The sequence below is a fragment of the Sulfurivermis fontis genome, from assembly GCF_004001245.1.
In the GTDB taxonomy this organism is placed as follows: domain Bacteria; phylum Pseudomonadota; class Gammaproteobacteria; order Thiohalomonadales; family Thiohalomonadaceae; genus Sulfurivermis; species Sulfurivermis fontis.
Genome location: NZ_AP018724.1, coordinates 1 through 224,893 on the forward strand (window position 1 = coordinate 1; position 224,893 = coordinate 224,893).

Below are 224,893 nucleotides of genomic sequence, written 5' to 3' on the forward strand. Positions count from 1 at the left end.
CTGTCTTACCGAACAACGCGGGGTGTGGATAACTTTCCGCTTCGGGTATAGACTGCCCCTCTTTTCCGTACTCCACCCAGAGAATACTTCGTGGCCGAATCCCTGTGGCAGCACTGTCTTGAGCGTCTGGAAGACGAGCTGCCTGCGCAACAGTTCAATACCTGGATCCGACCGCTGCATGCGGAACGGGACGGGGATACGCTGCGTCTGCTGGCACCCAACCGTTTCGTGCTCGACTGGGTGAAGGATCGCTACAGCGAGCAGATCATCGCATACGCACGCCAGGCAAGCGGCAATAACGCCTTGCAGTTGGTGCTGGAAATCGGCAGCCGCAGAAAGTCCGAATCCGGCCAGTCGTCACAGCCGACGACGGCAACACCCGCCAGCCGGGTGGCAGAACCTGCGGCGCGCAGCGGAACCGGCTCCCGACGCAACAATCTGAACAGCAGTTTCACCTTCGACAATTTCGTCGAGGGCAAGTCCAACCAGCTGGCGCGGGCTGCCTCGGTACAGGTCGCCCTGAACCCTGGAGTAGCCTATAACCCGTTGTTTTTGTACGGTGGTGTCGGTCTGGGCAAGACCCATCTGATGCATGCGATCGGCAACATGATCCTACAACAGAAACCGGGTGCCAATGTAGTCTACCTGCATTCCGAACGGTTTGTAGCCGATATGGTCAAGGCGCTGCAACACAACGCCATCAACGAGTTCAAACGTCACTACCGATCGGTCGATGCCCTGCTCATTGACGATATCCAGTTTTTCGCCGGCAAGGAGCGGTCCCAGGAAGAGTTTTTCCATACCTTCAATGCCCTGCTCGAAGGCCAGCAACAGGTCATCCTGACCTGCGATCGCTATCCCAAGGAGGTCGAGGGGCTGGAAGAGCGCCTCAAGTCGCGCTTCGGTTGGGGTCTGACTGTGGCCATCGAGCCGCCGGAACTGGAAACACGCGTCGCCATATTGATGAGCAAGGCCCAGCAGATAGGCGCCGCCCTGCCGCCGGAAGTAGCGTTTTTGATCGCCAAGCGGATCCGCTCCAACATCCGTGAGCTGGAAGGCGCACTGCGCCGTGTCATTGCCAATGCCCATTTCACCGCACGGCCCATCACTCTGGATTTTGCCAAGGAGGCCTTGAGCGACCTCCTCGCACTGCAGGAAAAACTGGTCACTATCGAAAACATTCAAAAGACGGTGGCTGAATATTATAAGATTCGTGTAGCGGATCTCCTTTCCAAGCGGCGCAGCCGCTCCGTGGCACGACCCCGGCAAGTGGCGATGGCGCTGGCAAAGGAACTGACCAGTCACAGCCTGCCGGAGATCGGCGATGCTTTCGGCGGTCGGGATCATACGACCGTGATACACGCTTGCCGCAAGATCCAGGAGCTGCGTGAAACAGAACCACGTATAGGGGAAGACTACGCCAATTTGTTGAGAAGCCTGTCGACTTGATGGGGGGAAGCTGTGGATAGATTTTCTCGATTTCAATCTGTGGATAAATACTCGATTAATCCACAGCTAATACAAAGTTGCACACGGCTTGATGGTATGTATTTTATCTCAACAACAAATTGATTTTAAAATACTTTTTGTGTTTATCCACAAGATTTTCCGCTGTAATTGCTGTTACAAGAGCTTTAAATATTCAAAACCAATAAATAAATGATGGGACAAAGGACATGAAATTCACCATCTCACGCGAAGCGTTGCTCAAGCCCTTGCAGGTTATCGGTGGAGTCGTCGAAAAGCGGCAGACATTGCCCATCCTGGCCAATGTATTGGTACAGGTCGATAAAGGTAAACTCACCCTGACCGGCACCGATTTGGAAGTAGAGCTGACTGCCACGGCTGAAGTCGAGAAAGGTGGCAGTGATGGTGAGATTACCATGCCGGCTCGCAAATTCAGCGATATTTGTCGTGCCCTGCCCGATCAGGCCGTCATAGAAGTCTCCGTTGAAAACGACAAGGCACAGATTCGATCCGGCAAGAGCCGATTCACGTTGAGCACCCTCCCTGCAACAGAATATCCGGCAGCGGAAGCTGTGGCGGGTTCCTTTCGTTTGGCCGTCTCCCAAGAGGTACTCAAGGGCTTGTTGGAACAAACACATTTCTGTATGGCCAATCAGGATGTGCGCTATTACCTCAACGGCATGTTGCTGGAGATCAAAGGTGGACAATTGCGTACGGTTGCCACCGACGGGCATCGTTTGGCCATCAGCGAAGTCGCTTGCCCTGAAGCGGCTGGTGAGGAACGTCAGGTAATCATCCCGCGTAAAGGCGTGATGGAACTCAGCCGTCTGCTCGGCGAGGGCGAAACGCAATGTGAGCTGACGCTAGGCAGTAACCATATTCGTGTAGCGTTGGGAAATGTAGTGATGACCTCCAAGCTGATCGACGGTCGTTTTCCTGACTATGAGCGCGTGGTCCCGAAGGCGGGGGAACGTGTCGTCAGCGCAGATCGCCATCTTTTGCGCCAGGCCTTGCAACGCACTTCGATACTCTCCAACGAAAAATATCGTGGTATCCGGTTGCAGTTTGAGCAGGACCTGCTGAAGGCAACGGTCAACAATCCTGAACAGGAGGAGGCGGAGGAAGAGGTTGAAGTCAGCTACAGTGGTACGGAATTCGAGATAGGTTTCAATGTTTCCTATCTACTGGATGCACTGAATGTGGTAAAGCAGGATCAGGTGGTGCTGAATATGACCGATGCCAACAGCAGTTGCCTGATATATGGACAGGGCGATCAATCATCACGCTATGTGGTCATGCCCATGCGTCTCTAATCCTTCCAAGGCAACGCCACTTTACCCATGGCGCTAATACATTTCGAGGTCAGGGGGCTACGCAACCTGACCACTGCTTCTTTTTCCCCCTCCCCTTCTATCACTTTACTGTTCGGTCCCAATGGCAGTGGCAAGACCACTGTGCTCGAGGGTGTGTATCTTCTTGGCATGGCACGATCCTTTCGTACTCAGCAGACACGTAAACTCATCCAATATGGAATGACTGTCGCGACCGTGTTTGGCCGGGTGGATACGGGCCATGCACAGTATGGACTGGGTGTACAAAAACAGAACGGCGATGTGACCCTGATACGTGTCAACGGAGAACGTCAGGAAACGGCCTCTGTACTGGCCGGCCTACTGCCGCTGCAACTCATTACACCGGAATCGCATACCCTGCTGAAAGGTGAACCCCGGGAGCGACGGTCCTATATGGACTGGGGATTGTTCCACGTGGAACATGAATTCCTCGACTTGTGGAAGCGTTATCGTCGTTATCTTGAGCAACGCAATGCTGCATTACGTGGTCGGGTGCATGCTGGTGAAATGTCACACTGGGAGCAGGGTTTGGCCGATTGTGGAGAGGCTTTGGCTGCGATGCGTGAACGCTATATACAAGAGATTTCACCACTATTCGCAAAAATATTCACTGTACTGCTCGAAGAGGAAGCTCCACGACTCATTTACCGCCGCGGGTGGCCAAAGGATCACGCATTGATCGAGGTGCTGGAGCGCAATCGTGCCAGTGAGAGGGTAAGCGGATATACGATGGCTGGCCCGCATCGGGCTGATCTCCGTCTGGTGACTGCCGAGGGACTCGATGCGGCCGACAGTTTTTCGCGTGGACAACAGAAACTGGCGGTTTGCGCGCTGCGTCTGGCGCAAATGCAGTATCTGCAGAATGTCGCTGGTCGGCGTTGTACACTCTTACTCGATGATTTACCGGCAGAGTTGGATCAAAGGCGACGGCATCTCTTGATGCAGTCTGTGGCCAGTTCCGGTGCGCAATGCCTGGTGACGGCAACGGACCGTAATCTGTTGGACCTGTCACCTTGGAACGAGGCCGCAGTGTTCCACGTGGAACATGGTGTAGTGACGGAAGTGGTATAATGCGCGCCTTACAAGGGAGTTGATGAATGAGCGAAAAAACCTACGATTCCTCCAATATCAAGGTCCTCAAAGGACTAGATGCCGTACGTAAACGGCCCGGTATGTATATCGGTGACACCGACGACGGCACAGGCCTGCACCATATGGTATTCGAGGTGGTAGACAACTCCATCGACGAAGCCTTGGCGGGTTATTGCACGCAAATCGATGTCATCCTGCACAGCGATGGTTCCGTGACGGTGCGGGACAACGGTCGCGGCATCCCGGTGGATATACATCCCGAGGAAGGTCGTTCCGCCGCCGAGGTCATCATGACCATCCTGCATGCAGGTGGTAAGTTCGATGACAACTCCTACAAGGTATCCGGTGGTCTGCACGGTGTCGGTGTGTCGGTTGTAAATGCCCTGTCGGAAACCCTGAAACTGACCATCCGCCGTGACGGCAAGCTGTATCAGCAGGAATACCGTATGGGCGATCCGGTGGCGCCCCTCGCTGTAGTGGGTGAAGCCGCAGGTACCGGAACCGAGATACGCTTCAAGCCCTCCCCACTCATCTTCACACAGACCGATTTTCACTACGACATTCTGGCCAAGCGTCTGCGCGAACTGTCTTTCCTCAACTCCGGTGTACGTATCCACCTGGTGGATGAGGCCAGCGCCAAGGAGGACACCTTCGAGTACCAGGGCGGAATTCGTGCTTTCGTCGAACACCTGAACCGTAACAAGACCCCGTTACACAATGCCGTTTTCTATTTCAGCGGCGAGCGCGACAACGTCGGTGTCGAAGTGGCGATACAGTGGAATGACTCCTATCAGGAAAATATCTATTGTTTCACCAACAATATCCCCCAGCGCGATGGCGGCACTCACCTTGCCGGCCTACGCAGCGCACTGACGCGCATGTTGAATCAATATATCGAGGAGGAAGGCTTGGCCAAGAAGGCCAAGGTTTCTACCAGTGGTGACGATGCCCGTGAAGGCATTACCGCCGTGCTGTCCATCAAGGTGCGAGACCCCAAGTTTTCATCGCAAACCAAGGAAAAGCTGGTTTCCTCCGAGGTAAAACCGGCTGTCGAATCCCTGATGGCGGAAAAGTTTCAGGAATACCTCTGGGAAAATCCTGTGGACGCCAGGATCATTGCCGGCAAGGTTGTCGAGGCGGCGCGGGCGCGCGAAGCAGCGCGCAAGGCCCGTGAAATGACCCGTCGTAAGGGGGCTCTGGACGTAGCCGGCTTGCCCGGCAAGTTGGCCGATTGTCAGGAAAAAGACCCGGCCCTGTCCGAGCTGTTTCTGGTCGAGGGTGATTCCGCCGGCGGTTCCGCCAAGCAGGGGCGTGATCGCCGCACCCAGGCGATCCTGCCGCTCAAAGGCAAGATCCTCAACGTGGAAAAGGCGCGCTTCGACAAGATGCTGTCCTCGGCCGAGGTCGGCACGTTGATCACGGCCCTGGGCTGCGGTATTGGCCGCGATGAATTCAATCCGGACAAGCTGCGATACCACCGCATCATCATCATGACCGACGCCGATGTGGACGGTTCGCATATCCGTACCCTGCTGTTGACCTTCTTCTACCGCCAGATGCCGGAGCTGATCGAGCGCGGCCATGTCTATATCGCGCAGCCTCCGCTATTCAAGGTCAAAAAGGGCAAGCAGGAGCGCTATGTCAAGGACGAAAATGAGTTGAACGCCTATCTTCTGCAGCAAGCTATTGATAACGCGTATCTTTTTGTCAACACAGACGCACCGCCGCTGACCGGCGTGGCACTGGAAAACCTGGCGCGCCAGTATCAGGCGGTCATGGGTGGGATTCAGCGCCTGGGTCGCCGCTACAACAGCAGGGTACTGGAGAAGATGATCGCCATGAGTCCGCTGCGGGATGGCGATTTCCGGGATGCCGCCAGTACAGTGCCTTGGTTCGAGGAGTTGGTGGCGCGTCTGAACGGCGATGACGCCGGTGAACGCCGCTATGAATTGCGCTTCGAGCGCGCCCCGGATGGAGCCGTAGAGAGCGTGTTGCTGACGGAGTGGCGCCATGGTGTATCCAGCGATTACCTCTACAGCAGTGATTTTGTCTCCACCCCGGAATACCATGCCATCGCCAGGCTGGCTGCCGAACTGCAGGGTCTGATTGGAGAAGGGGCCTATGTGCAGCGCGGCGAACGCCGGGCCGAGGTAAGCAGTTTCCGCCAGGCGTTGGAGTGGCTGCTGGACGACGCCCGCCGTGGTCAGACCATCCAGCGTTACAAGGGCCTGGGTGAAATGAACCCGGAACAGTTGTGGGAAACCACCCTCAACCAGGAAAGCCGCCGTCTGTTGCAGGTGCAGATAGAAGATGCCATCGCTGCGGACGAGGTGTTCTCCACCTTGATGGGTGACCAAGTGGAACCGCGCCGCGATTTCATCGAGGCCAACGCCCTTTACGTCAGTAATCTCGACATTTGATACGGTATAAGCCGGGCAGTAAAAAGGGGAAGGTGTGACACCTTCCCCTTGTGCTGTCCGTAAGCCAGAAAACGCCTACTGCATTTCCTGGTGATACTTGGCGATGAGCTCCACTTCGTTCTTCGAGCCGAGGATCACCGGAACACGCTGGTGCAGGTGGCTCGGCTGGATGTCGAGGATGCGGTGCTGGCCGGTGATGGCCGCGCCGCCGGCCTGCTCTACGATGAAGGCCATGGGGTTGGCCTCGTACATCAGGCGCAGTTTACCCTCGGTGCCCTTCTCCTTCATCTTGCTGTCCAGCGGATACATGAATACACCACCGCGAGTCAGGATGCGGTGCACCTCGGCCACCATGGAGGCAATCCAGCGCATGTTGAAATCCTTGCCGCGCGGACCTTCCTTGCCGGCCAGGCACTCGTCCACGTAACGCTTCACTGGGGTTTCCCAGAAACGCATGTTGGAGGCGTTGATGGCGAACTCCTTGGTGTCGGCCGGAATGGTCATGTTGGGGTGAGTGAGGACAAACTCACCGATATTCTGGTCCAGGGTGAAGCCGTTCACGCCGCGGCCGGTGGTCAGCACCATCATGGTGGACGGGCCGTACAGGGCGTAGCCGGCGCAGACCTGCTCGGTGCCGCGCTGTAGGAAATCCTCGGCCGTCGGGTTCACGCAATTACCCTTGCAGCGCAGGATGGAGAAGATGGTGCCCACGGAGACGTTGACGTCGATGTTGGACGAGCCGTCCAGCGGGTCAAAGGTCATCAGATATTTGCCGCGCGGGTACTGGCTGGGGATCTGGTAGACCTCTTCCATCTCCTCCGAGGCCATGGCGGCCAGATGGCCGGCCCACTCGTTGGTCTTGAGGAACACCTCGTTGGAAATAACGTCCAGCTTCTTCTGATCCTCGCCCTGCACATTCTCGGTGCCGGCGGCGCCCAGTACGCCGACCAGGGCGCCGTGGTTGACCAGATTGGAGATTACCTTGCAGGCGGTGACGACGTCATTGAGCAGGGAGGTGAAGTCGCCGGTGGCGCCGGGGATGTGGCGCTGTTCCTCGATGATAAATTGTGTAATGGTAGTGCGGTGGTTGTGCATGTCGATGCTTCCTGAAGTTTGAAAAGAAAACCTGCTCCCGGGACATGTCCGGTCCCGTGCCCTTAATAGCCCGGAGGCTGGGTCTGGAGTTCGCGGCAGAGGCGCCGCCAAAAACTTGAGTTATGTCAGTATATCACGGACTGATGACCGAACCAGCGGGTGCCGGGAGGGTGGAAATACGGGTCATGGTATCCTCAATCCAGTTTTCCACCATGGCATTGATTTCGCCGGTGTCCTTGCCCTGCGGATCGATGACCGGGCCGACGACCACGTCGATGGTGCCGGGATATTTCAGGACGCTGTTGCGGCGCCAGAACTCGCCGGCATTGTGTGCCACAGGCACGATGGGATAGCCGCTTTTCTTCGCCAGCATGGCGCCGCCGATGTTGTATTTGCCCCGGACACCCGGCGCCGTACGTGTGCCCTCGGGGAAGATCACCACCCAAATCCCCCTGCGCAGGCGATCAGTGCCCTGCTCGACCACTTGTTGCAGGGCCTTGCGCCCGGCACGACGATCGATACCAATGGCTTCGAGCAGAGCCAGTCCCCAGCCGAAGATAGGAATGAAAAGCAGTGAGCGCTTCAGTACCCAAGTCTGTGGCGGAAAGATACGCTGCAAGGCCAGGGTCTCCCAGGCCGATTGGTGTTTGGACAGAATGATGGCCGGTCCGGTGGGAATGTGTTCCCGTCCGCTCACCCGGTAGCGCAGATTGCAGGTCAGCGCCAGCCACCAGATTACGAACTGGCCCCAGCGGGTCATCACCCAATAGCGGGTGCGGTAGGAAAACGGAAACACCAACGGCATGAAAGGCAGCAACACCACCAGCCCGCCGATCATACCGACGTAAAACAGCAGGGAGCGCAGCCAGAGCATCATTGCAGCAGCGCGTCCACGGCGGCGGCCAGATCCGCATACACCGGTATGCCGTCGAGTCCCTTGCCCTTCGCCAGGGTGCGCTCCCCCTTACCAGTACGCACCAGGATGGGCTGGGCTCCTACAGCTTGCGCGGCCTCAAGGTCGCGCAGGGAATCGCCAATGGCCGGCACGCCTTGCAGCGATACTTGCAGACGCGCCCCGATGTCACGAAACAGCCCGGGCTTGGGCTTGCGGCAATCGCACTGATCGTCAGGACCATGGGGGCAATAGAAGATGGCCTCGATCTGGCCGCCGAGCGGAGCCAACAGACGGTGTAATTTGTCATGGATGCGCTGCAGGGTGGTGAGGTCGTAGTAGCCCCGTGCCACCCCCGACTGATTGGTCGCCACCACTACCCGCCAGCCGGCCTGGGTCAGGCGGGCGATGGCCTCCAGGCTGCCGGGGATAGGAATGAACTCTTCCGGCGACTTGATGTAGTCGTCGGAGTCTTCGTTGATGACACCGTCGCGGTCGAGGACGATCAGCTTGAGCATCAGTCGCGGAACTCCGAGACGCGGACGCGGCCGTTCACCATGCGTGACTTACGCTGCATGATCTTGTCCATCTTCTGCCAGAACGCTCGTTTCAGATCGAAGTCGGCGGCGATGGCGGTGCCGATGAGCAGGATGAACAGATCGGCCACCTCTTCGGCCAGTTGCTCCTTGGGTTTGCCCTTGGTGATGGCGGCACCGATCTCGCCCAGCTCCTCGGCCATCAGCGCCATGCGATAGGTCAACTCCTCGCCGCCGCGGTTCTTGAAGTCGTGCTTGTGGTGAAAGGCCTGGACGGCCTCCAGCATGGCGGTGTAGGAATCGGCATTGCGTTCAGTCATGGCGGTGATCCTGCTCAGCCCTGCAAGCGTGACAGATCGGCGGCCTGGAGGAACAGGTCGGAGAGACGCTTGAGCAAGGCGAGGCGGTTGTTGCGCACGGTTTCGTCTTCGGCCATGACCATCACTTGATCGAAGAAGGCATCCACCGCGCCTCGCAGCCCGGCCAACTGGCACAAAGCCTCGGTGTAATTGCGCTGGACGAACAGCGGCGCGACCTTGCCGGCCATGGCCTCGACCTGGTCGGCCAGGGCCTTCTCCGCCGTATCCAACAGCCGGGCCTTATCGATGCCGGCGGTGATCTCACCGCCGGCCTGACGCAGGATGTTGGCGATGCGCTTGTTGGCGGCGGCCAGCGCCTCGGCCTCAGGTAGCTTGCGGAAGGTGGTGACGGCACGCACGCGGGCATCGAAATCGCGTGGCTGCGTCGGCCGCTGCGCCAGTACGGCATCGAAGGTGTCATGGGCCACGCCGCTGTCGGCGTAATAGGCACGCAGGCGCTCGAGCATGAACTCCAGCACCTGATTCACCGTGTCGGCGGCGAGCTTGATGCCATTGCTGCCGTAGTTGTCATAAGCCGTCCGTAACAAGGTCTGCAGATCCAGATCGAGATTGTTCTCGATGATGGTACGCAGCACGCCGAGCGCGGCGCGGCGTAGGGCAAAGGGGTCCTTGTCGCCGGTAGGCGGCTGGCCGATACCGAAGATGCCCACCAGGGTATCGATGCGATCGGCAATGGCAAGGGCCTGGCCGGTGCGCGTCTCGGGCAGCCGGTCGCCGGCGAAGCGTGGCATGTACTGCTCGTCCAGTGCTGCGGCCACTTCGGCGTCTTCGCCGTCATGGGCGGCATAATAGCGCCCCATGATGCCCTGCAATTCCGGGAATTCACCCACCATGTTGGTGAGCAGGTCGCATTTGGACAGTTCGCCGGCACGGGTCGCCAGTTTGGCATCGCCGCCGATGTGATAGGCCACGGCGGCGGCCAGTTTGGCGACGCGCGCGCTCTTGTCGGCCAGGGTGCCCAGCTTGTTCTGGAACACTACGCTCCGAAGCGCCGCACTGCGGGCGGCCAGTTTCTGCTTGCGGTCCTGGTTCCAGAAGAAATCGGCGTCGGTGAGGCGTGGCCTGACTACGCGCTCGTTGCCCTCGCGCACGTGGCGCACATCGTGGCTTTCGATGTTGCTCAGGGTGATGAAATAAGGCAGCAGCTTGCCGTCCTTGTCCTGTACCGGGAAGTACTTCTGATTGCCCTTCATGGTGGAGATCAGCGCCTCGGCCGGTACCTCCAGGAAGCGCTCCTCGAACTTGCCGGTGACGGCCACCGGCCATTCCACCAGGCCGGCCACTTCATCCAGCAGGTCCTCGTCGATGAGGGCCTCGCCGTTCACAGCGGCGGCGGCCTCCAGTACCTGTGCCCGCACCGCCTCGCGGCGCGCCTCGAAATCGGCCACCACCTTGCCCTCGGTTTCCAGCAGCGGGGCGTAGGCCGCGGGTTCGCCCAGGTACAGCTTGCCCGGGCTCATGAAACGGTGACCGCGGGTTTCACGCCCGCTGCGGGTGGCGAGGATCTCGCAGTCGATGACGTCGGTACCGAACAGCATCACCACCCAGTGCACCGGACGCACGAACTCCGCGTCCAGGCTGCCCCAGCGCATGCGTTTGGGGATCGGCAGCTTGTCGAGGGAGGCCTGCACGATCTCCGGCAGCAGTTCGGCGGTGGGGCGGCCTTGCAGCCGTGTGCGATGCACCAGCCAGGCGCCCTTGTCGGTCTTGAGGTGGTCGAGCTGATCGACCTCCACGCCGCAGGAGGCCGCGAAGCCCCTGGCGGCCTGGGTCGGGTTGCCCTCGCCGTCGAAGGCGGCGGTCAGCGCCGGGCCGCGGCGCTCCACTTCCTTGTCGGGTTGGGCCACGGCCAGGTCCTTGACCAGTACCGCCAGACGGCGCGGGGTGGCGTAGAAATGTACCTCGCCGCGCACCAGATCGGCCTTGGCCAGCCCTTCCTTCACCCCCTCGCCAAAGGCGATCATCAGGCGCCTGAGGGCCTTGGGCGGCAGCTCTTCGGTACCGATCTCGACGAGAAAATCCTTGAACGTGCTCATTTATGCCGCCTCCCCCTTGTTGGCCAGCATCGGGAAGCCCAGTGCCTCGCGGCGGTCGTAATAGGCCTGTGCCACGGCGCGGGCCAGTTGGCGCACGCGCAGGATGTAGCGCTGGCGTTCGGTGACGGAAATGGCCTTGCGGGCGTCCAGCAGGTTGAAGGTGTGGGAGGTCTTGAGCACCATTTCATAGGCCGGCAGCGGCAGGCCTTTTTCGATCAGGCTCTGGCTCTGCCCTTCGTAGAAGTCGAAATGCCGGAACAGGGTATCGACATCGGCGTGCTCGAAGTTGAAGGCCGACATCTCCACCTCGTTCTGGTGGAACACGTCGCCGTAGGTGACCTTGCCCAGCGGGCCGTCGGTCCACACCAGGTCGAAAACGCTTTCCACGCCCTGCAGGTACATGGCGATGCGTTCCAGGCCGTAGGTGATCTCGCCGGTGACCGGCCGGCACTCCAGGCCGCCCACCTGCTGGAAATAGGTGAACTGGGTGACCTCCATGCCGTTGAGCCACACCTCCCAGCCCAGGCCCCAGGCGCCGAGGGTGGGTGATTCCCAGTTGTCCTCGACGAAACGGATGTCGTGCACCAGGGTATCCAGCCCCAGCATGCGCAACGAGCCCAGATACAGTTCCTGGATATCCAGCGGCGAGGGCTTGATCACCACCTGGAACTGGTAATAGTGCTGCAGGCGGTTGGGATTCTCGCCGTAGCGGCCGTCGGCCGGGCGCCGCGAGGGCTGCACGTAGGCGGCGCTCCACGGCTCGGGGCCGATGGCGCGCAAGAAGGTCGCCGGATGGAAGGTGCCGGCGCCCACTTCCATGTCGTAGGGCTGGAGAATGACACAGCCCTGCTCGGCCCAATACTCCTGCAAAGCCAGGATCAGGCCCTGAAAGGTCGAGACATCCCGCGCCGTCTTCTTCATGACATCCCCGCAAAATCCGTTGGGTACAAAAGCGGCGGATTATAGCGCGCCCCTGTCGGGGCAGTTAAGCACTATTAGGGGCGATGGCGGCGCATTTGCGGTAAAATGCGCCGCCTTATCCCCGCCATACCGAAGGTTTCATGTCACAGATTCAGCGCAAGGCCGTCGCCCTGGTTTCCGGCGGGCTGGACTCCATGCTCGCCGTCCGCGTCATCCAGGAACAGGGCATCCACGTCGAGGGCATCAATTTCTACACCGGTTTCTGTGTGGAAGGGCACACCCATGCCATCCGCAAGAGGGACCAGGGCAAGGACAAGCGCAACAATGCCCTGTGGGTGGCCGAACAGCTCGGGATCAAGCTGCACATCATCGACATCGTCGAGGAGTACAAGGATGTGCTGCTGAATCCCAAACACGGCTACGGCGCCAACATGAATCCGTGCCTGGATTGCAAGATCTTCATGGTGCACAAGGCGCTGGAGTGGGCAGAGCAGCACGGCTTCGACTTCATCATCACCGGCGAGGTGATCGGCCAGCGCCCGATGTCGCAGCGCAAGGACACCCTGCCGGTGGTGGCGCGCGAGTCCGGCGCCCACGATCGCCTGCTGCGCCCGCTGTGCGCGAAGAACCTGCCGCCCACCCTGCCCGAGCGCGAGGGCTGGGTGGAGCGGGAAAAACTGTATGACTTTTCCGGCCGCACCCGCAAGCCGCAGATGGCCCTGGCCGCCAGGCTCGGCTTCAGTGATTACGCCTCCCCCGCCGGGGGTTGCTGCTTCCTTACCGACGAGGCCTATTCGCGCAAGCTGGTGGACCTGTGGCAGGCGCGCGGCAGGCGTGAATATGAAATGGACGACATCATGCTGCTCAAGGTGGGGCGCCACATCCGCCCCGCGCCGCACTACAAGCTGATCGTCGGCCGCGAAGAAGGCGAGAACAATTTCCTCGAAGGCTACCGCAAGCAGTTCGTCCACCTGCGCTGCACCAGTCACACCGGACCGCTGGTGTTGCTGGATGGCGAGGCGAACGAGGACGACCTGTTGCTGGCGGCGCGTATCACCGCGCGCTATTCCAAGGGCCACACCGCCGAACAGGTCACCGTGCAGGTGACCGGTCTGGACGGCGTGAGCCGGGAACTCGCGGTGGCGCCCCTGCCGCCGGACGAACTCAAGCCGGAGTGGCACCTGTAATGGCCAGGTATCAACTCGACGCCCGCCGTCTGTTCTGCCCGATGCCGGTGATCCGCACGCAAAACAAGGTGGCGGAACTGCAACCCGGCGATGTGCTGGAGGTGACCTGCACCGATCCGGGGGCGCTCAACGATATCCCGGCCTGGTGCCGCATCAACGGCCACAGGGTGCTGGGCAGTCGGCGCGAGGGGAACGAAGTAGTCATCGAAGTCGAGGTGGGTGATGGGGCATAGTCACGCGCATACGCCGCTGCCGGCGGGGAACAGGGGCGACGAACGCTATCTGGCGACGCGCCGGGTGACCATCGTCGGTGCGGTGGTGAATCTGCTGCTGTCCATCGGCAAGGTGGTTGTCGGTGTGATCGGCGGGTCTCCTGCCCTGGTGGCGGACGGTATCCACTCCCTGTCGGACCTGCTTACCGACATCTTGGTGATGTGGGCGGCCAAGCACGGCAGCAAGGACGCCGACGAGGACCACCCCTATGGCCATGGCCGCATCGAAACCGTGTCCACCGTAATCCTCGGTCTGGTGCTGCTGCTCGTGGCCGCCGGCATCATCTACGACGCCGCCTCGCGGCTGTTCCACCCCGAGCGCCTGACCCATCCCGGCATGCTGGCCCTGGTCATGGCTGCGATCTCGGTGCTGTCCAAGGAGGCGCTCTATCTGTATACCCTGCGTGTCGCCAAACGCATCCGCTCCAATCTGCTCAAGGCCAACGCCTGGCATCACCGCAGCGACGCCATTTCGTCCATCGTGGTCATCGTCGGCATCGCCGGCACCATGGCCGGTCTGCCCTATCTGGACGCCATCGCAGCGGCGGCGGTGGGCCTGATGATCGCCAGGATCGCCTGGGACCTGGGTTGGCACGCCGTGCACGAGCTGGTGGATACCGCCCTGGAGGCCGAGCGGGTGGAGGCGATCCGCCGGGTGATCCAGTCCGTGGACGGCGTCAATGAACTGCATACCCTGCGCACCCGGCGCATGGGCGCCGATGCCCTGGTGGATGTGCACATCCAGGTCGACCCCCTGCTCAGTGTGTCCGAGGGGCATCACATCAGTGAGCGGGTGCGGCAGAAGGTGATCCGCGAGATCGACGAAGTGCAGGATGTGCTGGTGCACATCGATCCGGAGGATGACGAACAGATCGCCCTGAGCGCCCACCTGCCGTCGCGGCAGGTGCTGCTGGCGAGGCTGCGGGAGTTCTGGCAGGATAGCCCCGCCGCCGCCCGGATCCGCCGCGTGACGCTACACTATCTCGACGGCAAGCTGCGGGTGGAGGTGTACCTGCCGCTGGAGTTGGCCCGCGACGAGGCGGAACGGCAACAGCTGACGGCGACCCTGCAGCAGCCGGTGCGCGACATGCCGGAAATCGAATCGCTGACGGTCCATTACAACTAACGCGCCTGACTGAGCCCGGACGGCGAAGGAGCCCCCGGTAGCCGGGCCTTGGCGGGCGGAGCAGCCAAGGTGTGTCGGCGTAGAGTCATTTGTGGCCAGGGCCTCAACGAGGCCCGTGGGACGCAGGACGTGCCGGGGCCGCGCGAAGCGCATGTTTGTCCTGAATCCGAATGTTGCCAGGGTGACTTGGATGTCCCGTGGCGATGTGATGAGGGTCAGGACACGCTTGAGTTTGGTGCGTTTTGCTATTTATACGCACCACAACGGTGCAATACGGCTCCGTCCGCCACCCGGCGCAAGAATTAACAGCTTTGAAATCATGCAGTTGCTTAATGGCATGGTTCATGCACTTATTTGGACACAAATTTCCGGCCGCTAACCCGGCCAGCCTGTTGAGCGCTAACCTGGAGGCAGTGAGATGTCTGGTGAAAATGTTCTGAACATGATCAAAGAAAAGGGCGCGAAGTTCGTCGACTTCCGCTTCACCGATACCATCGGCAAAGAGCAGCATGTGACCTACCCGGTCAGCAAGATTGACGCTGACACCTTCACCGACGGCGTGATGTTCGACGGCTCCTCCATCTCCGGCTGGAAGCACATCAACGAATCCGACATGATCCTGATGCCGGACGCCTCCACCGCCTACCTGGACCCGTTCGCCGACGAGCCGATGATCAACATCACCTGCAACATCGTCGAACCCTCCACCATGCAGGGTTACGAGCGCGACCCGCGTTCCATCGCCATGCGTGCCGAGGAATACCTGAAGTCCACCGGCATCGCGGATACCGCCTTCTTTGGTCCCGAGCCCGAATTCTTCATTTTCGACGACATCCGTTGGGGCGCCGACATGTCCGGCTGCTTCGTCAAGATCGATTCCGAAGAGGCCGACTGGAACTCCGAGCGCGTCTACCCCAACGGCAACATGGGTCATCGCCCGGGCGTCAAGGGCGGCTACTTCCCGGTTCCCCCGGTCGACTCCCTGCACGACATCCGCGCCGCCATGTGCCTGGCGATGGAAGAGATTGGCCTGAAGGTCGAGGTGCACCACCACGAAGTGGCCACCGCCGGCCAGTGCGAAATCGGTGTTGCCTTCAACACCCTGGTGAAGAAGGCCGACGAAGTGCAGAAGCTGAAGTACGTGGTGCACAACGTGGCCCACGCCTACGGCAAGACCGCCACCTTCATGCCCAAGCCGATGGTGGGTGACAACGGTTCCGGCATGCACGTGCACCAGTCCCTGGCCAAGGGCGGCACCAACCTGTTCTCCGGCAACCTGTACGGCGGCCTGTCCGAGACCGCGCTGTACTACATCGGCGGCATCATCAAGCACGCCCGTGCCCTGAACGCCATCACCAACCCGGGCACCAACAGCTACAAGCGTCTGGTCCCCGGCTTCGAAGCCCCGGTCATGCTGGCCTACTCCGCCCGCAACCGTTCCGCCTCGATCCGCATCCCCTTCGTTGCCAACCCGAAGGCCCGCCGCATCGAGACCCGTTTCCCGGATCCGACCGCCAACCCCTACCTGGCCTTCGCGGCGCTGATGATGGCCGGCCTGGACGGCATCATGAACAAGATCCACCCGGGCGATGCCATGGACAAGGACCTGTATGACCTGCCGCCGGAAGAGGCCAAGGCCATTCCGACCGTGTGTCATGCCCTGGACCAGGCGCTGGACTACCTGGACAAGGACCGCGAGTTCCTGACCCGTGGCGGCGTGTTCACCGACGACGTGATCGATGCCTACATCAAGCTGAAGATGGATGACGTCACGCGCATGCGCATGACCACCCACCCCATCGAGTTCGACATGTACTACAGCCTCTAAATACATACCGTTGTGAGCTCGAATGGAACGCCCCCGCAAGGGGGCGTTCTGTTTTGTGGACGGCTTGCGCGTGCCGTGGGCAAGCCTGCTATAGTTCAGCGCATGATGCGTCGCCTGCCATTACTGCTACTTCTTGTTGCCCTCAGTCTGGGTGTGCATGCCGAGGAAAAGGGCTACAAGATCGTACGCCCGGACGGTAGCATTGAATTCACCGACCAGCCGGCGCCTGGGGCGCAGGAAATCCCCCTGCCCAGGACCCCGGGCTACCAGGCGCCCCCGTCCCGTCCCTTGACGCCCCCTGTCGCCCCTGTCGCCCCCAAAGGGCCGCCATACAGCCAGTTGGCCATCACCGCCCCCGTGCCGGAACAGACGCTTCAGGACGGTGAAACCAGTGTGACGGTTCACATCGCGCTGGAACCGGGACTGAAGCTGGGGCACCGCATGGTGGTGCTGCTCGACGGCGAGGTGGTAAGCGAGGGGGCCGGCAACAGCGTTGTCCTCAGTGATCTCGAGCGAGGGGCGCATACGGTCGTCGCCGAGGTGCGTGATGGCGCCGGCAATGTGGTCCAAACCGCGGCTCCCGTCACTTTCCATGTCCGACAGTATTCCAAGTTCTTCCAGCCGCAACCGCAGAATGGTGCGCCCTCGGCCGTGGGGCCGGCACCGATGATGCCCAAAGCACCGCGCGCACCCTGAAGCCAGCCCCGTTTTCATCAGCACGGGCAAACGCACCAAATTGGTGCGTTTGCCCGTGCGGTCGTCTATCCTCATGTCCATAACAGTGCATCCTTGCATCGGGCTGTCATCGGGTCGCCCGCCAATCGTATTTTCATCTATTTGTTTTGATGGAAAAAATCATCTTGGACAGCGGTCCGTGGGGCATTGGGGGCCGAGTCGTAAAGATGGTTTGTTTCTTGCTTGACTTTGGACATGGAAATCCCAGGCATGCCTCCAGCCAGCCTCTACCAGGGCGTGATCGAGAACCTGCACACCGCCGTGCTGCTGTTCGATGACACCCTGCACCTGCGCTACCTCAATCCCGCTGCGGAGATGTTGCTGGCCGCCAGCTCCGGGCGCCTGCTCGGCAGCGGCGCGCAGCAGCTGTTGCCGAGCAGGACGCTGCACGCGGCACTGGAAGAGGCCCTCGCCAGCGGCCACCCGTTCACCGAACGAGAGTTGGTGCTGGAACTGGGGCTCGAGCGGCGTGTGACGGTGGACGTGACCGCGACTCCGCTCACCGATCCGGGGCGGCGCGAACTGCTGGTGGAAATGAACCAGGTCGATCGCCAGCTGCGCATCACCCGCGAGGAAGGCCTGCTGGCGCAGACCGCCACGACCCGCGTGCTGGTGCGCGGCCTGGCCCATGAAATCAACAACCCCCTCGGCGGCCTGCGCGGCGCCGCACAGTTGCTGGAGCGCGAGCTGCCCGACGAGGCGTTGAAGGAATACACCCGCATCATCATCAGCGAGGCGGACCGGTTACAGAATCTGGTCAACCGCATGCTCGGCCCCAATGCCCTGCCCAAGCGCCAGGCGGTGAACATCCACGAAGTGCTGGAGCGGGTGCGGCAGCTGGTGCAGACCGCGGTGCCGGAAGGCGTGCGCATCGAGCGCGATTACGATCCCAGTATTCCCGAACTGATGGGCGATCAGGATCAGCTCATCCAGGCGATCCTCAATCTGGTGCGCAATGCCGCCCAGGCGGTGGGCGAGCGCGGAGAGATCATCCTGCGCACGCGCACCCTGCGTCAGTACACCATCGGCCATACGCGCCACAAGCTGGTGATCCGCGTCGATGTCATCGACAACGGTCCGGGCATACCGCCGGAGGTGATGGAGGCCATCTTCCTGCCCATGGTCACCGGCCGGCCGGAAGGCACCGGCCTCGGCCTGCCCATCGCCCAATCCCTGATCAATCAGCATGGCGGTCTCATCGAATGCGACAGTCAGCCCGGCCTGACCATGTTTACGGTGTTGCTGCCCATCAATCCGGAAGGCGGCAGGAACGAATCCCGCAGCCGCCCCTAGCGGGGAAGGCCAGCCAAGAGAGCCACGAAATGGAAAATGTCGCAAGAATCTGGGTCATCGACGACGATCGCTCCATCCGCTGGGTACTGGAGCGGGCGCTGAAACAGGCGCAGATGGAGGTACGCAGCTTCGACAATGCGGATGAAGCCTTGCATGCCCTGGAACGCAGCCAGCCCGATGCCATCATTACCGATATCCGCATGCCGGGCATGAGCGGTCTGGACCTGTTGGCCGAAATTGCAGCGCGCCGGCCGCAGCTGCCGGTGATCATCATGACCGCCCACTCCGATCTGGACAGCGCGGTATCGGCCTATCAGGGCGGTGCCTTCGAATATCTGCCCAAACCCTTTGACGTGGATGAAGCGGTGGAACTGGCGCGCCGCGCCATCGCCCACCGCCGTGATCAGGCACAGGTACACGGCAGCGCACCGAGCAGTCCGGTGCCGGAGATCATTGGCGCCGCCCCATCGATGCAGGAGGTCTTCCGCGCCATTGGCCGGCTGTCGCGCTCCAACATCACCGTACTGATCAACGGTGAGTCGGGTACCGGCAAGGAGCTGGTGGCCCATGCCCTGCATCGCCACAGCCCGCGCGCCACCAAACCCTTCATCGCCATCAACACGGCGGCCATTCCGCGCGACCTGCTCGAGTCGGAACTGTTCGGTCACGAGCGCGGCGCCTTCACCGGCGCCCAGAGTCAGCGCATCGGCCGCTTCGAACAGGCCAACGGCGGCACGCTGTTTCTCGACGAGATCGGCGACATGCCGGCCGAATTGCAGACGCGATTGCTGCGGGTTCTGGCCGATGGCGAGTTCTATCGTGTCGGTGGCCATGCACCGATCAAGGTTGACGTGCGCATCATCGCGGCGACCCACCAGGACCTGGAAAAACGCGTCAAGGAGGGGCTGTTCCGTGAAGATCTGTTTCATCGACTCAATGTCATCCGTATTCACATTCCGGCCCTGCGCGAGCGGCGTGAGGATATTCCCCTGCTGATGCAGCATTTTCTGAAGCAGGCGGCGGCGGAATTGGGCGGCGAGGCAAAGCGGCTCGATGCCGAGGTGGCGGATTACCTTGCCGGTCTGGACTGGCCGGGTAACGTGCGCCAGCTGGAAAACATCTGCCGCTGGCTTACTGTCATGTCGCCAGGGCAGGAGATCCACATGGAAGATCTGCCGCAGGAACTGAAGTCGCAGCAGGAAGCCGTTTCCAGGGATGAAGACTGGAGCGCGCCGTTGCGCCGTTGGGCCGAACATCGCCTCGGGCGCGGTGAGGAGAACCTGCTCGGCCACGCCGAGCCGGAATTCGAACGCATCATGATCGATGTCGCCCTGAAGAAGACCGGCGGCCATCGGCAGGAGGCGGCCCGCCTGCTGGGCTGGGGACGCAATACCCTGACGCGCAAGATCAAGGAACTGGGCATGGGTGATGGTGAGGACTAGCCCGGATATTTCACGAGTCTCCCGCTGACAGACCGTAATGGCCTCGGAAGGACAAAAAGACGGTTGGGAGGCTGGACCTGCCCAGGAAATGGGCAATGGGGTGCCCTGTGGGCAAACCTCCCCCTTACCCCTATGGTTTGTCATCGTGCCGGGGGTGGCACTCGGTGAAGGTTATGGGGCGAGTGCTTGAGCGGCGGTCAGGAACACCGCTCGCAGCGGATGGTGGGAAGCCAGCAGGAGGCGGATACGGCGGGTATGGCGGACGATGGCGGCGCCGAACTTGAGCGGCCGCACGCGGATCGTGCTGGCCGTGGCCTGGGCCAGTTCGGTGCCGGCGAGCTCGCGCAGGCGCTGCATCAGTGTGTAGGCGAGCGCGGCGAACATCAGGCGCAGCCCGTTGGCCAGGAAGGTGTGGCAACTGGCGCGGGTGCCAAACAGATCGAGCTGGGCTTCCTTGATGCGGTTCTCCGCTTCGCCCCTCTGGCAATAGAGAGCGTCGTAGAGCACGTCGGCGCGCGTGGCGCGCGTCTCCAGCCGCGAGAGGGTCGGAGAGCTGGCCAGTGTCACGACTCTGCCCACCGCCGTCTGCTATCTGCGGGTCATGGCGCAGTACATCATGGTCGTTCAAGTCCTCGTAGCCGCAGCACAGACCATACAGGCGTTGGGCGACCAAATCGCGCAGGCTGTGGGTGATGCGTTCGGGATTTCGGGGGTCGAGGAGCGCCGCCGCCACTGCCCGGGACAGACCCAGCTTGCGATCCACCTGCCGCAAAAGCATCAGGCCGCCATCGGAACTGAGGGCGCCACCTGCAAGTGGCTTCGATCACCCGACGTCCGAGACGCCCAAAATCCATCCCATCTGCGGTACACTTTGGCATCGGCGCAGCCCCCCCACAAAATCTTCTCGCACGCTGATTTTATGCGGGTTTCAGGGCTGTGCCGACCTCATGTTGATGAAATATCCGGGTTAATTGTCCAACTATTGCTATAAACCTTTACTTATGGGGTAGAATCGCCCAGTCAATAATTGCTACGCCAAACGTCATGTCTGGAAAGAATAATAAAAATTCCCGGCATGCACTCGACCCACATCGAGTGGGATGTATCCGGCTGGCCCGTGTCCTGGAGCTGCGCCCTCGGGTGTTTGAGCGAATGGTGCGGGAAATGGAAGATTCGCCGGCATTTACGGCAGTGAGGCCCTATGTGCATGTGGGACAGGTGATGGAGACAACCCTTGCCGCCAATGGCCGGGCCGGTCGTGGGCGCGCGTTGCCCGTAGCCTGGTCCGACGGGGCCGCGGCGTTCCAGTTCACCTCAGCGTTTTATACCCGCCATTACGGCTTCCAGACGGAGGTACTAACCAGTCTCGATCCATCTGCGGCGGGGCTCCTGCAACAGATGCGGGCGATAAACAGCCGCAATCTGCTCACCGTCAGTCTGCTACGCACCCTGGGGAGGCTACAGCGAGCGTTTCTGGAGACCCGTGATCCGCTCACACTCAATGCGCTGGCACTGGATGAACTCGCTGTGGGTATCAACGCCGATCCGCGGTGCCCAATCATGGCCGATGCCAGCCGCCTGTCGCGCCTGATGCGCCACCTGGCGCTTGGCTTGGCGGACGGCGAGGTGGTGATGGCCTCCGCCTTATGTCCGCGCCCGCGGGAACTGCACCGCCGCTATGTGGACAGTGTGGTGCGTACCGAGCAGACGGCGCTGCTCGAACATGTCGGCACGTCCGCACTTAGCGATGATGCAATCGCAATGGCTGTGCTGGAACGCTTTGGCATGGCGCTGTCGCGGCGCACTGTGGCCAACGTCCGCCGTGATTTGGGTATCCCGTGCAGCCGCCAGCGGGGGGCAAATGATGGCTATCTGGGGGCGACCCATGGGTTCAGCCCATTGCACCCGCTGGCGCGCGAGGTGGTGCACACGGCGGCGCCGACAGTGGGCGGCGTCTACGAGTTGCATGCCCGCGGTCCCGATGCCCGGCGGGCCGGCGTCATCTACATCGGCAGCGCCGGTGATCTGCGCAAGCGGCTGATGGACCATCTGCGCGGTGCCGGTACCAATACCTGCCTAGCGGCCCATATCGCCGATGGCCGGGTGTGGTTCCGCTACCGGCAGGTGGTCCATCGTTGGCGCGAGACTGAACGGCAGGTGTACCGGGCATTTAGGGAAAGTTTCGGCGACCGTCCGGCCTGTAACCGGATGAGCCCCTGACAGGGAGGGGAAGATGACAGCGATGGACCCGATGGACTCAGTGCCGCTGCGGCTGCAGGATTTCAAGGAATACGCCGAGCGCGTATTCGCAAATATTCCCAGTGGACTGGTCATCTTATCGGCCAGGCTGCGGATTCTGACCGTCAATCGCGCCTTTCTGCAGATGTTCGGCGTCACCCAGGGGGACGTCGAGGGACGCTTTTCGCATGAAGTGATCTCGGCGGATGGGTTGGCCGACCAGTTGGCCACGGTATTGGGCGGGAGCGTACCGCGAGCTGATGGCATACTGCTGATGCGGGTGTGCGGAGGTGAAGAGCGTCTGATGCGCTACGCCGTTACTGGTATGTACCTTGCAGAAGAAGAAGAAGAAGAAGCACGTTTGCTCGTCGCGCTGGAGGATATCACCGAACAGGAGCGTGCTTTTCAGGCCCTGGCTCGCTCCGAGGCCCGCCTGGCCGAGGCCCAGCGCATCGCGCGTCTGGGGCATTGGGAGTGGAATGTCGCTACCGGTGAGCTGTGGTGGTCCGACGAGGTGTACAACATTTTCGAGCGGGAGAAAGGGCGCTTCGTCCCCGGCTACGAATCTTTCCTGGCCTGCCTTCACCCAGATGACCGAGCACGGATAGAGTCCGCCGTGCGAAAGTCGATCGACGACGGCAGCGACTATCGTCTCGATCACCGCATCGTGTTGCCTAGTGGTGGCGTGCGCTATGTACATGAACAGGCAAGCTGTGTGCTTGGTGCGGACGGTATTGTCGAGCGGATGGTGGGTACGGTGCAGGACATCACCGAACGCAAGGAGACGGAGGCACGCCTGGCCCACCTGGCGCACCACGATCCGCTGACCTGCCTGCCCAACCGCATGCTGCTGCGTGACCGCATCAGCCAGGCTATTACCTATGGACGTCGGCACGATCGGTTGGTAGCCGTGCTGTTTATCGACCTGGATCGCTTCAAGCGTATCAACGATAGCTTGGGGCATGACGTGGGCGATCGATTGTTGCAGGCCATCGCGGAACGTCTGCGCAAGTCGGTGCGCGATGGCGATACGGTGGCCCGGCTTGGCGGCGACGAATTTGCCATCGCCCTGACCGATGTCGCCGATGCGGACGACGTGGCCAAGCTGGCACGCAAGCTGCTAAATGCCATCAATCAGTCTATTCTCCTCAATGGGCGCGAGTATTACGCCACTGCGAGCATTGGTATTAGCCTATTTCCCCACGATGGCGGTGACGTGGAAACTTTACTGAAGAACGCCGATACTGCCATGTACGAGGCGAAGGAGGCGGGTCGCAACGCCTATCGGTTCTTCCGCGAGGAAATGGATTTCAACATCCGTGCCCACCTTGAGCTGGAGCAATCGCTACGTGGCGCCCTGGAGCGGGGTGAATTCGAGGTGCACTACCAGCCCCAAATACGCCTGCAGGACGGTGTGGTGACCGGTGTGGAGGCGCTACTGCGCTGGAACCGGCCCGATGGCAAGTTCGTCGGACCGGATATATTCATCCCTGTTTTGGAAGAAACCGGCCTGATTGTGGAGGTGGGTGCCTGGGTGATGCACCGAGCCTGTGTCGATGTCGTGCATTGGAACAGGCTCCTTGGACGCGAACTGCTCGTGGCCGTCAATCTGTCCCGGCGTCAGTTCGATGACAAGCACCTGGCGGAGACCGTGGCGGAGGTATTGCGGGAATCGGGGCTTCCGCCGGCGCTTCTCGAACTGGAAGTCACCGAAAGCATCGTAATGTCGGATGCGGCCCGGGCCGGGCATGTCATGGAAACCTTGCGAGGTACCGGAGTGCATCTGGCGATGGACGACTTCGGCACTGGTTATTCCTCCCTGGTTTATCTCAAGCGATTTCCCCTGGACCGCCTCAAAATCGACAAGGAGTTTGTGCGTGACATCGGTGTCGACGCCAATGATGACGCGATCGTGCGGACGATAATTGCCTTGGCGGAGAATCTTGGTCTTGAGGCCGTGGCCGAGGGGGTGGAGACGGAGGTTCAGCGTGACTTCCTTCAGCGCCATGGCTGCCAGCTTGCCCAAGGGTACCTTTACAGCCGGCCGCTACCCGTGGCGGATCTGGAGCACTATTTCGTCAAATGCAGAAGTTCGCGACGAAGTTCGGGGTCAGAATAACAATTGGGTGATTGTTACTCGAAGAGTCCGGGGAGTTTTACTCGGGAGTTTTACTCTGACCCCGAACTACGCGATTGGGTGATTGTTACTCGAAGAGTCCGGGGAGTTTTACTCGGGAGTTTTACTCTGACCCCGAACTACGCGTTACTCTGACCCCGAACTACGCGCGTTACTCGGGAGTTTGACCTTACTCTGACCCCGAACTACGTGACCCCGAACTTCGGGACGGCGGACCACCGGGATTTTCCCTGGACAGGCAGGAGGAGCAGAAATTGATGCGGCAGTGCTCACAGGCCCAGCGCGCGGTGCGCTGGGGGTGATATTTGCACATTACCTTGGCCATGATGTCAGCACATCCCCTGCCTCAGGGCGCGCCATACGATCGCATGCGTTGGCGGCACACCGCCGGCATGCCGGCTAGTAACGAAGTTTCGGTCCGCCGGGGATTTTCTCGTCTTCCGATACCTCCAGTGACAGCCCTTCCAGCCCGGAGGTGAGTTCTTCGGGGGTTTCGATATCGCCCAGTTTGATCATCAGGCGCACCTCGTTGGCCGAGTCGGCATTGCGCAGCGCATCCTCCATGGTGATATGGCCCTCCCGGTACAGCTCGTACAGGGCCTGATCGAAGGTGCGCATGCCGACTTGACCTCCCTTCTTCATCTGTTCCTTCAGGTTGTGCACCTCGCCCTTCAGGATCAGGTCGGCGATCAGCGGCGTATTGAGCATGATCTCCACCGCCACGCGGCGGCCCTGGCCATCGGCGCGCGGGATGAGGCGCTGCGCGACTACCGCCTTCAGGTTGAGGGACAGGTCCATCAGCAGCTGAGAGCGGCGATCTTCAGGGAAGAAGTTGATGATGCGATCCATTGCCTGATTGGCGTTGTTGGCATGCAGGGTAGCCAAACAGAGGTGGCCAGTTTCGGCGAAGGCAATGGCATGTTCCATGGTCTCGCGGTGACGAATTTCGCCGATCAGGATGACGTCCGGCGCCTGACGCAGGGTATTGACCAGGGCATCCTCGAAGCTGTCGGTATCGATGCCTACCTCGCGCTGAGTGACGATGCAGCCGGCGTGCTGATGGACGTATTCGATGGGATCTTCAATGGTGATGATGTGACCGTGGCTGTTCTTGTTGCGGTAGTCGACCATTGCCGCCAGCGAGGTGGACTTACCGGAACCGGTACCGCCGACGAACAGCACGATACCACGTTTGGTCATGGCGATCTCGGCCAGTATCGGCGGTAGGTTGAGATCTTCAAAGGTAGGGATCTTGGTCTCGATCTTTCGCAGCACCATGCCTACCTGGTTGCGCTGCTGAAACACGTTGACGCGGAAGCGGCCGATGCCGGAGCGGGACAGTGCGAAATTGCATTCGTGTGTGCGCTCGAAGGTCTCGCGCTGCTCATCGTTCATGATGGAGTACACGATCTGCTTGGCCTGATCCGGCGTCAGGCTGGCCTTGGCCACCGGTGCGATCTGGCCGTTGACCTTCATGCTGGGTGGGATGCCGGCGGTGATGAACAGGTCGGAGCCGTTCTTGTGCACCATCAGTTTGAGCAGCTGATCGAAGTCCATGACTGAGGTATCCCCGCGAATTATTTGAAGGCGTCTTTGTTGGCAGCCTTGTGGGCGGCTTCCTGCTTGCTGACGATGCCGCGCTGCACCAGTTCAATCAGGTTCTGATCCAGCGTCTGCATACCGTATTGCTGGCCGGTCTGGATGGCCGAGTACATCTGCGCAATCTTGGATTCGCGGATGAGGTTGCGAATGGCCGGTGTGCCGATCATGATTTCGTGGGCCGCCACACGGCCACCGCCGATCTTCTTCAGCAGCGTCTGTGAGATAACCGCGCGCAGGGATTCGGACAGCATCGAACGTACCATGTCCTTTTCCGCCGCCGGGAAAACGTCGATGATACGGTCGATGGTCTTGGCAGCCGAGCTGGTGTGCAGGGTGCCGAATACCAGATGGCCGGTTTCGGCTGCGGTCAGGGCCAGACGGATGGTTTCCAGGTCACGCATTTCGCCGACGAGGATGATGTCGGGATCTTCGCGCAGCGCCGAACGCAGGGCTTCGTTGAAGCCGAGGGTATCGCGGTGCACCTCGCGCTGGTTGATGAGACATTTCTTGGATTCGTGCACGAATTCGATGGGGTCCTCGACGGTGAGAATGTGACCGTATTCGGTGTTGTTCTTGTAGTCGATCATTGCCGCCAGGGTGGTGGACTTGCCGGAGCCGGTCGGGCCGGTGACCAGCACGATGCCGCGCGGGTTGTCGGAAATTTCCTTGAAGATCGGCGGCGCGTTCAGTTCTTCCAGGCTGAGGATCTTGGAGGGAATGGTACGGAACACCGCACCGGCACCACGGTTCTGGTTGAAGGCGTTGACGCGGAAACGGGCCAGTCCCTTGATCTCGAACGAGAAGTCGGTCTCGAGGAATTCCTCGAAGTCCTTGCGTTGCTTGTCGTTCATGATGTCGTACACCATGCCGTGCACCTGTTTGTGCTCCAGCGGCGGTACGTTGATGCGGCGCACGTCGCCGTCGACGCGGATCATCGGCGGCAGGCCGGCGGAGAGATGCAGGTCTGACGCGCCGTTCTTGACCCCGAAGGCGAGAAGTTCGGTAATATCCATAGCGGCCACCACCAGAAATATATAGTCGTTATTTGCCTGCGGCCCGTTGTGGTTCGGGACAGTGGATGTGACTAAAGTATAACGCCCGCGCATGACACACAACCTTGACAATCTTCACGCCCGTTTGGCGAGCGTTCGGCAATCCATCCAGCAGGCCGCAGAACGCCACCAGCGCATGCCGGAAACGGTCGCCCTGCTGGCGGTGAGCAAGACCCAGCCGGCGGTCGCCATTCGTATGGCAGCCGCGGCCGGTCAGCGCCGTTTCGGTGAAAACTATCTGCAGGAGGCCCTGGCCAAGATGGCGGAGCTGGGTGACCTGGAGCTGGAATGGCATTTCATCGGTCCCCTGCAGAGCAACAAGACGCGGCCGGTGGCGGAACATTTCGCCTGGGTACACAGCGTCGACCGGCTCAAACTGGCTGAACGGCTGTCGGCCCAGCGGCCGGATGCCCTGCCGCCGCTCAACGTCTGCCTGCAGGTGAACATTAGCGCCGAGGCGAGCAAGTCCGGCTGCTCCTTGGCCGAGCTGCCTGAACTGGCCCGTGCCGTCGCCACCCTGCCGCGGCTCAGGCTGCGGGGGCTGATGGCGATACCGGCACCGGCCGAGGGCCTGGCGCAGCAACGTCAGCCGTTTCGGCGCCTGCGCGAGGCCCTGGAACAGTTGAACGCGACCGGGCTGCAGCTCGATACCCTGTCCATGGGCATGAGCGACGATCTGGAGGCGGCCATCGCCGAAGGGGCTACCCTGGTGCGTGTCGGCAGCGCCATCTTCGGCGCGCGGCCGCCCAGGGCATAGCGGTATACTCTTGGGCCTCGCGGCCCGGTACGGATTTTCCCATCATGATCGACACGAATATCGGATTCATCGGCGGCGGCAACATGGCGCGCAGCCTCATCGGCGGACTGGTGGCCGACGGCGTGGCCCCGCAACGGCTGTGGGTGGCGGAGCCGGACGCCGGACGGCGCGCCGGCCTGGCGGCCCAGTTCGGCGTCAAGGTCACCGCCGACAACAATGCACTGGCAACCGCGGTGGACGCCCTGGTGCTGGCGGTGAAGCCGCAGCAGATGCAGGCCGTGTGCGGCGGCATTGCGGCGGTGGTGCAGCAGCGCAAGCCGTTGGTCATTTCCATCGCCGCCGGTCTACGTCTGGAGGCCCTGCAGCGCTGGCTGGGAGGCGAGCTGGCCCTGGTGCGCACCATGCCCAACACCCCGGCCCTGGTGCAGAGCGGGGCCACCGCCCTGTTTGCGACCCCGCAGGTGAACAACGTGCAGCGCGAGCTGGCCGAGGGGATCATGCGCGCGGTGGGGCTGACCCTGTGGTTGGAGGACGAAGGCCAGATGGACGCCGTCACCGCCCTGTCCGGGAGCGGTCCGGCCTATTTCTTCCTGGTGATGGAGGCCATGCAGCAGGCCGGCGTCCAGCTCGGCCTGACCGCCGACATGGCGCGCCTGCTCACCCTGCAGACCGCTTTCGGCGCCGCCAAGATGGCGCTGGAGTCGCGCGAGGATGCTGCCGTTCTGCGGCGCCAGGTCACCTCGCCCGGTGGCACCACCGAACGGGCCATCGGCATCCTGCAACAGGGCGGGTTGGAAGAACTGTTTGCCCGGGCACTCGCCGGCGCCCGTGACCGCTCACAGGAACTGGCCACCCTGCTGGGAGGTGGCCAATGAACGGTTATCTCGCCTCACCGTTGACCTTTCTGATCTCGACGGTGATCAGCCTGTACATCCTGGCGGTGATGCTGCGCTTCCTGTTCCAGCTCACCCGGGCCGATTTCTACAATCCGCTGACCCAGTTCATCGTCAAGATCACCAGCCCGGCCCTGCGACCCCTGCGCCGTATCATTCCCGGCTGGGGCGGCATGGATATCGCCGCCCTGGTATTGATGCTATTGCTGCAGATGCTGTCGGTCTGGCTGGTGTTCCTGCTCGCCGGCCGGCCCATCGATCCCCCCAACCTGTTGATCGTCTCCGTGGCGCAACTGGTGGACCTGGCCTTCAGCGTGTTCATCTTCGCCATCCTGATCCAGGCCATCCTGAGCTGGATCACCCCCGGCACCTACAACCCGGTGACCTCGGTGCTGTTCAGTCTGACCGAACCGGTGTTGCGGCGGGTACGCCGTGTGATCCCCCCCATCAGCGGCTTCGATCTGTCGCCATTGGTTGCGATCCTCGGGCTTCAGGTGGTGCGTATGCTGGTAATGCCGCTGTTCGGGGTTCTTGCCGGGGCCGGGCCGCTGGTACGATGAGCTGGTATCGTTGGCAGGGGCCGGACCTGCTGCTCACGATCCGTCTGCAGCCACGCGCCAGCCGGGACGAGATCGTCGGCCCCCATGGCGATGCCCTGAAAATCCGCATTACCGCCCCGCCGGTGGAGGGGCAGGCCAATGCCCACCTGATCAAATTCCTCGCCGCCGCCTTCGATGTCGGTCGCAGCCAGGTCAGTCTGGTCAGCGGCGATACCGCACGCAGCAAACAGCTGCGCATCAGTGCCCCCGGCCGCCTCCCCCCCGAAGCTATGATTCAACCTGCAATTTGAGCTACTACTCATTGTCATGGCTAGAATTTTCTATATATTGGTCATACGATGACTATCTACAGCGCCTGACTCGGACAAGGCGCGCGCCGCCAGGCAGACAATAAGGACAGAAGGCGAATCATGGCGAATCAACGCTTCGACCGACAAATGCAGGCCTATGGCCAGTGGAAAACCGCGCTGCTCGACGGTATCCAGCGCTATCAGCGCTGGTTGGACAGCAACAAGATGGGTGAGGCCGAGGACGAGCTGCGCATCTACGAAGTGCTGGAGGCTCTGCGCGCCGATCGGCTGACCATTGCCTTTGTGGCGGAGTTTGCCCGCGGCAAGACCGAACTCATCAACGCCATCTTCTTCTCCGAATACGATCGCCGTCTGCTGCCTTCCGAGGCCGGACGTACCACCATGTGTCCCACCGAGCTGTTCTGGGACAACAGCGTCGACAAGGCCTATGTGCGTCTGCTGCCCATCGAGACGCGTCTTACCGATACACCGATCGCCGAATACAAGCTGGAGCCGGTGAACTGGACCCATATCGAACTGGATCTGACCTCGCCGGACAATATGGCGGAGGCCTTCCAGGAGATCGTCAAGGTCAAACAGGTGCCGCTGGATGAGGCGCGCAAGCTGGGTCTGTACAGCGACGCCGATGCCCACATGCACATGAAGAACGGCAAGATGCCGGACAAGATCGACATCCCCATGTGGCGCCATGCCCTGATCAGTTTCCCCCACCCGCTGCTCAAGCAGGGACTGGTGATCCTCGACACCCCCGGCCTCAACGCCCTCGGCTCCGAGCCGGAACTGACCCTCAACATGCTGCCCAATGCCCAGGCGGTGGTATTCGTACTGGCGGCCGATACCGGTGTCACCAAGTCGGATCTGGAGATGTGGCAGCACAATGTGAAGCCTTTGCGCAGTGGCCACAAGAAGGGCCTTTTCGTCGTCCTCAACAAGGTCGATACCCTGTGGGACGAACTGAAGACTCCTGAACACATTGCCAAGACGGTCGCCGACCAGTGTCAGCGTGCAGCGCAGACCTTGGGTATCGAAGCGGATCAGATCTATCCGGCTTCGGCGCAGAAGGGCCTGCTGGCCAAGATCCGCCACGACAAGGATCTGCTGGCGCGCAGCAATATCCTGGCACTGGAAAACATCCTCGCCGGCGAGGTGCTACCCTACAAGCAGAGTCTGGTGCGCGAGCACATTCTCACCAGTATCGGCAGCATGGTGAAGGAGTCGCATGACATCCTTGCCACCCGCCTCGCCTCGGCGCGCAAGCAGCTGGAAGAGTTGAAGGGGTTGTCGGGCAAGAACAACGAAGTCATCGAGCTGCTGATGAAGAAGACGCGCGATGAGCAGGTGGCCTACTACAAGAACGTGGAAAGCTTTCAGGCCAACAAACGCATCATCCAGGAACAGTCCAAGAAACTGAGTGACACCATCAACCTGGCCTCGCTGGACCAACTGGTCGCCGAAACCCGCAAGGCGATGTCCGACAGTTGGACCACCCACGGCCTCAAGACCGGCATGAAAACCTTTTTCGACGGTGTCAACGCCCGCCTGTCCGAAGTCTCGGACTTCGCCGATCAGCTCAATCGCCTGGTGATCACCATCTACCGCACCTTCCACCAGGAACACGGCATCGCCGAGATCAAGCCGGCGCTGTATTCGCTCACCAAGTACAAGCAGGAATTCCAGCAGCTGTATCAGGAGGCCGAGGCCTTCCGCACCAGTCCTTTGACGACGATGACCGAGCAGCACTACGTCATCAAGAAGTTCTTCATCTCCCTGGTCAGTCACGCACGCAACATCTTCTTCAAGGCGCAGCGCGATGCCGAGTCCTGGAGCAAGGCGGTGATGTCGCCTCTGGTCAAGCAGATCAAGGAGCACAAGGAGACGATGGAGCAGCGCCTGGAGAACCTGCGCAAGATCAACGAGTCGCGCGACACCCTGCAGGCGCGCATCGAGGAGCTGGAAAAATCCAATGCCTCGCTGATGAAGCAATATGCCGAGGTACGCGCCATCCTCAACACCATCAACCAGCCGCTGGAAGTGTTCGAAGACGTGGAACCGACGGCCAAGGCCAGTTGACTATCCCCGTCTGCACCAGGGTAGGGTGCGGACCTTCAGAGCAGGGCGGCCTCTGTCAGCATGTAGAGGCCGAAGCCCAGCACCACCACGCCGGCCGTCCGGCGCACCCACAACAGGCGCAGCCACGCCGCCAGCTTGCCGGCCACCAGGCCCATGGTGAGCAGGTTGGGCAACGTGCCGATACCGAACGCCAGCATCAGCAGGGCGCCGTCCAGCGGGCTGCCGGATGAGATGGACCAGATCAGGGTGCTGTAGACCAGACCGCAGGGCAGCCAGCCCCATACCAGGCCGAGGGCCAGGGCGTTCAGGGGCGAGCGTACCGGGATGAAGCGGCGTCCGATGGGTTCGAGAAAGCGCCACACCCGATGGCCGAGGCGTTCGACCCGGGCCAGGCCAAACCACCAGCCGCCCAGATACAGCCCCATTGCCACCAGGAACAGGCCGGCCAGCACCAGCATGCCGACGCGTATTTCATGCAGGGCGCCCATGTTGGCGGCCAGCATGCCGAGGCCCCCCATCAGGGCGCCGGCGAAGGCATAGCTGAGGAGCCGCCCGCCGTTGTAGCCGAACAGGTAAGGAAGGAACTGCATGGGCCGGCCGCGCACCGCCTCGGGCAGACCGAAGGACAGGGCGCCGACGATGCCGCCGCACATGCCGACGCAATGTACGCCACCGAACAGGCCCACAAAGAGGGCGGCGATATAGGAAATCTCGGCATGCATGGGCAGGTATCCGGCAACGGTGGGGTGTGGCGTGTATCATAGCCGCTTCGCCATCCTTGCCCCAACACCATGCCCGCGGAAAACAGATCCTCCGTCCTGAAATCCAAGCTGTTCTGGGTGGGCATTCTCTATTTTGCCGAAGGTTTTCCCCTCGGCATGTTCTTCGATGTATTTCCGGTGCATTTCCGGCAGCAGGGCGTGAACCTGTCCGAGATAGGTTTTCTCAGCCTGCTCGGCCTGGCGTGGACCCTGAAGTTTCTCTGGGCGCCGGCGGTGGATCACTACCGGCATCATCGGCGCTGGATGGGTATCGTCGATCTGGGCATGGGCGCCGTCATGCTGGCGCTGGCGATTCATGCCGGCTTCGGGCCCTGGACCTGGGTCGCCATTGGCGTGTTCACCCTGCTTTCCGCCACCAACGATATCGCCATCGACGGCTACACCATCGAGTTGCTGGACAAACGTGAATTGGGACTGGCCAACGGCCTGCGCATCGGTTTTTACCGTGTCGGCATGCTGACCGCCGGTTTCGTGCTGATCCTGAGCGACTACCTCGGCTGGGCCGGAACCTATCTCGCGGCCGCCCTGCTGTTCTTTCTCCTGGCCTTCGTCTGCCAGCGCGCGCCGCAGGAGCGCGCGCCCGGGCGGGTGCATGGTCTCACCCTGCGCGCAGAACTGCGTGGCCTGCTGGTCCATCCCCTGCCCTTCGGCGGGGTGTTGTTGTTCCTGCTGGGCACACTGTGGCTGGTCAATCGCGCTACGCACTGGTCGCAAGACCATGAGCAATTCTGGTTTTATGCCGGCACCGTGGCTGGGCTGGCCTGGCTTGTCAGCGTGCTGCGGCATCGCCGCAACGGCGACGCCCGCGCACTCACCGAAGGCCCGATGTTCGGCACCCTGCTGTCGATGCTGACACGGCCCTACATGTTGCCGGTCATCGGTTTCATCCTGATCTTCAAGCTGGGTGATGCCGCCATGGGGTTCATGGTCAAGCCGTTCTGGGTGGATGCAGGCTTTTCCGCCAGCCAGATCGGCCTGGTATCGGTCAACCTGGGGCTGGTGTTGTCCATTGCCGGCGGCGTCGCCGGCGGTTGGTATACCGATCGGGTCGGCATCTTGCGCGCCCTGTGGGTGCTGGGGCTGATGCAAATCGTTTCCAATCTGGGCTACGTCTGGGCGGCGGCCGTGCTGCCTCTGGGTGTCGACCAGGCCCTGATCCCGCTGCAGCATCAGGTGCTGATGTATGCCGCCAGCGGCCTGGAGTCCTTCACCGGCGGGCTGGGTACCGCCGCCTTCCTCGCCTTTCTGATGGCCATCGTCGATCAGCGTCACTCCGCTACCGAATATGCCCTGCTGTCATCGGTGTTTGCCCTCAGCCGGTCGCTGGCGGGCTGGGCCGGTGGCTTTGGCGCCGAGGCCATGGGGTATGCCGACTATTTCCTGCTTACGGTATTCCTGGGCTTCCCCGCCTTCCTGCTGCTGCCCTGGGTGGCGCGCATGCTCGTCCAGGCAACGGGGAAAAATTGCGATAACACAAATTAGCCCCTGTTTATAGCATTTTCGCGCGTTTTGGCTGGCGTTCGCCCCGGAGCAGGCTAATATCTGGATCGGTAACCGTGAGGAGCTGACCATGCCCATCCTGACCGCCGGTCGCTACTGCCTGCAGCATCCCACCCAAGCCCTGCGCGCTTACGGCGCCGGGATATTCTTTGCCGCCCTGGTGCAGCAGAAGGCCAGCCTGCTGCAACTGCTCACCGGACATTTCGCCACCCATGGCTATCCCATGCCGGGTGAGTTGGGACGCGCCTACCGTCTGGCGGCGTTGCTGGAAGCGCGCATGGCACGCTTCTATGCCGCCCTCGCCGAGCGGTTTGCCGACGTGCCCGAGGCGGCCGCCCTGTTCCGGGAGCTGAGCGAGGAGGAGGAAGAGCACGGGCGCCTGATGCAGTTGTGCCGCTATACGGTCATGCTCAGCCCGGCCATCCATTTCGTGCCGCGCCTGCAGGACGCGGATATCAAGGTTTTGCTGCATCGCCTGCGCCACTTGCGGGCCGGGGTTAATGAACTATCGTTGGATCAGGCACTGTCCCTGACGGTGGAACTGGAGCGCAGCGAGATCAACACCATCTTCGCCATGTTGCTGCAGCAGGCGCAGGGTGAAGCTGTCGCGCCGTTTGCCGAGGCCCTGTACCGTGCCGGTGAGCACGCCACCTCGGTGCCACGGCGCATTGCGCAACTGCGCCAGCGCGCTGCCGTCTGAACCGTTGACTACGTCCCCTGCGGACGTCTCGTGAAGGCCCCTCAGGCCTTCCAGCCCCCGCCCGCCGGCCAGCGGCGCGGGGGCTGATTATTTTCGGGGCGTCAGAATGCGAGGTCGTAATCGATGGTCAGCGGCGCATGGTCGGAAAAGCGCTGTGCCTTGTAGATGGCGGCGGCCTGCACCTTGTCGCGCAGCCCCGGCGTGATCACCTGATAGTCGATGCGCCAGCCGACGTTCTTGGCCCAGGCCTGGCCGCGGTTGGACCACCAGGTATATTGCTCCGGGCGTGGGTCGACCACGCGGAAGGCATCGACGTAATCCCACGGCCCGAACAGCTGATCCAGCCAGGCGCGTTCTTCCGGCAGGCAGCCGGAGTTCTTCTGGTTGCCCTTCCAGTTCTTGATGTCGATCTCCTTGTGCACGATGTTGAAGTCGCCGCAGATGATCCATTCGCGCGGTTCCTGCCGCATCTGCTGCAGGCGCTTCCCGAAGCGTTCGAGAAAGCTGAACTTTACTTGCTGCCGTTCCTCGCCCGATGAGCCGGAGGGCAGATAAAGGGAAACGATGCTCAGGGGGCCGAAGTCGGCCTGGATGTAGCGGCCTTCGGCATCCATGTCCTCGAAGCCGTCTCCCAGGGCGGTAATCACCCGGTCCGGTTCGCGCCGGCTGTAGATGGCCACACCGCTGTAGCCCTTCTTCTCGGCATCGACGAAGAAGGCGTGGTAGCCCACCGGATAATGGGCCGCCACGTCGAGCTGGTGTTCCTGCGCCTTGGTTTCCTGTACGCAGACCACATCGGGCTGCTGTGCCGTCATCCATTCGAAGAAGCCCTTGCTGCTGGCGGAGCGGATGCCGTTCAGGTTGGCGGTGATGATGCGCATGGTGTTTCTCGGCAAAAAACAGGGGGGGGTGAGCATAACCCGAAGCGGCCGGGTTACGGTAAAATACGCGCCCCCACTCCTTCCGGTGAGCGTCATGCAGGATTACAAGCGCGAATTCATTCAGTTTGCCATCGACAACCAGGTGCTGCGCTTCGGCCAGTTCACCCTCAAGTCCGGCCGCATCAGCCCCTATTTCTTCAACGCCGGCCTGTTCAATACCGGCGCCCAGCTGGCCCGCCTCGGCCGCTATTACGCCGCAGCGATCCAGGATTCCGGCATCGCCTTCGACACCCTGTTCGGCCCCGCCTACAAGGGCATCCCGCTGGCCAGCGCCGCCGCCATCGCCCTGGCCGAACACCACGATCGCAACGTGCCCTGGTGCTTCAACCGCAAGGAGGCCAAGGACCACGGCGAGGGTGGCAACATCGTCGGTGCACCGCTCCAGGGCCGCATCCTGATCATCGACGACGTGATCACCGCCGGCACCGCCATCCGCGAGTCCATGGAGATCATCGACAAGGCCGGCGCCCGGGCCGCCGGCGTGGTCATCGCCCTGGACCGCCAGGAGCGCGGCAAGGGCGAGCTGTCGGCCATCCAGGAGGTGGAGCAGAACTTCGGCATGCAGGTGGTGAGCATCATCACCCTGGCCGACCTGATGCAGTTCCTGGAAGGCGATGCGACCCTCGGCCAGCATCTCGATGCGGTGCGTGCCTATCGCGCCGAATACGGCGTGAAGTAAGACGTGGACTGTCGTCCCGGCTGCGGTGCCTGCTGCATCGCACCGTCCATCTCCTCGCCTATCCCCGGCATGCCCGGCGGCAAGCCCGCCGGGGTGCGCTGCATCCAGCTCGATGATCACAACCGCTGCCGCCTGTTCGGCTCGCCCCTGCGGCCCGCCGTGTGCGGCGGCTTTCCTCCCCGTCCCGACAGCTGCGGCACCAGCAACGACGCGGCGTTGCGCCTGCTCGGCGAACTGGAACGGCTCACGGCCTGAATCGGCCTTGTAGCTGCCTGATTTGCGTCCATTCGCGTTCATTTGCGGACGCGAATGGTTTTCTGACGTTTAAGGAAGCTCTGAATAAGTTCAGAGCTTCCGCGGCACAGGGATGTGCCGCCATTTTTCAACGACGATAAGTCGTTGAAAAATGAAGCCGAGCGAAAATCACACTTTTCGCTTGGCGTGGTTTTGTCCACGGATGGACTTATGTCGCGCAGCCCAGGGAGGGGCGGGAGCGACCTGAGAAGTCCAGGATGGACTTATTCAGACCTTCCTTAACCGATCAGCAGCTTCCCCCCCACCAGCACGGTCACCACCTCGAAGGCGCGCTTGATCCAGCGGTTGCCCTTGGCGATGGCCAGATGGGCGCCCAGATAACCACCCAGCAGCGAACCGAGCAGCAGCGCCGGCAGCCAGTCCCAGCGCACCTCGCCGAGGGTGCCGAGCACGGCGGCACCAGTGCCGTTCCAGAACAGGCCGACCAGCACCAGCGTGTAGGCCACGGCGCGCTGGTAGTCGAGGCCGAACCAGCGCACCAGCCACAGCGTCACGAACAGACCGGTGCCGGAGGTGAGCGAGCCGTTGATCACGCCGATGGCGAACAGGCCCAGACCGCCCAGCCAGAGCCCCGTGCCGCTGCGGTGTTGCGGCGCATATTCCTGCCCCAGTTGCCCTTTGTGGGCGGAATACACGCCCAGGCCGATGGTCAGCAGCCCGAGGGCGATCTCGGCGCCGCGTCCCGGCACGTGCAGGATCAGGCTGGCGCCGATGGCCACGCCGGGCAGGCCGCAGGCGAGGATGAACAGCACGAAGCGCCGTTCCAGATGCGAGCTTTTCAGGTGGCGCACCGTGGCGCCCACGCCCAGCGCCACGCTGGCAATCTTGTGGGTGGCCAGGGCAATGGCGAAGGGCAGGCCGAGAAAGATCAGCACCGGCAGCTGCAGCAGTCCCGCGCCGCCGCCGGCAAAGGCGGAGAAGGCGTTGGCGATGAGGGAAACGGCAAACAGCAGCAGATGTTGTGGCAGATCCACGATGGAGTTCAACTGACGCTAGGGTGAGTGGCAGTATACTGTAGCCATTGCCATCCGCGACCCGTGGGAGATTGTCTGTCATGAGTATCCAGTTTTTGCGCCTGCCGACGCTGTTCATTGCCCTGAGCCTGGCGCTGCCGGGCAGCGCCTTTGCCGCCATCAAGTGCTGGACCAACAAGGAAGGGGTACGCGAGTGCGGCAACGTGGTGCCGCCGGAATATGCCCAGAAGGAAACCCGCACCCTCAACGAACGCGGCATTACCGTCGAGGTGAAGGAGCGCGCCAAGACGGCGGAGGAGCTGGAGCAGGAACGCCTTGCCAAGGAGGCGGAGGAGGCGCGTGCGCGGGAGGAGAAAAGGCGCCAGGAGGAGCAGGCGGCTTACGATCGCATGCTGTTGTCCACCTTCACCACCGAGGCGGATGTGCTGGCCTCGCGTGATCGCGCCACCGGTTCCATCGATGCCACCATCGAGATCTCCGGTGCCACCATCACACAGTTGACCCGCAAGCTGGATGACCTGAAAAAGCGTGCGGCAGGGCTGGAACGCGCCGGCAATCCGCTGCCTGCCGATCTGAAGGAGGACATGGCCTCGCTGGAGCGGCAGATCGCGGACAAGCACGAATACATCGACAACAAGAAGCAGGAAAAGGCGCGGATACTGGAGAAGTACGAAGCCGACCTGCGGCGCTACCGCGAACTGAAAGGCATCAAGCCGCAGTAAGGGATATCAATCCCCGGCTCGCCGGTCAGAACAGGCCGCGCGCCAGCAGCGGCCACTGCTGTTCCCACATCTCCACCGGCGAGCGCTTGAAGCCGCTGCGCACGAACTGCGCCATGCGGCCGTGGGCTGCCGCGACCAGCAGCCCGGCCATTGCCGCTACCGGCGCACCGGCAGGCAGGCGTCCGGCCAGTTCCCCTTCGCGCAATACCTGCTTGAACTGCGTTTCGATGCGGTCGTAGAACTGACCGACACGCACCCGCAGGCGTTCCGTTTCACCCACCAGGGCGTCACCCACCAGGATGCGGGTAATGCCGGGATTGCGCGCGGAAAAGCCAAGCAGCACCGCCATGATCTTTTCGCAGCGCGCCACAACGTCTTTCTCATCGGCCAGGATGCGGTTGATGAGGCCGAACACCGTGTCCTCCAGAAACTCGATCAGGCCCTCGAACATCTTGGCCTTGCTGGGGAAGTGACGATACAGCGCCGCTTCCGACACGCCGACGGCACGGGCCAGGCTGGCGGTGGTGATGCGCTCGCCGGGGCTGGTTTCCAGCTCGTGAGCCAGCGCCTCGAGGATCTGCTGGCGGCGCGAGGGTTTGTCGTTGCTCATGATTAACCGTTCCTGATCAGGGTGCCGACGCCGGCATCGGTGAAGATTTCCAGCAGCAGGGCGTGTTCGACGCGGCCGTCGATGATGTGGCTGGATTTCACACCGTTCTTCACCGCCTCCAGCGCCATGTCGATCTTGGGGATCATGCCGCCGCTGATGGTGCCGTCGGCGATCAGTTCGTCGACACGGCTGGCGGTGAGCCCGGTGAGCAGATTGCCGTTCTTGTCCAGTACGCCGGTGGTGTTGGTGAGCAGGATCAGCTTTTCCGCCTTCAGCGTTTCCGCCAGCTTGCCGGCTACCAGATCGGCGTTGATGTTGTAGGACTGGCCGTCATCACCCACGCCCACCGGGGCGATGACCGGAATGAAGTCCTGGGTGTCGAGCAGCGCCACCAGAGCCGGATCGATTTCGGTCACCTCGCCCACCAGGCCGAGGTCGATGAGCTCGTCCTGTTTGTCGCGGCTCTTCATCAAGAGCTTCTTGGCCTTGATCAGGCCGCCATCCTTGCCGGTGAGGCCGACGGCACGGCCGCCGTGCTGATTTATAAGGTTGACGATCTCCTTGTTGACCAGGCCGCCCAGCACCATTTCCACCACATCCATGGTCTCGCGGTCGGTGACGCGCATGCCCTGGATGAACTCACCCTGCTTGCCGATGCGCTTGAGCAGGTCATTGATCTGCGGGCCGCCGCCGTGCACCACCACCGGATTCATGCCCACCAGCTTCATCAGCACCACGTCCTGAGCGAAGCCATGTTTGAGGCGTTCCTCGGTCATGGCGTTGCCGCCGTACTTGATGACGATGGTCTTGCCGGCGAAACGGCGGATGTAAGGCAGGGCTTCGGCGAGAACACGCGCGTTGTTCATCGCGGCGGTAATGTCCAAGGTCATGATGGTCAGGTTCGGGTTGTACGGGCAGTGATATCGGGTAATCCCGCCGCGGGCGTGCTGCCCGGTGGCGCCGGGCGGGAATTATTTGGATTTGTCGTCGGGTTTGCCGCCGCCCAGACGGGTGGCCAAGGCACCCAGCTCTTCCACCTGCACGGCGTCCTGGGCCATGAACATCAGGGAAGAAGGCATGTCGTCACCTTCCGGCGGCTCATCGACGATGATGCCCTGCTCCTGCTGCTGCATCGCCGCCGCCCTGGCGGCATCGGGGTGGACCGCCCTGGGCTGCTGGGTCGCCAGATGCTGCTCCAGTGCGTTGAGCACCTCCAGCGACTCGGCCAGCTTTACGTCGAAATTGTGCTGGCGGCGGCCGCTCCACATCTCCACCGCCTGCTTTACCACGGCTACCAGATCGCCGCGCACGATGCGGCCGGCAAGGGTGGTAAACAGTACAAAGGCGACGATCAGTACCACCAGTGCCACGCCGAATACGGTAAGCAGGCCCACCTGCTCGGCAGTGCTGACGGTCGCCACGCTGCCCGGCGCCCAATAGACGAGGCTCCAGGCAGTACCGGCGACAGGTGCCGCATAGGTGGCCGGTGTGGCCTGCAGCCCGGCATCGCCCAGCGCCGCCAGCATCAGATGCTTGTCCCCGGTGCCCTGGCGCAACTCCACGTAACCCCCCCCTCCGTTCAGCAGCGGCCGCAGCCATTCGCGCAGCACGGCGACGTCCAGCGTGACCAGCAGGCTGCCCACGATCTCTTTATCTCCCACCACCGGCCGCAGCAGATCCACATGCTGTACCTTGGTGCCATAGAGATGGGCCTCCACCGGCGGTTCCTGCCCGGCCTCGGCGGTGCGGGCCAGCTCCAGGCAGGCATAACTCAGCGGCGGGACTGCGTTTTCATCCAGCCGGTCATCGCCGCGGGCGATGAAGCGGATACGCAGCACCGAAGGAAACAGGACGCGCAGGCGCGCAACGTGCTCGTCCAATGCCGTCTGGTCGCCGGCCTTCAAGGCCGCGACGACCGCCGGCGCGCGTCCGGCCGCGGCGATGACATCGGTATAGCCGCGCAGTCGGCCGGCCAGGACAGCGGCCAAGCGATCCGTCTCGGCGTGGGTGATGGCGTCGCGTCGCTCCAGACCCACCAGAGAGAACTGCAGGTAGACCAGCGCCGCCACGACCACCAGAGTTATCAGGCTGGTCAGCAGCAGGGGCATGACCAGGACACGGATGGTCAGGCCCCGTGAGGGCTTTTTCTGCTCCGGCGCCGCGGCGGCGGCCGGTGCAGGTTCCTCGTCGGAGTTTTTGCGGAATTTGCTGAAGAGAGATTTCACGGCATCACTTCCTGGTTATGCCGAGCTAGTTGTGGCCAGTGTGGCCGAAACCGCCACTGCCGCGTGCGCTCGCCTCGAAATCGTCCACCACCTCGAAATCCGCCTGGACCACGGGGATGAACACCATTTGTGCAATACGCTCACCGGCGTTGATGGTAAAGGAATCGCCGGAGCGGTTCCAACAGGAGACGAAGATCTGGCCCTGATAGTCGCTGTCGATGAGACCGACCAGGTTGCCCAGCACGATACCTTTCTTGTGGCCCAGGCCGGAACGCGGCAGCAGGACTGCCGCCAGTGACGGATCGCCGATATGGATGGCGATGCCGGTGGGGATCAGGTGGGACTCGCCCGGCTTGACCTCCAGCGGGGCGTCGATACAGGCGCGCAGGTCGAGGCCGGCGGAGCCGCGGGTGGCGTAGGCCGGCAGGGGAAACTCGCTGCCGATGCGGGAATCGAGGATTTTCAATTCAATTTTGCGCATATAGCCTTCCTGTTGCGGCGTTTGTGCGTTTTTACGTTTGGCTGGCCGCGGCGTAGCGTGCGCCGATGAGTGCCACCAGTTGCCGCGCCAGTTCGGTTTTGGGCGCTTCTTCCAGCGTGGCTCCTCCATCCGCCCAGAAGACCTGCAGGGCGTTGTGCTCGGTTTCGAAGCCCCGCCCCGCGCCGACCCAATTGGCGGCGATCATGTCCAAGCCCTTCTGCGCCAGCTTGCCGCGCGCGTAACGCTCCAGGTCGTCGGTTTCGGCGGCAAAGCCCACGGTGAAGACCTCCGGCCGCGTTGCACTGACTGTTGCCAGGATATCCGGATTGCGCGTCATATCCAGCGTCATGCCGGCCTGTTCCTTCTTTAGCTTCGTGTCGGCGACGGTGGCGGGGCGGTAGTCGGCCACCGCTGCCGCCGCCACCAGCAGATCGAACCGTTCCGCCTCCACCGCCGCCAGCATCTCCGCCGCGCTTTCCACGTCGATGCGCCGCACCCCCGCCGGTGTGGGCAGGGCCACGGGACCGGCCACCAGAACAACCTCCGCGCCGGCCACCGCCAGCGCCGCGGCCACGGCGAAGCCCATCTTGCCGGAACTGCGGTTGCTGATGAAGCGCACCGGATCGATGGCCTCCCGCGTCGGGCCGGCGGTGACCAGGGCGCGCACGCCGGCCAGGGGACCACTGGCAAACAGCTCGCCGGCCAGGCGCAGCAGCTCGGCGGGCTCCAGCATGCGGCCCGGCCCGACCTCGCCGCAGGCCTGCTCGCCGCAGGCGGGACCGAAGAGGTGCACACCGCGGGCCGCCAGGCGCTGCACGTTGTCCTGCGTCGCCTGCGCCTGCCACATCTGCTGGTTCATGGCCGGGGCCACGGCGATGGGTGCGCCGCTCGCCAGGCACAGGGTGGCGAGCAGGTCATCGGCACGGCCGCCGGCCAGGCGGGCGAGGAAATCGGCGCTGGCCGGGGCCACCAGGATCAGGTCGGCCCAGCGCGCCAGTTCGATGTGATCCATGCCCGCCTCGGCGGCGGCATCGAACAGCTCGGTGCGCACCGGATGGCCGGACAGGGCCTGGAAGGTCAGTGGGGTGACGAACTCGGTGGCGCCGCGGGTCATCACCACCCGCACCTCCGCCCCGGCGCGGCGCAGCAGCCGCACCAGTTCGGCGGCCTTGTAGGCGGCGATGCCGCCGGTGACGCCGAGGAGTATGTGTCTGTTCACTAACCCGTTCATGGCCGTGAAGTATAAAGAAGGCAGGTACGAGGTGCGAGGGGAAAGGGGCGGGAAGATGAGCGCGCAGCGCACTTCATCCTCGCAATTCGCCCTTTTCCCGGTTGTATCCGTATTTCGTATCCCGTACCCTCTTAGCCTCACACAAGGAGGTGAACCATGGCCATCAGGGACTGGCCGGCAGCGGAACGGCCGCGGGAGAAATTGTTGCAGCGGGGCGCTGCGGCCCTGTCCGACGCCGAGCTGCTGGCGATCTTCCTGCGCACCGGAGTGGCGGGCCTGAGTGCGGTGGACCTGGCGCGGCAGCTCATCGGCGACTTCGGCGGGCTGCGTCCACTGCTCGAGGCCGACTGCAAAAACTTCTGCCGCCACAAGGGCTTGGGCGCGGCCAAGTATGTCCAGTTGCAGGCCACCCTGGAGCTGGGACGGCGCCACCTGCTCGCCACCCTGCAACGCGGCGACGCCCTGACCTCACCGGACGACACCCGCCGCTTCCTCGCCGCCCGTCTGCGCGGCTATGGCCACGAGGTGTTCGCCGCCCTGTTCCTGGACAACCGCCACCGCGTCATCGCCTTCGAGGAGCTGTTCAGCGGTACCATCGACGGCGCCTCGGTGCACCCGCGCGAGGTGGTCAAGCGCGCCCTGGGCCATAATGCCGCGGCCCTGATCCTGGCCCACAACCACCCCTCCGGCGTGGCGGAGCCGAGCCGGGCCGACGAATCCATCACCCGCCGCCTCAAGGAGGCGCTGGCCCTGGTGGAGATCCGGGTGCTGGATCACCTCGTCGTCGGCGACGGCGAAATCGTCTCCCTGGCGGAGCGGGGTTTGATCTGAGGGGCGGTATCTGGTATAAAACGCGGCTCCTCGCCGGGAGGCGGGAAAGAATTCCCTTCGGAGGCAAGAATCATGTCCAGAGTATGTAAGGTTACGGGCAAGGGCCCGATGACCGGTAACAACGTATCGCACGCCAACAACAAGACGCGCCGTCGCTTCCTGCCCAACCTGCAGAGCCACCGCTTCTGGGTCGAGAGCGAAAACCGCTTCGTCCGCCTGCGTGTTTCCACCAAGGCCATGCGCACCATCGACAAGAAGGGCATCGACGCCGTTCTGGCCGAACTGCGTGCCGCCGGCGAGAAGGTCTGAGGAGATAAGCCATGGCCAAGGGCGCACGTGACAAGATCAAGCTGGTGTCCACTGCCGACACCGGTCATTTCTACACCACTACCAAGAACAAGCGCACCATGCCCGAGAAGATGGAGATCAAGAAGTTCGATCCCGTCGCCCGCAAGCATGTGGTGTACAAGGAAGCGAAGATCAAATAAACGCTTCCTCGCCTCCGAAACGAAAGGCCCGGCACAAGCCGGGCTTTTCGTTTTCGGGACCGCAGGGTGGCAATAACCGCCGTGAAATGGAAAAGCGCCGTCCACCCGCCAGATCCCCTTTGCCGATCATGGTTTCTGCACGATTTGTATCCATGCCGGGGAAGTGACTATAGTCTCCTTCCGCCGCCTGGCCACCAGTGGCACAATGACCAGGCAGGGCTGCAAGGACGGTCAGGACCATGGATGAAATATTCGTCGGGCGCCAGCCCATCTACAACCGCAAACTGGAAGTCGTCGGTTACGAACTCCTTTACCGCAGCAGCCTGCACAACCAGGCGCAATTCCTCGACGGCGATCAGGCCACCGGCGAGGTGATCCTCAATGCCTTCCTCGAACTGGGGCTGGAGAATATTTCCGGCCGCTATCCCGCCTTCATCAATCTCAGCCGCAGCTTTCTCGTCGGCGACAAGCCGCTGCCGTTTTCCCACAAGCGTGTGGTGCTGGAAGTTCTGGAGGACATCGAACCCGATGCGGCGGTGATCGAAGCGCTGCGCCGGCTGGCGCGGAACGGCTACATCATCGCGCTGGATGATTTCGTCTACCGCCCGGAACTGGAGCCACTGGCGGAGCTCGCCCACATCATCAAGGTCGATGTGCTCGGCGTCGACCCCGATGCGCTGACGGAGCGGGTGGCACAGCTGAAGCGCCACAAGGTGCGCCTGCTGGCCGAAAAGGTGGAAAGCCACGACGAGTTCGAGCGCTGCAAGCAGCTCGGCTTCGATTACTTCCAGGGCTACTTCTTCTGCAAACCGAACATCGTGCGCGGCCGCAGCCGGCCGGTGAATCGCCTGGTGCTGATGAATCTGCTGGCGGAGCTGCAACGCCCCGAGACCGACATCAATAAATTGGAAAAACTGGTGGCGCAGGACGCCGCGCTCACCTATCGCCTGCTGCGCTATGTCAACTCGCCCTGCGTCGCCATCCGCCGCAAGGTGGAGTCGTTGCGCCGCGCCCTGGTGATCATCGGCGCCAACACCATCAAGAACTGGATCACCCTGATCCTGTTCACCCGCATCGACGACAAGCCGCGTGAGCTGGTGGTGACGGCGCTGGTGCGCGCACGCATGTGCGAACTGCTCGGTGCTGCATACCGCCACGAAGGACTGGATCGCTTCTTCACCGTCGGCCTGCTGTCGGCCATGGATGCGCTGATGGATCAGCCGATGGAGGAAGTCTTGAACGAGCTACCCCTGGTAGAGGAAGTGAAGGCGGCACTGCGCACGCGCGACGGCCACCTCGGCCACGTGTTGGAGCAGGTATTGCTGTACGAGTGGGGCGCCTGGGACAAGCTGTGCCAAAGCCTGGACAGCCTGACCTACCGCCAGGCTTACCTTGATGCCGTGCGCTGGGCCGGCGACAGTCTCGCCACCGTCATGGGCAGCGGGGGCCCCAGTCTGGATACTGCCCGTACCGCCTAAGCCCGATAATCCAGTATCAGATTACCCACCGGATCCACCCGGCAGCGCCAACCCGGCGCCAGATAGGTGGTCGACACCCGCTCGGTGATCAGGGCCGGGCCGTCGATGACCTGGCCCATGGCCAGGGCCTCCCGCTGCCAGATGCTCGCCTCCTCCCTTACCCCGTATAGCGTGGCATGACCCGCGCACTCTGCCGCACTTCGCGGTGCGGCTGCCAGCTGCAGCGGCAAGGCCGGCGCGGCGAGCGCCAGGCGCACGTTCACCAGTTCCACCGGCAGGGCGAGGCGATGGCCGAAGCGGCCCTGGTGGGCAATGTGGAAGGCCTCGCTGGCGGAGGCGACATCGCTCCACGGGATATTGAGGGTGTAGGACTGGCCGCGGTAACGCAGGTCGAGGCTGCGGCGCGCCTGCACGGTGGCGGGGTCCACCCCCTCGGCCGCCAGCGCGCGGCCGCCCTCCGCCATCAGCTCCGCGTAATGCTGCTCCAGCGTCGGGCCCAGGTCGGCCAGCAGGCCGGTGACGGTGCGCGACAGCTGGCGTCCCGGGGGCGCCGCCAGCATTCCCAGGGCCGACAGCACGCCGGCATGCACCGGCACCAGGGCCTGGCGCATGCCGAGGCTCTCGGCCAGGGCGCAGACATGCAGGCCGCCGGCGCCGCCGAAGGACACCAGGGTCAGGCTGCGCGGGTCGACGCCGCGCTGCACCGACATCACGCGCAGCGCCCGCGCCATGTGCTCGTCGGCCAGGCGCACGATCCCGGCGGCGGTCTCCTCCACCCCCAGCCCCAGCGACTCGCCCAGCCGCGCCACGGCGGCGCGCGCCGCCGCCGCATCGAGGCGCAGGCCGCCGCCGAGAAAGGCGCCGGGCAACAGCCGGCCCAGCACCAGGTTGGCGTCGGTGACGGTGGCCTGGGTGCCGCCGTGGCCGTAACAGGCCGGTCCCGGCGCCGCTCCCGCGGACTGCGGCCCCACCTGCAGCAGGCCGCCGCCGTCGATCCAGGCCAGCGAGCCGCCGCCCGCGCCGATGGTGTGCATGTCCACCTGTGCCACCGCCACCGGCCAGGGGCCGATGCGCCCCTCGCTGGTGAGACGCAGCTCGCCGTCGATGAGGGCGACGTCGGTGGAGGTGCCCCCCATGTCGAAGGTGAGCAGTTGCCGGCGGTCGGCCTGCGCCGCCACGAAGCGCGCCCCCACCAGGCCGCCGGCCGGTCCCGACAGCAGCATGCGCACCGCCTGTCGGCCGGCCTGCGCCGCGTCCGCCGTCTCGCCCGAACTCTGCATCACCGCCACCCGCGCACACGGCAGGGCGTGCTTCAGGCGATGCAGATAGCCTTCCACCAGCGGCCCCACCCAGGCATTGAGCCAGGTGGCGATGCCGCGCTCGTATTCGCGGATCTCGGGCAGCACGGCGGAGGAGCGGGAGATGAACAGGTTTTCGGTCAGGGCCTGCTCGATGGCGCGCTCGAAGCGGTCGTCGCGCCAGGAGTAGAGCAGGTTGATGGCCACGGCGCGCGGCGCCAGCCGCTCGATGGTGCGGCGCAGGGCGGCCAGATCGTCATCGGTCAGGTCTTCCACTACGCTGCCGTCCGCGCCCAGGCGACCGCCGGTTTCCACGCACAGCTCGGGCGGCACCGGCGGCGGCACAGGTGTAGGTTGCAGGTTGTACAGTTCGGCGCGCGCCTGGCGGCCGAGGGTGAGCAGATCCCGGAGGCCGCGGTTGCCGATGTAGACGGTGCGCACGCCCTTGCCTTCCAGGGCGGCGTTGGTGGCGACGGTGGAGCCATGCACCAGGTGCAGCTCGTGCAGCCGCTCCATCAGGCCGAGCTCGCCGATGCCTTGCAGGATGGCGCGCTCCGGCGCCTCCGGGGTGGACAGCACCTTGTGGATGCGCAGTGCACCGTCTTCGTACAGCACGAAGTCGGTGAAGGTGCCGCCGGTGTCGACGCCGAGAAACAGCATGATCAGGGAGGGTCCGTACGAAAGCGTGGCGGCTATTGTACGGTCTCAACGCAGATTTGGCGTCAGATCACCACCACGCGGTTGCGGCCCTCCTCCTTGGCCTGATACAGGGCATCGTCGGCGCGGCGGATCAGGCCGCGCACGTCGTCGCGTGCCGTCGCCCGGGTCAGGCCCAGACTGATGGTGAGGCGGATGTTCTGCTCATCGCACTGCACCAGCTCCTGCTCGACGCCGCGGCGCAGGCGTTCGGCCACCTTGCGCGCAACCTCCAGCGGGGTGTCATCCAGCACGATGATGAACTCCTCACCGCCGAAGCGGCCGACGATGTCGAACTCGCGCAGCAGCTGTTGCAGCTTGGCGGCGACGCATTGCAACACCTTGTCGCCGGTGAGGTGGCCGTAGGTGTCGTTGATCTGCTTGAAGTGATCCACATCGGACATGATCAGGCACAGCTGGGTGTTGCGTTTCCCTACCGTGGCCAGCGCGGCTTCCAGTTCGTTCAGCGCCGATTCGCGGTTGGCCAGCCCGGTGAGGGTATCGCGGCCAACCTTTTCGTGCAGACGCCAGTGTTCGCTTTGCAGGTTGTCCACCGTCTCGCGCAGGTCCGCCATCCGCACCGAATGATAGGTCTCGATGGCCAGGGTCATGTCGAGGGCGGTGATCTTGCTGATGAAGCCGCACAGTGCCAGGTGCTCGGCGCTGCCCGGCGGGATGGCGGCGGGAATGGCCTCGACCAGCAGTTGTTGCAGGTGGCGGTAGGAGGCCTGGTACAGGCTGAGGGGGATGTTGCGCTGGGCATGGATCTCGCCGATGCGCAGGCGCTCGCCGAAATAGTCCTCGCCGGAGAAGTCGTGTCCCAGGCTGAGCAGGTAGCGGCGCTGGGTGTTTTTGAGGTGCGCGAGATTGTCGCGGTTACCGATGGCGCGCATGATCTCGGGGAAGCGCTGCTGGAAGTCGTAGAAGCGTTCCACCAGCGCGTCCACCTGCGGCGCAATCACCTCCTGTTGCAGGCGCTGCGCCCAGTGCTGGTCGGCATCGCCGAGTTCCAGCAGTTCGAGTCGATGGCGGCGCGCCGCGGCATCGAAACCATAGCGTGCGCAGACCCTTCCCGCCCCCTCCGCGGTGTGTACGGTCTCTTGTTTCATGGCGTATTGTGGTGTGCTGAACTTACGGCCCGTTTATAGTGTCTTTGGCGGCGGATGCCGCTGCCTGTGTCTGGCCGGACCGAATAACCCCGCGGGATGATAAACTAATCCCGCGATAAATCAATAAATAACCCGAGCATCATGGATACGGATACCCTCATCGACGTACAACACCTGACCCGCTATTACGGCACCCACCGCGCCGTGCACGACCTCAGCTTCCAGGTCCGCCGCGGCGAGGTGCTCGGTTTCCTCGGTCCCAACGGGGCCGGCAAATCCACCACCATGCAGATGATCACCGGCAACCTCGCCCCCAGCGAAGGCCGCGTGCTGATCAACGGCGTCGACCTGCTCGACGAGCCGCTGCGCGCCAAGGCGGCGCTGGGCTACCTGCCGGAGCAGCCGCCGGTGTACCGCGAGCTGACGGTGGACGAATACCTCACCTACTGCGCGCGCCTCAACCGCATCCCGGGTGCGCGGGTGCGCGCCGCGGTGGCGACGGCGCGCGAGCGTTGCGGCCTGGCCGACGTCGGCCGCCGCCTCATCGGCAACCTGTCCAAGGGCTACCAGCAGCGCGTCGGCATCGCCCAGGCGATCATCCACGCCCCGGCGGTGGTGATCCTGGACGAGCCCACCGTCGGCCTCGACCCGATCCAGATCCGCGAGATCCGCAGCCTCATCCGCGAGCTGTCGGCGGAGCACAGCGTGATCCTCTCCACCCACATCCTGCCCGAGGTGCAGGCCACCTGCGACCGCGTGCAGATCATCAACAAGGGCGAGCTGGTGCTCACCGACAGCATCGATGGCCTCACCCGGCGCATGCAACATGCGGCACTGCGCGTGGTGCTGCGCTTCCCGCCCGAGGCGGCGCGGCTGCACGCCATCGACGGCGTGCAGGAGGTCGAGCTGCTGGAGGAGGGGCGCTTCCGCCTGCATCACGCGCCGGAGGTGAACCCGGCCGAGGCGGTGGCGGCGGCGGCGGTGCAGCACGGCTGGGGCCTGCTGGAGCTGACCCCGGAACATGCCTCGCTGGAGGACATCTTCGTGCAGCTCACGCGCAATGACGTGGCGGAGGAGGCGGCATGATGATCGGCCATATCGCCATGCGCGAATTGCGCACCCTGTTCCTCTCGCCGCTGGCCTGGAGCATCCTGGCCGTGGTGCAGTTCATCCTCGCCTGGCTGTTCCTGTCGCAACTGGATCAGTACATCCGCCTGCAGCCGCAGATTGCGCTGATGCAGTCGCCGCCGGGCCTGGCCGAGGTGATCGTCGCGCCGCTGTTCGGCAGCGCCGGCATCGTCATGCTGCTGGTGGTCCCGCTGATCACCATGCGCCTGGTGAGCGACGAGCGCCGCGCGCGCACCCTGCCGCTGCTGTTCTCGGCGCCGGTGTCGATGAGCGAGATCATCCTCGGCAAGTATCTCGGCGTGATGGCGTTTCTCTCGATCATGCTCGGCCTCATCGCGCTGATGCCGCTGTCGCTGCTCGTCGCCGGCAGTCTCGACCTCGGCCAGTTCGCCAGCGGCCTGCTCGGCCTGTTCCTGATGCTGGCCGCCTTCGCCGCGCTGGGTCTGTACATCTCGACGCTGACCGCGCAGCCGACGGTGGCGGCGGTGGCCAGCTTCGGCGCGCTGCTGCTGCTGTGGGTGATCAATCTGGCCGGCAATGCGGTGGACGATTCCGGCTCGCGCGGCATCTTCGCCTGGCTGTCGCTGCAGCAGCACTACGAAGCCCTGCTGCGCGGCATCTTCGACAGCAGCGACCTGGTGTACTACCTGCTGTTCATCGCCGTGTTCCTGGTCTTCGCGGTGCGCCGTCTCGACGCCGACCGCCTGCAACATTGACAGCAACCACTTTCCGCGAATGAACGCAAATGCACGTGAATGTTGGCCGTATGGCCATGGGCAGTGGTGTCACCCGAGTCGCAGTCCAGTGAACAGTTCCAAGGATTCGCGTCTATTTGCGTTTATTTGCGGACACAACGGTCTTTAACAACACCATGGAAGCGAACAAGAAAAACCGCCGTCTCCTGCGCCTGCAAGGCGCCTCGTTTGCCGTGCTGTTCCTCGCCGCCGTCGGCCTCGTCGCCTGGCTCAGCACGCGCTACCACTTCCAGGCCGACTGGACCGCCGCCGGCCGCCATACCCTGGCGCCGGCCAGTGTGGCACTGCTCGCCGAGCTGCAGGACCCGATCCGCATCACCGCCTTTGCGCGCCAGAGCGAACTGGTGGCGACGCGGCGCCAGATCAGCGACCTGGTCGGGCGCTATCAGCGCCACAAGCCGGACCTGACGCTGAATTTCGTCGACCCGGACATGGCGCCCGATCGCGTGCGCGACGAAGGGATCAGCATGGATGGCGAGATGGTGGTGGAGTATCAGGGCCGCAAGCTGCACGTGCAGCAGCTGACCGAGCAGGCGCTGACCAACACCCTGCACAAGCTGGCGCGCAGCGCCGAGCGCAAGGTGCTGTTCCTGGAGGGGCACGGCGAGCGCAACCCGGAAGGCGGCGCCAATCACGACTACGGCGCCTTCGGCGAGCAGTTGCGCAACAAGGGTTTTCATCTCGCCCGTCTCAATCTCACCGCCACGCCGGAGATCCCCGCCGACGCCTCGCTGCTGGTGATCGCCAGTCCGCAGGTGGATCTGTTCCCCGGCGAGGTGCGCCTGATACAGGACTATGTCGAACGCGGCGGCAACCTGCTGTGGCTGGCCGAACCGGAGGGACGCCACCAGCTCGATCCGCTGGCGGCGCAACTGGGGCTCGCCTTCCATCCCGGCACCGTGGTCGACCCGACCACGCAACTGCTCGGTATCGACAACGCCGCGTTCTCGGTGGTGGTGGAATATCCGCAGCACGCCATCGTGCGCGACCTCGCCAGCGTGACCCTGTTCCCCTTCGCCGCCGCCATCGATGCCGGCAAGGCGGGCGAGACGTGGCAGGCGACGCCGTTCCTGCGCACCGTGCCGCGCGCCTGGGCGGAGACCGGCGTGATGCAGGGGGCGATCAGCTACGACGCCGGCAGCGACGTCGCCGGCCCGCTCACGCTGGCCGTTGCGCTGGAGCGGACGCGTCCGGCGGCGGAAATGGACACGCAAGACAACAAGGAACCCGCGGCGGATGATCACGACGCAGCCGGACCGCAGCAGCGTGTGGTGGTGATCGGCGACGGCGATTTCCTCGCCAACGCCTATCTCGGCAACGGCGCCAATCTGGAGCTGGGCGAGCGTCTGATCAACTGGCTGAGCCATGACGATGCGCTGATGCACATCCCGCCCAAGGCCGCCGTCGACACGCGCCTGGAGCTGTCGCCGTTGCTGTCCGGCATCATCGGCGTCAGCTTCCTGTTCCTCATCCCCGGCGGTCTGGTGATCGCCGGTGTGGTGATCTGGCTGAAGCGTCGCAAGCGTTAATCGGCGGGGCAGCATGAACAAGCGCAATCTGCTCAATCTGGTGTTGTTGCTGGTGGTGGCGGGGCTCGGCCTGCTGGCCTGGCTGGAGCCGGGGCGCAGTCCCGAGCCGCAGGCGGTGAAGATCACCGGGCTCGACCCCGCGGCCATCGAGCATATCCGCATCGAACGTCCGGCCGGGTTGCTGGAAATGGTGCGCCGCGATGGCCGCTGGCAGCTGACCGCGCCGCAGGCGGCACCGGCCAATACCGTCCGTACCGATGCCATCGTCAGCGTCGCCGCCATCGACAGCCTCAACCAGCAGCCCATCACCGGTCTCGACCTCGCCACCTACGGCCTGGACGAACCGAAGGCGCGGTTGCAGCTCAACGATGTCACCATCGACTTCGGCGCCGCCGCACCGCTGGACAACCGCCGCTATGTCCGTGTCGGCGATACCCTGCATCTGATCCCCGATCTGCGCTACTACCAGCTCATCGGCCACTGGAGCGGCTACGTCAGCCTGCGCCTGCTGGAGGACGGCACGCAGCTGGAGCGCATCGAGCTGCCGCAGCGCGTGCTGGTCAACGACAACGGCAGCTGGGTGCCGGAGCCGAAACCGGAACAGTGGTCGGCCGACGCCGCCACCGCACTGGCGCAGCGCTGGCAGACCGTGCAGGCGATGGAGGTGCGCGAATACAAGGGCGCCGCAACGGGTGCTGAGGTGCGGCTGCACCTGCGCGGACAGGAGCGGCCGCTGCGCCTCGTGATCGCGGCGCGCGAGCCGGAGCTGGTGCTGGTGCGGCCCGATCTCGGTCTGGCCTATCATCTGGTCGCCAGCCAGGCGCAGGAGCTGCTGGAGCTGTCCGCCCCGCAACAGGATCAAGAACCGTAGGAGCGTTGTTCAGCCCGGTTTGAATTTATCCATGCCCGAACTCCCGGAAGTCGAAACCACCCGCCGCGGTATCGCGCCCCACCTCACCGGGCATGCCGTGGTCGATGTCATCGTGCGTCATCCGCAACTGCGCTGGCCGGTGCCGCGCGGGCTTGCCGGCAAGCTGCGCGGCTGCGTGGTGCAGGCGGTGGAGCGGCGCGCCAAGTATCTCCTGCTGCGCTTTGCACACGGCACGCTGATCCTGCACCTGGGCATGTCCGGCAGCCTGCGCCTGGTCGATGCCAACGCCCCCGCCGGCAAGCACGAGCATTTCGATCTGGTGCTCGACTCCGGCCGCGCCCTGCGCCTGACCGATCCGCGCCGCTTCGGCGCCGTGCTGTGGACGAAGGATGAACCGACGCAGCATGAACTGCTGCGCGACCTCGGTCCCGAGCCGCTGGGCGATGAGTTCGATGCCGCGTATCTGTATCGCGCCACGCGCAAGCGCAAGGCCGCGATCAAGCAGTTCATCATGGACAGCAAGATCGTCGTTGGCGTCGGCAACATCTACGCCAGCGAGGCGCTGTTCCGCGCCGGCATCCATCCCTCGCGCGCGGCCGGTACGCTGTCGCAGGAGCGCTGTGCACGCCTCGTTGTCGCCATCAAGGAGGTGCTGCGCGAGGCCATCCGGCAGGGCGGCACCACGCTGCGCGATTTTACCGGCGGTGACGGCAAGCCCGGTTATTTCGCCCAGCAACTGCGCGTGTATGGCCGCGCCGGTGAGCCGTGCCCGGCATGTGGTGCTACGATCAAGCAGATGCGCCACGGCCAGCGCTCCACCTATTACTGTCCGCGCTGCCAGCGCTGAGGCACAGTTCGCCCACGGAGTGGGCTCCTACATGGTGGTCGTCGTGTAGGAGCCGAGTCCCCCCGGCAAACAGTTGTTTACTGGTGCGCACCGCGCACCACACCGCATGATTTCTCACAACCAGAACGACAGCCCCATGACCGATACACGCGGCGACGACACCGCAGTCTGGCACGCGCTGAGCAGCGCGCAGGCCCTCGCGCAACTGGGCAGTGATGCCGCGCGCGGCCTGAGTGCGGATGAGGCGGCGGCACGTTTGGCGCAGTACGGTCCCAACCGCTTGGCGGAACAGCCAAGGCCGGGGCCGCTGGCCCTGTTCCTCGCGCAATTCAAAAACCTGCTCGCGGCGGTGCTGTTCGGTGCCGCTGTGCTGGCGGCGACGGTGGGCGACGTGGTCGATGCGGTGGTGATCCTCATCGTGCTGCTGCTCAACGGCCTGCTCGGCTTCTATCAGGAATACCGCGCCGAACAGACGCTGGACGCGCTGCGTCGGATGTTGTCGCGCCGGGCGGTGGTGCGCCGCGCTGGGCAGACCACAGAGATCGACGCCGAACACCTGGTGCCCGGCGATGTGGTGCTGCTGGAGGCCGGCGATCAGGTGCCGGCGGACGGCCGCGTGCTGCGGGCGCACAGCGCCGAGGTGGGCGAGGCGGCACTGACCGGCGAATCGCTGCCGGTGGGTAAGTCCGCGGCGGCACTGGCGCAAGCAGAGGTGCCGCTGGCCGAGCGCAGCAACATGGCCTACATGAACACGGTGGTGACGCGTGGCCGCATCGAACTGCTGGTGACCGCCACCGGAATGCAGACCGAGATGGGCCGCCTCACCGGCCTGCTGGAAACGGCGCAGGAGCATCCGACGCCGTTGCAGATGCAGCTCGACCAGGTGGGCAAGAAGCTGGCGCTCATCGCCGGTGTGGTGGTGACGCTGATCTTCATCCTCGGCCTGCTGCGCGATCAGCCGTTGGTGGAAAGCATCCTCACCGCCATCGCGCTGGCAGTGGCGGCGATCCCGGAAGGATTGCCGGCGGTGGTGACGGTCACGCTGGCGGTGGGCATGCACCGCATGGCGAAGAAGCGCGCCATCGTCAAACGCCTTGCCGCGGTGGAGACGCTGGGCTGCACCACGGTGATCTGCTCCGACAAGACCGGCACGCTCACGCTCAACCAGATGCGCGCCCGCGCGCTGTATTTCCGCGGTCGCCGCATCACGCTGAACGAACAGGACCCCAGCCACGGCCTCGATGCGTTGCTGGTGCCGGCGGTGCTGTGCAACGACGCGCGGCTGGAACACGGCCGCGTCATCGGCGACCCCACCGAGGGCGCGCTGATCCGTCTCGCCAGCGAACAGGGCATCGATATCGATGGGCTGGCGCGGCGCTTTCCGCGCGTGGCGGAAATACCGTTCGATTCCGCGCACAAGTTCATGGCTACCTTCCACCTGGAAGGCGATCAGGTGAGCATCTGGATCAAGGGCGCGCCGGACGTGCTACTGGAGCTGTGCAGCAGTGTGCTGGGCGATGACGGTACCTATGCGATCAATTCCGAGCGGCGCGCGGCGCTGGCGCAGGAAAACGAGGCCCTGGCCGATGCCGCGATGCGCGTCCTCGCGGTGGCCGCGGGCCGCGTGCCGGCGGCACGCTTCGATGCCGGCGGCGATCTCAGGGAATACATCCGCGACCTCACCTTCATCGGCCTCATCGGCATCATCGATCCGCCGCGCCCGGAGGCGCGCGAGGCGATCGCGCTGTGCGCCTCCGCCGGTATCGAGGTGAAGATGATCACCGGCGACCACCGCATCACCGCCCGCGCCGTGGCGCGCGAACTGGGGCTGCACGGCGAGGTGATCACCGGCGCCGAGCTGGACCGGCTGGAGGGCGCGGCGCTGAACGAAGCGATATGCCGCGCCGCGGTGTTCGCCCGCGTGGCGCCGGAACACAAGGTGCGGATCGTGCGCGTGCTGAAGGGCGAGGGCCATGTGGTGGCGATGACCGGCGACGGCGTCAACGACGCGCCGGCGATCAAGAACGCCGACATCGGCGTGGCCATGGGCCAGAGCGGCACCGAGGTCACCAGGGAGGCCGCCGACATGGTGCTCACCGACGACAACTTCGCCACCCTGGTCGGCGCGGTGCAGGAAGGGCGCACCATCTACGACAACATCGTCAAGTTCGTGCGCTTCCAGCTCTCCACCAACATCGGCGCCATCCTCACCGTGTTCAGCGCGCCGCTGGCCGGCCTGCCGGTGCCGTTCACGCCGATCCAGATCCTGTTCATCAACATCATCATGGACGGCCCGCCGGCGATGACCCTCGGCCTGGAACCGGCGCGTCCCGGCCTGATGCAGGAAACGCCGCGCCCGCGCGACGAACGCATCCTGAGCGCCGGCCGCATCGGCCGCCTACTGGTCTACGGCCTCACCATGACCGTCGGCACCCTCGGCGTGTTGTACTGGGCGTTGCAACACCACGCGCTGCCCTACGCCCTCACCCTGGGCTTTACCACCTTCGTGTTCTTCCAGTTGTTCAACGTATTCAATGCCCGCGCCGAATACGGCAGCGCCTTCAACGGCAACTTCTTCCGTAACGGCAAACTGTGGCTGGCCCTGCTCGGCGTGGCCCTGATGCAGGTGCTGGTGGTGCACTGGGCGCCGCTGCAGCGCGTGTTCCATACCACCGACCTGACAGCGCCGCACTGGCTGCTCGCCATCGCCGTCGCCTCCTCCATCCTGCTGCTCGACGAGGCGCGCAAGCTGCTGCAACGGCTGCTGTTCCCTGCGCCGAAATCGAACCATGCGTAGGGGCCGCAGCGGCCGCCATGGCAAGTCCCGGGGCGGCCACCAGGCAGCGTCAGGATCGCGCCGTCATTCGGGATGCGTGGATACAGCACGTTATCCAGCATCCGGAAATGGAAGAGACACAGGATGATGGGCGAATCCGCCGTTGGGCAAGGATAGCTGCGATGGATAATCGCTATCTGAGAGTCATTCTGCCGCCGGATGGCGAAACCGTGCACAATGCATTCTTCGACAGAGGAGTCAGGCCATGAAAGTACAGTACTTTGCAGATACAGATACGCTGTACATCGAATTCAAGGCCGGTGATATCGCCGAGTCAAAAGACCTCGACGAAAATACCGTCATGGATGTTGATACTCAGGGAAACATTTGCGCCATCACCTTTGAACATGCCAGCCGCCAGACGGATGTGCGGCATCTGACGGTTGAAGGTATAGCGGCATGGCACTGTTCATCTCCGTTGCAGGCCCGCGGCATCTCTTCGGTGCGCAGTGCGCACCCTGCATCGTGGGAGCGGCTCTGCCGCGATAAGCCCCCCACTCGTAGGAGCGAATCGTATTCGCTGATTTTGGCGACATCACGAATCCATCGCGAATACGATTCGCTCCCACCAGGCGGTAGCCGGCCTTGTGCCTGATTGGCATCGGCTATCGGGTCAATCCAATCAAACCATTGGCCGGCACGACACCGCCCTGCTGCAATTACCTCTAACGAACCCGGCCCACCGCGGGCCGGCAAGACCCGGAGGTGCAGCATGAACACCGACATCCGCCGCTGCTGGAAGGCCGCCGTGACCCACGCCCTCGCCCTGTTTGGCATCGGCCTCGCTGGCGTCTCGGTGGGCGGCGACTACGACGACTACGAGGACTGGCTGGGCATCGGCTGATCCCGGCGGTGTTGTGGGGTTACCAGCAGGACTTCTGAAAAAGTGGTTTGGCGTGGCACGGCAAGCCCGGTAAAATCGCGCGCTTTTGCCGCACCGCATTCAGGAGATTCCCATGTACGACACTTTCAAACCCGAGCAGCCCGTCGGCCTGATGGACTTCGTCCGCGCCGCCAAGTCCTGCATAAAGGAGATCACCCCGCAGGAACTGAAGAACAAAATCGACGCCAACGAAGACATGCTGCTCATCGACGTGCGCGAGCACTCCGAGAACGAGCAGGGCCACATCAAGGGTGCCGTCGTCGTGCCGCGCGGCATCCTCGAAGCCGCCGCCGATCCCGCCTACCCCAAGCACTTCCCGGAACTGTGCAACGCCCGCGAACGCCAGGTCGTCGTCTATTGCGCCACCGGCGGCCGCTCCGCCATGGCCGCCGCCGTGCTGCAGATGATGGGCTTCAAGAACGTCCTCAGCCTCGACGGCGGCTTCACCCGCTGGGAAACCGACGGCATGCCGCTGGTGCGCGAGGCGCGCTTCGTTTAATTCCCCGCGCAAGCCCCCTCTCCCCCAGGGAGACGACTACAGGGATGTAGTCGGTTAGAAACGCAGGGAGCACGTTTCTCAGGGCCAGGGTGGGGTGAACCAAGGCGCTCGTTGTGCAAGGACCGTAAAAGGACTATATTCAGTCCGTTGCATGTACAGAGGAATTTGCGATGCGCTACTCCGCCCAAGTCAAACCCATCAGTTATCTCAAGGCAAATGCCGCCGAGGTCTTGACCCAATTGGCCGAGAGGCGGGAGCCGCTGGTGATCACCCAGAACGGGGAAGCCAAGGCCGTCATCCAGGATGTGGCCTCCTACGAAGAAACACAGGAAACATTGGCACTGCTGAAAATCCTCGCGCTGGGTAACGCCGAGATCGAAGCGGGCAAGGTGAGGCCCGCGGGAGAGGTTGTCGCAAGGTTACGGGCCAAACAGGCCGCCAGGTAATGCCAGGTCAAAAATACGAGGTACTGCTCACCCTGGGTGCCGAGCAGGACCTGGAGTCGATCTACGACTACGTCGCCGCATTCGACAGCAAAGCAAACGCCGACTACGTCCTCGATCGTTTGCTGGAGATCGTCGAAAACCTGGGCACCTTCCCCGAGCGTGGCACCTATCCCAAGGAACTGGTTGCCCTCGGCATCAGGGACTATCGGCAGACCACCTTCAAGCCCTATCGAGTGATCTACCGCGTCATCAGCCAGAAGGTCTACATCTACGTCATCGCCGATGGCCGGCGCGACATGCAATCCCTCCTGGCGCGCCGCCTGCTCGGAGTTTGATTGGGAAACGGGGAGTGAGGGATCAACAATTTCCGCTCCACCCCAAAACAAAAGGGCCCATCAGGGCCCTTCTGTTTTCCACAAGACAAATCTCAATCCATAAGCAGAACAACCACAACCCGTCCCGCCCCTGATCAGCCGTTCCCCACCAGAGTCTTGATCTCCCCCGCGTTTTGATCCCTAATCGAACCTCGCCATGCCGCCAGCGCCCGCATTAGCCGGCCCGGCATGTTTGCGTAACACCCCGATGCCTGACAACAAAATCACGGGGCAGCAATGGACCAAATGCTAGAGGGAACTGACCGATGACTCTCCTTTGCCCCACCTCACACGTTTGGAGTAGAGGTTCGTCCTTCGGAGGAGTTTTTACTCTGACCCCGAACTAGGAGTTTTTACTCTGACCCCGAACTACTTCGGAGGAGTTTTTACTCTGACCCCGAACTACCGCTGACCCCGAACTACCGTGACCCCGAACTACCGAACTACCCCCCGTCAGCCGCGCCGAGCATCGCAGCCCGAATCGGATCAAGCCCGCAGGGGGCAGGCCAGGGATGGCCTGCCCTCGCCTTCGCGTCAGGAAGACGCGTAGGCGAGCGCCGATTCGGGTGAGACGCGCAGGGGACCGCGATAGCGGCGCGGCAGTCGGGCGGCCTTTTCTTTGATTACTTTCTTTTCGGCCGAGCAAAAGAAAGTAATCCGGCGTAGGGGGACGGAATCCCCCGTCAAAAATCAGCGCGCGCAGCGCACATTCAAACTCCCCTCATCCTGTCCTTGAGAAACGTGCTCACTGCGTTTCTAACCGACTACGTCCCTGTAGTCGTCTCCCTGGGAGAGAAGGGACCACGACCGCGAGTACGGCGGTATACCAGGCCCCCCCTCCCGGCCTCCCCCATGTCCATGGGGGAGGGGCAACAGCCCCGGCGCACATTGAATGGCCGTACCGATTGCCAAAAGCTATCAACCTCTTCGAAACAACCCATTAGATAAACGGGCACGGGAGGGCTATTCCTACAGCACACGACCACGACACGTCTTGACCCCACAGGAGGCAGCATCATGTCGGAAGGAAAATGCCCGTTTCATCACACCGCCGGCGGTGGCATGTCGAACCGCGACTGGTGGCCGAATCAACTGAATCTCGACATCCTGCGCCAGCATTCCGCCAAGTCCAATCCGATGGGCGAGGACTTCGATTACGCCGCCGAGTTCAAGACGCTGGACCTGGCGGCGGTGAAGCAGGATCTGCGCGCGCTGATGACGCAGTCGCAGGACTGGTGGCCGGCGGATTTCGGCCACTATGGCCCGCTGTTCGTGCGCATGGCCTGGCACAGCGCCGGCACCTATCGCACCGGTGACGGCCGCGGCGGCGCCGGCACCGGCAACCAGCGCTTCGCCCCGGTCAACAGCTGGCCCGACAACGTCAACCTCGACAAGGCGCGCCGGCTGATCTGGCCTATCAAGCAGAAATACGGCCGCAAGATTTCCTGGGCGGACCTCATCATTCTCGCCGGCAATGTCGCGCTGGAATCCATGGGCTTCAAGACCTTCGGTTTCGGCGGCGGCCGCGTCGATATCTGGGAGCCGGAAAAGGACATCTACTGGGGCCGGGAAGACAAATGGCTGGAGGACAAGCGTTACTCCGGCGCGCACGAGAACCTGGAGAACCCCCTGGCCGCCGTGCAGATGGGTCTCATCTACGTCAACCCGGAAGGTCCCAACGGCAACCCGGACCCCATCGCCGCGGCGAAGGATATCCGCGAGACCTTTGCGCGCATGGCGATGAACGACGAGGAGACCGTGGCGCTCATCGCCGGCGGCCACACCTTCGGCAAGACGCACGGCGCCGGTCCGGCGAGCCACGTCGGTCCCGAACCCGAGGCGGCCGACATCACCGAGCAGGGCCTGGGCTGGAAGAGCAGCTTCGGCAGCGGCAAGGGCGGCGACACCATCTCCAGCGGCCTGGAGGTCACCTGGACCACCACGCCGACCCAGTGGAGCAACAATTTCTTCTCGAATCTGTTCGGCTACGAGTGGGAGCTGTCCAAGAGCCCGGCCGGCGCACATCAGTGGGTGGCCAAGGGCGCGGGGGCGACCATACCCGATGCCCATGACCCGGCCAAGCGTCATGTGCCCACCATGCTGACCACCGACCTGTCGCTGCGCTTCGACCCGGCCTACGAGAAGATCTCGCGCCGCTTCATGGAGCACCCGGACGCGTTCGCCGATGCCTTTGCCCGCGCCTGGTTCAAGCTGACCCACCGCGACATGGGGCCGAAGGCGCGCTATCTCGGTCCCGAGGTGCCCGCCGAGGACCTCATCTGGCAGGACCCGATCCCGGCGGTCGATCACCCGCTCATCGATGAACAGGACATCGCCGCCCTCAAGGCCAAGGTGCTGGCCTCCGGGCTGTCGGTGAGCGAGCTGGTGTCCACCGCCTGGGCCTCGGCCTCCACCTTCCGCGGCTCCGACCTGCGCGGCGGCGCCAACGGCGCGCGTATCCGCCTGGCGCCGCAGAAGGACTGGCCGGTGAACCAGCCGGAGCAGCTGGCCCGGGTGCTGAAGACCCTGGAGGGCATCCAGGCCGAGTTCAACCAGTCGGCCGCGGGCGGCAAGAAGGTGTCGCTGGCCGATCTCATCGTGCTGGCCGGTGGCGCCGCCGTCGAGCAGGCGGCGAAGGCGGCCGGCCATGCCATCAGCGTGCCGTTCGCGCCGGGGCGCATGGATGCCGCGCAGGAGCAGACCGATGTCGAGGCCTTTGCGGTGCTGGAGCCCATCGCCGATGGCTTCCGCAACTACCAGAAGGCGCGCTACAGCGTGAAGGCCGAGGAGCTGCTGGTGGACAAGGCGCAGCTGCTGACCCTGACCCCGCCGGAGATGACGGTGCTGGTGGGCGGATTGCGCGTGCTGGGCGCCAATGTCGGAAAGACGAGGCACGGCGTGTTCACCGCGCGGCCGGAGACCTTGAGCAACGACTTCTTCGTCAACCTGCTCGACATGGCCACGGTGTGGAGTGCGACATCCAAGGACGAGGAGGAGTTCGAGGGCCGCGATCGCCAGAGCGGCAAGGTGAAGTGGACGGCCACCCGCGTCGATCTCATCTTCGGCTCCAACTCCGAGCTGCGCGCCCTGGCGGAGGTCTATGCCGCGGCCGATGCGCAGGAGAAGTTCGTCCGGGACTTCGTGGCGGCCTGGAGCAAGGTGATGAACCTGGACCGCTTCGACCTCGCCGGCTGACGGCAATAACACGGGGGCGGCGTTTCCGCGCGATGGAAACGCCGCCCTTGTCGTTTCCCGGCGCCAGCGGTGCGCCATCCCACCGGGCGGGCTGAATCCCGCCCGGCAAGACAGCACACGACATACCTGCGACCGACAGTAAATTTTGCGCGGCGGATGGATGTCTCCTCGTGGCGGGCGTGGCAACATAGGGCCTGAATGGATCGAGCCGGAGGAAAAAAATGGCCAACAAGCAGGTAGTAAACGGGATACTGGGCAGCTTCGGAGCCGGTGTGTTGGCACTGTTGCTGACATTTGCACAGGCGGTACAGGCCGCGCCGGCGGAAAAGGTGATCTCCACCAGGACGGCCACGCCGAAAGCCGAAGTCATCACCAGCCTGACCAAGGCGCAACTGCACGACCTGATGAAAGCCGAGGGGTATGCGGTGAGTTTTGATGAAGACGGCGATCTGCTGTGGAAGATCGACGGTCTGCGCACCTTCCTGTTTGCCGTGGGCGAAGGGGATTCCCTGCAGTTCCATGTGGCCTTCTCCGACGGCAATGCCACGCTGGAGAAGGTGAATGCCTGGAACCGGGACATGCGCTATTCGCGCAATTACCTCGATGAATCCGGCGACCCGCATCTGGAGCTGGACCTCGACCTCGCCGGCGGCGTGACCCAGGCCCGCGTGCTCGATTTCATCAAGACCTGCCAGATCTCCCTGCAGCAGTGGATCGATGCGGTGGTACGCTGAACAGCATTCAGCGCCCCGGAGAGGGTGATGGCAGAAACCCGCTAGAGTCTGTGTCTGCCACGCCGGCCTCATCCTGAACACCAGTCTATCGACGACAGAGGAAGCCATGTCTGTATTGCGCACAAAGATTGAGTCGTGGATCCCCGAGGGTGTCGCGGCGGTGGCGGGTCTGCTGGTTCTGCTGCTGCTGTTGGCGCTCATGGTCACCACCTTCGTGGTCAGCAACGAGCCGAAGGCCTTTGCCGTGCAGGCGGCGCGGCGCGGTGACCAGGCCGTCGTCGGCAGTGCCACGGTCGACACGGCGATCACCCTGGGCGAGACGTTACTGGACAAGACTGGCGGCTATATCTCCAACGACGTGTTGCCGCCCTTCGTGTTTCTCGACGACATGCCCAACTGGGAATTCGGCGCCCTGGTGGCGCTGCGCGATGTGTCGGCGGTGATGCGCAATCACTATGCCCGCTCGCAGTCGCAGTCGGTGGAGGACGAGGACCTCGCCCGCGCCGAGCCGCAGTTCAATTTCCAGAACGATTCCTGGATCCTGCCGGCCACCGAATCGGAATATCGCGACGGCCTGGCCTATCTGCACAACTTCCGTCGCCGGCTACTCGATGACAATGACGCCGATGCGCAGTTCTTCGCCCGCGCCGACAATCTGGCCGCCTGGCTGCAGGTGGTGGAGAAGCGCCTCGGCAGTCTGTCGCAGCGTCTCTCCGCCAGCGTCGGCCAGGTGCGCAGCAACACCAACCTGGCCAACGACCCGGCGGCGCAGCAGAGCACGCCGACGCCGAGCGTGGTGTACGAGAGCACGCCATGGCTGGAAGTGGACGACGTGTTCTACGAGGCACGCGGTCATGTCTGGGCGCTGCTGCACCTGTTCCGCGCCGTGGAGATCGATTTCCGCAACAGTCTGGAGCGCAAGAATGCCGTCGCCTCCCTGCACCAGATCATCCGCGAGCTGGAAGAGGCGCAGCGGCCGGTGTCCAGCCCGCTGGTGCTGAACGGCAACGGCTTCGGCTGGGTGGCCAATTATTCGCTGACCATGGCCAATTACATTTCCCGCGCCAATGCAGCGGTCATCGACCTGCGTGCCCTGCTGGAGCGGGGTTAGGGAAGCTCTGAATAAGTTCAGAGCTTCCGCGGCACAGGGATGTGCCGCCATTTTTCAACGACGATAAGTCGTTGAAAAATGAAGCCAAGCGAAAATCACACTTTTCGCTTGGCGTGGTCTGAAAAGTCCAGGATGGACTTATTCAGACCTTCCTTAGTCCGGGAGCCTGCCTGATCCGGTATGATGGCCCGCCATGAATGCGGCGCCCTTTCATTCCACCGCGCAGTTGCGCGAGGCCTTCATCGGCGGGCTGCGGCCATTGCTGGCGCAGCAGTCGCTGGGCGCCTTCATCCTCGTCGCCGCCAACGCCACCTTTGACGCGCCGGTATTGACGGCCCTCGGGCCGGCGCTGCGCGCGCAGTACGCAGTGTTGCGGGAACGTTTTCGCGCCGCCCTGGCGGCGGGACTGCCGCTGAACGAGGTGGAAGAGGATCTGCTGGTGTTCCTCAAGATCGCCGCCATCGGCTTCGATGCCCTGCAGCCGACCGAACAGCGCCGCGAGGGACCCTGGGCACTGCAGTTCAATCATCTGCGTTCCTTCCGTCCCAAGCGCATCAGCCAGCAGCCGCCGCAGGGGATCAGCGCGCCGTTCGAGGAGCGCGCGTTCCATTTCAACAAGCCGTTCATGCAGAAAGATGTGTTCTGGCGCGGCGAACTGGGCGGGCGCAGCGTCGACCTGTACTACAACAAATATCCCTTCGCCGAGCTGCATACCCTGCTGGTGCCGGAGCGCGAACAGTGTCTGCCGCAGTATCTGCAACGCGCGTATCACGACTATGCCTGGGACGTGCTGGCGCAGCTCGGCACCACGCTGCCCGGCGCCGGCATCGGCTACAACAGCTACGGCGCCTTTGCCTCGGTCAACCATCTGCACTTTCAGCTCTATGTCGGCAGTGCGCCGCTGCCGGTGGAGGATGCGCGCTGGCGGCACAATGGCGGTGCGGAAATCTATCCGGCGCCGTGCATGGCATACGCTGACCGGGAGGCGGCGTGGCAGGCGATTGCCGATCTGCACCGCGGCGCCACGCCCTACAGCCTGCTCTATCGTCCCGGCCGGCCTGGCTGTGCCCGCGCCGACCGCAGGGGCAACTGGCACCGCCGCCGTGGAGTTCCGGCTTCACCTGGTCGGAGATGGCCGGGGCCATCGTCACCTTCAATCGCGAGGCCTATGCGGGGCTGACGGCGGAGTCGATTGCGGCGTGTCTGGCCGAGGCGGGGACATAAGGGAACCCGAGCGGGGCCGGCATGTTCATAGCCGATGTTTGTTCTTTTGTAGGAGCGGCTCATCGCGGCAGGGCCGCTCCTGCGGTCAGGGGAAATTTACGATGTGGCGTATCCATACTTTCATCTTCGTATCGCTGCTTGGTCTTGCCATGGCGCAGGCGCAGCCGCTGTCCCTCGGCCCGCACGAGCATGGCGTCGGCCAGTTCAATATCGTGCTGGACGGCAATGAGCTGCTGCTGGAGCTGCTCGCGCCGGCCGGTGATATCGCCGGCTTCGAACACATGCCGGTGACGGTGAAGGAGCGCATGACGGTGTGGCGCGTGGCGGCGCAGCTGGCCAAGGCCGAGCGCCAGTTTGCCTTGCCGGAAGCGGCCGGTTGCGCGCTGGTCAAGGCGGAGGTGGACGGCGAGCAGATGGAGGCCATCGGTCACAAGCACGAGGATGGCCACGACCACGGTCATGCCGCGCCGGCGCAGGGTATGCACGCCCATGCCGAATACCATGCCGTCTATCGCTACACCTGCGCCAGGCCGCAGGCGCTGGGACAGATCGATGTGAAGCTGTTCGGGCAGTACAAGGCGCTCGGCAAGTTGCGCTGGCAGGCGGTGCTGTCCGACGGTGCGCGGGCAGGTGAAGTGACCGGCAACGCGCCGCGCGTGGTGTTGCGCTAGTCATGTCCGACGCGGCGATTGCGCTGGCCGATGTGCGGTTCCGCTGGCGCCCGCAGGGGCCGCGGGTGCTGGACATCCCCGCGCTGGCGGTGGCGCGCGGCGAGCGACTGTTTCTGCGCGGGCCGTCCGGTTCCGGCAAGAGTACGCTGCTGGGGCTGCTCGGCGGCGTTATGGTGCCGCAGCAGGGCGAGGTGGCGGTGCTGGGGCGGCCGTTGCATGCGATGGGCGGCGCGGCGCGCGATCGCTTCCGCGCCGATCACATCGGCTACATCTTCCAGATGTTCAATCTGGTTCCCTATCTGTCGGTGGTGGACAATGTGTTGCTGCCGTGCCGATTCTCCAGGCTGCACGCGCAGCGCGTGGCGGCGCGTGGTGATGCGCACGCGCAGGCGCGTCGCCTGCTGGCGCATCTCGGCCTCGACGGCGATCTGTTGTCGCGTGCGGTGACGGAGTTGAGCGTCGGCCAGCAGCAGCGCGTGGCGGCGGCGCGGGCGCTGCTCGGCGCGCCGGAGCTGATCATCGCCGACGAGCCGACCTCGGCGCTGGATGCCGATCACCGCGCCGCCTTCGTCGAACTGTTGCTCGACGAATGCGCGGCTCTTGGCAGCACACTGGTGTTCGTCAGCCACGACCGTGCGCTGGAGCCGTTGTTTCACCGTGCGCTGTGCCTGGAGGAGATCAACCGCGCGGGAGGGCGGTCATGATGGCGATCCTCGGCCTTGCCCTGCGCAGCCTGCTCAATCGTCGCGCCACGGCGTTGCTTACGCTGTTTGCCATCGCCCTCAGCACGGCCCTGCTGCTCGGCGTCGAGCGTCTGCGCGTGGAAGCGCGGCACAGCTTCGCCTACACCATTTCGGGCACCGATCTGGTGGTGGGGGCGCGCAGCAGCCCGGTGCAGTTGCTGCTCTACGCGGTGTTCCACATCGGCAATCCCACCAACACCCTGCGCTGGGACAGCTACCGCGATATCGCGCGCCACCCCGCCGTGGCGTGGAGCGTGCCGCTGGCGCTGGGCGACAGTCACCGCGGCTTTCGCGTGCTCGGCACCACGCCGGAATATTTCACGCATTACCGTTACGGCCGCGGCCGCGCGCTGGAGTTTGCCGCCGGTGTGCCCTTCGCCGATGTGTTCGATGCCGTGCTCGGCGCGGACGTGGCGCAGCAGCTGGGCTATGCGCTCGGCCAGCCGCTCGTGATCAGTCACGGCGCCGGCGCGGTGAGTTTCGTGCAGCACGATGCGCTGCCGTTCCGCGTGGTGGGCATCCTGCGCAAGACCGGCACGCCGGTGGATCGCACGGTGCACGTCGGTCTCGCCGGCATCGAGGCGGTACACCTCGGCTGGGAGGGCGGCGCCGCGCCGCGCAACGCACCGTCCGCCGAGGCGGTGCGCGCGATGGCGCTGACGCCGAAGACGATCAGTGCCGTGCTGGTGGGGCTGCACTCGCGTCTGGCACTGTTCCGGGTGCAGCGCGAGATCAGTGAGTACGCACGCGAACCGCTCACGGCGGCGATCCCCGGCGTGGCGTTGCAGGAATTGTGGGACATGATGGCGGTGGCGGAACGTGCCCTGCTGGCGGTGTCCGCCTGTGTGGTGGGCGTCGGTCTGCTGGGCATGCTCACCGCCATCCTTTCCGGTCTCAACGAACGGCGGCGCGAGATCGCGATCCTGCGCGCCGTGGGAGCGCGGCCGTGGCAGGTGTCGGCGCTGCTGATGGGCGAGGCGTTGCTGCTGGCGCTGCTCGGCGCCGGCGCCGGCGTGGTGCTGTTGTATGCGGCGCTGTGGCTGGGGCGGCCGGTCATTGAAGGCCAGTGGGGTCTGTCTCTGGCCATCGGGGGTTGGCGCTGCGCGAGTGGGCGCTGCTGGCCATCATCGTGGCGGCGGGAGGGCTGGTGGGTGCCCTGCCCGCGTGGCGTGCCTATCGCCATTCCCTGGCCGACGGGTTGACGGTGCGTTTGTGAGGACTGGCGCGAGGGGCGCAATGCAAGTCCGGATGTTGCATGGATTCGGACCAGGAACGGGAATGATGAAACGAGTACTTGGTTGTGTCGTGCTGTTGATGGGCCTTGTGGCCTGCAGTGAACGCGAGGAGGCCACGGTAGCGCCTGTCCCTGCCCCGCCGGCGGCGGCGACGCCCGCGCCGGCGGTCGATCTCGGCCAGGCGCTCAAGCTGGAGTGGTATGAACTGGTGCCGCAGGACTGGCAGCCCGATGCGGCCTTTGCCGGTCTCGGGCTGGAGGAGATGGAGGACGATGACCCGCGTGTGCAGGAAATGATGGCGCGGGTGCGTCAGGAGTGGGACAAGGCGCCGGTGATCGAGGCGCTGGATGGCCTGCTGGTGAAGCTGCCCGGTTTCGTGGTGCCGCTGGAGGGCGACGGCAGGAAGGTGGAGTCGTTCATCCTGGTGCCCTACTACGGCGCCTGCGTGCATGTGCCGCCGCCGCCGGCCAATCAGACGGTGTATGTCACCAGCACCGCGGGCGGTGAGGTGCGCGGGCTGTTCGATACGGTGTGGGTGACGGGCAAGCTGCGGGCGGTGGCGCAAAGCACGCCGATGGCCCAGGCGGGCTACACCATCGAGGCGCTCAAGGTGGAGCCGTTCGAATGACTCCACGCAGGATGGGCAAAGCATCGCGCGTCCATCACGGGCATTCGCCGGACGGCATTGATGGGCACGCTGCCGCTTTGCCCATCCTACATTTAGTGCGTCAGCATCCAGCGGATGATGGTGCGGATGTTGTCCGGTTCGGCCGGACTCGGCGGCATCATGGTCTGGCCCCAGTTCAGCGGCTCGCCCGGCTGGCTGCCGGCCTTCACCTTGGCGGTCAGCTTCTCCACCGCAGCGGGATCGCTGCGGTAACGTTCCGCGATCTGTTTGAAATCCGGCCCCACCAGTTTGCCTTCCGGCTTGTGACAGCCCAGGCAGCCGTTTTGCATGGCCAGTGCCTGATCGGCGAATGCCGGGGTGGCGAGCAGCAGGGCGGGGGCGAGGCCGGCGACACACAGCATTTTTCTCATCGTTGTTCTCCTCTCTGGGCTCAAACAGGGATCAGCCGCGCACCAGTCCGGCCTCCACTTCGTCGCGCCTGGCGCGACCGGCGAGGACCTCGATGAGGTGCAGGGCGAAGTCCATGGCGGTGCCGGGGCCGCGCGAGGTGATCACCTTGCCGTCCTGCACCACCGCATCGGTGAGATAGGTGACGCCGGGCAGGTGCATCTTGTCGACGAAGCCCGGGTAGGAGGTGGCGCGCTTGCCGGCGAGCAGGCCGATGCGGCCGAACACCTTGGGCGCGGCACAGATGGCGGCGGTGTACTTGCCGGCGGCGGCCATCTGCTTCAGTACCGCCTCGATGCGCGGGTCGTGATCGAGCCGATCGGAGCCGGGACCGCCGCCGGGCAGTACCACCATGTCGTAGTCATGCTGGAGGGCTTCGTCCAGCGTGGTGTCGGCCAGCAGCACCACGCCGCGTGAAGCCTTGATCGGGCCGGCCTCGAGGCCGGCGCTGACCACGTCGATACCGGCGCGGCGCAGCAGGTCGATGATGGTGACGGCTTCTAGTTCTTCGCAGCCGGGGGCGAGGGGGACAAGGACGCGCGCCATAGTTGAGGACTCCTCTCCTGTCGGGTGGCAATCAGTTGCGATACCGGGACCAGGCGCACGCCGTACATGTCCAGTTGCGGCAGCATTTCGGCCAGTACCTGCAGGGTCCCGGGATAGGGATGGCCGATGGCCAGCGCGGTGCCATGCTGGTGGGCCACGGCCAGCAGGCGGGCGAACTGGCGGCGGATGCTGTCAGGGTCGGTGGCGGAGTCGAGGAAGACATCGCGCCGCGTGCTCGGCAGGCCGTGCTCCAGGGCCACGTGCGCGGCCACCGTGCGCACGGTGGTCACGCTGTCCACAAAGAATAGCCCGCCCTGGGCGCGCATCTCGCTCATCAGCCAGTCCATGTGGCCGGGGTGGCGGGTGAGCAGGCTGCCCATGTGGTTGTTGATGCCGCGCGCGTAGGGCACGGCGGCGAGGTTCGCCCGCACCGTGTCGCGGAAGGCCTGTTCGGTCATGTCCAGGGTGACGCCGCCGGGGCCGAGGCGGTTGCCCGCCTCCGCCTGCATCGGCAGGTGCAGCATCACCTCACGGCCGCGCTGGTGGGCGAGGCGGGCGAAGTGGGCCGCATAGGGGGTGTGCGGCAGGATGGAATAGGTGAGCGCGCCGGGGAGTTCCAGGGCGCGGCGGCCGTAGTCGTAGCGGTCGCCGATGTCGTCGATGATGATGCTGATTAGCGGCTGGGCCTGTGCCGTCAGTGCGGCACAGGCCAGCAGCAGCGCGGTGAGCGCGCGACGCATGGGTTTACTGGCCGCGTGCTTGCAGGATGTGCAGGCCCTTGAGCAGGTTGAGCGCCTCGTGCAGGGCGTAATCCTTGCTCACGATTTCGGCGGCCTTGCCGTCCTTCTTGGCGTCCTTGCCGTCCTTGGTCTTCTTGCCGTTGCCATTGGCCAGGTGGCCGGACAGATCGGCCTCCTTCAGGCGGCCGTCCTCGCCGTCCTCGGTCTCCACCAGCTTGACCGCCTTGAGGGCGATGTCCGGCTCGATGCCGTCGGCCTGGATGGAGCGGCCGCCCGGCGTGTAGTAGCGCGCGGTGGTGAGCTTGATGGCGCTGTTGTTGCTCATCGGGAAGATGGTCTGCACCGAGCCCTTGCCGAAGGTGCGAGCGCCCATGATGATGGCGCGCTTGTGGTCCTGCAGGGCGCCGGCGACGATCTCCGAGGCGGAGGCGGAACCGCCGTTGACCAGCACCACCATGGGGGCGCCGTTGAGGGCGTCGCCGGGGGTGGCGGTGTAGCGCAGTTCGGCATCCTTGGCGCGTCCCTCGGTGTAGACGATCATGCCCTTGTCGAGGAAGGCGTCGGAGACCGACACGGCGGCGCCGAGCACGCCGCCGGGGTTGTTGCGCAGGTCGAGCACCAGGCCCTTCAGCTGGCCGTGTTCCTTCTTCATGTCGGAGATGGCCTTCAGCACCTGTTCGCCGGTCTGGTTCTGGAAGCTGGTGATGCGCAGGTAGCCGTAGCCCGGTTCCAGCGACTGGAACTTGACGCTCTTCACGCGGATGATGTCGCGGGTAATGGTGAGCTTGAGCGGTTTCTGTTCGCCCTCGCGCATGATGGTGAGGGTGATCTGGGTGCCGGGTTTGCCGCGCATCATCTTCACCGCGTCGTTCAGGCTCATGCCCTTCACCGGCGTCTCGTCGAGACGGATGATGAGGTCGCCGGCCTTGACGCCCGCCGCCTGCGCCGGGGTGTCGTCGATGGGCGACACCACCTTCACGAAGCCGTCCTCCATGCCGACCTCGATGCCGAGACCGCCGAATTCACCGCTGGTACCCACCTGCAGCTCCTTGAATTCCTCCTGATCGAGATAGGCGGAGTGCGGGTCGAGACCGGAGAGCATGCCGCGGATGGCGCTCTCCAGCAGGGCCTTGTCGTCGGCCTCCTCCACGTAGTCGGCCTTGATCTTGCCGAACACCTCGGAGAAGTTGCGCAGCTCATCCAGCGGCAGGGGCGTCGCCTGGTTGTTGGTCCGATCGGCCAGCACGCTGCCGCCGAGCGTGAGCGACACGCCCAGTATCAGGCCGGTGGAAAGGACCAGTAGGGAACGGGTGGCTTGTTTCATTGCATGACTCCGGGTTGCCCCTGTGTTGCTCGCACCGTGTCTGGCGCGCGGGTTGCCGACGATATTACCTCAGAATGCCGCCCCCATGTGCTAGCGGCGGCACCAGCGGGTCGGATCCTGTGGCTTGCCGTCGTGACGGATCTCGAAATACAGACCGCTGCGCTCGTTGCCGCCGCTGGAACCGATGCTGGCGATGGTCTCGCCGGCGCTGACCCAGTCGCCGACATCCTTGTGCAGGCTCTGATTGTTGCCGTACAGGCTCATGAAGCCGTCGCCGTGATCGAGGATCAGCAGGTAGCCGTAGCCGCGCAGCCAGTCGGCGAAGGCGACGCGGCCGTGGGATACGGCGCGAACCGGCAGCCCTTCCTTTGCGCTCAGCACCACCCCCTGCCAGCGCAGGCTGCCGAAACGTTCGCTGCCGAAAGATTCGACGATGCGGCCGCGCACCGGCCAGGGCAGCTTGCCGCGCAGCTGGGCGAAGGGCTTGTGGTTGCCCGGTTCGGCGGGAATGTCCTCCAGCGCCTGGGCCAGGGCCAGGATCAGCTGTTCCAGTTCCTTTTCGTCCGCCAGCAAGCCCTTGAGACGGCGGTCCTTGCTGTTCAGTTCCTGTTCCAGCTCGGCCAGCAGCCCGCTGCGTGCCGCCTGGTTCTTTTCCAGCTCCACCTTGCGCAGGCGCTGCTGTTCGCGCAGTTGGCCGAGACGCTGGCTCTCGGCCTCGATCTCGCGGCGCACCCCTTCCAGCTGCTGCACGGTTTCCAAGAGGGCGGTGATACGCTCGGAGCGGGCGCGGTTGAGGTAGTCGTAGTAGGTCAGGGCGCGGTTGAGGGTGGCCGGGTCTTCCTGATTGAGGAGGATCTTGAGGTATTCCTGCCGCCCCATGGCGTAGGCGGCGCGGATCTGCTGTTCCAGGTAGCGGCGCTGCTGGGCGATGGAGCCTTCGAGATCGGCGCGGTGCTTTTGCAGGGCGCTGAGGCGGCGCGCTTGTGCCGCCAGGCGATCATCCAGGTTACGCAGCTCCTGGCTGATGCGGGCCACCGCCTCTTCCACACCGCGCAACTCCTCGCGCAGGGCATCGTAACGGGTACGCACCTTGTTGAGCTCGCCGCGCAGGGAGGCGATGCGCTCGCGCAACTGCAGGAGTTCCGCCTCCTTGGTCTGGCGGGTGGCGGCGCGTGCGGCGGGGTCGCTGTCGCGCTGGATGGTGCCGGACGCCAGGGTCAGCGCCGGCACCAGCAGCAGGAGCAGGGCCCGGGCCCTCACGGCTGAGCTTCTTCCTCAGCAGGGTCGGCGGCGAGGTTGTGGCCGGTCATCTCGCTCGGGATATCCAGCTCCATCAGGCTCAGCATGGTGGGCGCGATATCCGACAGAATGCCAGGGGTGAGATTGAGTCGGCGCGGGCCGAAGTACACCAGCGGCACCGGATTGGAGGTGTGGGCAGTGTGCGGCTGGCCGGTGTCTTCGCCCACCATCTGCTCGGCATTGCCGTGGTCGGCGGTGATCAGCATCTCGCCGCCGGCCTTTTCTACCGCCGCCACCAGGCGACCGAGGCAGGTGTCGAGGGCCTCGATGGCCTGCACGGTAGCCGCGAAGTTGCCGGTGTGGCCCACCATGTCCGGGTTGGCGTAGTTGCAGATGATGACGTCGTATTTGCCGCTCTGCACCGCCTCCACCAGGTGGTCGGTGACCAGCGGCGCACTCATCTCCGGCTTCTGGTCGTAGGTGGAGACCTGGGGTGACGGGATCAGGATGCGGTCTTCGAACTCGAACGGCTCCTCGCGTCCGCCGTTGAAGAAGAAGGTCACGTGGGCGTACTTCTCGGTCTCGGCGATGCGCAGCTGGTGCAGGCCGAGGCGGGAGACATATTCGCCGAACACGTTGCGCAGGCGCTCCGGGGGGAAGGCCACCGGGATGTCGAAGTCGGCACTGTATTCGGTGAGGCTGACGAACATGCCCAGCTTGGGTTTGCAGCGGCGCTCGAAGCAATCGAAATTCGGCTCGATGAACGGGCGGGTGATCTGGCGCGCGCGGTCGGAACGGTAGTTCATGGAGATGAGCACGTCGCCGTCCGCGAAGCTCACCGGCTTCTCGCCGGCGGGGACGATCCACGTGCCCTTGACGAATTCGTCGGTCTCGCCGCGTTCGTAAGCCATGTTCAGGGCGGTGATGGCGTCCGGCGCCTGGAACTCGGCGGCGCAGCCGGTGATCAGGTCGTAGGCGGCCTGGATGCGCGGCCAGCGGTGGTCACGGTCCATGGCGTAGAAACGGCCGATGATGGAGACGATGCGGCCACCGCCCAGCTGATCGATCTTTTCCTGCATCAGGCGCAGCGAGCTCTCGGCACTCTTCGGCGGGGTGTCGCGGCCGTCGAGGAAGGCGTGGACGTAAAGTTTTTTTGCCCCGCGCTGTACCGCCAGCTCGACCATGGCATGGATGTGTTCCTCGTGACTGTGCACGCCGCCGGGGGACAGCAGGCCGAGGATGTGCACCGCCTTGTCGTTGTTCACCGCCAGGTCCACTGCATCGGTGAGGGTCTGGTTGGTGAAGAACGAACCGGTCTTGATGGCGCGGCTGACGCGGGTGAACTCCTGGTATACCACGCGGCCGGCGCCCAGATTCAGGTGGCCCACCTCGGAATTACCCATCTGACCGGCCGGCAGGCCGACTTCGGCGCCGGAGGTACGGACAAATGTATGCGGGCACTCACTCCACAGCTTGTCCCATACCGGGGTGCGGGCACTGAGCACGGCGTTGTAATGGGGACTCTCGGAATAGCCCCAGCCGTCGAGCACGATAAGAAGGAGCGGACGGGGTCTGTGGTTCGCGGACATGTTCGGGTGTCGGATCGTCGTGGAATATGGGGTTAGACTAAGTCTAATGTGCAATATGCGGTCTCGCCCTGCCCGCCACAAGCTCCCCCGGAACCCTGTCTGCGGGGCCGCAGGTGCGAGGTAACTGTATCAATGTATTAGAATAAAACTCTTCTCAAATGGGGCTTTATTGTATATTGTTTTGCTGTGCAAAAGCAGCATCAGCGGCGGAGAAAAACAGGAAAATCATGACGCAACACAAGGTGTGCGCGATGCCAGGTGGGGGAGCGATGGCAGCAGCTGAATCGGAAAACAACGGTCTCATCACCCGTGACGAGGATATCGACCGCGCCTCCCGTTCCCTCAAGGCCATGTCCCACCCGCTGCGCTTGAAGATCCTCTGCGTCCTGGGCGACCAGGAGGTCAGCGTGCAAGACATCGTGGATCGGGTCGGCACCTCCCAGAGCAATATCTCCCAGCACCTTGCCATCCTGCGCGACAAGGGTATCCTGTCGGCGCGCAAGGATGCCAACCGGGTCTATTACCGTGTGGAGGACAACCGCACCCTCGCGCTGATCCGCATGATGCGCGATGTGTTCTGCACCATGGGGTGAGTATTGCTTGTGTGGCGCCGCGGCCGTCCCCATTAGAGCGATTTCCCGTATCTTCAGAGGTTATCCAGATGACTGTCGAACGTATCGTACGTATCGTGGCCGGTTTCTTTGTCCTGCTCAGCCTGGGCCTGGGCGTTGAAGCCAGCCCCCTCTTCCACAACGCCAACTGGCTGTGGTTCACCGCCTTCGTCGGCCTGAACCTGTTCCAGAGCGGCTTCACCAAGTTCTGTCCGCTGGACACCATCCTGAAGAAGCTGGGCGTACCCAGCGGCGGCACGGCCTGTTCCTGATCGTCATACCCCTGCCGGCGGCGCCCGCCGCCGGCTGCCTACCCTATCTCCGGCAAACCCGCGACTGACCCATGCAGCAATTCGGCCAATTCTTTTTCAATCACTGGGACCTGTTTCTGGCCCTGTTCGTAACGCTTGCCATGCTGGTCTATACCAGCTTCAGCGCCCGGCTGCGTGGCTATCAGGAAGTGCAGCCGCTGGAGGCGGTGCAGCTGATGAATCACCAGGAGGCGGTGATGCTGGACGTGCGCGAGGACAGCGAATACGCCGCCGGCCACGTACAGGACTCCATCCATATCCCGCTCGGCAAGCTGCGCGAGCGCCTGGGTGAGCTGGAGGCCTACAAAGGGCGTGCCGTGGTCGTCGGCTGTCGCAGCGGTCACCGTTCCGCCAGCGCCTGTGCCATGCTGCGTAAGCAGGGTTTCGAGAGGGTCTACAACCTGCGCGGTGGTATTCTGGCGTGGGAAAATGCCAGCCTGCCGGTCAGCCGCGGCGGTAAGCGAAAAAAGAAGTGAACGGAACGCGAGAGCGCGATCTCGCACAACAGAGAGAGGCTCACCATGGCCAAGGTTGAAATCTATTCCACCGGCAGTTGCCCTTACTGCGTTCGTGCCCGCAGCCTGCTGGAACGCAAGGGCGTGCCATACACCGAGTACCGCATCGATCTCAAGCCGGAACTGCGGCCGGAGATGGAGCGCCGCGCCAACGGTGGCTCGTCGGTGCCGCAGATATTCATCGATGACCGCCACGTCGGCGGTTGCGACGATTTGCATGCACTCGACGCCGCGGGGCAGCTGGACCCGCTGCTGAAAGGTTAGGTGCCATACCATGAATGACGGTCTGCACGTCGTCTGTCCTCATTGCGATAGCGTAAACCGTGTCCCGCGCGACAAGCTGGGCGCCGGGGGCCATTGCGGCCGCTGCAGGCAGCCCTTGTTCACCGGCCACCCGCTCGCCCTGCGCGAAGCGAACTTTGCACAGCATCTGAGTCGCAGCGATATCCCACTGCTGGTGGATTTCTGGGCCAGTTGGTGCGGACCCTGCAAGATGATGGCGCCGGTGTTCGAGCGTGCCGCTGCCGAGCTGGAGCCCCATGTGCGCCTGGCCAAGGTCAACACCGAGGAGCAGCAGGCGCTGGCGGCGCGCTACGGTATCCGCAGCATTCCCACCCTGATCCTGTTCAAGGGCGGCCGCGAGGCGGCGCGCATCTCCGGTGCCCTGGATCTGCAAAACCTGCTGGCGTGGACGCGGCAGCATCTGTGACCGATATCAACCCCTAGCGAAGGCTCGACCATGTCCGACAACGACAACAGCACAGCCCAGAACAGCGAGACCCAGCCGCAGTTCGCCATCCAGCGCGTCTATCTGAAGGATGTGTCCTTCGAGACCCCGAACTCGCCGGCGGTTTTCGCCACCCAGTGGCAGCCCGAGGTCAACGTCGAACTCAATTCCGGCGGCACCCGCCTGGCCGATGATGTCTTCGAGGTGGTGCTCACCCTCACCGTCACCTGCAAGGCGGGCGACAAGACCGCCTATCTGGTCGAGGTGCAGCAGGCCGGCATCTTCACCATCGCCGGTTTCGACGAGCCGACCCTGGCCGGCATGCTGGGCAGCTATTGCCCGAACATCCTGTTCCCCTATGCCCGCGAGACCATCACCAGCCTGGTGAGCAAGGGTAGTTTCCCGCAGCTGCTGCTGGCACCGATCAATTTCGACGCCCTGTATGCCCAGCATCTGGCGCGGCAGCAGAGCGACGCCGGCAAGGAAGCGCCGGTTCACTGAATGGGCCAGCCGACCATCGCCGTCCTCGGCGCCGGGTCGTGGGGTACGGCGCTGGCCATCCTGCTGGCGCGCAACGGCCTCCCCACCCTGCTGTGGGCGCGCGATGCCGCCCAGGCGGCGGCCATGCAGGCGGAGCGGCGCAATGCGCGCTACCTGCCGAACCACCCCTTCCCCGCCGGCCTGCGCGCCACGGCCGACCTGGAGGAGGCACTGGCGGCGGCGGACGACCTGCTGCTGGCGGTGCCGAGCCACAGTGCCCGCGCCACCCTGCAGGCCATCGCCCCCCAGGTCACGGCCACCACCCGCCTGGCCTGGGCCACCAAGGGCCTGGAACAGGGCAGCCGCAAGCTGCTGCACCAGGTGACGGCCGAGGAGCTGGGTAGCGACATCGCGCCGGCGGTGATCTCCGGGCCCACCTTCGCCCGCGAGGTGGCCGCCGGCCTGCCCACCGCCGTGACCGTCGCCTGCCGCGATGCAGGGGTGGGGCGTTATTTCGCCGCCTGCCTGCACGACACCACCTTCCGCGCCTACACCAGCGACGACGTCGTCGGCGTCGAGCTGGGCGGTGCCATCAAGAATGTGCTGGCCATCGCCGCCGGCATCGCCGACGGCATGGGCCTGGGCGCCAACACCCGCGCCGCTCTGATCACCCGCGGTCTGGCCGAGATGATGCGTCTGGGCGTGGCCCTGGGCGGACGGCAGGAAACCTTCATGGGCCTGGCCGGGCTGGGCGACCTGGTGCTCACCTGCACCGATGACCAGTCGCGCAACCGCCGCCTGGGTCTGGCGCTGGGCCGCGGCAGCGACCAGCAACAGGCGCGGCAGGAGATCCGCCAGGTGGTGGAGGGGGTGCAGACCGCCGCCGAGGTGTGGGCGCTGGCCGGTGCGATGGGGGTCGAGATGCCCATCACCGAGCAGGTGTGGCGCGTACTGCACCAGGGGCAGCCGGTGCAGGCGGCGGTGCAGGCGCTGCTGGCCCGGGAGCAAAAAGACGAGCGGGCGTAGCCCGCTTTTTTGTATCGACTGCCCGCACTGGCGGTGGGCGTCAGCGGAAACCCTGCTGCCGCCAGGCCTCGTACAGGATCACCGCCACCGCATTGGACAGGTTGAGGCTGCGGTTGCACGGGCGCATGGGGATGCGCAGACGGTGTTCGGGCGGCAGGCTGTCGATGATCTCCTGTGGCAGGCCGCGGCTTTCCGCCCCGAACAGCAGCACGTCGCCCTCCCGATAGGCCACCGCGCTGTAGTCCTGCCGGCCGCGGGTGGTGCAGGCAAACACCCGTGCCGGCTTCAGCTCCCGTAGGAAATCCTCATAGCTGTCGTGCACCTTCAGGGTGGCGTACTCGTGGTAGTCCAGCCCGGCCCGGCGCAGGCGCCTATCGTCCAGCTCGAAACCCAGCGGGCGGATCAGGTGCAGCTGCGCCCCGGTGTTGGCGCACAGGCGGATGACGTTGCCGGTGTTGGGCGGGATCTCGGGCTGGAACAGGACGACGTGAAACATGGATGGAAGTGGCAAGTGGCAAGTAACAAGTTGCAAGATACTAGAAAACGCCTCTGTTCCTCTGCTTTTTTCCCGAGTATCTTGTCACTTGTAACTTGCCATTTGTAACTGACCCTAATGCATACCGAAGACAAACCACTCCTCGCCGTGGACTTCTGCGGCATGAACTTCGCCTCCCCCATCGTGCTGCTGTCCGGCTGCGTCGGCTTCGGCGAGGAATACACCCGGGTACAGGGGTTTTCCAACCGCGAGGTGGGTGCCGTGTGCCTCAAGGGCACCACCCTGGAACCGCGCCTGGGCAATGCGCCGCACCGCGTCTATGAAACCCCGCAGGGCATGCTCAACGCCATCGGCCTGCAGAATCCGGGGGCGCGTTATGTGGTGGACAAGATCCTGCCGACGCTGGACTTCGGGGAAACCCGCTTCATCGCCAACATCTCCGGCTCCACGGTGGAGGAATACGCCGAAGTGGCGCGCATCTTCGACGACTCGCCCATCGATGCCATCGAGATCAACATCTCCTGCCCCAACGTCAAGGCCGGCGGCGTGGCCTTCGGCAACGACCCGGCCATGTCCGCCAAGGTGGTGGAGGTAGTGCGCAAGGCCACCAACAAGCCGCTCATCACCAAGTTGTCGCCCAACCAGACCGACATCGCCGGCAACGCCCGCGGCTGCATCGAGGCCGGCACCGACGCCTTCGCCGTGATCAACACCCTGATGGGCATGGCCATCGATATCGAGAGCCGCACGCCGATCCTGGGCAACAACCAGGGTGGCCTGTCCGGCCCGGCCATCAAGCCGGTGGCCCTGCTGCGCACCCACCAGGTCTACCAGGTGTGCCGCGACCACGGCATCCCCATCATCGGCCAGGGCGGCATCACCACCGCCGAGGATGCGTTGGAGTTCATCATCGCCGGCGCCACGGCGGTGGGTATCGGTACCGCGCTGTTCTACGACCCGCTGGTGTGCGGCAAGATCAACGCCGGCATCGCCGCCTACCTCAAGCGCCACGGCCTGAGCGAGGTGGCCCAGCTCACCGGTACCCTGAGCCTCAACACATCGGCACCACGCAATAACTGCTGCGGGGTGAAATAAGGGATAAACTCACACGGTTTTTCAGGAGCTTAGGACTATTAGTTATTGTTGATTCTAGGCAAAAGTCTGTATTAATCTTAGCGCCAATGTGAACCGGGTCACATTTTCACCCCGGACGCGCGCAACCAAGGAGACAGGGCCCTGTTTTCGCTACTAAAACGAAAGAAAAGCGTCAGCGGACTGATAGGGATCAGCATCCACAGCGAAGGAATCGGTATCGCCCGCATCACCCGCAGCGGCGCCGATGCACGTCCCCGCGTCGCGCTGTGCGAATTTCACCCGGCAACCGCCGCCGAACGGTCCGCCGTACTGTCCTCCCTCGCAAGCAAGTACCAGCTCGATGCGGCCGACTGCACCAGCCTGATGGATGCCAGCCAGTGCAGCCTGCTGCTGGTGGAGGCGCCGGAGGTGGACCCCACCGAGCTGAAGGCGGCCGTGCGTTGGCGCATCAAGGACCTGATCGATTTCCATGTCGACGATGCCGTGCTCGACGTCTTCGACATCGAAGGTCAGCGCGGCCGTACCAAGATGATGTATGTGGTGGTGGCGCGCATCACCATCGTCCAGGAGCACATCGATCTGCTGGAAGGTGCCGACGTGAATCTGCGCATCATCGACATCGCCGAACTGGCGCAGCGCAATATCGCCGCCCTGCTGCCGGAAGATCAGAGCGGTGTCGCCCTGCTCCATCTCACGCCACGGGGCGGCCTGCTCACGCTCACCCGCCAGGGCAGCCTGTTCCTGGCACGCAATCTGGAGTTCGGCACCGATCAATTGCTGTCGGCATTGCCTGCATCCACGGAAAGCGAATTCACTCTCGATGACGACGCCGGCCCGGCGCCGGCCCTGCGCCGCCTGATGGATACCATCGTGCTGGAGATCCAGCGGTCGGTGGACTATTTCGAAAGCCACTTCGGCTTGCCGCCCATCAGCGGCCTGGTCATCGCGCCGCTGGCACAACCGGTACCCGGCCTCGCCGGCTACCTGGGCGGCAATCTCGGCCTGCCGGTGCGCATGCTGGATCTCAACACCGTGCTGGACTGCGAGCAGACGCTGAGTGACGAGTTGCAGGCGCAATGCCTGCCGGCCATCGGCGCCGCCTTGCGCGTGGAAGAGAGGGCGCTGTAATGCAGCAGATCAATCTCTACCAGCCCCTCTTCCGCAAGCAGGAAAAGATCTTCTCCGCCAAGACCATGCTGCAGGGCGCGGCATTGGTGCTGGTGGGCATGTTGCTTTTTTTCGTCTATGCCGCCTGGCAGACCTACAGCCTGGAAAACCAGGTGGCACAATTCGTGCGCCAGCGCGATGACGCAGCCAAACGGGTGGCCGATCTGGCGCGCGCCATACCCGAGCGCAGCAAGAACATGGCACTGGAACAGGAAGTCGTGCGCCTGCGCGCCGATTTGCGTGACAAGCAGCGGGTGGTGGCGCAACTGGCCGATCGTCGCAGCGGCAATACCACCGGCTATGCCGCCCATCTCGAAGGCCTCGCGCGGCAGCGCCTGCCGCAGCTATGGCTGACCCAGATTGGACTGCGCGGCGGCGGCAGCGTGGTCGAACTGCGCGGCAGCGCCTTCAATCCGGAGCAGGTGCCGCAATATCTGCAGCGCCTGTCTGCCGAGGCCGCCTTCAACGGTGTCGAGTTCCGCCAGTTCACCCTGAGCCGCGCCGAGAAAACGCCGCAGCAAGTGGACTTCGTGCTGCTGACCGAGAGGGTGGAAACACGATGAAGGAACGCCTCGAACAACTGCGCGTGCGCATCGATGCCCTCTCCCTGCGCGAGCGCGGCCTGCTGTTCCTCAGCTTGATCGCCGTGCTCTACATGCTGGCCCAGCTGATCCTGTTCAGCCCGCTGGAGGCGCAGCAGAAGCGCGCGCTGGAGCGCATCGGCACGCTGCAGAAGGAAATCACGGCCTTCGACGAGCAGATGCAGAACATTCTGCGTCGCCAGAGCCAGGACCCCGATGCCGACAATCAGCGCCAGAAGGAGCAGCTCACGGCACAGATCGAGGCGCTGGACAAGGAGATTGGCGGTGCCGTGCAGGGCCTCATCGCCCCGCAGCAGATGGCGCGTGTGCTGGAGGAGGTGATCCGGCGTCAGGCGGGCCTACGGCTGCAGCGCATCGAAAGCCTGCCGGCACGCCCCCTGGTCGAGCCGGTCGAGGGCGAGGCCGCGGTGAATGTCGGCATCTGGCGTCACGGTGTGCGCCTGGAGTTCACCGGCGACTACAAGAGCACGCTCGCCTACGTGCGCGAACTGCAGACGCTGCCCTGGACGCTGTATTGGGACGAACTGGAGATCGCCATGGATAAATACCCGCAGGCGCACATCACCATCGTAGTGCATACCCTGAGCCTGAACGAGGGCTGGATCGGTGTCTAGGACGCGCACGCTTCTCCTGTGCCTGTCGTTGCTCCTGCTGGCAGGCAGCGTTGTGGCGCTGGATGACCCCATGCGTCCGCCCGGTCGCGCGGCGGTCAGCACCGCCATGGCCTCCGGTGCGGCGCAATTCGTGCTCAGCTCCACCCTGATCGCGCGCGAGCGCCGCAGTGCCGTGATCAATGGCCGCAGCGTCGGCGTGGGCGACCATGTCAATGGCGCGCGCGTCATCGAGATCCAGCCCTCGCAGGTGCGCCTGCAGCATCAGGGCCGCCAGCTCACGCTGTCGCTGCTGCCGGTGGCCGTGAAGAAACCCGTATCCGCCGAGTGATACCCATGACTACAGAATCGAAAGCCATGTTCCGTATGCCACTCTACCTGCTGGTGCTGTTGCTTGCCGGCTGCGCCAGCCAGGGCACGCCGCCGCGCGGCACGCTGGATGAAATCCATGCCGCATTCAGCGATGACGACACAATGAGCCGCAGCCCGCAAAGGGCCGCACCGCCCGCTGCGGTGAGTGATGCGCTGTTGCCCGCCATCCAGCTCAATATTCCCGGCGCCGACCTGACGGCAACGGAGCCGCGTTTCGACGTCAAGGTGCGCAATGCCGGTGCGCGGGATTTCTTCCTCAGTCTGGTGGAAGGCACGGCCTACAACATGATGGTGCATCCCGATGTCAGCGGCCGCATCAGCCTGGACGTGAAGAATGTCACCGTGCCGGAAGTGATGGAAATGGTGCGCGACACCTACGGCTATGACTTCGACCGCCGCGGCAACTATTTCCAGGTGCTGCCCAATGTGCTGCGGACGCGCATCTTTCAGGTGAATTACCTGGACATCAAGCGCAGCGGCAGCAGCAAGATCAGCGCCGGTGCCACGCAGATATCCCGCAGCGGCGGCACCAGCAGTGACGGCACCACCACCAGCACCACCAGCACCTCCGAAACCAGCAAGATCACCACCGAATCGCAGTCCAGTTTCTGGCCGGCGCTGGAGGCCACGCTGCGCGTGATCGTCGGCAGCGAAAAAGGACGCTCCGTGTCGGTGAACCCGCAGGCCGGCCTGGTCGTGGTGCGCGCCATGCCCGGCGAATTGCGCGCAGTGAAGGATTATCTGGACTCGGCCCAACTGGCCACCCAGCGCCAGGTGATCCTGGAGGCGCGCATACTGGAGGTGGAGCTGTCCGACGGCTTCCAGTCCGGTATCAACTGGTCGTCCCTGACCCGCCACAACGGTGATGTCATGGTGCTCGGCCAGCTCGGCGGCGGCACCGTGTTTGGTGGTACTGGCGTTTCTAATACCGCAGGTTCAACGGTGAACATGACCCTGCCGGCGACGCCGATCACCGGCAGCACCATTCCCACCACCGCCTTCGGTGGCGTGTTCACCGCAGCCTTTGCCGGCAACAATTTCACCGCCTTCATCGAGCTGCTGAAGAGCCAGGGCAATGTGCAGGTGCTGTCCAGCCCGCGCATCTCCACCCTCAACAACCAGAAGGCGGTGATCAAGGTCGGTGCCGATGAATTCTTCGTCACCGACGTCAACACCAGCACCACCACCACGACGACTACCGCCACCCCCAACGTCAGTGTCGAGCTGACGCCGTTCTTCTCCGGCGTCACGCTGGACGTGACCCCGCAGATCAGCGAGGAAGGCGACATCATCCTGCACGTGCGTCCGTCGGTGACCGAGGTGCGCGAGCAGATCAAGGACGTGACGGTGACCACCACCAGTCTGCGCATGCCGCTGGCCTCGAGCACGGTACGCGAATCGGACAGCATGATTCGGGCCAAGAACGGCCAGATCGTGGTCATCGGCGGCCTGATGCAGAACAAGACCCGTGACGAGCAGTACTCGGTGCCGCTGCTCGGTGATCTGCCGCTGGTCGGCGGCCTGTTCCGCCACAACCGTCAGGCCACCAGCAAGAGCGAGCTGGTGATCCTGTTGCGTCCCACGGTGGTGGAGGGCGACGAGCAGTGGTCGCGTGAGGTGCGCCGCGCGTCTGCCGGCTTCCGCCAGTTTGATCCGCAGCCGTGATGTGGTGTCGCCTGGAACATAGCTTCTCCGGTCCAGGTGGTGTATCCGCGCCTGCCGACCGCAATGTGTGAGTGGGCACGATGTATCTGGAGCACTACGGCCTGCGCGAGTTCCCCTTCAGCCTGACGCCGGATACGCAGTATTTTTTCGGTTATGGCCACTACCGCGACGCCCTCGACACCCTCATGGTGGCCCTGGCGGGCGGCGAGGGTTTCATCAAGGTCACCGGCGAAGTCGGTACCGGTAAGACGTTGCTGTGCCGCAAGCTGCTCAATACGCTGGATCGCGGGGCCTTCTATTCCGCCTATATCCCCAATCCGTATCTGACGCCGCCGGCTTTGGGCCTGGCGCTGGCGGAGGAGCTGGGACTGGAGTTGGCGCGCAACGTCGGTCAGCATCGCGCCATGAAGGAAGTGACGCGTCGATTGATCCAGCTGCATGCCGAAGGCAAACAGGTGGTGTTGCTCATCGACGAGGCGCAGGCCATGCCGGGTGAAACCCTGGAGGCGCTGCGTCTGCTGACCAATTTGGAAACCGAGAAACGCAAACTGCTGCAGGTGGTACTGTTCGGCCAGCCCGAACTGGATGAGCGCCTCGATGAGCGGGTCAACCGCCAGCTGCGCCAGCGCATCACCTTTTCCTATCGTCTGGCACCCATCGACCGGCAGGGCATGGAGGCCTACGTGAATCATCGCCTACTGGTTGCCGGCGCGAAGGGCAATCTGCGCTTTGAGGCCGAAGCCCTCGATGCCCTGCACCAGTTCAGCCGGGGCATTCCGCGGCTGGTGAACATCCTCTCGCACAAGGCGCTGCTGGCCGGCTATGGCCAGGGGGTGCGGGATATTTCCAAACGGCATGTGGAAATGGCGGCGCAGGACACCGAGGATGTACACAAGCATAAGGCTGCGGGCGGCCAGCGCTGGCTGGTGGTGCTGGCGGTGATAGCCATTATCGTGCTTGCCGCCCTTGCCTGGTGGCTGGGCCAACCCTGGTATGCGGAGTCGCAACAGCCATGAGTCTGATTAACGACATGCTGCGTGACCTGGAGGCCCGCCGTGCCAAGCAGTCGAACATCCCGGCCGGTCTGCTGCAGGGCATGGGCACCCCTCCGACGCGCGGTGGCCGTCGCCCCGTACTTGTGGCCCTGGGCGCAATAGCGGTTGTGCTGGCCGCGACAGTCATCTGGCTGGCCTGGCAACGCTATGGCGCACCGGCCCGCGTTGCCGCGCCGGTGCCGGCCGTCGTACCGGCTGTGACCGAGCAGGCCGTCGCTGCGCCGGGCGAGCCGCCGGTGCCTGCCACCGCCGCGGTGCCGTCACCTGTAACAACATCCGCAACACAATCCGTGCCGGCACCGTCGGTCGCTCCGGTCACGACCCCGGTACCGGCCGTGCCGGCACCGCGCGCCGCTGCGCCGGCTGCGGCGGCACCGGTGAGGGTGGAAAAGACGGCGCGTGCGCCCACGCCGTCGCAACAGGCGGAGATCGATTTTCAGCGTGGCGTGAACGCCTTGCGCAGTGGTAATCATGCGCAGGCCGAGTCGGCCTTCCGCACGGCCTTGTGGCACGATGCCGGCCATCTGCTGGCGCGCGAAATGCTGGCAGCCATGCTGTTGGGTGCCGGTCGTCTGATCGAGGCGGATGATGTGCTGGAGCAGGGGCGCCGTTTCTTTGCACGCAACCCGACTCTCGCCCTGCTGTTGGCGCGCCTGCGCGTGGAACAGGGGCAGACCGGCGCGGCGGTGACCATCCTGGAGCAGAGCCTGCATGCCGCCATGACACGCCCCGATTACCTGGCTTTCCTGGCCGCGCTGTATCAGCGCGAACTGCGCTATGAGGAAAGTGTGGAGAGCTACGGCCGGGCGCTGGCGCTGCAACCGCAGCAGGCGACTTGGTGGGTGGGCATGGGCATTTCACTGGAAAACGCCGGGCGCCGCGCGGATGCCGTCAAGGCCTACGAGCAGGCTGCCGAGGGCAGCCTGCCGCCGCAGTTGCAGGAGCATGTGCGCAATCGATTGAAGGCCTTGCAACAGTAGGAGCCGGGCTCCTCGCGGCGAACAGGCGCCAGCGCCACGTTGCCCACGGAGCAGATGCCTACGGACTAAGGAAGCTCTGAATAAGTTCAGAGCTTCCGCGGCACAGGGATGTGCCGCCATTTTTCAACGACGATAAGTCGTTGAAAAATGAAGTCAAGCGAAAATCACACTTTTCGCTTGGCGTGGTCTGAGAAGTCCAGGATGGACATATTCAGACCTTCCCTAAGATATGTGAGACAGAGATGATGATCCCGAAAAAGAAAATCCGCATCGGCGACCTGCTGGTCGAGCACAAGATCATCTCGGAAGCACAGTTGCAGAGTGCGCTGGTGGAGCAGAAGAAGAGCGGCCTCAAGCTGGGGCGCACGCTCATTGCCCTGGGTTATCTGAGCGAAGACCAACTGCTGGAATTCCTGTCGCGCCAGCTGCAGATCCCGCTCATCGATCTCAAGCACTACAAGTACAAGCCCGATACGGTACGCCTGATCCCGGAAACCCTGGCACGGCGCTACCGTGTCATCGTGCTGGACAATACCCAGGAGACGGTGCTGGTCGGTATGGCCGATCCCACCGATATCTTCGCCTACGACGAATTGGCGCGCATCCTCAAGAAGCCGCTGCGCGAAGCGGTGGTGCGCGAGGCCGACCTGCTGCGCACCATCGATCAGGTCTACCGCCGTACCGAGGAGATCAGCTCGCTGGCGGTGGAGTTGTCGGAAGAACTCTCGGAAACCGACTTCGACCTGGCGACCCTGGCGCAGACCACCGACGTCACCGATGCCCCGGTGGTCAAGCTGTTGCAATCCATTTTTGAAGATGCCGTGCAGGTGGGGGCCTCCGACATCCACATCGAACCGGATGAAAGCGTGCTGCGTATCCGCCAGCGCATCGACGGTGTGCTGCATGAGCAGGTGATGAAGGAGAAGCGCATCGCCGTGGCGCTGGTGTCACGCCTCAAGCTGATGTCCGGCCTGGATATCTCGGAGAAGCGCCTGCCGCAGGACGGTCGGTTCAATATCCGTGTCAAGGATCACAATATCGATGTGCGTGTTGCCACCATGCCTATCCAGTACGGCGAGTCGGTGGTCATGCGTCTGCTCGATCAGTCCGGCGGCATCCTCGATCTCGATCAGGTCGGCATGCCGGCGGACCTCCTGCAACGCTTCCGCCGCAACATACATCGTCCCCATGGTCTGGTGCTGGTGACCGGCCCTACCGGCAGCGGCAAGACCACCACCCTGTATGCCGCGCTGTCCGAGATCAACTCGGCGGAGAAGAAGATCATCACCGTCGAGGACCCGGTGGAATACCGCCTGCCGCGCGTCAATCAGGTACAGGTGCATACCAAAATCGGCCTCGGCTTCGCCAGCGTGCTGCGTACTGCCCTGCGTCAAGACCCGGACATCATCCTGGTAGGCGAAATGCGCGATCAGGAGACGGCCGAGATCGGACTGCGCGCCTCCATCACTGGCCATCTGGTGTTGTCCACCCTGCACACCAACGATGCGCTCAGCACCGCCATCCGCCTCATCGACATGGGCATCCCCGGTTATATGGTGGCCACCGCTCTGCAGGCGATCATCGCCCAGCGCTTGGTGCGCCGCATCTGCGACGGTTGCACTACAGCCTATACGCCGACACCGCAGGAGATGGCATGGCTGCGTAATCTACTCGGCAGTCAGGTCGATGATCTGCAATTCCGCCATGGCACCGGGTGTCCGCATTGCAACAACACTGGGTATCACCGCCGTGTCGGTGTCTTCGAGCTGCTGGAACTGGATGAGGCTATGGCCGACGCGCTGCGGCAGAATGATTCCGTCGCCTTCTCCCATGCGGTGAAGGCGAATCCCGGCTTCCGTTCCCTCACCCTCAATGCCCTGGATTATGCGGTGGCCGGCATTACCACGCTGGAAGAGGTGCTGCGCATCTCCGGTGAGGATCAGTTGCTCGAGCAGCGCGAAACCAGGGAGGCAAACGGCTGATGCCGCGTTTCCAGTACAAGGCGCGCAACGGTCGCGGTGATCTGGTCACCGGCGAGGTGGAGGCGACCTCGGCCGATGCCGTGGCCACGCAATTGTTCAACAGCGGCATCACGCCGGTGGATATCCGTGAGGTCAAGGCGGAGCGCGATGTGTGGGATGAATTCAAGCGCCGTCTCGGTGCCAGCAATCCCACCCTGGATGATCTGATCCTGTACTGTCGCCAGATGTATACCCTGACCAAGGCCGGTGTGCCCATCATCCGCGGCATCACCGGTCTGGCCGAAACTTCACGTAACCTGGTATTGGCCGAGGCACTGCGCCATATCCGCATCGAGCTGGAAAGCGGTCGCGAGCTGTCCATCGCCATGAGCCGTTTTCCCAATCTGTTTTCGCCGCTGATGATCAGCATGGTGCGCGTCGGTGAGAATACCGGCCAGCTCGATGCCGCCTTCCTGCAGTTGTCGCAGTATCTGGAGCTGGAGCGAGACACGCGCAACCGCGTCAAGATGGCATTGCGCTATCCCACTTTCGTGCTGGTGGCGATCGGCATCGCCATCGGCATCATCAACGTGTTCGTCATACCCGCCTTTGCCCAGGTGTTCCGCGGCATGCACATGGAACTGCCCTGGCAGACCCGCCTGCTCATCGGCACCTCGGAGTTTTTCGTGAACTGGTGGCAGTTCATGCTGGCGGGTGTGGTGCTGCTCGTCTTCGCCCTGCGCTACTACGTACGCACCGAGGACGGTAAGTACCGCTGGGACAAGCTCAAGCTGCGCCTGCCCATCGTCGGCGACATCATCCTGCGCGCCACCTTGTCGCGTTTCGCGCGCTCGTTCGCCATGTCCACCCGCGCCGGCGTGCCGCTGATTCAGGCGCTCAGCGTGGTGGCGCAGGCAGTGGACAACGACTACATCGGCGAGCGCATCCGCAACATGCGCAACGGCATCGAACGCGGCGACAGCCTGACCCGCACCGCCGCCGCCAGCGCCATGTTCACTCCGCTGGTGCTGCAGATGATGGCGGTGGGCGAGGAGACCGGCGCCGTGGATGCGATGATGGAGGAGGTGGCCGGTTTCTACGAGCGCGAGGTGGACTACGACCTGAAGAACATCAGCTCCGCCATCGAGCCGATCCTGATCATCGCCGTCGGCGTCATGGTGCTGATCCTGGCCCTGGGCGTGTTCCTGCCGATGTGGGATCTCACGCAGCTGGCGCGGCGCTGAGCATTGCAAGGCCATGCCGTTGCAACCGCTTGATCCGGATCGCCCGCCGCGCGGCCTCGGGCAATTGGTACTCGTTACCCTGTTGATCCTGATCTTCATCGTCATCGCCACCCGCCGCATCTGGGAGCTGCGCATCGTGGCAGAGCAGACCCACGTCATCCATACCGTGGGGGCATTGCAAAGCGCCATCGGTATCGAGGTGATGAAACGTGTGCTGCGTGGCGGTATCGCTGCAGTGGCAGACATGGACCTCGCCGATCCCATGGACTATCTCGATCCAGACCGCCGCCCACGCAACTACCAGCGCCTCGGCGGCCCGTTGCCGCCGGAACAGATGGTGCCGCGCCGCTGGTACTACGAGCCGCAGCAGGGCATCCTCATCTATCGCGTCGACCACGGCGAGTACCTGGAAACGGAACTGCCCGGCCCGCCGCGCATCCGCTTCCAGCTGCAACTGCGCTACGAGGACCGTAACGGCAACGGCCGCTACGATGCCGACAGCGATGCTCTCGGCGGTGTGAGCCTGGTGACGCTGGAGCCCTACCGCTGGCTGGCGCCGTAACGCCCCCTCCCGGCCTCCCCCACGCGTGGGGGAGGAGAGTTCTCCCGCCCCGCTCGACGGGGAGGGGCGCTGGGCAAAGGAACGCGGTTGTCGTATAAAAAGGCGGGGCTTGTTTCCTGCGGATTGCACAGAGGGTGGTCATGGACATCATCATCACGGCACTGTACTGGAGCGCCACGGCGCTGGTGGTTCTGGCCCTGCTTACCGGCATCGGGCTGCTGGTGGCACCGGGGCCGTTGCGGGATCTGGCCCGCCCCCTCGACCGCTGGCATTCCCTGCGTCCCGCCCTGGGGCCGCTGGACAAGCCGCACTACACCGAGCGCCGCATCTATCATCACCACCGCCTGGTGGGCGCCCTGTTCGTATTCGGCGCGGGATACACCCTGCTGCGCCTGCCCGGGGTCGACCCCCAGGCGGCCCTTGGACTGATGCCGGAGAACTGGGACGGCAACCTGCGCGGCCTGCTGGCGGCGAACGTCTACTGGTTGCTGCTGGTCGCCAATTTCGCCGCCCTGATCCTCGGCCTGGTGGTCTATTTCCGCCCCAGCCTGCTCAAGCGACTGGAGGCCCGATCCAATCGCTGGCTCTCCACCCGCCAGGCAATGAAACCGCTGGACGTCTACCACAGCGAGTGGAATACCCTGTTGTGGCGCCGGCCGCGCCTGACGGGGCTGTTTATTACCGCAGGCAGCCTGTATATTTGGATCATCCTGCTCGCCTACCGCCACGGCGTCCTTTAGCCCGGCCATATCTGCAGAGGAACCCACTCCGTGGCCGAAAGCAGCGTCTATCGCGGACGCTGTTCGCCGCGAGGACTCGGCTCCTGCACCGGGCTGGTGGCATGCGGCCAGTCACAGGGCGCGCAAGAGCGTGTAGGGCCGACTTCAGTCGGCCCTAACGGGTGGGTGGATCATTTTTGTGGGTGCCCTGCACGCCCTGCAAGGGGATGTGCGGCCGGGAGCCGATACGGAAAATCCCGATGAATTAGGTTAAATATCAACTTTGGATTGAAAGCCTTACGCGCGTGTGTTAAGAAATAGGACGAAATTCACGGAAATATCTGCCGCCCCATGGATGACCCTGTCGGCTGCGGCCGGCACGAGGCGGAAACAACCGGGAGGCTGCGGCCTCGCTACAAAGCAGGAGTCTTGAAATGAACAAGCAACAGGCAGGCTTCACCCTGATCGAGCTGGTCATGGTGATCGTGATTCTGGGTATTCTGGCGGCGACGGCGATTCCGAAGTACGTCGATCTGCAAACGCAAGCACTGGCATCTGCCAAGAAGGGTATGAGTGGTGCCGCCAAGGGTGCGCATGCGATTCAGATCGCGAAGAATGCCGCAACTAATGTCACCCCGATCTACCCCACCGTTGCTGGCGTAGCTGCCGCTTTGAATCCGGCGGGAACCGCAGTAGCCGATGGTGTTCAGGTTGATATCAACGGTACTACCTATACCATTCCTACCTATACCGATGACACCTGTGCGACACTGACCACTGCCATCACTGATAATGTGCAGTGCGTTGGAGATATTCCTTAATCGGGAACTTGCCTCGTAGAGTCGTTACGCGGGCACGAGAAAGGGCGGGAACCTTGAGTCTCCCGCCCTTTTTCTTGGCACCTACCTTCATACATATGATGCTAACTACCCTAGTTATTGGTTGGCGGCACCGGGCACGGGATAGGGGTCAGGTCTTGACATGGCGCTTTTCCATGCCGAATCATTTTGACCATGGCCAGACCCCTACGCATTGAATATGCCGGCGCTTTATATCACGTCACGAGCCGCGGCAATGCCTGTGAACCCATCTTTCACGATGATGATGATCAACAAACCTTTCTCGTGGGATAGGGGTCAGGTCTTGACATGGCGCTTTTCCATGCCGAATCATTTTGACCATGGCCAGACCCCTACGCATTGAATATGCCGGCGCTTTATATCACGTCACGAGCCGCGGCAATGCCCGTGAACCCATCTTTCACGATGATGATGATCGACAAACCTTTCTCGCCCTGCTGGGGGAGGTGATAACCCGCTTTGGTTGGATGTGTCACGCCTATTGCCTGATGGGCAATCACTATCACCTCCTGCTGGAAACTCCCGACCCCAATCTCTCCCTTGGTATGCGGCACCTCAATGGTGTGTATACTCAGCGCTTCAATCGCCGCCATAGCCGCGTTGGGCACGTATTTCAGGGGCGATTCAAGGCGATACTGGTGGAAAAGGACAGTTATCTGTTAGAGCTGGCACGCTATATTGTGCTCAACCCTGTTCGCGCCGGCATGGTCAAGGATGCCGCGCTGTATCCCTGGAGCAGCTACCGGGCGACTGCGGGAGGTAAGTGCGCTCCGGCATGGCTCACCACGGCTTCGATATTGGGGCTTTTTGCCAAGACTGACGCAGTAGCGCGGCGCCGATACTGCGAGTTCGTCGCACAGGGAATGACCGCTGGTTCGCCATGGCCGATGCTGAAGGGGCAGATTCTTCTCGGAGGCGAAGCGTTCGCTGCGCAGATGCAGCCGCTGCTCGAAGGTGCGGCAGACTCAAAGGAGGTGCCCCGTACACAACGATGGGCGCACAGGCCGACCTTGAGGACGATGTTCATCAAGCCAGTACGGGCCGATAAATTGAAGCGCGATGAGGCAATTCGTTGTGCTTATAACGATTATGGATATACGATGGCTGCGATTGCTCGTGAATTAGGGCTGCATTATTCGACCGTGAGCAAGGTCATTAAGGGTGAACGGTGAGAAACAGTGATGTCAAGACCTGACCCCATTGGGGGCTTCATTGGGGGCTTTGAGCAAGGTCATTAAGGGTGAACGGTGAGAAACAGTGATGTCAAGACCTGACCCCATTGGGGGCTTCACCCTCACTGAGCTGGTGATGGTAATCGTCATCCTCGGTGTGCTGTCGGTGACGGCACTGCCGATGTGGTTCAATCGTACGGATTTCGAGCAGCGCGGCTGGTTCGATGAGTTGTTGCAGGCCACGCGTTATGCGCAGAAGCTGGCCGTCGCCTCCAACTGCGATGTGCGCATCACCATCAACGCCGACAGCTTTTCCCTGCAACAACCCACTACCAACTGCAACACGGCCAACTGGCAGATCATCTCACTGCCGGGCAAGCAGCCCCCCTACAACGCGCCGAGCGACGTCAGCGTCACGGCGGGGACCGGTACCCTGACCTTCCTCGCCTCCGGCCTTGCCTCTGCCGACAGGACCGTGACCGTGACCGGGACCAGCCCGTTGAGCTTCCGGGTTTATGCCGCCACCGGCTATGTGGAGCGGCAATGATGATGCGGCAGCGCGGCCTCACCCTCATCGAACTGGTGGTCAGCATGGTGATCATCGGCATCGCCGTGGTGGGCATCCTCAAGGTGATGGAGATCACCACGCGCCACAGCGCCGACCCGATGATCCAGCATCAGGCGGTCGCCATCGCCGAGGCCTATCTGGAAGAGATCCTCACCAAGAGTTATGACGCCGGGCCGGGTACCGGTACGCGGGATCAGTTTGACGATGTGGATGATTATCGCAACCTGCCGGATACGGTGGTGCGTGACCAGTTTGGCAATGCCATCGCCGGCCTGGGTGACTATGCCGTGACGGTAGCCATTGCCGATACGGCGCTGGATGGTGTCAATGTCAAACGGGTGGATGTGACGGTGACCCACAGCACCCTCGTGAACATGACCATAACCGGCTACCGCGCCGATTATTGATGACCATGCAGATGAACTCACACCTGCACCGCGGCTTCACCCTGGTCGAGCTGATCATGGTCATCGTGATCACCGGCATCATCGCGGCCATCGTCGGCGTGTTCATCCGCCAGCCCGTGGAAGGCTATGTGGACCTGTCGCGCCGCGCCGAGCTGGTGGATGCGGCCGAGTCGGCCCTGCGTCTGATGGCGCGCGATATCAGGCGCGCCCTGCCCAACAGCATACGCATCACCGGCGGCACACAGATCGAGATGATCAATACCGTGCAGGGGGCGCGCTACCGCGCCACGCCGCCCGGTGCACCGGCCAAGGTGCTGAATTTCAGCGCGCCCGACAACAGTTTCAATGTGTTCGGTCAGCACCTACAGGAGGGGACGCTCTCCGGCCATCATCTGGTTGTCTACAACCTCGGCATTGCCGGGGCGGATGCCTACAGCTGGGACAACGTGATCACTCCGGCCAGTGACATCACCATTGCCAACGACGACGCCGCACCGACGGCGGGCGAGCAGACTATCACCCTTGACGACATCAGCCACCAGTTCGCCTACGAATCGCCGCGTCAGCGCATATTTCTGGTGGACGGCGCCATCAGCTACCGCTGCGAGGGCACCGCTCTCAATCGTTACGGCGTATATGCCATCGGTGGCGGCGTGGGAACCGGCACGCCCGTTACGCGCCACGTCAACGGCTGCACCTTCACCTATAACCCCGGCACGGCGACCCGCGCCGGGCTGGTTACCCTGGAACTGACACTGACTGACGGTGGAGAATCGGTGCGGCTCCTGCACCAGGTGCATGTGGATAACGTGCCATGAACGGGGGTAGACTGGACGCGCACGGCTCATGGCCGGTATCGCTGTAAGGAGGCAACCGTGACCACTGCGGACAAACTCATCGATGAAATTCAGCAGCTTCCCGAGCCCTTGCAGCAGGAGGTTTTCGACTTCACCCAGTTCCTCAAAGAGCGGTTGGCTCGTGCGGAAGCCAATAACCTGATGCAGGCGCAACAACGCAGCATGGAAGGGGTGTGGGACAACACGGAAGATGAGGTATGGAACAATGTTCCAACCCGGTGATGTCGTGTTGGTCCCCTTTCTGTTCTCCAACTTGCACGCGGCAAAACGCCGGCTTGTTCTGATCCTGACGCCGCCGGATGCATTGGGTGACGTGGTGTGCCTCGCCATTACCTCCAGCGCTCATCATGAAGCTGCGTTTCAGTTGGATGAGGCCTCCTTTCTTGAGGGTGTGCTTCCCAAGATCAGTTGGGTCCGGGTAAGTAAAGTCTATACACCCCGCGAGTCCGTTATCTCGGGCACCTTCGGTCGGCTACACCCTGAAGTCATGGACTCTTACTGCTCGCACCTCGGTTGCCAATAGTACGGGCATGAATCGCTCCCCGCGACATATACACGGTTTTTCCCTGGTCAGCGCCCTGTTCCTGCTGGTGGTGCTGGGCGCGCTGGGCGCCTACATGGTCAGCATCAGCGGTACGCAGCATTTCACCACGCTCCACGCCTTGCAGGGCGCCAAGGCCTATCACGCGGCGCGCAGCGGCACCGAGTGGGGCATAGCCACCGCACTGGGCATCGCCGCCTGTCCCGCCACGCCGACGACCCTCAGCGGCGGCCTGAGCGGCGGCGACCTGGACGGATTTGCCGTTTCCGTCACCCTGGACTCCTGCACCAGCCACCAGGAGGCCGGCGAGAATTACAACGTGTATGAAATCACCGCCTTTGCCCAGACCAATTCCCCGGGCTTCGGCCAGCCCGGTTATGCGGCGCGACGGATCACTGTTACCGTCACCAACGCCGCCCCGTAGCCGGTGGTGGATGTGGAAGATCGCATCAGGCGCGACTGCACACATGGCGCCCCTTGGCACGCAGACCCTATATAGCGCAGCGGTATCGCCCAAACCCTGGTGTAGTTGCTATTTCCCATAACCTCCAACATACTATTGTTGAAATTTTCAACAACAGGAGATTGGCATGGCGACCGTCAATTTCAGTGTGCCGGATGATGTCAAGGACGCCTTCAACGCGACGTTTCAGGGGCAGAACAAAAGCGCCGTCATCGCCGAATTAATGCGCGAGGCGGTAGAACGGGCGCAGCGCAAGCAACGCAGCCACGAGGCCATCGGCAGAATTCTGGCCCGCCGGGATCACGCCCCCGTCGTTTCACAAGACGATCTGCAAAAGGCCCGTGAGGCCGAGCGCCCGTGATCGTGGTGGTGGATGCCAGCGTCGCGCTCAAATGGTTCTTTCGCTTGCGTGACGACGAGGCGGACGTTGATCGGGCCTTGTTGCTGCTCAGTGACATCGACGCCGGCCATATCCGGATGATGCAGCCCCCACATTTTCTCGCCGAAATGGGCGCCGTGCTGGCCCGTGAAAAACCTGCGGAGGCGCAGGCCGACTTGGCTGACCTGCTGGCCATCGACTCGGATCTTCTCGACGACAGGAATGTTTACGCCACTGCCGTCGACCTCGCCCGCCAGCTGCGCCATCACCTGTTCGATACGCTCTACCATGCCACGGCCCTGCATATTCCTCGCGCCACCCTCGTCACCGCAGATCGACGCTACTACGACAAGGCTCGCGACATCGGGCAGATAGCCTTGCTGGCGGATTTTCGCTCGCCGACGGCATGAGGCAGACTGAGGTCATGCCGGATGCCGACGATCTCATCCGCCGCTATTGCTCGAAACAGGATCAGGCTGCCTTCCGCCGCTTCTATCAGCAGGAGGCGCCGCGCCTGTGGAAATTCTTTCTCGCCCGCGGCTGCGACGCCGACACCGCCTACGACCTGCTGAGCGAAACCTTCCTGCGCTTCATCCAAACGGTGTGCAAGAACCCGGCGGCGCCCCTGCCGCTGCTCTACCGCATTGCGCTGAACCTGCGCATCGACCTGCATCGGCGTGCGCAGCATTGGCCCGTCACTCTCGAATCGGAGCAACTGGCGGCCATCCCGGCGCCGGGCGGCGACCCCTACGCCAACGAGGCCGTGCTCAGGGCCATGAACACCCTGCACGGCGATGAACAAAATCTGCTGCTCATGCGTTACTGGATAGGGCTGACCCACGCCGAGGTGGCCGAGGCCATCGGCCTGCCGGAAGGCACGGTACGGCGCCAGGCGGCCGCGGCGCTGCACAAGCTGCGCGGCATACTGGAGGCGTGATGGCGGGCGTGGCCCGCCCTATGCCATACGCACCGCGGCCCGTTAGAGGGTGCCCTGTGGGCGCCATGAAATTACCTACCAGTAGGGCCGTGGTGCCCGGCCTGCGGGGTAACGAGGATTCGGAGTAGCATGCGGCTATGACCCTGTTGCAAATGATCGAAATGTTGAGCGATGCGAAGGTCGACTATGTCGTCGTGGGCGGCCTGGCCGTTGCGCTGCATGGCTATCAACGCGTGACCATGGATGTGGATGTCGTACTGGCGATGACACCTGATAACTTGAGGGCATTTATCAATAGCTGCAAGGCCTACGGTCTCCAACCGGTTATACCCGTGGATATCGATTCCCTGGCGGATCCCCGTTTGCTGGAGCAATGGTTTCAGGAAAAGGGCATGCTGGCTTTTGGCCTGCGTGGACCTGAGACAACTTCCACTGTCATAGACGTACTTATCAAACCCCGGGTTTCCTTCACCGATCTTAAACGTGACGCCACTATCATTGGCGTTGGCAACTTGAATATTCCCATTGCCTCCATAGACCATTTGATCGCCATGAAAACGGATACCGGCCGCAGCAAGGACGCCCTCGACATTGAGGAACTGAAAAAGCTTCAAGAAGGCCCGTCGACATGACCGCCGAAGAAAACTATCGCCTCATCCAAGAAATCGACGCCAACCGTTGTTTTCTGTTGGCGGCCTACCGCTCCAATCCTCACTTGCTCGCAAGAGCAGACCCCCGGATGCGTGTGCTGCTTGGATTGCCCGCATCAGACACGGCTTCATGGCCGCAGGGTGAATCCAGGCCCGCCGACGGCGAACCCCGGTGAATGGTGCGGCACTCCGTTCTCCAACGTGAACAAATTGTGCCATTCATGCGTTATAGGAACAGGCGCACAGCCCGACCTCTGAGGCAAAGGGCGCCCATGGGCACCATCCGATAACCGGATTATGAAAATCGATCGACTGGAACAGGCCATCCAACATGCTGTCACGGCTATCGCCGCGCCGGACGATGCGCGCCTGGCAGAGATCCTGGCCAAGGTGGAATTGGCGGCTGTCATGCGACCGCAGCCGCGCCGCAGTTCCTGGCCGTGGTTGTTGTTGGTGGCGGCGGGGGCCGCTGCGGCAGGCGGCGGATATTGGTATGCACAGCGCCACGACACACCGTCGGCACCAGCAAACAGAGCCGCAGAGCGATCGGTTCCAGAGACCGTGCAGCCACAGCCGGACCTGCCGCCTGTCTCTCCGTCTTCAAGCCGGGAGGGCGAAAATGGTGTTGGCAGGAACCCGACTCTTATCTACCGACGTTAAGGAAGCTCTGAATAAGTTCAGAGCTTCCGCGGCACAGGGATGTGCCGCCATTTTTCAACGACGATAAGTCGTTGAAAAATGAAGCCGAGCGAAAATCACACTTTTCGCTTGGCGTGGTCTGAGAAGTCCAGGATGGACTTATTCAGACCTTCCTTAAATTATCCTGCATTAGGACGGTTATATGATCGTGGAAAATCAGAAGAAGTCTAAGGGCGATGATAGCCGAAATTTCCGTATGACCGCGAAGTTGGTCGTGATTGTCCTGTATACCCTCCTTTCATCACTGCTGTTGAGTAGCGAGGCATTCGCTCTTACGCAAGTCGCTAGCCCTGGCTCTTGCTCAAGTACGGGTTCAGGCGATGATAACTGGAGCAATCCAGATAGAGCCCGCGTTAGTGACAACAATCGTGCTGACACGCGCCTGGATGACTGGCAAGACTCCGAGTTGCTGGAGTGTACAGATTTTGGATTTTCGATCCCGGTGGCGGCCACCATTGACGGAATTTCCGTCCGGATAGAGCGCCGTGCCCAAGTGGATAACCGTATGCGTGACAGAGACCTCCAGTTGATCAAGGGAGGCACAACAGTTGGTTCTAACTATGCAGACACCACTACCTGGTTTCCTACTAGTGATACCTATGCAAGTTATGGCGGCGCCGCCGATCTGTGGGGAACCACCTGGACGCCGGCAGAGATAAATGCCGGCAATTTCGGTGTTGGTTTGCGTGTAAGAAAAGATACGAACTCAGGAGGCAATACGCGTGCTTATGTCGATCACGTCGAAATAACGATTCACTATACTGACTCTGCGGTGTCCGCTGCATTATTGGCAGCATACCAATTCGATGAATTCTCCTGGGATGGTAGTCCAGGTGAAGTAGTAGACAGTAGCGGCAACGGTAATGATGGTACATCGATTGGGGGAGCAACCACCATCGAGCCTGGCAGGCTATGTCGCGCCGGCATATTTGATGGTTCAAATTATGTTCAGGTGAGCAATCTCTCCAGCTTGTTGGGAAACACCGCAACACTCAGTGGCTCTTCCCCGTATCGAGTGGGTAGCTTACCCTGTTGAGTCATGAGAGACATAGACCTATACGCCCAGATTCTTGGCTTACGGTCGCCGTGGAAGGTGGCCGATGTGCAGTTGCTGCGTGATGCCGAGGAGGTTCGGATTCACGTGGTCCCGGAGCCGGGAGTGACGTGGAGCTGTCCGCACTGTGGACGCCCCAGCCCCGGCTACGACAGCAGGCGTCGGCAATGGCGCCATCTGGACACCTGCCAGTACAAGACGGTGCTGGAAGCGGACGTGCCGCGGGTGCAATGTGCAGAGCACGGGGTGGTCACGGTGGCGGTCCCGTGGGCAGAACCGGGTTCGGGTTTCACGGCGCTGTTCGAGGCGCTGCTCATTGACTGGCTGAAGGAGGCGAGCACGCAGGCGGTGGCGCGACAATTGAAGCTGAGTTGGGGCGCCATCGACAGAGTGATGCAGCGCGCGGTGAAGCGCGGGCTGTCCCGCCGTGAGAGCCAAGCGCCGGAATACTTGAGCGTGGACGAGACCGCCTTCGCCCGGCGCCACGAGTACGTGACCGTGGTGACTGACCAGGAACGTGGCGTCGTGCTGCACGTGGCGGACGACCGCAAGACGGAGAGCCTGTCGGCCTACTATGCCGGGCTGAGTGATGAGCAGAAGGCCAACATCAAGGCGGTGGCGATGGACATGTGGCCGGCCTATATCAGCGCCACGGAGGCGCACATCCCACAGGCGCGGGAGAAAATCGCCTTCGACAAGTTTCATGTCGCCAAGTACCTGAATGATGCGGTGGACAAGGTACGGCGACAGGAGCATCGCTCCCTGTTGGCCGTGGGCGAGGACTGCCTCAAGGGCAGCAAATATGACTGGCTCACCAACCCGGCCAACATGACGCGTGCGCAGCAGAACCGCTTTCGTGCACTGCGCGATGGCAGCCTGAAAACGGCGCGGGCCTGGGCCATCAAGGAATTCGCCATGGGCCTGTGGCACTACGACAGCCGCACCTGGGCGGCCAAGGGCTGGACGCGCTGGCTGTCTTGGGCTGTACGCAGCCGACTGGAGCCGGTGAAGAAAACCGCCGCAACGATCAAGAAGCACCTGTGGGGCATCATCAATGCCGTGGTGTTGAAGGTACACAATGGCCATGCCGAAAGCATCAACAGCCGCATCCAGCACATGAAGAACCGGGCGCGGGGGTTCCGCAATCGGGAGCGTTTCCGTACTGCCATCTACTTCCATCTCGGCGGCCTTGACCTATACCCCGCTCAGATGAGAAATCGGTGATTCAACCCACTCGATTAGGTGATGACCCCACTCAGTTTCTGGATAAAAACCACCCAGGTCGGCAACGACACGAACTGGCAGGCACCGGGTGTCGCTGGTGTAGAGCAGTCGGGTGGAACCAATGACATATTCTGGGGCTGGCTGGATGCAGCGGGACACATCGGGATTTCGAAAGGTAACGACAATACGGCGAAATCAACGGTGGCCATCAATGACGGCACATGGCATCACGTGGTGTTGAGCCGCAACGCAGGTGACGGTGCTTACAAGATATATCTCGATGGCGCCTTGAACAAGAGTGGTACAACAAATAGCGGCATAGTAAGCACCAGTTTTTCCAGTATCGGGCGGATTGAAGATACGGCGGGCAGCCATGAGTATTTTGTTGGCGAGCTCGACGAGGTGTTCATATTTGATGGCGTCCTGACGGATGCTGATGTAGCCAGTATCTACGCTCTGCAGTCGGCAGGAAAGAATCTCGACGGCTCCGAGCGAGACTGTCCTACGCCTAGCACCTGTTACGTGGATGATTTTAATCGTGCAGCACTGGGTACGGATTGGTCGGTATCCAACAGCAGCGGCAGTTTTGGCGATCCAAGGATCGTTAACAATCGACTACGTCTCACGGATGCGAGTGGCAATGTGGCAACCGCAGCCACATTGCAGAAATTGTTCCCCGGTGCAGGGAACCTGATCGTCCTTGAGTTTGATTACTTTGCGTATAATGGTAACGGAGCTGATGGTATCGCAGTTACCTTCTCCGACTCTTCCATAACACCGTCCCCCGGCGGGTATGGTGGTTCACTTGGTTATGCACAACGGTGTGGTGTCAATGGATTTGCCGGAGGTTGGTTGGGTGTTGGTATCGATGAGTATGGAAATTTCAATAACGACGATGAATGCCGCGGCGATGGGCCGCCACCCAGTGGCCGTGTCATTGACTCATTGTCGGTTCGTGGCTCTGGCAGCGGCACTGTCGGTTACCGCCGGCTGAGCGGAACGGGAACACTGAGGCCTGGTATAGATCAGTCGGGTGCAACACCCGCGCCGGGGCACCGCTACCGGGTTACCATCGATCATTTGACAACTCCTGGTCAGGCCATCTACACGGTCGAGCGGCAAACAACGCCTGGCGGACCATGGGTTACACACCTTACAGGCGATGCATTGGCGAGCGTGGGGCAGGCACCTGTTCCCGAAAACTGGATACTTTCATTCACTGGATCAACTGGTGGTTCGACGAATATCCATGAGATTGACAATATCTCAGTGTGTGCGACGAAGATGTTGCCGGTTTCAACGACGGTAAACCATTTCCGTTTCTATCACGACGGAAGCGGCCTTACCTGTGCCCCGGAAAATATCCAGGTCCGCGCCTGTCTTGATTCCGCTTGTTCGGTGGAAGCAAGCGGCGATATTACGGCGACATTGGCGCCTTCGGGTTGGATTGACGGCAGTCCCGTTACATTCGCAAGCTCGGATACATTGCAGTTGCAACACACCACAGCCGAAACTGTGGCTCTGGGCGTGATTTCCAGCACACCTTCTGCATTGAATCCGCCCCGTTGTTATATCGGTGGTGTGGAACAGGCCAACTGCAATATCACATTCCACGATTCCGGCTTTGTCTTTGATATTCCAAATCACGATGCCTCTACTACACAGAATATCACCATCAAAGCGATACGGAAGGATAACGAGACACAGCAATGTGTACCCGGATTCACGGATGTGACCAAGACCGTCAACTTCTGGTCCACGTATGTCGACCCCGGCACAGGCACGTTGGCGGTCAACGTGAATGACACCGATGTTGCTGGTGCAAGTCCGGGAACGGAGCTTGATCTTGATTTCGACTCCACCGGTGTAGCCTCGTTGCAAGTGGTTTATCCTGATGCAGGGCAGATGCAACTGGATGCGCGTTATGAGGGAAGCGGTGACGATGCGGGATTGGTGATGACGGGACAGGATATGTTTGTCGCCCGGCCGGATCACTTCACGCTGACGGGGATCGTGTGTGCCGATGGCACGGCGAATCCGGGTGCTGCTGACGCCGGTGGTGCAGCATTCTGTGCTGCAGGCGAAGATTTCAGGGTTACGGTTGCGGCGCGTAATGCTGTTGGCGACATCACGCCCAATTTCGGCAGGGAGTCTGCGCCTGAATCGGTGGCACTGGCCACTACTCTTGTGGCGCCTGTCGGAGGCAGCAACCCGGTGCTGGCTGGAAGCTTTGGAAGTTTCGGCGAGGACTGCGCAGGTGATCCGGCGACCGCTGGCACAGCCTGCGGTACGTTCACATGGCCGGAGGTGGGTATCGTAACGCTTACGCCCAGTATCGCCAGTGGTAATTATCTTGGGGCCGGCAACGTTACCGGCTCGGTGAGCGGCAATGTTGGGCGGTTTCACCCTGCGAGTTTCGGTGTTACCCACACACCGGATGTGGGTTGTGGCACGACATTCACCTATGCCGGCCTCAGCGGCAGCAAGGTGGGCCAGCCGTTCAGTGTCACCGGGACGATCACCGCGCGTAATGTTGCCGGTGCCACGACGGCGAACTATGCCGGCGCGTTTGCGAAGCTCGGCACCGGCGATGTGACGGCCATGCCGATGCAGGGCGCTGCCGCTGCCGCCGGCGTACTGACCTGGAATGTGGACAGCCTGACCTTTGCCGCCGGTGTGGGCGCCATGACGGCCACGGCGCGGTATGCCTTTACCGCCGAGGGCGGGCCGCAGGCCATGCATCTGCGCGTGATGGCCGATGACGGCGAAGCCAGCGGTGAGGAGAACGACAGCGGCAAGGCGGTGGAATACCGCCTCGGCCGCCTGCGTCTGCAGAATGCCTATGGCGCGGAGCTGGCCGATATTGCCGTGCCGATGCAGGCCGAGTACTACGATGCGGGTGGCTACTATCGCCGGAATGATGCCGACAATTGCACTGCGCTGACGCTGGCCGACCATCTGGAGCTGCGCAACCCGCAGACCGACAGCGGCGACTGGCAGAGCGGTGACACGACGATGACGGTGGGCGGCGGCAGCACGGCGGCACTGCCCATCAACTCGCCGCTGGTCAGCGGCGATGCCGGGCTGGTGTTCACCGCGCCCGGCGCCGGCCATACCGGCTATGTCGATATCCGTACCTCATTGACAACGGATCATCCCTGGCTGGGGCATGCATGGAACTGCGATGCCGCGGCACCGAGCGAGGCCTGCGGCCGTGTGAGCTTCGGCCTCTATCAGGGCAGCCGACACCACATCTATCTGCGCGAGCGGTATTGACGATGTTTCAGAAACTGCAGGAGCCGAGTCCTCTCGGCGAGCAGCGCCGCGTTTGTTGCATTCGCCGCGAGGACTCGGCTCCTACGGGAGGGAGACTGTGCAACTGTTCCGCGCCATTGACCGGAACAGCATTGCAGCCGGTAGGCTGAAACAGATGTTCAGGCGGGGAACACAGCCCTGGCGTCGAACACCGGACCGTCGACACAGACGCGCTTCATGGCCGGGCCCTTGTCGGTCTGGACCTCGATGGTGCAGCCGGCACAGCCGCCGACGCCGCAGGCCATGAACTCTTCCATCGACACCTGGCAGGGCAAGTGGTATTCCCGCGCCAGCCTCGCCACCGCCTCCAGCATCGGGTGCGGGCCGCAGGCGAATACCTCCACCTCCTTGCGCTGCTCCGGCGTCAGGGCCTCCAGATAGTGGCGCGCCACGTCGGTGACGAAACCGTCGTGGCAGCCGGCATAGCCCTGGCGGCTGGCGAGGCGCGAGGGGATGCCCCAGTCCTCCAGCAGCGGCATGGCGGCGATCACCTCCGCACTCATGCCGGGCACCATGATCTTCGACGGCTGCGCCTTGAACGGGAACGGCACCTCCGAACCCATGATCACGAACGGTTGATAGGCGCCCTTCACCGCCAGCGTCTCCGCGGCGACGAACACCATCGGCGGAATGCCGACGCCGCCGCCGATGAGCAGCGGCCGCGGCCTTTCCATGTGCAGGGTGAACGGCGTGCCGATGGGGCCGAGGATGCTCAGTTTCTCGCCCACGGCGCGCTTGGCCAGCAGGGTGGTGCCCTCGCCGAACACCTTGTAGAGGAAGTCCACCTCGCCGCTGTGCCTGTTCACGCGCATGATGGAGATGGGACGGCGCAGCGGGCGCTGCGGGTCCACCGTGATGTGGGCGAAGCTGCCGGCGCGGGCGTGGCTGGCGATCTGCGGCGCCTTCACGCGCAGCATGTGCTGTTCGCCGGCCAGATGCTCGTGGCTCAGGATCTCGGCGTCTTCGACAAAGACGGTGTTGCGATGCGGCTTGGTCATGGGGAGTCGCAAGTTACAAGTGACAAGTTGCAAGTGATTCTATCTTGCCACTTGTCACTTGTAACTTGTCACTGGTGATTTTCGTACACCAGCCTGCCGTCGAGCAGGGTGTGGGTGACCTTGCCCTTCAGTTCCCAGCCGAGGAACGGGGTGTTCTTGCCGCGGCTCACCAGGGCTTTCTCGCTTACCGTCCAGTAACACTCCGGATCGACGATGCACAGGTCGGCGCGGGCGCCCAGGCTGAGTGTGCCCGCGCTCTGGCCGAGGATGTTGGCCGGCTGCCAGGTGATGCGGCCGATGGCCTCGTGCAGCGGCAGCACGCCCTCGTCCACCAGGCGCAGGGTGAGCGGCAGCAGGGTCTCCAGCGCCGAGATGCCCGGCTCGGTGGCCGGGAACGGCGCCAGCTTGGCGTCGGTGTCGTGCGGCTGGTGGTCGGAACAGATGGCGCCGATCACGCCGTCGGCGAGCGCGGCGCGCAGGCCATCACGGTCGCGCTGGCTGCGCAGCGGCGGACGCACGTGGCAGAGGCTGTTGAACTGGCCGACGTCCAGTTCGGTGAGATAGAGCTGGTGGGCGCTGACGTCGGCCGTGACCGGCACGCCGCGTTTCTGTGCCGCCGCCACCAGTTCCACGGCGCGGGCGGAGGAGAGCTGGCAGAAGTGGGCGCGCACGCCGGTCTGCTCCACCAGCATCAGGTCGCGGCCCACGGCGATCACCTCGGCGCAGGCCGGGATGCCGGGCAGGCCGAGGCGGGTGGAGACCACGCCTTCATGGATGCAGCCGCTGGCGCCGAGCCAGGGGTCTTCGGAATACAGCAGCACCGGGATATCGAGGCCGGCGGCGTACTCCAGCGCCCGGCGCAACACCAGGGTGTTGGCCATCGGAATCTTGCCGTTGCTCACCGCCACGCAGCCGGCCTGTTGCAGCCCGTACATTTCACTGATCTGCTCGCCGGCGAGGCCCTGGGTGAGGGCCGCCAGCGGCAGGACATGGGCCATGCCGGCATCACTGGCCTTGCGGCGGATCAGCTCGACTACCGCCGCGCTGTCGATCACCGGATTGGTATCCGGCGCACAGCACAGGGTGGTGATGCCGCCGGCGGCGGCGGCGCGGGTCTCGTTGGCGATGCCGCCCTTGTGCTTCTGGCCCGGCTCGCGCAGGTGGGCGCGCAGATCGACCAGGCCAGGGAGCACCCACTTGCCGCGCGCGTCGATTTCCTTCTGTACGGAGAAGCCGGCCGGGGCGGTGCCGATGGCGGCGATGCGCCCGGCGGCGATGTAGATATCGGCGGTTTCGTCGCGGCGGTTGGCCGGGTCGATGACGCGGCCGTTGCGGATTACCGTATGCATGTTTACGCCCCCTCCCCTGCCGCGCGGCCCAGGCACATGGACATCACCGCCATGCGCACGGCGATGCCGTTGCTCACCTGCTCCAGGATCACCGACTGTTCACCGTCGGCCACCGCCGAATCGATCTCGATGCCGCGGTTGATGGGGCCGGGGTGCATGACGATGGCATCGGGCTTGGCCTGGGCCAGCATGTCGGCATTGAGGCCGTAGAGCTGGAAGAATTCGCCGCCGCTCGGGATCAGCGCACCCTGCATGCGTTCGCGTTGCAGGCGCAGCATGATCACCACGTCCACGTCCTTCAGGCCGCGCGCCATGTCGTGGAACACGTGCACGCCGAGTGCACTGGCTTCGGGCGGCACCAGGGTCTTGGGGGCAATGACACGCAGCTCGCCGACGCCCAGGGTGTTGAGGGCGTGGATCTGCGAGCGCGCCACGCGCGAGTGCATGATGTCGCCGACGATGGCGACGCGCAGCGCGCCGAAGTCCGGCCCCTTGTGGCGGCGGATGGTGAACATGTCCAGCATACCCTGGGTGGGGTGGGCGTGGCGGCCGTCGCCGGCGTTGACCACCGATACGTGCGGCGCGACGTGGCGGGCGATGAAGTGGGCGGCGCCGGAATCGGCGTGGCGCACCACGAACATGTCGCAGTGCATCGCCTCCAGGTTGTGCAGCATGTCGAGCAGGCTCTCGCCCTTGGAGGTGGCCGAGGTCTGGATATTGATGTTGAGCACGTCGGCGGACAGGCGCTTGGCCGCCAGCTCGAAGGTGGTGCGCGTGCGCGTGCTCGATTCGAAGAACAGGTTGGCGATGGTCTTGCCGCGCAGCAGCGGCACCTTCTTCACGCTCTGCGCGTCCACCGTGATGAAGGACTCGGCGAGGTCGAGGATCTCGGTGAGCACGCTGCGGCTCAGTCCCTCGAGGGTGAGGAAGTGGCGCAGGTTGCCGTTGGCGTCCTGCTGCAATTTATCGATCGGCATGGCTTTGCACCGTCAGGGCGAGATCGTCCGGACCGCTCAGCTTGACCTGCTGATCGGCCTCCAAGTCCATTTGCAGTCCGGCCACGTCGGCCTGGATCGGCAGCTCGCGGCCGCTGCGCTCCACCAGCACGGCGAGCGTCACCGAGGCGGGGCGGCCGTAGTCGAACAATTCGTTGAGGGCGGCGCGGATGGTACGGCCGGTGTAGAGCACGTCATCCACCAGGATGATGTGACGTCCCTCGATATCGAAGGGCAGGTTGGAGGGCTTGACCTGCGGGTGCATGCCGATGCGCGAGAAGTCGTCGCGGTAGAAGCTGATGTCCAGTGCACCGAGCGGTTCGCGCAGATCGAGCAGTTCGTGCAGGCGCCGCGCCACCCAGACGCCGCCGGTGTGGATGCCGACCATGCAGGGGTCGCCGATGCCGCGGGCGGCGAGTAAGGCGCGCAGGCGATCGGCCATGGCGCGCAGGGTGGGTTCGATAGCGGGTTGCGTAGTCATGGGCGACTCTCTTCGGCGTGGGTGTCCAGCCAGCTTTGCAGGATCAGTTGCGCGGCGACGGCATCCAGCGCCGCGCCCCCCTTGCCCTGCGCGCGTAGCTCCAGTTCCGCCTCGTAGGAGGTGAGGCGTTCGTCGACGCGATGGACCGGCAGATTGTACCTGCCCGCCAGCTGATTCCCAAAGCGCTGCGCGCGCGCCGTGCGTTCATGTTCCGTGCCGTCCATGTGCACCGGCAGTCCGACCACCAGGGCTACCGGCCGCCACTCGGCGATGAGTCGGGAGATGGCGTCCCAGTCGGGCTTGCCGTCGCGGGCCTTGACGATGGTGAGGGGACGGGCGCTGCCGGTGAGCGTCTGGCCGACGGCGATGCCGATGCGCTTGGTGCCGTAGTCGAAGCCGAGCAGGACGCCATTGGTCATGGCGAGGTATGAGGTGCAAGGGGCGAGGGGCGAACAACCCCGGCCTCGCTAGACGGGGTGCGTAGGGTGTGCACCGCGCACCGGGGCGTCGCGGGGCACCGCGTGGTGCACGGTGCGTGCGCTACATGGGGGTTGATGTTCGTAGCCCGCATCTCGCCCCTCGTGCCTGTGTTCTTAGGCGTGGCCGGCTTCGCTGGACAGCAGGGTCAGATCGACGCCGATGAGGGCGGCGGCGGCGCCCCAGCGCTCCTCCACCGGCAGCTCGAACAGGATCGCCGGGTCGGCCGGACCGGACAGCCACGCGTTTTGCGCGATTTCCTGCTCCAGTTGGCCGGCGCCCCAGCCGGCATAGCCCAGGGCGAGCAGGAACTGCTGCGGTCCCGTGCCTTGGCCGATGGCGGCCATGATGTCGCGCGAGGTGGTCAGGGCGATGTCGGCGGTGACCGGCAGGCTGGAGGTCCAGGCCCCCACCGGGCGGTGCAGCACGAAGCCGCGTTCCGGCTGCACCGGGCCGCCGCTGAATACCGGTGCGGCGGTGTCTACCCGTGCGTCGGGCGCGATCTGCATGTGTTGCAACACGTCGCCCAGGGTGATCTCCAGGGGGCGGTTGATGACGATGCCCAGCGATCCTTCCGCGTTGTGTTCGCAGATGTAGGTCACCGTGTGGCTGAAGTTGGGGTCAGCCAGTTGCGGCATGGCGATGAGAAAATGATTGCGCAGGGAAGCGGTTTCGGTCATGGCGTTAGTATCGGGAAGGTGTGTGCGGCCCGCAAGGGTGGCGGTGGTGCAGGAGCGAATCGCCTTGGCGATCGGACTCCGCTTTGCTGCCGCGGTGCGCAGGTGCTTCGCTCCTAGGGAAGGTCTGAATAAGTCCATCCTGGACTTTTCAGGTCGCTCCCGCCCCTCCCTGGGCTGCGCGACATAAGTCCATCCGTGGACAAAACCACGCCAAGCGAAAAGTGTGATTTTCGCTTGGCTTCATTTTTCAACGACTTATCGTCGTTGAAAAATGGCGGCACATCCCTGTGCCGCGGAAGCTCTGAACTTATTCAGAGCTTCCCTAGCGCATCTCCAGTTGGTTGCCGCTCTCGAACAGCCAGGTGCGGATGATGTGCAGCACGTCGGTATCCTTGCGCAGGGCCTGCGGCAGCGGTGCATAGGGCGCGGCCATTTTCACGATGCGGATGGCGCCCTCGTCCAGCACGCGGTGGCCGGAGGAGCGCACCACCCGCACGTCCTTCAGGCTGCCGTCGGCGTTGATGGCCACGTCCAGCAGCAGGGCGCCGGAGAGATTGGCGCGGCGCGCCTCGTCGGGGTAGTTGAGATTGCCGATGCGCTCCACCTTCATGCGCCAGGCGTGCTCATAACTGGCTTCAAGGTATTCCTTGGTGCTGGCGGTGATGTATTTCTCGCGCGGCTTGGCCGCGTATATCTGCATGCGCTGGGTGATCTCCGCCGCCAGGGCGGCCATCTCCTGGCTGGTGGGCATCAGCTCGGCGGCGGTGAGGTCCTCCGGGATATCGGGGCGCCGTTCGCCCGGCGTGACCTGGGTGCGCAGGCGCGACTGCTCCACCGTCATGACGTTCTGCGGCTCCGGCGTGGGTTGCGGCCTGGGCACGGTCAGCGGGCGCGTTTGGGCGGCATTGCCCTGCTCGCTGCGCGAGGCGCTGTTGGCGAAGGGGCTGCCGGGGCGGACCTTTTCCTCGACGTCGCCGCCGCCCCGCTGGGTGACCTGTGCCAGGTAATCGGCCTGGTCCGGCTTCTCGTCGCTCTTGCTGTGCACCAGGATCACCTCCAGGGTGCGCGGCGTGTCGGCGGCATTCTTGTCGTTGGGCACGAAGCTGATGCCGAGGATCACGATGGCGTGGAAGGCGACGGCGAGAAACAGCGTCAGGCCGAGGCGATCGGCGGGACCGATGCGCGGGACGGGCGGTGTCGGGGCGAGGGTGCTCATGTGCGGCGGATTATAGCGGATCGACCACGGCTTGCAGCGTGCCGTCGGCCAGCGCGAGGCGCGGCGCCAGCGGGGCTGTGACGCGCACCCCGTCTTCCGCATCCACCAGCAGGGCGTGACGGATACCGAGGGCGCGGGCGGTTTCTGTCCAGCGTGCCGGGCCGGCCACGAACAGGGCATGGGCCGCGGCGGCGGCCTCGGCCAGGCGGGTGTGGAACACGGTGACGGCGAAGACGCTGCGCGCGGGTTCGCCTGTGGCGGGGTCGAGCAGCGGGTGGAACAGGCGGTCGTCGTGCAGATAGGCGCCGCGCAGCGGGGTCACGGTGTAGGCCACCTCGTCGGGCTGCAGGGCGACGCGCGCCAGCGGGGTGCGGCCGTCGCGGCCGGTCAGAACCAGTACCAGCTCGTCACCCTGGCCCAGGCGTGCCGCCGCTCCCGGTGTGGTCAGCTGGCCGGTGGTGACGCCGGCCTCGCGTAGCCGGGCCAGCGCGGTATCCAGGGCGTAGCCGCGGCCGAAGTCGCCCAGGTCGAGGCGCACGGCCGCGTTGTTGCTGCGCATGGCGATGCCGTCGATGACGATGTCGCTCATCGACGGTTGCTGTGCCACCAGCGCGGCAATGGCTTCCGGCGTCGGCGGTGGTCCCTTGGGCTCGCGGTAGAACCCCCACAGCTCCAGCAGACCGCCCAGGGCCGGATTGAACAGCCCGCCGCTGCGCGCCGACAGCACCTGCGCCTGCTGGATCTGCGGCAGCAGCGAGGGCACGGCGGAGAAGCCGGCCGTCGTCGCCAGCAGCTGGTTGGTGCGCGCCATCGGCCCCGGCCGTGCCGGGTCGTTGCCCTCTTCGATGTACAACAGATCCGTTGCCGCCTCCTCCAGCGCGCGCTGCGCCGGTTCCGCCGCCAGGCCCTGCACGGCGAGGGTCACCGGGCTGCCGTAGGCGGTGAAGGTCTTGCGCTGGACGGGCGGTTCGCCCTGGCAGGCGGCGAGGAGGAGGGCGAGGGGCAGCAGGCAAGCGAACTTAGGCATGAATATCGATCACATCAAATACCGGGGTAGGGCGGACCCTGCGGGGTTGGGCTTAATGCCGCGCCACCAGTTTGACCGCAATGGCCTCCATGAGTTGCCCGGCGATGTCCAGGCCGAACTGCGCGTCCAGTTCGCGGATGCAGGTGGGGCTGGTGACATTGATCTCGGTGAGGTAGTCGCCGATGACATCGAGGCCGACGAACAGCAGGCCCTGCTCGCGCAGGCGCGGCGCCACCTGGGCGCAGATCCAGCGGTCACGCTGCGACAGTGGCACCCCCACCCCGCTGCCGCCGGCGGCGAGGTTGCCGCGCAGTTCACCCGCGGCCGGGATGCGCGCCAGCGCATAGGGCACCGGTTCGCCATCGATGAGCAGGATGCGCTTGTCGCCTGCGCTTATCTCCGGCAGATAGCGCTGCGCCATGGTGTAGCGCTGGCCATGGTCGGTGAGGGTCTCGATGATCACCGAGGCATTGGGGTCGCCCTGGCGGGTGACGAAGATCGAGGCGCCGCCCATGCCGCCCAGCGGTTTCAGCACCGCCTCGCCCTGCTCCGCGACGAAGGCGCGCAGCCGCTGCATGTCGCGCGTCACCAGGGTCGGCGGCGTGCACTGCGGAAACCAGGCGGCGAACAGCTTCTCGTTGGCGTCGCGCAGGCTCTGCGCCCGGTTCACCACCAGCGCCCCGGCCGCTTCCGCCTGCTCCAGCAGGTAAGTGGCGTAGATGTACTCCATGTCGAAGGGCGGATCCTTGCGCATCAGGATCACGTCCAGCTCACCCAGCGGCATGTCCTCCGCCTCCCCCAGTTCGAACCAGCCCTGCGGGTCGGCGTATACCCGCAGCGGCCGGCTGCGGCCGTAGGCCGTGCCGTCGCGCAGGTAGAGATCGGCCAGTTCGAAATAGCGCAACTGCCAGCCACGCGACTGCGCCGCCAGCAGCATCGCCAGGGTGGAGTCCTTCTTGTAATGGATGGCCCCTATGGGGTCCATCACCACGCCGAGTGTGGTCATGGGCGGAGCTTTTCCGTGTGGAGTCGGGGCGATTATACGTAAATCGGCGGCGGCATAAGCGTGGACGAGGGTTTGTCAGCAGCGCGCATGCCAGCAGTGCCACACCGTGTTTCATGGCCGCCTCTGCGTGTTGGCGACAGTGCGGCAGCGCCCCGGCTCATTGCAGCAGTTGGCGCTCCAGTGTTTCGAGGTCGACCTTCGCTGCGGTGGGTGCCGGTTTGCCGCTGCGGCACAGCTGCTGGGCCTCTTCCGTGCTCTTGTCGAAGGCCTGCTGCCAGGTGAGGACGCAGACCTGTTGTGGGCGGTCACGCCAGCTGTCGCGGCAGGTGTCGCGGGTGAGGGTGGCATTGGCGTCGGGATTGTTGCCCATGGCCGCCTGCCAGCAGGCGGCGACGAGGTCCTGATACATCACCTGTTCGGCGGCGTCGTAACCCTGTTCCTTGACGTACCAGATGAAGCTGGGGTGGTTGGCGGCGATGACCGCCGCCTGAGCGTGACCGAGATCGAGCTGCGCTGTATCGAGCACCTTGAGGGTGACGCCGTATTGCTGCTGCAGCCACTGCCGTACCGGATAGCCGTAGGCCACCACCGGGCGGGCGGCGCCGCTGTCGCGTTGCAGCAGGAATTCCAACAGGCGCCGCGCGTAGGGGGCGTAGTAGGGATAGGTGGCCTCCAGCGTGCTGCCGGCACTGGCCGGTGCGGCAATGGGGGCGATGTCGACGATGGCCTCGTACAGGGTGACTTCCGCTGCCGCCACGCCGTTTTCCTGCAACAGAGACTCCCAGCGCTGGCTGGTCTTCGAACCGAGGTAGTCCTGTGCGGGCAGGGAATAATCGGGCGGGAAGTGCAGCAGTTGCACCGAGCGCTGTTCGGTGAGGGCCAGTCCCAGCGGCAGAAAGAAGCGCCATTCCTTGTCGTTCCACAGGCCGGCGGTTTTCAGTCGTGTCGTGGCGTCCACGCCGAGCTGGCCGATGGCGAGAAAGCGCGGCAGGCGCCGGCCGTAGTCGAGTACGCGCCAGTCGGAGCTGCGAATGGTGGCGCTGTAGTTGCCGAGGTCATTCCACACGGTGACGGCGAGATCGGGCAGGCCGTCGCGTGTGCCGCTCTGCCAGGTGTAGTGGTGGATGGTGTCGGTGAGCGACTGCGGGCTTTCCGCGCTGTTGGGCCAGGAGTAGAGCTGCCGCAGGGTTTGTTCAGTGCCCAGTGCCGCGCTGGCCTCGTACAGACTGGTGGTGGGTGCGGGGGTGGCGGCGCAGCCGGTCAGCAACAGGACGGCGAGCAGCCAGTGGCCCCAGCGGTACAGCACGTTCATCAGGCAGTATCCTCCGGTCAGGTTCAATTTCGCACGGCGGGGAGGGTGAAGTGTACTTCGGTGCCGGTATGCGGCCAGCTTTCCACCCACAGGTGGCCACCCTGCCGCTCCACCAGTTCCTTGCACAGCAGCAGGCCCAGGCCGCTGCCCGGTTCGCCGTTGGTGCCGGGTCGGCTGGAGAGTCGGGCGATGTCGAACAGCTGCGACAGCTTGTCGGCTTCGATGCCGATACCGGTATCGCGCACGGTGACGTGGATATCAAGGTGTTCACGTGCCGCCGTGACGGTGACATAGCCTTTGCGCGGCGTGAACTTGATGGCGTTGGACAGCAGGTTGTGCAGGATGGTCTGCAGCATGTGCGGGTCGGCCAAAACCAGCGTATCCGGGGTCACGCGCCGCTCCACGGTGATTTCCTTGAGTGAGGCATGCAGTGCACTGGGACCGGCGGCGCTGTCCACGGCACGGGCGAGATCCACTACCTGAGGCTGGCATTGATCCTGATCCAGTTGCAGCCGCGACCATTGCAGCAGGTTCTCCAGGAAGCGCGTCAGTTGCTGCATCGCCTCACGCAGGTTGGCGAAACGCTCGATCAGTTCGCGTTGGCCCTGCTCGCGGACCTGGCTGTCGAGGATGTTCAGCAGCGAGCCGATGGCGCTCACCGGGCCGCGCAGGTCGTGGGCGACGATGGAGAACAGACGATCCTTGCTGGCATTGGCGGTGGCGAGGCGATCGGCGGTCTGCCGCAACTCCTGCTCGGCCTCTTCGCGCTGGTCCATCTCGCGGCGCAGACGCACATTGGTGCTGGAGAGTTCGCGTGCCGATTGCTGCAACGAACGGGTCCAGTGCACGAACAGTTGGGTGCCGAAAAAGGCGATGAACAGGATCAGGATCACCACGGCCCAGTACAGCATGGTGGTGGCTTCGGCGTTGGCCAGCGCGGCCGCGCGCCAGGCGGCGGTGTCGTCGCCGGCCAGGGCGCTCTCGAGACGGTGGTGGCTGAGGGCAATGGTGAAATGCAGGTAGAGCAGTACGCCGGCGATGATGGTGCCGCCGGCCAGCAGGGTTCCGCGCGTCTCCCTTGCGCGCACCGTGATGACGCCGAGATGGCGCTCGCGCCAGCGGCTGATCATGGGGCTGAACAGGTACAGCAGTGGCGCCACCAGCAGCAGGTTCTGCAGCAGGTTGCCCAGCCACCAGCCCTGCCAGATGGGCAATAGATCATGCACGCCGAGGGCGTTGGTGTGGGTCCAGATGAAGGAGCCGGTGGCGCCGAAGATGCTGCCGACGAAGGAGATGAGGACAAAGAAGGCCAGGGCATTGCTGCTGCGCAGGTCATAGCGGATCGGGATGGCGCGGTAGGCAATGGCCAGTACCGCCAGCGACAGTGGATCGGCGAAGGCGAACAGCAGCGCCCACGCCAGCGGCATGCCCGAATACAGCGCCAGCACCAGGGTGGCGAGATAGGCCGGCACGAAGCCCCACCAGAAGCCGAACCACAGTACCCACAGGGTGGAGAAGATGAGCGGCGGGTAGATCGTGATGTAGAGGTCGACGCCGCCGAGGTGCAGGGGCAGGCCGGACCAGTCGTAGGCGATGGAGGCCAGGCCCAGGCCGATGCCGAGGGCCAGGGTGGCCAGCCAGGCCACCAGGAGGGCGGCGCCGTCGAAGTGGCGACCCAGGGGCTGCAACGCACGCAGGCTGACGGGACGGTAAAACGCGGTTGAGACCGGCCCCTCCAATCTCGTCTCCAGATCCATGGTGAATGCTTCCTGCTTGTTATTGTGCAGGCAGTGTAACGCCTGGAGCGCGTGACGCAAAACCGGGCAACAGCTTGTTATTGGGATACTTATCGTTTTCGCCGCTGCATCGAAAACGCTGATGATACCCGAGTAGAACGCTCGGGCGCATCTGCTACAGTTTGCATCAGATACCCATCCCCGGGCGTCATCCCGCAATTCCTTACTGGAGGTGATGACCATGCGACGCCCCTATCTCGAGCACTACGTTTCCCCCATGGCCATGCCGGAAATCCGCCGTGTCGACATGACGCGGCCGTGGTTCTGGCTGGCGGAAGGCTGGCGCGACTTCGTCGCCGCGCCCGGCCTGAGCCTGGCCTACGGCCTGGCGGCGACCCTGGCCTTCGCCTTGGTGTCCCTGCTGCTGGGTTCGGCCGGGTCCTGGCATTGGGCCATCGCCCTGATGCCGGGCTTTCTGTTTCTTGGCCCGGTGCTGGCGGTGGGGTTGTATGAGGTGGCCCGCCGCCGCGAAGGCGAACTGGACAGCACCCTGGACGACACCAGGCACGGCTGGCGGCGCAACACCATGACCACCTACAGCCTGGGCATCATCATGGTGCTGCTGATGCTGGCCTGGTTCGTCACCTCGATGCAGCTGACCGCGCTGTTCGTGGCCAACGCGATGGTGATGGCCCAGGTGTTCGGCGGCGCGCCGGACCTGGCCACCTTCCTTACTTCGATCACCTGGCCGATGCTCGCGGCGGTGAGCATCAGCGGCGCGCTGGCGCTGACCATCGCCTTCATGCTGACGGCGGTATCGGTGCCGCTGGCGGTGGATCACGAGGACATCGACGTGATCACCGCCATGATGGTCAGCGTGAAGGCCGTGGTGAAGAACGGGCCTGTCATGCTGCTGTGGGCGGGTTTGATCGCGGTGTTTGCCGGTATCGGCATCCTGCCGCTGTACCTCGGCCTGATCGTCACCTTCCCGCTGCTGGGTTATGCCACCTGGCATGCGTATCGAGACATCGTCGGCCAGTAGGCCGACGATGTCTCGAGGTACGGGATACGAGGGACAAGGGACGAGGGAGGTGCACGCTATGCGCGCAGTCCGTTCTTCGTATCTTGTCCTTCGTACCTGGGGCGTCAGCCCCCGAGCATGCCCTTGAGATTCGCCAACTGCGCCTTGCCGCGTTCCTGGCGCACCTCGGCCGGCAGTTCGACGCCGGTCCCTTCCCACTCCAGATCATCCTGCGGCAGTTCCGCGAGAAAACGACTGGGTTCGCAGCGTACCAGTTCACCGCCACGGCGGCGGCGGGTAGCCACGGTCATGGTGAGGGTCTTCTGCGCCCGCGTGATGCCGACATAGGCGAGGCGGCGCTCCTCTTCGATGGTGTCCAGTTCGATGCTGTTGCGGTGCGGCAGCAGTTCCTCTTCCATGCCGACCAGGAAGACATGGGGAAACTCCAGGCCCTTGGCGGCGTGCAGCGTCATCAGCCGCACATTGTCGCCGGCGGATTCCTCGTCGTTGCGATCGAGCATGTCCAGCAGGCAGATCTTGTTCACCAGCAGGGTGATGTCCGGCTCGCTGCCTTCTTCCTGTTCGGCCAGACGTTTGATCCAGTCGAGCAGTTCGTAGACGTTGCCCATGCGCCGCTCGGCGGCCTTGATATCGTTGGAGGTATCGCGCAGATAGGTCTCGTAATCGATCTCGCGCACCAGGTCGCGGATGGCCGCGATCGGATCGCCGCGTCGCGCCCGATCGCCGATGTCCACCAGCCAATGGGCGAACTGTTCCACGCGTTCATAGGCGCGTTCGGAAAGCTGCTGCTTCAACCCCAGCTCGAAGCAGGCGGTGAACAGGGAAACGCCGCGGCTGCCGGCATAGGCGACGAGTTTTTCCAGCGTGGACGGGCCGATCTCGCGCCGCGGCGTGTTCACCGCGCGCAGGAAGGCCGTGTCGTCGTCGGGGTTGACCAGCAGCTTGAGATAGGCCAGCACGTCCTTCACTTCCGTATAGGCGAAGAACGAGGCGCCGCCGGACAGGGTGTAGGGGATACGCTGTTCGCGCAGGGCCTTTTCGAACAGGCGCGACTGGTGGTTGCCGCGATACAGGATCGCATAGTCGCGGTATTCGGTGCGGTGCTTGAACTTGTGGCTGATGATCAGGCCCACCACCTTGGCCGCCTCGTCCTCCTCGTCGGCGCAGGAGACGATGCGGATCGGATCGCCGTAGCCCAGCTCGCTCCACAGCTTTTTGTCGAACACATGCGGGTTGTTGGCGATGAGTTGGTTGGCGGCCTTGAGTATGCGTCCGGTGGAGCGGTAGTTCTGCTCCAGCTTGATTACCTTCAGGCGCGGGAAGTCCTGGCTGAGCAGGGCCAGGTTCTCCGGCTGCGCGCCGCGCCAGGCATAGATGGACTGATCGTCGTCACCCACCACGGTGAGCGCGGCGCGAGCCCCCACCAGCAGTTTCACCAGCTGGTACTGGGTGGCATTGGTGTCCTGGTATTCGTCCACCAGCAGATAGCGGATGCGGTTCTGCCAACGCTCCAGCACCTCGGGGTGCTGCATGAACAGTCGCACCGGCAGCATGATCAGGTCGTCGAAGTCGAGGGCGTTGTAGGCCTTGAGGTGGCGGTTGTACTCGCCGTAGATGCGCGCGGCGCGCATCTCGCCGTCGCTGCTCGCCAGGGTGACGGCCTGCTCCGGCGTGGTGAAGGCATTCTTCCAGCGCGAGATCTGCTGCTGCAGTTCCTTGAGCAGGTCCTCGTTGACGTTCTCCTTGCGCAGCAGTTCCTTGATCAGGTTGCCGCTGTCGGTGGCGTCGAAGATGGAAAAGGATGGCTTGTAGCCCAGATGCTTGCCCTCGCGGCGGATGATGTCGAGGCCGAGGGTGTGGAAGGTGGAGACGCGCAGCCCGCGGCTCTCCTTGCCGGCAAGCAGCTTGCCGGCGCGTTCCTTCATCTCGCGTGCCGCCTTGTTGGTGAAGGTGACGGCGGCGATGTGTTGCGGGGAAATGCCACAGGATTGGATCAGCCAGGCGATCTTCTGCGTGATGACGCGTGTCTTGCCGCTACCGGCCCCGGCCAGGACCAGGAGGGGACCGTCGATGTAGCGCACGGCTTCATGCTGGCGCGGATTGAGATTGGACACGGGCGGTTTCGGCAGCGGCGGTTGGCAAGCGGGCGCGTATTGTAGCAGCGCAGGCCTTTACCTGAACGCCGACCTGGTTCATTCTGATGGTCCTCATGCAAACAGGGATATCGGTCGATGCGGGACGATCTCGACAAGGCGGAGCGCCAGTGGCGCGAGCGCAGCCTGTTCCGGCGCCGCCGGGGCGGCGGGCGCTGGTGGCGCTGGCTGCTGCTCATCGCCGTGGCATGCGCGCTGCTGGTGTGGCAGGAGGAAACCCTGGCCTGGCTGGCAGGGGTACTGGGATAGAAACCCCGCCGGCCGCTGAGGTGCACCGATCGCCATGGAACGGGTCCATGCGGTTGGCCGCCATTTTTCAACGACGATAAGTCGTTGAAAAATGAAGCCAAGCGAAAATCACGCTTTTCGCTTGGCGTGGTCTGAGAAGTCCAGGATGGACTTATTCAGACCTTCCCTAACTGCGCTCCAGTCGCCGGTAGGCCAGCGCCTCGGTGAGATGCGGTAGTTCCACCGTTTTGCTCCCGGCGAGGTCGGCCACCGTGCGCGCCACACGGATGATGCGAAAATAGGCGCGTGCCGACAGGCCCAGCCGATCCACGGCACGGTCCAGCAGGTCCAGTTCCCGATCACCCAGCTTGCACAGCCTGCCGCATTCGCGGTTGCTCAGCTCGCTGTTGTTCTTGCCCTGACGTTCCAGCTGGCGCTCGCGTGCCGCCGTCACCCGGCTGCGCACCGTGGCGCTGTCTTCGGCGCTGTTTTCGCTGTTGCGCAGCGCCTCCTGCGGCAGGCTGGGCACCTCGATCTGCAGGTCGATGCGATCCAGCAGCGGACCGGAGATGCGTGCCCGATAGCGCTGGATCTGTTCGCGCGTGCAGTGGCAGCGGCCGCTGGGATGGCCGAGGTAGCCGCAGGGGCAGGGATTCATCGCCGCCACCAGCTGGAAGCGGGCGGGAAACTCCGCCTGGCGCGCGGCGCGCGAGATGGTGATGCGGCCCGACTCCAGCGGCTCGCGCAGCACTTCCAGCACCTTGCGATCGAACTCCGGCAGCTCGTCGAGAAACAGCACACCGTGGTGGGCCAGGGAGATCTCGCCCGGCCGCGGGTGGCTGCCGCCACCCACCAGTGCCACCCCGGAGGCGGTGTGGTGCGGGGCGCGAAACGTGCGCCGCCCCCAGTGGGCGGCGTTGAAGCCGTGGTCGCTGATGGAGGCGATGGCGGCGGCCTCCAGCGCCTCCTCTTCGCTCAGCGGCGGCAGGATGCCGGGCAGGCGGCTGGCCAGCATGGTCTTGCCGGTGCCGGGCGGGCCGAGCATGAGCAGGCTGTGCCCGCCGGCGGCGGCCACTTCGAGGGCGCGGCGCGCCTGGTGCTGGCCGCGCACGTCGGCCAGGTCGGGGAGATCGGGGGGGCTGTGTGGCGGCAATTGCAGGACGTGCGGAGTGATCAGGGTGTGTCCGCGCAGATGGGCGCACACCTCCAGCAGGTGGCTGGCCGGCAGCACGGTGACGTCACTCACCAGCGCGGCCTCGTCGGCATTGGCGGCGGGCACCACCAGGGCGCGCCCGCGTTCGCGCGCCTTGAGCGCCGCCGGCAGCACGCCGCGCACCGGGCGCAGTTCGCCGGACAGCGCCAGTTCACCGAGAAACTCGTAGCGCGGCAGCCCCTCCTGCGGCAGCTGCCCGGAGGCGGCCAGCAGGCCAATCGCGATGGGCAGATCGAAACGTCCGCCTTCCTTGGGCAGGTCGGCGGGGGCGAGATTGATGGTGATGCGGCGGGCGGGAAACTCGAAACGGGAGGTGAGCAGGGCGCCGCGCACGCGGTCCTTGCTCTCCTTCACCGCCGCCTCGGGCAGGCCGACGATGGACAGGGCGGGCAGCCCGTTGGCGAGGTGGATTTCCACCGCCACCGGCGGGGCATCGATGCCCACGGCGGCGCGGCTGTGCACGATGGCAAGTGACATGGCTTCCGTTCCGTTGTTGCGCGCGGGTATCGGTGCCCGCGGATGACTGACCTCGAGGCCGGCCCGTTGTTGCCGGGCGGTGCCTACGCCAGGCGCTGCTCCAGCTCGGCAATCTTTCTTTCCAGCTCTTCCAGTTTGGCGCGGCTGCGTGCCAGCACGCGCGCCTGCGCGTCGAATTCGTCGCGCGTCACCAGGTCGAGCTTTTCCAGCCGCGCGCGCAGCACGGCATTGAAATTGTGTTCCAGATCCTGCCGCAGCGCGTGCAGTCCAGGCGGCAGCGCGGCCGCGAGACGTTGCGCCAGATCGTCGATGAAATGGGTATCCATGAGGGCCTCCGTTGTATCGCAAGTGTACGCGATCACGCCGTCGTTGCGTGCGCCAAAACGGTGCGCGGCGCAAACGGCAGCGGTCCATCCTGGTGCGGCCGTTTTTTACGGCCGCCGGCAGGCCTGCGCAACACCATGAAATAAAAAGAAATTCATGGTTGGCACAGGCGATGCAATTGTTCTCTTGCGCAGGCATTGACCCGCAATCCATCCAACCTGAGGAGAGAAACAATGAGCAGCATGTTCCGCAAGTCCGTACTCGGTTCCGCCATCGCCCTGGGTCTGCTGGCCAGCGGCCAGGCCGCCGCCGAGCTGAGCGCCAACGTCGGTTTCGCGTCCGAATACATCTTCCGTGGCATCTACCAGGCCGAGTCCAGTGCCTCCGCCGGCGTCGACTATGGTCATGAGAGCGGCCTCTACGTGGGCACCTGGGCCGCCGACGTGAACAACGGCATCGAATACGACATCTACGGTGGCTACAACGGCGCCGTCGGTGACCTGAGCTACGGTGTCGGCTTCACCGGCTACTACTACAGCGATGACTTCGACGGCAGCTACGAGGAGCTCAACCTGAGCGCCGGTTACGGTCCCTTCACCGTCACCCACAACATCGGAACCTACAACGGCAGCGACATCGGCGGCACCGACGCCGACTACACCTTCACCACCGTGAAGGCCGAGTACAAGGGCCTGTATGCCCTGTACGGCACCTACGGTGACGAGGCCGACGGCAGCTATGTGCAGGTGGGCTACGACACCGACGTGTCCGGTTTCACTGTCGGCGGCTATCTGCTGAAGAACGACGAAGACCTCGACAACAACAGCGCCGACGGCGATGGCGAAACCCGCCTGGTGTTCACCGTCAACAAGGCCTTCGATCTCTGATCCATGACAGGTCATGCCGGGCCGCAGCCGCGGCCCGGCCCCTAAAGGAGGACAACGATGAAACTGGTAACTGCAATCATCAAGCCGTTCAAGCTCGATGACGTGCGTGAGGCCTTGTCGGAGATCGGCGTGCAGGGCATCACCGTCACCGAGGTGAAGGGTTTCGGGCGGCAGAAGGGCCACACCGAGCTGTATCGCGGCGCGGAGTACGTGGTCGATTTTCTGCCCAAGGTGAAGGTTGAAGCCGCGGTGAAGGCCGACATGGTGGATCAGGTGATCGAGGCGGTACGCAAGGCCGCCAACACCGGCAAGATCGGCGACGGCAAGATCTTCGTATTCGATCTGGAACAGACGGTGCGTATCCGCACCGGCGAAACCGGCCCGGACGCCCTGTAACGGAGGATGCGACGATGGAAGCTGTGACAGAAATGAAATATGCGCTGGATACCTTCTACTTCCTGGTATCCGGTGCATTGGTAATGTGGATGGCGGCTGGCTTCGCCATGCTCGAGGCGGGCCTGGTGCGCGCCAAGAACACCGCTGAAATTCTGACCAAGAACATCGTGCTGTATGCGGTGGCCTGCATCATGTACATGATCGTCGGCTACAACATCATGTACGGTGACGGCGTCAACTCGGTGATTCCCAGCCTGAGCTTCCTGCTCGGCGGCGACAACACCGTGGAAGAAGTGCTGGCCGGCGGTGAGGATGCACCCTACTACTCCAACATGTCGGACTTCTTCTTCCAGGTGGTGTTCGTGGCCACCGCCATGTCCATCGTGTCCGGTGCCGTGGCCGAGCGCATGAAGCTGTGGGCCTTCCTGGCCTTCGCCGTGGTGATGACAGGCTTCATCTATCCGGTGCAGGGTTTCTGGAAGTGGGGCGGCGGTTTCCTCGACGGCCTGGGTTTCCTGGACTTCGCCGGTTCCGGCGTGGTGCATCTGGCCGGTGCCACCGCGGCACTGGCCGGCGTGCTGCTGCTCGGTGCGCGCAAGGGCAAGTACGGCCCCAATGGTGAGGTGAACGCCATCCCCGGCGCCAACCTGCCGCTGGCCACCCTGGGTACCTTCATCCTGTGGCTGGGCTGGTTCGGCTTCAACGGCGGTTCCGAGCTGAAGGTGTCCGACGTGGGCGAGGCCAATGCCGTGGCGCTGGTGTTCGTCAACACCAATATGGCCGCCGCCGGCGGTGTGGTGGCGGCGCTGATCACCGCGCGTCTGCTGTTCGGCAAGGCTGACCTGACCATGGCGCTGAACGGTGCCCTGGCCGGTCTGGTGGCGATTACCGCCGAGCCGCTGGCTCCGACCCCGTTGCTCGCCACCGTGGTGGGTGCGGTCGGTGGCGTGCTGGTGGTGTTCTCCATCATCACCCTGGACAAGCTGAAGATCGACGACCCGGTCGGCGCCATCTCCGTGCACGGCGTGGTCGGCATCTGGGGCCTGCTGGCGGTGACGCTGAGCAACGAAGAGTCCTCGCTGCTGTCCCAGCTCATCGGTATCGGCGTGATCTTCGCCTGGGTGTTCGGCACGGCCTTCGTCACCTGGCTGATCATCAAGGCCGTCATGGGCCTGCGTGTCAGCGAGGAAGAGGAATACAACGGTGTCGACCTCACCGAGTGTGGCCTGGAGGCCTATCCGGAATTCACTTCCAGCAAGTAAGCGCTCTCCTCCTAGGCGCATTGGCGGGCATCGCAAGATGCCCGCTGTTTTTTTGCCTTCGGTAAAGTAGTGGCTGGGGAGGCGTGTGTTTGCGGTTTGAGATTAGGTACGAGGGACTAGGGACGAGATACGAGGAAGGAACGCGCTACGCTCGTGTCGATTCGTACCGACGATCGTGGGTACAGCGCTCATCTCCCTCGCATCTTGCGCCACGTATCTCGTACCTGGCGGTTTACAGCCCCTTGTGCGTGCCGTCGCAGTGCGGCGCCTTGCCGCTGCGGCGGCAGCCGCACAGCCATACCTTGCCCTTTTCACTCAGGGTGAATTTCTGCGGGCTGAGACCGGTACCCTGGTGGGAACCGTCGCAGAAGGGCTGGTTCTTCGAGCGGCCGCAGGCGCACCACCAGTAATCGCCAGCCTCCAGTTCCAGTACATAGGGTTTTTTCTGGGTGATCTCGGGTTCGCTCATGCTGGCCTCGTTCTGTTTTGTGTGGTTGATCCCGTAGAATGAAACCACGCCGCAACGCGTGGCGTCTTCCCCAAGTATGGGGGAGGAATGACCAATTCCAAGCGGGAGACGATCCTGAGCCTGTTACGACTTGAAGGCGTGGCCAGCCACGCCATGAGCATCCCGGCGCTGGAGGTGGCGGCGGGGGAATGCGTCTGCATTTCGGGACCCTCCGGCGCCGGCAAGAGCCTGTTGCTGCGCGCCATCGCCGACCTCGACCCCCATGACGGCCGGGTCTGGCTGGACGGGCGTGAGGCGCGCGAATACAGGCCGTGGGACTGGCGCCGTCTGGTCGGGCTGCTGCCGGCGGAGAGCCAGTGGTGGCGCGAGCGGGTAGGCGAGCATTTTGCGGAGGTGGACGAGGCGCAGTGGCGGGCCCTGGGCTTGGGCCGCGAAACCCTGGACTGGCAGGTGGCGCGCTGTTCCACCGGCGAGCGCCAGCGTCTGGCTTTGCTGCGCCTGCTGGCCAACCAGCCGCGCGTGTTGCTGCTGGACGAGCCGACGGCGGCCCTCGATCCGGCCTCGGTACAGCGGGTCGAGGCGCTGGTGGCCGCCTACCGCGAGCAGCGACAGGCGGCGGTACTGTGGGTGAGCCATGATCCGGCGCAGATGCAGCGCGTGGCCAGCCGCCAGATCCGCATCGTGGCCGGCAGGCTGGAGGAGGCGGCATGAGTGTCATCGCGCTGTCTCCCTTTGACCTCGGCCTGGCGGCACTGCTGGTGTTGCTGCTGGCCGGCTTGTCCTGGCGCCTGCAACTGGCCATGGAGCGCAAGTTGCTCGTGGCTGCCCTGCGCACCACCATCCAGCTTCTGCTCATCGGTCTGGTGCTCAAGGCGCTGTTCGACAACGCGCAGTGGTGGTGGGTGAGCCTGATGGCTCTCATCATGCTGGCGGTGGCGGGGCGCGAGGTGATGGCGCGGCAGCAGCGCCGCTTCAGCGGCTGGCGCGGTTACGGCGTCGGCACCAGCGCCATGTTTGTATCGTCATTTACCGTCACGGTGATGGCCCTGATCGTGATCATCGGCAATGACCCCTGGTACAAACCGCAATATGCCATTCCGCTGCTTGGTATGGTCTTGGGAAATACCATGAATGGCATTGCACTCGGCATGGACCGCCTCACCAACGGTGCCTGGCAGCAGCGCGCGGTGATCGAGGCACGGCTGATGCTCGGCCAGAATGCCATGGAGGCGGTGAGCGACCTGCGCCGCGAGGCGATGCGCGTCGGCATGATCCCGATGATCAATTCCATGGCCGCCGCCGGCGTGGTCAGCCTGCCCGGCATGATGACCGGCCAGATCCTCGCCGGCACACCGCCGCTGGAGGCGGTGAAATACCAGATCCTGGTGATGTTCCTCATCACCGCCGGCACCGGTTTCGGCACCATGGTGGCGGTATGGCGCGGCGCGCGCGGCCTGTTCGACGAGCGTGACCGGCTGCGGCTGGAGCGGTTGTCCGGTCCGTAGCCCGTGACGTGGCGTCGTTGAAGATCAAGGAGGTGTCCATGCATTTACGTTTGACGCTGTTGCTGATGTCAGTGTGCCTGGCGCCGGCCTTTGCCGCCGGTGTCTACAAGTGGGTAGATGAGCAGGGCCAGGTGCACTTCGGTGAACGACCGCCGGCACGGGCACAGGCGCAGGAACTGCAGCTGAAGGTGCTGCCAGCGGCGCCTGCCGCGACCCCGACCGAGGCGGAACGGCGCGACAACGAACAGCGCCTGCTGCGGGCCTTCGAAGAGGAGCGCGAGCTGAAGAAGGCGCAGGAGGAGCAGAGCCGGAAAGAGCAGGCGCAGCGCGAACGCAACTGTATCCTGGCGCGCGACCGCCTGCGCCGTTATCGCAGCGCCGGCAGCCTGTACAACCTGGATCAGCAGGGTAACCGCGTCACCCTCGGCGAGAATGAGCGCGCGGCGGCGGAGCAGCGCGCCGAGCAGGATGTGGCGCGCTGGTGCGACTGAGCCCCGAGTGGTTACGCCGCGCAGCACCCAGCCCGAAGTCAGGCGGGGCAGGCTGAAGCCCGCCCTGTGATCAGCCGGCGATTTTTGCGAATGCCTCTTTCATGAACGGCGGCAGGGCCAGCGCGCCCTGGTGCACCTCGGCGCTGTAGTAGCGGGTGGGGAAGGGTTTGGCCACGGCGTCGGCAATGCGGAATCCCTTGAAGGCGTGTTTGGCGGCCATGGTGCAGGTCCACCAGCCGGAGGGGTACACCGGCTGCGGGAAGTGCAGGGTCTGCACGTCGGCATAGCCGGCGCCGCGCATGGCCTTGTGCATGTCGGTGAGGATCTGCATGTTGAGCAGGGGCGACTCGCTCTGTTGCACGATGATGCCATCGTCCCCCAGCGCGCGGTGGCAATCGCGGAAGAACGGCTCGGAGAACAGGCCGATGGCCGGGCCCACCGGGTCGGTGCTGTCGACGATGATCACGTCATAGCTGCCGGGCGTCGCCTCCTGCACCCACTGGATGCCGTCGGCGAAGTGCAGTTCGGCGCGCGGGTCGTTGTTGGATTCGCACAGTTCGGGGAAGAACCTTTCCGCGGCGCGGGTGACGCCGGCATCGATATCCACCTGCTGCACCTGCGCCACCTCCGGATGGCGCAGCACCTCGCGCAGGGTGCCGCAATCGCCGCCGCCGATGATCAGTACGCGCTTCGGATTCGGATGGGTGAACAGCACCGGGTGGGCCAGCATCTCGTGGTAGAGATAGTTGTCGCGTGCGGTGAGCATGATGTAGCCGTCGATCACCATCAGGTTGCCGAAACCTTCGGTGCCGTAGACCTCGATCTTCTGGAACGGCGTCTGTTCCTCGTGCAGCTTGCCGGTGATCTTGAGGGAAAAGGTGGAACCGTCGGCGGTGGGGTTTTCGGTGAACCAGAGAGTATCATCCAGGGCCATGGCTGCTCCGCGCTATTCAGTATGTGAGTATTCGCCTATATTGTCTCCCGGTAGTCATTCATCTTCAACTTCGGCGGCGACATGGGCGATTGGGATCAGGACAAGGCGCGCGAAACCTATGGTATACCGCACTGGAGCGGCGGCTACTTCGATGTCAATGCCGCGGGCCATCTCGTCGCGCGACCGGATCGCAACCAGGCCAGTCCCGGTATCGACTGCTTCGCCCTGGTCGATGACCTGCGCCAGGCCGGGCTCACCCTGCCGGTGCTGGTGCGTTTTACCGACATTCTGCGTGATCGTGTCGATGTGCTGTGCCAGTCATTCCAGCGCGCCATGGTGGAAGATGATTACCGTGGCGGTTACACCGCCGTGTATCCCATCAAGGTCAACCAGCAGCGCAGCGTGGTGGAGGAAATCCTCCGTCATGGTGGCCGCCGCGTCGGCCTGGAGGCGGGTTCCAAGCCGGAGCTGATGGCGGTGCTGGCCCTGTCCGATGCCGAGGGCGGCACTGTGGTGTGCAACGGCTACAAGGATCGCGAGTACATCCGTCTGGCCCTTATCGGCCTGCGCCTCGGTCTGCGCATTTTCATCGTGGTGGAAAAGCTCTCCGAGCTGGAGCTGGTGATCGAGGAATCGCAGGCCCTCGGTATCGCGCCCCTGCTCGGTGTACGGGTGCGCCTCGCCTCCATCGGCGCCGGCAAGTGGCAGAACACCGGTGGCGAAAAGGCCAAGTTCGGCCTGTCGGCGGCGCAGATCCTGCGTGTGGTGCAGCGCCTGCAGGAGGTGGACATGCTCGGCGCCCTGCAGATGATCCACTTCCACATGGGCTCGCAGGTGGCCAATATCCGCGACATCCAGCGCAGCATGCGCGAGTGCGCGCGCCACTATGCCGAGCTGCGCGCCATGGATGTGGATATCCGTTATGTCGACGTGGGCGGTGGCCTGGGCATCGATTACGAAGGCAGCCGCTCGCGCAGCGATTGCTCCATGAACTACGGCGTGCAGGAATATGCCAACGACGTGGTGCATGCGCTGTGGGAGATATGCGAGGAACAAAACCTGCCGCATCCGCACATCATCACCGAGTCGGGCCGCGCCATGACGGCGCATCACGCCGCCTTGTTCACCCAGGTCATCGATCAGGAGCAGGCACCGGCGCCGCGCGAGGTCATGCCGGCGGCGCCGGATGAGCCGGTGATCATCGCCAACCTTTGGCAGGGGCTGTGCAATGTGCGCGACGGCGGCAGTGCCCGCTCGCTGGTCGAGGCGTACCACGACGCCGTGTACTGGCTGGCCGAGGCGCAAGGCATGTATCAGCACGGCGTCATCACCCTGGAGCAGCGGGCGCGCGTGGAGGAACTGTACTTCGCCATCTGCCAGCAGGTGCGCAGCCGCCTGCAACCGGGAGTGCGCGCGCACCGCGAGGTGCTGGACGAGCTGAACGAAAAACTGGCCGACAAGTATTTCTGCAATTTTTCCCTGTTCCAGTCCCTGCCCGATGCCTGGGGTATCGATCAGGTGTTCCCGGTGCTGCCGTTGCACCGCCTGAACGAGCGCCCGCCGCGCCGCGCCGTATTGCAGGATATCACCTGCGACTCGGACGGTCGCATCGATCACTACATCGATCACGACAGTCTGGAAACCACCCTGCCGGTGCATGGCCTGCGTCCGGGCGAGTCCTATGTGATGGGTATGTTCCTGCTTGGCGCCTATCAGGAAATCCTCGGCGACCTGCACAACCTGTTCGGTGACACCGATTCGGTGAATGTGGAGCTGCTGCCCGATGGCAGCTACCGTCTCACCGCCGCGCAGCTGGGCGATACCGTGGATCGGGTGCTGCGCTACGTGAATTACGATACCGCGCTGTTGCAGGCGGCCTATCAGGCCAAGCTGGCGGCAGCCGATCTGAGCGCGGACGAACGGGCACGCTTTGCCGATGCGCTGGATGCCGGCCTGGCCGGCTACACCTACCTGGAAGAGTGAGCATGGCCGAAGCCGTACGCAAATTCATGGCCGGCGACGCGGTCGCTTATGTGGATACCTACCGGCGCCTGATCATGAACACGCCGGGCGACATCTCCGCCGCCAAGGAGCGGCTGGAGGCGCGCATGCGCGAGATGAATCTGGTGCCATCACGCCTGTATGCCGAATTGCGCGCCCATGAGCATGCCCTCAATTTCGTGTTGAAGAAGCAGGAGCCGGGCATGGTGGTGCTGGGCGAGGCGCGCGACGACAGCGAGAGTGCCGCCGGGGTGGCTGCCCACGATGAGGAAAAACGCCGCCTGGAGGATGAGGTATCCGAACTGCGGCGCAACCTGAAGCGCGCCGCCCAGCAGCAGCATGAGCTGGAGGCCGAGCTGATCGTGCAGAGCCAGGAGGTGGCGCGGCTGAAGAACAAACTGGCGCAGACCTACAACTCCGTGGCCGTGGGCGGCGTTGCGGTGGTGGTGGTGCTGGCGGTGTTGTTCGGCATCATCGCCTTCCGCGGCTGATGGTGCCCCAGTGAAGAGTGAAAAGCCTGCAACGCAGAGGCGCAAAGGACGCCAAGGCCGCAAAGAGTTTCAACGGCGGCGCGGCTCTGCCCGTACGCCGCCGCGCGGCGGAGCGGTTCCTGCGAACACCAGTGAAACGTTGCATCCGGACGTTTGATGGCTTTTTCCGTCATACCCGGAACACGGCCACCATACCGTTCAGCTCCTCCGCCAGACGGGCCAGTTCGGTGCTGGAGGAGGCCGTCTGGGTGGAGGCGGCGGCGTTCTGATCCGACACCTGGGCGATTTGCGTCACGTTGCGGTTGATCTCCTCGGCCACGGTGGCCTGCTCCTCGGCGGCGGCGGCGATCTGCGCGCTCATGTCGGCGATGGTGGCCACCGAGCGGGTGATGGAGTCCAGCGCCTCGCCAGCACGGGCCGCCATGGCCACGCCTTCCTCGGTCTTGCTCTCGCTGGCCACCATGGCCTGCACGGCCTGGCGTGCACCCGATTGCAGGCGTTCGATCATTGCCTGGATCTCCTGCGTCGATTGCTGGGTACGTCCCGCCAGGGTGCGCACCTCATCGGCCACCACGGCAAAGCCGCGGCCCTGCTCGCCGGCGCGCGCGGCCTCGATGGCGGCGTTGAGGGCGAGCAGGTTGGTCTGTTCGGCGATGGTGCGGATTACGTCCAGCACCTTGCCGATCTCCTCACTGTCCTCGCCCAGCTTGCGCACGACACCGGCAGCGCTGCGGATTTCCTCGGCCAGGGCATTGATGGTTTTCACCGTATCGCGCACCACGCCGTGGCCGGTGTGCGATTCCTGCTGGGCGTTGCGTGTCGCATCGGAGGTGGAGGCGGCGCTGCGCGCCACCTCCTGCACGGTGGCGCTCATCTGGTTCACTGCCGTGGCCACCTGATCGGTCTGCGCCAGTTGTTCGTTGATGCCCTGGTTGGTCTGCTCGCTGACCGCCGACAGCTCTTCCGCCGCCGTGGCCACCTGGTGGGTGGAGCGCAATACGTTGCCCACCAGTTCGCGGAAGCGGCTGGCCATGGCATTCACCTGATCGGCGATGTGGCGGATTTCATCGCGCGTCTGCAGGGTCAGGTTCACGGTAAGGTCGCCGTCGGCCATGCGGTGGATGGCGTCCTTGAGATCGGCGATGGAACGCAGCACGGCCATATAGAAGGCCGAGAAGATGTATACCATCGCCAACAGCACGCTCAGCATCACGGCCAGGGTCACGGCCTTGATGTTGTTGTAGTCGGCGATGCGCTGGGTCAGCAGCCCATCCAGGGTGGGCACGATGAGATCGAACAGGCCGAAGACGGCGTCGATGGCGCGGGTGCTCTGATCGAAGATCTCGGCGGCGCTGACGCTGACTTGATCCTGCTCCAGCATGCCGTTGATGAGGGTGGTATAGCTGGCGACGGTGCTCGCTGCCTGTGCGCCCGCCTGTTGCAGCCTGCCGGCCAGGGCCGGGTTTTCGCGCATGGCCGTGGTCAGGTTGTAGTTCAGAGCCTTTTCCGCCTCGCGGATGCGATCGATGCGGATCGCCAGCTGCGCCCAGCTCTGCGGTGTGAAGGCGTGCCGCGCCGCGACGCCGGAACCGATGGCGCGCGACTGCCCCATGCCCTCGGTGAGCGCCGGCAGGCGCGCCACCATCAGGTCCATCAGGTAGTAGCTGTCCAGTTCCGGGTCGAGGATCAGGTTGGAGGTGTCGGCGAGGTAGGTGATGAAGTCACGCAGGCCCTCGATGAGGGCGGTGTGGCGCTCGAAGCTCTGCGGCGGGGTGTAGGTGGTGACTTCGCCTTTCAGCGTATTCCATTGCCGCTCCAGCGTGGCGAGCTTGTCGCCGCTCTTGAGGGCGCTGCCCAGACGTTGATCGACGCTGCGCAGGGTGGCGAAATGGGCGTCGATGGCGGCCTGACGCTGTGCCATGCGCTCACGGAAGCTGGCGTCGCCGTTGAGGAAGGCGGCGCTCATGCCGCGGTGCTGCTGGATGTCCTGGATCGGCTTGCGCAGCTGGGCGATGTACTCGACGCCGAGCCGCTCCTGTTCCATGAAGCGGATGCGCTGGTTGACCTCGTTGACGAGGAAATAGCCCATCACCACCAGGGGCGCCAGGAAGATCACACCGATGAACAGGAACTTGTGCGGATAGCGCAAACGGTTGAGCAGCCCGATGCCGGGCCTGAAGACTATGTCCATATTCCCCCCTTTCCTTGCAAAGCGCCAACGGCGCCAGGTCGTGTTACCCGCGTGTGGTACGTCTATTGTTGGACGGCCGGGTAAGCGAATTCTTTATAACGCTAATGGGGTATAGGGGCAAGGGGACAAAATTGATAAATGTCAATAAATCATGGGGTTAGGGAAGGTTGTGGCGGGATTTGCACCATCGGGGTGCTGGGAGGCGGCTCCGGCCACCGGTCCCATGCACCCCATTCGGGCAGGGTGTGTCAGCTCTTTTCCCGCAGCAGCATGAAGGGGATATCGTTCTGCCGCAGGGTGTTGCGCACCTGATCCAGGCGGGCGAGATCCTTGATCGGACCGATGCGCACGCGGTGCAGGGTGTTGTTGTCGATGGTGATGACCTGGATGGAGGAGACGATGCCGAGCAGGGCCAGCTCCGCCTTGCGCGCGTCGGCGTCCTTCATTGTGCGGAACGCGCCCACCTGGACCACATAGCTACCGGGAGCTACCGGCGTGGGCGGCAGGCCACGCGCCGTGGGCTCGTTGTCGGGCACCGGCACTTCCATCTCCGGCAGCAGGGTGTAGAAGTCGTAGGCCAGTTTGCGTTCGTCCTTGGCCTGGCTATCCGGTGCCTTGGGTGGTGTCTCCTTCATCACGCTGCGTGCATCTTTCTGCTCGGCCTTGGCCGGGGCCGGTTTCTCCACCGCCGTCCGGGCCGGTGCCGGCTTGGGCAGAGGCAGCTTGTCCAGCCAGATCAGGAAGGCCACCAGCAGGCCGACGGCGAGGCCGGCCAGCAGCCACAGCCAGCCGGGGGCGCCGCCGCCCTTCCTGGCCGGGGAGCGTTTGGCCTGGGGACGCTTCTTGTAATCGCGGGTAGCCATGAATCACATGGTTTCCGGCGCGGACACGCCGAGCAGCGACAGGCCGTTGTGCAGCACTTGGCGCACGGCACTGATCAGGGCCAGGCGCGCATCGCGCAGACCGCTGTCGTCGACCAGGAACTGGTGGGCGTTGTAGTAGGTATGGAAGCCGTTGGCCAGTTCGCGCAGGTAATGGGCCAGTTGGTGCGGTTCGTGGGCCAGCGCCGCCGATTCCACCACTTCGGGATAACGGGTCAGCGCCTGGATCAGTTCCTGCTCGTGGGATTCGGTGAGCAGGTGCAGGTGCTTGAGTCCCGCCGCCTGGTCGTAGGACAGGCCCTTCTCGGAGAGCTGGCGCATCACGGAGCAGACGCGGGCGTGGGCATACTGGATGTAGTACACCGGATTGTCGGCACTCTGCGACTTGGCGAGATCCAGATCGAAGTCCATGTGCTGCTCGCACTTGCGCAGCACATAGAAGAAGCGCGCCGCGTCGTTGCCCACCTCGTCGCGCAGTTCGCGCAGGGTGACGAAGGAGCCGGAGCGGGTGGACATCTGCACGCGTTCGCCGCCGCGGTAGAGGATGGCGAACTGTACCAAGAGCACGTCCAGCTTCGACGGGTCATCGCCCATCGCCTGCAGCGCGGCCTTCACCCGCGGCACGTAGCCGTGATGGTCCGCGCCCCACACGTCGATGATACGCTCGAAGCCGCGTTCGAGCTTTTCCATGTGGTAGGCGATGTCGGAGGCGAAGTAGGTCTTCACGCCGTTGTCGCGCACCACCACGCGGTCCTTTTCGTCGCCGAAGGCGGTGGAGCGGAACCACAGCGCGCCGTCCTTTTCGTAGACATGCCCGGCCGCTTGCAGGCGGCGGATCGCCTCGTCCACCTTGCCGCTCTCCACCAGCTTGCGCTCGGAATACCACTCCTCGTAGGCGACGCCGAACTCCTCCAGGTCCTGTTTGATGTCGGCCAGGATCACGTTGAGGCCGAGGTCGAACACCGTGCGGTAATTCGCCGCGCCGAGCAGCTGCTTGGCGCGGGCGATGAGCTCGTCGATATGCACCTCCTTGTCGCCGCCGGCGGGCTCGTCGGGGGAGATGTCCTGAAACACGGCACTGGCGGGATGGCGGAAGGCATCGCCGTGCTCGCGGTGCAGGGTGGCGGCGATGTCCCACACGTAGTCGCCCTTGTAGCCGTTGACCGGGAACGGAATCTCCTCGCCGCACAGGTCGAGGTAGCGCAGCCACACCGAGGTGCCGAGGATGTCCATCTGGCGCCCGGCATCGTTGACGTAGTACTCGCGGTGCACGTTGAAGCCGACGGCGGCGAGCAGGTCGGCGACGGTGGCGCCGTAGGCGGCACCACGACCGTGGCCCACGTGCAGCGGCCCGGTGGGATTGGCGGAGACGAATTCCACCTGCACGCGCTTGCCGTTGCCCAGGGTCGAGCGGCCGAAGGCCTCGCCGCGCTCCAGCACCTCGCCCACCACGGCGGTGAAGGCGTCGCTGCTCATGAAAAAGTTGATGAAGCCGGGACCGGCGATCTCCACCTTGCTCACCTTCGTGGAGGCCGGCAGCGCGCCAGTGATCAGCTCCGCCAGTTCGCGCGGCTTGCGTCGCGCTATCTTGGCCAGCGGCATCGCCACGTTGCAGGCGAAGTCGCCGTGGCTCTTGTCACGGGTGTGCTCGATGACGATGGAGTCGGGCAGCGCACAGTCCAGCACGCCGTTGGTGCGCAGGGCGTCGAGGGCGGCGGTGATGAGCTGTTGCAGGTGGTGTTTCATGGAATCAGATACAGGGGTAAAGGGGCAAGGAGAAAAGGGAACACTGGGAATGGCGGGGAAGTATACCGATTTGGCTCGTGTCTTGTCCCTTTCCCGTTGTCGCGCCCGTCAGCCATGGTGGTTGACGTTTAACGCTAGACGTTATACGCTTGGCGCATGATCAAGTCGTTCCGCTGCAAGGATACGCAGGCGCTGTACGAGGGAGGGAGCCCGCGGCGCTTTCGCGCCTGGCAGGCGCAGGCCGAACGCAAGCTGCAAATGCTGGATAGTGCCGCCGTCCTCGACGACCTGAAGAGTCCACCCGGCAACCGGCTGGAAAAGCTGTCTGGCGGCCGTGCCGGGCAATACAGCATCCGCATCAACGACCAGTGGCGGGTGTGTTTCCGCTGGCAGGACGGCGATGTTTGCGACGTGGAAATCGTCGATTACCATTGAGGAAACCGCGATGAGCAACAAGATGCGTCCCATCCATCCCGGCGAGGTTCTGCGCGAAGAGTATCTCACCCCCCTTGGCCTTTCGGCCCACGCCCTGGCCCAGGCCCTGCGCGTGCCGGCGACGCGCATCGGCGAGATAGTCAACGAGCGCCGCGCCATCACGCCGGATACCGCTCTGCGTCTGGCACGTTATTTCCACACCAGCGCCGAGTTCTGGATGAATCTGCAAACTGCCTACGACCTCAAGGTTGCCAGCGCCGAGTTGGCCGAGCGTATCGGGCGCGAGGTGGAGCCACGCGCGGCGTAGTTGTAATGTTGCATACCGGGCTGGTGCGGCTCTGTAGGCGGCATGGTGTTTGTCTACTGCCACGACGATGACGAGCAGTCGGTTATGGATGCCACATCATCGTCGGGTGTGTCTTCTTCCCTCCCCGGAAGGGTGTTCCAGTCGTGCGGCCAGATTTTTCTTGACTTGGGTACGTACGGAGTTGTCGAGCGCGCGCCATTCGGCGAATGCGTCCGCATGGAAGGCCTGCTCATGGCTCATCCAGCGTCACCTTCACCGGCTCCTTGCCATCCTTCAGGCGCGTATCGGCCAGGGCATTGAGTTCCAGGTCTTCCAGCCGGTCCATGAGCGCTTCATAGGCGGCCGCCGGTACGCAGTAGAAGGCAGGTTCGTTGCGGTTGAGGATGGCGACCGGAAAGCCCTCGCCGGCGGCCACCGTGCCCATGGGGTTTTTCTTCAGCTCGGAAATACTTGCCGTGGTCTCGGCCAGGATTGTATGTGCCCTCTGTCTTCTCCAGCCACTTTAATGGCATCAATATTCGTGCTCTTATCTGGTCTCCAAAATCCGGGGCGTGATGTCAGGTCTTCAAAACATCTCCCCCGGGTCGACATCCAGTGACCAGCGCACCTTGCGCCCGGTTTTTGATTCTTCCAACAACGGCAGCCAGCGATCGAGCAGGCGGTGCAGCGCGGGGCGGCTGGCGGTCTGCAACAGCAACTGGGCGCGGTAGCGGCCGGCGCGGCGTTCCATCGGCGCCGGCACCGGGCCGAGCAGCATGATGCCTTCGGGCCGCAATCCTTCCGCGAGTTGCCGCGCCTGTTCCAGAAAGGCCAGCGGGGCGGCGGCGGCCGGTGCCTCGGCGCGCAGCAGGGCGAGGAAGGCATAAGGCGGCAGCTCGGCCTGGCGGCGTTCCTCCAGGGCGGCGGCGGCGAAGGCGCCGTAGCCCTGGTCGATGAGCAGGCGCAGCAGTGGGTGATCGGGGTGGTGGGTCTGGATCAGCACCTCGCCGGGGCGTTCGGCGCGGCCGGCCCGTCCCGCCACCTGCAAGATGAGCTGGGCCATGCGCTCGCCGGCGCGGAAGTCGGCGGAGAACAGGCCCTGGTCGGCGTCGAGGATGCCCACCAGGGTGACGTCGGGAAAGTGATGGCCCTTGGCCAGCATCTGGGTGCCGATGAGGAGGCGCGCCGCGCCGCTGTGCACCCGCGCGAGCTTTTCCTCCAGGCTGCCCTTGCGGCGGGTGGCGTCGCGGTCGATGCGCTCGATGCCGATGTCCGGAAAACGCGCGCGCAGCGCCTCCTCCACCCGTTCGGTGCCGTGGCCGATGGGGCGCAGGTCGTGACTGCCGCAGCTTGCGCATTGCTGCGGCACCGGCCGCTCGGTGCCGCAGTGGTGGCAGCGGATGCGCCTCTGGCCGGCGTGGTAGGTGAGGTGGGCGTCGCAGCGGCGGCAGGTGGCGACCCAGCCGCAGTCGTGGCACAGCAGCACCGGGGCGTAGCCGCGGCGGTTGAGAAACAGCAGCACCTGGCCGCCGCGCTCCAGATGGCGGCCCATGACGCCGTAGAGCGGTTCGCTGATGCCGCCGTCGAGGCGCTGGTGGCGGATGTCGAGCAGGTGCAGGTGCGGGTGGATGGCGCTGCCGGCGCGTTCCGGCAGTTCCAGCCGCGTATAGCGGCCGGCGGCGGCATTGGCCAGGCTCTCCAGCGCCGGGGTGGCGGAGCCGAGCACGATGGGCACGCCGGCCTTCTGCGCCCGCACCACCGCCACGTCGCGCGCCGAATAGCGGAAGCCGTCCTGCTGCTTGAACGAGGGGTCGTGCTCCTCGTCCACCACGATCAGGCCCAGCTGCGGCAGCGGGGTGAACACCGCCGAGCGGGTGCCGATGACGATGGGGGCGAGGCCGGCGCGGGCGGCGAGCCAGGCGTTGAGCCGTTCGCCGTCGGCGAGGCCCGAGTGCAGCACGGCGATGGGTGCCGGGAAACGGCGGCGGAAACGCTCCAGCAGCTGCGGGGTGAGGCCGATCTCCGGTACCAGCACCAGGGTCTGGCGACCGGCGGCGAGATTCTGGGCGATGAGGCGCAGGTACACCTCGGTCTTGCCGCTGCCGGTGACGCCGTCGAGCAGGAAGCCGCCGAAACGGCCGAAGGCGGCGCTGACGCTATCCACCGCCGCCTGCTGTGCCGCCGCCAGCGGCGGTGAGGTGTCGGAAGCCGTTCCGGCCGCGGGCAGGGCCGGCGCCTCCTGCACCTCCACCCAGCCTTTTTCCACCAGCCGTGCCATGGCCCCCTGCCAGCCCTCGACCTCGTCCAGCTCAGCGGCCCCGGCCGGGGCATCCAGCCGTTGCAGATGGGCCAACAGAGCGGCCTGGCGCGGCGCGCGTTTCAGTTCATCCGGCCGCGCGGCACGGCCGGCGGCGGTGAGGGCATGGCGGCGCAGGGTGCGCGGCTGCGCCGGCTCGCCCTGCCGCAGGGCTACCGGCAGGGCGGCGGCGCACACCTCACCGATGGGATGGTGATAGTAAGTGCTTGCCCAGGTGAGCAGTTCCAGGATCTCCGGCGGCAGTAACGGTTCGGCGTCGAGCACCGTCTCCACCGGGCGCAACTTGTCCGGCGGCACTTCGCTGTGGGCCGAACTGCCCAGCACCACACCCACCAACGCCCGGCGGCCGAAGCCGATGCGCACCCGGCAACCCGGCGCCACCGCTTCGGCCGGCGCCAGGTAGTCGAAGCGGCGCCGCAGCGGCGAGGGGATGGCAATGTGGAGCACGGTGCGGGACATGGGCGGAGTTTACCGAAGGCGGGGCGGGGAAGCAGAAGGATTGTGCCGGAACGGCTGCCGCAGTTAGCGGCGCCGCTTGAGGCGAAATCTGCGAAAATCGGCTAACTCATTGTGCGGCCGGCAGAAGCGGGATTATCCACAAAACCTGTGGATAACTTTGTGGATGAATTGGGGTAAAGCGGCCCGGGCCCGCGTCATTGCTACATTCCTGTTAAACTGGCGAGAAATTGACCTATGTATAAATCCTTTTGATTTCAATGTGTTGCAAAATATCAACGAGTGCTGATTAGGATTGTTCCAACAAATATAGGGGAATCGTGACGCCAGGATGTTGACTGTGTATAAGAATTCTGCATCGGGCAGAAAAGATCTTGCCGGATGGTCCGAACCTGTGTTAGTGGCGCCGCTGTGACAGGTGGCCGAGACCGAGGCCGGCCTGTTGCACGAAGTGCTTGAAGCTCTCGAAACTCTCTTCGTCCAGGGGGCGTTCGCTGAGGGCGCGGTCGCAGAAAAACAGGCCGATCGCCTTGCCGTTGACCAGGATGGGGGCCGCAAAGAAGGGGGCCCGCCCCACCGCCTCGGTCAGCTGGGCCGTTTGCCAGCGGCGCTGTTCGGGCCGTTTGGCGGGGTCGAACCAGAGCGGGGCCGGGTCGTCCAGCAGGTGGAAGAAGAGGTTTTCCTCTTGGGGATGGCGGGTGAAGTGGAAGAGGCCGGTGAGGGTATCGCGTCCGCCGCCGAGGGCGAACTTGGCGCGCAGGCCGCGGCGGTCCGGGGTGAGCAGGGCGAACAGGGTGCGGTCCATGCCGGCGCCGCGGTAGATGCCTTCCAGTACCAGTTCCAGCACCAGATTGAAGTCCGACTTGGGGTCGTCCAGCAGCAGCGCCAGCTCGCGCAGGATGCGCAGCTGCAGCATGCCATCCGGCTCCGGGTATTCCTGCACCTTGAGTTCGTCCTCCCCCACCACCGTTTCGCCGCGCGGCAGGGGGATCACGGCGGCGGCCGCCGCCGCGCCGTAGTAGCCGGCGATACGGGCGGCGTCGCGCGCGTTCTGGTGCAGACGGCTGCTGACCGCCTTGTCGCTCTGGCCGGTCATCCTGGCCAGTTCCTGGGTGAGCTGCTGTACCCTGGGGCTCTCCCAGCCCTTTTCCGCCGCCCGTGCCAGCTGATGGCACAGGGTGATGTTGCGGCTGCGTGGGTCGGGGCTGTCGGGGTTTTTCAGCGTGGCGCTGAGCAGGTCGTTGATGCGCCACTCCTTCACCAGGCTGGCGGAGAGTTGCCGCAGGGGGAAGCCCAGCACCTCCATCTCGGCCTGTTCCGGGGTGATGCCGGGCTGGCGCAGCAGGGTGTCGAGCCGGTCGCCGGCTTCGCCGCTGAAGCACCAGAAGGCCAGGTCGCCCAGGTGGTAGAGCAGGGCGGCGATGAACACCTCTTCCGGTGAATCGTCGCCCCGTTGCAGGGCCACGGTACGGGCCTGCACCGCGGCATGGATGGCGCGGGCCAGTTCCCGTGTCAGGCGGTCGCGCGGGGCGCCCTGGACGAAGGAATCCACCAGGGCGATGGACAGGCACATGCTGCGCACGGTGGTGAAGCCGAGTACCACCACGGCGCGGCTGATGGTGCTGATCTGCTGTTCGCGTGGGTTGTAATAGACGCTGTTGGCCAGCTTGAGCACGCGCGCCGTCATGGAGGCGTCCTGCAGGATGACGCGGGCCAGGGCGGCGGTGGGCGCGTTCTCGTCCTCGGCCACGCTCACCACCTGCTGCACGGTGTGGCCGAAGATGGGCATCTCCTCTTCGCTGATGCGGCGGACCCATTCGTCCAGGGAGCTGCGCTTGGGGCTGTTCAAAACGGCGGATATCCAGAAAGGTGGGGTTTGTCACGCAGTATACAGCGCGGCGGCCTTCCTCACGCGTCGGAACCCAGTCCCGGTGCTGGCAGGCCGTCGATGCTGACCGCGTTCTTCTGGCGCCGGTATTCCGCCATGCCCGCCTCCCCCTTGTGGCGCGCCCAGGCCAGCAACTCCTCGCGTTGGCCGCGGTAGTCCAGCAGCGGTACGCCGGCGCCACAGGAGGTCTGCACCCGCTCCACGGCCATGCGCACGATCTGGCGTACGCCGGGAAACTCGGGAAAGCGCGGCCGCAGCGCCGCCCAGGCGGCATCGCCCGGCAACACCACCGTGCCGCGGCCGTACAGGCGCAGGATGCGCGGCGGGCCACTGAAGGCGCAGAACATCACCGTCAGGCGGCCGTTTTCCACCAGGTGCGGCGCGCTTTCGTTGCCGCTGCCGGTGAGGTCGAGCCAGGCCACCTCGTGCGGGCCGAGGACGCGGAAGGTATCCAGTCCGCGCGGCGACAGGTTGATGTGGCCGTCGGCGGCCAGCGGCGCGGTGGCGTTGAAGAACAGCGGCTGGGCCGCCATCCAGGCGGCCAGTTCGGCGTCGATCTCGGGCAGTACCTTGGCCATGGCTTTAGACGATATTCATGCAGACAAGAGTGGCTGTCCTAGGCGCGCATTGCAGAGCAAAAATTACTTCAGTCCTTCCTGATAATGTCGATCTTTTCTTGTTCCCTGGTCCACTTCCCCTGTGGCTTATCTACATACTGGAAATATTCGTTGGTAAAGGAACCTTGGTTACAGGTATAGCGATAATAGGTGGTGTTGACAGTATTGATGTCCAAAACTTTATTGAATACACCAGGACCTGTTAACTCATAAACATTCGTGAGGCGACACTCTCGAATGTTTCTCAGCACCAAATCAATCATTTGAGCAAGGTGAGGGTTTTCTGGTTTGCTGGCGATGAAATAGTTGCTGATCTCTCCACGCTTCGTCCTGATATAGAGTTCATCGAACTCCGGCCGCACAATATATCCCAATGGCCAGACGACGTGAGCATCTATATCAAGATAGACGCCACCGTATTTTTGCAGTACCAGTAATCGCCAGAAGTCAGCCTGCGCGGCGCCAATCTGGATTCTGGAGTAGTTGGCAAAGATTTCATCAGAAAAATTGGCCTTAATAAACTCCGCGCGTGCTTCCGTAACCATAAACCGATACGCAAAACCAGGGGCCATCAGGCGATTGAATAGATAATTCAGATAGACGGGTAAGGTGACCCGATTGGTGTAATTGGTTTGCCAGATGATACGAGGGATGGTAGAGGGTTTCTTATTGGAAATGAGAGGCGCGGCTTCAGCTGGCAAGACAAATCGTTTTTTGGGGAACAAAAAATGAAAGCCGTAACAAAGCAGTTTAGTTATGTTCGCAAAGAGCCGGATAACTCGGCTGGACAATAATATGAAGAACGGCTTCACGGCAGATTGACCTAATGTGGAAGTTGCACGCGGGCGGAAGGCCGGTGACCTGGGCAAGTGTCAAGTGATTGTGCTGTAGTTGCACTATAAAATGGGGCAAGCATACATCATTCGGGTTCATGAACGCACATTCCGATAGGCCTGATGTAGTAGAATATCCGAGCGTCTATAACGCTCCACCCTTATTGCCGGCCTACCTGGATAGTCAATTCCTGTGTCATGGGATCATCGATCTGGAACAGCCTCGCTGAGGCGATCTGCCGCGCCAGCGGCATCCCCTTTGTGCTGCGTGGCCGGCACGGCGTGGGCGGCGGCTGCATCAATTCCACCCATGTGCTGGAGGACGGCGCGCGGCGCTGGTTCGTCAAGCTCAATGACGCCACGCGGCTGGACATGTTCGCCGCCGAGGCCGCCGGCCTGAGCGAGCTGGCCGCATCGCACACGGTGCGCGTGCCGCGTCCGTTGTGCCACGGCGTGGCGGCAGGACAGGCCTTTCTGGTGCTGGAATGGCTGGACCTGTCCGGTTCCGGCGCGCAGGAACTGCTCGGCCGGCAGCTGGCGGCGATGCATGGCGTGACGCGTGAGGAGTACGGCTGGTGGCGTGACAACACCATCGGCTCGACGCCGCAGCCCAACGAGCAGAGCATGGACTGGATGGAGTTCATGTGTGAGCGTCGCCTGGGCCACCAGCTCGATCTGGCGGTGCAGGCCGGCAACCGGCGCTTGCACCGGCGCGGCGAGGAGCTGCTCGATCGCATGCCCGATCTGTTCACCGACTACACGCCGGCCGCCTCGCTGCTGCACGGCGATCTGTGGTCGGGCAATTACGCCGTGACGGCGGCGGGCGAGCCGGTGCTCTTCGATCCGGCGGTGTACTATGGCGACCGCGAGGCCGACCTCGCCATGACCGAACTGTTCGGCGGCTTCGGACCACGCTTCTATGCCGCCTACAACGAGGCCTGGCCGCTGGACCCCGGCTACAAGGTGCGCAAGACGCTGTACAACCTATACCACATCCTCAATCACTACCACATGTTCGGTGGCGGCTACGGCCAGCAGGCGGAGCGCATGATCGATCAACTGCTCAGTGAGTTACGTTGAATGAACCCAGACGGACACCGCCCCTACCCACCGGAGTTCCCGCGTCGCTTCCTGGCGCCGCGTTACTGGGGGATCTGGCTGGGCCTTGGCCTGCATGCGCTGTCCGGCCTGTTGCCGACCGTATTGCGACGCGGCCTTGGCGCCTGGCTGGGCATGCAGGCCTACCGCCGCAATGCCAAACGCAGCGGGATTGCTCGGCTCAACCTGGCCTGGTGCTTCAACCACTGGGATGAGGCACGGCGCGAGGCCGTGTTGCGTGACAGCTTTCGCTCCCTGGGCGCCGCGCTGGCCGATTTCGGCCTGTTCTGGTGGGCTGGCCGACGGCGCTTCTTCTCGCGCATCGCCATCGAGGGCGAGCAACACCTGGCAAAGGTGCTCGGCGAAGGTGGCCGGGCGATCCTGGTGACGGTGCACTCTCACGGCATGGATTTCGGTGGCATCGCCCTGTCGGGCCGCTGGCCACTGGTCACCTACGCCAACCGTATGCGCAACCCCCTCATCGAATGGTTGATGTCCCATCGCCGCACGCGTTTCGGCTGCCTGCTGTATACCCGAGAGGAGGGCCTGCGTCCGGTGATCCGTGAGGTGAAGGCGGGACGGGTGTTCTTCTATCCGGTGGATGAGGACGGACACGGTGGCGAGGCGGTGTTCGCCCCCTTCTTCGGCGTGCCTAAAGCGACGCTTACGGCGCCGTTCCGTCTGGCGCGCCTGTGCCAGGCGCGGCTGATTCCCTGCACCACCTGGTATCGCGCCAGCGACAAACGCTATGTGGTGCAGATCCTGCCGCCGCTGGAAGGCGTGCCGAGCGGCGATTACACGGCCGATGCGGAGCGGCTCAATGCCGCCTTCGAGGAGCTGGTGATGCTGGCGCCGGAGCAGTACATGTGGGGCCAGCGCATCTTCCAGACGCGGCCCGACGGCAGGCGACCCTATTAGGGAAGGTCTGAATAAGTCCATCCTGGACTTTTCAGGTCGCTCCCGCCCCTCCCTGGGCTGCGCGACATAAGTCCATCCGTGGACAAAACCACGCCAAGCGAAAAGTGTGATTTTCGCTTGGCTTCATTTTTCAACGACTTATCGTCGTTGAAAAATGGCGGCACATCCCTGTGCCGCGGAAGCTCTGAACTTATTCAGAGCTTCCTTAGCCGGCGCTACATGCCGTCGCTGTCGCCGTCGTCGCTGTCGTCGCGGCCGTCGACGCGCTCGCCCATCAGCGGGCGCATGGTGTGCAGCAGATTGCGGAACAGGTGCTTGTAGCGCGCCTCTTCGTCGAGCAGCAACTGCTTCATGTGCTCCCGTTCGGTGGGCATGTCGAAACAGGCCGGGCAATTCTCCGGGATGATGGGCAGTGCCGCCGCCGCGGCGAAGGCGGCGGTCTGCCGTTCGCGCACGTAGACCAGCGGGCGGATCACGCGCAGGTCGCCGGCATCGATGGTGTAGTGGGCCTTCATGGTGCGCAGCTGGCCGCGGTGCATGGCGGACATGAGGAAGCTCTGCGCCAGGTCATCCAGATGCTGGCCCAGGGCGATGACGTTATAGCCCTCGCGCCGCGCCGTGCTGTAGATGATGCCGCGCTTCATGCGCGCGCAGAAGGCGCAGAAGGAGAAGCTGGGCTCGGTCGCGTGTTTCGTCGCGTCGTCCATGATCGGCTGTTCCTGGTAGAAATAGGGCACGCCGAGGCCGGCGAGATAGGCCTTGAGCGGTGACGGATCGAAGGCCGGGATCTGCGGGTCGACGGTGATGGCGCCGACCTCGAAGTGCACCGGGGCGGCGCGCTGCAGGTGGCGCAGCACATGCAGCAGCGACAGCGAGTCCTTGCCGCCGGACAGGCCGAGCAGCACGCGGTCGCCCTCCTTGATCATGCCGTAGTGGGCGATGGCCTGGCCGACCAGGCGCAGCAGGGATTTCGGCGGGCGGACGGTGGTGTTCATGGCGGCGGATAAAAATCTCAGCGCTGGTATTGGGCCTGGAAGGCGGCGATGAAGGTGTCGAGTTCGGCTGCCGGCAGGTGGTTGATGCCCGCCGCCGACTTGCGGCCGCCGCCGCCGGGAAAGCGGTGGCACAGCTCGTCGGCGCCGCTCTTCACGGTGAGCGGCGCGCGCACGCTGACGCGGTAACCGCCGTCGGGCAGCAGGGTCAGCAGGGCATGGGCGCGCGCCGGATGCCGCTCGGCCAGGGCATTGCCGTAGACGCCGCTGACGCGCCGGCTCCAGTCGGTGTCCGGGAAGACATACAGCGCGGTATGTTCGTTTGCTGCGCTGGGTGCAATGGCCGCGGCCTGCGCCATGTCGTGGCGGTAACCCTCGGAAAGCTGGCGGAACAGCGGCTCCTCGGCGGCGAAGACGAATGGGTCGGCATAGGCTTGCAGCGTGCGGAACAGCGCATCGGGGGCGACGAACAGATCGGCCAGCCCGTTGCCGTAGCCGTTGTAGTTGATGCAGGTGCCGATGTCGCGCAGTACCTCGATCTGCGGTGCGGACAGGCCGAGGGCAGTCGCCATGCGCTGCGCCGTGTCGAGAATGTTGTCGCCGAAGGCGGCGGCGATGGCCCAGGTACTGTAGCGGCCTTTCAGGTAGCCGTCGACCAGGAGGCTGGTGCAGACGTCGGCGGAGGTGTTGATGGTGGTGTGCAGGTTGGCGTGCTCGGGGATGTCGCCGGGGAAATGGTGATCGAAGTAGCGCACGCTGGCACCGGCGGCGAGCAGGCGCTTGAGATCATCGACATTCTTCTCCAGTGCGATGTCCAGCACGGTGACGTGGTCGCCGGCCCCGGCCTGGACGCGTTTCAGCAGGGCGATGTCACGCTTGACGCCGGTCACCAGGATGGACTCGTGCGGTTCGGCCAGGCGTAGCTGGTGCAGTGCCAGGATGCCGTCGGCATCGCCGTTGAATACGTCGAAAAAGGCCATATGTCATGCTCGCTGTCGGGGGGACGGATATGGTAGCAGAAGCGGCCCGCTATTCCTTCCGTCATCACGGTGTTACGCTAGCCTCGCCCATCCGCTACAACGACAAAGGAGTTCCCATGGAAGGTTTTGCCACATTCGTGCTGTTCCTCCTCGTGCTGGCCGTGGTGCTGGTGTTTCTCGGCGTCAAGTCGGTGCCCCAGGGCATGGAATACACGGTGGAGCGCTTCGGCCGCTACACCCGCACCCTGGAGCCGGGGCTGCACTTCATCGTGCCGGTGATCGATCGCCTCGGCGCGAAGATGAACATGATGGAGACGGTGCTCGACGTGCCGTCGCAAGAGGTCATCACCAAGGACAACGCCATGGTACGTGTCGATGGCGTGGTGTTCTTCCAGGTGCTGGATGCCGCCAAGGCCGCCTACGAGGTGAACCAGTTGCAGCTCGCCATCCTCAACCTCACCATGACCAACATCCGTACCGTGATGGGCTCCATGGACCTGGACGAGTTGCTGTCGCAGCGCGACAAGATCAATGCCCAGCTGCTCACCGTGGTGGATGACGCCACCACGCCCTGGGGCGTGAAGGTGACGCGCATCGAGATCAAGGACATTTCGCCGCCGCGCGACCTGGTGGACGCCATGGCGCGGCAGATGAAGGCGGAGCGTGAGAAGCGCGCCTCGATCCTGGAGGCCGAGGGCGAACGCGCCGCGGCCATCCTGCGCGCCGAGGGTGAGAAACAGGCGGCGATCCTGGAGGCCGAGGGCAAGCGCGAGGCGGCCTGGCGCGAGGCGGAGGCGCGCGAGCGTCTGGCCGAGGCCGAGGCCAAGGCGACGCACATGGTGTCGCAGGCCATCGCCCAGGGCGACATCAACGCCATCAATTACTTCGTCGCCACCAAGTACGTGGATGCCTTGCAGAAGATTGCCAGCGCCGACAACCAGAAGGTGGTGTTCATGCCGCTGGAGGCCTCCGGGGTGATCGGCGCCATCGGCGGCATCGCCGAGCTGGCGAAGAATTCGCTGGCGCAGCAGGCCAAACAGGGCTGAGGCCATGGCGGACCTGATCGGGCAGTGGAATCACTGGCACTGGTGGATCCTCGCCGTGCTGTTCGTGGTGCTGGAGGTGTTCACCCCCGGCACCTTCTTCCTGTTCATGGGCATCTCCGCCGCGGTGATCGGCGGGGTGGTGCTCATCGTGCCGGGCATGGGCTGGGAATATCAGGTGCTCGGCTTTGCCGTGCTGGCGGTGGTGGCCACGGTGCTGGGGCGCAGTTACCTGAAAAGGCGTCCGATCCACACCGATCGCCCCACCCTCAACCGCCGCGGTGCACAGTACATCGGCCGCACCTTCAGTCTCGATGAGCCCATCGTCAACGGCCAGGGCAAGATCCGCGTCGATGACTCCACCTGGAAGATCAGCGGCAGCGACTGCGCCGCCGGCAGCCGGGTCAAGGTCACCGGGGTGGACGGCACCGTCCTGCAGGTGGAAGTGATTCGGTGAACGGCTGGCACTATCTGCTGCTGGCAGGGTTCTTCGAACTGGGTTTCACCACCAGCCTGAAGTTGTCGGAGCAGTTCAGCCGCGCCGTCCCGACGCTGCTGACCCTGCTCTTCGGCGGCATCAGCTTCTGGCTGCTGTCGAAGGCGATGCAGACGGTGTCGCTGGGGACCGCCTATGCGGTGTGGACCGGCATCGGCGCCTTCGGTACCGCCATCATCGGCATCCTGTTCTTCAAGGACCCGCTCACCTTCTGGCGGGCCTTCTTTCTTTGCACCCTCATCGGCTCCATCGCCGGGCTGAAGTTCATCGCCCGCGAGTGAGCCGTCTCAATGGGGCGCGTGGTTGCCGTTGTGCTCCAGGCGATAGCCCCTGGCCTGGAACAGGCGCAGGCAGGCATCGACCAGCTGGGTGTCGAATTTCACGCCGCGATGCCGCACCAGTTCCTCCAGCGCCGCCGCCACACCGAGGGCAGGCCGGTAGGGGCGATGTGCGGACATGGCCTCGATCATGCTGGCGATGCCGATGACCTGCGCCTCCGGCAGGATGGCGCCGTCCTTGAGTCCTGAGGGGTAGCCGGAGCCGTCGAGCAGCTCGTGGTGCTGCAATACCATCTCGGCGATGGGCCAGGGGAAGTCGATGGTGCTGAGGATCTTGTGGCCGATCTGCGGGTGGTTCTTCACCAGTTCGAACTCCACGGCGGACAGGCGGCCCGGTTTGCTCAATATCTCCGCCGGCACGTAGATGTTGCCGACGTCGTGCAACAACGCGGCGATGCCTAGCGCCTCGATGCGCTCCTCTTCCCAACTCAGGTCGCGTGCGATCGCCATGGCGAGATCGCGCACCTTCTGCTGATGGCCGGCGGTATAGGGATCACGCGCCTCTACCGCGGCGGCCAGCGCGAGTACCGTCTTGCCGAGCAGGCTCTTCAGCTGTTCCAGTGTGGCGATGTGTTGCTGCTCGATGCGCCGGTGTGCCTCGCGGGCGCGCAGCGCATTGATGCCAAAGGCGAGATCACTGGCGAGCTCATGCAGCACGTCGAGTTCCGGTGCGGTGAAGGCATGGGATGTCGCGGCAGCGATGAACAATACGCCGAGTGTTTCGTTGCCGGTACGCAGGGGAAAGGCGGCGGCGGAGGCATAGTCATGTTCCCGCGCCAGCTGTGCGCTGAGCGGATAGCGTTCGTCATGCTGCAGGTCCTGCGCTATCTGTGCGTTGCCGCTGTATACCGCATGGGCGCTGAGCAGTTGTCCGGCGGCCTGTTCGCTCCACTGCTGCGGCCACTGCGCCAGCGTTTCGATGCTGATGCCGGCCGCACCGATCGGACGCAGGGTGTGTGCCGCGTCGTCTTCCTTATAGGCGGCCCAGGCCTGGCGGTAGCCGCCCTCCTCCACGGCGATGCGGCAGACCTCCTGCAGCAGACCTTCTTCACTGGTAGCGTGGATCAAGGCCTGGTTGCTGGCACTGATGGTGCGCCGCGCACGCATTTCGTGCTGCAATGCGCTGCTGATGCGCTCCAGATCGGAGACATCCTGCAGAACGTGAATGGAGAAGCGGAAGCCGCCATTGTGGTCGCGGATGGGGAAGGAGCGCGAGATGTACACGCTGCCGTCCTCCAGGCGCACCTCCTCCTCGCTGTGATCACTGCCGTGGTGCATGGCCTGCGCGCAGCCGGGCAGCGGGCCGCCATTGCGCGGGAACACCTCCCAGTAGGGCCGCCCCAGCAGATCATGAAAGCTCATCCCGGCTCGTTCGGCATAGGTGCGGTTGGCGCGGATGACGCGGTAGCGCTCGTCATGCAGGAAGATGGGCTGTTCGATGGCATCGAAGGATTCCCCCCACTCGTTGTGGGCTGCCTCCAACTGGTCCAGCGTCTGCTGCAATTCACGCTCCGATTCGCTCAGCACACGCTCGGCCTGGCAGGTGATGTGGCGCAGGAATACCAGCAGCAGGGCAAGGATGGCAAAGGTGACCAGGGCGATGGCGGCGGCACTCAGCAGCAGGGTGGCGCGCACATCGCTGACGTCGCGCAGCGTCACCAGCCAGCCGAGCGCATTGCCCGTGCCGTCGAGCAGCGGGATGGCGCCGGCGAAATACCATTTCTCGGCCCGCTCCAGCGCCACCCCCTGCTCCACTTCCTGGATGCGGTCGCGCTGCAGCAGGCGCATCAGCACGCCGGGCGGATCCGCCAGCGAGGCCGGGAGCAGGGTGAGCGCCGTGGCCTCCGGCCGTGGCGGCGGCAGGGCGACGAGATGATGCATGGTGAACAGATGATCGAGCTCCCCGGCGAGCTCATCCAGGGAAAAACCCAGCAGCAGATAGCCCAGGCGCCGGCCGTCCTGCTGCCACGGCACGGCGCCGAGCAGACGCAGCGTGTTCCACTGATCGATTTCCAGCCCGGTGTGTGCGCTGCCGCTGGCCATGGCGCGTTCAAGTACGCTGGAGTGCAGGCGTTCGCCATCGATACCGGGGTGATGCAGGCCGAGCACTGCCCTGCCGTCGGGTGCAACCAGCGTCAGGCTGGTGAGGCCGTAGTCCTGTTGCAGGCGGGCAAACAGCGGAGTCGCCGCTGCAATGAGACGGGTATTGTCTCCGGCACGCCAGGCCGCACCCAGGGCCGGGTCGGCGGCGATCACCTCGCCCAGGCTGCGCAGCCGGGAGGCGTGATGCTCCAGCTGCATCTGCCAATGGGCGCGCACCACGGTGAAGTCGCGGCCGAATTCTTCCTTGGCACTTTGCGACAGCATCGTCAGCAACAGCACCAGCAGGACGATGCTGGAAACCACCATCGCCGCTGCGACCGGCATCAACACGCCTTTTTTCAGCCAGTGCGCCTGTAATTTCATGGTGAGACTCCTTCCCCTGCAACATATCCTTGGTTTGTTGGGGGTTTATCCCCGTAAGCCATTTTCTTACTTCTTTTATGGCAAGTGTGGCTTTGCGGGGGAGGGATATCTACCAAGCAGGCTGGTTATGTATTGGTGCAAGGCGGGACAGGCGGCCTGTGCAAATCACAGCGGCGGGAGTGCCAGCTCGTATTCTCCTGCAATCGGCGCCGGGTCCATCCAGAACACCGTCCAGTTAGGCGCGTCCGGTTCCTCGAAGGCACGGCCGAACATGGAACCGTCGTCCTCCGCCATGTGCGGTTCACGGGTGCCGGCGATGACCTTGTGGGTAAAACGGCGAAAGCCGGGTTCCGCGTGCAGCATGGCGAGAATGGTGTCGGTGGGCTTCAATGCCGATGGCGGTGAAAAAGGCCATGGCATGGGGCAGATGAGACACCGGCACTGTGCCGGTACGTGAGATGCAGCCCTTGCGGCCGCAGCAACGGCCGCAAGGGCAAGGCTTACAGGTCGATGAGCTGGGCGTGCAGCCCGCGTTCGCCGACGATGGCCACCAGGTCATGGGGGCACATCTCTTCGGGGTTGTAGGCGACGAACAGCAGGTGCTCCTTGTCCGATTGCATGCGCGGCTGGAGGCCTTCCGCGCGGTTGCCGAGCCAGGCCAGCAGATCGCGGCGCTGGGCGGGGTTCAGGGATTCATCGATGTGCAGCAGGGTCTCGCTGATCATGGTCGTGCCCTCCGCGAGTGGTTACACGGATAACTCTAATGCAAACGGCGGCGACCGCAAGGATGGCGATGCCGGAAACAGGCCGCCCCGCAGGGGATCAAAGGGTGGCGGTCGCGGTGGCGGCTGCGTGGCGCGGCTGGCAGTTCAGCAGGTCGTCCGCCTGCCGGGCGAGCAGGCGGAAGTAGAGTTCGCTGCCGCTGCGCAGGTGCTGCCCGAGCACGTCGCTGCCGCGGATCATGCAGCCGTGTGCCGCCCCCGTCAGATCGGCCTGCTGCAGCGCGGGTGCCGCCTCCAGGCCGAAGCGGTGGTAGAAATACGGCGCGCCGTCGGCCTTGAGGTATACCGTTGTGCCAGCCAGGGCGGCGAGGCGTTCGCGCAGTTCCTCTTCGGTCTGGCGCAGGCGGGCGAGCAGGCGGATTTCGTTGTCCAGGTAGCGTTCGGTGTTGTCGGGGTCGAGGCGCACCAGATGCGGGGTGAGGTGGTGCACGGCGATGGCGGCCAGGCGCGGGTCCAGCCAGAAGCGGGGATCGCGGGCGATGCCGTCGGCGTGATGGTGCGTGCCATGGATGGCCAGCGGGCTGCCGGGCAGGGCGGCGAGCAGCGGCAGGTGGTGGGCCATCATCATGGCCTGCCGGGCGGCGGCCGGGGTCTGTTCCAGGGCGGCCGCCAGGGCCGTTTCGTATTCCGGACCGCTCCACAGCAGCAAATCGGCCTGCAGCACCAGGCGCATCTGCGCGTGCGTCAGCTGGTCGGCGCGTGCCTCGCTCTCGCTGCGCAACAGCAGCTCCGGGGTGGCGACCCCCTCCATCAGGGCGGTGACCAGGGAGTGCAGCGGCGGCACGCTGACCACCACGCGTGGCGCGGCCTGTAGGGGTAGGGCGGCGAGCAGCAGCAGGACAAACAGCAGGCGCTTGGGCATGGGTATTTCCTCGGCAGACGTGGACAGTGACCCATGATCAGGAGCAGATGTTGTGCCAGAAATTGATCTTTGTCGGATCAGGTAGTTGGCAGAAGAGCTGTCGCGGGTGCTGCGGGAGAAGCCGCAGTGGCTGCGGTAGGGGACACACGGGGCCGGACGGACGCCCGGCCCGGACTCAGGCGGTTGATGCCTTGAGGGCGAAGGCCTTTTCCACTTGCAGGGCGATGGCGCAAAGACGGCCGACCACCAGCCGCTGTAGCAGCGCCAGGTTCTGGAAGGTATCGATGCCGCGGTCGAGGGCGGCCGTGGCGTCGCCCGCGGGCAGGGCGTTGCGCAGCACCCAGTCCATCACGTTGCGGTACTTGTGCGGCGAGGGGAAGGGGAAGGGCACGCTGCGCAGGATTACCTCGATGTTTTGCAGGCTGCGGTTGACGTCGTCGGTCTTCTCGACGATGAGGTCGCGCAGTTTGCGCTTGGCGCGCGGCGAGTCGTGGCTGAGCAGCGACTCCAACAGCAAGGTGTGCAGGCGTAGTTCGCGCAGATGCGGATAGACGTGCTCGATGCGCGCGCCGGCCTTGACCACCAGCGCCTCCGCCTCGGCGTGCAGTTGCGCGCCGTTGACGATGCGCGCCTGGCCTTCGGGGATGGTGAGCAGGGCCAGAGTGGCGGCGAGGCGGCCGATGTACGGCGTCACGGCCTTGCTGGCGTCCTCCAGCGCGGCCTCGTATTTCGCCTCGTATTCGCGGCAGGTTGCGAAGATCTCCTCCTGCTGTTTTTTCAGCAGCGGCAGTTCCCCCAGGTAGCTGCCGTAGCCGGCGCGATGCATCACCTCGCGGTTGCTGACGGTGACGAGATCGTCGTCGCACTGATGCAACGCGGTCATCACGGCCCGCGCCTTGCTGCGCTCCTTTTCCATCAGCGCCATGGACAGCATCCAGTGCTGGATGGCGGTGTCGGTATCGAGGGGCATCTGGCTGAAGCGGGTTTCGAAACCGAGCGGCGTGAAATCGGCATAGAGGGCGCCGAAGTAGCAGTCGATGATGTGGTTGGCCTCGTATTCCTGGCTGCCCTTGGGCGGGGTGCGAATCAGATCCTTGGTGGTGACCGGCAGGCGCAGGTGCTGGTGGTAATAGCGCATGGTGATGCTGTGCATCAGCTTGCCGAAGCGGCGGAACAGCAGCGCGCTGTCGCTGGTGCAGCGGTAGCGGCCCTCTTCCTGCTGGATGTCGAGCCAGGCCAGGCGCTGGCCGTCGCCGGCCTGCAGGGCGCGGGTCTGGGCGATGTGCCGGGCCTGGCGTTGGCGCAGGTGTTCGTGCACGTCGGCGGGCAGGTAGGAGGCCTGTGCCACCACCGCCATGGCGATGTTGTCCGGCAGCTCGCCGCGATCGCGCCACATGCGTGTCAGGGTGGGGATGGTCTTTTGTGCGGCATAGGCCAGCACGCGGCTCTGCTCCAGCATGTGGCGGAAGTCGGCGTTGCCGGCCAGATGGCGTGCCGCGGCATCGGCGCGGGTGATGCGGCGCTGGAACAGGCGGCGGGCCAGCAGGTGAGTGAGCCACAGGTTCAGACGCAGGGGCAGGCGTGACCAGGCGATGAGACGTTGCAGGCTGTCATACAGCGGTGCCGCGTGTCTGGCCTTGGCGCGCAGGCGTTCCAGGCGGCGGTCGATGGCGTCGGGCTGGTGCAGGGCGCGGTGCATCCAGTCGTTGAGGCGCTCGATGAGGCGCACGGTGCGCGGCGCCTCGCACGGTGCCCAGCCGTGCATGGCCTGGGCGATGGCGGCGGCCAACTGGCGCACATTGAGGCTGACGAGCAAGGGCATGCCCAGCGTCAGCACGGTCTGTCCCTTGAGCAGCCCGTCGCCCAGATCTTCCCGGAACCGCATCTCCAGCGCGGCGTCATGGCTGAGCTGGATTTCGGCCGGCGGCGGCACCGATATCTGGTCGCAGACGTCCTCCACGAAGGCGAACAGGTCCGGTTCCTGTTCCGCGGCCAGCGTGACGCGGGGATGGCGGCGCACGTGCAGCACCAGCAGCGGCTTGAGTAGCAGCGCGGTGAGCAGCAGGCCGAAGCAGAGTAGAAAGGCGTAGGCGGCCGCCGCCACCGGGGCATAGGGGATGAGGGAAAACATCCAGCCGACCAGCAGGTCCGGATGGAGCAGGGTCACCAGCAGGGCGCCGGTGACGGCCAGCCAGGTCAGTACCATGCCCAGTTCGGTGGCGGCGACGAACCACAGGGCCGGCCGATAGAGCCAGGCGATCCTCCAGGGCTTGAGCGGCGGCAGGCTGGGTGCCGTCACCTTCTGCACCGCCCCGGCGCTGGCCTTGCGCCGGGCCTTGTCCTCCGGCCGTTCCACCAGGGTGACCAGGCCGGCACGGGCGAACATCCGCACGTAGCGCGTGGCGCGTTCCAACGAGTCGGTGCGCTTGAGCACCTGTTTTTCGCCGGAGAAGAAGGCCTCGATTTTCTCCGGGCTGAGGCCGAGCTGGCTGGCCAGGCCGCGCTTGACCTCGGCCGGATCGAAGCCATCGAGCAGGCGGCCGGAAAAAACGACGCGATAGGTGTGGCTGTTGTCCATGTGCGGTACCGATTCCTTCCGTCAGCAGGGGCACACATACTAGCGACAGTGAGGCCAGCATACTGCCGACACGGTCAAACTTGCACCCCGTGCCGCCGCCACCCCGTGATAGAATCGCGCATCCTTTCAGTAAGATATAGCGCGAATTCCCCATGTCCCATACCTATTCCGGCGTACGCAGCGCCCAGCTCGTCCAATCCCTCAGGGAACGCATCCTGATCCTGGATGGCGCCACCGGCACCATGATCCAGACCTACAAGCTGGGCGAGGCCGACTATCGCGGCGAGCGTTTCAAGGACTGGCCTGCCGATCTCAAGGGCAACAACGACCTGTTGGTGCTGACCCGGCCGGACATCGTGCAGGCCATCCACCGCCAGTATTTCGAGGCCGGCGCCGACATCGTCGAGACCAACACCTTCAACGCCAATGCCGTGTCCATGGAGGACTACGGCATGCAGGCCCTGGTGCACGAGCTGAATTTCGAGGGTGCGCGCCTGGCGCGCGAGATCGCCGACGAGTTCGAGCGCCGCGACGGCAAGCCGCGTTATGTGGCCGGCGTGCTCGGCCCCACCGGCAAGACCGCCTCCATCTCCCCCGACGTCAACAACCCCGGCTACCGCGCCATCGGTTTCGACGACCTGGCGGCGGCCTATCTGGAGGCCACCCATGGCCTGGTGCAGGGCGGCGCCGACATCATCCTCATCGAGACCATCTTCGACACCCTCAATGCCAAGGCGGCCGTCTTTGCTGTCGAGACCTATTTCGAGCAGCACGACATCCGCCTGCCGGTGATGATCTCCGGCACCATCACCGACGCCTCCGGCCGCACCCTCACCGGCCAGCTCACCGAGGCCTTCTACAACTCCCTGCGCCACGCCAAGCCGATCACCATCGGCCTCAACTGCGCGCTGGGCGCCAGGGAGCTGCGCCAGTACGTGGAGGAGATGGCGCGCATCGCCGAATGCGGCGTCAGCGCCCATCCCAACGCCGGCCTGCCCAATCCGCTCTCGCCCACCGGCTATGACGAGACGCCCGAACAGATCGCTTCCGAGATCAGCGAATGGGGCCGCGCCGGTTTCCTCAACATCGTCGGCGGCTGCTGCGGCACCACGCCGCCGCACATCCGGGCCATCGCCGCGGCCATGCAGGGCATGCAGCCGCGTGCCTTGCCGCAGATCGAACCGGCCTGCCGCCTGTCCGGGCTGGAGCCGCTCAACATCGGCAAGGATTCACTGTTCGTCAATGTCGGCGAGCGCGCCAACGTCGCCGGTTCGGCCAAGTTCAAGAAGCTGGTGCTGGAAGGCAAGTACAGCGAGGCGCTGGATATCTGCCGCGAGCAGGTGGAGAACGGCGCGCAGGTGATCGACATCAACATGGACGACGCCATGCTGGACGGCAAGAGCGCGATGGTCACCTTCCTCAATCTCATCGCCTCCGAGCCGGACATCGCCCGCGTGCCGGTGATGATCGACTCCTCCAAGTGGGAGATCATCGAGGCCGGCCTCAAGTGCGTGCAGGGCAAGGGTATCGTCAACTCCATCTCCCTCAAGGAGGGCGAGGCCGCCTTCATCGAGCACGCGCAGAAGCTGCGCAAGTACGGCGCCGCGGTGGTGGTGATGGCCTTCGACGAAAAGGGCCAGGCCGACACCTATCAGCGCAAGATCGATATCTGTCGGCGTTCCTACGACATCCTGGTGAACCGCGTCGGCTTCCCGGCGGAAGACATCATCTTCGATCCGAACATCTTCGCCATCGCCACCGGCATCGAGGAGCACAACAATTACGCGGTGGACTTCATCGAGGCCACGCGCTGGATTAAAGAAAATCTGCCGCATGCCATGGTATCTGGCGGCGTGTCCAACGTGTCGTTCTCCTTCCGCGGCAACAACCCGGTGCGCGAGGCGATCCACTCGGTATTCCTCTATCACGCCATCCACGCCGGCATGACCATGGGCATCGTCAATGCCGGCATGCTGGCGGTGTACCAGGACCTGCCGGAGGAACTGCGCCAGGCGGTGGAGGACGTGGTGCTGAATCGTGACCCCGGCGCCACCGATCGCCTGCTGGAGATTGCGCCCAGGTACAACACCGGCGCCGCCACCGTGGAGAAGCAGGCCGAGGAGTGGCGCAGCTGGCCGGTGGCCAAGCGTCTGGAACATGCCCTGGTGAAGGGCATCGACACCTACGTGGAGCAGGACACCGAGGAGGCACGCCGGCAGTTCGCCCGCCCCATCGAGGTCATCGAAGGGCCGCTGATGGACGGCATGAACGTGGTGGGTGACCTGTTCGGCGACGGCAAGATGTTCCTGCCCCAGGTGGTGAAGAGCGCGCGCGTGATGAAGAAGGCGGTGGCCTATCTGCTGCCCTACATCGAGGCGGAGAAGACGGCCGACAGCCGTGCCGCCGGCCGCATCTTGATGGCCACGGTGAAGGGCGACGTGCATGACATCGGCAAGAACATCGTCGGCGTAGTGTTGCAGTGCAACAACTTCGAGGTCATCGACCTGGGCGTGATGGTCCCCACGGCGACCATTCTGGAAGAGGCACAGAAACACAATGCCGACATCATCGGCCTGTCGGGGCTCATCACCCCGTCGCTGGAAGAGATGGCGCACGTGGCGAAAGAGATGCAGCGCCTGGGGCTGAAGCAGCCGCTGCTCATCGGCGGCGCCACCACCTCCAAGGCGCACACCGCGGTGAAGATCGAGCCCAATTACGACGGCGCCGTGGTATGGGTGAAGGATGCCAGCCGCGCCGTCGGCGTGGCGCAAAATCTGATTTCCGAGAGCGGCGGCCGCGCTGCCTACGTGGCGCAGCTGCGCGCCGAGTATGCCCAGGTGCGCGAGGACTATCTCGGCCGGCAGAAGGAGGCAAAGTATCTGACCCTGGTCGAGGCGCGCGCCAACAAACTGCAACTGGACTGGGAGCACTACACACCGCCCAAGCCGAACGACCTGCTGGTGCAGGTGTTCGACGACATGCCGCTGGAGTTCCTCGTCCCCTACATCGACTGGACGCCGTTCTTCCACGCCTGGGAGATGAAGGGCAGCTATCCGCGGATCCTCGATGACGCCGACAAGGGCGAGGAGGCGCGCAAGCTGTTTGCCGACGCGCAGGCCATGCTGCAGCAGATCATCGGCGAGAAGTGGCTCAAGGCCCGCGCCGTAATCGGTCTGTTCCCGGCCAACAGCGTGGGCGACGACATCGAGGTGTACACCGACAACAGCCGCAAGAAGGTGCGCACCACCCTGCACCACCTGCGCCAGCAGACGGTGAGGCCGGCGGGCAAGGCCAACCTGTGCCTGGCCGACTTCGTCGCCCCCAAGGCGAGCGGCAAGAAGGACTACATCGGCGCCTTCGTGGTCACTGCCGGCATCGGCATCGACGCCCACGTGCGGCGTTTCGAACAGGCCCATGACGACTACCACGCCATCCTGCTCAAGGCCCTGGCCGATCGCCTGGCCGAGGCCTTTGCCGAGCACATGCATGATCGCGTGCGTCATCTGAACTGGGGCTACGAGATCAGCGGCCAGATGACCACTGCGCGCAGCCGCACCAGGGGCGGTGAGGCCAGGGGGCGCTGGACGCCGCGCAACGGTCTCGACAACAAGCACTTCGACAACGACGTGCTGGTGAACGAAAAGTATCAGGGCATCCGCCCGGCACCGGGTTACCCCGCCTGCCCCGATCACACCGAGAAGGACCTGCTTTGGCAGTTGCTCGACGTCGAGAATAATACCGGCGTGCGCCTTACCGAAACCAAGGCCATGGTCCCCACCGCCTCGGTGAGCGGCTGGTACTTCAGCCACCCCGACAGCCGCTACTTCACCGTCGGCAAGATCGACAAGGATCAGGTGGAGGATTACGCGCAGCGCAAGGGCATGAGCATCGAGGAGGCCGAATACTGGCTGGCGCCGACCCTCGGCTACGAACGCTGACGCCTGCCCTCCGCCGCCGCCCGGCGGGGGGCCGATGTCAGGAAAGGCACGGCAGTGCCGGTGTCAGGGCTATACCCGATACCTGGTTAGGTTTATAAATAGGCCATGGACCGTCTGATCGAACAGCATCGCCAGGAAATTCTCAGCCTCGCCGCCCGGCGTGGGGCAAAGCTGGTGCGCGTATTTGGTTCCATGGCGAAGGATCGTGCCCGCCCCGATAGCGATGTCGATCTGCTGGTCGAGATGGAACCGGGCAAGAGCGCCTTTGCCCTGGGCGCCTTGCTGCTCGACCTGGAAGGCCTGCTCGGACGCAAGGTCGATCTGGTCACCCCGGCGGCATTGCATCCGAAGATTCGTGATCAGGTGCTCAGGGAAGCCATTGAGCTATGACGCCTGATGACAAGGACCGTCTTTACGCAGAATACATGCTGGAGTGTATTGCGCGCGTTCGTGCCTATACACAGGATGGCAAGGCCGTCTTTCTTGCTTCTACCCTGATTCAGGATGCCGTGCTGCGCAATCTGCAGATCATGGCCGAATCCAGCCAGCGCCTGTCAGACAGTCTCAAAACAGCTTTTCCGCACATCAACTGGCGCCGGCTTTCGCAACGTGGTAGTGCATGACTACCTGGGCGTTGATGCCGAGCTGATTTGGGCGGTTGTAGAACAGGAATTGCCGGCATTGTGCGTGCTTGTTTGAAGTCAATCGACATTCAAGTTCAGTATGTCCTGCAGGCGTACCGGGTTTCTACAAAAGTCATGCATACCAAGCAGCTTGTCGGGTTCAGACATAAACCATGCAAAGCTACCCCACGCCAATGATGGGACGGTCTTCTTGAGGGCTGTTGTGTCCCGATCTGCATAGGCGGTAACAAAGGCCACACGTCGGCGATCGAATCCGGCTTTGTCGGTCAACAAGTGCAGTGCGTCGCGGCGACGTTCTGTTATTGGGCCATCGGTGGCAACCACCTCTACGAATACCAGCAGCGGCTTTTCATCGGCCAAGTCTACCAAGATGATGTCGGGGAGATTTTTGTCTACCTCGATATGCAGGCCGATGGCCCGTGCCAATTCTTCATCGCGTGTTACCACCTTGTTTCCGCTCTCACTAAGCCACAGAACTGCCGGATCGGTCAGGAAGGTGTGGGCGAAAGTCTCGATTACCGCCTTTGAGATGACTGAACTTGGGCCGGCTATGAGGCGACGAGTCTCCTGGTTAGGGAAAGTAACTAGTACGCCGTCCTTGGAGGCGGCCGCACCACGGCTTCGTATGGCTATGCGCGCCAAGACTTCCCGATTCAGATTATGTTTTCTCCAATCGGCGATACGTTGGTTCAGCTCATCACCTGTCAGGTCGGGGTCAAACAGCGCGGCCAGGTCGGCCTTGAGCGTATAGCGCGGTTTGCTCGATGTGGTGGGCAGGTCGCTGCGAGAGTAGGCCGCCCCTATGGCTAGCAGGCCCTCGCGCAGGGTTTCGTCGCGGATGGGTTCGCGGGTGTTGTCGGCATACCAGCGTGTGCCTGGCGGCCGGTATCCAGGCTTCATGGCATCGGCGGCGTAGCTATATCGTGCTTCATCGTCGGACTGCCCGGCGATTTCATCGGTCATCAGATAAACGTGCTTCGGGCCGAGGTAGACGTCGCCGCCCTCGATGGCGCCGATATAGAGCATGGTGAAGATGGTGCTGGCGGCAAGATCGCGGATGCAGTAGTTACGGTTGGATGTGCCTTCCGGAAAGATTAACGGCAGCCGTTCCGCCACCAGGGCTTTGGGCGTGTAGGGGGGAAGCGGCGTTTTCGTCATGCAGTATCCAATCCATAGAGCCGGGCGCATTCGGCATCGATGGCCTCTGGCCCGGCGTTGCTGCGCACAAGCTTGTCGAGGCGCTTGAGGCTGGCTGGCGGAGGCAGGGGCAGCGATTCAAGTTCATAGGCGGAGACAGCGACGCTTCCGCTAAGACAGCGGAACACGGAATCCACGACCATACTGTCGAGTAATGCCCGCAGTGTCGCCTGTGACACTGCGGGCTTGTCGTCCAGTGGGCGCACCATGTTCAGGTGATTCTCGACCACGGCACCGCCATGCTGCTCGATGAATTCCAAGGGAAGCTCGGCGGTGATCAGGCGGCGCTTCTGCTCCTTGGAGGTGGTGCGCTGCAGCAGGATGCAGGGTGCGGTGACGATTAGCCAGTCGTCGCCCCGGCGCGGCTCAAAATAGGGCTGGTGGCCGCGTTTCTCGGCGCGGAACAGGAAACGCCCGTCGCTGGTGACGGCCTCGGCCCAGATCAGCGGCAGGCGTCCCTTGCCGGCGGTGCTGTACAACTGGTCCTTGTGGCGGTTCCACACCAGCGGGCCGGTGCTCACGCCGTAGCCGTAGTCGCGCAGGCGGTGCGTCAGTGTGTTGACGTGGGCCATGTGTACCGATTGATGGCCGCTGCGCGGAATGATCCATGGCGTCGAGCCGTCCAGCGGGAGCTGGAATTTGCCCACGCTTTCGATGCGCAGCTTATCTGCTGAGATTGGTGTCAGGGTATGGACGGTCGCCAATTTGCGCTTACCGTTCTTCCGATAGCAGGCCAGCAGGGTTTCCTGCAGAACGCTGTCGAAGACCCCTTTGCGTTCAGTCACAAAGTCGATGCTCGTAGGCGCGGTCTCGCTAGCCAGCAGGGCACGTAGGTTTTTGAAGTATCTGCCAGCTAGAAAGGAGGTAGGCGTGACATAGGCCACCACACCGTTTTTGCGCGTGTGGTGCAGCGCGAGGTCGGTGAAGAGGCCGTACAGGTTGGCATGGCCGTAGATGCTGCGCTTGTAGCGCTCGCGTTGTTGCACGTCGAGTTTTACGCGCCCGTAGGGCGGATTGCCGACGACGAGATCGAAGCCTTCCGCGGGCGGGGTTTGTTCCAGCGCATCGCAAACCTTTACTTGGACCGGCACCGGGCGACGCGCCTTCTTGCTGACCGGCAACAGAACGGCATCAAGCGCCAGTTGTGACAGCCAGGCGGAAAACGGATCGATTTCGTAGCCGTGCAGGCGAGTGGCGATGTTTTTCAGCAGGAGCGCCGGGGAACACTGCCCAGCGGCATCCTTCATGCGGCGCGCCACCGGTGCCAAGAAGGCCCCTCCACCACATGCAGGGTCCAGGGCTCGGCAGGTGGACCAATCGACGCCGGCCTGCGTTGCCTGATCCAGCAGCCGTTCGGCGAGAACGGGAGGCGTGTAATAGACGCCATAGGCGGAGCGCCACTCATCGGGCAGCATCACGTTATAGGTCAATCCGAGTTCGTAAATGGCTTGCTCCGGTGGCAACTGCGCGGCCATAGTGCCCATGCGGTCAGCTAAGGGCAGAGCCTGTTCCGGCATCTTGACGGTTGGTATTGCCGAGAAGAGCGTGCGCACGGGAGATGGGCCGCCGATGGCTTGCCAATAGAACGCGGCGGCGTGGTAGCAAAACAGGCGGGCTAGAGAGAGTCGCTCGGCGGATGTTGCGGTGGCAACAGCCAAGCTGCGTGCCATGATGCGGCCGGATGACAGAGTCTCTTTAAGCATGTCGGGCTCGCCAGGAAACAGCGACGGTTGTATGAGGTCGGAAATGAGCGATCTGTTCATCCCGGAAGCCTCCCTGCGGACGGGTTGGTACTATCAACAGATGCTGATCATTAATACACTACTCGGCCCACAAACGCCACCTGCACTGAGGAAGATCGAACAGACGTTTGTTTCAAACGGGTGTCCGTCAGCCAGGATGCACGATACCGCCGTAGTTTGGCGCCAGTTTAGCGTTTTTGGGTCGATAGCGGCACCATCGTTGGTATGCTGGATATCTTGCTATCAGCAAAAGATTTCAGTGCATTGTTTTATAAGGGATCTTTCGCACAGGGTTCCTCCATGTCCTGAATGCTATGGCAGTTCAGATTGTCCAGTCGGCTGCAAGACTATTAGAGTACGGGCCTGCCCGTCCTGCGGGCATTACTGAAAGGCCAACTGATGAGGAACGGACGCCATGATCGAACTCTCCCCCAGCCGCAGCGCCAATATCCTCGCCGTCGCCGCGATCCTCGGCATCCTGGGCACCTTTGCGCTGGTCTGGCAGGCGGGCGAGGGGGTCGGCGCGACGGCGGGGCCGAGCGTGCTGGCGACGGCGGAGGACGCGGTGTATTTCATTGCCGGCGGCACGCTGTATCACGCCGACGGCAATGGCGCGCTGCAGGATGCGGCGACGCTGGCGTCGCTCGACCTGCCGGCGGCGGTGTCGCATCTGGCGGTGATGCCCGACGCGCTGCTGGTGGCGGAGGGACGGCGCGGCACCGTGCAGCGCTGCGATCTGCCGCGGCGCACCTGCGTCGAGCTGGCGCGCATCCCGCTGCCGCCCGAGGGTGCGACGCTGGCGCTGGCCCATGCGCCGCAGGAGGCGCGCTTCTACGTGGCGGACAGCGCTCGCCATGAACTGCATGCCTGGGGTCTGGACGGCAAACACCAGTACCGCCTGACCATCGCGGGCGGCCTGAAATATCCCAACGACCTCGCCTGGCTCGGCGCGGGCCAACTGCTGATCGCCGACACCAATCATCACCGCGTCCTCGTCATCGAGGACCAGGGCCGGGGACGTAGCCGCGTGGTGCAGCAGGTGGAGGCGGACAACCCGCTCGGTTCCTCCGGCAATACCTGGCCGACGGCGGCGGCGCGCGATGGCGCAGGCCGCGTCTGGGCGGTCAACAGCAACGGCCTGCTGCAGAACGGCGAGATCATCGTGTTCGATGTCGCCGGCACGGCACGGCAGCGCATCGCGCTGGCCGGCGCCGCCGATCCCATCGCGCTGGCGCCGCTGCCGCAGGCCATGCTGGTGCTCGATCATGATCATTACCGCCTGCAGGCCGTCAGCCTGGAGGATTTTTCCGTGCGCGACTTTGGCGATGACGCCGTGCAGGGTGCCCTGCGCGCCCTGCAGGCGCGCCGCGGCCACTGGCAGCAGATACGCTATTTCAGCATCGGCATGATGGTGCTGTTCGGCGTGCTCGGCGCGCTGGCCGGCTATCTCGATTGGCAGGCGCGCAGGCGCCTGGTGCCGGGCGAGCGCCGTCCCGGCGTGGTGCAGCATCCGGCGGATGTCGCGCGCCAGGTGCAGACCGCGGCCGCGTCGCTGCGCCTGCGTTCCGATGCACAGGGTGTCACCTGGCTGGCGGTGAATCCGAAATTCCTGCGCCTGATGCGCCTGTTGCTGCTGGCGATCGGCGTGTTGTTCGGGCTGATTGTGCTGCTATTCCATTCCGCCGGCAGCCGGCTGTCGTGGGAATTCATCTCGCTGCTCGGCGCGGTGTCGGCGGCGGTGATGGCCGCCGCCTTCTGGGCGCAATACCGCATGCAGCGCATGCGTATCGGCACCGACGGCACGGTGATCCACGTGGTGGACATCCTCGGGCGCCAGGGCCAAGGCACGCCGGAGGAGTTCGTGCAGACCGGCCGGCGCCTGCTGCTCGGCCGCGTGGCGGTGCCATTGCCCAATCCGGCGGCGGCGGTGTTCGACAAGGACGCCTTCGACGCGCTGTTCGGTCCGCTGCTGGAGCGCGTGCCGCGCAGCAACGAATTCGCCATTCTGTGGCGCGACCTGCGCCGCGGCGATCCGCTGACCTGGGGCAGTCTGGTGGCCGTGATCGTGTTCATCGCGCTGCGTGTGTGGTTCGAGTTTTAGGGAAGCTCTGAATAAGTTCAGAGCTTCCGCGGCACAGGGATGTGCCGCCATTTTTCAACGACGATAAGTCGTCGAAAAATGAAGCCAAGCGAAAATCACACTTTTCGCTTGGCGTGGTTTTGTCCACGGATGGACTTATGTCGCGCAGCCCAGGGAGGGGCGGGAGCGACCTGAAAAGTCCAGGATGGAGTTATTCAGACCTTCCTTAGGATGGGTCTGGCGCTGCGTGCCCGGCATGGCGCCGGCGTGTGCAATAAGCCGTAGCGGCGCGGAAACTCATGGAACTGCTCTCGCCCGAAATCCTGCTGTTGCTGACGCTGGTGGCCTTCATCGCCGGTTTCGTCGATGCCATTGCCGGCGGCGGCGGCCTGCTCACCGTGCCGGCGCTGCTGGCCGCCGGTCTGCCGCCGGCGCAGGCGCTGGCCACCAACAAGCTGCAGGGGAGTTTCGGCAGCCTCGCCGCGGCGCTGCATTTCGTGCGCGCAGGTTATGTCACCTGGCGCGAGATGCGCCTGGCCATCGTCTGCACCTTCGTCGGCGCAGCGGCCGGGGCACTGGCGGTGCAGGTGCTGGAGCGCGATGTGCTGGGACGCGTGGTGCCTGTCCTGCTGATTTTCGCCACGCTGTATTTCGTGTTCTCGCCGCGGGTGAGCGACGTGCACGGTGCGCGCCGCATCGGCGATGGTGTGTTTGCGCTGCTGATCGGTACCTGCGTCGGGTTTTACGACGGCTTCTTCGGCCCGGGCACCGGCTCGTTCTTCGTGCTCGCCTTCATCGCCCTGCTCGGCCTGTCGGCCCGTGTCGCCACGGCGCGCACCAAGATCCTCAACTTCACCAGCAATTTCGCCGCGCTGCTGCTGTTCGTCCTCGGCGGCAAGGTGCTGTGGACCGTGGGCCTGCCCATGGCGGCGGGGCAATTCATCGGCGGCCGTCTCGGCGCCGGCGTGGTGATCGGTGCCGGGGCGCGGGTAGTGAAGCCGATGCTGGTGGCGGTGTCGCTGCTGCTGACCCTGAAGGTGGCGCTGGAGAGCGGCGGCCGCCTCTGGTAGGCGCCGAGTCCGATCGGCGCATGCAGCGCCCGACCCGGCACCTGTTCGCCCACGGAGTGGACTCCTACAGGGTACGCAGCCGCTCCACCGACGGCGCGAAGAAATATCCGCCGCTCACCGCCTCGGTGAATTCCATCAAGCGGTCATGCAGGCCGTCGCCGCTCAGGCCGAACATGCGTTGCAGCATCTTGTCGTAGATGGTCAGGTCGCGGGAATAGGCGAGGAAGAACAGGCCGCTTTCGCCGCACACCGCGCCGTAGGGCAGGCTGTGGCGCACGATCTCCAGTTCCTCACCGTCCTCCTCGATCACCACGCGGGCGATGTGCGCGGTCGGCGGCTTCACCGCGTCGTCCAGCTCCACCGAGTCGGGCTTGCTGCGGCCGATGATGCCCTCCTGCTCCCGCTGCGGCATGGCGTTCCAGCGCTCCAGGTGATGCACGTAGCGCTGGGCGATGACATAACTGCCGCCGGCGAACTCGCTGTCCTCGTCACCGATCAGCGCCACCTCGCGCCGCTCCTCCTGCTCCTGCGGATTCTCCGTGCCGTCGATGAAGCCGGTGAGGTCGCGCGCATCGAGATAGCGGAAGGCGGGCGTCTCCTCGGTGCGTTCAATCCAGGGCCTGAGCGGTGTGACGAAGCGGTTGGCCAGCAGGTAGTTGAGGTCGGCGCGCGCCGAGTGCAGGTGCAGCAGCAGATCGCCGCCGGTGGCCGGGGCGCGCAGTGTGCCGCCGTCGAGGGGAGCGAAGGGCTTGAGCAGTTTCGGCCGCGTCCTGCTCAGGCGATCCCACTGCTCTGCGCCGAAGGCCAGCGTGCCGACCAGTTGTGCCGCGGGCGCGATGGAAGAAATTTCTTCCAGCAATGCCGGGAAGGTCGCCGCGGCCCGACGCACGGCCTCATCGGCGCGGGGCTTGAGGTGCAGTACCAGAAACAGGCCGGCGGGGCCGTCCAGGGCGAGGATGGCGGATTGCGGGGTGGGCATGATGGTTTCGTGCGCAGGCAAGGTTGTTTGCAGGAGTCCACGATCGAAGGGAGTGGTTAGCTTACCGGCAGCTTGCGCGATAAAAAACCACTCGCTACGCTGCGGCATCCTCCATGCGGGCTACGACCATGAATTTGCGCCAACTCAATCTTCTGCACGACGACGACCCGGCGGCGATCCGCGCCCTGGCCGGCGAATGCGGCCTCGACCCGGTGCTCGCCATCGGTGTGGCCAAGCTGCTGCTGGCCAATGACGGCAATCTCGCCAGCCTGTCGCCGCAACAGCGGCAGTGCTTCGAGCAGGTGTTGCGGCCGCTTATCGAAAACCGCGGCTGAACGACTTCGCCGCGACGAACACCAGCAGGCCGGCACTGATGCCGGGCGCCACCGCGTACACCGCCGCCGGCCCGTACAGGCTCCAGCCGTACATGGTGAGCACACCGCCGATCAGCATGGCGACGGCCAGCCGTTCACTCACGCGCTGGCCGAGGGCGTAGACCGCAAGCAGCGGCGCGAAGGCGGAGGCCAGCACACCCCAGGCGTCGAGCACCAGGTCGTATACGCTCTTGTGGCCGGACAGGGCGATGGCGAGGGCGCCGAGGGTGACGGCGACGGTGCCCAGCTTGGTGAGCCAGTAGTGATCCTGTTTCTGCCAGTGGAAGTCGCGCGTCAGCGCGGCGGCGCAGCTCAGGATCAGCGAGTCGGCGGTGGACATGGTGGCGGCGAAGATGCCGGCGAGGATCACGCCCACCAGCACCTCGGGCAGCAGTTGCAGCGCCAGCGTCGGCAAGGCCAGTTCGGCGTCGAAGCTCGCCACCTCCGGCAGCAGCAGGCGCGCGCCCATGCCGACGATGATGGCGGCGCTCCAGAACAGGGTGAACCAGCCGTAGTACCAGGCGCGGGCGGCGCGGAGATTTTCTGCATCGTCCAGCGCCATGAAGCGGATCATGATGTGCGGCTGGCCGGCGACGCCGAAGCCGGCGAACAGCCAGCCCGCCACGAACAGCAGCGGGCCGAGCCAGGGACCGTAACCCTCTACCACGGGGAACAATTGCATGTAACCGGGTTCGACCGCATGCAGCCCCGCCACGAAGGCGCTCCAGCCGCCCAGGCTGTCGAGGGCTGCCGCCATGAGCAGGAACATGGCGCCGATCATCACGATGGACTGCGCCGCATCGGTCCAGATGGAGGCGCGGATGCCGCCGGCGAAGGAATACAGCAGCACCATCACCGCCCCCATCACCGCGCCGGCCCAGTGCTCCCACGCGAACAGCACCTGCAGGGCCTTGCTGCCGGCGGAGAGCTGCGCCGCGGCGTAGGTGCCGAGGAACAGCAGGATCATCAGTCCGCTCAGAAAACGCAGCACGCGGTAATTGCCGCCCTGCCAGCGTGACAGCAGGCCGCTGAAGGTATGCACGTCGTGGCGTTCGGTGGCGAGGCGCACCTGGCGGTGGATGAAGCTGGAGGCGATGAAGTCGCCGATGATCCAGCCCAGCATCATCCAGATCGCCGCGAGGCCGGTGAGGTAGGTGTAGCCGATGAGGCCGATGAACATGTAGCCGCTGTTGTTGGTGGCCACCGCCGACAGCGCGGTGAGCCAGGGCGCCACGCTGCGGCCGGCGAGCAGGTAGTCGATGCTGTTGTGCCGGCTGCGGCGCATCGACCACAGGCCGATGGCGACGAAGAACAGCAGAAAGGCGAGAAAGCTGGTGACGATCATGCAGAATCCGCGACACGGTGTGCGCTTCACCCTACACGACACAGGGGCATGGTTCAAACCGACTGCCCGCGCCATGCGCTGCATGGCATGAAACACCTGTAAATTTCAGGGGTTACACATTGTGTTCGTTTCGCTAGGGAAGCTCTGAATAAGTTCAGAGCTTCCGCGGCACAGGGATGTGCCGCCAATTTTCAACGCCGATAACTCGTTGAAAATTGAAGCCAAGCGAAAATCACACGTTTCGCTTGGCGTGGTTTTGTCCACGGATGGACTTATGTCGCGCAGCCCAGGGAGGGGCGGGAGCGACCTGAGAAGTCCAGGATGGACTTATTCAGACCTTCCCTAGATTGCGCGGCCGCCCACGTGGCGACCACCACACACCTCCCTTATCATTGACTGAGAGATTACATTATGGATGCCACCGCCATCGGGGCCGTTCTTTCCGTCGTCGGCTCGATCATCGTGTTCGTGTTTCTCGGCGTGCGGATCACGCGGCTGATGAAGACCTGCAACTCGCAGGACTGAACAGGATGAAGGGGACGCAAGTCCCCTTCTTGTTGTGGGGCGAAGGAACCGATGCCGGCCGGCGCAGTCTCTGGGTTCAACCGCATTGCCGAGGAACATGTCATGAAGCGTTACATCATTGCAGGATGGCTGCTGGCGCTGTGGTTGCCGCTGCAGTCCCTTGCCGCCGGTGCGGTGCTCTCCGCCCCCGAGGCGTTGGCCGCCATGGAGGCCGGCAGGCTGACCCTGGTCGATATCCGCACGCCGCCGGAGTGGCGCCAGACCGGTGTTGCCAGGGGCGCCAGCCGGCTCGACATGCGGCACCCGCAGGGTGGGCAGGGATTCGTCAATGACCTGCTGAAGATGGTCGGTGGCGACAAGAACGCGCCCATCGGCCTCATCTGCCGCACCGGCAACCGCACCACCCAGGTGCAGAAATTCCTGGAGGCGCAGGGTTTCACCAATATCTACAACGTGAAGGAAGGCATGGCCGGCAGCGGTGCCGGTCCGGGCTGGCTGCGCCGCGGCCTGCCGGTGGAGCAGTGCACGCGCTGCTGAATCTTCCTCACGACCTCGCCCGCGAGGAAGAAAGGCGCCGCGCCTCTTTGCCGGCATCACCCGGCGGGCTGAAGCCCGCCCTGCATCAACCTACTGTCGGGAATCCTTGTCCATGCTGGTGACCTTTCACAGCCGCGCCTATGCCGATATCACTCTGTTCGGCGATGTCGCGAAAACCCTGCTCAAGATGATGGGCCATAGCGGCACCGTGCCCGGCGCCCTGCTGGCGGAGGACATCCCGGCGGCGCTGACGCGGCTGCGGGCGGCGTTGGCGGCGAAACAGCAGGCGCACGATGAGGACAAGGGAGACGAAGAAGAGGACGAGGAGAAGGAGGCGAAGCCCCCACTCGACGTGCGAGCGTTGCCCCTGGTCGAACTGCTGGAGGCCTCGGCGCGCCGGGGTTGCGACGTGATGTGGGATTGACCCGCCGCAGGGGCGGATTCGCTTACGATCAGCAACTGCCTGCGGTGCAGTTGCGCGTACTGCGATCAGCGACTATGTATTAGGGAAGGTCTGAATAAGTCCATCCTGGACTTTTCAGGTCGCTCCCGCCCCTCCCTGGGCTGCGCGACATAAGTCCATCCGTGGACAAAACCACGCCACGCGAAAAGTGTGATTTTCGCTTGGCTTCATTTTCAACGACTTATCGTCGTTGAAAAATGGCGGCACATCCCTGTGCCGCGGAAGCTCTGAACTTATTCAGAGCTTCCTTAGCAGTACATGGCCATGCAGCGCAGGAATCTTCCAGGCATGAAATCCAGTCTTCCTGATCTGCCGATCCTCAAGTCGTTGCCGCTGCGCATGGAGGCGGTGCATTACAACAATGTCTATCTCGCCCTGCACCGTCTCGGTGATCCGCTGCGCCTGATGTTGTCCGGCGTGCGTGGATTCGAGGTACGGCTCAGTCACGATGCATGGGTCTGTTTCGATCGCACCAGCGACAATCATCCCCTGCTGGCCTGGACCGGTTTTCGCGGCAATGCGCGCAGCGGTCTGTATGAGCCGGTACCCTGCCGCCTGCTGATGTATCACCCCTACGCCTCGCTGCTGATGCGCAGTCTACCGCGAGAAATCAGCCGTCTGCTGATTCGTCGCCTGAACCAGCGCCGCGTTTCCACGCTGGCGCAGCTCCATCCTCTCTGAGTTTCATCCTGCCAGCGCTGATGGACAGCCATAGTTCATCAGTCGACCATTATGCCTCCATAAGTCAATAAATATTGTCTTATCATTTCGGCAATTATTATTGAATTTACTTTATAGGACGGCTGCCTACACTTGAGTCCAACAAGGGATACGCCTTGGTGAACGACATCCGGCCTGAACCCCGCCACGCGGGATGCTCGACGGGGTGTCAATGGACCATCTGAAATCGCTAACCGATCGTGGAGGGCAAGCGAAATGGCAGGAAAGACTTATAACGCGGGCGTTAAAGAGTACCGCGAAACTTACTGGGATCCCAACTATACGCCGAAGGACAGCGACATCCTGGCCTGTTTCAAGGTCGTGCCGCAGGCCGGCGTACCGCGTGAAGAGGCCGCCGCTGCCGTATGTGCCGAGTCCTCCACCGCCACCTGGACCACGGTGTGGACCGACCTGCTGACCGACCTGGACTACTACAAGGGCCGTGCCTACGCCATCGAGGACGTGCCGGGTGACGACGAGGCGTTCTATGCGTTCATCGCCTACCCCATGGGATTGTTCGAAGAAGGTTCCGTAGTCAACGTCTTTACCTCCCTGGTCGGTAACGTATTCGGTTTCAAGGCGGTGCGTTCGCTGCGTCTGGAAGACGTGCGCTTTCCGCTGTGGTTCGTGACCACCTGCGATGGTCCCCCGCACGGTATTCAGGTCGAGCGCGACAAACTGGACAAGTATGGCCGTCCGCTGCTGGGCTGCACCATCAAGCCGAAGTTGGGTCTGTCCGCCAAGAACTATGGCCGCGCCGTATACGAGTGCCTGCGCGGCGGTCTGGACTTCACCAAGGACGACGAAAACGTCAACTCCCAGCCGTTCATGCGTTGGCGCGATCGTTTCGAGTTCTGCCAGGAAGCCATCGAGAAAGCCGAGCGCGAGACCGGCGAGCGCAAGGGACACTACCTGAACGTGACCGGACCCAACATGGAAGAGATTTACAAGCGCGCGGAGTTCGCCAAGGAGATCGGTACTCCGATCATCATGTCCGACTACCTGACCATCGGCTGGGCCGCCCAGGCCAGTCTGGCGCGCTGGTGCCGTGATAACGGGATGCTGCTGCATGTCCACCGTGCGATGCATGGTGTCATCGATCGCAATCCGAAGCACGGCATCAACTTCCGTGTGCTGGCCAAGATGGCACGTCTGCTCGGTGCCGACCACCTGCACTCTGGTACCGTCGTCGGCAAACTGGAGGGCGATCGCGATGCGACGCTCGGCTGGATCGATCAAATGCGTGAGCGTTATGTGAAGGAGGATCGTTCGCGCGGTATCTTCTTCGATCAGAACTGGGGCCACATGCCCGCCGTGATGCCTGTTGCTTCCGGTGGCATCCATGTCTGGCATATGCCCGCACTGGTTTCCATCTTCGGTGACGACTCCGTGCTGCAGTTCGGTGGTGGCACCATCGGCCATCCGTGGGGCAACGCCGCTGGCGCCGCTGCCAACCGCGTCGCACTGGAGGCCTGCGTGCAGGCCCGCAACGAAGGTCGTGTAATCGAGAAGGAAGGCAAGGATATTCTGACCAATGCCGCCAAATCCAGTCCTGAGCTGAAGATGGCGATGGAGACCTGGAAAGAGATCAAGTTCGAGTTCGACACCGTCGACAAGCTGGACGTGGCGCATAAGTAAGTCGCAAGTTGCAAGTGACAAGTTGCAAGTGGTGTCTCTTGCCACTTGTAACTTGAAACTTGTGACTCGATTCCAGAACGCACACGAAGTTACGACTGAATTTGGAGTGAAGACCATGAGCGAAATGCAAGACTACAATTCCCGCCTGTCGGATCCGAACAGCCGCAAGCTGGGCACCTTCTCCTACCTGCCGCAGATGGATGCCGACCAGATCCGCAAGCAGATCCAGTACATCGTCGACAAGGGTTGGAACCCGGCAATCGAGCATACCGAGCCGGAAGAGGCCGGCAGCCACTACTGGTACATGTGGAAACTGCCGATGTTCGGTGAAACCGACGTCAGTCGCATTCTCGACGAGATCGAGGCGTGCAAAAAGGCCAATCCTGGTCACCACGTCCGTCTCATCGGTTACGACAACATCAAGCAGTCCCAGGGTGCGAACATGATCGTACATCGTGCCCCGATCAAGTCCTGAGGAGTGAAACCGGAAGTACGGGCCGCCATTGAAGGGCGGCCCGCTTCAAAGCGAATTCTTGTTTGCCCGAAACGAGGAGCATGGTGCCATGAGCGAAGTCAATCGCGATCAGTACTTGGTGAAGAGCGAACCCTACTACCATCCCGTGGCTGATGAAGTGGCACTCTATGAGGCCGCTTACAGCGTGCGCATGCCGGTCATGCTCAAGGGTCCGACGGGTTGCGGCAAATCCCGCTTCGTGGAATACATGGCATGGAAACTCGGCAAGCCACTGATCACTGTGGCGTGTAACGAGGATATGACCGCATCCGATCTGGTGGGTCGTTTTCTGCTCGATATCAATGGGACCAAATGGCAGGATGGTCCATTGGCCATCGCTGCCCGCATCGGCGCCATCTGTTACCTCGATGAGGTGGTCGAAGCCCGCCAGGACACTACCGTGGTGATCCATCCGCTGACTGACCATCGCCGACAACTACCGCTGGAGAAGAAGGGCGAGCTGATCAATGCCCATCCGGATTTCCAGATCGTCATCTCCTACAACCCAGGCTACCAAAGCCTGATGAAGGATCTGAAACAGTCGACCAAGCAGCGTTTCGGCGCCATGGATTTCGACTATCCGGCGGCCGAGATTGAGACCAAGATCGTGGCCCATGAGTCCGGTGTCGATGAAAAGACCGCCGCGAAGCTGGTACAGGTGGCACAGCGTTCGCGCAATCTAAAGGGACACGGCCTTGACGAGGGCATCTCGACACGTCTGTTGGTCTATGCCGGGCAACTCATCGCCAAAGGCATCGACGCCAAGGCGGCCTGCCGCATGGCGCTGGCCCGTCCTCTCACCGACGATCCGGATATGCGTGATACCCTCGACGCCGCCGTGGATACCTTCTTCGGCTAAGAGCGGCAGCAAAAGCGATGAGTTGCGTGGCCAACCGCCGACTCCCCGCTGTCCGGCAAACGTCACATCTGTGCAGACGAGGGCAGGGCCATGAGCGTTTCTCTTGATGATTACCGCGAGGAATTAATCCAAGCCGCACCGGCTTTGGCCGATACTCTGGATGGCATCTTCCACGAGGCGGCGCGCACCATGTCGCCCACCGGTCTGAAGGACTACATGGATGGGGCGCGCGGAATTATGAACCTGGGCAAGGGCTCGGCCTTGCTCACCACCTATCTGGAAGAAATGCCGTTGGTGGCCAGGGAGTGTGGCGACGATGTGATCCGCGATGCGGTTCACTCGGTAATGAAACTCGCCTCGATGGTTTCGGGAGAAGTGCTTACCCTGGTTTTTGCCACCCTCCCCACCGCCGCGCGCCGCCTCGGCGACCCCGAACTGCTACGTGCCTATCTGCAACTGCTGCATCGGTTGGTCGCCAAGGCACCGCGCGGCCTGCGTCCCATGCTGGGCGTATTGGATGAACTGCTTGGTAAGTTGACACTTTCCGGTCTGCGCCGCTGGGTAGATTTCGGTGCCGAGGCCTACCGGCGCGACTTACCCAAGCAGGCCGCCTATTTCGGTTTGCAGAGCGAAGACAGCAAGGCGGTATTGCAGCGCGAGCGGCGCGGCACTCTCTTTATCGACAATCAGCGCAAGCTCAATTTCTACCTGCGCGCCTTCTGGGGGCGGGATTTCTTCATGCGCCCGAGTGCTGCCGATTATCTCGGTTTCCGACCCTTTATCGAGGCGCGTGCTATGCACCTGCCCGATGCAGCCGATGACCTCGGCGATTTGACCGGACTCGATCTCTATCGCGCCATGGTGGCACATATGGCCGCCCATCTGGTCTATACCACGCAACCCCAGTCGGCCGAGGCGCTCGCACCGGCACAGATGTTCTTTGTCGGATTTTTCGAAGATGCGCGGGTCGAGTATTGCGCCATCCGTGACTTTCCGGGCATGCGCCGGCTGTGGCGGTCTTTCATGGAGTTGCCCAAAGAGGGCAAGGCAGAACACGAATCGGTGCCCTTGCTGGAGCGTACGGCGCTGGCCTTGCTGGTCCCGGAGATCACTACCGGGGATGATGAAATCGACGCCATTGTGGCGCGATTCCATACCAACATCGCGGCCAACGCCGAACACGGCATGTTTTCATGGCACCTGGGGCTCGATCTTTTCAATCTGTTATCACAGCGCAAGGCGGTGCCGAGCCTGCGTATCCTGGAAAACCTGCGCCTTCCCTACCGTGATGACAACCGCTTCGTCTGGTCGCTGGATCAACATGACTGGAACGAATCGACCGCCTATCTGCCGGCGAGCCAGCGTCAGGTGCGCCGCAAGGTCGGCTTGATGGAGTTCGTCAACGAGATCGACGTGGAAACCGCCGGCGATGACGCTCAGGAAATCTGGACGCTGGAGACCGAACTCTTTCCCTATGAAGACGAAGGGGTGTCGTTCAACCAGATGGAGGGCAAGGAACCGGTTTCCGAGCCGTTTCATTACCAGGAGTGGGATTACCAGGTACAGTTGTACCGTCCCAATTGGGCAACTATCTACGAACGGCGCCAGAGTCGTGGTGATCCGGAAATCATCGATGAGGTGCTCACCGCCCACAAAGGCGTATCGCACCGTATCAAGCAGATCATCGATCGCCTGCGTCCGCAGGGCGTGTCGCGCATGCGCAAGCTGGAGGACGGTGACGAACTGGATATCAACGCTGCCGTGGAGGCGATGGTGGCGGCGCGCATGGGGCGCAATCCTGATCCACGCATCACGATGCGCTACGTAATCAATCGCCGCGACCTCGCGGTAGTGATCCTGCTCGATCTTTCCGAATCGACAAACGAGAAGGTGCGTGGCACTGACAAGACGGTAATTGATCTGACACGCGAAGCCTGTGCATTGGTGGCCACAGCCATCAACGGCATTGGCGACCCCTTTGCCATTCATGGTTTTGCCTCAGACGGACGCCATGATGTGCAGTATTACCATTTCAAGGATTTCGAGCAGCGTTTTGATGACGATGTCAAGAGCCGTCTTGCCGGCATGAGAGGTGGGCTGTCCACCCGCATGGGGGCCGCGATGCGCCACGCTGCCAGGCACCTGATGCAACGGAGCGAAAAACATAAGCTGCTGCTCATTGTTACCGATGGCGAGCCAGCCGATATCGATGAGCGTGATCCGCAATATTTGCGTCTGGATGCGAAAAAGGCAGCTGAGGAATTGCGCACCAAAGGTATCCTGAGCTACTGCCTTACCCTCGATCCCGAGGCAGACCGTTACGTGGAGCGGATCTTCGGCGCCAACAACTACACCATAATCGATAACGTGCAGCGTCTGCCGGAAAAACTGCCGACGCTGTTTGCCAGCCTGACGCGCTGATGGCTGCGCGCCTCGATGATGTGCCGGTCTATGCCAGTCGGCCTGACGAGATTGGGGCGCGCCATTACAATCTGTGGCGCCGAGCACGGCAACGGTTCGGCCATCCGCTGCGTCTGGAATTGCCAGGCGTATCGGGGATGGAGCTGATTCTCGATGACGATGCCTGGGTGGTGGTGGATGTGCGCCAATTCGAACTGCCGATTCTGGCCTGGGTGGAGCTGCAGGGCGAACGTCGCAGCGCACTGCATCAACCGGTGCGATGCCAATTGAATTATTACCATTTTGCCGCGACGCGGCTTCGCGCCAAGGTGCTGGACATTCTGGAGCGTGCCCTGGAAGATAGATTGCGTTCGCCTCATCACGGAATATCCAAATAAGAGAGCCAAGCCGATGAACAGCAGACCGCATGCGCCTCCGGGCCAGGTGACCTATGTCGGCATTCATGACGATGATGATGGCGGCATGACCGCTCTTGGCTTGGTGGTGCGCGATGCGTGGGTGTTCGGCATCATCCCGGAGAACGAAAGCTGCAAAGGGTGGACTGCGCAACAGATGCAAGCGTTGTATGAGAAGGTGCACGCCGCCTGGGAGCCCTATGCCCACCTGCCCAGCCGCCTGCCGGAAGACTTGCGTACCCGCCATGCCCGCATCCACGATGCCGCGCTGGAGCGGGCCCGTGCCCAGGGTTGGGATGCCAGCCTGGACGATGAAGATGATTGAGTCGGCGCGACACACCATAACGCGCGTTCCGTTTTCGTACAGCCGAGAGAGCAAAGCATGATCCGCAAGAATCCCAGCGGCGACCTGCCGATAATCCACGAGAGCGCCTTCGTCGATCCGACGGCGATCATCTGCGGCAAGGTGATCGTGCACGAGAACGTGTTCATCGGTCCCTATGCGGTGATCCGTGCCGATGAGGTGACTGCCGACGGCGGCATGGAGCCGATCGTCATCGGCGCCAACTCCAATATCCAGGACGGCGTGGTGATCCACTCCAAGTCCGGTGCCGCGGTGACCATCGGCGAACACAGCTCCATCGCCCACCGCTCCATCGTCCACGGCCCCTGCACGGTGGGTGACCGGGTGTTCATCGGTTTCAATTCGGTGCTGTTCAACTGTGTGATCGGCGCCGGCTCGGTGGTGCGCCACAACTCGGTGGTGGAAGGCTGCCACGTGCCGGAAGGGTTCCATATTCCGTCCACCACCAACATTCACAACGATGCCGATCTGGCCCGCATCCAGCCCGTCCCCGTGGACATGACCGCCTTTTCCGAGGACGTGGCCCGTACCAACGTCGACCTGGTGCGCGGCTACAAGCGTCTGGCGAACGAATTCTGAGCGCCGGGCGCGCGATGCGGTAGGCAGGAGATAGCACGATGCCGTTGGTGGACATGGGGGACATGCTGCGTCACGCCTATACCCATCGCTATGCCGTGGGGGCGTTCGATCTGGTGAGTCTGGATTTTCTCCAGGCCATCATCGAGGGTGCCGAGGCCTGCGACGCGCCGGTGATTCTCAGTCTGGCCGAATCCCACTTTGCGTATTTCGATCTGGAGCTGCTGATGCCGGCGGTGGAGGCGGCGGCACGGCGCAGTCGTGTGCCGGTGGCCATCCACCTGGACCATGGTGCCAGTCTGGAATCGGCCAGACGGGCGATTGCGCTTGGCTGCAACGGGGTGATGGTCGATACCTCGAGCCAGCCGTTTGCGGCGAATGTGGCGCGCAGCGCGGAGATCGTGCGTATGGCACACGCTTGCGGCGTCACCGTGGAGGGCGAGCTGGGCTATGTACCCGGTGTCGAGGGGGAGGATGCCGAGCGTCACCCCGGGGCGCTGGTCTACACCACGGTGGAAGAGGCGCGCGACTATGTGGCGCAGACCGGCGTCGATTGTCTGGCGGTGTCCATCGGTACGGTGCACGGCCACATGCGCGGTACGCCGGAACTGGATTTCGAGCGCCTCGCCGCCATCAACGCGGCGCTGCGCCTGCCGCTGGTGATCCATGGCGGCACCGGTCTGGGCGAGACACAGTTCCGCCGCCTCATCGAGCACGGTGTGGCCAAGATCAATTACTACACCGCCCTGTCCGAGGCCGCTGCCGCGGCGATCCGCCGCCGTGCCCTGCAAACTGACGCCGGTGGTTATACCGGCCTGGTGCGTGATGTACAGGCGGCGATTCGGGCAGAGGTGGAACGCTGCATCCGTCTGTGGGGCGGCGCCGGCCGTGCGGCGGACGTGCTGGCGCAGTGTCGCCCCTGGCACAACGTCGAGCACGTCATTCTGTACAACACGGCGGGTATGGCGGACGCGGACGCACATGCCATGATGGCGGAGGGACAGCGCGTGTTGGCGGCGATCCCCGGCGTGCGCCAGGTGGCGGTGGGGGAGGCGGTCGATGAGGCCGCGCGCTATCGCTACTGTTGGCTGATCCGTTTTTCCGCTCAACCGGTCATTTCCGCCTATAAACATCACCCCGACCATGTGGATTTTGCCGACCGGTTGTTCCGGCCGGTGGCCGCAGACCGCGTCACGGTGGATTTTGCACTGCGGAGTCACAACCAGGAGCTGTCCTGAGAGGGAAAGAGCCGAAGAAACAGCAAGTTACCAATCAGAATACATTAAAGGATAAGCAATAACTTATCCATTCTATCAGTATTTCAGATTTTCTTTATGAAAATCGATCGAGTATCTTTTGCCCCGCGTTTTATACAGATACGGCTTCTGTGTATATGATGGCCGGCGAGAACAACCGTCAGCCGTTTTTTACTCAAACAATGTCAGGGGTAATTGATAGATGGATCAGTCCGCACGTTATGCTGACCTCTCGCTGAAAGAAGAGGATCTGATCGCCGGTGGCAAGCACATTCTGTGCGCCTACAAGATGAAGCCGGCCAAGGGTCATGGCTTCCTGGAAGTGGCTGCCCACTTCGCCGCCGAGTCTTCCACCGGTACCAACGTCGAAGTCTGCACCACCGACGAATTCACCAAGGGCGTCGACGCCCTGGTCTACCACATCGACGAAGCCACCGAAGAGATGCGCATTGCGTATCCGCTGGAGCTGTTCGACCGCAACGTCATCGACGGCCGCATGATGCTGGTCTCCTTCCTGACCCTGACCATCGGCAACAACCAGGGCATGGGCGACTGCGAATACGCCAAGATGTACGACTTCTACATGCCGCGCCGCGCCATCGAGCTGTTCGATGGTCCGTCCAAGGGCATCTCCGATCTGTGGCGCGTGCTGGGCCGTCCGGTGGTCGATGGCGGCTACATCTCCGGCACCATCATCAAGCCGAAGCTGGGCCTGCGTCCGGAGCCGTTCGCCAAGGCGGCCTATCAGTTCTGGCTGGGCGGCGACTTCATCAAGAACGACGAGCCGCAGGGTAACCAGGTGTTCGCTCCCATGAAGAAGGTCATGCCGCTGGTGTATGACGCCATGAAGCGCGCCATGGACGAGACCGGCGAGGCCAAGATCTTCTCCGCCAACATCACCGCCGACGACCACCGCGAAATGATCGCCCGTGGCGAGTTCATCCTGGAGACCTTCGGTCCCGATGCTGACAAGGTGGCCTTCCTGGTCGACGGTTACGTCGGCGGCCCGGGCATGGTGACCACCGCCCGCCGTTACTTCGCCAACCAGTATCTGCACTACCATCGTGCCGGTCACGGCGCCGTGACCTCCCCCAGCTCCAAGCGCGGTTACACTGCCTACGTGCTGGCCAAGATGAGCCGTCTGCAGGGTGCCTCCGGTATCCACGTCGGCACCATGGGCTACGGTAAGATGGAAGGCTCCAAGGATGACCGCAACATCGCCTACATCTGCGAGCGCGACGAGTTCCAAGGCCCGGTCTACTACCAGAAGTGGTATGGCATGAAGCCCACCACCCCGATCATCTCCGGTGGCATGAACGCCCTGCGTCTGCCGGGTTTCTTCGAGAACCTGGGCCACGGCAATGTGATCAACACCGCCGGTGGCGGTTCCTACGGCCACATCGACTCCCCGGCCGCCGGTGCCAAGTCCCTGCGCCAGGCCTACGAGTGCTGGAAGGCCAAGGCCGATCCGATCGAGTGGGCCAAGGAGCACAAGGAGTTCGCCCGTGCGTTCGAGTCGTTCCCGCACGACGCCGACAGGCTCTATCCGGGCTGGCGCGAAAAGCTGGGCGTGCATAAGTAAGCAGCACGTGCAGTTGTAGGTAATACAGAGAAACGCCCCCTTTTTTCGGGGGCGTTTTTCTTCCTGTAGTACAAACCCGCGCGTAATATGGGAATTGCAGGACGCAGGCCAGCGCGCATCGGAAGCGGTGCGCGGCGGCATGCGGATTTGCACAGGAGAATTGAATGGACGCCTCCCACCCCGTGAGCGCTGAACACGAGTTATCCGGCGCGCTGGCCGTCTTCGGTATGGAGGGACCTGCGGCGCCCGGCGCCGTGGATAGCTTTGCGGTGTGGGTGGGATGAAGGTGGACCCTCACGGGCCGACGGCATCGAAGTGCCCAAGGTGGAAGATACTGAAGGTCTTCACAGGCAAACCGGAGGGTCCGAAATGAATGGTAGCAAAACGGTCGTTGGCGTGGATATCGCCAAGCGGGTATTTCAGTTGCACTGGATCGACATGGAGACCGGAGAGATCGTGAGCCTGCAGCTCAAGCGCGAGAAGTTCCTCGAACACTTCGCTAACCGGCAACCATGCCTCATTGGGATGGAAGCCTGCGGCGGTGCGCAGCACTGGGCGAGGAAACTCACGGCGCTGGGCCACCAGGTCAAGCTCCTGCCAGGCAAGGCGGTGAAGCCGTTCGTCACCGGCAACAAGAACGACCGGCAGGACGCGCGGGCGATCTGGACAGCGGTGCAGCAGCCGCACGTCAAGGCGGTGGCGATCAAGACGGAAGAACAGCAGGCCATCCTGGCGCTGCACCGCATGAGGAGCCAGTTGGTCAAGTTCCGCACCGCGCAGATTAACGGCCTGCGGGGGTTGCTCGCCGAATACGGTGAAGTGATGCCGCAGGGCAAAGCGGGGGTCAGGAAGGGAATTGCTGCGGCTTTGGCCAGACTGGAAGACCGGCTGCCGGCAATGGTGATCGATACGTTGCGCGAGCAATGGGCGCGCATCGAGAAGCTGGATGGGGAAATCGCCGCCATCGAGCAGCGCATCCAGCTGTGGCTCAAGCAAGACGAAGCTTGCAAGCGAATCGCTGAAATTCCTGGTGTCGGGCCGCTGACCGCCACGGCGGCGGTCGCCATCATGGGCGACGCCAAAGCCTTCAAGTCGGGGCGAGAGTTCGCCGCCTTCGCCGGCCTGGTGCCGCGACAGGTGGGCACTGGTGGGCGCATCAAACTGCTCGGCATCAGCAAGCGCAGTGACACCTACCTGCGCACCTTGCTGATTCACGGTGCGCGATCCGTGCTGACCCACGCCAAAGACCCCGGCCCGTGGGTCACGAAATTACGCCAGCGCCGGCCGCTGAATGTCGCGGTCGTGGCCCTGGCCAACAAGATGGCGCGAACGATCTGGGCGATGCTCGCCCATGAACGGACGTACCAAAAGGGATTCGTCAGTCAGCCGGCATAGGTGCCTGACGAGTGTATCAACCACTTTGAAGAAAGGAGTGGCCGCCGTAAAGGTTGCGCAAGGTCGATAAAGTGTGATGGCAAACAGGTCAGACCGTGACCCGCCAAACCTGTATGGCGGTAAGGACTTCGAGTCCTTCAGGAGAATGAGGCGCGGGTCAGCGGATTCCATCAGGGCCAGCAGGTCTATTCCTGCACAACAGGCCGGATATAGAACTGCAGCCTATCTGTCCCAACACACCAAAATCGCCCTTGGCAAACGGGAGGCGTCCATATAGAACGCCATGAGCGACAAAGAACAGTACAAGGTCCACAAGGAACCCTTCTATCAGCCGCAGGGCAATGAAGTCGCCCTGTATGAAGCGGCCTATCGCAACCGCCTGCCGGTGATGGTCAAGGGCCCGACCGGCTGCGGCAAGTCGCGCTTCATCGAATACATGGCCTGGAAGCTGGGCAAGCCGCTGATCACCGTGGCCTGCAACGAGGACATGACCGCCTCCGACCTGGTGGGCCGCTACCTGCTCGAGTCCGGCGGCACGCGCTGGCTGGACGGCCCGCTCACCACCGCCGCGCGCATCGGCGCCATCTGCTATCTGGATGAAGTGGTGGAGGCACGCCAGGACACCACCGTGGTGATCCACCCGCTCACCGATCATCGTCGCACCCTGCCGTTGGACAAGAAGGGCGAGCTGATCGAAGCCCATCCCGACTTCCAGCTGGTGATCTCCTACAACCCCGGCTATCAGTCGCTGATGAAGGATCTCAAGCAGTCCACCAAGCAGCGCTTCACCGCCTTCGAATTCGATTACCCGGAAGCCGAGTTGGAAACGACGATCCTGGCCAAGGAAACCGGCCTCGATGCCGCGGTTGCCGGCAAGCTGGTGAAGATCGGCCAGACGGCGCGCAATCTCAAGGGCCATGGCCTGGACGAAGGCATCTCCACCCGTCTGCTGGTGTACGCCGCCACCCTGATCAAGGACGGCGTGGCCCCGGCCGATGCCTGCCGCATGGCCCTGGTGCGTCCCATCACCGACGACGCCGACATCCGCGAGACCCTGGATCACGCCATCGACGCGACCTTCGCGTGAAGCCAACGCCAAAAGATTTCAACGCAAAGGCGCGAAGAACGCAAAGAGTGCAAAGGAGAGCGATGTGAAATTCACCTGTAGGGGCGTCTCTGGCGTGATGCGGCGCACCAGGCCAGCCGCGCGCCAGGTTTGGCAGGAACCGCTCTTACCCCGATTTCTTTGCGGCCTTCTGCGCCCTTTGCGTCTTTGCGTTTAATTCTTGCATCCGTGCCATGACCGAAACTGCATACGAACATCCCTTGATGAAGGCCTACTGGAAGCAGCTCAACAGCGGCTTCCCGCAGGTGCGCGAGGTGTTCGAGGACTGCATGGTGGAGGCCCTCGCGGTGCTGTCGCGCGAGGGGCTGTCCGCCTATCTCGATGCCGCCGGCTTCATCGGTCGTCTTGGCCGCGGCGTCGAGCCGATCCTGGTATTTCTGGAAGAGTGGCCGTCAGTGGCCCAGGCGCTGGGGGAGGAGGCGTTGCCGCCGGTGATGGAGGCGATCAAGGCGATGCAAAAGTCGCCCAACGGCAAGGCCATCGCCCCCTTTTTGCAGACCCTGGCCCCGGTGGCGCGCCGGCAGCACTCGCTGGAACAGCTGCGCCATTATCTCGACATCGCACTCGACCTGATGCAGCGCACCACCGGTTCGATCCACGGCCATCACACCACCTTCCCCAGCCCCGGCCTGCCGGAGTTTTTCCAGCAGGCGCCGTTCCTGTTCGCGCAGTTGTCCATGGAAGGCGTGCGCAATTGGGTGGAATATGGTATCCGCAACTACAGCCGCCATCCCGAGCGGCAGATCGAATACTTCGCACTGAAGTCCGCCGACAGCCGCGCCGTGCTGCAACGCGAGCGCCACGGCGTGTTGTTCGCCGATGTGGAGCGCAAGCTGGACCTGTATCTGCGCGGCCTGTGGCAGGACAGCGAGACGTTGGTGCCCTATTCCACCGCCTTCGACGAGCTGCGCAAACCGATCCCCTATTACGACAAGCTGGGCATGCGCGTGCCCGATGTCTTCGACAGCCGCAACGAGGTCAAGGGCATCGACCGTTACCGCGCGGTGCTGGCCCATATGGTGGGTCATCGCCGCTGGACCAGCCAGGTCATCGCCGACAACTACAGCCCGCTGCAGCGCATGGGCGTGGAGTTCTTCGAGGACTGCCGCATCGAGACGCTGCTGATACGCGAATACCCGGGCCTGAAAAAGATCTTTCTCGCCCTGCATCCCCATCCCGGTGAGGACGACTGCGATCAGGAGACCATGTCCTGCCTGCGCCACCGCCTGACCATGCTGTCGCGTGCCCTGCTGGACGAAAACCACGGTTACAAGAATCCGGCCATCCTCGAATTCGTCGATCGCTTCCATACCCTGCTGGCGCGGGGTGAGTCCAGCACGCGCGAGATCGCCGACCTGGCCCTGGCCTTCAGCGCGCGCACGCGCCGGCAGAGCGATCAGTACGCCAATGTCTACTTCGACAACACGGTGATCGACTACCGCGACGACAACCGTCATATGTGGCAGTTCATCGAGGATAGCGACGACGAGGATTACTTCGACGACCCGGACAAGAAGCAGAAGAAAGAGGCGGAGGTGCAGACCCTGCCGCCGCGCCACTATCCGGAGTGGGACTACAACAGCCAGACCTACCGCCCCGACTGGGTCAGCCTGTACGAGGCGCTGCATCCCAAGGGCAATGCGGCGGATATCGACCGCCTGCTGCAGAAGCATGCCGCGCTGGCCAAGCGGCTGAAAAGGATGCTGGACCTGCTCAAGCCGCAGGACAAGGTGCGCATCCGCTATCAGGAGGAGGGCAGCGAGCTGGACCTCGACGTGGCGATCCGCTCGCTCATCGACTTCATGGGCGGCGCCACTCCCGACCCGCGCATCAACATGAGCCACCGCACCTCGGGCCGCAACATCGCCGTGTCGCTGCTGCTCGACCTGTCGGAGTCTCTCAACGAAAAGGTGGCCGGCTCCGAGCAGACCGTGCTGGAACTGTCGCAGGAGGCGGTGTCACTGCTGGCCTGGTCCATCGAACGGCTGGGCGACCCCTTCGCCATCGGTGGTTTCCATTCCAATACGCGCCACGACGTGCGCTACATGCACATCAAGGGCTACCGCGAACACTGGAACGACGAGGTGAAGGCGCGTCTTGCCGCCATGCAGGCCGGCTGGTCCACGCGCATGGGCGCCGCCATGCGCCATGCCGCGCATTATCTGGAAGGGCAGAGGGCGGACAAGAAGCTGCTGCTGATCCTCACCGACGGCGAGCCCGCCGACGTCGATGTGCAGGACGGCAAGCTGCTCATCGAGGATGCGCGTCGTGCCGTGAAGGAACTGGATCAGAAGGGCATCTTCACCTTCTGCATCAATCTCGATCCCAAGGCCGACGAATACGTCAGCGACATCTTCGGCCACCGCTACGCGGTGGTGGACAACATCCAGCGCCTGCCGGAAAAGCTGCCGCAGTTGTTCATGGCGCTGACAAAGTAGTTAGTTGCAGGGTGCGCGCTGCGCGCACCCTGCAGGCCGGTGTCACGGCTTGATATAGACGTAGCCGCGCAATTGCAGCTCACCCACGGTGGCGACGCCGGACGGCACGATCACCGCATTCATGTTGACCGCGTTTTCGTCCAGCATGCGCCCGTTCAGCGTATTGCGGCAGACGTTGAATTTGACGCCCTGGTTGGCGAGATCCTGCACCATGTCGCCGTGGCTCTTGCCGGCGCTGTCCTTCCAGTCCTCCAGCAAAAAATCGATGCCCTTGCCGTGGGTGACCACGACGATCTCGGCATTGCCCGCGCCGACGGCATTGATATGATTCTGCACGTTGCGCAGGGCGACGCCGGCAACGGCGCTGTCATTGATGTGATAGACCACCTTCTGCTTGTGGTAACCGTTTTCCGCGGACTCCTGCTTGCTGCCGGTGCCGGCGCATCCGATTATCAGCAGGCTGGCGCCAAGCAGCAGTGCTGTCGCTGTGGTGTGCAGATTCATGATGACTCCTCCATAGTTTTTATGTGGTATTTTCCAGCCTGAACCCCTGGGCCGGTGATCTCTAGATTCAGCATGCCCCGGCGTTATTCCGTTACCTGCGGGAACATGAAGTCATTTGTAGCGTCTACACTACATGGCAGGCACCACGACATACACCATGCGCACATTTCTATTGATACTGGCGGGCATTTCCCTCGTCGCTTGCAGTGAATCGGCACCGCCCGGCGGACCAGGGCGCAATGCCGATCCGGCGCGCATCACGCGGGGCGCCGAATTGTTCCGCCAACATTGCGCGGTGTGTCACGGTGCCGTGGCACAAGGTGGTGCCGCGTGGCGGACGCGCAACCCCGACGGCACCTTCCCGCCACCACCGCTGAACGGCACCGGCCACGCCTGGCATCACCCCTGGACGGCCCTGAAGCGCACCATTCGGGAGGGTACGGCGGCGCTCGGCGGCAACATGCCGGCCTGGCAGGGGACGCTGAGCGAGGAACAGATCGAGGATGTGATTCTGTGGTTCCAATCGTTATGGAGCGACGAGGTGTACGCGGCGTGGTGGGAGATAGACCAGCGCCAGCGGCGCGGCGATCGCTGAAAGTTGCCGCTGCCGGGCTAACGTCAATAGCAAAGAAGGAGATCGATGTATGTACGGATTTACCGTAAACACGGCAGGTGATTTCAATACGGCCCTGGCGCGCGTGACCGAGGCCCTGAAGGCCGAGGGGTTCGGTGTGCTCACGGAGATCGATGTGGCCGCGACGCTGAAGGCCAAGCTGGGGGTCGACAAGCGTCCCTACCGTATCCTCGGTGCCTGCAACCCCAAACTGGCGAATCAGGCGCTGGAGGCGGAACCGGATATCGGACTGCTGCTGCCGTGTAATGTGGTGGTGCGCGAGGACGAGGATGGCAAGGTCGTGGTCGGCTTCATGGACCCGGTGCCGGTGCTGGGTCTGGTGCAGCGCAAGGAGCTGGAGCCGTTGGGCAGTGAAGTGCGCGCCAAATTGCAGCGTGTGGCCGAGGCCTTGCGCAGCTGATGGGGGCTGTGCCCCGCCCCCTTGTCGTTGGCGCTTGAATTTCGGAAGCCGCGCCTGTTGCACGGCATGGATGAGCAGGAGGTGATGACGATGCAAAGGTTAACTGAATGGCGTTGGAGCATGCCGCTGTTTCTTACGGCGGTATTGGTCATGGGCGTGGCGCAGGCCGCAGATCCCCGTCCGGCCTATGGTCCCGGCATGATGGGTGGTTACGGCATGGGGCCGGGGATGATGGGTGGCTACGGCATGGGGCCCGGTATGATGGGCGGCTATGGCCCGGGCCTGATGTATGACGGTGGCGATGGTTACGGTCCCGGTATGATGGGGGGCTGGGGCATGGGGCCCGGGATGATGGGCGGTTACGGCTTGGGGCCCGGGATGGGGATGGGTCCCATCTGGGCACTGGATCTGAATGAAAACCAGCGCCGTGCCATCGACAACATCATGGCCGAGCAGCACAAGCAGCATTGGGCCGCGATGTCCGCCATGATCGCTGCCCAGGGCCGTCTGCGCGAGCTGCAAATGGCCGAGCAGTGGGATGAGAAGGCCATTAGCGGCGTGTATGACGATATCTACAAGCAGCAACGGGCCATGATCGAAGCCATGGTTCGTGCCCGCAACCGCATCTACGATCAGCTCAGCGCCGAACAGAAGGCACAGCTGCGACGCTGGTCCTGGGGCGGCCGCTGGGGTCGCTAGTACGTCAGGGGGCGGGCCGCATGCCCGCCCCTGTTTCCTGATCCAGGTCAATGTCGCGTGTGCTTCGGCCCCTGTTAAACTACAGTCCGTTTTTCATCTCCGAGGCCAGGCATGAGTTCTGAGGTTCCCCCCGGGTCGCCCTTCGATTTGCACAACGAGGCGGCCTACCGCCGCTGGCGCGATGCCAAACTGACCGATTATCCGCAACGGGCCGAGCAGCTCATCGTCGAGGTACGCGACCCGCGCGCCTTGAGCGACGGCGAAGTTGCCGCACTGCAGCAGCGCCTGCGAAAGGCCAATATGGTCATTTATGCCGCAGCCACCGGTGACGATCCGGACAAGGCCATCCCGCGCGAGTTGGGTCGCCGCTTCGGCCTGGTGCACCTGGACAGCAACTATCTGGCCGATGACGACGGCATCACCTCGCTCACGGTCAATCCGGAAGGCGAGCACCCCAACTACATCCCCTACACCAACAAGCCCATCAAGTGGCACACCGACGGTTACTACAACACGGCGGCAAAACAGATCCGCGGCCTGATCCTGCACTGCGTGCATGCGGCCGGTGCCGGTGGCGACAACGGCCTCATCGATCCGGAGATCGCCTACATCCTGCTGCGCGATGAAAATCCGGACTTCATCCGCGTGCTGATGCGTGGCGACGTGATGACCATTCCGCCCGGCAAGGACGGCGAGGGCGGCGAGCGTGATGCGGCCAGTGGACCGGTATTTTCCTATGATGCGGCGAGCGACAGCCTGCACATGCGTTATACGGCGCGCAAACGCAACATCGAATGGAGCCAGGACTCGATGACCCAGGACACGGTGGCCTTCCTCGAACAACTGCTCGACAGCGCCAACATGCCCTACCGTTTCCGCGCCCGTCTCGAACCGGGCATGGGCCTGCTGTGCAACAATGTGTTGCATGACCGCAGCGGATTTACCGACCCGGCAGAGGGTGAGCGGCGTCTGCTCTACCGTGCGCGCTATTTCGATCGCGTTGCCGGTACCGGACTGCGGCAGGTCTATCCGCAGCTGTAACGGCTCCGCGCCGCTGCGCTGGATAAGCGATCGGCTTAGGAAGCTCTGAATAAGTTCAGGCCTTCCCTTATCCAGCGCAGCGGCCTTCCTTGCGACATATCGCTTTCTGAATCTGCACCATCTTGGGGCGGGTTCATCCCCCCGTTGCCGCCTGCGCCGGCCCCCGCTATGCTGCGCACCCGCCGGCAGCGGGTGTTTTGACCTTCATCAATGCACAGCGCTTCCCGCCGGCGAGATCATGCCTCTCCACAGTGTCGAGGACCCCTGCAATGACCACTATCACCGCCTATATGGAGAACGACCATCGCCGTTGCGACGAGTTGTTCGCCGCGGCCGAACGGCTGGTGGCTGCCGGCGAGTGGAGCGCCGCGGCCGAATCCTATGGCAAGTTTCATCAGGCCATCGAACATCATTTCAGCATGGAAGAAGACGAACTGTTCCCTGCCTTCGAGGCGGCGACCGGCAGCACCCTGGGACCGACCCAGGTGATGCGCATGGAACACGGCCAGATGCGTTCACTGTTTCAGCGCATGGACAAGGCCCTCACGGCCAAGGATATGGAAGAGTATCTCGGTGCCTCCGATACACTGCTGATCCTCATGCAGCAGCACAACATGAAGGAAGAGCAGATGCTCTATCCCATGAGCGAGCGTGCCCTGAACGGCGGTGATGCCGTGCTGCAGCGCATGCAGTCTATGGGGGGATGATGCCGCGCGGTGTCGAGCGCAACATCGATGTGAGTGCCCTCGGTCCACCCGAACCGCTGGTGCTGACCCTGGCGGCGGCAGAACGGTTGCAGCCAGGTGAATTTCTGCGTATGCACCACCGCATGAAGCCCTGCCATTTGTATGGCGAGCTGGAGTGTCGCGGTTATGGCCATGATACGCGGCGCACCGTTGACGGCATGTGCGAGGTATTCATCTGGCGTCAGGGGGATGAGGTGGCGGCCGCAGCGGCGCAAGACGCGGCACAGGCCCTGGCTGCCTGGCCGGCAAATTGATGGTCTGCCGGTTTTTCTTGTCCGAAGCATGACTCCCAGTACCGCACTCCTCAGTCTGGAACAGACACCACCCCTGGCGGTGCCGCTGCGTTTTTTTCTCACGGCGCCGCTGTTCGGCCTCGCCGCCGCCCTGCTGGCGCTGTGGATCGGGCCGGGCCACCTGGGTTCGCGCTGGCAGCCGGGCGTGCTGGCCTTTACCCATCTGCTCACCCTCGGCTATCTGGCGATGGTGATGTTCGGTGCGCTGTTCCAGTTGCTGCCGGTGCTGGTCGGTGTGCGGCTGCGCTGGCCCTTGCCTACCGCCCGGGTGATACACGGTCTGCTGGTGGCCGGGACGCTGCTGCTGGTGACGGCGTTCCTGCGCGATACCGCCGGCTGGTTCGTTGCCGCTGGGCTGGTGCTGGGACTGGCCATCGGTACGTTTGTCGCCGTCATCGGGCATGCCCTGTGGAATGCCTGTTCGGTGCACGATACCGTGTGTGCCATGAAGCTGTCGCTGACTTCGCTCGGCGTCACCCTGATCCTCGGTCTGTGGCTGGTGCTGGGGCATGTGGACAGCGAACTGGGTCCGCGTGCCGTACTGATCGATCTGCATCTGTCCTGGGGCCTGCTGGGCTGGGCCGGCCTGCTGCTGGTGGGTGTGGCCTATCAGGTGGTGCCGATGTTCCAGATTACGGCCGAATACAAGCCGCGTCTGCGCCACTGGCTGCCCTGGGCCGTCTTGCTGTTACTCATCGTCTGGTCCCTGGCCTTTCTGCATCTGCCGCGCCTTGCCTGGGTGCCGGGGCTGGGACTCGCTGCCGTGTTTGCGATGTTTGCACTGGTGACGCTGCAACTGCAGCGTCACCGCCTGCGCCGCCTGCCCGACGTGACGGTGGACTTCTGGTATCTCGGCCTGTTGTGCCTGCTGGCGGCGGCAGGATTGTGGCTGGTACATCAGGGCTGGCCGCAGGCCATGACGGCCGCGCTGTTTCAGCTCTGGTGGGGTGTGTTGGTGGTGGTGGGGGCCGTTGTCGCACTGATCAGCGGCATGCTCTACAAGATCGTGCCGTTCCTGGTCTGGCTGCATCTCAACAATCGCATGCAGGAGGCCGGGCGGTGGCAGGGCAATCTGCCCACCATGCGCCAGGTGATTGCCGAGCGGCAGGCCCGCCGTCATCTCTACCTGCACGGGGCGGCGACGGTGTTGCTGTTGCCCGGCCTGGTATGGCCGTGGCTGTTCTATCCGGCATTGCTCGTGCTGGCCGGTGCCTTTGCCGCGCAGTGGTGGAACCTGCTCGGTGCAGCGCGTACCTACCGCAGCCTGCTGCGCAGCGCGGGGTTGTAGCTCAGGCCGTCTCCACCTGCACGCCGTGGCGGATGCGAAAGCGCTCCGCCGCCTCTCTACCCATGTACTTGGCCAGCACCTTGCCATCGGTCTGGCGCAAGTCGACCATGATCAGGCCATCGAGTGCGTTGTTGAACGCCTCGTCGACATTGAAGCCGAGAATCCGTCCGCCCAGCTTGAGGTATTGGCGCAACAGTACCGGCACACCCTTCTCGTCCGCCTCGATGGCGGAAACCAGTTCCGACAGCTGCTCCAGATCGGCCGGTGTGCTGCCTTGCGGCCAGGCCGGACGCAAAGGGGCGCGGAACGGCCGGCGCGGGCGGACATAGCGCGCCAGTTGCGGCAGGGAGTTGTTGGCGCGCAGGAACTGCACCAGCAATTGCTGTGACTGGGTGGCATAGTCGCCGCTGATGCTCACCGGGCCGAACAGGGTGTGATAACGCGGGTGGCGGGCGATGAACTGGCCGATACCTTTCCACAGCAGCAGCAGCGGCGAATAGCTGCGCTGATACTCCGGGCGTACAAATGAACGGCCCAGCTCGATGGCCGGAGCGATCTGCTGCAGCAGGCGACGGTGATAGCGGAATAGCGAGTGGGTGTAGAGGCCGTGCGGGCCGAAGTGCCGCACGATCTCGTCGGCCAGGCCCAGGCGATAGGCGCCCACCACCTGCTGGTTCTGACGATCCCAGATGAACAGGTGCAGATAGTAGGCGTCGTACAGGTCGATGTCGCGGCTGCGGCCGGTGCCTTCGCCGACGGCGCGGAAGGTGAGCTCGCGCAGGCGCCCGAGTTCCTGCAACAGCCACGGGATCTGGCCGGCGCGCGCATACCATACCTGCAGCTCGCCACTGTCATCCAGCCGTTGTTCCGGCGGCAGTGCCGCCACCTCGGCGCAGAGCAGCGGGGTGGCGACGGCATCGGCGATGGGCTCCAGCGGGCGCGTACCGTTCGCCGCCGGACGCGCGTCGCGTTGTGCCGCCAGGGCATAGCAGCGCAGGCGCAGCTGTGCCGTCAGGGCGGTGTCAGCGAGGGATTTCAGCCGGGCAAACGGGATCGGCTGGCCGATGCGCGGTGCGATGGTGCGGTTGCGCTTGTTGAGCAGTTCGCGCGGCAGCAACGCGGTGCGCAGGTGTGGGTGCACCAGGCCGGCGAGATGGAACAGCAGGCTGTTGCTGCCGGGGAAATAGACTGGCAGCACCGTCGCCCCGGTGCGGCGCACCAGTCGTGCCACCGTGGTGTGCCACTGTGGATCGGTGGTGGTGCCGTCGAGGTGACGGTGCGATACCTCGCCGGCGGGGAATACCACCAGCAGGCCGCCCTGCTCCAGATGTTGCAGGGCCTGGCGGAGCGGCCGCCGGTTGCGCCGGGTGGCATCCTCGCCACCGAACGGATCAACGCTGAGGAACAGTTCGCGCAGTTCCGGAATGCGTTCCAGGAAATGATTGGCCAGAATCTTGACGTCACGGCGCACGTAACGCAACAACCGCGCGAGTATCACGCCCTCCAGGGCACCGAAGGGGTGGTTGGCCACCACCACCAGCGGGCCATGCACCGGTACGCGCTGCAGCATTTCCGTCGAGCAGTGCACGCGGATGTTGAAGGCGTCCAGGGCCTGTTGCAGAAACTCGTCGCAATCCGCCGCCGGCGGCAGGGCCTGGTACATGCGGTCCAGCCGCGCCAGGGCGCTGGCCTGTTCCAGTGTGCCTTCCAGCAGGCGGTCGAGTTCGGCGTGGCGCGTAAGACGCAGGCTGCCGTTGAGGCGGAAGGGATGGGCGCGCTCGCACGCGGTCATGATGTTTCTCCATGGCATCAACGATGGTGGCGCAACGGTAAAACGTCGGGATGACGGCGGGATGACGAAAATGCTGCGGTTTCGAGTCGGGCCATGTGTTGTGGTGGGAGCACTGCTTCTTGATTTCTTAACCTTTCCGTAGCGTAGCGGTCACAACGGGCAGGCACAGTCGGCGCAACATCAGCCACGGGGAGTGCCGCCATGAGCCGGTTGCAGCTGCGCGCCATTTTCATCTCCGACATCCATCTCGGCACGCGTGATGCGCAGGCCGAGCATCTGCTGGATTTTCTGCGTCATAGCGACAGCGAGTATCTCTATCTGCTCGGTGACATCGTCGATTTCTGGAAGGCGCGCAGCGGCTGGTACTGGCCGCGCCTGCACAGCGAGGTGGTGCAGGCGATACTGGAGAAGGCGCGCCATGGCACCCGCGTGGTGTATGTGCCGGGCAATCACGATGAATGGCTGCGCGATTACGCCGGAGCTGAATTCAACGGCATCGAGGTGCGTCAGGGACTGGTGCACGTCACCGCCACCGGCAAGCGCCTGCTTTTGCTGCATGGCGACGAATTCGACAGTGCGGTGCGTTGCAACCGCCTGCTCGGTCATGTCGGCAGTGGCTTTTATGATGTGCTGCTGTGGCTCAACCGTCTCTACAATCATGCCCGGCGCCGGCTGGGTTTTCCCTACTGGTCCCTGTCGGCTTGGATCAAAGGCAGGGTGAAGAATGCGGTGGCCTATGTGGCGCGCTTCGAGCAGGCAGCGTTGCACGAGGCCGAGCGGCATCACGTGGACGGCCTGGTCTGTGGCCACATCCACCAGCCGGCCCTGCGGCAGGAACAGCCGCTGTGCTACGCCAATGCCGGCGATTGGGTGGAGCATTGCAGCGCGTTGGTGGAGACGCCGCAGGGCGAGTTGTGTCTGATCCACTGGGCCGCCGAAAGTCTGCATTGGGTGGGTGAGCCGAGTGCGCCCGCTACAGTGAGCGCGCCGGTCGGCGCATGGGCCAAGCCACCGGCCACATAATCCTGCAAATTGCCGGTTTATTTTCGGGCCAGCGGCGCTATACTCCCGCCATTGCACGGTTGGCAGGTATGGCCTTCACGGATGAAAATCTCCCCCTTCATGTCCGGGGCGGCGGTGGCGGTGACATTGCTGGCGTTGACCCTGATTCTCGATACGCAGGAGCGGCAACGGCAGGCTGAGCTTCAGCAGGCCGCAGTGGTGCAGGAGTTGCGCCTGTTGACCGCGCGCGTCGAGAGTCTGCTCGACAAGTACCTCTACCTGGGCAGCGGTATCGCCGCCTATGTCGCCACTCATCCCGATGTTTCCGCCCGCGACTTTTCCGCCCTGATGCAGCGGCTGGCCGAGGGCGATGCCCTGCTGCTCGGCATGGTATTGCTGCGCGAGGGACAGCCCAGCCACGTGTATGCCGCCCCGCCCCGGCTCACCCCCACCGCTGCCGGTGCCGTGCTGCGCCTGGTGCGGCCGGTGACCCTGCCGGACAGTGGCGGAACCCGCCTGTGGGGAATGATGGAAATCGATCTGGATCGCAATGAATTGCTGGCCCGGGCCGGTTTGCCGCGCCCGGGTACGGCGGTGGAGATCGCCGTGCGCAATGAAAACGGCCGCCTGCTGGCCGGGACGGCGGCAGTATTTGCGGCGGCACAGGCACAAGGCGCGATTACCTTCCCCGATGGGCGCTGGGAATTGGCCGGCCGCATTACGGCAGCGGCCGTCGACTGGCCCTGGTTGTTGATGCTGGGCACGGTGATCGCGGTGCTGGCCGGCCTCCTGACCTGGTGGCTGCGGCAGGAGCAGATGGCTACCCATCGTCTGGCACTGCACGATTGCCTCACCGGCCTGCCCAACCGCCGCCTGTTGCAGGATCGTGTGCAGCAGTCCTGTGCGGCAGCGGCCCGTTCACGCCGCCAGCTGGTGCTGATGTATCTCGACCTGGATAACTTCAAGCCGGTCAACGATACCTATGGTCATCATGCCGGTGATGCGGTGCTGTGTGCGGTGGCGCAGCGCCTTAAGCACTGTGTGCGGCGCAGCGATACCGTGGCGCGGGTGAGCGGCGACGAATTCGTGCTGGTGCTGGAGGACCTGGCCGAGGCCCGCGAGGCGGAGGCGGTGGCCGACAAGGTGCTGGCCATGTTTGCCCGTCCCATCATGGTGGGCGAACACGCCTTCGTGCTCGGCTGCAGCATCGGCCTGGTGGCAATGGAGGCGGGCTGTGACGTGGACGAGGCCCTGGTGCGGGCCGACAACGCCATGTATCAGGCCAAGCGTGACGGCAAGAACAGCTACCGCTGGTATGTCAACGAGCCGGAGCCGCTCAAACTAGAAGTGGCTACCGAAACGGCGGTGTGAACGATGTCTGGATACAGGAGAAAATACAAGGAAGTGTGTGCGCTGCGCGCACGGTTGCATCGCTCAAGACAGTACTCGCGGTGCGAGTGCCTTCACGGGCACCTTTTCTCTTTCCTCTTGTAACTGCCTCAGCGCACCACGGCCGAGCCCTCGCCGCGCGGGTCGCTGGCGGCCAAGACGCGGCCGCCCTTCCTGTCCCACCACACCGCCTGCATGTTGCCCCAGGGCAGCTGTGCCTGTTGCAGGGCGTGGCCACGCAAGATCAGTTCGTCCTGTATCTCCGCAGTCAGCGCGCCGGGCTCGAACTGCACCGTGTCGGGCAGGTACTGGTGGTGATAGCGCGGCCGCGTCACCCAGGCGGCCGGCTCGCGGCCGGCGGCAAACTCCAGAACCCCGAGCAGCACCATGGTGATGATGCGGCTGCCGCCCGGCGTGCCGAGGATCGCCGTGCCGCCGGGGCCGTCGACGAAGGTCGGCGTCATGCTCGACAGCGGCCGCTTGCCCGGGGCGATGGCATTGGCCTCGGCGCCCATCAGGCCGTAGGCGTTGGGCACGCCGGGCTTGGCGGAGAAGTCATCCATTTCGTCGTTGAGCAGCACGCCGCTGCCCTCCGGCATGAAGGCGGCGCCGAAGGGGTAGTTGATGCTCAGGGTGGCGGCGACCCGATTGCCTTCGCGGTCGAGGATCGACAGGTGGGTGGTGTGAAAACCGCCCGCTGCGGCAGCGACGCCGGGCAGGTCGCGGCTGGGCGTGGCCCGCTGCGGGTCGATGCCGGCGCGCAGCTGTGCGGCGTAGGCCGGGTCGGTGAGGCGGGATACGGGGACGCTGACGAAGTCGGGGTCGCCGAGGTATTCGGCGCGGTCGCGGTAGGCGCGGCGCATGGCCTCCACGGCGAGGTGCACGCGGTCGGCCTCGTCCAGGGTATCCCAGTCGTAGCCGGCGAGAATGTTGAGCATCTGCAGCAGGGCGACGCCGCCGGAGGAGGGCGGGGCGGCGGTGGTGATGGTCAGTCCGCGGTACTGGCCGCGCAGCGGCGCCCGCTCCACTACCCGGTAGTCGTGCAGGTCCTGCGCGCTCCATAGGCCGCCGGCAGCCTGCACGCCTTGCAGCAGCGCCTGGGCGGTGGGGCCTTCGTAGAAGCCGGCGTGGCCGGAGCGGGCCAGCCGCTCCAGGGTGGTGGCGAGCTCCGGTTGGCGGAGGCGGTAACCCAGGGGCGGCACGGCATTGTCGTGCAGGAACGTCCGTGCCGCAGCGGGCGAGGCGCGCAGGGCCTCCAGGCGGAATGAGGCCATACGACGGTAGTGTTCGCTTACTTCAAAGCCTTCGCGGGCGTGGCGGATGGCGGGGGCAAGGCTCTGCCGCAGGGGCAGGCGACCGTAGTGTCGAGCGATATGCACCAGCGCCGCCGGGGTACCGGGGATGGCGGCGGCCAGGGCGCCGTCCATGGACAGGCCTGCTACCACGCCACCCTTCTCATCCAGGTACATGTCGCGGCGGGCCGCCAGCGGCGCCCGCTCACGGCCGTCGACCATCACTTGGCGACCGTCTTCGGCGCGGTGCAGCAGCCAGAAACCGCCACCGCCCAGACCCGAGCCGTAAGGCTCCACCACGGCCAGGGTGGCGCTCACCGCCACGGCGGCATCGAAGGCGTTGCCGCCGGCGGCGAGGGTTTCGTGGCCGGCGGCGGTGGCGAGGGGGTGGGCGCTGGCGATGGCCGCGGCCGGCGGAGTGACGGCGTGTGCCGGTGCCAGGGCGAGCCAGAGCAGGAACAGCAGGCGGCGCATGAGGTTCTCCCGAAAACGACAAGGCCCCGCAGGGCGGGGCCTTGGATACAGCGCGGCAGCGTGGCGGGTTTAGCCGCCCTTTTGCAGACGCTCGTACTTGGCCAGCAGCTGCTCGTAGGTTTCCACGTGGTTGGGGTCCTTGGGGATGCAGTCCACCGGGCAGACTTCCACGCACTGCGGGGTGTCGTAGTGACCGACGCATTCCGTGCACAGATTGGGGTCGATGACGTAAATGTCGTCGCCTTGCGAGATGGCGCCGTTGGGGCACTCGGGCTCGCACACATCACAATTGATGCACTCGTCGGTGATCATCAGTGCCATGGACTTCTAACCTCCTGCTGACGGGCGCCGTGGCGCCGATGGATACGATGCGCACTATATTAGCGCAATCTGTTTTGAAGTGCAGCCAGCACCTTGGGGTGGACGAAGGCGGAGACATCGCCGCCGAGGGAGGCCACCTCCTTGACCAGGCTGGACGAGATGAAGGCATAGTTTTCCGCCGGAGTGAGGAACAGGGTTTCCACTTTGGGTGCCAGCCGCCGGTTCATGCTGGCGAGCTGGAATTCGTACTCGAAATCCGACACGGCGCGCAGGCCGCGCAGGATGACCTGGGCCCCCCGCTGCTGCACATAATCCGCCAGCAGGGTGTCGAAGCCGCACACCTCGACATTGGACAGATCGGCCAGTGCCGCCTGCGCCATGGCGACGCGCTCTTCCAGCGTGAAGGCCGGCTGCTTTTTCGAGCTGGCGGCGATCGCCACCACCACCTTGTCGAACAGGCGTGCCGCGCGTTCGATGATATCGCTGTGCCCGTTGGTGATCGGGTCGAAGGTACCGGGATAGATGGCCGTGACGGGCATGGGGGCGTTCGCTGCAGTGACGGGCCACAAGCATACCATGTCGTCACTAACCGCAAGTAACCCCGCCGGTTTGACCGCGGCGGAGCGGCGTGTTAATTAGGGCGGGCGCAGGGGGCTGTGAGAACAGCATGAGGGAGAGAAATGAACAACAAATACAAGGTCGTCTACAGCGGGAAGCTCAAGGCCGGGGTCGAGGCCGAACAATTCATACAGTCCTTCATGCAGGCATTCAAGGTACCGGAGGAACATGCACGCAAGGTGGCGGCGATCACCCGGCCCACCACCATCAAGGCCGATCTCGACCAGGCGGCGGCGGAGAAATACCGCCAGGTAATGGATCGGCTCGGCATGGAGGTGCAGGTGGAGGCCATGGCGGGAGCCACGGGGCTGTCCCTGGCAGCGGTGGAGGGAGGCGCGCCGGCAGTGCCTCCCTCCGTTGCGGTGCCAGCGGCGCCGGTGGGGTCGGTGGCGGCGGGCAATGGTGAACGCTGCCCCAAATGCGGCTCGGACCGGGTGCAGGGGGATGACTGCCTGGCCTGCGGCATCATCATCTCGCGCTACCGCGAAAAGCAGGCGCGCCTGGCCGCCGAGGCCGCGGCGCAGGACAGCAATCCCTACGCCGCGCCACAATCCGACATCACCCCGCCGCGCAGCGACGATGCCGGGGCGCTGACCGGGCCGCACGGTGTACCGGCAGGGCACGGCTGGCAGTGGATTGCCGGCGGCTGGGGCCATTTCAAACAGAACCCGCTGGCCTGGATCGGCGCCGTGGTGGTGTGGGTGGTGCTGATGATGGTGCTGTCGCTGGTGCCCCTGCTGGGGTCGCTGGCAGTCAACCTGCTGACGCCGGTGCTCACCGCCGGCTTCATGCTCGGTGCCCATGAGCAGCGTCAGGGCGGCAGCTTCGAGCTGCGCCATCTGTTCGCCGGTTTTTCGCGCAACCCCGGCAGTCTGATCCTGGTCGGTGTGCTCTACCTGGTCGGCATGATCGGTATCTTCGTGGTCGTCGGTATGACGGTGGGCGGTGCGGTGTTTGCCATGGCGGGAGGCATGCAGGGCGGGGCGCGCGATGCCGAGATGGCGGCCATGATGTTGCAGGGACCGATGTTGCTCGCCGTCCTCATCGCCATGGCGCTGATACTTCCGCTGATGATGGCCTACTGGTTCGCCCCGGCCCTGGTGGCGCTGGAAGACATCAAGCCGCTGCAGGCCATGGGGTTGAGTTTCCGCGCCTGCCTGAAGAATGTGCTGCCGTTCCTGATCTACAGCCTGGCCGCCCTGGTGCTGATGATCGTGGCGATGATCCCCTTCGGCCTGGGGCTGCTGGTGCTGATGCCGGTGATGCTGGCGGCGATGTACGTCTCCTACCGCGACATTTTCTACGCGCCGGAGTGAATCCGCCTCAGGGGGCCTGCAACAGGCTGTAGCGCACCTGCCCGGCCTGTTTGCTGCGCAGCAGCTCCCAGTCCGGCAGCAGGGGCGGCTCGCCCAGTTCGGCCTCGCTTTCCACGTACACCCGCGCCCCCTCGGCGAGCCAGCCGGTGGCCAGCCGCTCCAGGCAGGTAGGCAGCAGATCCTTGCGGAACGGCGGGTCGAGAAACACCACGTCGAAGGGCTGTGGCGGACGTTGCAGAAAACTCAGCGCATCGCTGTGCACCACCCGGGCGCCGGAGGCGCCGAGCAGTTTCAGGTTCTGTTCCAGTTGTTGCACCGCGCGCCGGTCGCTGTCGACGAATACCGCCTCGGCCGCGCCGCGCGACAGCGCCTCCAGACCCAGCGCTCCGCTGCCGGCGTAGAGATCGAGACAGCGGCTGCCCGCGATGATCGGCGCCAGCCAGTTGAAAAGCGTCTCGCGCACGCGGTCGGGGCTGGGGCGCAGCCCCTCCACATCGGGAAAGCTGACGCGACGGCTGCGCCAGGTGCCGCCGATGATGCGCAGTTGGTTGTGTCCGTGCCGCGGCGGCATGGCGTTTCCTCACAAAACGATTATTGCCCGTTGCCCACGGTGACGGTGACCAGGCGCTCCGGATCGATGCGGCGCTGGAAGGCGTCGCGGATCTGCTCCGCGGTAACCGCATTCACCCGGTCGATGAAGCGGTCGAGATAGTCCAGCGACAGATCGTAAAAGGCGATCATCGCCAGATAGCCGGCAATGTCGCTATTGCTGTCGATGTTGAGCGGGAAGCCGCCGGTGATGTTTTTCTGTGCGGCCTCCAGCTCCGCAGCACTCGGGCCCTCGGCGCGGTAGCGCTCCAGCGTCGCGCGCATCACGTCCAGGGCCTCGGCGGCGGATTCGTTCCGGGTCTGCACTCCCATTTGGAACGGACCGGCCTGACGCATGGGCAGGAAGTAGCTGTAGGCGCTGTAGGCGAGGCCGCGTTTCTCGCGCACCTCTTCGGAGATGCGCGACACCAGGCCGGAGCCGCCCAGGATGTGGTTGCCCACATAGAGCGGGAAATAATCCGGGTCGCCGCGGCGCAGCACCGGCTGGCCCACCAGGATATGGGTCTGGCTCGATGGGTGTGTGATGCGTACTGTTTCGCCACTCACCTCCGCCACCGCCGGCAACGCTGCCGGTGTGCTGCCTTGCGGCAATTGCCCCACCAGCGTCTCCGCCACCTGTTCCGCCGCCGAGCGTTGCAGATCGCCGACGATGATCACGATGGCATTGCGTGCCACGTAGTAGCGGCGGTAATGGCCGAGCACATCGTCACGCCGCAGCGTGGCGACGCTCTGTGCAGTGCCGAGGGGCGGCTGGGCATAGGGATGGTTGCCGTACAGGGCGCGGTAAAAGGCACGCTCGGCAAGGGCGCCGGGATTCTGCTCCTGCGCACGCAGGCCGATCAGCACGCGCTTGCGTTCGCGTTCGAAGGCGGTGGCGGGGAATGTGGGGGCGCGCAGGATCAGGGACAGGGTATCCAGCGCCGGTTGCAGCAGGGCGGGGTCGGTCAGGCTGCGCAGCGTCACGCTGGCATAGTCGCGTCCGGCACTGCTGCCGATGCGCGCGCCGAGGGCGTCGAACTTTTCCGCGATGGCATTGGCGTCCAGTGTGCCGGCGCCCTCGGTGAGCAGGCCGGCGGCGAGATTGGCGACGCCGGGTCGTGCGTCGCGGGCGCTGCCGGCATCGAATACCACCTGCACGTCCACCATCGGCAGTTCATGCGCGGCGACGAAGTACACGCGGGCACCGTTAGCCGTTTGCCAGTGTTCGATCTGCGGCAGTGCGGCGGCGAGGGCGCTCCAGCACGACAATACCAAGACGGGCAGCAGTTTCTGTATCACAACTCTCATGTCGAAAGCCTTATTCAGCAGAGTGTGTTGGGTGCGTGCGACGTACCATCAATGACGGACGTGAACGGGGACGGGCGCCCGCGGGGGGAGGCCATCCAGCGGCTGCGGTTCGAGCACGGCGACGGTGAGGTTGTCGTCGGTGAAAAACTCGCGCGCCACCGCCATCACCTGTTCCGGTGTCACGGCGGCGATGCGCTGCGGGTATTCCTCCAGCAGGCGCCAGTCCAGGCCCACGGTTTCCATCACGCCGATCTGCATCGCCTGGTAGAACACCGAGTCCAGCTCGTAGACCTTGCCGGCGGTGACCTGGGCCTTGATCCTTGCCAGCTCCTCGCTGCTCACCGGCTCGGTCTTGAGGCGCTCGATCTGCGCCTTGATGGCCTGCTCCAGCGCCGCCACGTCATGGCCCTGCGCCGGCGTGCCGCTGAAGGCGAACAGGTCGCCGAGGCGGGCGGTGAGGGTGTAGCCGGCGGTGACGCCAGCGGCGATCTGGCTGCCGCGCACCAGTTCGCGTGTCAGCCGGGCGCTGTCGCCGCCGTCGAGCACGCCGCCCAGCACCTCCAGCGCGTAGGGCTTCCAGTCCGCATCGGCGGTTTTCAGCGTCGGCACCTTGTAACCCATGACCAGGTAGGGCAGCTCCGCCGGCGCCTTGACCACGATGCGGCGCGCGCCGCGCTGCGGCGGCTCCACGCGCGGCTTGGGCGGGGTGATGGTGCTGGGCTGGAGCGGGCCGTAGTGGCGCTCGGCCAGGGCGAAGACCTCGTTTGGCTCCACATCGCCCACCACCACCAGGGTGGCGTTGTTGGGTGCATACCAGGTCTGGTACCAGCGGCGCAGGTCGGCGACGGTGAGGTGTTCCAGGTCGTTCATCCAGCCGATGATGGGGTGGCGGTAGGGGCTGGTCTGCCAGGCGGCGGCGCCGAAGGCCTCCCAGGTGAGGGCCTGGGGGTTGTCGTCGGTGCGCAGGCGGCGTTCCTCCATCACCACCTTCAGCTCATTGGCGAACTCCTGCGGGTCCAGGGTGAGGTGGCGCATGCGGTCGGCCTCCAGTGCGAAGGCGATGGGCAGGCGCGTCTTCTCCAGTTGCTGGAAATAGGCGGTGTAGTCCTGGGCGGTGAAGGCATTTTCCCGTCCGCCGTGTGCGGCGATGAGGCGCGAGAATTCGCCCGGCGGATGGTTGGGCGTGCCCTTGAACATCATGTGCTCCAGCACGTGGGAGATGCCGGTCAGACCGTCGTGTTCATAGCTGCTGCCGACCTTGTACCAGACCTGGGATACCACCACCGGGGCGCGGTGATCTTCCTTGACGATGACCTTGAGGCCATTGGCCAAAGTGGTTTCATGTACCGGCCCTTCGCTTTTGACGGCACGCGGCGCCGTGGCGCAGCCGGCCAGCAGTGCGCCGGAAAGCAGGACAATTGCGAGTGATCTCATGTTCGGCCTTAGTGTTGCTTTGGTGTGGTGTGGCGAGGTGGTAGGATACCACCGCCCTGACAGGTAAACAGGACAGCAACCTTCCGCCCCAGGTTCCACAAAGAACTCCTACCCCATGTTTGGTTTCGGCAAGAACAAGTCCGGCGAAAAACCGGAACAACAGCAGGACAAGCCCGGCCTGCTGGCACGTCTGCGTCAGGGCCTGGCCAAGACCGGCCAGCTGCTCAACACCGACATCCGCGACCTGGTGTCGGTGGGGCGCAAGATCGACGATGAACTGCTGGAAGAGCTGGAGACGCGCCTGTTGATGGCCGACGTCGGCGTCGAGGCCACCACCACCATCATCCAGGACCTCACCAAGCGCATCTCGCGCAAGCAGCTCAATGACAGTGCCGCCCTGTTCGCCGCCCTGCGCGAGGACATGGCGGCCATCCTGGCGCCGAGCAGTCAGCCGCTCATCATCGACGCGGACAAGCGCCCCTTCGTGATCCTGATGGTCGGCATCAACGGCGCCGGCAAGACCACCACCATCGGCAAGCTGGCCAAGCGCCTGCAGGCCGAGGGCAAGAGCGTGATGCTCGCCGCGGGCGACACCTTCCGCGCCGCGGCGGTGGAGCAGTTGCAGGTATGGGGTGAGCGCAACGGCATCCCGGTCATCGCCCAGGGCAGCGGCGCCGACACCGCCTCGGTGATCTTCGATGCCCTGCAGGCGGCGAAGAGCCGCGGCATCGATGTGCTCATCGCCGATACCGCCGGCCGCCTGCACACCCAGTCCAACCTGATGGAAGAGCTGAAGAAGGTGAAGCGCGTGCTGGGCAAGCTCGATGCGAGCGCACCCCATGAGGTGCTGCTGGTGCTCGATGCCGGCACCGGCCAGAACGCCCTGCAGCAGGCCCAGCAGTTCCACCAGGCCATCGGCGTCACCGGCCTCGCCCTGACCAAGCTGGACGGCACCGCCAAGGGCGGCATCATCTTCGCCATCGCCAAGCGCCTCGGCCTGCCCATCCGCTTCATCGGCGTGGGCGAGGGCATCGACGACCTGCGCGTGTTCGAGGCCGGGGAGTTTGTCGAGGCCCTGCTGGGGAGCGACAAGTGACTACAAAGTTGCAAGTGACAAGTAACAAGTCTCAAGTGGGTTTTCTTGTAACTTGCAACTTGCAACTTGGAACTGTTTCTAAATGATCCGTTTCGCCAACGTCAGCAAACGCTACCCCGGCGGCTACGAGGCCCTGTCCGACGTGTCGCTGCACGTCGCGCCCGGCGAGATGGCCTTTCTCACCGGCCATTCCGGCGCCGGCAAGTCCACCCTGCTCAAGCTCATCGCCCTCATCGAACGGCCCACCAACGGCCAGGTGATTGTCAACGGCCAGAATCTCGCCAAGGTGGGGCGGCGGCGCATCCCCTACGTGCGCCGCGACATCGGCATCATCTTCCAGGACCATCGCCTGCTGTTCGATCGCACGGTGTTCGACAATGTCGCCCTGCCGCTGATCATCGCCGGCCACGGCCACCAGGAGATCGGCCGCCGCGTGCGTGCCGCGCTGGACAAGGTGGGGCTGCTCGGTAAGGAGAAGATGTATCCCATCACCCTGTCCGGCGGTGAACAGCAGCGTGTCGGCATCGCCCGCGCCGTGGTCAACAAGCCGCCGCTGCTCCTCGCCGACGAACCCACCGGCAACCTCGACCCGGACCTGTCGCGCGAGATCATGGGGCTGTTCGAGGAGTTCAACCGTGTCGGCGTCAGCGTGCTCATCGCCTCCCATGATCTGGAACTGATCCGCCGTCTCGGCCACCGCGTGCTGCGGCTGGATCACGGCCGCCTGGTGGGTGATACGGGAAGGGCGCAGTGATGGCCGAGACAACACGTACCCCCAATGCGCCGGAAGGCGCCCGCGTGGTGAAGATGGGTGCCGGCGCGCTGCTGCGTTCCTGGCTGCTGCGCCACGTGCAGACCTTCTTCTACACCCTGGGCCAGATCTGGCGCCGCCCCTTCAACGCCCTTCTCACCGCCGCGGTGATCGGCATCGCCCTGGCCCTGCCCGCCGGGCTGCACGTGCTGCTCGGCAATGCCCAGCAGGTGGCGCGCGGCTGGGACGGCGCCACCCAGGTATCGTTGTTCCTCAAGCGCAGCGTGAGCGAGCAGCGCGCCGAGGCCCTGGCGCGCGAGTTGGAAGCACTGCCGGAGATCGGTAGCGTGCGCTACATCTCGCGCGAACAGGCGCTGGAGGAGTTCAAGAGCCTGTCCGGTTTCGGCGATGTGTTGCAGGTGCTGGAAGACAATCCGCTGCCTGCGGTGCTGGTGTTGTTTCCCAAGGTGGAGCAGGCGCAGGGGCCGGAGGCGCTGGAGCAACTGCTGACCCAGTTGCGCGCGCGCCCCGAGGTGGACCTGGCGCAGCTGGACATGCAGTGGGTCAAGCGCATCTATGCCATGATGGACATCGTCAGTCGCGGCGTGTGGGTGCTCGGTTCGCTGCTGGGTCTGGCGGTGCTGCTGGTGGTAGGTAATACGATCCGCCTCGCCATCCAGAACCGGCGCGACGAAATCGTCATCATCAAGCTCATCGGCGGCACCGACGCCTTCATCCGCCGCCCTTTCCTCTATACCGGCTTCTGGTACGGCCTGTTCGGCGGCCTCATCGCCCTCGGCATGATCCAGGTGTCGCTGCTGTTCCTCGCCGGCCCGGTGGCCGGCCTGGCCGGGCTGTACGGCAGCGATTTCCGTCTGCACGGTCTCGACCTGCTGACCGCCCTGGCCCTGTTCAGCGGCGGCTGCCTGCTCGGCCTGCTGGGTTCCTGGCTGGCGGTGGGGCGGCACCTGCGCGAGATTGAGCCGACCTAGAATCGTTCCCCTGCGGAGCGGGCTCCTACAGGCTGTGGTATAAAAAGCACATAATAAGTACGTGATAAGCATACGAGGGGCGGAGGAGAACGATGAGCAACAGCATACTGGTGGTGGATGGTTCCACGCTGTCACGTGAACTCATCACCCGCCGCCTGGACGAGGCCCTGCCCGGCGCGCGTGTCACTGCCGTGGGCAGCGAGGCCGAGGCGCTGGAGCGGCTCGAACAGGAGCGTTTCTCCCTGGTCACCACCGCCCTGATGCTGCCCGACGCCGACGGCCTCGACCTGTGCCGCCGCATCCGCCACAGCAAGCGCCATCACTACACCCCGGTCATCGTCATCTCCAGCGACGCCGACCAGCGCCTGATCCGCGAGGGTTATGCCGCCGGCGTCACCGACTACTTCGACAAGTCCCTCGGCTTCCAGGCCTTCGGCCAGTTCATCAAGGCCTTTCTCGAGCGCAACGCCGCGCTGTATGGCCGTGTGCTCTACGTCGAGGACTCCCGCACCGTGGCCGCCGTCACCAAGGGCATGCTGGAACAGCACGGCCTGGTGGTGACCCACACCGTGGCGGTGGAGGATGCGTTGGATCTGCTGGGCAAGGCGCGGCAGGAGGACGAGCGCGGTTTCGACCTGGTGATCACCGACTTCTTCCTCAAGGGCGAGATGACCGGCGGCGACCTGCTCTACGTGCTGCGCGCGCGCCAGCACTATTCCCAGCAGGAACTGCCGGTGCTGGTGATCACCGGCAACGACGATGTCTCCACCCAGGTGGAGGTGTTCCGCGCCGGCGCCAACGACTTCGTCAACAAGCCGCTGGTGGAGGAGGTGTTGATGGCGCGCGTGCGTTCGCTGCTGCTCATCAAGCACCAGTTCGACGCCATCCGCCGCCAGGCCGCCGACATGGAGCGGCTGGCCACCACCGACGCCCTCACCGGCGTGCGCAATCGCCGCTACCTGGTGGACGAAGGCCAGGGTTTTCTGAGTCGCACACCCAAGGGCTGGGTCATCATCGTCGACCTCGACCACTTCAAGCGTATCAACGACGGCTACGGCCACCTCATCGGCGACAAGGTGCTGATGGCCATGGGCGACATCCTCAACCGCCTGTTCCCCGACGGCCTGTGCGCCCGTTTCGGCGGCGAGGAATTCGTCGTTCTGCTGCACGGCGACAAGGTACCGGTGCGTGCCGAGCACCTGCGCGCCGAGGTGGAAAAGCTCAAGCCCGCCGATGTGGACGTCACCCTCAGCCTGGGACTCGCCGCCGTCGCCGAACATCCCGGCAAGGATCTCAATGCCCTGCTCGGCATTGCCGATCAGGCTCTCTACAAGGCCAAGGCCGAAGGCCGCAACCGGGTCTACATGACCCGTGGCGATGGCCGTATCAGCCCCCTTGCTCCCGTGGCGGTCTGACGGGAACTCCCGCCCCCTATTGGCACTCTCATGTCGAGAGTGCTAAAACTACCCCACTGAGGAATTTCGCAGAGGGGATTGTGTTGCTAATTGTTGAGTGTTATGGTTGGTCTTAGTTGAGACTGTCACTCTGGCATGTGTACGCGAGATTTGGGGAGTAACTGATGAGCAAAGCCCTGCAATTGCAAGTGAATATCCCGCTCGGCAGCATCGAGGCCTACACCCAGGCCATCAACCGTATTCCGATGCTGACTGCCGAGGAGGAGCGCGAGCTGGCGGTCCGTCTGCGCAAGGACAATGACCTGGAATCTGCGCGCCGCCTGGTGATGGCGCATCTGCGTTTCGTGGCCCACATCGCCCGCGGTTATTCCGGCTACGGCCTGCCCCAGGCCGACCTGATTCAGGAAGGCAACATCGGCCTGATGAAGGCGGTGAAGCGCTTCGACCCGGATCAGGGGGTGCGCCTGGTGTCCTTTGCGGTGCACTGGATCCGCGCCGAGATCCACGAGTTCATCCTGCGCAACTGGCGCATCGTCAAGGTCGCCACCACCAAGGCGCAGCGCAAGCTGTTCTTCAACCTGCGTTCCTCCAAGAAGCGCCTCGGCTGGTTCTCCAAAGAGGAGGTGGACGCGGTGGCCAAGGACCTGGGCGTGCCGGCGGCGACGGTGCTGGAGATGGAGTCGCGCCTGGCGGGTCAGGACGTCACCTTCGATGCCCAGTCCGACGATGAGGATGAGGCGATGGCGCCGGCGGCCTATCTGGCCGATACGCGCTTCGAGCCGGCGGCGCAGCTGGAGGCCGCCAATTTCGAAGAAGACAACAGCCAGCGTCTGCACAGCGCCCTTGCCACCCTGGACGAGCGCAGCCGCGACATCGTTGCTGCGCGCTGGCTGTCGGATGACGGCAAGACCACGCTGCAGGATTTGGCGGACAAGTACAACGTCTCCGCCGAGCGCATCCGTCAGCTGGAAAAGAACGCCATGAACAAGCTGCGCAATATGCTTGCTGCTTGACGGTTCTGTCTTACAGTACAAACGCCAACGGCCTCCCCCGGGAGGCCGTTGGCGTTTCCGGCGCCTGAAATTCAGCGGCTCAGGGTGAGGGCGATGGTGGTGCCGGCGGAGGTGGGCATGATGCTGATGGCGATGCTGCTCTTGTCGCGGCTGAATTCCAGGGCGCGCGCATTGCCGATGGCGGCGTCGGCGGTCTGTTTCCAGCCCTGGCCGGCGAGCTTTTCCTGGTAATAGCGCGCCGCCTGCTCCACCGAACCCTTCGCATTGAGTATGGCGCTGGCACCACGGCTGTCCTCGCTGGCGGAGTCGAGCTGCGCCTGGGGGTAGGCGGGGATTTCGCGGGCGAGGGCGGCGGGATAGCCGGCGGCGGACAGCGTGCTGGCGCTGACCAGTAGCAGCAAAAACAGCAGGGTGCGTGTGGATGAGTGCAACGACATGTTTCCCCTCCGTGGAGTCATGGTCCGTAAGGAGTTTTTTTATACGAAATACGCCGGTTTGACAATCAAATCGCAGTAGGCGCACATCTTATAAGGGAAAGGTGTGTCGGCAGTGTGACGGCGGTAACGGCTTGGCGCCGTCGCGGCGATTTGGCGCCTTGCCGGTGGCGCGGGTATGCTCGAGGCCATGGATCACGCCGTTCTATTGGCCCTGGGCCTGACTGCTCTGGCCGGTCTTGCCACCGGCATCGGTGGTGCCATTGCGCTGTTTGCCCGGCGCAGCAATGTTTCCCTGCTGGCCGCCGCGCTCGGCTTCTCCGCCGGCGTCATGATCTACGTGTCCTTCGTCGAACTGTTCGCCGGCGGCCAGCAGTTGTTGCAGGGGCAGTACGGCAAGGGGCTCGGTTCCTGGCTGGCGGTCGCCGCGTTCTTCGGCGGCGTGGCGATGATCCTGACCATCGACTTTCTCGTCCCGGCCCACGACAACCCCCACCAGGTGCGGTTCATGGAGGAGAGCAGGCCGGGGCTGCACCGGCTGCACCGTGTCGGTTTGCTCTCCGCCCTGGCCATAGGCATTCACAACTTTCCCGAAGGCATGGCCACCTTCATGGCGGTGCTGGCCGATCCGGTGGTCGGCCTGTCGATCGCCGTCGCCATCGCGCTGCACAATATTCCGGAAGGTATTTCCGTTGCGGTGCCGGTGTATTACGCCAGCGGCAGCCGGCCCCGCGCCTTCTGGTTTGCCTTTCTCTCCGGCCTGGCCGAGCCGGTGGGGGCGCTGGTCGGCTATCTGTTGTTGCGGCCCTTTCTCGACAACGGTGTATTGGGGATGGTGTTCGCCGCCGTGGCGGGCATCATGGTGTTCATCTCGCTCGATCAACTGATCCCCAATGCCAAGAAATACGACAGCGGCCACCAGGCCGTGTATGGCCTGATCGCGGGGATGGGGGTGATGGCGGTAACGCTGGTGATGCTGGCGTAGGCGATCACCGGTTGATGGTGAGCTGTGCGGCGACGGTGTCCACGGACAAGGTGTCCATGTAGGGCACGACACCGAGCAGCGGTGCGTCGATGCGCTGCTGGATGGAGAGGATGTTCTGCGGCAGTTTGCTCATGTGCAGGTCGAGGGTGTTGGCGACCCAACCCGTGAGTCGGCAGCCGCGGTTGCGGATGGCCTCGGCGGTGAGCAGGGCGTGACTGATGCAGCCCAGGCGCAGACCGACTACCAGGACCACTTCCAGGTCCAGATGCAGCGCAAGGTCCGCCATGGTCTCCCGTTCATTGAGCGGCACCAGCCAGCCACCCGCGCCTTCCACCACCACCGCATCGGCCTCGGCGGCCAGCGTCTGATAGTGGCGCGCGATGCGCTCCATCTCGATAGGCCTGCCGGCCTGCGCCGCGGCGAGGTGGGGCGCCACCGGCGGGGCGAAGGCATAGGGATTGATCACGGTGTAGTCCACCCTGTGGGAGCCCTGCCGCTGCAGCAGCAGGGCATCTTCGTTGCGCAGCCCATTCGCTGTCTGCTCGCAGCCCGCCGCGACCGGCTTCATGCCGAGCACGCGCAGACCCTGCCGTTGCAGCGCGGCCATCAGGCCGGCACTGACCCAGGTCTTGCCCACGCCTGTGTCGGTGCCGGTGACGAAGATGCCGCGGCTCATGATGTCTTCACCCTACAGTAGTCGATCGACACGTCAGCGTCTCTGCCTCAGTTCGGCCAGTAACTGGGCGAAGGGTATTGCGATGCTGCCGTCGCGCGTCTGTTGCTGGCGCGGCGTCAGCGGCGCCCAGGCATGGCCGTAGACGATTTCATAGCTGGCCGGCAGGCGGCCGTCGCGGCGGAACTGTTCGTAGGCGGTCAGCATGGCGTTGAGCCTGTTCTTGCCGGTGAGGCCGCCGTGGCGGCCGCGATTGACATTGTGCGCGCCGATGGTCTTGAGGTCGCTCATCAGGGTGCGCGCGTCGCCATAGGTCAGCACGATGTCCTCGCGGTCCATGACCGGATCGGCGAAACCATTGCGCAGCAGACCATCACCCAGATCATGCATGTCGATGAACATATTCACGTGCATGGCATCGTCCACTGCACGCCAGGCGGCGCGCAACTCCTTCAGGGTGTCGGGGCCGAAGGTGGAGAACAGCAGCAGGCCGCCCGGTTTCAGCACGCGGCGGAACTCCGCGAAGGTGGCGTCGGGATCGTTGCACCACTGGAGGGTGACGTTGGAAAACAGCAGGTCCACCGAGGCCTCCATCAGCGGCAGGGACTCGGCATCGGCACAGATGAAGGCGGGGCTACGGCGCAGGCGTTGCCACCAGCCGAAGCGGGTGCGCGCGTGTCGCAGCATGCCGTGGGCGATATCGAGGGCGATGAACTCTGCCGTTGCATAGCGCGCGGCCAACTGCGTACTGCAAAAGCCGGTACCGCTGCCCACCTCCAGCACGCGCCGGGGCGCGATCTTCATCAGCTCCAGGCGCTCCAAAAGGCGCGTGCCGATCTCGCGTTGCAACACCGCCGCCTCGTCATAACGTGCAGCCGCCTTCTCGAAGGCGGCGCGCACCAGGCGTTTGTCGGGCAGCGGCAGATCACTCATGGGCAAATTCTTCCACGGTGTGCAGGAATGCGTCGGGGTGCGACAGGAACGGCGCATGGCCGGCGCTGGCGATGACCTGCAATCTTCCCTGCGGCAGATGGGCTGCGGTGTATTCCGCCGCGGCGAGCGGTGCGAGGGTGTCGCGCGCGCCGTGCAGCACCAGCGCCGGCTGCGCGATGTTGGGCAGTGCCATGCGCAGATCGGCGTCGCGCAGGATATGCAGGCCGCCGGCCAGTGCCGCGGGCTGCGGCTTGCCGTGGGCAAACAGGTCCTGGCGCAGGGTACGCAACTCTTCCCGCGCCCGTTCCGAGCCGCGGGCCTGGATGGCGAGGAAGCGTTGCAGCGTCTGTTCCCAGTCGTCGCGCACCGCGGCGGCGAACTGTTCGAACTCGGCGTCCGGCATGCCGTGCGGCCAGTCGTCGCGCCGGGTGAAACAGGGGTTGGTGCCGACCAGGATCAGGCGTGCGATGGACGCGCCCTGCGCCGCCGCGGCGAGGGCGATGCGCCCGCCCAGCGACCAGCCCAGCCAGCCGGCGTTTTCCGGCACGGCGGCAGCCACGAGACGCGCCACATTTTCCAGGGTGTAGTCCGCGTCCGGCAGCGTGCTGCGGCCGTGGCCGGGCAGATCGACGAGGTGCAGACGATGGTGCGCGGCGAGTTGTGGCACCACGCTGCGGAAGATGCCGCCATGCAGGCCCCAGCCGTGCAGCAGCACCAGGTCCGGACCCCGGCCGGTGGTTTCGACGTAGATCATGGACCCTCGCGCAGCAGCGGCAGTGCGATGTGTTGCAGGGCATCGAGCAGTGCGTCCACCTGTGCCGCGGTGTGGGCGGCGGAGAAGGTGATGCGCAGGCGTGCCGTGCCTTCGGGCACGGTGGGCGGGCGGATGGCGCTGATCAGGATGCCCTTTGCCAGCAGTGCCTCCGACAGTTGTACCGCCTTGCCGGCATAGCCCACCAGCAGCGGCTGGATCGCCGTCGGTGACTCCATCAGCGTGAGTCCGAGTTGCAGCGCACCCTGACGGAAACGCTGCACCAATGCGGCGAGATGGCCGCGGCGCTCGGCGCCTTCGTCGGATCGGATGATGCGCAGGCTGGCGCGCGTGGCCTCGGCCACCGCCGGCGGCAGGGCAGTGGTGTAGATGTAGGGCCGCGCCTGCTGGATCAGCGTTTCGATGATCACCTCACTCGCGGCAACGAAGGCGCCGAAGCTGCCGAAGCCCTTGCCGAGGGTGCCCACCAGCAGCGGCAGTTCGTGCGGCGTGAGGCCGCATACCTCCATCGAGCCGCGGCCATGCTCTCCTATCACGCCGAGGCCATGGGCATCATCCATCATCAGCCACGCGCCATTTTGCTTTGCACTCGCGGCCAGCTCACGTAGCGGCGCGATGTCGCCGTCCATGCTGAACACGCCGTCGGTGACGATCAGCTGGCGCCGGGCCTTGCTTTCCGCGAGCCGTGCGGACAGCGCCGCCACATCACCGTGCGGAAAGCGCTGCAGGCGCGCGCGCGACAGTAGGCCGGCATCGAGCAGCGAGGCGTGATTGAGGCGATCCTCGAACACCGCATCGCCGGCGCCGCACAGCGCACTCACCGCGCCGAGGTTGGCCATGTAGCCGGTGGAGAACAGCAGGGCGCGCGGATAACCGGTGAATTCGGCCAACTCCTCTTCGAGCAGGTGGTGCGGCGTCGTGTGGCCGGTCACCAGGTGCGCCGCGCCGGAGCCGACACCGTACTGTGCCGCGCCCTGCTGCATGGCGGCGATCACCGTGGGGTGATTGGCCAGGCCGAGATAGTCATTGGAACAGAACGACAGCAGCGGGCGGCCATCGACCATGATCTCCGCGCCCTGGGCCGAGTCGACGACGCGGCGGCGGCGGTACAGATGCGCCGCCTCGCGTCGTGCCAGTTCCTGTTCGAGTTCGTTCATTGAAGCAAAAGCCTTCAACGCAAAGACGCCAAGGGCGCAAAGATCGCAAAGAGATCGCTATGAAAGCTTTGCGCCTTTGGCGTCTTTGCGTTTAATGGTCTTGGTCTTTTCACGCCGCCGGCGTCAGGTCGAGACGGCGGAACAGATCGCGGTCGTGGTTGATCGTTGCGTTGTCGGTGGTGAGCAGGCGATCGCCGTAGAAGATCGAATTGGCGCCGGCGAGGAAGCACAGCGCCTGCGCCTCGTCGTGCATGTTCTGCCGCCCGGCCGACAGGCGCACGTAGGACTGCGGCATGATGATGCGCGCCACGGCGATGGTGCGGATGAATTCGAAGATGTCGAGATCGGGGCTGTCGGCCAGCGGCGTGCCCGGCACCTTCACCAGCAGGTTGATGGGCACGCTCTGCGGATGCTCCGGCAGGTTGGCCAGTTCCGCCAGCAGCGCGGCGCGATCGGTGCGCGATTCGCCCATGCCCATGATGCCGCCGGCGCAGACGTTGATGCCGGCCTTGCGCACCTCGGCCAGGGTATCGAGGCGCTCGTCGTAGGTGCGGGTGGTGACCACCTTGTCGTAGTACTCGCGCGAGGTGTCGAGATTGTGGTTGTAATAGTCGAGGCCGGCCTCTTTCAGCTTCGCCACCTGTGCGGCGGTGAGCATGCCCAGCGTCACGCAGGTCTCCAGGCCCATGGCCTTCACCTGGCGGATCATCTCCAGCACCACGTCGAGCTGTTCGTCACGCGGGTTACGCCAGGCCGCGCCCATGCAGAAACGGGTGGCACCACTGTCCTTCGCCTTCTGCGCCTCGGCCACCACCACGTCGACCTCCATCAGGGTGTCGCGCTCCAGCTTCACCTTCTTCTCGTGGTGTGCGCTCTGCGAGCAGTAGCCGCAGTTCTCGGCGCAGCCGCCGGTCTTGATGTTGAGCAGACTGGAGGCCTGGATTACCGAGGGGTCGAAGTGCCGGCGATGTACCTGCTGGGCCTGAAACAGCAGTTCCATGAACGGCGTGCTGAACAGCGCCTCGACCTCGGCGACCTTCCAGTCGTGGCGCAGGTCGGAAGCGGCTTGGCGATGGGCGGCCTGGGGCATGGGTGTTCTCCGGAAAGGCGCATACAATAAGGGCCACGCAGTATTCCCAGCCCAGGAGGGGTTGTCAAATGGAAAGGATGTCGTGGGTTGACGACTGTATGAATTTTATACAGTCGGTCGTTTTTCCTTCCACCTGCCTGCTGTGCGGCGCACCGGGCCACGACGGGCTCGATCTGTGTCCCGGTTGCCTGCATGCCTTGCCTTGGAATAGCGCAGCCTGTGCGGTCTGTGCCGCGCCGCTCCCCCTCCCGTCCTCCCCCGCACGCGGGGGAGGAGAGCCGCATGTGTGCGGCCAGTGCCTGAGCCATCCGCCATCCTTTGATACCGCCGTGGCACCGTTGCTGTACCGTCCGCCGCTGGACTGGCTGATACAGGGCTTCAAGTTCAACCAGCGCCTGCCGCCGGGGCGTTTGCTGGGGCAATTGCTGGCGCAACACCTGGCGGGACAGATCATTACCCCGCCCGAACTGATCGTGCCGGTGCCGCTGCACCCGGCACGGCTGCGCGAACGCGGCTACAACCAGGCGCTGGAACTGGCACGGCCCCTGGCCCGCCGGTTCGGCATCCCCCTGGCGCACGGGTTGGTGCGGCGCGTGCGCGCCACCGCCACCCAGTCCCTGCTCCCGGCCGGGGAACGGCGCCGCAACGTGCGCGGTGCCTTTGCCCTGCGCCGGCCCCTGGCCGCCCGGCATGTGGCGATCGTCGACGACGTCATTGCCACCGGCTCCACCGTGGCCGAACTGGCGCGAGTACTGCGCCGCGCCGGGGCGGAGCGCATCGAGGTGTGGGCGGTGGCACGGGCGGGGCGGTGAGGAGACCTATTGACACGGACAGCAATCTTAATGAGAATGGTTCGCGCTTACATCGAAAGGCGAATCTCCGCCTGAACCTGGCCCACGGAGCAACCCTGTCATGCAACTGTCCCGTCGTCTGTTTCTGTCTGCCGCCGCGCTGGCGGCCATCGTCGGCCTCAACGGTGCGGCCCTCGCCGCCGGCGAGGTGAATCTGTACTCGGCCCGCCAGGAGGCGTTGATCAAGCCCCTGCTGGACCAGTTCACCGCCGAGACCGGCATCAAGGTCAACCTGGTGTCGGCCAAGGCCGACGCCCTGTTGCAGCGCCTGAAGAGCGAGGGGCGCAACAGCCCGGCCGATGTGTTGCTCACCGTCGACGCCGGCAATCTGCACGCGGCCCGGGCGGCCGGCGTGTTGCAGCCGGTGCAATCGAAGGTGTTGGAGGCGGCGATCCCCGCCACCTTCCGCGACCCGGCGGGCCACTGGTTCGGCCTGTCCCTGCGCGCCCGTCCCATCATGTACGTGAAGGGCAGGGTGGACCCCGCCGAACTGTCCACCTATGAGGCGCTGGCCGAGCCGAAGTGGAAGGGCCGCATCTGCATCCGTTCCTCCGACAACGTCTACAACCAGTCGCTGGTGGCCTCGATGATTGCCACCCGCGGCGAGGCCGCCACCGAGGGTTGGGCCAAGGGCTTTGTCGCCAACTTCGCGCGCAAGCCGCAGGGCGGCGACCGCGATCAGCTCAAGGCCGCGGTGGCGGGGCAGTGCGACATCGCCATCGCCAACACCTACTACCTGGCGCAGATGCTGGAATCGGACAAGGCGGACGAGAAGGCCGTGGCCGAGCAGATCGGCGTGTTTTGGCCCAATCAGGATGAGCGCGGCACCCACGTCAACATCAGCGGCGCTGGTGTCACCGCCGCCGCGCCCAATCGCGCCAACGCGGTGCGGTTGCTGGAGTTCCTTGTCAGTGAGGCGGCACAGCAGTGGTATGCCGAGACCAATCAGGAATATCCGGTACGCAGCGGCATTCCCACCAGCGCCACGCTGCGTGCCTTCGGCGAGTTCCGCGCCGACGATGTCAACATGGCCAGGCTGGGCGAGTTCAATGCGGCGGCGGTCAGGCTGATGGATCGCGCGGGTTGGCGTTAAGAACACAGGTACGAGGTGCGAGAGACGAGGCACGAGGGGGGGCGCCCCCCTCGTGCCTCGTCTCTCGCGCCTGTATTCTTGACCGTCCATGACTTCTCTTACTGCCGCGCTCCCCGCCATTAAAACGCTGCCCCGCCCCGACCCGTGGCGCAGCGGCGTGGTGCTGGCCGCGCTGTTGCTGGCGCTGCCGGTGATCGTGGTGTTCAGTTTCGTCTTCGTGCCGGCCGGCGAGGTGTGGCTGCACCTGAAGGAAACGGTGTTGCAGGAGTACGTCACCAACTCGCTGGTGCTGCTGTTCGGCGTCGGTGTCGGCGTGCTGGCCATCGGCATCCCGGCGGCGTGGATGGTGAGCCTGTGCGAGTTTCCGGGGCGGCGTGTATTCGAGTGGGCGCTGCTGCTGCCGATGGCGATGCCGGCCTACATCATCGCCTACACCTACACCGGCATGCTGGATTTCGCCGGCCCGGTGCAGACGCAGCTGCGCGACTGGTTCGGCTGGAGTTACGGCGATTACTGGTTCCCCGATCTGCGCACCCTGCCCGGCGCGGTGCTGATGCTGTCGCTGGTGCTGTATCCGTATGTCTATCTGCTGTCGCGTGCGGCATTTCTGGAGCAGTCGATCTGCGTGCTGGAGGTATCGCGTACCCTGGGTGCCGGGCCGTGGACGGGCTTCGGCCGCGTTGCGCTGCCGCTGGCGCGGCCGGCGATCATCACCGGCCTGTCGCTGGCGCTGATGGAAACCCTGGCCGATTACGGCACGGTGCAGTACTTCGGCCTCGCCACCTTCACCACCGGCATCTTCCGCACCTGGTTCGGCCTCGGCGACCCGGCCGCCGCCGCGCAATTGTCGGCGGTGCTGATGAGCTTCGTGTTCGTGCTGATCCTGCTGGAGCGCTGGTCGCGCCGCCGTGCGCGCTTTCATCACACCAGCACGCGCTACTCGCATCTGCCGCGCTATCAGTTGCGCGGCTGGTGGCGTGCCGGCGCCATCGTCGGCTGCTCCATTCCGGTTGCCTTCGGTTTTCTGTTGCCGGCGGCGCAGCTCGCGGCCTGGGCGGTGGATACCAACGCAGCCTGGCTCAAGATGGATTTCCTCGTCCTGGTGGGCAACAGCCTGCTGTTGGCGGCGATCACCGCGGTGCTTGCGGTGGCGCTGGCCCTGCTGATGGCCTACGGCCGTCGCCTGCGCCCGTCGCCGACGGTGGGTCTCGCCGTGCGTGTGGCGAGCATGGGCTATGCGGTGCCGGGCACGGTCATTGCCGTCGGCGTGATCCTGCCCTTCGCCTGGCTGGACAACACCGTAGACGCCTTCATGCGCGCGCAGTTCGGTGTTTCCACCGGCCTGATACTTTCCGGCACGCTGGTGGCGCTGGTGTTCGCCTACTGCGTGCGCTTTCTCGCCGTCTCGCTCAACACCGTCGAAGCGGGTCTCGGCAAGATCAAGCCATCCATGGACGATGCCGCGCGCTGTCTCGGCCTCGCCCCTGCGCGCGTGCTGCGCGAGGTGCACATGCCGATCATGCGCGGCAGCCTGCTCACCGCACTGCTGCTGGTGTTCGTCGATGTGTTGAAAGAGCTGCCGGCGACGCTGATCCTGCGGCCGTTCAACTTCAACACCCTGGCAGTGCGCGCCTTCGAGCTGGCCTCCGACGAGCGCCTGGCCGATTCCGCCAGTGCCGCGCTGGCCATCGTGCTGGCCGGCATCGTGCCGGTGATCCTGCTGTCGCGCACCATCGGCCGCTCGCGGCCGGGACAAGACCAGACCGTGTGCTGAACCCATGACGAAGCTGCTGGATGTAGAAAACATCGATGTCGGCTACGGCCACCACACCGTGGTGTTCGACGCCGCGCTGCACCTGAAGCAGGGCGCCATCGGCTGTCTGCTGGGGCCGAGCGGTTGCGGCAAGACCACCCTGCTGCGCGCCATCGCCGGATTCGAGCCGGTGCGAAGTGGCCGCATCCTGCTGGCCGGCGACGAAGTGAGCCGCGCCGGCTGGACCCTGCCGCCGGAGAAGCGCCAGGTGGGGATGGTGTTTCAGGATTTCGCGCTGTTTCCCCATCTCACCGTCGCCGACAACGTCGCCTTCGGCATCCGCCGCTGGCCCGCCGACAAGCGCGCCGCGCGCGTGCAGGAACTGCTGCAACTGGTCGGTCTGCCGCAGTACGGCAAGAGCTATCCGCACGCCCTGTCCGGCGGCCAGCAGCAGCGTGTGGCCCTGGCGCGCGCCCTGGCGCCGAAGCCGCGCCTGCTGCTGCTCGACGAGCCCTTCTCCAGCATGGACGTGGAGCTGCGCGAATCGCTGGCGCGCGAGGTGCGCACCATCCTCAAGCACGAGGGCATCACCGGGCTGATGGTGACGCACGATCAGTTCGAGGCCTTCGCCATCGCCGATCGCATCGCCGTGATGCACGGCGGCCGCATCCTGCAATGGGACACCGCCTACAACCTCTATCATCAGCCTGCCGATCGCCAGGTGGCCGACTTCATCGGCCAGGGCGTGCTGCTCCAGGGCATGGTGGTGGGCGAGACCATGGTGGAAACGCCGCTCGGCCCCATCGCCGGCAAGGTGCCGGAAGGTTGTCGCAAGGACTGCCCGGTGGATGTGCTTATCCGCCCAGACGATCTGATGCTCGATCCGGCCAGCGCGTTGCAGGCCGAGGTGATCGACAAGGCCTTCCGCGGCGCGGTGTTTCTCTACACCCTGCGACTGCCCAGCGGTGCCACCGTGTTGTGTCAGGCGCCCAGCCATCATGACCACACCATTGGCGAGCGCGTCGGCCTGCGGCCCGACTTCGATCATCTCGCCGTGTTCCCGCGCCACCCGTAAAGCAGGGTACGAGATGCGAGGGACAAGGGACGAGGAATGAACTCGCGGCGCCCGAGTTGTCTTGAAGCAAGACCGCCATGTGCGCAGCGCGCTCCAACCTTGCATCTTGTATCTCGTCCCTCGTGCCGGCGGTCGACCCCATGCCTGTCATGAACTCAGTACTTATCCGCCTACGCACTTGGCTCGCCCCGCGCCGCCTGTTGCGCCTCGGCGGCGAGCTGTTGTTGCTGCTGATCTTTCTGCTCGCTGTCGAGGCCTATCTCACCCGTGATGCCGCGCGTGGTCCGGCGCCGGCCCTGGCGGCAACACTGAGTGACGGCCGTGCATTTGATCTGGCGCAGCTGCGCGGTGCGCCGGCGCTGGTGTATTTCTGGGGCACGTGGTGTCCGGTGTGCCGCGCGGAACAGGGGACCATCGATGCCCTGGCGCAGGATGTGCCGTTGCTCACGGTGGCGATGCAGTCGGGCACGGCGCCGGAAGTGAATCAGTACCTGACGCAGCATGGCCTGCGCTGGGCGACGGTGGCGGATGAAGATGGTGATATCGCGCGGCAGTGGGGCGTGACCGGCGTACCGGCGGTATTCGTGATCGATGGTGCGGGCGAAATCCGTTTCGTCACCCGCGGCTATACCACCGGCTGGGGGCTGCGCCTGCGTTTGTGGTGGGCGGGTTTGTAGGGACGGAGATAAAGGTAAAGATGTTGTAGGTCGGACTGAAGTCCGACCTACAACCTGGCTGACCCGCCATGGTCATCGCGAAAGGGTTTTATGTCGGACAGCGGCACAGATAGGAAAAGGCGATGCCGCAGAACAGGGCGAGGCCGAACCAGAGGTTGTTGAGCCAGGCGCGGCGGTAGCCGGTTTCGCTGGCGCCGGCCATGAGGTACTGCTGGTACAGGCCGAGGGCGAGGCCGACGGCAAGGGCGAGGTGCATGAAGACGCCCAGCTTTTCCTGGTGTACGGCGAGGCCGAGGGCGGCGAGGGCGAAGAGCTGGAGCAGGGCGATGAGCCAGCGGTCGGCGCGGCCGAACAGCATGGTGATGCTCTTGATGCCGAGGCGGGCGTGCTGTTGCAGGTGCAGCGCGGCGTACTGGATCAGGGCCGCGCCACTCCACAGCACGGCGGCGGTGTAGACCAGCCAGGCGGTCTTGCCGGGCAGGGCGCCGCTGGCGGTGAAGCCGGCCAGGGTGGCGCAGGCCAGGGCCAGGGCGAGCAGCAGTTCGCCGAGAAAGGTGCGGCGGCGCAGGACGAGAAACGCCATCCCGAGGGTTGTCGCGCACAGGGCGATCACCAGGGTGGGCCAGCCGAGCAGCAGCAACGGTACCAGCGCCAGCAGCAGTTCGCCGCCCGCCAGCCAGCGCAGCGGCAGGGGCAGTCCGCGCAGTACCTCCACGGCACTGTGGCGCGGATGGGCCAGCAGCGCGGTGGCCAGATCGTGCGCCAGCCAGCCGAGGGCACGCAGGGCGAGCAGGGCCAACAGCAGCAGGGTGAGCGCGCTCACGGCCGGCCGGCCGTCGCTGCCCAGCCACAGTCCCCACAGCCCCAGCAACCACAACAGGCCCAGGTCGGCTGGCCGGTACAGCCGCATCAGGCGCAGCCAGGGCAGCACGGGCTTGATCCGCTCCAGCGGTTTCATTCTTCGCCCACTCCCGGGAGAAACATCTCGCACACCAGTAGCGGCTTGTCGTGGAGAAAGAACAGCGAGCGCCGCCCCCACAGCTCCGCCGGCGGCGTTTCCAGCCCGGCGCAGGCGAGGCGGAACAGCGGCTGGCCGCGATGGATGCGGGCGATCTCCAGCTCACCGCGGCGCATGCTGGGGTCGCGGAACAGCAGGCCGCCCAGGGGGCGCGTGCCGAGGTGGCGGAGGCGGCGTTCACGGCCGGTGAGGGTGGCGGCGGGAATGGCGGTGCGTGCGAACACCCAGGGCTTGTCGCCGCACAGTAGGCGTACCTCGCGTATCAGGACATGGTGTCCGGCCTTGATGCCGAGCACGCGCGCCTCGCTCAGTTGCGGCAGTTCCCAGCGTTGTTGCAGCACCTGGACGCGGAAACCATCGCCGCAGGCCCGTTGCAGGCGCCGCGTCAGCGACGAGGGGTCGAGCAGCCAGGACCAGATGGCAGCCGGCACGGCGCTGCGCAGCAGGCGGCGCGGCGCATGCCAGACGGGTTCGGTGCTGTGTTTGCCGTAGTTATCCAAGAAATCAGTTCCAAGTGACAAGTGACAAGTGGCAAGTTGCAAGTGGCTGCTGACGCGGGACACGACCGCGCGATGGCGCGGAATCATTCTTGTCACTTGCAACTTGAAACTTGTAACTTCAATTGCCGCATCATACCTCGCCGTAGCGGGTCGCCGCACCGACCCAGCGGCGGATCAGCAAGGCCGCCTGCTGCGGCCAGCGCTGGAGCAGCAGATCGGCGCTGCGGGAGGCCTCGGCCAGCAGGGACTGGTCGCGCTGCAGGTCGGCGATGCGCAGTTGCAGCAGGCCGGTCTGGCGCGTGCCCAGCACCTCGCCGGGGCCGCGCAGCTCCAGGTCCTTGCGCGCAATCTCGAAGCCGTCCGCTGTCTCGCGCATCACCGCCAGCCGTTCCCGGCCCTGTAGCGACAGCGGGCCGTGGTACATCAGCACGCAATGGCTCTCGGTGCTGCCGCGGCCGACGCGGCCGCGCAGCTGGTGCAGCTGCGCCAGCCCCAGGCGCTCGGCGTTTTCGATGATCATCAGGGAGGCATTGGGCACGTCGACGCCGACCTCGATGACGGTGGTGGCGACCAGCAGATCGATGCGGCCGTCCTTGAAGTCGGCCATCACCCGCTCCTTCTCGTCCTGCCGGAGGCGGCCGTGCACCAGGCCGATGCGCAGATCGGGCAGCGCCGCGGCGAGCAGGGCGGCGGTATCCTGCGCCGCCTGCGCGGCCAGCGTTTCCGATTCCTCGATGAGGGTACACACCCAGTAGGCCTGGCGGCCGGCGCGGCAGGCGGAGTGCACGCGCGCCACCACCGCGTCGCGGCGGCTGTCCGGGATCACCACCGTCTCCACCGGCGTGCGCCCCGGCGGCAGCTCGTCGATGATGGAGCAGTCGAGATCGGCATAGGCGGTCATCGCCAGGGTGCGCGGGATCGGCGTGGCGGTCATGATGAGCTGGTGCGGATAGCGCCCGCCGCTCTTGCCCTTCTCGCGCAGGGCGAGGCGCTGATGCACGCCGAAGCGGTGCTGCTCGTCGATGATGACGAGGCCGAGGTCATGGAACTCGACCCCCTCCTGAAACAGGGCGTGGGTGCCGACGGCGATGCGCGTGCTGCCGTCGGCCAGACCTTGCAGTATGTCGCGCCGCGCCTTCGTCTTCAGCTTGCCGGCCAGCCAGGCCACTTCGATGCCGAGCGGCGCGAGCCAGCGCGCGAAGTTGTGGAAGTGCTGCTCGGCGAGCAGTTCGGTGGGCGCCATCACCGCCGCCTGATACCCCGCCTCCACGGCCTGCAAGGCCGCCAGCGCGGCCACCACCGTCTTGCCCGAGCCGACGTCGCCCTGTACCAGACGCTGCATCGGATGCGGCTGTTGCAGGTCACGGGCGATCTCGGCACCGACCCTTTGCTGTGCCCCGGTGAGCGGGAAGGGCAGGGCCGCGAGAAATCTTTCCCGCAATACACCGTCGCCGTGCAGCGGTGGCGCCTTGTGCCGTTGCGACTGCGCACGCAGACGGCGCAGGCTCAGGGTGTGGGCCAACAGTTCCTCGAAGGCGAGGCGGCGCTGCGCCGGATGGCGTACCTCGGCCAGCAGCGACAGCGGTGCGTCGGGCGGCGGGCGGTGCAGATAGGTGACGGCCTCCTGCAACGATGGAAAACCGAGTCCGCGCAACAGTTCCGGCGGCAGGTGATCGATGAGCGGCAGGCGGCCGTCGTGCAGCCATTGCAGAGCCTGGCTGGTGAGATTGCGCAGCGACGGTTGTTGCAGTCCCTCGGTGGTGGGGTAGATCGGGGTGAGGTGTTCCTCCACCGCCGTCGGTGCCGTTTCATCGACGCGGCGGAACTCCGGATGTACCATCTCCAGCCCGACCGTGCCGGGGCGTGCCTCGCCGTAGCAGCGCACGCGGCTGCCGCGGGCGAGGGACTGCTGCATGGTGGCGCTGAAGTGGAAGAAGCGCAGGGTGAGGGTGCCGCTGCCGTCGCCGATGCGCGACAGCAGCATGCGCCGCTTGCCGAACTTGATCTCGGTGAGCAGTACCTCGCCTTCGATCACGGCCTCGTCGCCGGGGCGCAGGGTGCCGATGGGCACGACGCGGGTGCGGTCCTGATAGCGCAGCGGCAGGTGGAACAGCAGGTCATCCACGGTGTGGATGCCGAGGTGTTCCAGCCGCGCGGCCAGGCGCGGTCCGACGCCCTTGAGGGCGGTGACGGGGGGGGAGTCGTTGGCGTCCATGAGTTCAGTGAGCGCCCGGTGCGCCGGGGCCTGGGCAAAATCCGTTAAGTCTCAAAATCATCAGTCCGCAAATGAACGCGAATGGACGCAAATGGGAAACGAATTTCCGAACGGGTTTTATTTGCGCCCATTCGCGTTCATTTGCGGACCCGAATCAATCATGACGGTGCAGGTAGCGCGCCGCCGCTGGTGACACGGCGGCATTGAGGCGGAAGCCGGGGTCCTCAAAGGCACCGCGCTTCTGTGCGGCGGTGACTTCGCGCAGAAAACGCTCCTTCACCGCGGGCTGGTTGGCATAGGCCTCCAGCGGGGCGAACACGGCATCGATGAGATCGAGGCGCTGCCCCGGCGCCGGATGGGTCTTGAACAGGAAGGCGAGGGCGCCATCCTTGGGGTTCATGGCGCCGAGGGTCTGCAGGGTGGCGGGCAGGCCATAAGGGTCGTAGCCGGCACGTGCGGCGAGCACCACTCCCTGGCGGTCGGCGGCGTGCTCGTCCTCCTTGTCCAGACCGCGGCTGTACAACTCCTTGAAGCCGCCGGCGATCTTGTCCAGCTTTTCACGGTCGCCGCCTTCCATCTGGGTTCCGGCGAGACCGACGGCGAGGTCGAGGCGGGCACCTTTCTGCACGGCCTTCAGGTGATGCCGTTCCACCACATGGGCGATCTCATGCGCCAGCACGCCGGCCAGTTCGGCCTCGGAACCCATGCGCAACAGCAGCCCCTTGGTGATGAACACGTAACCGCCGGGCGAGGCGAAGGCATTGATGTCCATGGAGTCGAGCACGCCGAAGCGCCAGTCCAGCTTCGGCCGTTCACTCTGCAGCGCGACCCAATAGCCGATGCGGTTGACATAGCGCTGCAGGGCCTCATCCTTCACCAACGGCACGGCGCCGAGCAGCACGGCGGCGGCCTCGCGGCCGATGGTGCGCTCCTGCTCCGGCTTCACCTCGCCGAAGGCCTCCCTGGCCGATTTGAGCAGGCCGCCCAGATCGATCTCCTTGCCGCCGCTACCACCACCCAGCAGGCCGTCGAGCGGACCGGCGCCGACGTTGCCGGCAAGTCCCAGCAGCGCGGCGATGAATACATACTTGGGCAATCTGTTCATGATGTTCATTCCCACGGGAAGGGGCTGGTGGTGTTCTGCTGCTGTTGCGCGGCCTTCTTCGGGTCTTTCAGATAGGCGATCTTCTGTGCCTGCAACTTGGCCTCCGCAGCGTAGCGGCGCGCGTCACCGGGTTTGACGGCGAACTTTTCAAGGTTGTCTACCGCCATGGGATCGGGGGTGGCGTTGCTGATGTCGGCAGCATCGAGGCCGCGCACGCCGGTGGCGACGGTGACGCCGCTGGAACCGGAGCGGCCGGTGGAGAGGAATTGCAGCGCCGAACCGACGCCGGAGTCGCCCGGTTTGGCGCTGCCGTCGCCGAGGCGCAGTGCGGTCATGCGTACCCAGCCTTCCGCATTATTCACCTTGACCCGGTACCAGCCGCCCTCGCGCGCCAGCACATCCACCAACACATTTTCCGCCAGCGGCAGCAGCGTGGCGGCATCGCTGAACGGTTTGTCCTTCAGCTCGGTGGCGCGGATGACATGGGCCGGATCGGCCTGGGCGACATAGCTCAGGCCAAACAGCAGGAGGGTAACAAGCGGTCGTTTCATAGCAGACCTCGCGTCAAATAGTTACAAGTGACAAGTCGCAAGTGACAAGTGGAGGAGTGCGCTGCGCGCACGGTCATGTGAATACGAGAACTACACGAGCGCGGCGATTTCATTTGCTTGTCACTTATCACTTGCATCTGCCTTGCGGCATGGCTCATACAGCCGCACTTCCTGGGTACGGCCCTTCACCTTATAGGAACCGTGGTCGACAAAGTCAAACGCGTCGCCGCACAGGGCGCGGGTATCGGCGGAGACCAGAACGCGCGCCACACCCTTGGTCTGGCCCTCGATGCGGCTGGCGAGATTCACGGTGTCGCCGATGGCGGTGTAGTCGAGGCGGTTGGCCGAGCCGATGAAGCCCACCACCGCCGGGCCGGTATGGATGCCGATGCCGACATCGAAGTGTTCGCCGGAGGGACCGAGATGGCGGCGGAATGTCTCCAGCGTGTCGCACATGGCCAGCGCCGCATTGACCGCGTTGACCGCCTGGTTCGGATCGTCCACCGGCGCGCCCCAGAAGGCCATGATGGCGTCGCCGATGAATTTGTCCATGGTGCCGTTGTGCTGGAAGATCACCTGCACCTGGCGCGAGAAGTAGTCGTTGAGCAGATCGACGATCTCCTCGGCGCTGTGCTGCTCGGACAGCGTGGTGAAGCCGCGGATGTCGGAGAACAGCACGGTGATCTGGCGGCTCTGGCTTTTCAGCGTCAAGGCCGATTCACCCTGCGCCACCAGATTCTGTACCACGCGCGGGTCGAGGAAACGGCTGAAGATCTGCACCGAACGTTCGCGCTCGCGCCGCTCGCGCAGCCAGGCATACAGCGCCGCGGCAAAGTAATACAGCCAGCCGAACACCAGCGGCGTGAACAGCGGCACGACCCAGCGCAATTGCAGCGCGCCGTACTGCACCGCGGCGAACAGCGGCGTGGCGACGAGCAGGCCGAGGCCGATGCGCAGCGGATTGATATGGCGGCGGAAGGCGAGGAACAGCGCACCGAGCAGCAGCGATGCCGCGAGTGGTGCAACAAAGGTCGGCACCGGACGCAGTGCATCACCGTGTTTCAGGTTGTCCAGGGCGGTGGCGATGATCTCCACCGCCGGATACAGACTGCCCATCGCCGTGCTGCGCAAATCGTGCAGGCCGGCGGCGGTGGAACCGATGATCACGATCTTGCCGGTCAGCTCATCGGCGGGGCGCTGCGGCCGGCTGCGCGCCAGATCGTCGTACAGATCGAACAACGGAATGCGCGTATAGCTCAGTGCCGGGCCGCGCCAGTTGAGCAGCAGGTCGGGCGCTGGCGGAAGTGCATAGCCCAGATCCCTTGCCACCCGCGCCGGCAGCGAGGGGATGTGCCAACCCTGCGCATCGAGGTAGAGGTGATAGCGGCGGCCGATGCCGTCGGCATCCTCGGTGTAGTTGATGGCGCCGAGCCGTCCTGTTTCCGCCAGTGCCGGCAGCGGCAGCAGCAACGCCACGCGAGCATCATCCCGCGCCTGCGGTCCGCGTTCGATGCCGAGCAGTGCGCCGTACTGGGCCAGTGGCACGCCCTGCGCATCGCCGCCCGCGAGGCGCAGCAGGGGGAAGTAGACATTGCCCTGCTGCCGCGCCACCTCCGTCAGCCAGGCATCGCCGTCCGGGTTGGCCACATCGGCGTCGGAGAACAGGATGTCGAACACAATGGCGGCCGGCCGCTGCCGCGCCATGCCCTCGATCAGTTCGGCAAAGATCGCGCGCGGCCAGGGATAGCGCCCGGCCAGCGGCGCCATCTGATCCAGGCTGCGCTCGTCGATGTCGACGATGACGATGTCCGGATCGGGCTGCTGCTGCGCCGCATGCCGGCGCAGCAGCAGATCGCCGTAGCGGTATTCCAGCGTGGACAGCAGACCGGCGCCGCCGAACTCGATGGCCAGCAGCAGCAGCGTCGCCAGGGTGAGGCGGATCAGCGGGTCGGCAGACAGCGTGCGCCAGGTGGGCATGGGTGTAGTCAACTATCCTGTTGCAAGGACGCGTGCAAGGCGGTGAGCTGATCAACAAGTGGGGGGAGGGCCGTTTGAACGGTTGCCCAGACGATATCCAGATCAATATCGAAATAACCGTGGGCAATGCGATGGCGCATGCCCTTCATGCTTTTCCAGGGGGCCGAGGGGTGCCGGACGATGAAATCAGGATACTCAGTACTGATTTTCGTTGCTGCTTCGCCGATGACCACAATATTCAGGGTGTCCGCTTGCTGGGGGCGCTTGTCGGCAAGAAAGGCCTTTTTGTCGAGGTCTGCGACATAGGAAAGGGCGAGGCGGGCCGCCTCCGATATGTGTTCGAGGTAATCCTCCAGGCGGTTGACCGTCATACCGGCTGGGCTTCGGCCAGGACCTGGCTGCGGAATTTGGCCGGCAAATCCCC

At 64.1% G+C, this 224,893-nt stretch carries 221 protein-coding genes and 7 pseudogenes (1 of these 228 cut by a window edge); 143 read left to right on the forward strand and 85 right to left on the reverse strand.

The features are described from left to right. Positions 1-90: 90 nt before the first annotated feature. The 4 genes from dnaA (at position 91) to gyrB (ending at position 6,331) form a co-directional block, all read left to right on the forward strand. Positions 91-1,449 carry a chromosomal replication initiator protein DnaA gene (dnaA, locus tag EP379_RS00005; protein WP_127474489.1) on the forward strand — a complete coding sequence of 453 codons (1,359 nt, stop codon included), beginning with the start codon at positions 91-93 and terminating at the stop codon, positions 1,447-1,449. Positions 1,450-1,676: 227 nt separating this feature from the next. Next, a complete protein-coding gene (dnaN, locus tag EP379_RS00010) occupies positions 1,677-2,780 on the forward strand; it encodes a DNA polymerase III subunit beta (RefSeq protein ID WP_127474491.1) in 1,104 nt (367 codons plus the stop codon). Between the two features lie 27 nt (positions 2,781-2,807). Then, a complete protein-coding gene (recF, locus tag EP379_RS00015) occupies positions 2,808-3,890 on the forward strand; it encodes a DNA replication/repair protein RecF (RefSeq protein ID WP_127474493.1) in 1,083 nt (360 codons plus the stop codon). A 26-nt stretch (positions 3,891-3,916) separates the two neighbouring features. Continuing rightward, positions 3,917-6,331, forward strand: a complete 2,415-nt coding sequence (gyrB, locus tag EP379_RS00020; protein WP_127474495.1) for a DNA topoisomerase (ATP-hydrolyzing) subunit B — start codon at positions 3,917-3,919, stop codon at positions 6,329-6,331. A gap of 75 nt (positions 6,332-6,406) precedes the next feature. On the opposite strand, the gene EP379_RS00025 is transcribed toward gyrB, so the two are convergent. The 6 genes from EP379_RS00025 to glyQ form a co-directional block, all read right to left on the reverse strand. Next, positions 6,407-7,426, reverse strand: a complete 1,020-nt coding sequence (locus EP379_RS00025; protein ID WP_127474497.1) for a class 1 fructose-bisphosphatase — start codon at positions 7,424-7,426, stop codon at positions 6,407-6,409. A 133-nt stretch (positions 7,427-7,559) separates the two neighbouring features. Next, positions 7,560-8,303 (reverse strand): lysophospholipid acyltransferase family protein, encoded by a 744-nt coding sequence (locus EP379_RS00030; RefSeq protein WP_127474499.1) that lies wholly within the window; start codon positions 8,301-8,303, stop codon positions 7,560-7,562. Further along, positions 8,300-8,836 carry a D-glycero-beta-D-manno-heptose 1,7-bisphosphate 7-phosphatase gene (gene gmhB / locus EP379_RS00035; protein ID WP_127474501.1) on the reverse strand — a complete coding sequence of 179 codons (537 nt, stop codon included), beginning with the start codon at positions 8,834-8,836 and terminating at the stop codon, positions 8,300-8,302. The genes EP379_RS00030 and gmhB overlap by 4 nt, the downstream gene beginning before the upstream one ends. Then, complete coding sequence (locus tag EP379_RS00040; RefSeq protein ID WP_127474503.1) at positions 8,836-9,174, reverse strand: MazG nucleotide pyrophosphohydrolase domain-containing protein; 339 nt, start codon at positions 9,172-9,174, stop codon at positions 8,836-8,838. The genes gmhB and EP379_RS00040 overlap by 1 nt, the downstream gene beginning before the upstream one ends. 14 nt (positions 9,175-9,188) lie before the next feature. Beyond that, the gene (gene glyS, locus EP379_RS00045) at positions 9,189-11,270 is read right to left on the reverse strand and encodes a glycine--tRNA ligase subunit beta (protein ID WP_127474505.1); all 2,082 of its coding nucleotides are present in this window, start codon (positions 11,268-11,270) and stop codon (positions 9,189-9,191) included. Further along, entirely contained in the window at positions 11,271-12,191 is a 921-nt protein-coding gene (glyQ, locus tag EP379_RS00050) for a glycine--tRNA ligase subunit alpha (RefSeq protein ID WP_127474507.1), read from the reverse strand. A gap of 140 nt (positions 12,192-12,331) precedes the next feature. Here glyQ and EP379_RS00055 point away from each other — a divergent pair, with 140 nt between their 5' ends. The 7 genes from EP379_RS00055 (at position 12,332) to ntrC (ending at position 20,074) form a co-directional block, all read left to right on the forward strand. Then, a complete protein-coding gene (locus EP379_RS00055; RefSeq protein WP_127474509.1) occupies positions 12,332-13,378 on the forward strand; it encodes a tRNA (5-methylaminomethyl-2-thiouridylate)-methyltransferase in 1,047 nt (348 codons plus the stop codon). Beyond that, on the forward strand, positions 13,378-13,611 hold the full coding sequence (locus EP379_RS00060) for a sulfurtransferase TusA family protein (protein ID WP_127474511.1): 234 nt from the start codon (positions 13,378-13,380) through the stop codon (positions 13,609-13,611). Before EP379_RS00055 ends, EP379_RS00060 begins: the two co-directional genes overlap by 1 nt. Beyond that, on the forward strand, positions 13,601-14,776 hold the full coding sequence (locus EP379_RS00065; protein WP_127474513.1) for a cation diffusion facilitator family transporter: 1,176 nt from the start codon (positions 13,601-13,603) through the stop codon (positions 14,774-14,776). Before EP379_RS00060 ends, EP379_RS00065 begins: the two co-directional genes overlap by 11 nt. Before the next feature lie 418 nt (positions 14,777-15,194). Beyond that, complete coding sequence (glnA, locus tag EP379_RS00070) at positions 15,195-16,604, forward strand: glutamate--ammonia ligase (protein ID WP_127474515.1); 1,410 nt, start codon at positions 15,195-15,197, stop codon at positions 16,602-16,604. Positions 16,605-16,706: 102 nt separating this feature from the next. After that, positions 16,707-17,300, forward strand: coding sequence for a hypothetical protein (locus tag EP379_RS00075; RefSeq protein ID WP_127474517.1), 594 nt, complete (start codon positions 16,707-16,709; stop codon positions 17,298-17,300). A 249-nt stretch (positions 17,301-17,549) separates the two neighbouring features. After that, positions 17,550-18,632 carry a nitrogen regulation protein NR(II) gene (glnL, locus tag EP379_RS00080; protein ID WP_127474519.1) on the forward strand — a complete coding sequence of 361 codons (1,083 nt, stop codon included), beginning with the start codon at positions 17,550-17,552 and terminating at the stop codon, positions 18,630-18,632. A 29-nt stretch (positions 18,633-18,661) separates the two neighbouring features. Beyond that, a complete protein-coding gene (gene ntrC, locus EP379_RS00085; protein ID WP_127474521.1) occupies positions 18,662-20,074 on the forward strand; it encodes a nitrogen regulation protein NR(I) in 1,413 nt (470 codons plus the stop codon). A 171-nt stretch (positions 20,075-20,245) separates the two neighbouring features. On the opposite strand, the pseudogene EP379_RS16885 reads toward ntrC, so the two are convergent. Together EP379_RS16885 and EP379_RS16890 are read right to left on the reverse strand one after the other, a co-directional pair. Next, positions 20,246-20,578: pseudogene (locus tag EP379_RS16885) on the reverse strand (transposase); the annotation flags it as partial. A gap of 109 nt (positions 20,579-20,687) precedes the next feature. Continuing rightward, positions 20,688-20,852: pseudogene (locus tag EP379_RS16890) on the reverse strand (transposase); the annotation flags it as partial. Between the two features lie 443 nt (positions 20,853-21,295). Between EP379_RS16890 and EP379_RS00095 the strand changes: the two are divergent. Together EP379_RS00095 and EP379_RS00100 are read left to right on the forward strand one after the other, a co-directional pair. Beyond that, positions 21,296-22,294, forward strand: a complete 999-nt coding sequence (locus tag EP379_RS00095; RefSeq protein WP_172600321.1) for an RNA polymerase factor sigma-54 — start codon at positions 21,296-21,298, stop codon at positions 22,292-22,294. 13 nt (positions 22,295-22,307) lie between these two features. Then, entirely contained in the window at positions 22,308-24,431 is a 2,124-nt protein-coding gene (locus EP379_RS00100; protein WP_127474525.1) for a putative bifunctional diguanylate cyclase/phosphodiesterase, read from the forward strand. A gap of 417 nt (positions 24,432-24,848) precedes the next feature. On the opposite strand, the gene EP379_RS00110 is transcribed toward EP379_RS00100, so the two are convergent. Together EP379_RS00110 and EP379_RS00115 are read right to left on the reverse strand one after the other, a co-directional pair. Beyond that, a complete protein-coding gene (locus EP379_RS00110; protein WP_127474529.1) occupies positions 24,849-26,006 on the reverse strand; it encodes a PilT/PilU family type 4a pilus ATPase in 1,158 nt (385 codons plus the stop codon). 20 nt (positions 26,007-26,026) lie between these two features. Then, positions 26,027-27,064 carry a type IV pilus twitching motility protein PilT gene (locus tag EP379_RS00115; RefSeq protein WP_127474531.1) on the reverse strand — a complete coding sequence of 346 codons (1,038 nt, stop codon included), beginning with the start codon at positions 27,062-27,064 and terminating at the stop codon, positions 26,027-26,029. 91 nt (positions 27,065-27,155) lie between these two features. Between EP379_RS00115 and EP379_RS00120 the strand changes: the two genes are divergently transcribed. The 5 genes from EP379_RS00120 (at position 27,156) to EP379_RS00140 (ending at position 31,694) form a co-directional block, all read left to right on the forward strand. Next, a complete protein-coding gene (locus EP379_RS00120; protein ID WP_127474533.1) occupies positions 27,156-27,860 on the forward strand; it encodes a YggS family pyridoxal phosphate-dependent enzyme in 705 nt (234 codons plus the stop codon). Between the two features lie 44 nt (positions 27,861-27,904). Beyond that, entirely contained in the window at positions 27,905-28,735 is an 831-nt protein-coding gene (proC, locus tag EP379_RS00125; protein ID WP_127474535.1) for a pyrroline-5-carboxylate reductase, read from the forward strand. Then, on the forward strand, positions 28,732-29,313 hold the full coding sequence (locus EP379_RS00130) for a YggT family protein (RefSeq protein WP_127474536.1): 582 nt from the start codon (positions 28,732-28,734) through the stop codon (positions 29,311-29,313). The genes proC and EP379_RS00130 overlap by 4 nt, the downstream gene beginning before the upstream one ends. Next, entirely contained in the window at positions 29,310-29,603 is a 294-nt protein-coding gene (locus EP379_RS00135; protein WP_127474538.1) for a DUF167 family protein, read from the forward strand. Before EP379_RS00130 ends, EP379_RS00135 begins: the two co-directional genes overlap by 4 nt. Positions 29,604-29,723: 120 nt before the next feature. Further along, complete coding sequence (locus tag EP379_RS00140) at positions 29,724-31,694, forward strand: dynamin family protein (protein WP_127474540.1); 1,971 nt, start codon at positions 29,724-29,726, stop codon at positions 31,692-31,694. A 35-nt stretch (positions 31,695-31,729) separates the two neighbouring features. On the opposite strand, the gene EP379_RS00145 is transcribed toward EP379_RS00140, so the two are convergent. Further along, entirely contained in the window at positions 31,730-32,416 is a 687-nt protein-coding gene (locus EP379_RS00145; protein ID WP_127474542.1) for a sulfite exporter TauE/SafE family protein, read from the reverse strand. Positions 32,417-32,533: 117 nt separating this feature from the next. Here EP379_RS00145 and EP379_RS00150 point away from each other — a divergent pair, with 117 nt between their 5' ends. Beyond that, on the forward strand, positions 32,534-33,958 hold the full coding sequence (locus tag EP379_RS00150; protein WP_197722824.1) for an MFS transporter: 1,425 nt from the start codon (positions 32,534-32,536) through the stop codon (positions 33,956-33,958). Between the two features lie 88 nt (positions 33,959-34,046). Then, a complete protein-coding gene (locus tag EP379_RS00155; protein WP_127474546.1) occupies positions 34,047-34,676 on the forward strand; it encodes a hypothetical protein in 630 nt (209 codons plus the stop codon). A 101-nt stretch (positions 34,677-34,777) separates the two neighbouring features. On the opposite strand, the gene EP379_RS00160 is transcribed toward EP379_RS00155, so the two are convergent. After that, positions 34,778-35,557, reverse strand: a complete 780-nt coding sequence (locus EP379_RS00160) for an exodeoxyribonuclease III (RefSeq protein WP_127474548.1) — start codon at positions 35,555-35,557, stop codon at positions 34,778-34,780. 94 nt (positions 35,558-35,651) lie between these two features. Here EP379_RS00160 and pyrE point away from each other — a divergent pair, with 94 nt between their 5' ends. Continuing rightward, a complete protein-coding gene (gene pyrE, locus EP379_RS00165) occupies positions 35,652-36,296 on the forward strand; it encodes an orotate phosphoribosyltransferase (protein ID WP_127474550.1) in 645 nt (214 codons plus the stop codon). Positions 36,297-36,299: 3 nt separating this feature from the next. Next, the gene (locus EP379_RS00170) at positions 36,300-36,551 is read left to right on the forward strand and encodes a YkgJ family cysteine cluster protein (protein ID WP_127474552.1); all 252 of its coding nucleotides are present in this window, start codon (positions 36,300-36,302) and stop codon (positions 36,549-36,551) included. 278 nt (positions 36,552-36,829) lie between these two features. On the opposite strand, the gene EP379_RS00175 is transcribed toward EP379_RS00170, so the two are convergent. Then, positions 36,830-37,585 (reverse strand): sulfite exporter TauE/SafE family protein, encoded by a 756-nt coding sequence (locus tag EP379_RS00175; RefSeq protein WP_197722825.1) that lies wholly within the window; start codon positions 37,583-37,585, stop codon positions 36,830-36,832. A gap of 80 nt (positions 37,586-37,665) precedes the next feature. Here EP379_RS00175 and EP379_RS00180 point away from each other — a divergent pair, with 80 nt between their 5' ends. Continuing rightward, a complete protein-coding gene (locus tag EP379_RS00180) occupies positions 37,666-38,307 on the forward strand; it encodes a hypothetical protein (RefSeq protein WP_127474554.1) in 642 nt (213 codons plus the stop codon). A 25-nt stretch (positions 38,308-38,332) separates the two neighbouring features. On the opposite strand, the gene slmA is transcribed toward EP379_RS00180, so the two are convergent. From slmA to coaBC, 5 genes are all read right to left on the reverse strand, one after another. Further along, on the reverse strand, positions 38,333-38,917 hold the full coding sequence (slmA, locus tag EP379_RS00185; RefSeq protein ID WP_127474556.1) for a nucleoid occlusion factor SlmA: 585 nt from the start codon (positions 38,915-38,917) through the stop codon (positions 38,333-38,335). 2 nt (positions 38,918-38,919) lie between these two features. Continuing rightward, positions 38,920-39,807, reverse strand: a complete 888-nt coding sequence (gene argB / locus EP379_RS00190) for an acetylglutamate kinase (protein WP_127474558.1) — start codon at positions 39,805-39,807, stop codon at positions 38,920-38,922. A gap of 81 nt (positions 39,808-39,888) precedes the next feature. Next, positions 39,889-41,142, reverse strand: a complete 1,254-nt coding sequence (locus EP379_RS00195; protein ID WP_127474560.1) for a hypothetical protein — start codon at positions 41,140-41,142, stop codon at positions 39,889-39,891. Between the two features lie 25 nt (positions 41,143-41,167). After that, on the reverse strand, positions 41,168-41,623 hold the full coding sequence (dut, locus tag EP379_RS00200) for a dUTP diphosphatase (protein WP_127474562.1): 456 nt from the start codon (positions 41,621-41,623) through the stop codon (positions 41,168-41,170). A 31-nt stretch (positions 41,624-41,654) separates the two neighbouring features. Then, on the reverse strand, positions 41,655-42,854 hold the full coding sequence (gene coaBC / locus EP379_RS00205; RefSeq protein ID WP_127474565.1) for a bifunctional phosphopantothenoylcysteine decarboxylase/phosphopantothenate--cysteine ligase CoaBC: 1,200 nt from the start codon (positions 42,852-42,854) through the stop codon (positions 41,655-41,657). Positions 42,855-43,010: 156 nt separating this feature from the next. On the opposite strand from coaBC, the gene radC reads away from it, so the two are divergent. The 3 genes from radC (at position 43,011) to rpmG (ending at position 44,173) form a co-directional block, all read left to right on the forward strand. Beyond that, positions 43,011-43,685, forward strand: a complete 675-nt coding sequence (radC, locus tag EP379_RS00210; protein WP_127474567.1) for a RadC family protein — start codon at positions 43,011-43,013, stop codon at positions 43,683-43,685. 72 nt (positions 43,686-43,757) lie between these two features. After that, complete coding sequence (rpmB, locus tag EP379_RS00215) at positions 43,758-43,994, forward strand: 50S ribosomal protein L28 (protein WP_127474569.1); 237 nt, start codon at positions 43,758-43,760, stop codon at positions 43,992-43,994. An 11-nt stretch (positions 43,995-44,005) separates the two neighbouring features. Further along, entirely contained in the window at positions 44,006-44,173 is a 168-nt protein-coding gene (gene rpmG / locus EP379_RS00220; protein WP_127474571.1) for a 50S ribosomal protein L33, read from the forward strand. Here the strand turns inward: rpmG and EP379_RS00225 are convergent. Next, positions 44,166-44,414, reverse strand: a complete 249-nt coding sequence (locus tag EP379_RS00225) for a hypothetical protein (protein ID WP_127474573.1) — start codon at positions 44,412-44,414, stop codon at positions 44,166-44,168. The genes rpmG and EP379_RS00225 overlap by 8 nt on opposite strands. Here EP379_RS00225 and EP379_RS00230 point away from each other — a divergent pair. Beyond that, positions 44,413-45,651, forward strand: coding sequence for an EAL and HDOD domain-containing protein (locus EP379_RS00230; RefSeq protein ID WP_127474575.1), 1,239 nt, complete (start codon positions 44,413-44,415; stop codon positions 45,649-45,651). The genes EP379_RS00225 and EP379_RS00230 overlap by 2 nt on opposite strands. Here EP379_RS00230 and EP379_RS00235 read toward each other — a convergent pair. Further along, entirely contained in the window at positions 45,648-47,609 is a 1,962-nt protein-coding gene (locus tag EP379_RS00235) for a hydantoinase/oxoprolinase family protein (protein ID WP_127474577.1), read from the reverse strand. The genes EP379_RS00230 and EP379_RS00235 overlap by 4 nt on opposite strands. Before the next feature lie 62 nt (positions 47,610-47,671). Beyond that, on the reverse strand, positions 47,672-48,754 hold the full coding sequence (locus tag EP379_RS00240; protein ID WP_127474578.1) for a GGDEF domain-containing protein: 1,083 nt from the start codon (positions 48,752-48,754) through the stop codon (positions 47,672-47,674). A 141-nt stretch (positions 48,755-48,895) separates the two neighbouring features. On the opposite strand from EP379_RS00240, the gene EP379_RS00245 reads away from it, so the two are divergent. From EP379_RS00245 to EP379_RS00330, 20 genes and pseudogenes are all read left to right on the forward strand, one after another. Then, positions 48,896-49,840 (forward strand): ABC transporter ATP-binding protein, encoded by a 945-nt coding sequence (locus EP379_RS00245; RefSeq protein ID WP_127474580.1) that lies wholly within the window; start codon positions 48,896-48,898, stop codon positions 49,838-49,840. Further along, entirely contained in the window at positions 49,837-50,598 is a 762-nt protein-coding gene (locus EP379_RS00250; RefSeq protein ID WP_127474582.1) for an ABC transporter permease subunit, read from the forward strand. Before EP379_RS00245 ends, EP379_RS00250 begins: the two co-directional genes overlap by 4 nt. A 155-nt stretch (positions 50,599-50,753) precedes the next feature. After that, positions 50,754-52,166 carry a GldG family protein gene (locus EP379_RS00255; RefSeq protein WP_127474585.1) on the forward strand — a complete coding sequence of 471 codons (1,413 nt, stop codon included), beginning with the start codon at positions 50,754-50,756 and terminating at the stop codon, positions 52,164-52,166. A 13-nt stretch (positions 52,167-52,179) separates the two neighbouring features. Further along, positions 52,180-53,037, forward strand: coding sequence for a DUF4340 domain-containing protein (locus EP379_RS00260; protein WP_127474587.1), 858 nt, complete (start codon positions 52,180-52,182; stop codon positions 53,035-53,037). Between the two features lie 31 nt (positions 53,038-53,068). Further along, a complete protein-coding gene (gene mutM / locus EP379_RS00265; protein ID WP_127474589.1) occupies positions 53,069-53,884 on the forward strand; it encodes a bifunctional DNA-formamidopyrimidine glycosylase/DNA-(apurinic or apyrimidinic site) lyase in 816 nt (271 codons plus the stop codon). A 136-nt stretch (positions 53,885-54,020) separates the two neighbouring features. Continuing rightward, positions 54,021-56,681, forward strand: coding sequence for a calcium-translocating P-type ATPase, PMCA-type (locus tag EP379_RS00270; RefSeq protein ID WP_127474591.1), 2,661 nt, complete (start codon positions 54,021-54,023; stop codon positions 56,679-56,681). Positions 56,682-56,698: 17 nt separating this feature from the next. Beyond that, positions 56,699-56,929, forward strand: coding sequence for a hypothetical protein (locus EP379_RS16895; protein WP_127474593.1), 231 nt, complete (start codon positions 56,699-56,701; stop codon positions 56,927-56,929). Then, positions 56,926-57,120, forward strand: a pseudogene (locus EP379_RS16900) (DUF2283 domain-containing protein); the annotation flags it as partial. The gene EP379_RS16895 and the pseudogene EP379_RS16900, both read left to right, overlap by 4 nt. A 312-nt stretch (positions 57,121-57,432) precedes the next feature. Continuing rightward, positions 57,433-57,564 carry a hypothetical protein gene (locus tag EP379_RS16780; RefSeq protein WP_269471029.1) on the forward strand — a complete coding sequence of 44 codons (132 nt, stop codon included), beginning with the start codon at positions 57,433-57,435 and terminating at the stop codon, positions 57,562-57,564. Positions 57,565-57,676: 112 nt separating this feature from the next. After that, positions 57,677-58,102 carry a rhodanese-like domain-containing protein gene (locus tag EP379_RS00285; protein WP_127474595.1) on the forward strand — a complete coding sequence of 142 codons (426 nt, stop codon included), beginning with the start codon at positions 57,677-57,679 and terminating at the stop codon, positions 58,100-58,102. 170 nt (positions 58,103-58,272) lie between these two features. Next, positions 58,273-58,548 (forward strand): type II toxin-antitoxin system Phd/YefM family antitoxin, encoded by a 276-nt coding sequence (locus tag EP379_RS00290; RefSeq protein ID WP_127474597.1) that lies wholly within the window; start codon positions 58,273-58,275, stop codon positions 58,546-58,548. After that, the gene (locus EP379_RS00295; RefSeq protein ID WP_127474599.1) at positions 58,548-58,883 is read left to right on the forward strand and encodes a type II toxin-antitoxin system RelE/ParE family toxin; all 336 of its coding nucleotides are present in this window, start codon (positions 58,548-58,550) and stop codon (positions 58,881-58,883) included. Before EP379_RS00290 ends, EP379_RS00295 begins: the two co-directional genes overlap by 1 nt. Before the next feature lie 1,053 nt (positions 58,884-59,936). Continuing rightward, on the forward strand, positions 59,937-62,117 hold the full coding sequence (katG, locus tag EP379_RS00300; RefSeq protein ID WP_338055873.1) for a catalase/peroxidase HPI: 2,181 nt from the start codon (positions 59,937-59,939) through the stop codon (positions 62,115-62,117). Positions 62,118-62,338: 221 nt separating this feature from the next. Beyond that, entirely contained in the window at positions 62,339-62,851 is a 513-nt protein-coding gene (locus tag EP379_RS00305; protein WP_127474603.1) for a YbjN domain-containing protein, read from the forward strand. 106 nt (positions 62,852-62,957) lie between these two features. Next, entirely contained in the window at positions 62,958-63,962 is a 1,005-nt protein-coding gene (locus tag EP379_RS00310) for a DUF2333 family protein (RefSeq protein ID WP_127474605.1), read from the forward strand. Positions 63,963-64,155: 193 nt separating this feature from the next. Then, positions 64,156-65,142, forward strand: coding sequence for a GDP-D-glucose phosphorylase 1 family protein (locus EP379_RS16285; RefSeq protein WP_172600322.1), 987 nt, complete (start codon positions 64,156-64,158; stop codon positions 65,140-65,142). A gap of 145 nt (positions 65,143-65,287) precedes the next feature. Beyond that, complete coding sequence (locus EP379_RS16290) at positions 65,288-65,857, forward strand: DUF2796 domain-containing protein (RefSeq protein WP_172600323.1); 570 nt, start codon at positions 65,288-65,290, stop codon at positions 65,855-65,857. A 2-nt stretch (positions 65,858-65,859) separates the two neighbouring features. Beyond that, positions 65,860-66,561, forward strand: a complete 702-nt coding sequence (locus EP379_RS00320) for an ABC transporter ATP-binding protein (protein WP_127474607.1) — start codon at positions 65,860-65,862, stop codon at positions 66,559-66,561. After that, positions 66,561-67,816, forward strand: a pseudogene (locus tag EP379_RS00325) (ABC transporter permease). The gene EP379_RS00320 and the pseudogene EP379_RS00325 overlap by 1 nt, the downstream one beginning before the upstream one ends. Before the next feature lie 65 nt (positions 67,817-67,881). Continuing rightward, on the forward strand, positions 67,882-68,463 hold the full coding sequence (locus EP379_RS00330; RefSeq protein ID WP_172600324.1) for a DUF3299 domain-containing protein: 582 nt from the start codon (positions 67,882-67,884) through the stop codon (positions 68,461-68,463). A gap of 92 nt (positions 68,464-68,555) precedes the next feature. Here EP379_RS00330 and EP379_RS00335 read toward each other — a convergent pair whose 3' ends face one another. From EP379_RS00335 to gpmI, 6 genes are all read right to left on the reverse strand, one after another. Beyond that, positions 68,556-68,873, reverse strand: a complete 318-nt coding sequence (locus tag EP379_RS00335; protein ID WP_127474611.1) for a c-type cytochrome — start codon at positions 68,871-68,873, stop codon at positions 68,556-68,558. Positions 68,874-68,904: 31 nt separating this feature from the next. After that, positions 68,905-69,456 (reverse strand): DJ-1 family glyoxalase III, encoded by a 552-nt coding sequence (locus tag EP379_RS00340; protein WP_127474613.1) that lies wholly within the window; start codon positions 69,454-69,456, stop codon positions 68,905-68,907. Further along, on the reverse strand, positions 69,411-70,196 hold the full coding sequence (locus EP379_RS00345; protein ID WP_127474615.1) for a divergent polysaccharide deacetylase family protein: 786 nt from the start codon (positions 70,194-70,196) through the stop codon (positions 69,411-69,413). The genes EP379_RS00340 and EP379_RS00345 overlap by 46 nt, the downstream gene beginning before the upstream one ends. Before the next feature lie 4 nt (positions 70,197-70,200). Continuing rightward, complete coding sequence (locus EP379_RS00350; RefSeq protein ID WP_127474617.1) at positions 70,201-71,520, reverse strand: S41 family peptidase; 1,320 nt, start codon at positions 71,518-71,520, stop codon at positions 70,201-70,203. Between the two features lie 90 nt (positions 71,521-71,610). After that, positions 71,611-72,780 (reverse strand): murein hydrolase activator EnvC family protein, encoded by a 1,170-nt coding sequence (locus EP379_RS00355; RefSeq protein WP_127474619.1) that lies wholly within the window; start codon positions 72,778-72,780, stop codon positions 71,611-71,613. Continuing rightward, complete coding sequence (gpmI, locus tag EP379_RS00360) at positions 72,777-74,348, reverse strand: 2,3-bisphosphoglycerate-independent phosphoglycerate mutase (protein WP_127474621.1); 1,572 nt, start codon at positions 74,346-74,348, stop codon at positions 72,777-72,779. Before gpmI ends, EP379_RS00355 begins: the two co-directional genes overlap by 4 nt. Before the next feature lie 269 nt (positions 74,349-74,617). Between gpmI and EP379_RS00365 the strand changes: the two genes are divergently transcribed. The 7 genes from EP379_RS00365 (at position 74,618) to EP379_RS00395 (ending at position 78,018) form a co-directional block, all read left to right on the forward strand. Next, positions 74,618-74,941 carry an ArsR/SmtB family transcription factor gene (locus EP379_RS00365; protein WP_127474623.1) on the forward strand — a complete coding sequence of 108 codons (324 nt, stop codon included), beginning with the start codon at positions 74,618-74,620 and terminating at the stop codon, positions 74,939-74,941. Positions 74,942-75,009: 68 nt separating this feature from the next. Next, entirely contained in the window at positions 75,010-75,231 is a 222-nt protein-coding gene (locus EP379_RS00370; RefSeq protein ID WP_127474625.1) for a YgaP family membrane protein, read from the forward strand. Between the two features lie 71 nt (positions 75,232-75,302). After that, complete coding sequence (locus EP379_RS00375; RefSeq protein ID WP_127474627.1) at positions 75,303-75,746, forward strand: rhodanese-like domain-containing protein; 444 nt, start codon at positions 75,303-75,305, stop codon at positions 75,744-75,746. 45 nt (positions 75,747-75,791) lie between these two features. Then, entirely contained in the window at positions 75,792-76,049 is a 258-nt protein-coding gene (grxC, locus tag EP379_RS00380; RefSeq protein WP_127474629.1) for a glutaredoxin 3, read from the forward strand. A gap of 10 nt (positions 76,050-76,059) precedes the next feature. After that, positions 76,060-76,494 (forward strand): thioredoxin TrxC, encoded by a 435-nt coding sequence (trxC, locus tag EP379_RS00385; protein WP_127474631.1) that lies wholly within the window; start codon positions 76,060-76,062, stop codon positions 76,492-76,494. 30 nt (positions 76,495-76,524) lie between these two features. Then, positions 76,525-77,013: a protein-export chaperone SecB gene (secB, locus tag EP379_RS00390; protein WP_127474633.1), complete on the forward strand. Its 489-nt coding sequence runs from the start codon at positions 76,525-76,527 to the stop codon at positions 77,011-77,013. Beyond that, positions 77,014-78,018, forward strand: a complete 1,005-nt coding sequence (locus EP379_RS00395; protein ID WP_127474635.1) for an NAD(P)H-dependent glycerol-3-phosphate dehydrogenase — start codon at positions 77,014-77,016, stop codon at positions 78,016-78,018. It abuts the gene before it with no gap. Between the two features lie 40 nt (positions 78,019-78,058). On the opposite strand, the gene trmL is transcribed toward EP379_RS00395, so the two are convergent. Next, positions 78,059-78,514 carry a tRNA (uridine(34)/cytosine(34)/5-carboxymethylaminomethyluridine(34)-2'-O)-methyltransferase TrmL gene (trmL, locus tag EP379_RS00400; protein ID WP_127474637.1) on the reverse strand — a complete coding sequence of 152 codons (456 nt, stop codon included), beginning with the start codon at positions 78,512-78,514 and terminating at the stop codon, positions 78,059-78,061. Positions 78,515-78,631: 117 nt separating this feature from the next. Here trmL and EP379_RS00405 point away from each other — a divergent pair, with 117 nt between their 5' ends. From EP379_RS00405 to EP379_RS00545, 29 genes and pseudogenes are all read left to right on the forward strand, one after another. Then, positions 78,632-79,609, forward strand: coding sequence for a dihydroorotate dehydrogenase (locus tag EP379_RS00405; protein WP_127474639.1), 978 nt, complete (start codon positions 78,632-78,634; stop codon positions 79,607-79,609). 363 nt (positions 79,610-79,972) lie between these two features. Next, positions 79,973-80,737, forward strand: coding sequence for a pilus assembly protein PilM (gene pilM / locus EP379_RS00410; RefSeq protein WP_127474641.1), 765 nt, complete (start codon positions 79,973-79,975; stop codon positions 80,735-80,737). Next, positions 80,737-81,339: a PilN domain-containing protein gene (locus EP379_RS00415; RefSeq protein WP_172600325.1), complete on the forward strand. Its 603-nt coding sequence runs from the start codon at positions 80,737-80,739 to the stop codon at positions 81,337-81,339. The genes pilM and EP379_RS00415 overlap by 1 nt, the downstream gene beginning before the upstream one ends. Next, positions 81,336-81,992, forward strand: coding sequence for a hypothetical protein (locus tag EP379_RS00420; RefSeq protein ID WP_127474645.1), 657 nt, complete (start codon positions 81,336-81,338; stop codon positions 81,990-81,992). Before EP379_RS00415 ends, EP379_RS00420 begins: the two co-directional genes overlap by 4 nt. A 70-nt stretch (positions 81,993-82,062) precedes the next feature. Further along, a complete protein-coding gene (locus EP379_RS00425) occupies positions 82,063-82,320 on the forward strand; it encodes a hypothetical protein (RefSeq protein WP_127474647.1) in 258 nt (85 codons plus the stop codon). Between the two features lie 5 nt (positions 82,321-82,325). Then, the gene (gene mshL / locus EP379_RS00430; protein ID WP_127474649.1) at positions 82,326-84,026 is read left to right on the forward strand and encodes a pilus (MSHA type) biogenesis protein MshL; all 1,701 of its coding nucleotides are present in this window, start codon (positions 82,326-82,328) and stop codon (positions 84,024-84,026) included. A gap of 80 nt (positions 84,027-84,106) precedes the next feature. Continuing rightward, positions 84,107-85,042 (forward strand): ExeA family protein, encoded by a 936-nt coding sequence (locus EP379_RS00435; RefSeq protein ID WP_127478776.1) that lies wholly within the window; start codon positions 84,107-84,109, stop codon positions 85,040-85,042. Further along, a complete protein-coding gene (locus tag EP379_RS00440) occupies positions 85,039-86,061 on the forward strand; it encodes a tetratricopeptide repeat protein (protein ID WP_127474651.1) in 1,023 nt (340 codons plus the stop codon). Before EP379_RS00435 ends, EP379_RS00440 begins: the two co-directional genes overlap by 4 nt. A 242-nt stretch (positions 86,062-86,303) precedes the next feature. Continuing rightward, entirely contained in the window at positions 86,304-88,043 is a 1,740-nt protein-coding gene (locus EP379_RS00445) for a GspE/PulE family protein (protein ID WP_172600326.1), read from the forward strand. Next, on the forward strand, positions 88,043-89,266 hold the full coding sequence (locus tag EP379_RS00450; protein ID WP_127474653.1) for a type II secretion system F family protein: 1,224 nt from the start codon (positions 88,043-88,045) through the stop codon (positions 89,264-89,266). Before EP379_RS00445 ends, EP379_RS00450 begins: the two co-directional genes overlap by 1 nt. A 13-nt stretch (positions 89,267-89,279) precedes the next feature. Beyond that, positions 89,280-89,828 (forward strand): hypothetical protein, encoded by a 549-nt coding sequence (locus EP379_RS00455; RefSeq protein ID WP_127474655.1) that lies wholly within the window; start codon positions 89,280-89,282, stop codon positions 89,826-89,828. Positions 89,829-89,968: 140 nt separating this feature from the next. After that, positions 89,969-90,568 carry a hypothetical protein gene (locus EP379_RS00460; RefSeq protein WP_127474657.1) on the forward strand — a complete coding sequence of 200 codons (600 nt, stop codon included), beginning with the start codon at positions 89,969-89,971 and terminating at the stop codon, positions 90,566-90,568. Between the two features lie 413 nt (positions 90,569-90,981). Then, positions 90,982-91,368, forward strand: coding sequence for a pilin (locus EP379_RS16785; RefSeq protein WP_127474659.1), 387 nt, complete (start codon positions 90,982-90,984; stop codon positions 91,366-91,368). Between the two features lie 192 nt (positions 91,369-91,560). Then, a pseudogene (locus tag EP379_RS16905) lies at positions 91,561-91,671 on the forward strand (addiction module toxin RelE); the annotation flags it as partial. Positions 91,672-91,727: 56 nt separating this feature from the next. Next, positions 91,728-92,579 carry an REP-associated tyrosine transposase gene (locus EP379_RS00475; RefSeq protein ID WP_127474661.1) on the forward strand — a complete coding sequence of 284 codons (852 nt, stop codon included), beginning with the start codon at positions 91,728-91,730 and terminating at the stop codon, positions 92,577-92,579. Positions 92,580-92,667: 88 nt separating this feature from the next. Then, positions 92,668-93,126 carry a pilin gene (locus EP379_RS16295; RefSeq protein WP_172600327.1) on the forward strand — a complete coding sequence of 153 codons (459 nt, stop codon included), beginning with the start codon at positions 92,668-92,670 and terminating at the stop codon, positions 93,124-93,126. Continuing rightward, positions 93,123-93,554 carry a prepilin-type N-terminal cleavage/methylation domain-containing protein gene (locus EP379_RS00485; protein ID WP_127474663.1) on the forward strand — a complete coding sequence of 144 codons (432 nt, stop codon included), beginning with the start codon at positions 93,123-93,125 and terminating at the stop codon, positions 93,552-93,554. The genes EP379_RS16295 and EP379_RS00485 overlap by 4 nt, the downstream gene beginning before the upstream one ends. Next, the gene (locus EP379_RS00490; RefSeq protein ID WP_127474665.1) at positions 93,554-94,372 is read left to right on the forward strand and encodes a type II secretion system protein; all 819 of its coding nucleotides are present in this window, start codon (positions 93,554-93,556) and stop codon (positions 94,370-94,372) included. The genes EP379_RS00485 and EP379_RS00490 overlap by 1 nt, the downstream gene beginning before the upstream one ends. A gap of 57 nt (positions 94,373-94,429) precedes the next feature. Beyond that, positions 94,430-94,633 (forward strand): DUF2281 domain-containing protein, encoded by a 204-nt coding sequence (locus EP379_RS00495; RefSeq protein ID WP_127474667.1) that lies wholly within the window; start codon positions 94,430-94,432, stop codon positions 94,631-94,633. Next, positions 94,617-94,934 carry a type II toxin-antitoxin system PemK/MazF family toxin gene (locus EP379_RS16910; protein ID WP_127474669.1) on the forward strand — a complete coding sequence of 106 codons (318 nt, stop codon included), beginning with the start codon at positions 94,617-94,619 and terminating at the stop codon, positions 94,932-94,934. The genes EP379_RS00495 and EP379_RS16910 overlap by 17 nt, the downstream gene beginning before the upstream one ends. Positions 94,935-94,941: 7 nt before the next feature. Beyond that, on the forward strand, positions 94,942-95,376 hold the full coding sequence (locus EP379_RS00505; protein WP_127474671.1) for a pilus assembly protein MshP: 435 nt from the start codon (positions 94,942-94,944) through the stop codon (positions 95,374-95,376). 166 nt (positions 95,377-95,542) lie between these two features. Next, positions 95,543-95,776 (forward strand): hypothetical protein, encoded by a 234-nt coding sequence (locus EP379_RS00510; protein ID WP_127474673.1) that lies wholly within the window; start codon positions 95,543-95,545, stop codon positions 95,774-95,776. Then, positions 95,773-96,204 carry a type II toxin-antitoxin system VapC family toxin gene (locus EP379_RS00515; protein WP_127474675.1) on the forward strand — a complete coding sequence of 144 codons (432 nt, stop codon included), beginning with the start codon at positions 95,773-95,775 and terminating at the stop codon, positions 96,202-96,204. The genes EP379_RS00510 and EP379_RS00515 overlap by 4 nt, the downstream gene beginning before the upstream one ends. Beyond that, a complete protein-coding gene (locus EP379_RS00520; RefSeq protein WP_127474677.1) occupies positions 96,201-96,731 on the forward strand; it encodes an RNA polymerase sigma factor in 531 nt (176 codons plus the stop codon). The genes EP379_RS00515 and EP379_RS00520 overlap by 4 nt, the downstream gene beginning before the upstream one ends. Positions 96,732-96,868: 137 nt before the next feature. Continuing rightward, on the forward strand, positions 96,869-97,363 hold the full coding sequence (locus tag EP379_RS00525) for a DUF6036 family nucleotidyltransferase (RefSeq protein ID WP_127474679.1): 495 nt from the start codon (positions 96,869-96,871) through the stop codon (positions 97,361-97,363). Continuing rightward, positions 97,360-97,557, forward strand: coding sequence for a hypothetical protein (locus EP379_RS00530; RefSeq protein ID WP_127474681.1), 198 nt, complete (start codon positions 97,360-97,362; stop codon positions 97,555-97,557). Before EP379_RS00525 ends, EP379_RS00530 begins: the two co-directional genes overlap by 4 nt. 665 nt (positions 97,558-98,222) lie before the next feature. Next, positions 98,223-99,116 (forward strand): hypothetical protein, encoded by an 894-nt coding sequence (locus EP379_RS00535; RefSeq protein WP_127474683.1) that lies wholly within the window; start codon positions 98,223-98,225, stop codon positions 99,114-99,116. A 3-nt stretch (positions 99,117-99,119) separates the two neighbouring features. Further along, a complete protein-coding gene (locus tag EP379_RS00540; protein WP_127474685.1) occupies positions 99,120-100,358 on the forward strand; it encodes an ISL3 family transposase in 1,239 nt (412 codons plus the stop codon). A 21-nt stretch (positions 100,359-100,379) separates the two neighbouring features. Continuing rightward, positions 100,380-103,634 (forward strand): DUF6701 domain-containing protein, encoded by a 3,255-nt coding sequence (locus EP379_RS00545; RefSeq protein ID WP_127474687.1) that lies wholly within the window; start codon positions 100,380-100,382, stop codon positions 103,632-103,634. Between the two features lie 158 nt (positions 103,635-103,792). On the opposite strand, the gene EP379_RS00550 is transcribed toward EP379_RS00545, so the two are convergent. The 11 genes from EP379_RS00550 to EP379_RS00600 all read right to left on the reverse strand — a co-directional run bounded on the left by EP379_RS00550 (position 103,793) and on the right by EP379_RS00600 (position 114,971). Beyond that, entirely contained in the window at positions 103,793-104,671 is an 879-nt protein-coding gene (locus tag EP379_RS00550; RefSeq protein WP_127474689.1) for a dihydroorotate dehydrogenase electron transfer subunit, read from the reverse strand. 68 nt (positions 104,672-104,739) lie between these two features. Next, positions 104,740-106,020, reverse strand: a complete 1,281-nt coding sequence (locus EP379_RS00555; protein ID WP_127474691.1) for a dihydroorotase — start codon at positions 106,018-106,020, stop codon at positions 104,740-104,742. Positions 106,021-106,022: 2 nt separating this feature from the next. Beyond that, a complete protein-coding gene (locus EP379_RS00560; RefSeq protein ID WP_127474694.1) occupies positions 106,023-106,997 on the reverse strand; it encodes an aspartate carbamoyltransferase catalytic subunit in 975 nt (324 codons plus the stop codon). Further along, positions 106,984-107,496 (reverse strand): bifunctional pyr operon transcriptional regulator/uracil phosphoribosyltransferase PyrR, encoded by a 513-nt coding sequence (gene pyrR, locus EP379_RS00565; RefSeq protein WP_127474696.1) that lies wholly within the window; start codon positions 107,494-107,496, stop codon positions 106,984-106,986. The genes EP379_RS00560 and pyrR overlap by 14 nt, the downstream gene beginning before the upstream one ends. Further along, entirely contained in the window at positions 107,493-107,915 is a 423-nt protein-coding gene (gene ruvX / locus EP379_RS00570) for a Holliday junction resolvase RuvX (protein WP_127474698.1), read from the reverse strand. The genes pyrR and ruvX overlap by 4 nt, the downstream gene beginning before the upstream one ends. A gap of 174 nt (positions 107,916-108,089) precedes the next feature. Continuing rightward, complete coding sequence (locus tag EP379_RS00575; RefSeq protein ID WP_127474700.1) at positions 108,090-108,653, reverse strand: YqgE/AlgH family protein; 564 nt, start codon at positions 108,651-108,653, stop codon at positions 108,090-108,092. Between the two features lie 322 nt (positions 108,654-108,975). After that, positions 108,976-109,869, reverse strand: a complete 894-nt coding sequence (locus tag EP379_RS00580) for an energy transducer TonB (protein WP_127474702.1) — start codon at positions 109,867-109,869, stop codon at positions 108,976-108,978. Positions 109,870-109,879: 10 nt separating this feature from the next. Beyond that, a complete protein-coding gene (locus EP379_RS00585) occupies positions 109,880-110,896 on the reverse strand; it encodes an FAD:protein FMN transferase (RefSeq protein ID WP_127474704.1) in 1,017 nt (338 codons plus the stop codon). A gap of 52 nt (positions 110,897-110,948) precedes the next feature. Then, positions 110,949-111,902 (reverse strand): glutathione synthase, encoded by a 954-nt coding sequence (gene gshB, locus EP379_RS00590; protein WP_232023943.1) that lies wholly within the window; start codon positions 111,900-111,902, stop codon positions 110,949-110,951. 157 nt (positions 111,903-112,059) lie between these two features. Continuing rightward, a complete protein-coding gene (locus tag EP379_RS00595) occupies positions 112,060-113,214 on the reverse strand; it encodes a hypothetical protein (RefSeq protein ID WP_127474706.1) in 1,155 nt (384 codons plus the stop codon). Between the two features lie 23 nt (positions 113,215-113,237). Then, complete coding sequence (locus tag EP379_RS00600; protein ID WP_172600328.1) at positions 113,238-114,971, reverse strand: sensor histidine kinase; 1,734 nt, start codon at positions 114,969-114,971, stop codon at positions 113,238-113,240. A 214-nt stretch (positions 114,972-115,185) separates the two neighbouring features. Here EP379_RS00600 and EP379_RS00605 point away from each other — a divergent pair, with 214 nt between their 5' ends. Further along, complete coding sequence (locus EP379_RS00605) at positions 115,186-115,992, forward strand: DUF2189 domain-containing protein (RefSeq protein WP_127474710.1); 807 nt, start codon at positions 115,186-115,188, stop codon at positions 115,990-115,992. A 104-nt stretch (positions 115,993-116,096) separates the two neighbouring features. Here EP379_RS00605 and rep read toward each other — a convergent pair whose 3' ends face one another. After that, entirely contained in the window at positions 116,097-118,106 is a 2,010-nt protein-coding gene (rep, locus tag EP379_RS00610) for a DNA helicase Rep (protein WP_127474712.1), read from the reverse strand. Between the two features lie 117 nt (positions 118,107-118,223). On the opposite strand from rep, the gene EP379_RS16300 reads away from it, so the two are divergent. Next, entirely contained in the window at positions 118,224-118,394 is a 171-nt protein-coding gene (locus EP379_RS16300) for a hypothetical protein (RefSeq protein ID WP_172600329.1), read from the forward strand. A gap of 166 nt (positions 118,395-118,560) precedes the next feature. Here EP379_RS16300 and EP379_RS00615 read toward each other — a convergent pair whose 3' ends face one another. Then, positions 118,561-120,063, reverse strand: coding sequence for a YifB family Mg chelatase-like AAA ATPase (locus EP379_RS00615; protein ID WP_127474714.1), 1,503 nt, complete (start codon positions 120,061-120,063; stop codon positions 118,561-118,563). An 83-nt stretch (positions 120,064-120,146) separates the two neighbouring features. Continuing rightward, positions 120,147-120,389: an accessory factor UbiK family protein gene (locus tag EP379_RS00620; RefSeq protein ID WP_127474716.1), complete on the reverse strand. Its 243-nt coding sequence runs from the start codon at positions 120,387-120,389 to the stop codon at positions 120,147-120,149. 231 nt (positions 120,390-120,620) lie between these two features. Here EP379_RS00620 and EP379_RS00625 point away from each other — a divergent pair, with 231 nt between their 5' ends. The 3 genes from EP379_RS00625 to EP379_RS00635 are packed head-to-tail and all read left to right on the forward strand — an operon-like array spanning position 120,621 to position 122,932. Further along, positions 120,621-121,274 (forward strand): TorF family putative porin, encoded by a 654-nt coding sequence (locus EP379_RS00625; protein ID WP_127474719.1) that lies wholly within the window; start codon positions 120,621-120,623, stop codon positions 121,272-121,274. A 57-nt stretch (positions 121,275-121,331) separates the two neighbouring features. Beyond that, the gene (gene glnK, locus EP379_RS00630; RefSeq protein WP_127474721.1) at positions 121,332-121,670 is read left to right on the forward strand and encodes a P-II family nitrogen regulator; all 339 of its coding nucleotides are present in this window, start codon (positions 121,332-121,334) and stop codon (positions 121,668-121,670) included. A gap of 14 nt (positions 121,671-121,684) precedes the next feature. Next, positions 121,685-122,932 (forward strand): ammonium transporter, encoded by a 1,248-nt coding sequence (locus EP379_RS00635; RefSeq protein WP_127474723.1) that lies wholly within the window; start codon positions 121,685-121,687, stop codon positions 122,930-122,932. A 232-nt stretch (positions 122,933-123,164) separates the two neighbouring features. Here EP379_RS00635 and EP379_RS00640 read toward each other — a convergent pair whose 3' ends face one another. Further along, positions 123,165-123,401 carry a CDGSH iron-sulfur domain-containing protein gene (locus tag EP379_RS00640; RefSeq protein WP_127474725.1) on the reverse strand — a complete coding sequence of 79 codons (237 nt, stop codon included), beginning with the start codon at positions 123,399-123,401 and terminating at the stop codon, positions 123,165-123,167. A gap of 87 nt (positions 123,402-123,488) precedes the next feature. Here EP379_RS00640 and EP379_RS00645 point away from each other — a divergent pair, with 87 nt between their 5' ends. From EP379_RS00645 to EP379_RS00655, 3 genes are read left to right on the forward strand one after another with little or no spacing between them, the layout of a single operon-like run. Beyond that, entirely contained in the window at positions 123,489-124,112 is a 624-nt protein-coding gene (locus tag EP379_RS00645; RefSeq protein ID WP_172600330.1) for an ABC transporter ATP-binding protein, read from the forward strand. Next, positions 124,109-124,906, forward strand: coding sequence for an ABC transporter permease (locus EP379_RS00650; RefSeq protein WP_127474727.1), 798 nt, complete (start codon positions 124,109-124,111; stop codon positions 124,904-124,906). The genes EP379_RS00645 and EP379_RS00650 overlap by 4 nt, the downstream gene beginning before the upstream one ends. A gap of 38 nt (positions 124,907-124,944) precedes the next feature. After that, on the forward strand, positions 124,945-125,397 hold the full coding sequence (locus EP379_RS00655) for a DUF4124 domain-containing protein (RefSeq protein ID WP_127474729.1): 453 nt from the start codon (positions 124,945-124,947) through the stop codon (positions 125,395-125,397). A gap of 70 nt (positions 125,398-125,467) precedes the next feature. On the opposite strand, the gene speE is transcribed toward EP379_RS00655, so the two are convergent. Beyond that, a complete protein-coding gene (gene speE / locus EP379_RS00660) occupies positions 125,468-126,331 on the reverse strand; it encodes a polyamine aminopropyltransferase (protein ID WP_127474731.1) in 864 nt (287 codons plus the stop codon). Between the two features lie 81 nt (positions 126,332-126,412). On the opposite strand from speE, the gene speA reads away from it, so the two are divergent. Further along, positions 126,413-128,314 carry a biosynthetic arginine decarboxylase gene (speA, locus tag EP379_RS00665; RefSeq protein WP_127474733.1) on the forward strand — a complete coding sequence of 634 codons (1,902 nt, stop codon included), beginning with the start codon at positions 126,413-126,415 and terminating at the stop codon, positions 128,312-128,314. Between the two features lie 2 nt (positions 128,315-128,316). Further along, complete coding sequence (locus EP379_RS00670; protein ID WP_127474735.1) at positions 128,317-128,823, forward strand: hypothetical protein; 507 nt, start codon at positions 128,317-128,319, stop codon at positions 128,821-128,823. 169 nt (positions 128,824-128,992) lie between these two features. Here EP379_RS00670 and EP379_RS16595 read toward each other — a convergent pair whose 3' ends face one another. From EP379_RS16595 to argS, 3 genes are all read right to left on the reverse strand, one after another. Beyond that, the gene (locus tag EP379_RS16595; protein WP_127474737.1) at positions 128,993-131,014 is read right to left on the reverse strand and encodes a methyl-accepting chemotaxis protein; all 2,022 of its coding nucleotides are present in this window, start codon (positions 131,012-131,014) and stop codon (positions 128,993-128,995) included. A gap of 248 nt (positions 131,015-131,262) precedes the next feature. Then, a complete protein-coding gene (locus EP379_RS00680; protein ID WP_127474739.1) occupies positions 131,263-131,877 on the reverse strand; it encodes an SPOR domain-containing protein in 615 nt (204 codons plus the stop codon). 3 nt (positions 131,878-131,880) lie between these two features. Further along, positions 131,881-133,641, reverse strand: a complete 1,761-nt coding sequence (gene argS / locus EP379_RS00685) for an arginine--tRNA ligase (protein ID WP_127474741.1) — start codon at positions 133,639-133,641, stop codon at positions 131,881-131,883. A gap of 156 nt (positions 133,642-133,797) precedes the next feature. Between argS and EP379_RS00690 the strand changes: the two genes are divergently transcribed. Together EP379_RS00690 and EP379_RS00695 are read left to right on the forward strand one after the other, a co-directional pair. Then, positions 133,798-134,076 carry a type II toxin-antitoxin system RelE/ParE family toxin gene (locus EP379_RS00690; protein WP_127474743.1) on the forward strand — a complete coding sequence of 93 codons (279 nt, stop codon included), beginning with the start codon at positions 133,798-133,800 and terminating at the stop codon, positions 134,074-134,076. Between the two features lie 10 nt (positions 134,077-134,086). Beyond that, positions 134,087-134,383 carry a HigA family addiction module antitoxin gene (locus EP379_RS00695; protein WP_127474745.1) on the forward strand — a complete coding sequence of 99 codons (297 nt, stop codon included), beginning with the start codon at positions 134,087-134,089 and terminating at the stop codon, positions 134,381-134,383. A gap of 229 nt (positions 134,384-134,612) precedes the next feature. Here the strand turns inward: EP379_RS00695 and EP379_RS00700 are convergent, their stop codons facing one another. From EP379_RS00700 to EP379_RS00720, 5 genes are all read right to left on the reverse strand, one after another. Then, positions 134,613-134,855, reverse strand: coding sequence for a type II toxin-antitoxin system Phd/YefM family antitoxin (locus tag EP379_RS00700; RefSeq protein ID WP_269471042.1), 243 nt, complete (start codon positions 134,853-134,855; stop codon positions 134,613-134,615). Between the two features lie 93 nt (positions 134,856-134,948). Beyond that, the gene (locus EP379_RS00705; protein ID WP_127474749.1) at positions 134,949-137,138 is read right to left on the reverse strand and encodes a primosomal protein N'; all 2,190 of its coding nucleotides are present in this window, start codon (positions 137,136-137,138) and stop codon (positions 134,949-134,951) included. Between the two features lie 394 nt (positions 137,139-137,532). Further along, positions 137,533-138,984 (reverse strand): HDOD domain-containing protein, encoded by a 1,452-nt coding sequence (locus EP379_RS00710; protein ID WP_232023944.1) that lies wholly within the window; start codon positions 138,982-138,984, stop codon positions 137,533-137,535. Positions 138,985-139,043: 59 nt separating this feature from the next. Then, complete coding sequence (locus EP379_RS00715) at positions 139,044-139,601, reverse strand: pyridoxamine 5'-phosphate oxidase family protein (protein WP_127474751.1); 558 nt, start codon at positions 139,599-139,601, stop codon at positions 139,044-139,046. Between the two features lie 68 nt (positions 139,602-139,669). Further along, complete coding sequence (locus EP379_RS00720; RefSeq protein ID WP_127474753.1) at positions 139,670-140,452, reverse strand: glycosyltransferase family 32 protein; 783 nt, start codon at positions 140,450-140,452, stop codon at positions 139,670-139,672. Positions 140,453-140,671: 219 nt separating this feature from the next. Between EP379_RS00720 and EP379_RS00725 the strand changes: the two genes are divergently transcribed. Further along, positions 140,672-141,553, forward strand: a complete 882-nt coding sequence (locus EP379_RS00725; RefSeq protein ID WP_127474755.1) for a fructosamine kinase family protein — start codon at positions 140,672-140,674, stop codon at positions 141,551-141,553. Continuing rightward, positions 141,554-142,489, forward strand: a complete 936-nt coding sequence (locus EP379_RS00730; RefSeq protein WP_127474757.1) for an LpxL/LpxP family acyltransferase — start codon at positions 141,554-141,556, stop codon at positions 142,487-142,489. It abuts the gene before it with no gap. A gap of 215 nt (positions 142,490-142,704) precedes the next feature. Here the strand turns inward: EP379_RS00730 and EP379_RS00735 are convergent, their stop codons facing one another. Both EP379_RS00735 and EP379_RS00740 read right to left on the reverse strand, forming a co-directional pair. Continuing rightward, positions 142,705-143,484, reverse strand: coding sequence for a tRNA 2-thiocytidine biosynthesis TtcA family protein (locus tag EP379_RS00735; protein WP_127474759.1), 780 nt, complete (start codon positions 143,482-143,484; stop codon positions 142,705-142,707). 17 nt (positions 143,485-143,501) lie between these two features. Continuing rightward, a complete protein-coding gene (locus EP379_RS00740; RefSeq protein ID WP_127474762.1) occupies positions 143,502-144,461 on the reverse strand; it encodes a DHH family phosphoesterase in 960 nt (319 codons plus the stop codon). Between the two features lie 116 nt (positions 144,462-144,577). Here EP379_RS00740 and EP379_RS00745 point away from each other — a divergent pair, with 116 nt between their 5' ends. From EP379_RS00745 to EP379_RS00755, 3 genes are read left to right on the forward strand one after another with little or no spacing between them, the layout of a single operon-like run. Then, complete coding sequence (locus EP379_RS00745; protein WP_127474764.1) at positions 144,578-145,507, forward strand: SPFH domain-containing protein; 930 nt, start codon at positions 144,578-144,580, stop codon at positions 145,505-145,507. A 4-nt stretch (positions 145,508-145,511) separates the two neighbouring features. Beyond that, on the forward strand, positions 145,512-145,961 hold the full coding sequence (locus EP379_RS00750) for an NfeD family protein (RefSeq protein WP_127474766.1): 450 nt from the start codon (positions 145,512-145,514) through the stop codon (positions 145,959-145,961). Then, on the forward strand, positions 145,958-146,281 hold the full coding sequence (locus EP379_RS00755; RefSeq protein ID WP_127474768.1) for a DMT family transporter: 324 nt from the start codon (positions 145,958-145,960) through the stop codon (positions 146,279-146,281). Before EP379_RS00750 ends, EP379_RS00755 begins: the two co-directional genes overlap by 4 nt. A gap of 6 nt (positions 146,282-146,287) precedes the next feature. On the opposite strand, the gene EP379_RS00760 is transcribed toward EP379_RS00755, so the two are convergent. The 5 genes from EP379_RS00760 to EP379_RS00780 all read right to left on the reverse strand — a co-directional run bounded on the left by EP379_RS00760 (position 146,288) and on the right by EP379_RS00780 (position 153,026). After that, the gene (locus tag EP379_RS00760) at positions 146,288-148,804 is read right to left on the reverse strand and encodes an HD domain-containing phosphohydrolase (protein ID WP_127474770.1); all 2,517 of its coding nucleotides are present in this window, start codon (positions 148,802-148,804) and stop codon (positions 146,288-146,290) included. Positions 148,805-148,969: 165 nt separating this feature from the next. Next, positions 148,970-149,194, reverse strand: coding sequence for a VOC family protein (locus EP379_RS00765; RefSeq protein WP_197722826.1), 225 nt, complete (start codon positions 149,192-149,194; stop codon positions 148,970-148,972). A 110-nt stretch (positions 149,195-149,304) separates the two neighbouring features. Continuing rightward, a complete protein-coding gene (locus EP379_RS00770) occupies positions 149,305-149,529 on the reverse strand; it encodes a hypothetical protein (protein WP_127474772.1) in 225 nt (74 codons plus the stop codon). 97 nt (positions 149,530-149,626) lie between these two features. Further along, a complete protein-coding gene (locus EP379_RS00775) occupies positions 149,627-150,448 on the reverse strand; it encodes a metal ABC transporter substrate-binding protein (protein WP_127474774.1) in 822 nt (273 codons plus the stop codon). A 175-nt stretch (positions 150,449-150,623) separates the two neighbouring features. Beyond that, positions 150,624-153,026, reverse strand: a complete 2,403-nt coding sequence (locus EP379_RS00780; RefSeq protein ID WP_127474776.1) for a M48 family metalloprotease — start codon at positions 153,024-153,026, stop codon at positions 150,624-150,626. A 152-nt stretch (positions 153,027-153,178) separates the two neighbouring features. On the opposite strand from EP379_RS00780, the gene metH reads away from it, so the two are divergent. From metH to EP379_RS00795, 3 genes and pseudogenes are all read left to right on the forward strand, one after another. Next, positions 153,179-156,964 carry a methionine synthase gene (gene metH, locus EP379_RS00785; protein ID WP_127474778.1) on the forward strand — a complete coding sequence of 1,262 codons (3,786 nt, stop codon included), beginning with the start codon at positions 153,179-153,181 and terminating at the stop codon, positions 156,962-156,964. 105 nt (positions 156,965-157,069) lie between these two features. Continuing rightward, positions 157,070-157,354 (forward strand): nucleotidyltransferase family protein, encoded by a 285-nt coding sequence (locus tag EP379_RS00790; RefSeq protein WP_127474780.1) that lies wholly within the window; start codon positions 157,070-157,072, stop codon positions 157,352-157,354. 35 nt (positions 157,355-157,389) lie between these two features. Beyond that, positions 157,390-157,663: pseudogene (locus tag EP379_RS00795) on the forward strand (HepT-like ribonuclease domain-containing protein). Positions 157,664-157,665: 2 nt separating this feature from the next. On the opposite strand, the gene EP379_RS00800 reads toward EP379_RS00795, so the two are convergent. Continuing rightward, positions 157,666-158,766 (reverse strand): BsuBI/PstI family type II restriction endonuclease, encoded by a 1,101-nt coding sequence (locus EP379_RS00800; RefSeq protein ID WP_127474782.1) that lies wholly within the window; start codon positions 158,764-158,766, stop codon positions 157,666-157,668. After that, positions 158,763-160,568, reverse strand: coding sequence for an HsdM family class I SAM-dependent methyltransferase (locus tag EP379_RS00805; RefSeq protein ID WP_197722829.1), 1,806 nt, complete (start codon positions 160,566-160,568; stop codon positions 158,763-158,765). The genes EP379_RS00800 and EP379_RS00805 overlap by 4 nt, the downstream gene beginning before the upstream one ends. A gap of 394 nt (positions 160,569-160,962) precedes the next feature. Between EP379_RS00805 and EP379_RS00810 the strand changes: the two genes are divergently transcribed. Both EP379_RS00810 and EP379_RS00815 read left to right on the forward strand, forming a co-directional pair. Further along, a complete protein-coding gene (locus tag EP379_RS00810; RefSeq protein ID WP_127474784.1) occupies positions 160,963-162,648 on the forward strand; it encodes an NHL repeat-containing protein in 1,686 nt (561 codons plus the stop codon). A 278-nt stretch (positions 162,649-162,926) separates the two neighbouring features. After that, positions 162,927-163,697, forward strand: a complete 771-nt coding sequence (locus EP379_RS00815; RefSeq protein ID WP_127474786.1) for a TSUP family transporter — start codon at positions 162,927-162,929, stop codon at positions 163,695-163,697. Between the two features lie 64 nt (positions 163,698-163,761). Here the strand turns inward: EP379_RS00815 and EP379_RS00820 are convergent, their stop codons facing one another. Beyond that, a complete protein-coding gene (locus EP379_RS00820; protein WP_127474788.1) occupies positions 163,762-164,676 on the reverse strand; it encodes a Dyp-type peroxidase in 915 nt (304 codons plus the stop codon). A 128-nt stretch (positions 164,677-164,804) separates the two neighbouring features. Between EP379_RS00820 and EP379_RS00825 the strand changes: the two genes are divergently transcribed. After that, positions 164,805-165,011, forward strand: a complete 207-nt coding sequence (locus EP379_RS00825) for a hypothetical protein (protein ID WP_127474790.1) — start codon at positions 164,805-164,807, stop codon at positions 165,009-165,011. On the opposite strand, the gene EP379_RS00830 is transcribed toward EP379_RS00825, so the two are convergent. Beyond that, entirely contained in the window at positions 164,992-166,395 is a 1,404-nt protein-coding gene (locus tag EP379_RS00830; RefSeq protein WP_127474792.1) for a sodium/proline symporter, read from the reverse strand. The two genes, EP379_RS00825 and EP379_RS00830, sit on opposite strands and share 20 nt — an antisense overlap. 627 nt (positions 166,396-167,022) lie before the next feature. Here EP379_RS00830 and EP379_RS00835 point away from each other — a divergent pair. The 15 genes from EP379_RS00835 (at position 167,023) to EP379_RS00905 (ending at position 183,204) form a co-directional block, all read left to right on the forward strand. After that, on the forward strand, positions 167,023-167,457 hold the full coding sequence (locus EP379_RS00835) for a rhodanese-like domain-containing protein (protein WP_127474794.1): 435 nt from the start codon (positions 167,023-167,025) through the stop codon (positions 167,455-167,457). A 112-nt stretch (positions 167,458-167,569) separates the two neighbouring features. After that, positions 167,570-167,881, forward strand: a complete 312-nt coding sequence (locus EP379_RS00840) for a DUF1840 domain-containing protein (RefSeq protein ID WP_127474796.1) — start codon at positions 167,570-167,572, stop codon at positions 167,879-167,881. 327 nt (positions 167,882-168,208) lie between these two features. Continuing rightward, positions 168,209-168,601 carry a hypothetical protein gene (locus tag EP379_RS00845; RefSeq protein ID WP_127474798.1) on the forward strand — a complete coding sequence of 131 codons (393 nt, stop codon included), beginning with the start codon at positions 168,209-168,211 and terminating at the stop codon, positions 168,599-168,601. 255 nt (positions 168,602-168,856) lie between these two features. Continuing rightward, a complete protein-coding gene (locus EP379_RS00850) occupies positions 168,857-170,278 on the forward strand; it encodes a form I ribulose bisphosphate carboxylase large subunit (protein ID WP_127474800.1) in 1,422 nt (473 codons plus the stop codon). A gap of 115 nt (positions 170,279-170,393) precedes the next feature. Further along, complete coding sequence (locus EP379_RS00855; protein ID WP_127474802.1) at positions 170,394-170,753, forward strand: ribulose bisphosphate carboxylase small subunit; 360 nt, start codon at positions 170,394-170,396, stop codon at positions 170,751-170,753. 88 nt (positions 170,754-170,841) lie between these two features. Continuing rightward, on the forward strand, positions 170,842-171,651 hold the full coding sequence (locus EP379_RS00860) for a CbbQ/NirQ/NorQ/GpvN family protein (protein WP_127474804.1): 810 nt from the start codon (positions 170,842-170,844) through the stop codon (positions 171,649-171,651). A 90-nt stretch (positions 171,652-171,741) separates the two neighbouring features. Then, positions 171,742-174,072 (forward strand): nitric oxide reductase activation protein NorD, encoded by a 2,331-nt coding sequence (locus EP379_RS00865; protein ID WP_127474806.1) that lies wholly within the window; start codon positions 171,742-171,744, stop codon positions 174,070-174,072. Beyond that, positions 174,072-174,449 (forward strand): hypothetical protein, encoded by a 378-nt coding sequence (locus EP379_RS00870; RefSeq protein ID WP_127474808.1) that lies wholly within the window; start codon positions 174,072-174,074, stop codon positions 174,447-174,449. The genes EP379_RS00865 and EP379_RS00870 overlap by 1 nt, the downstream gene beginning before the upstream one ends. 13 nt (positions 174,450-174,462) lie before the next feature. Continuing rightward, the gene (locus tag EP379_RS00875) at positions 174,463-174,792 is read left to right on the forward strand and encodes a hypothetical protein (RefSeq protein WP_127474810.1); all 330 of its coding nucleotides are present in this window, start codon (positions 174,463-174,465) and stop codon (positions 174,790-174,792) included. A 57-nt stretch (positions 174,793-174,849) separates the two neighbouring features. Continuing rightward, positions 174,850-175,410, forward strand: a complete 561-nt coding sequence (locus EP379_RS00880; protein WP_127474812.1) for an LbetaH domain-containing protein — start codon at positions 174,850-174,852, stop codon at positions 175,408-175,410. A gap of 38 nt (positions 175,411-175,448) precedes the next feature. Next, positions 175,449-176,645: a ketose-bisphosphate aldolase gene (locus tag EP379_RS00885; protein ID WP_127474814.1), complete on the forward strand. Its 1,197-nt coding sequence runs from the start codon at positions 175,449-175,451 to the stop codon at positions 176,643-176,645. A gap of 220 nt (positions 176,646-176,865) precedes the next feature. Continuing rightward, entirely contained in the window at positions 176,866-178,245 is a 1,380-nt protein-coding gene (locus EP379_RS00890; RefSeq protein ID WP_127474816.1) for a ribulose-bisphosphate carboxylase, read from the forward strand. A 369-nt stretch (positions 178,246-178,614) separates the two neighbouring features. Beyond that, the gene (locus EP379_RS00895; protein ID WP_127474818.1) at positions 178,615-179,640 is read left to right on the forward strand and encodes an IS110 family RNA-guided transposase; all 1,026 of its coding nucleotides are present in this window, start codon (positions 178,615-178,617) and stop codon (positions 179,638-179,640) included. Between the two features lie 283 nt (positions 179,641-179,923). Next, positions 179,924-180,727 carry a CbbQ/NirQ/NorQ/GpvN family protein gene (locus EP379_RS00900; RefSeq protein ID WP_127474820.1) on the forward strand — a complete coding sequence of 268 codons (804 nt, stop codon included), beginning with the start codon at positions 179,924-179,926 and terminating at the stop codon, positions 180,725-180,727. 212 nt (positions 180,728-180,939) lie between these two features. After that, a complete protein-coding gene (locus EP379_RS00905; protein WP_127474822.1) occupies positions 180,940-183,204 on the forward strand; it encodes a nitric oxide reductase activation protein NorD in 2,265 nt (754 codons plus the stop codon). A 42-nt stretch (positions 183,205-183,246) separates the two neighbouring features. Here EP379_RS00905 and EP379_RS00910 read toward each other — a convergent pair whose 3' ends face one another. Continuing rightward, complete coding sequence (locus tag EP379_RS00910; RefSeq protein ID WP_127474824.1) at positions 183,247-183,708, reverse strand: DsrE family protein; 462 nt, start codon at positions 183,706-183,708, stop codon at positions 183,247-183,249. A 157-nt stretch (positions 183,709-183,865) separates the two neighbouring features. On the opposite strand from EP379_RS00910, the gene EP379_RS00915 reads away from it, so the two are divergent. The 7 genes from EP379_RS00915 to EP379_RS00945 all read left to right on the forward strand — a co-directional run bounded on the left by EP379_RS00915 (position 183,866) and on the right by EP379_RS00945 (position 188,809). Continuing rightward, positions 183,866-184,303 carry a c-type cytochrome gene (locus tag EP379_RS00915; RefSeq protein WP_172600331.1) on the forward strand — a complete coding sequence of 146 codons (438 nt, stop codon included), beginning with the start codon at positions 183,866-183,868 and terminating at the stop codon, positions 184,301-184,303. A 49-nt stretch (positions 184,304-184,352) separates the two neighbouring features. Next, entirely contained in the window at positions 184,353-184,742 is a 390-nt protein-coding gene (locus EP379_RS00920; protein ID WP_127474828.1) for a DUF302 domain-containing protein, read from the forward strand. 90 nt (positions 184,743-184,832) lie between these two features. Further along, the gene (locus tag EP379_RS00925; RefSeq protein WP_127474830.1) at positions 184,833-185,441 is read left to right on the forward strand and encodes a Spy/CpxP family protein refolding chaperone; all 609 of its coding nucleotides are present in this window, start codon (positions 184,833-184,835) and stop codon (positions 185,439-185,441) included. A gap of 111 nt (positions 185,442-185,552) precedes the next feature. Continuing rightward, positions 185,553-186,482: a TauD/TfdA family dioxygenase gene (locus EP379_RS00930; protein ID WP_127474832.1), complete on the forward strand. Its 930-nt coding sequence runs from the start codon at positions 185,553-185,555 to the stop codon at positions 186,480-186,482. Between the two features lie 269 nt (positions 186,483-186,751). Further along, positions 186,752-187,189 (forward strand): hemerythrin domain-containing protein, encoded by a 438-nt coding sequence (locus EP379_RS00935; RefSeq protein WP_127474834.1) that lies wholly within the window; start codon positions 186,752-186,754, stop codon positions 187,187-187,189. Then, positions 187,186-187,482 (forward strand): DUF2249 domain-containing protein, encoded by a 297-nt coding sequence (locus EP379_RS00940; RefSeq protein WP_127474836.1) that lies wholly within the window; start codon positions 187,186-187,188, stop codon positions 187,480-187,482. Before EP379_RS00935 ends, EP379_RS00940 begins: the two co-directional genes overlap by 4 nt. Before the next feature lie 28 nt (positions 187,483-187,510). Then, positions 187,511-188,809: a hypothetical protein gene (locus tag EP379_RS00945; protein WP_127474838.1), complete on the forward strand. Its 1,299-nt coding sequence runs from the start codon at positions 187,511-187,513 to the stop codon at positions 188,807-188,809. A 1-nt stretch (position 188,810) separates the two neighbouring features. On the opposite strand, the gene EP379_RS00950 is transcribed toward EP379_RS00945, so the two are convergent. Continuing rightward, the gene (locus EP379_RS00950) at positions 188,811-190,601 is read right to left on the reverse strand and encodes a lysophospholipid acyltransferase family protein (protein ID WP_172600332.1); all 1,791 of its coding nucleotides are present in this window, start codon (positions 190,599-190,601) and stop codon (positions 188,811-188,813) included. A gap of 201 nt (positions 190,602-190,802) precedes the next feature. On the opposite strand from EP379_RS00950, the gene EP379_RS00955 reads away from it, so the two are divergent. Next, the gene (locus EP379_RS00955) at positions 190,803-191,624 is read left to right on the forward strand and encodes a UDP-2,3-diacylglucosamine diphosphatase (RefSeq protein ID WP_127474842.1); all 822 of its coding nucleotides are present in this window, start codon (positions 190,803-190,805) and stop codon (positions 191,622-191,624) included. Between the two features lie 81 nt (positions 191,625-191,705). Then, the gene (locus EP379_RS00960; protein WP_127474844.1) at positions 191,706-192,974 is read left to right on the forward strand and encodes a GGDEF domain-containing protein; all 1,269 of its coding nucleotides are present in this window, start codon (positions 191,706-191,708) and stop codon (positions 192,972-192,974) included. 128 nt (positions 192,975-193,102) lie between these two features. Here EP379_RS00960 and ggt read toward each other — a convergent pair whose 3' ends face one another. From ggt to coaD, 3 genes are all read right to left on the reverse strand, one after another. Continuing rightward, a complete protein-coding gene (gene ggt, locus EP379_RS00965) occupies positions 193,103-194,758 on the reverse strand; it encodes a gamma-glutamyltransferase (RefSeq protein ID WP_127474846.1) in 1,656 nt (551 codons plus the stop codon). A gap of 69 nt (positions 194,759-194,827) precedes the next feature. Then, positions 194,828-195,079: a YfhL family 4Fe-4S dicluster ferredoxin gene (locus EP379_RS00970; protein ID WP_127474848.1), complete on the reverse strand. Its 252-nt coding sequence runs from the start codon at positions 195,077-195,079 to the stop codon at positions 194,828-194,830. 59 nt (positions 195,080-195,138) lie between these two features. Continuing rightward, positions 195,139-195,618, reverse strand: a complete 480-nt coding sequence (coaD, locus tag EP379_RS00975) for a pantetheine-phosphate adenylyltransferase (protein ID WP_127474850.1) — start codon at positions 195,616-195,618, stop codon at positions 195,139-195,141. 141 nt (positions 195,619-195,759) lie between these two features. Between coaD and EP379_RS16460 the strand changes: the two genes are divergently transcribed. Further along, positions 195,760-197,013: a BPSS1780 family membrane protein gene (locus EP379_RS16460; protein ID WP_197722830.1), complete on the forward strand. Its 1,254-nt coding sequence runs from the start codon at positions 195,760-195,762 to the stop codon at positions 197,011-197,013. A 7-nt stretch (positions 197,014-197,020) separates the two neighbouring features. Here EP379_RS16460 and rsmD read toward each other — a convergent pair whose 3' ends face one another. From rsmD to EP379_RS00995, 3 genes are read right to left on the reverse strand one after another with little or no spacing between them, the layout of a single operon-like run. Continuing rightward, entirely contained in the window at positions 197,021-197,584 is a 564-nt protein-coding gene (rsmD, locus tag EP379_RS00985; protein WP_127474853.1) for a 16S rRNA (guanine(966)-N(2))-methyltransferase RsmD, read from the reverse strand. A gap of 20 nt (positions 197,585-197,604) precedes the next feature. Then, entirely contained in the window at positions 197,605-198,909 is a 1,305-nt protein-coding gene (locus EP379_RS00990; protein ID WP_172600333.1) for a M16 family metallopeptidase, read from the reverse strand. 48 nt (positions 198,910-198,957) lie between these two features. Further along, positions 198,958-200,343, reverse strand: a complete 1,386-nt coding sequence (locus EP379_RS00995; RefSeq protein ID WP_127474855.1) for a M16 family metallopeptidase — start codon at positions 200,341-200,343, stop codon at positions 198,958-198,960. 115 nt (positions 200,344-200,458) lie between these two features. Between EP379_RS00995 and ftsY the strand changes: the two genes are divergently transcribed. The 5 genes from ftsY to rpoH all read left to right on the forward strand — a co-directional run bounded on the left by ftsY (position 200,459) and on the right by rpoH (position 205,610). Next, positions 200,459-201,439 (forward strand): signal recognition particle-docking protein FtsY, encoded by a 981-nt coding sequence (gene ftsY, locus EP379_RS01000; RefSeq protein ID WP_127474857.1) that lies wholly within the window; start codon positions 200,459-200,461, stop codon positions 201,437-201,439. A gap of 82 nt (positions 201,440-201,521) precedes the next feature. Beyond that, positions 201,522-202,193 carry a cell division ATP-binding protein FtsE gene (gene ftsE / locus EP379_RS01005; RefSeq protein WP_127474859.1) on the forward strand — a complete coding sequence of 224 codons (672 nt, stop codon included), beginning with the start codon at positions 201,522-201,524 and terminating at the stop codon, positions 202,191-202,193. Then, positions 202,193-203,182, forward strand: a complete 990-nt coding sequence (gene ftsX / locus EP379_RS01010; RefSeq protein ID WP_232023946.1) for a permease-like cell division protein FtsX — start codon at positions 202,193-202,195, stop codon at positions 203,180-203,182. The genes ftsE and ftsX overlap by 1 nt, the downstream gene beginning before the upstream one ends. Before the next feature lie 92 nt (positions 203,183-203,274). Further along, entirely contained in the window at positions 203,275-204,597 is a 1,323-nt protein-coding gene (locus tag EP379_RS01015; RefSeq protein WP_127474861.1) for a response regulator, read from the forward strand. Between the two features lie 164 nt (positions 204,598-204,761). Beyond that, complete coding sequence (gene rpoH, locus EP379_RS01020) at positions 204,762-205,610, forward strand: RNA polymerase sigma factor RpoH (protein WP_127474863.1); 849 nt, start codon at positions 204,762-204,764, stop codon at positions 205,608-205,610. Positions 205,611-205,681: 71 nt separating this feature from the next. On the opposite strand, the gene EP379_RS01025 is transcribed toward rpoH, so the two are convergent. Then, entirely contained in the window at positions 205,682-206,047 is a 366-nt protein-coding gene (locus EP379_RS01025; protein ID WP_127474865.1) for a hypothetical protein, read from the reverse strand. Positions 206,048-206,234: 187 nt separating this feature from the next. Here EP379_RS01025 and zupT point away from each other — a divergent pair, with 187 nt between their 5' ends. After that, positions 206,235-207,029 carry a zinc transporter ZupT gene (gene zupT / locus EP379_RS01030; protein ID WP_127478785.1) on the forward strand — a complete coding sequence of 265 codons (795 nt, stop codon included), beginning with the start codon at positions 206,235-206,237 and terminating at the stop codon, positions 207,027-207,029. Between the two features lie 4 nt (positions 207,030-207,033). Here zupT and bioD read toward each other — a convergent pair whose 3' ends face one another. The 5 genes from bioD to bioB form a co-directional block, all read right to left on the reverse strand. Continuing rightward, on the reverse strand, positions 207,034-207,705 hold the full coding sequence (gene bioD, locus EP379_RS01035) for a dethiobiotin synthase (protein ID WP_127474867.1): 672 nt from the start codon (positions 207,703-207,705) through the stop codon (positions 207,034-207,036). Between the two features lie 33 nt (positions 207,706-207,738). Further along, positions 207,739-208,635: a malonyl-ACP O-methyltransferase BioC gene (gene bioC / locus EP379_RS01040; RefSeq protein ID WP_127474869.1), complete on the reverse strand. Its 897-nt coding sequence runs from the start codon at positions 208,633-208,635 to the stop codon at positions 207,739-207,741. Then, positions 208,628-209,389, reverse strand: a complete 762-nt coding sequence (bioH, locus tag EP379_RS01045) for a pimeloyl-ACP methyl ester esterase BioH (protein WP_127474871.1) — start codon at positions 209,387-209,389, stop codon at positions 208,628-208,630. Before bioH ends, bioC begins: the two co-directional genes overlap by 8 nt. Beyond that, on the reverse strand, positions 209,386-210,564 hold the full coding sequence (bioF, locus tag EP379_RS01050) for an 8-amino-7-oxononanoate synthase (protein ID WP_127474873.1): 1,179 nt from the start codon (positions 210,562-210,564) through the stop codon (positions 209,386-209,388). The genes bioH and bioF overlap by 4 nt, the downstream gene beginning before the upstream one ends. A 109-nt stretch (positions 210,565-210,673) precedes the next feature. After that, positions 210,674-211,654 (reverse strand): biotin synthase BioB, encoded by a 981-nt coding sequence (gene bioB, locus EP379_RS01055; RefSeq protein WP_127474875.1) that lies wholly within the window; start codon positions 211,652-211,654, stop codon positions 210,674-210,676. Positions 211,655-211,752: 98 nt separating this feature from the next. Here bioB and EP379_RS16915 point away from each other — a divergent pair. From EP379_RS16915 to EP379_RS01080, 6 genes and pseudogenes are all read left to right on the forward strand, one after another. After that, positions 211,753-211,944, forward strand: a pseudogene (locus tag EP379_RS16915) (double zinc ribbon domain-containing protein); the annotation flags it as partial. 39 nt (positions 211,945-211,983) lie between these two features. Next, entirely contained in the window at positions 211,984-212,466 is a 483-nt protein-coding gene (locus tag EP379_RS01060; RefSeq protein WP_338055823.1) for a ComF family protein, read from the forward strand. A 100-nt stretch (positions 212,467-212,566) separates the two neighbouring features. Beyond that, positions 212,567-213,598 (forward strand): Fe(3+) ABC transporter substrate-binding protein, encoded by a 1,032-nt coding sequence (locus tag EP379_RS01065; RefSeq protein WP_127474879.1) that lies wholly within the window; start codon positions 212,567-212,569, stop codon positions 213,596-213,598. 88 nt (positions 213,599-213,686) lie between these two features. Continuing rightward, on the forward strand, positions 213,687-215,372 hold the full coding sequence (locus EP379_RS01070; RefSeq protein ID WP_127474881.1) for an ABC transporter permease: 1,686 nt from the start codon (positions 213,687-213,689) through the stop codon (positions 215,370-215,372). A 4-nt stretch (positions 215,373-215,376) separates the two neighbouring features. Next, on the forward strand, positions 215,377-216,426 hold the full coding sequence (locus EP379_RS01075) for an ABC transporter ATP-binding protein (protein WP_127474883.1): 1,050 nt from the start codon (positions 215,377-215,379) through the stop codon (positions 216,424-216,426). 149 nt (positions 216,427-216,575) lie between these two features. Further along, complete coding sequence (locus EP379_RS01080) at positions 216,576-217,103, forward strand: protein disulfide oxidoreductase (protein WP_127474885.1); 528 nt, start codon at positions 216,576-216,578, stop codon at positions 217,101-217,103. An 88-nt stretch (positions 217,104-217,191) separates the two neighbouring features. Here the strand turns inward: EP379_RS01080 and EP379_RS01085 are convergent, their stop codons facing one another. From EP379_RS01085 to EP379_RS01120, 8 genes are all read right to left on the reverse strand, one after another. Further along, the gene (locus tag EP379_RS01085; protein ID WP_127474887.1) at positions 217,192-218,061 is read right to left on the reverse strand and encodes a UbiA family prenyltransferase; all 870 of its coding nucleotides are present in this window, start codon (positions 218,059-218,061) and stop codon (positions 217,192-217,194) included. Beyond that, a complete protein-coding gene (locus EP379_RS01090) occupies positions 218,058-218,621 on the reverse strand; it encodes a chorismate--pyruvate lyase family protein (RefSeq protein ID WP_172600334.1) in 564 nt (187 codons plus the stop codon). Before EP379_RS01090 ends, EP379_RS01085 begins: the two co-directional genes overlap by 4 nt. Positions 218,622-218,751: 130 nt before the next feature. Continuing rightward, a complete protein-coding gene (gene recG / locus EP379_RS01095) occupies positions 218,752-220,836 on the reverse strand; it encodes an ATP-dependent DNA helicase RecG (RefSeq protein WP_127474891.1) in 2,085 nt (694 codons plus the stop codon). A gap of 154 nt (positions 220,837-220,990) precedes the next feature. Continuing rightward, entirely contained in the window at positions 220,991-221,941 is a 951-nt protein-coding gene (locus EP379_RS01100; RefSeq protein WP_172600335.1) for a M48 family metalloprotease, read from the reverse strand. 5 nt (positions 221,942-221,946) lie between these two features. Beyond that, positions 221,947-222,492, reverse strand: a complete 546-nt coding sequence (locus EP379_RS01105; protein WP_127474895.1) for an SH3 domain-containing protein — start codon at positions 222,490-222,492, stop codon at positions 221,947-221,949. A gap of 120 nt (positions 222,493-222,612) precedes the next feature. Continuing rightward, positions 222,613-224,469 carry a CHASE2 domain-containing protein gene (locus EP379_RS01110; protein WP_127474897.1) on the reverse strand — a complete coding sequence of 619 codons (1,857 nt, stop codon included), beginning with the start codon at positions 224,467-224,469 and terminating at the stop codon, positions 222,613-222,615. Positions 224,470-224,477: 8 nt separating this feature from the next. Beyond that, positions 224,478-224,840 carry a HepT-like ribonuclease domain-containing protein gene (locus EP379_RS01115; protein ID WP_127474899.1) on the reverse strand — a complete coding sequence of 121 codons (363 nt, stop codon included), beginning with the start codon at positions 224,838-224,840 and terminating at the stop codon, positions 224,478-224,480. Continuing rightward, positions 224,837-224,893, reverse strand: the 3' portion of a protein-coding gene (locus EP379_RS01120; RefSeq protein WP_127474901.1) for a nucleotidyltransferase family protein. Its footprint extends 234 nt past the window's final position; only the last 57 of its 291 coding nucleotides appear in the window; its start codon lies beyond the right edge, outside the window — the gene reads right to left on this strand; the stop codon is at positions 224,837-224,839. The genes EP379_RS01115 and EP379_RS01120 overlap by 4 nt, the downstream gene beginning before the upstream one ends.

Excerpts from the sequence above, each read along its gene's own strand:
- EP379_RS00920 (WP_127474828.1), top strand. The coding sequence starts at position 184,353 with ATGTACGGATTTACCGTAAACACGGCAGGTGATTTCAATACGGCCCTG.
- EP379_RS16780 (WP_269471029.1), top strand. The coding sequence starts at position 57,433 with ATGAACACCGACATCCGCCGCTGCTGGAAGGCCGCCGTGACCCACGCC.
- EP379_RS00960 (WP_127474844.1), top strand. The coding sequence starts at position 191,706 with ATGAAAATCTCCCCCTTCATGTCCGGGGCGGCGGTGGCGGTGACATTG.
- EP379_RS01110 (WP_127474897.1), bottom strand. The coding sequence starts at position 224,469 with ATGCCCACCTGGCGCACGCTGTCTGCCGACCCGCTGATCCGCCTCACC.
- EP379_RS00770 (WP_127474772.1), bottom strand. The coding sequence starts at position 149,529 with ATGATCAGCGAGACCCTGCTGCACATCGATGAATCCCTGAACCCCGCC.
- EP379_RS01015 (WP_127474861.1), top strand. The coding sequence starts at position 203,275 with ATGAGCAACAGCATACTGGTGGTGGATGGTTCCACGCTGTCACGTGAA.
- EP379_RS00620 (WP_127474716.1), bottom strand. The coding sequence starts at position 120,389 with ATGGATACCCATTTCATCGACGATCTGGCGCAACGTCTCGCGGCCGCG.
- EP379_RS00885 (WP_127474814.1), top strand. The coding sequence starts at position 175,449 with ATGCCGTTGGTGGACATGGGGGACATGCTGCGTCACGCCTATACCCAT.
- EP379_RS00375 (WP_127474627.1), top strand. The coding sequence starts at position 75,303 with ATGCAGCAATTCGGCCAATTCTTTTTCAATCACTGGGACCTGTTTCTG.
- EP379_RS00745 (WP_127474764.1), top strand. The coding sequence starts at position 144,578 with ATGGAAGGTTTTGCCACATTCGTGCTGTTCCTCCTCGTGCTGGCCGTG.
- EP379_RS00635 (WP_127474723.1), top strand. The coding sequence starts at position 121,685 with ATGGAAGCTGTGACAGAAATGAAATATGCGCTGGATACCTTCTACTTC.
- EP379_RS00845 (WP_127474798.1), top strand. The coding sequence starts at position 168,209 with ATGAAATCCAGTCTTCCTGATCTGCCGATCCTCAAGTCGTTGCCGCTG.
- EP379_RS00420 (WP_127474645.1), top strand. The coding sequence starts at position 81,336 with ATGAAGGAACGCCTCGAACAACTGCGCGTGCGCATCGATGCCCTCTCC.
- EP379_RS00950 (WP_172600332.1), bottom strand. The coding sequence starts at position 190,601 with ATGACCGCGTGCGAGCGCGCCCATCCCTTCCGCCTCAACGGCAGCCTG.
- EP379_RS00320 (WP_127474607.1), top strand. The coding sequence starts at position 65,860 with ATGTCCGACGCGGCGATTGCGCTGGCCGATGTGCGGTTCCGCTGGCGC.
- EP379_RS16785 (WP_127474659.1), top strand. The coding sequence starts at position 90,982 with ATGAACAAGCAACAGGCAGGCTTCACCCTGATCGAGCTGGTCATGGTG.
- EP379_RS00715 (WP_127474751.1), bottom strand. The coding sequence starts at position 139,601 with ATGGCCAAGGTACTGCCCGAGATCGACGCCGAACTGGCCGCCTGGATG.
- EP379_RS00870 (WP_127474808.1), top strand. The coding sequence starts at position 174,072 with ATGGCTGCGCGCCTCGATGATGTGCCGGTCTATGCCAGTCGGCCTGAC.
- EP379_RS01115 (WP_127474899.1), bottom strand. The coding sequence starts at position 224,840 with ATGACGGTCAACCGCCTGGAGGATTACCTCGAACACATATCGGAGGCG.
- EP379_RS00800 (WP_127474782.1), bottom strand. The coding sequence starts at position 158,766 with ATGACGAAAACGCCGCTTCCCCCCTACACGCCCAAAGCCCTGGTGGCG.
- EP379_RS01105 (WP_127474895.1), bottom strand. The coding sequence starts at position 222,492 with ATGAAACGACCGCTTGTTACCCTCCTGCTGTTTGGCCTGAGCTATGTC.
- EP379_RS00120 (WP_127474533.1), top strand. The coding sequence starts at position 27,156 with ATGACACACAACCTTGACAATCTTCACGCCCGTTTGGCGAGCGTTCGG.
- ftsX (WP_232023946.1), top strand. The coding sequence starts at position 202,193 with ATGGCCGAGACAACACGTACCCCCAATGCGCCGGAAGGCGCCCGCGTG.
- metH (WP_127474778.1), top strand. The coding sequence starts at position 153,179 with ATGTCCCATACCTATTCCGGCGTACGCAGCGCCCAGCTCGTCCAATCC.
- EP379_RS00990 (WP_172600333.1), bottom strand. The coding sequence starts at position 198,909 with ATGAGAGTTGTGATACAGAAACTGCTGCCCGTCTTGGTATTGTCGTGC.
- rpoH (WP_127474863.1), top strand. The coding sequence starts at position 204,762 with ATGAGCAAAGCCCTGCAATTGCAAGTGAATATCCCGCTCGGCAGCATC.
- EP379_RS00260 (WP_127474587.1), top strand. The coding sequence starts at position 52,180 with ATGAACAAGCGCAATCTGCTCAATCTGGTGTTGTTGCTGGTGGTGGCG.
- EP379_RS16910 (WP_127474669.1), top strand. The coding sequence starts at position 94,617 with ATGTTCCAACCCGGTGATGTCGTGTTGGTCCCCTTTCTGTTCTCCAAC.
- radC (WP_127474567.1), top strand. The coding sequence starts at position 43,011 with ATGGCCATCAGGGACTGGCCGGCAGCGGAACGGCCGCGGGAGAAATTG.
- EP379_RS00690 (WP_127474743.1), top strand. The coding sequence starts at position 133,798 with ATGATCAAGTCGTTCCGCTGCAAGGATACGCAGGCGCTGTACGAGGGA.
- EP379_RS00025 (WP_127474497.1), bottom strand. The coding sequence starts at position 7,426 with ATGCACAACCACCGCACTACCATTACACAATTTATCATCGAGGAACAG.
- EP379_RS00890 (WP_127474816.1), top strand. The coding sequence starts at position 176,866 with ATGGATCAGTCCGCACGTTATGCTGACCTCTCGCTGAAAGAAGAGGAT.
- EP379_RS00555 (WP_127474691.1), bottom strand. The coding sequence starts at position 106,020 with ATGCATACGGTAATCCGCAACGGCCGCGTCATCGACCCGGCCAACCGC.
- recG (WP_127474891.1), bottom strand. The coding sequence starts at position 220,836 with ATGGACGCCAACGACTCCCCCCCCGTCACCGCCCTCAAGGGCGTCGGA.
- trxC (WP_127474631.1), top strand. The coding sequence starts at position 76,060 with ATGAATGACGGTCTGCACGTCGTCTGTCCTCATTGCGATAGCGTAAAC.
- EP379_RS00750 (WP_127474766.1), top strand. The coding sequence starts at position 145,512 with ATGGCGGACCTGATCGGGCAGTGGAATCACTGGCACTGGTGGATCCTC.
- EP379_RS00290 (WP_127474597.1), top strand. The coding sequence starts at position 58,273 with ATGCGCTACTCCGCCCAAGTCAAACCCATCAGTTATCTCAAGGCAAAT.
- EP379_RS00145 (WP_127474542.1), bottom strand. The coding sequence starts at position 32,416 with ATGCATGCCGAGATTTCCTATATCGCCGCCCTCTTTGTGGGCCTGTTC.
- EP379_RS00780 (WP_127474776.1), bottom strand. The coding sequence starts at position 153,026 with ATGGACAACAGCCACACCTATCGCGTCGTTTTTTCCGGCCGCCTGCTC.
- dnaN (WP_127474491.1), top strand. The coding sequence starts at position 1,677 with ATGAAATTCACCATCTCACGCGAAGCGTTGCTCAAGCCCTTGCAGGTT.
- speE (WP_127474731.1), bottom strand. The coding sequence starts at position 126,331 with ATGGCCCTGGATGATACTCTCTGGTTCACCGAAAACCCCACCGCCGAC.
- EP379_RS00595 (WP_127474706.1), bottom strand. The coding sequence starts at position 113,214 with ATGAACGTGCTGTACCGCTGGGGCCACTGGCTGCTCGCCGTCCTGTTG.
- EP379_RS00435 (WP_127478776.1), top strand. The coding sequence starts at position 84,107 with ATGTATCTGGAGCACTACGGCCTGCGCGAGTTCCCCTTCAGCCTGACG.
- EP379_RS00245 (WP_127474580.1), top strand. The coding sequence starts at position 48,896 with ATGGATACGGATACCCTCATCGACGTACAACACCTGACCCGCTATTAC.
- EP379_RS00445 (WP_172600326.1), top strand. The coding sequence starts at position 86,304 with ATGATGATCCCGAAAAAGAAAATCCGCATCGGCGACCTGCTGGTCGAG.
- EP379_RS00895 (WP_127474818.1), top strand. The coding sequence starts at position 178,615 with ATGAATGGTAGCAAAACGGTCGTTGGCGTGGATATCGCCAAGCGGGTA.
- EP379_RS01085 (WP_127474887.1), bottom strand. The coding sequence starts at position 218,061 with ATGAAACCGCTGGAGCGGATCAAGCCCGTGCTGCCCTGGCTGCGCCTG.
- EP379_RS00945 (WP_127474838.1), top strand. The coding sequence starts at position 187,511 with ATGACTCCCAGTACCGCACTCCTCAGTCTGGAACAGACACCACCCCTG.
- mutM (WP_127474589.1), top strand. The coding sequence starts at position 53,069 with ATGCCCGAACTCCCGGAAGTCGAAACCACCCGCCGCGGTATCGCGCCC.
- EP379_RS00060 (WP_127474511.1), top strand. The coding sequence starts at position 13,378 with ATGGCCAGGTATCAACTCGACGCCCGCCGTCTGTTCTGCCCGATGCCG.
- EP379_RS00310 (WP_127474605.1), top strand. The coding sequence starts at position 62,958 with ATGTCTGTATTGCGCACAAAGATTGAGTCGTGGATCCCCGAGGGTGTC.
- EP379_RS00075 (WP_127474517.1), top strand. The coding sequence starts at position 16,707 with ATGATGCGTCGCCTGCCATTACTGCTACTTCTTGTTGCCCTCAGTCTG.
- argB (WP_127474558.1), bottom strand. The coding sequence starts at position 39,807 with ATGACCTTGGACATTACCGCCGCGATGAACAACGCGCGTGTTCTCGCC.
- EP379_RS00970 (WP_127474848.1), bottom strand. The coding sequence starts at position 195,079 with ATGGCACTGATGATCACCGACGAGTGCATCAATTGTGATGTGTGCGAG.
- EP379_RS00585 (WP_127474704.1), bottom strand. The coding sequence starts at position 110,896 with ATGCCTAAGTTCGCTTGCCTGCTGCCCCTCGCCCTCCTCCTCGCCGCC.
- EP379_RS00415 (WP_172600325.1), top strand. The coding sequence starts at position 80,737 with ATGCAGCAGATCAATCTCTACCAGCCCCTCTTCCGCAAGCAGGAAAAG.
- EP379_RS00535 (WP_127474683.1), top strand. The coding sequence starts at position 98,223 with ATGATCGTGGAAAATCAGAAGAAGTCTAAGGGCGATGATAGCCGAAAT.
- EP379_RS00225 (WP_127474573.1), bottom strand. The coding sequence starts at position 44,414 with ATGGTCCTGACCGTCCTTGCAGCCCTGCCTGGTCATTGTGCCACTGGT.
- EP379_RS00305 (WP_127474603.1), top strand. The coding sequence starts at position 62,339 with ATGGCCAACAAGCAGGTAGTAAACGGGATACTGGGCAGCTTCGGAGCC.
- slmA (WP_127474556.1), bottom strand. The coding sequence starts at position 38,917 with ATGAGCAACGACAAACCCTCGCGCCGCCAGCAGATCCTCGAGGCGCTG.
- secB (WP_127474633.1), top strand. The coding sequence starts at position 76,525 with ATGTCCGACAACGACAACAGCACAGCCCAGAACAGCGAGACCCAGCCG.
- EP379_RS00240 (WP_127474578.1), bottom strand. The coding sequence starts at position 48,754 with ATGAAACAAGAGACCGTACACACCGCGGAGGGGGCGGGAAGGGTCTGC.
- EP379_RS00230 (WP_127474575.1), top strand. The coding sequence starts at position 44,413 with ATGGATGAAATATTCGTCGGGCGCCAGCCCATCTACAACCGCAAACTG.
- recF (WP_127474493.1), top strand. The coding sequence starts at position 2,808 with ATGGCGCTAATACATTTCGAGGTCAGGGGGCTACGCAACCTGACCACT.
- EP379_RS00810 (WP_127474784.1), top strand. The coding sequence starts at position 160,963 with ATGATCGAACTCTCCCCCAGCCGCAGCGCCAATATCCTCGCCGTCGCC.
- gshB (WP_232023943.1), bottom strand. The coding sequence starts at position 111,902 with ATGACCACACTCGGCGTGGTGATGGACCCCATAGGGGCCATCCATTAC.
- EP379_RS00670 (WP_127474735.1), top strand. The coding sequence starts at position 128,317 with ATGGCCGAAGCCGTACGCAAATTCATGGCCGGCGACGCGGTCGCTTAT.
- proC (WP_127474535.1), top strand. The coding sequence starts at position 27,905 with ATGATCGACACGAATATCGGATTCATCGGCGGCGGCAACATGGCGCGC.
- EP379_RS16595 (WP_127474737.1), bottom strand. The coding sequence starts at position 131,014 with ATGGACATAGTCTTCAGGCCCGGCATCGGGCTGCTCAACCGTTTGCGC.
- EP379_RS00450 (WP_127474653.1), top strand. The coding sequence starts at position 88,043 with ATGCCGCGTTTCCAGTACAAGGCGCGCAACGGTCGCGGTGATCTGGTC.
- EP379_RS00330 (WP_172600324.1), top strand. The coding sequence starts at position 67,882 with ATGAAACGAGTACTTGGTTGTGTCGTGCTGTTGATGGGCCTTGTGGCC.
- dut (WP_127474562.1), bottom strand. The coding sequence starts at position 41,623 with ATGCGCAAAATTGAATTGAAAATCCTCGATTCCCGCATCGGCAGCGAG.
- ntrC (WP_127474521.1), top strand. The coding sequence starts at position 18,662 with ATGGAAAATGTCGCAAGAATCTGGGTCATCGACGACGATCGCTCCATC.
- EP379_RS00605 (WP_127474710.1), top strand. The coding sequence starts at position 115,186 with ATGACCATGCGACGCCCCTATCTCGAGCACTACGTTTCCCCCATGGCC.
- EP379_RS00545 (WP_127474687.1), top strand. The coding sequence starts at position 100,380 with ATGACCCCACTCAGTTTCTGGATAAAAACCACCCAGGTCGGCAACGAC.
- EP379_RS00655 (WP_127474729.1), top strand. The coding sequence starts at position 124,945 with ATGCATTTACGTTTGACGCTGTTGCTGATGTCAGTGTGCCTGGCGCCG.
- trmL (WP_127474637.1), bottom strand. The coding sequence starts at position 78,514 with ATGTTTCACGTCGTCCTGTTCCAGCCCGAGATCCCGCCCAACACCGGC.
- EP379_RS00055 (WP_127474509.1), top strand. The coding sequence starts at position 12,332 with ATGTCACAGATTCAGCGCAAGGCCGTCGCCCTGGTTTCCGGCGGGCTG.
- EP379_RS16460 (WP_197722830.1), top strand. The coding sequence starts at position 195,760 with ATGAACAACAAATACAAGGTCGTCTACAGCGGGAAGCTCAAGGCCGGG.
- EP379_RS00520 (WP_127474677.1), top strand. The coding sequence starts at position 96,201 with ATGAGGCAGACTGAGGTCATGCCGGATGCCGACGATCTCATCCGCCGC.
- gmhB (WP_127474501.1), bottom strand. The coding sequence starts at position 8,836 with ATGCTCAAGCTGATCGTCCTCGACCGCGACGGTGTCATCAACGAAGAC.
- EP379_RS16285 (WP_172600322.1), top strand. The coding sequence starts at position 64,156 with ATGAATGCGGCGCCCTTTCATTCCACCGCGCAGTTGCGCGAGGCCTTC.
- ggt (WP_127474846.1), bottom strand. The coding sequence starts at position 194,758 with ATGCGCCGCCTGCTGTTCCTGCTCTGGCTCGCCCTGGCACCGGCACAC.
- EP379_RS01070 (WP_127474881.1), top strand. The coding sequence starts at position 213,687 with ATGACTTCTCTTACTGCCGCGCTCCCCGCCATTAAAACGCTGCCCCGC.
- EP379_RS01080 (WP_127474885.1), top strand. The coding sequence starts at position 216,576 with ATGAACTCAGTACTTATCCGCCTACGCACTTGGCTCGCCCCGCGCCGC.
- EP379_RS00725 (WP_127474755.1), top strand. The coding sequence starts at position 140,672 with ATGGGATCATCGATCTGGAACAGCCTCGCTGAGGCGATCTGCCGCGCC.
- glyQ (WP_127474507.1), bottom strand. The coding sequence starts at position 12,191 with ATGAAGAAGACGGCGCGGGATGTCTCGACCTTTCAGGGCCTGATCCTG.
- EP379_RS00560 (WP_127474694.1), bottom strand. The coding sequence starts at position 106,997 with ATGCCGATCGATAAATTGCAGCAGGACGCCAACGGCAACCTGCGCCAC.
- speA (WP_127474733.1), top strand. The coding sequence starts at position 126,413 with ATGGGCGATTGGGATCAGGACAAGGCGCGCGAAACCTATGGTATACCG.
- EP379_RS01100 (WP_172600335.1), bottom strand. The coding sequence starts at position 221,941 with ATGAACAGATTGCCCAAGTATGTATTCATCGCCGCGCTGCTGGGACTT.
- EP379_RS00840 (WP_127474796.1), top strand. The coding sequence starts at position 167,570 with ATGCTGGTGACCTTTCACAGCCGCGCCTATGCCGATATCACTCTGTTC.
- EP379_RS00065 (WP_127474513.1), top strand. The coding sequence starts at position 13,601 with ATGGGGCATAGTCACGCGCATACGCCGCTGCCGGCGGGGAACAGGGGC.
- bioC (WP_127474869.1), bottom strand. The coding sequence starts at position 208,635 with ATGAGTGATCTGCCGCTGCCCGACAAACGCCTGGTGCGCGCCGCCTTC.
- glnA (WP_127474515.1), top strand. The coding sequence starts at position 15,195 with ATGTCTGGTGAAAATGTTCTGAACATGATCAAAGAAAAGGGCGCGAAG.
- EP379_RS00875 (WP_127474810.1), top strand. The coding sequence starts at position 174,463 with ATGAACAGCAGACCGCATGCGCCTCCGGGCCAGGTGACCTATGTCGGC.
- EP379_RS00250 (WP_127474582.1), top strand. The coding sequence starts at position 49,837 with ATGATGATCGGCCATATCGCCATGCGCGAATTGCGCACCCTGTTCCTC.
- EP379_RS00850 (WP_127474800.1), top strand. The coding sequence starts at position 168,857 with ATGGCAGGAAAGACTTATAACGCGGGCGTTAAAGAGTACCGCGAAACT.
- EP379_RS00285 (WP_127474595.1), top strand. The coding sequence starts at position 57,677 with ATGTACGACACTTTCAAACCCGAGCAGCCCGTCGGCCTGATGGACTTC.
- EP379_RS00160 (WP_127474548.1), bottom strand. The coding sequence starts at position 35,557 with ATGCGCATCATCACCGCCAACCTGAACGGCATCCGCTCCGCCAGCAGC.
- EP379_RS00580 (WP_127474702.1), bottom strand. The coding sequence starts at position 109,869 with ATGAGCACCCTCGCCCCGACACCGCCCGTCCCGCGCATCGGTCCCGCC.
- EP379_RS00705 (WP_127474749.1), bottom strand. The coding sequence starts at position 137,138 with ATGTCCCGCACCGTGCTCCACATTGCCATCCCCTCGCCGCTGCGGCGC.
- EP379_RS01075 (WP_127474883.1), top strand. The coding sequence starts at position 215,377 with ATGACGAAGCTGCTGGATGTAGAAAACATCGATGTCGGCTACGGCCAC.
- EP379_RS00135 (WP_127474538.1), top strand. The coding sequence starts at position 29,310 with ATGAGCTGGTATCGTTGGCAGGGGCCGGACCTGCTGCTCACGATCCGT.
- EP379_RS00930 (WP_127474832.1), top strand. The coding sequence starts at position 185,553 with ATGAGTTCTGAGGTTCCCCCCGGGTCGCCCTTCGATTTGCACAACGAG.
- bioF (WP_127474873.1), bottom strand. The coding sequence starts at position 210,564 with ATGAACGAACTCGAACAGGAACTGGCACGACGCGAGGCGGCGCATCTG.
- EP379_RS00395 (WP_127474635.1), top strand. The coding sequence starts at position 77,014 with ATGGGCCAGCCGACCATCGCCGTCCTCGGCGCCGGGTCGTGGGGTACG.
- gpmI (WP_127474621.1), bottom strand. The coding sequence starts at position 74,348 with ATGTCCGCGAACCACAGACCCCGTCCGCTCCTTCTTATCGTGCTCGAC.
- argS (WP_127474741.1), bottom strand. The coding sequence starts at position 133,641 with ATGAAACACCACCTGCAACAGCTCATCACCGCCGCCCTCGACGCCCTG.
- EP379_RS00335 (WP_127474611.1), bottom strand. The coding sequence starts at position 68,873 with ATGAGAAAAATGCTGTGTGTCGCCGGCCTCGCCCCCGCCCTGCTGCTC.
- EP379_RS00820 (WP_127474788.1), bottom strand. The coding sequence starts at position 164,676 with ATGCCCACCCCGCAATCCGCCATCCTCGCCCTGGACGGCCCCGCCGGC.
- bioD (WP_127474867.1), bottom strand. The coding sequence starts at position 207,705 with ATGAGCCGCGGCATCTTCGTCACCGGCACCGACACAGGCGTGGGCAAG.
- EP379_RS00485 (WP_127474663.1), top strand. The coding sequence starts at position 93,123 with ATGATGATGCGGCAGCGCGGCCTCACCCTCATCGAACTGGTGGTCAGC.
- EP379_RS00825 (WP_127474790.1), top strand. The coding sequence starts at position 164,805 with ATGAATTTGCGCCAACTCAATCTTCTGCACGACGACGACCCGGCGGCG.
- EP379_RS00600 (WP_172600328.1), bottom strand. The coding sequence starts at position 114,971 with ATGGATCTGGAGACGAGATTGGAGGGGCCGGTCTCAACCGCGTTTTAC.
- EP379_RS00735 (WP_127474759.1), bottom strand. The coding sequence starts at position 143,484 with ATGAACACCACCGTCCGCCCGCCGAAATCCCTGCTGCGCCTGGTCGGC.
- rpmB (WP_127474569.1), top strand. The coding sequence starts at position 43,758 with ATGTCCAGAGTATGTAAGGTTACGGGCAAGGGCCCGATGACCGGTAAC.
- pyrR (WP_127474696.1), bottom strand. The coding sequence starts at position 107,496 with ATGACTACGCAACCCGCTATCGAACCCACCCTGCGCGCCATGGCCGAT.
- coaBC (WP_127474565.1), bottom strand. The coding sequence starts at position 42,854 with ATGAACGGGTTAGTGAACAGACACATACTCCTCGGCGTCACCGGCGGC.
- EP379_RS00030 (WP_127474499.1), bottom strand. The coding sequence starts at position 8,303 with ATGATGCTCTGGCTGCGCTCCCTGCTGTTTTACGTCGGTATGATCGGC.
- EP379_RS00255 (WP_127474585.1), top strand. The coding sequence starts at position 50,754 with ATGGAAGCGAACAAGAAAAACCGCCGTCTCCTGCGCCTGCAAGGCGCC.
- EP379_RS00235 (WP_127474577.1), bottom strand. The coding sequence starts at position 47,609 with ATGCTGTTTCTCGGCGTCGACACCGGCGGCACCTTCACCGACTTCGTG.
- EP379_RS00790 (WP_127474780.1), top strand. The coding sequence starts at position 157,070 with ATGGACCGTCTGATCGAACAGCATCGCCAGGAAATTCTCAGCCTCGCC.
- pyrE (WP_127474550.1), top strand. The coding sequence starts at position 35,652 with ATGCAGGATTACAAGCGCGAATTCATTCAGTTTGCCATCGACAACCAG.
- EP379_RS00440 (WP_127474651.1), top strand. The coding sequence starts at position 85,039 with ATGAGTCTGATTAACGACATGCTGCGTGACCTGGAGGCCCGCCGTGCC.
- EP379_RS00805 (WP_197722829.1), bottom strand. The coding sequence starts at position 160,568 with ATGAACAGATCGCTCATTTCCGACCTCATACAACCGTCGCTGTTTCCT.
- EP379_RS00350 (WP_127474617.1), bottom strand. The coding sequence starts at position 71,520 with ATGAAACAAGCCACCCGTTCCCTACTGGTCCTTTCCACCGGCCTGATA.
- EP379_RS00865 (WP_127474806.1), top strand. The coding sequence starts at position 171,742 with ATGAGCGTTTCTCTTGATGATTACCGCGAGGAATTAATCCAAGCCGCA.
- EP379_RS00270 (WP_127474591.1), top strand. The coding sequence starts at position 54,021 with ATGACCGATACACGCGGCGACGACACCGCAGTCTGGCACGCGCTGAGC.
- EP379_RS00855 (WP_127474802.1), top strand. The coding sequence starts at position 170,394 with ATGAGCGAAATGCAAGACTACAATTCCCGCCTGTCGGATCCGAACAGC.
- EP379_RS00490 (WP_127474665.1), top strand. The coding sequence starts at position 93,554 with ATGACCATGCAGATGAACTCACACCTGCACCGCGGCTTCACCCTGGTC.
- EP379_RS16895 (WP_127474593.1), top strand. The coding sequence starts at position 56,699 with ATGGCAAGTCCCGGGGCGGCCACCAGGCAGCGTCAGGATCGCGCCGTC.
- EP379_RS01065 (WP_127474879.1), top strand. The coding sequence starts at position 212,567 with ATGCAACTGTCCCGTCGTCTGTTTCTGTCTGCCGCCGCGCTGGCGGCC.
- glyS (WP_127474505.1), bottom strand. The coding sequence starts at position 11,270 with ATGAGCACGTTCAAGGATTTTCTCGTCGAGATCGGTACCGAAGAGCTG.
- EP379_RS00365 (WP_127474623.1), top strand. The coding sequence starts at position 74,618 with ATGGCAGCAGCTGAATCGGAAAACAACGGTCTCATCACCCGTGACGAG.
- ftsY (WP_127474857.1), top strand. The coding sequence starts at position 200,459 with ATGTTTGGTTTCGGCAAGAACAAGTCCGGCGAAAAACCGGAACAACAG.
- EP379_RS00650 (WP_127474727.1), top strand. The coding sequence starts at position 124,109 with ATGAGTGTCATCGCGCTGTCTCCCTTTGACCTCGGCCTGGCGGCACTG.
- pilM (WP_127474641.1), top strand. The coding sequence starts at position 79,973 with ATGGATGCCAGCCAGTGCAGCCTGCTGCTGGTGGAGGCGCCGGAGGTG.
- ruvX (WP_127474698.1), bottom strand. The coding sequence starts at position 107,915 with ATGACCAATGGCGTCCTGCTCGGCTTCGACTACGGCACCAAGCGCATC.
- EP379_RS00540 (WP_127474685.1), top strand. The coding sequence starts at position 99,120 with ATGAGAGACATAGACCTATACGCCCAGATTCTTGGCTTACGGTCGCCG.
- coaD (WP_127474850.1), bottom strand. The coding sequence starts at position 195,618 with ATGCCCGTCACGGCCATCTATCCCGGTACCTTCGACCCGATCACCAAC.
- EP379_RS16295 (WP_172600327.1), top strand. The coding sequence starts at position 92,668 with ATGTCAAGACCTGACCCCATTGGGGGCTTCACCCTCACTGAGCTGGTG.
- rpmG (WP_127474571.1), top strand. The coding sequence starts at position 44,006 with ATGGCCAAGGGCGCACGTGACAAGATCAAGCTGGTGTCCACTGCCGAC.
- EP379_RS00955 (WP_127474842.1), top strand. The coding sequence starts at position 190,803 with ATGAGCCGGTTGCAGCTGCGCGCCATTTTCATCTCCGACATCCATCTC.
- glnK (WP_127474721.1), top strand. The coding sequence starts at position 121,332 with ATGAAACTGGTAACTGCAATCATCAAGCCGTTCAAGCTCGATGACGTG.
- EP379_RS00695 (WP_127474745.1), top strand. The coding sequence starts at position 134,087 with ATGAGCAACAAGATGCGTCCCATCCATCCCGGCGAGGTTCTGCGCGAA.
- gyrB (WP_127474495.1), top strand. The coding sequence starts at position 3,917 with ATGAGCGAAAAAACCTACGATTCCTCCAATATCAAGGTCCTCAAAGGA.
- EP379_RS00345 (WP_127474615.1), bottom strand. The coding sequence starts at position 70,196 with ATGCGTCGCGCGCTCACCGCGCTGCTGCTGGCCTGTGCCGCACTGACG.
- EP379_RS00625 (WP_127474719.1), top strand. The coding sequence starts at position 120,621 with ATGAGCAGCATGTTCCGCAAGTCCGTACTCGGTTCCGCCATCGCCCTG.
- EP379_RS00340 (WP_127474613.1), bottom strand. The coding sequence starts at position 69,456 with ATGGCGCGCGTCCTTGTCCCCCTCGCCCCCGGCTGCGAAGAACTAGAA.
- EP379_RS00505 (WP_127474671.1), top strand. The coding sequence starts at position 94,942 with ATGAATCGCTCCCCGCGACATATACACGGTTTTTCCCTGGTCAGCGCC.
- EP379_RS00915 (WP_172600331.1), top strand. The coding sequence starts at position 183,866 with ATGCGCACATTTCTATTGATACTGGCGGGCATTTCCCTCGTCGCTTGC.
- EP379_RS00925 (WP_127474830.1), top strand. The coding sequence starts at position 184,833 with ATGCAAAGGTTAACTGAATGGCGTTGGAGCATGCCGCTGTTTCTTACG.
- EP379_RS00040 (WP_127474503.1), bottom strand. The coding sequence starts at position 9,174 with ATGACTGAACGCAATGCCGATTCCTACACCGCCATGCTGGAGGCCGTC.
- mshL (WP_127474649.1), top strand. The coding sequence starts at position 82,326 with ATGACTACAGAATCGAAAGCCATGTTCCGTATGCCACTCTACCTGCTG.
- EP379_RS00530 (WP_127474681.1), top strand. The coding sequence starts at position 97,360 with ATGACCGCCGAAGAAAACTATCGCCTCATCCAAGAAATCGACGCCAAC.
- EP379_RS00995 (WP_127474855.1), bottom strand. The coding sequence starts at position 200,343 with ATGAGATCACTCGCAATTGTCCTGCTTTCCGGCGCACTGCTGGCCGGC.
- EP379_RS00180 (WP_127474554.1), top strand. The coding sequence starts at position 37,666 with ATGAGTATCCAGTTTTTGCGCCTGCCGACGCTGTTCATTGCCCTGAGC.
- EP379_RS00940 (WP_127474836.1), top strand. The coding sequence starts at position 187,186 with ATGATGCCGCGCGGTGTCGAGCGCAACATCGATGTGAGTGCCCTCGGT.
- EP379_RS00760 (WP_127474770.1), bottom strand. The coding sequence starts at position 148,804 with ATGAAATTACAGGCGCACTGGCTGAAAAAAGGCGTGTTGATGCCGGTC.
- EP379_RS00550 (WP_127474689.1), bottom strand. The coding sequence starts at position 104,671 with ATGACCAAGCCGCATCGCAACACCGTCTTTGTCGAAGACGCCGAGATC.
- EP379_RS01025 (WP_127474865.1), bottom strand. The coding sequence starts at position 206,047 with ATGTCGTTGCACTCATCCACACGCACCCTGCTGTTTTTGCTGCTACTG.
- EP379_RS00095 (WP_172600321.1), top strand. The coding sequence starts at position 21,296 with ATGGAGACAACCCTTGCCGCCAATGGCCGGGCCGGTCGTGGGCGCGCG.
- EP379_RS00775 (WP_127474774.1), bottom strand. The coding sequence starts at position 150,448 with ATGCCCAAGCGCCTGCTGTTTGTCCTGCTGCTGCTCGCCGCCCTACCC.
- EP379_RS00935 (WP_127474834.1), top strand. The coding sequence starts at position 186,752 with ATGACCACTATCACCGCCTATATGGAGAACGACCATCGCCGTTGCGAC.
- grxC (WP_127474629.1), top strand. The coding sequence starts at position 75,792 with ATGGCCAAGGTTGAAATCTATTCCACCGGCAGTTGCCCTTACTGCGTT.
- EP379_RS00910 (WP_127474824.1), bottom strand. The coding sequence starts at position 183,708 with ATGAATCTGCACACCACAGCGACAGCACTGCTGCTTGGCGCCAGCCTG.
- EP379_RS00140 (WP_127474540.1), top strand. The coding sequence starts at position 29,724 with ATGGCGAATCAACGCTTCGACCGACAAATGCAGGCCTATGGCCAGTGG.
- EP379_RS00645 (WP_172600330.1), top strand. The coding sequence starts at position 123,489 with ATGACCAATTCCAAGCGGGAGACGATCCTGAGCCTGTTACGACTTGAA.
- EP379_RS00475 (WP_127474661.1), top strand. The coding sequence starts at position 91,728 with ATGGCCAGACCCCTACGCATTGAATATGCCGGCGCTTTATATCACGTC.
- EP379_RS00860 (WP_127474804.1), top strand. The coding sequence starts at position 170,842 with ATGAGCGAAGTCAATCGCGATCAGTACTTGGTGAAGAGCGAACCCTAC.
- EP379_RS00900 (WP_127474820.1), top strand. The coding sequence starts at position 179,924 with ATGAGCGACAAAGAACAGTACAAGGTCCACAAGGAACCCTTCTATCAG.
- rsmD (WP_127474853.1), bottom strand. The coding sequence starts at position 197,584 with ATGCCGCCGCGGCACGGACACAACCAACTGCGCATCATCGGCGGCACC.
- EP379_RS00155 (WP_127474546.1), top strand. The coding sequence starts at position 34,047 with ATGCCCATCCTGACCGCCGGTCGCTACTGCCTGCAGCATCCCACCCAA.
- EP379_RS00575 (WP_127474700.1), bottom strand. The coding sequence starts at position 108,653 with ATGACCGAAACCGCTTCCCTGCGCAATCATTTTCTCATCGCCATGCCG.
- EP379_RS00110 (WP_127474529.1), bottom strand. The coding sequence starts at position 26,006 with ATGGACTTCGATCAGCTGCTCAAACTGATGGTGCACAAGAACGGCTCC.
- EP379_RS00905 (WP_127474822.1), top strand. The coding sequence starts at position 180,940 with ATGACCGAAACTGCATACGAACATCCCTTGATGAAGGCCTACTGGAAG.
- EP379_RS00425 (WP_127474647.1), top strand. The coding sequence starts at position 82,063 with ATGCGTCCGCCCGGTCGCGCGGCGGTCAGCACCGCCATGGCCTCCGGT.
- EP379_RS00455 (WP_127474655.1), top strand. The coding sequence starts at position 89,280 with ATGCCGTTGCAACCGCTTGATCCGGATCGCCCGCCGCGCGGCCTCGGG.
- bioH (WP_127474871.1), bottom strand. The coding sequence starts at position 209,389 with ATGATCTACGTCGAAACCACCGGCCGGGGTCCGGACCTGGTGCTGCTG.
- EP379_RS00100 (WP_127474525.1), top strand. The coding sequence starts at position 22,308 with ATGACAGCGATGGACCCGATGGACTCAGTGCCGCTGCGGCTGCAGGAT.
- EP379_RS00880 (WP_127474812.1), top strand. The coding sequence starts at position 174,850 with ATGATCCGCAAGAATCCCAGCGGCGACCTGCCGATAATCCACGAGAGC.
- EP379_RS00405 (WP_127474639.1), top strand. The coding sequence starts at position 78,632 with ATGCATACCGAAGACAAACCACTCCTCGCCGTGGACTTCTGCGGCATG.
- ftsE (WP_127474859.1), top strand. The coding sequence starts at position 201,522 with ATGATCCGTTTCGCCAACGTCAGCAAACGCTACCCCGGCGGCTACGAG.
- zupT (WP_127478785.1), top strand. The coding sequence starts at position 206,235 with ATGGATCACGCCGTTCTATTGGCCCTGGGCCTGACTGCTCTGGCCGGT.
- EP379_RS00295 (WP_127474599.1), top strand. The coding sequence starts at position 58,548 with ATGCCAGGTCAAAAATACGAGGTACTGCTCACCCTGGGTGCCGAGCAG.
- EP379_RS00130 (WP_127474536.1), top strand. The coding sequence starts at position 28,732 with ATGAACGGTTATCTCGCCTCACCGTTGACCTTTCTGATCTCGACGGTG.
- glnL (WP_127474519.1), top strand. The coding sequence starts at position 17,550 with ATGCCTCCAGCCAGCCTCTACCAGGGCGTGATCGAGAACCTGCACACC.
- EP379_RS00615 (WP_127474714.1), bottom strand. The coding sequence starts at position 120,063 with ATGTCACTTGCCATCGTGCACAGCCGCGCCGCCGTGGGCATCGATGCC.
- EP379_RS00835 (WP_127474794.1), top strand. The coding sequence starts at position 167,023 with ATGAAGCGTTACATCATTGCAGGATGGCTGCTGGCGCTGTGGTTGCCG.
- EP379_RS00740 (WP_127474762.1), bottom strand. The coding sequence starts at position 144,461 with ATGGCCTTTTTCGACGTATTCAACGGCGATGCCGACGGCATCCTGGCA.
- EP379_RS00460 (WP_127474657.1), top strand. The coding sequence starts at position 89,969 with ATGGACATCATCATCACGGCACTGTACTGGAGCGCCACGGCGCTGGTG.
- EP379_RS00370 (WP_127474625.1), top strand. The coding sequence starts at position 75,010 with ATGACTGTCGAACGTATCGTACGTATCGTGGCCGGTTTCTTTGTCCTG.
- EP379_RS16290 (WP_172600323.1), top strand. The coding sequence starts at position 65,288 with ATGTGGCGTATCCATACTTTCATCTTCGTATCGCTGCTTGGTCTTGCC.
- EP379_RS00680 (WP_127474739.1), bottom strand. The coding sequence starts at position 131,877 with ATGGCTACCCGCGATTACAAGAAGCGTCCCCAGGCCAAACGCTCCCCG.
- EP379_RS00730 (WP_127474757.1), top strand. The coding sequence starts at position 141,554 with ATGAACCCAGACGGACACCGCCCCTACCCACCGGAGTTCCCGCGTCGC.
- EP379_RS16300 (WP_172600329.1), top strand. The coding sequence starts at position 118,224 with ATGCGGGACGATCTCGACAAGGCGGAGCGCCAGTGGCGCGAGCGCAGC.
- EP379_RS00525 (WP_127474679.1), top strand. The coding sequence starts at position 96,869 with ATGACCCTGTTGCAAATGATCGAAATGTTGAGCGATGCGAAGGTCGAC.
- EP379_RS00815 (WP_127474786.1), top strand. The coding sequence starts at position 162,927 with ATGGAACTGCTCTCGCCCGAAATCCTGCTGTTGCTGACGCTGGTGGCC.
- EP379_RS00510 (WP_127474673.1), top strand. The coding sequence starts at position 95,543 with ATGGCGACCGTCAATTTCAGTGTGCCGGATGATGTCAAGGACGCCTTC.
- EP379_RS00830 (WP_127474792.1), bottom strand. The coding sequence starts at position 166,395 with ATGATCGTCACCAGCTTTCTCGCCTTTCTGCTGTTCTTCGTCGCCATC.
- EP379_RS00115 (WP_127474531.1), bottom strand. The coding sequence starts at position 27,064 with ATGGATATTACCGAACTTCTCGCCTTCGGGGTCAAGAACGGCGCGTCA.
- EP379_RS00640 (WP_127474725.1), bottom strand. The coding sequence starts at position 123,401 with ATGAGCGAACCCGAGATCACCCAGAAAAAACCCTATGTACTGGAACTG.
- bioB (WP_127474875.1), bottom strand. The coding sequence starts at position 211,654 with ATGCCCCAGGCCGCCCATCGCCAAGCCGCTTCCGACCTGCGCCACGAC.